The 174924-nt window shown below is 59.9% G+C and carries 158 protein-coding genes and 3 tRNA genes (1 of these 161 running past the window's edge); 66 read left to right on the top strand and 95 right to left on the bottom strand.

What is annotated here, in order from left to right; translation table 11 throughout:
- The 9 genes from HY17_RS15240 to HY17_RS15280 all read right to left on the bottom strand — a co-directional run.
- Positions 1-34, bottom strand: partial view of a pseudouridine synthase gene (locus HY17_RS15240; protein ID WP_065383191.1) — the 5' end (the start) only. Its footprint begins 1076 nt before the window's first position; the window shows 34 of its 1110 coding nt (coding positions 1-34); its start codon is at positions 32-34; its stop codon lies beyond the left edge, outside the window.
- A gap of 73 nt (positions 35-107) precedes the next feature.
- A complete protein-coding gene (locus HY17_RS15245) occupies positions 108-1490 on the bottom strand; it encodes a M20/M25/M40 family metallo-hydrolase (protein WP_034768206.1) in 1383 nt (460 codons plus the stop codon).
- Positions 1487-1915, bottom strand: a complete 429-nt coding sequence (locus HY17_RS15250) for a hypothetical protein (RefSeq protein ID WP_034768208.1) — start codon at positions 1913-1915, stop codon at positions 1487-1489. Before HY17_RS15250 ends, HY17_RS15245 begins: the two co-directional genes overlap by 4 nt.
- 137 nt (positions 1916-2052) lie before the next feature.
- Positions 2053-3282: an EAL domain-containing protein gene (locus tag HY17_RS15255; protein ID WP_034768210.1), complete on the bottom strand. Its 1230-nt coding sequence runs from the start codon at positions 3280-3282 to the stop codon at positions 2053-2055.
- Between the two features lie 170 nt (positions 3283-3452).
- Positions 3453-4418 carry a lysophospholipid acyltransferase family protein gene (locus tag HY17_RS15260; protein WP_051600173.1) on the bottom strand — a complete coding sequence of 322 codons (966 nt, stop codon included), beginning with the start codon at positions 4416-4418 and terminating at the stop codon, positions 3453-3455.
- Entirely contained in the window at positions 4415-5422 is a 1008-nt protein-coding gene (gene lpxK, locus HY17_RS15265; RefSeq protein ID WP_034768211.1) for a tetraacyldisaccharide 4'-kinase, read from the bottom strand. Before lpxK ends, HY17_RS15260 begins: the two co-directional genes overlap by 4 nt.
- Entirely contained in the window at positions 5419-6681 is a 1263-nt protein-coding gene (locus HY17_RS15270; protein ID WP_034768213.1) for a 3-deoxy-D-manno-octulosonic acid transferase, read from the bottom strand. The genes lpxK and HY17_RS15270 overlap by 4 nt, the downstream gene beginning before the upstream one ends.
- Positions 6678-7412 (bottom strand): lysophospholipid acyltransferase family protein, encoded by a 735-nt coding sequence (locus HY17_RS15275; RefSeq protein ID WP_051600174.1) that lies wholly within the window; start codon positions 7410-7412, stop codon positions 6678-6680. The genes HY17_RS15270 and HY17_RS15275 overlap by 4 nt, the downstream gene beginning before the upstream one ends.
- 83 nt (positions 7413-7495) lie before the next feature.
- Positions 7496-7570: transfer RNA gene (locus tag HY17_RS15280), tRNA-Val, on the bottom strand.
- Positions 7571-8071: 501 nt separating this feature from the next.
- Between HY17_RS15280 and HY17_RS15285 the strand changes: the two genes are divergently transcribed.
- Positions 8072-8314, top strand: coding sequence for a hypothetical protein (locus HY17_RS15285; RefSeq protein ID WP_034768214.1), 243 nt, complete (start codon positions 8072-8074; stop codon positions 8312-8314).
- Here HY17_RS15285 and HY17_RS15290 read toward each other — a convergent pair.
- Positions 8311-8991 (bottom strand): HAD-IA family hydrolase, encoded by a 681-nt coding sequence (locus HY17_RS15290; protein ID WP_034768216.1) that lies wholly within the window; start codon positions 8989-8991, stop codon positions 8311-8313. The two genes, HY17_RS15285 and HY17_RS15290, sit on opposite strands and share 4 nt — an antisense overlap.
- A gap of 85 nt (positions 8992-9076) precedes the next feature.
- On the opposite strand from HY17_RS15290, the gene glmU reads away from it, so the two are divergent.
- The 3 genes from glmU to gor are packed head-to-tail and all read left to right on the top strand — an operon-like array spanning position 9077 to position 12611.
- Complete coding sequence (gene glmU, locus HY17_RS15295) at positions 9077-10447, top strand: bifunctional UDP-N-acetylglucosamine diphosphorylase/glucosamine-1-phosphate N-acetyltransferase GlmU (RefSeq protein WP_034768218.1); 1371 nt, start codon at positions 9077-9079, stop codon at positions 10445-10447.
- Between the two features lie 2 nt (positions 10448-10449).
- On the top strand, positions 10450-11148 hold the full coding sequence (gene rpiA / locus HY17_RS15300) for a ribose-5-phosphate isomerase RpiA (RefSeq protein ID WP_034768221.1): 699 nt from the start codon (positions 10450-10452) through the stop codon (positions 11146-11148).
- 56 nt (positions 11149-11204) lie between these two features.
- The gene (gor, locus tag HY17_RS15305; protein ID WP_034768222.1) at positions 11205-12611 is read left to right on the top strand and encodes a glutathione-disulfide reductase; all 1407 of its coding nucleotides are present in this window, start codon (positions 11205-11207) and stop codon (positions 12609-12611) included.
- Positions 12612-12684: 73 nt separating this feature from the next.
- Here gor and HY17_RS15310 read toward each other — a convergent pair whose 3' ends face one another.
- Complete coding sequence (locus HY17_RS15310) at positions 12685-13992, bottom strand: ParA family protein (RefSeq protein ID WP_034768224.1); 1308 nt, start codon at positions 13990-13992, stop codon at positions 12685-12687.
- A 149-nt stretch (positions 13993-14141) separates the two neighbouring features.
- Here HY17_RS15310 and HY17_RS15315 point away from each other — a divergent pair, with 149 nt between their 5' ends.
- Positions 14142-15521, top strand: a complete 1380-nt coding sequence (locus HY17_RS15315; RefSeq protein WP_034768226.1) for a class II 3-deoxy-7-phosphoheptulonate synthase — start codon at positions 14142-14144, stop codon at positions 15519-15521.
- Between the two features lie 164 nt (positions 15522-15685).
- A complete protein-coding gene (locus HY17_RS15320) occupies positions 15686-17098 on the top strand; it encodes an MATE family efflux transporter (protein WP_051600175.1) in 1413 nt (470 codons plus the stop codon).
- A 33-nt stretch (positions 17099-17131) separates the two neighbouring features.
- Here the strand turns inward: HY17_RS15320 and HY17_RS15325 are convergent, their stop codons facing one another.
- The 3 genes from HY17_RS15325 to HY17_RS15335 form a co-directional block, all read right to left on the bottom strand.
- Positions 17132-17398: an HU family DNA-binding protein gene (locus tag HY17_RS15325; RefSeq protein ID WP_034768228.1), complete on the bottom strand. Its 267-nt coding sequence runs from the start codon at positions 17396-17398 to the stop codon at positions 17132-17134.
- 99 nt (positions 17399-17497) lie between these two features.
- Complete coding sequence (locus tag HY17_RS15330) at positions 17498-18412, bottom strand: hypothetical protein (protein ID WP_034768230.1); 915 nt, start codon at positions 18410-18412, stop codon at positions 17498-17500.
- Between the two features lie 2 nt (positions 18413-18414).
- Positions 18415-19440 carry an NADP-dependent oxidoreductase gene (locus tag HY17_RS15335; protein WP_034768232.1) on the bottom strand — a complete coding sequence of 342 codons (1026 nt, stop codon included), beginning with the start codon at positions 19438-19440 and terminating at the stop codon, positions 18415-18417.
- Positions 19441-19609: 169 nt separating this feature from the next.
- On the opposite strand from HY17_RS15335, the gene HY17_RS15340 reads away from it, so the two are divergent.
- On the top strand, positions 19610-20533 hold the full coding sequence (locus tag HY17_RS15340) for a Gfo/Idh/MocA family protein (protein WP_034768234.1): 924 nt from the start codon (positions 19610-19612) through the stop codon (positions 20531-20533).
- Here HY17_RS15340 and pth read toward each other — a convergent pair whose 3' ends face one another.
- Together pth and HY17_RS15350 are read right to left on the bottom strand one after the other, a co-directional pair.
- Positions 20534-21145 carry an aminoacyl-tRNA hydrolase gene (pth, locus tag HY17_RS15345; protein ID WP_034768236.1) on the bottom strand — a complete coding sequence of 204 codons (612 nt, stop codon included), beginning with the start codon at positions 21143-21145 and terminating at the stop codon, positions 20534-20536.
- A gap of 102 nt (positions 21146-21247) precedes the next feature.
- Positions 21248-21895: a 50S ribosomal protein L25/general stress protein Ctc gene (locus tag HY17_RS15350; RefSeq protein ID WP_034768237.1), complete on the bottom strand. Its 648-nt coding sequence runs from the start codon at positions 21893-21895 to the stop codon at positions 21248-21250.
- Between the two features lie 261 nt (positions 21896-22156).
- Between HY17_RS15350 and HY17_RS15355 the strand changes: the two genes are divergently transcribed.
- The 4 genes from HY17_RS15355 to HY17_RS15370 all read left to right on the top strand — a co-directional run bounded on the left by HY17_RS15355 (position 22157) and on the right by HY17_RS15370 (position 28142).
- Positions 22157-22360 (top strand): hypothetical protein, encoded by a 204-nt coding sequence (locus HY17_RS15355; RefSeq protein WP_034768238.1) that lies wholly within the window; start codon positions 22157-22159, stop codon positions 22358-22360.
- A gap of 135 nt (positions 22361-22495) precedes the next feature.
- A complete protein-coding gene (locus HY17_RS15360) occupies positions 22496-22762 on the top strand; it encodes a DUF4212 domain-containing protein (protein WP_034768239.1) in 267 nt (88 codons plus the stop codon).
- Positions 22763-22766: 4 nt separating this feature from the next.
- A complete protein-coding gene (locus HY17_RS15365; RefSeq protein WP_034768240.1) occupies positions 22767-24533 on the top strand; it encodes a sodium:solute symporter family protein in 1767 nt (588 codons plus the stop codon).
- A gap of 153 nt (positions 24534-24686) precedes the next feature.
- Positions 24687-28142, top strand: coding sequence for a PAS-domain containing protein (locus HY17_RS15370; RefSeq protein ID WP_034768241.1), 3456 nt, complete (start codon positions 24687-24689; stop codon positions 28140-28142).
- A gap of 8 nt (positions 28143-28150) precedes the next feature.
- Here the strand turns inward: HY17_RS15370 and HY17_RS15375 are convergent, their stop codons facing one another.
- Entirely contained in the window at positions 28151-28783 is a 633-nt protein-coding gene (locus HY17_RS15375) for a response regulator transcription factor (protein WP_034768243.1), read from the bottom strand.
- Between the two features lie 186 nt (positions 28784-28969).
- Between HY17_RS15375 and HY17_RS15380 the strand changes: the two genes are divergently transcribed.
- Positions 28970-30265 carry a DcaP family trimeric outer membrane transporter gene (locus tag HY17_RS15380; RefSeq protein WP_034768244.1) on the top strand — a complete coding sequence of 432 codons (1296 nt, stop codon included), beginning with the start codon at positions 28970-28972 and terminating at the stop codon, positions 30263-30265.
- A gap of 38 nt (positions 30266-30303) precedes the next feature.
- Positions 30304-32253 (top strand): acetate--CoA ligase, encoded by a 1950-nt coding sequence (gene acs / locus HY17_RS15385; protein WP_034768442.1) that lies wholly within the window; start codon positions 30304-30306, stop codon positions 32251-32253.
- 58 nt (positions 32254-32311) lie between these two features.
- On the opposite strand, the gene HY17_RS15390 is transcribed toward acs, so the two are convergent.
- Both HY17_RS15390 and HY17_RS15395 read right to left on the bottom strand, forming a co-directional pair.
- Positions 32312-33922, bottom strand: coding sequence for a stimulus-sensing domain-containing protein (locus HY17_RS15390; RefSeq protein WP_034768246.1), 1611 nt, complete (start codon positions 33920-33922; stop codon positions 32312-32314).
- Positions 33923-33947: 25 nt separating this feature from the next.
- Positions 33948-34412, bottom strand: coding sequence for a peptidylprolyl isomerase (locus tag HY17_RS15395; protein WP_034768248.1), 465 nt, complete (start codon positions 34410-34412; stop codon positions 33948-33950).
- A gap of 120 nt (positions 34413-34532) precedes the next feature.
- On the opposite strand from HY17_RS15395, the gene HY17_RS15400 reads away from it, so the two are divergent.
- Entirely contained in the window at positions 34533-35003 is a 471-nt protein-coding gene (locus HY17_RS15400) for a DUF3995 domain-containing protein (protein ID WP_034768250.1), read from the top strand.
- A gap of 3 nt (positions 35004-35006) precedes the next feature.
- Here the strand turns inward: HY17_RS15400 and HY17_RS15405 are convergent, their stop codons facing one another.
- Entirely contained in the window at positions 35007-35699 is a 693-nt protein-coding gene (locus HY17_RS15405) for a response regulator transcription factor (protein ID WP_034768443.1), read from the bottom strand.
- 529 nt (positions 35700-36228) lie between these two features.
- Between HY17_RS15405 and HY17_RS15410 the strand changes: the two genes are divergently transcribed.
- Positions 36229-36414 (top strand): hypothetical protein, encoded by a 186-nt coding sequence (locus HY17_RS15410; protein ID WP_139068895.1) that lies wholly within the window; start codon positions 36229-36231, stop codon positions 36412-36414.
- 263 nt (positions 36415-36677) lie between these two features.
- Here HY17_RS15410 and ilvD read toward each other — a convergent pair whose 3' ends face one another.
- From ilvD to polA, 3 genes are all read right to left on the bottom strand, one after another.
- On the bottom strand, positions 36678-38516 hold the full coding sequence (ilvD, locus tag HY17_RS15415; protein ID WP_034768445.1) for a dihydroxy-acid dehydratase: 1839 nt from the start codon (positions 38514-38516) through the stop codon (positions 36678-36680).
- Between the two features lie 119 nt (positions 38517-38635).
- Positions 38636-39682, bottom strand: a complete 1047-nt coding sequence (locus HY17_RS15420; RefSeq protein ID WP_034768253.1) for a PLP-dependent cysteine synthase family protein — start codon at positions 39680-39682, stop codon at positions 38636-38638.
- Positions 39683-39821: 139 nt separating this feature from the next.
- Positions 39822-42611 (bottom strand): DNA polymerase I, encoded by a 2790-nt coding sequence (polA, locus tag HY17_RS15425; RefSeq protein ID WP_034768255.1) that lies wholly within the window; start codon positions 42609-42611, stop codon positions 39822-39824.
- 140 nt (positions 42612-42751) lie between these two features.
- Between polA and HY17_RS15430 the strand changes: the two genes are divergently transcribed.
- The 3 genes from HY17_RS15430 to HY17_RS15440 all read left to right on the top strand — a co-directional run bounded on the left by HY17_RS15430 (position 42752) and on the right by HY17_RS15440 (position 44707).
- Positions 42752-43180 (top strand): hypothetical protein, encoded by a 429-nt coding sequence (locus HY17_RS15430; protein WP_034768256.1) that lies wholly within the window; start codon positions 42752-42754, stop codon positions 43178-43180.
- Positions 43181-43229: 49 nt separating this feature from the next.
- A complete protein-coding gene (locus HY17_RS15435) occupies positions 43230-44243 on the top strand; it encodes an NADP-dependent oxidoreductase (protein ID WP_051600216.1) in 1014 nt (337 codons plus the stop codon).
- Positions 44244-44314: 71 nt separating this feature from the next.
- Positions 44315-44707, top strand: coding sequence for a hypothetical protein (locus HY17_RS15440; RefSeq protein ID WP_034768258.1), 393 nt, complete (start codon positions 44315-44317; stop codon positions 44705-44707).
- On the opposite strand, the gene HY17_RS15445 is transcribed toward HY17_RS15440, so the two are convergent.
- From HY17_RS15445 to HY17_RS15460, 4 genes are read right to left on the bottom strand one after another with little or no spacing between them, the layout of a single operon-like run.
- Entirely contained in the window at positions 44704-46188 is a 1485-nt protein-coding gene (locus tag HY17_RS15445; protein ID WP_034768259.1) for a DASS family sodium-coupled anion symporter, read from the bottom strand. The genes HY17_RS15440 and HY17_RS15445 overlap by 4 nt on opposite strands.
- Positions 46185-47342 (bottom strand): cystathionine beta-lyase, encoded by a 1158-nt coding sequence (gene metC, locus HY17_RS15450; protein WP_034768261.1) that lies wholly within the window; start codon positions 47340-47342, stop codon positions 46185-46187. The genes HY17_RS15445 and metC overlap by 4 nt, the downstream gene beginning before the upstream one ends.
- Positions 47339-48184, bottom strand: coding sequence for a sulfurtransferase (locus HY17_RS15455; RefSeq protein ID WP_034768263.1), 846 nt, complete (start codon positions 48182-48184; stop codon positions 47339-47341). The genes metC and HY17_RS15455 overlap by 4 nt, the downstream gene beginning before the upstream one ends.
- Before the next feature lie 3 nt (positions 48185-48187).
- Positions 48188-49192 carry a cysteine synthase A gene (locus tag HY17_RS15460; protein WP_034768265.1) on the bottom strand — a complete coding sequence of 335 codons (1005 nt, stop codon included), beginning with the start codon at positions 49190-49192 and terminating at the stop codon, positions 48188-48190.
- A 128-nt stretch (positions 49193-49320) separates the two neighbouring features.
- Between HY17_RS15460 and HY17_RS15465 the strand changes: the two genes are divergently transcribed.
- Both HY17_RS15465 and HY17_RS15470 read left to right on the top strand, forming a co-directional pair.
- A complete protein-coding gene (locus HY17_RS15465) occupies positions 49321-50028 on the top strand; it encodes a DUF6134 family protein (protein WP_051600176.1) in 708 nt (235 codons plus the stop codon).
- A gap of 160 nt (positions 50029-50188) precedes the next feature.
- Positions 50189-52558 (top strand): bifunctional diguanylate cyclase/phosphodiesterase, encoded by a 2370-nt coding sequence (locus tag HY17_RS15470; protein WP_158531403.1) that lies wholly within the window; start codon positions 50189-50191, stop codon positions 52556-52558.
- On the opposite strand, the gene HY17_RS15475 is transcribed toward HY17_RS15470, so the two are convergent.
- The gene (locus HY17_RS15475; RefSeq protein WP_034768267.1) at positions 52559-55105 is read right to left on the bottom strand and encodes an AsmA family protein; all 2547 of its coding nucleotides are present in this window, start codon (positions 55103-55105) and stop codon (positions 52559-52561) included.
- Positions 55106-55268: 163 nt separating this feature from the next.
- On the opposite strand from HY17_RS15475, the gene HY17_RS15480 reads away from it, so the two are divergent.
- A tRNA-Asp gene (locus HY17_RS15480) sits at positions 55269-55345 on the top strand.
- 86 nt (positions 55346-55431) lie between these two features.
- Here the strand turns inward: HY17_RS15480 and HY17_RS15485 are convergent.
- From HY17_RS15485 to HY17_RS15500, 4 genes are read right to left on the bottom strand one after another with little or no spacing between them, the layout of a single operon-like run.
- Positions 55432-55752: a metalloregulator ArsR/SmtB family transcription factor gene (locus tag HY17_RS15485; RefSeq protein ID WP_034768269.1), complete on the bottom strand. Its 321-nt coding sequence runs from the start codon at positions 55750-55752 to the stop codon at positions 55432-55434.
- The gene (locus HY17_RS15490; protein ID WP_051600178.1) at positions 55752-59045 is read right to left on the bottom strand and encodes an efflux RND transporter permease subunit; all 3294 of its coding nucleotides are present in this window, start codon (positions 59043-59045) and stop codon (positions 55752-55754) included. The genes HY17_RS15485 and HY17_RS15490 overlap by 1 nt, the downstream gene beginning before the upstream one ends.
- Before the next feature lie 4 nt (positions 59046-59049).
- Positions 59050-60048, bottom strand: coding sequence for an efflux RND transporter periplasmic adaptor subunit (locus HY17_RS15495; protein ID WP_034768272.1), 999 nt, complete (start codon positions 60046-60048; stop codon positions 59050-59052).
- Positions 60035-60394: a rhodanese-like domain-containing protein gene (locus tag HY17_RS15500; protein ID WP_034768274.1), complete on the bottom strand. Its 360-nt coding sequence runs from the start codon at positions 60392-60394 to the stop codon at positions 60035-60037. Before HY17_RS15500 ends, HY17_RS15495 begins: the two co-directional genes overlap by 14 nt.
- A gap of 160 nt (positions 60395-60554) precedes the next feature.
- Between HY17_RS15500 and HY17_RS15505 the strand changes: the two genes are divergently transcribed.
- Genes HY17_RS15505 through HY17_RS15525 form a run of 5 tightly spaced genes read left to right on the top strand, consistent with a single transcriptional unit; the run spans position 60555 to position 64475 of the window.
- Positions 60555-61823 (top strand): NAD(P)/FAD-dependent oxidoreductase, encoded by a 1269-nt coding sequence (locus tag HY17_RS15505; RefSeq protein ID WP_034768275.1) that lies wholly within the window; start codon positions 60555-60557, stop codon positions 61821-61823.
- An 18-nt stretch (positions 61824-61841) separates the two neighbouring features.
- Positions 61842-62300 (top strand): co-chaperone YbbN, encoded by a 459-nt coding sequence (locus HY17_RS15510; RefSeq protein ID WP_034768277.1) that lies wholly within the window; start codon positions 61842-61844, stop codon positions 62298-62300.
- A 23-nt stretch (positions 62301-62323) separates the two neighbouring features.
- On the top strand, positions 62324-62527 hold the full coding sequence (locus HY17_RS15515; protein WP_034768452.1) for a DUF2892 domain-containing protein: 204 nt from the start codon (positions 62324-62326) through the stop codon (positions 62525-62527).
- Entirely contained in the window at positions 62524-63810 is a 1287-nt protein-coding gene (locus HY17_RS15520; RefSeq protein ID WP_081813189.1) for a TolC family protein, read from the top strand. The genes HY17_RS15515 and HY17_RS15520 overlap by 4 nt, the downstream gene beginning before the upstream one ends.
- A gap of 38 nt (positions 63811-63848) precedes the next feature.
- Positions 63849-64475 carry a hypothetical protein gene (locus HY17_RS15525; protein WP_034768280.1) on the top strand — a complete coding sequence of 209 codons (627 nt, stop codon included), beginning with the start codon at positions 63849-63851 and terminating at the stop codon, positions 64473-64475.
- A 78-nt stretch (positions 64476-64553) separates the two neighbouring features.
- On the opposite strand, the gene glp is transcribed toward HY17_RS15525, so the two are convergent.
- From glp to HY17_RS15650, 25 genes are all read right to left on the bottom strand, one after another.
- Positions 64554-65750, bottom strand: a complete 1197-nt coding sequence (glp, locus tag HY17_RS15530) for a gephyrin-like molybdotransferase Glp (protein WP_051600179.1) — start codon at positions 65748-65750, stop codon at positions 64554-64556.
- A complete protein-coding gene (moaC, locus tag HY17_RS15535) occupies positions 65747-66226 on the bottom strand; it encodes a cyclic pyranopterin monophosphate synthase MoaC (protein WP_034768281.1) in 480 nt (159 codons plus the stop codon). The genes glp and moaC overlap by 4 nt, the downstream gene beginning before the upstream one ends.
- Positions 66223-66759: a molybdenum cofactor biosynthesis protein B gene (gene moaB, locus HY17_RS15540; RefSeq protein WP_034768283.1), complete on the bottom strand. Its 537-nt coding sequence runs from the start codon at positions 66757-66759 to the stop codon at positions 66223-66225. Before moaB ends, moaC begins: the two co-directional genes overlap by 4 nt.
- Before the next feature lie 16 nt (positions 66760-66775).
- Positions 66776-67228: a molybdenum cofactor biosynthesis protein MoaE gene (locus tag HY17_RS15545; RefSeq protein WP_233348837.1), complete on the bottom strand. Its 453-nt coding sequence runs from the start codon at positions 67226-67228 to the stop codon at positions 66776-66778.
- Entirely contained in the window at positions 67225-67473 is a 249-nt protein-coding gene (locus HY17_RS15550; RefSeq protein WP_034768287.1) for a MoaD/ThiS family protein, read from the bottom strand. The genes HY17_RS15545 and HY17_RS15550 overlap by 4 nt, the downstream gene beginning before the upstream one ends.
- Before the next feature lie 2 nt (positions 67474-67475).
- Positions 67476-68495: a GTP 3',8-cyclase MoaA gene (gene moaA / locus HY17_RS15555; protein WP_034768289.1), complete on the bottom strand. Its 1020-nt coding sequence runs from the start codon at positions 68493-68495 to the stop codon at positions 67476-67478.
- Between the two features lie 4 nt (positions 68496-68499).
- Positions 68500-69261, bottom strand: a complete 762-nt coding sequence (locus HY17_RS15560; RefSeq protein WP_034768291.1) for a sulfite exporter TauE/SafE family protein — start codon at positions 69259-69261, stop codon at positions 68500-68502.
- A 12-nt stretch (positions 69262-69273) separates the two neighbouring features.
- Positions 69274-70776, bottom strand: a complete 1503-nt coding sequence (locus tag HY17_RS15565) for an NTP transferase domain-containing protein (RefSeq protein WP_034768455.1) — start codon at positions 70774-70776, stop codon at positions 69274-69276.
- A gap of 38 nt (positions 70777-70814) precedes the next feature.
- Positions 70815-71171, bottom strand: a complete 357-nt coding sequence (locus HY17_RS15570) for a winged helix-turn-helix domain-containing protein (RefSeq protein WP_034768292.1) — start codon at positions 71169-71171, stop codon at positions 70815-70817.
- Positions 71168-71956 carry a sulfur oxidation c-type cytochrome SoxA gene (gene soxA, locus HY17_RS15575; protein WP_034768294.1) on the bottom strand — a complete coding sequence of 263 codons (789 nt, stop codon included), beginning with the start codon at positions 71954-71956 and terminating at the stop codon, positions 71168-71170. The genes HY17_RS15570 and soxA overlap by 4 nt, the downstream gene beginning before the upstream one ends.
- The gene (soxZ, locus tag HY17_RS15580) at positions 71953-72267 is read right to left on the bottom strand and encodes a thiosulfate oxidation carrier complex protein SoxZ (protein WP_034768295.1); all 315 of its coding nucleotides are present in this window, start codon (positions 72265-72267) and stop codon (positions 71953-71955) included. Before soxZ ends, soxA begins: the two co-directional genes overlap by 4 nt.
- Before the next feature lie 15 nt (positions 72268-72282).
- Positions 72283-72762 carry a thiosulfate oxidation carrier protein SoxY gene (locus HY17_RS15585; RefSeq protein ID WP_051600181.1) on the bottom strand — a complete coding sequence of 160 codons (480 nt, stop codon included), beginning with the start codon at positions 72760-72762 and terminating at the stop codon, positions 72283-72285.
- Positions 72762-73217: a sulfur oxidation c-type cytochrome SoxX gene (soxX, locus tag HY17_RS15590; RefSeq protein ID WP_034768297.1), complete on the bottom strand. Its 456-nt coding sequence runs from the start codon at positions 73215-73217 to the stop codon at positions 72762-72764. Before soxX ends, HY17_RS15585 begins: the two co-directional genes overlap by 1 nt.
- Positions 73214-74491 (bottom strand): NAD(P)/FAD-dependent oxidoreductase, encoded by a 1278-nt coding sequence (locus HY17_RS15595; protein WP_081813190.1) that lies wholly within the window; start codon positions 74489-74491, stop codon positions 73214-73216. The genes soxX and HY17_RS15595 overlap by 4 nt, the downstream gene beginning before the upstream one ends.
- Complete coding sequence (locus HY17_RS19650; RefSeq protein WP_051600182.1) at positions 74488-74820, bottom strand: hypothetical protein; 333 nt, start codon at positions 74818-74820, stop codon at positions 74488-74490. Before HY17_RS19650 ends, HY17_RS15595 begins: the two co-directional genes overlap by 4 nt.
- Positions 74821-74822: 2 nt before the next feature.
- Positions 74823-77009: a molybdopterin cofactor-binding domain-containing protein gene (locus tag HY17_RS15605; RefSeq protein WP_034768299.1), complete on the bottom strand. Its 2187-nt coding sequence runs from the start codon at positions 77007-77009 to the stop codon at positions 74823-74825.
- Between the two features lie 14 nt (positions 77010-77023).
- Positions 77024-77479, bottom strand: a complete 456-nt coding sequence (locus HY17_RS15610; RefSeq protein WP_034768301.1) for a (2Fe-2S)-binding protein — start codon at positions 77477-77479, stop codon at positions 77024-77026.
- Positions 77480-77693: 214 nt separating this feature from the next.
- Positions 77694-78710 carry an AraC family transcriptional regulator gene (locus tag HY17_RS15615; protein WP_034768302.1) on the bottom strand — a complete coding sequence of 339 codons (1017 nt, stop codon included), beginning with the start codon at positions 78708-78710 and terminating at the stop codon, positions 77694-77696.
- A gap of 233 nt (positions 78711-78943) precedes the next feature.
- Positions 78944-79636: a TetR/AcrR family transcriptional regulator gene (locus tag HY17_RS15620; RefSeq protein ID WP_034768303.1), complete on the bottom strand. Its 693-nt coding sequence runs from the start codon at positions 79634-79636 to the stop codon at positions 78944-78946.
- Positions 79633-81153, bottom strand: coding sequence for an NAD(P)/FAD-dependent oxidoreductase (locus HY17_RS15625; RefSeq protein ID WP_034768304.1), 1521 nt, complete (start codon positions 81151-81153; stop codon positions 79633-79635). The genes HY17_RS15620 and HY17_RS15625 overlap by 4 nt, the downstream gene beginning before the upstream one ends.
- A 7-nt stretch (positions 81154-81160) precedes the next feature.
- Positions 81161-82129, bottom strand: a complete 969-nt coding sequence (locus tag HY17_RS15630) for an alpha/beta fold hydrolase (protein WP_034768305.1) — start codon at positions 82127-82129, stop codon at positions 81161-81163.
- Positions 82126-83820, bottom strand: coding sequence for an amidohydrolase family protein (locus HY17_RS15635; RefSeq protein WP_034768306.1), 1695 nt, complete (start codon positions 83818-83820; stop codon positions 82126-82128). The genes HY17_RS15630 and HY17_RS15635 overlap by 4 nt, the downstream gene beginning before the upstream one ends.
- 16 nt (positions 83821-83836) lie before the next feature.
- On the bottom strand, positions 83837-84088 hold the full coding sequence (locus tag HY17_RS15640; protein ID WP_034768307.1) for a hypothetical protein: 252 nt from the start codon (positions 84086-84088) through the stop codon (positions 83837-83839).
- Entirely contained in the window at positions 84085-84501 is a 417-nt protein-coding gene (locus HY17_RS20585; RefSeq protein ID WP_233348838.1) for a hypothetical protein, read from the bottom strand. Before HY17_RS20585 ends, HY17_RS15640 begins: the two co-directional genes overlap by 4 nt.
- Before the next feature lie 68 nt (positions 84502-84569).
- Positions 84570-86609 (bottom strand): FAD-dependent oxidoreductase, encoded by a 2040-nt coding sequence (locus HY17_RS15650; RefSeq protein WP_034768309.1) that lies wholly within the window; start codon positions 86607-86609, stop codon positions 84570-84572.
- 281 nt (positions 86610-86890) lie between these two features.
- Between HY17_RS15650 and HY17_RS15655 the strand changes: the two genes are divergently transcribed.
- The 4 genes from HY17_RS15655 to HY17_RS15670 all read left to right on the top strand — a co-directional run bounded on the left by HY17_RS15655 (position 86891) and on the right by HY17_RS15670 (position 90960).
- Positions 86891-87688, top strand: a complete 798-nt coding sequence (locus HY17_RS15655; protein ID WP_034768311.1) for an enoyl-CoA hydratase/isomerase family protein — start codon at positions 86891-86893, stop codon at positions 87686-87688.
- A 102-nt stretch (positions 87689-87790) separates the two neighbouring features.
- Positions 87791-88915, top strand: coding sequence for an acyl-CoA dehydrogenase family protein (locus HY17_RS15660; protein WP_034768313.1), 1125 nt, complete (start codon positions 87791-87793; stop codon positions 88913-88915).
- A gap of 15 nt (positions 88916-88930) precedes the next feature.
- The gene (locus HY17_RS15665; RefSeq protein WP_034768314.1) at positions 88931-90187 is read left to right on the top strand and encodes an acyl-CoA dehydrogenase family protein; all 1257 of its coding nucleotides are present in this window, start codon (positions 88931-88933) and stop codon (positions 90185-90187) included.
- Complete coding sequence (locus HY17_RS15670; RefSeq protein WP_034768316.1) at positions 90187-90960, top strand: SDR family NAD(P)-dependent oxidoreductase; 774 nt, start codon at positions 90187-90189, stop codon at positions 90958-90960. Before HY17_RS15665 ends, HY17_RS15670 begins: the two co-directional genes overlap by 1 nt.
- A gap of 46 nt (positions 90961-91006) precedes the next feature.
- Here HY17_RS15670 and HY17_RS15675 read toward each other — a convergent pair whose 3' ends face one another.
- The 8 genes from HY17_RS15675 to HY17_RS15710 form a co-directional block, all read right to left on the bottom strand.
- Entirely contained in the window at positions 91007-91993 is a 987-nt protein-coding gene (locus tag HY17_RS15675; RefSeq protein ID WP_051600183.1) for a 5'-methylthioadenosine/S-adenosylhomocysteine nucleosidase, read from the bottom strand.
- Positions 91994-92014: 21 nt separating this feature from the next.
- Positions 92015-93313 (bottom strand): NCS2 family permease, encoded by a 1299-nt coding sequence (locus HY17_RS15680; protein ID WP_034768318.1) that lies wholly within the window; start codon positions 93311-93313, stop codon positions 92015-92017.
- A gap of 233 nt (positions 93314-93546) precedes the next feature.
- Complete coding sequence (locus HY17_RS15685; RefSeq protein WP_158531459.1) at positions 93547-95772, bottom strand: TonB-dependent receptor; 2226 nt, start codon at positions 95770-95772, stop codon at positions 93547-93549.
- Between the two features lie 272 nt (positions 95773-96044).
- Positions 96045-96554: a cytochrome c gene (locus HY17_RS19655; RefSeq protein ID WP_051600185.1), complete on the bottom strand. Its 510-nt coding sequence runs from the start codon at positions 96552-96554 to the stop codon at positions 96045-96047.
- Positions 96554-97090, bottom strand: a complete 537-nt coding sequence (locus HY17_RS15695) for a methylamine dehydrogenase light chain (protein ID WP_034768320.1) — start codon at positions 97088-97090, stop codon at positions 96554-96556. Before HY17_RS15695 ends, HY17_RS19655 begins: the two co-directional genes overlap by 1 nt.
- Positions 97091-97159: 69 nt before the next feature.
- Positions 97160-97756, bottom strand: a complete 597-nt coding sequence (locus tag HY17_RS15700; protein ID WP_034768469.1) for a redoxin domain-containing protein — start codon at positions 97754-97756, stop codon at positions 97160-97162.
- On the bottom strand, positions 97756-98310 hold the full coding sequence (locus HY17_RS19660; RefSeq protein ID WP_175354465.1) for a MauE/DoxX family redox-associated membrane protein: 555 nt from the start codon (positions 98308-98310) through the stop codon (positions 97756-97758). Before HY17_RS19660 ends, HY17_RS15700 begins: the two co-directional genes overlap by 1 nt.
- Before the next feature lie 14 nt (positions 98311-98324).
- Positions 98325-99482, bottom strand: coding sequence for an amine dehydrogenase large subunit (locus HY17_RS15710; protein WP_051600187.1), 1158 nt, complete (start codon positions 99480-99482; stop codon positions 98325-98327).
- Positions 99483-99971: 489 nt separating this feature from the next.
- On the opposite strand from HY17_RS15710, the gene HY17_RS15715 reads away from it, so the two are divergent.
- Complete coding sequence (locus HY17_RS15715; protein WP_034768322.1) at positions 99972-100364, top strand: cytochrome c family protein; 393 nt, start codon at positions 99972-99974, stop codon at positions 100362-100364.
- A gap of 15 nt (positions 100365-100379) precedes the next feature.
- Here the strand turns inward: HY17_RS15715 and HY17_RS15720 are convergent, their stop codons facing one another.
- From HY17_RS15720 to HY17_RS15730, 3 genes are all read right to left on the bottom strand, one after another.
- Positions 100380-101978 carry a fatty acid--CoA ligase gene (locus HY17_RS15720; protein ID WP_051600188.1) on the bottom strand — a complete coding sequence of 533 codons (1599 nt, stop codon included), beginning with the start codon at positions 101976-101978 and terminating at the stop codon, positions 100380-100382.
- Between the two features lie 142 nt (positions 101979-102120).
- The gene (locus HY17_RS15725; protein WP_112073406.1) at positions 102121-104646 is read right to left on the bottom strand and encodes a TonB-dependent receptor; all 2526 of its coding nucleotides are present in this window, start codon (positions 104644-104646) and stop codon (positions 102121-102123) included.
- Positions 104647-104769: 123 nt separating this feature from the next.
- Positions 104770-105951 carry an acyl-CoA dehydrogenase family protein gene (locus HY17_RS15730; RefSeq protein WP_034768326.1) on the bottom strand — a complete coding sequence of 394 codons (1182 nt, stop codon included), beginning with the start codon at positions 105949-105951 and terminating at the stop codon, positions 104770-104772.
- Positions 105952-106024: 73 nt separating this feature from the next.
- Here HY17_RS15730 and HY17_RS15735 point away from each other — a divergent pair, with 73 nt between their 5' ends.
- Entirely contained in the window at positions 106025-106792 is a 768-nt protein-coding gene (locus HY17_RS15735) for a helix-turn-helix transcriptional regulator (protein WP_051600189.1), read from the top strand.
- Positions 106793-106803: 11 nt separating this feature from the next.
- Here HY17_RS15735 and HY17_RS15740 read toward each other — a convergent pair whose 3' ends face one another.
- The 3 genes from HY17_RS15740 to HY17_RS15750 form a co-directional block, all read right to left on the bottom strand.
- On the bottom strand, positions 106804-107286 hold the full coding sequence (locus tag HY17_RS15740; RefSeq protein ID WP_034768328.1) for a MarR family winged helix-turn-helix transcriptional regulator: 483 nt from the start codon (positions 107284-107286) through the stop codon (positions 106804-106806).
- A gap of 10 nt (positions 107287-107296) precedes the next feature.
- Positions 107297-109288 (bottom strand): tetratricopeptide repeat-containing sulfotransferase family protein, encoded by a 1992-nt coding sequence (locus HY17_RS15745; protein ID WP_034768331.1) that lies wholly within the window; start codon positions 109286-109288, stop codon positions 107297-107299.
- A gap of 80 nt (positions 109289-109368) precedes the next feature.
- Positions 109369-111945, bottom strand: coding sequence for a TonB-dependent receptor (locus tag HY17_RS15750; RefSeq protein ID WP_034768333.1), 2577 nt, complete (start codon positions 111943-111945; stop codon positions 109369-109371).
- A 243-nt stretch (positions 111946-112188) separates the two neighbouring features.
- On the opposite strand from HY17_RS15750, the gene HY17_RS15755 reads away from it, so the two are divergent.
- The 11 genes from HY17_RS15755 to HY17_RS15805 all read left to right on the top strand — a co-directional run bounded on the left by HY17_RS15755 (position 112189) and on the right by HY17_RS15805 (position 123313).
- On the top strand, positions 112189-113847 hold the full coding sequence (locus HY17_RS15755; RefSeq protein ID WP_081813193.1) for a BCCT family transporter: 1659 nt from the start codon (positions 112189-112191) through the stop codon (positions 113845-113847).
- A 120-nt stretch (positions 113848-113967) separates the two neighbouring features.
- A complete protein-coding gene (locus HY17_RS19665) occupies positions 113968-115062 on the top strand; it encodes a helix-turn-helix transcriptional regulator (protein ID WP_051600190.1) in 1095 nt (364 codons plus the stop codon).
- A gap of 220 nt (positions 115063-115282) precedes the next feature.
- Complete coding sequence (locus HY17_RS15765; protein WP_034768335.1) at positions 115283-116206, top strand: hypothetical protein; 924 nt, start codon at positions 115283-115285, stop codon at positions 116204-116206.
- A gap of 22 nt (positions 116207-116228) precedes the next feature.
- The gene (locus tag HY17_RS15770) at positions 116229-116669 is read left to right on the top strand and encodes a curli assembly protein CsgF (RefSeq protein ID WP_233348839.1); all 441 of its coding nucleotides are present in this window, start codon (positions 116229-116231) and stop codon (positions 116667-116669) included.
- Positions 116670-116697: 28 nt separating this feature from the next.
- Positions 116698-117627 carry a CsgG/HfaB family protein gene (locus HY17_RS15775; protein ID WP_051600191.1) on the top strand — a complete coding sequence of 310 codons (930 nt, stop codon included), beginning with the start codon at positions 116698-116700 and terminating at the stop codon, positions 117625-117627.
- Between the two features lie 313 nt (positions 117628-117940).
- On the top strand, positions 117941-118663 hold the full coding sequence (locus HY17_RS19670) for a hypothetical protein (protein ID WP_051600192.1): 723 nt from the start codon (positions 117941-117943) through the stop codon (positions 118661-118663).
- A 157-nt stretch (positions 118664-118820) separates the two neighbouring features.
- On the top strand, positions 118821-120962 hold the full coding sequence (locus tag HY17_RS15785) for a hypothetical protein (protein WP_051600193.1): 2142 nt from the start codon (positions 118821-118823) through the stop codon (positions 120960-120962).
- A 187-nt stretch (positions 120963-121149) separates the two neighbouring features.
- Positions 121150-121668, top strand: a complete 519-nt coding sequence (locus HY17_RS15790; RefSeq protein WP_034768337.1) for a hypothetical protein — start codon at positions 121150-121152, stop codon at positions 121666-121668.
- A 168-nt stretch (positions 121669-121836) separates the two neighbouring features.
- Entirely contained in the window at positions 121837-122364 is a 528-nt protein-coding gene (locus tag HY17_RS15795; RefSeq protein WP_051600194.1) for a cold-shock protein, read from the top strand.
- Positions 122365-122423: 59 nt separating this feature from the next.
- The gene (locus HY17_RS15800) at positions 122424-122885 is read left to right on the top strand and encodes a DUF192 domain-containing protein (protein WP_034768339.1); all 462 of its coding nucleotides are present in this window, start codon (positions 122424-122426) and stop codon (positions 122883-122885) included.
- Positions 122882-123313, top strand: a complete 432-nt coding sequence (locus HY17_RS15805; protein ID WP_034768341.1) for a PaaI family thioesterase — start codon at positions 122882-122884, stop codon at positions 123311-123313. Before HY17_RS15800 ends, HY17_RS15805 begins: the two co-directional genes overlap by 4 nt.
- A 7-nt stretch (positions 123314-123320) precedes the next feature.
- Here the strand turns inward: HY17_RS15805 and HY17_RS15810 are convergent, their stop codons facing one another.
- The 3 genes from HY17_RS15810 to groES all read right to left on the bottom strand — a co-directional run bounded on the left by HY17_RS15810 (position 123321) and on the right by groES (position 127133).
- The gene (locus HY17_RS15810) at positions 123321-124943 is read right to left on the bottom strand and encodes an acyl-CoA synthetase (RefSeq protein WP_034768343.1); all 1623 of its coding nucleotides are present in this window, start codon (positions 124941-124943) and stop codon (positions 123321-123323) included.
- 197 nt (positions 124944-125140) lie between these two features.
- On the bottom strand, positions 125141-126787 hold the full coding sequence (gene groL / locus HY17_RS15815) for a chaperonin GroEL (RefSeq protein WP_034768345.1): 1647 nt from the start codon (positions 126785-126787) through the stop codon (positions 125141-125143).
- Between the two features lie 55 nt (positions 126788-126842).
- Positions 126843-127133: a co-chaperone GroES gene (gene groES / locus HY17_RS15820; protein ID WP_034768346.1), complete on the bottom strand. Its 291-nt coding sequence runs from the start codon at positions 127131-127133 to the stop codon at positions 126843-126845.
- A 382-nt stretch (positions 127134-127515) separates the two neighbouring features.
- Here groES and HY17_RS15825 point away from each other — a divergent pair, with 382 nt between their 5' ends.
- The 3 genes from HY17_RS15825 to HY17_RS15835 all read left to right on the top strand — a co-directional run bounded on the left by HY17_RS15825 (position 127516) and on the right by HY17_RS15835 (position 130226).
- Positions 127516-128271 (top strand): GGDEF domain-containing protein, encoded by a 756-nt coding sequence (locus tag HY17_RS15825; protein WP_051600195.1) that lies wholly within the window; start codon positions 127516-127518, stop codon positions 128269-128271.
- Positions 128272-128330: 59 nt separating this feature from the next.
- On the top strand, positions 128331-129488 hold the full coding sequence (locus HY17_RS15830; protein WP_034768347.1) for a DUF3137 domain-containing protein: 1158 nt from the start codon (positions 128331-128333) through the stop codon (positions 129486-129488).
- 141 nt (positions 129489-129629) lie between these two features.
- Positions 129630-130226 carry a hypothetical protein gene (locus HY17_RS15835; protein WP_034768348.1) on the top strand — a complete coding sequence of 199 codons (597 nt, stop codon included), beginning with the start codon at positions 129630-129632 and terminating at the stop codon, positions 130224-130226.
- Between the two features lie 69 nt (positions 130227-130295).
- On the opposite strand, the gene HY17_RS15840 is transcribed toward HY17_RS15835, so the two are convergent.
- The 5 genes from HY17_RS15840 to HY17_RS15860 form a co-directional block, all read right to left on the bottom strand.
- Positions 130296-131483, bottom strand: a complete 1188-nt coding sequence (locus HY17_RS15840) for an acetate/propionate family kinase (protein WP_034768349.1) — start codon at positions 131481-131483, stop codon at positions 130296-130298.
- 1 nt (position 131484) lies between these two features.
- Positions 131485-132885, bottom strand: coding sequence for a bifunctional enoyl-CoA hydratase/phosphate acetyltransferase (locus HY17_RS15845; RefSeq protein ID WP_034768351.1), 1401 nt, complete (start codon positions 132883-132885; stop codon positions 131485-131487).
- A 12-nt stretch (positions 132886-132897) separates the two neighbouring features.
- Complete coding sequence (locus HY17_RS15850; protein ID WP_081813197.1) at positions 132898-134670, bottom strand: alpha/beta hydrolase; 1773 nt, start codon at positions 134668-134670, stop codon at positions 132898-132900.
- A gap of 179 nt (positions 134671-134849) precedes the next feature.
- Complete coding sequence (locus HY17_RS15855; protein WP_233348841.1) at positions 134850-135281, bottom strand: DUF2087 domain-containing protein; 432 nt, start codon at positions 135279-135281, stop codon at positions 134850-134852.
- Between the two features lie 291 nt (positions 135282-135572).
- Positions 135573-135779 (bottom strand): DUF2842 domain-containing protein, encoded by a 207-nt coding sequence (locus tag HY17_RS15860; protein WP_034768355.1) that lies wholly within the window; start codon positions 135777-135779, stop codon positions 135573-135575.
- 72 nt (positions 135780-135851) lie between these two features.
- On the opposite strand from HY17_RS15860, the gene HY17_RS15865 reads away from it, so the two are divergent.
- The gene (locus HY17_RS15865) at positions 135852-136889 is read left to right on the top strand and encodes a COX15/CtaA family protein (RefSeq protein ID WP_051600196.1); all 1038 of its coding nucleotides are present in this window, start codon (positions 135852-135854) and stop codon (positions 136887-136889) included.
- Here HY17_RS15865 and HY17_RS15870 read toward each other — a convergent pair.
- Complete coding sequence (locus HY17_RS15870; protein ID WP_034768357.1) at positions 136886-137869, bottom strand: hypothetical protein; 984 nt, start codon at positions 137867-137869, stop codon at positions 136886-136888. The two genes, HY17_RS15865 and HY17_RS15870, sit on opposite strands and share 4 nt — an antisense overlap.
- Positions 137870-137907: 38 nt before the next feature.
- Here HY17_RS15870 and rplM point away from each other — a divergent pair, with 38 nt between their 5' ends.
- The 3 genes from rplM to argC all read left to right on the top strand — a co-directional run bounded on the left by rplM (position 137908) and on the right by argC (position 139894).
- Positions 137908-138372: a 50S ribosomal protein L13 gene (rplM, locus tag HY17_RS15875; protein ID WP_034768358.1), complete on the top strand. Its 465-nt coding sequence runs from the start codon at positions 137908-137910 to the stop codon at positions 138370-138372.
- A gap of 5 nt (positions 138373-138377) precedes the next feature.
- Positions 138378-138866, top strand: coding sequence for a 30S ribosomal protein S9 (gene rpsI / locus HY17_RS15880; protein WP_034768359.1), 489 nt, complete (start codon positions 138378-138380; stop codon positions 138864-138866).
- A gap of 92 nt (positions 138867-138958) precedes the next feature.
- Positions 138959-139894 (top strand): N-acetyl-gamma-glutamyl-phosphate reductase, encoded by a 936-nt coding sequence (gene argC, locus HY17_RS15885; RefSeq protein WP_034768362.1) that lies wholly within the window; start codon positions 138959-138961, stop codon positions 139892-139894.
- Here the strand turns inward: argC and HY17_RS15890 are convergent.
- The gene (locus HY17_RS15890) at positions 139891-141663 is read right to left on the bottom strand and encodes an alpha/beta hydrolase (protein WP_233348840.1); all 1773 of its coding nucleotides are present in this window, start codon (positions 141661-141663) and stop codon (positions 139891-139893) included. The genes argC and HY17_RS15890 overlap by 4 nt on opposite strands.
- A gap of 126 nt (positions 141664-141789) precedes the next feature.
- On the opposite strand from HY17_RS15890, the gene HY17_RS15895 reads away from it, so the two are divergent.
- Positions 141790-142227 carry a hypothetical protein gene (locus HY17_RS15895; RefSeq protein ID WP_034768364.1) on the top strand — a complete coding sequence of 146 codons (438 nt, stop codon included), beginning with the start codon at positions 141790-141792 and terminating at the stop codon, positions 142225-142227.
- Positions 142224-143438, top strand: coding sequence for an LL-diaminopimelate aminotransferase (locus HY17_RS15900; RefSeq protein WP_034768366.1), 1215 nt, complete (start codon positions 142224-142226; stop codon positions 143436-143438). Before HY17_RS15895 ends, HY17_RS15900 begins: the two co-directional genes overlap by 4 nt.
- A gap of 9 nt (positions 143439-143447) precedes the next feature.
- Here HY17_RS15900 and HY17_RS15905 read toward each other — a convergent pair whose 3' ends face one another.
- Positions 143448-144323: a MaoC/PaaZ C-terminal domain-containing protein gene (locus HY17_RS15905; RefSeq protein ID WP_034768368.1), complete on the bottom strand. Its 876-nt coding sequence runs from the start codon at positions 144321-144323 to the stop codon at positions 143448-143450.
- Between the two features lie 155 nt (positions 144324-144478).
- On the opposite strand from HY17_RS15905, the gene HY17_RS15910 reads away from it, so the two are divergent.
- The 8 genes from HY17_RS15910 (at position 144479) to HY17_RS15945 (ending at position 153021) form a co-directional block, all read left to right on the top strand.
- On the top strand, positions 144479-145762 hold the full coding sequence (locus tag HY17_RS15910; RefSeq protein ID WP_034768370.1) for a homoserine dehydrogenase: 1284 nt from the start codon (positions 144479-144481) through the stop codon (positions 145760-145762).
- Between the two features lie 56 nt (positions 145763-145818).
- Complete coding sequence (gene glpX / locus HY17_RS15915) at positions 145819-146772, top strand: class II fructose-bisphosphatase (protein ID WP_034768372.1); 954 nt, start codon at positions 145819-145821, stop codon at positions 146770-146772.
- A gap of 63 nt (positions 146773-146835) precedes the next feature.
- Positions 146836-148632 (top strand): single-stranded-DNA-specific exonuclease RecJ, encoded by a 1797-nt coding sequence (gene recJ, locus HY17_RS15920; protein WP_051600198.1) that lies wholly within the window; start codon positions 146836-146838, stop codon positions 148630-148632.
- Positions 148633-148713: 81 nt separating this feature from the next.
- Positions 148714-148788: transfer RNA gene (locus HY17_RS15925), tRNA-Glu, on the top strand.
- Between the two features lie 153 nt (positions 148789-148941).
- Positions 148942-150315, top strand: a complete 1374-nt coding sequence (locus tag HY17_RS15930; RefSeq protein WP_034768374.1) for an anthranilate synthase component I family protein — start codon at positions 148942-148944, stop codon at positions 150313-150315.
- A complete protein-coding gene (locus HY17_RS15935) occupies positions 150312-150893 on the top strand; it encodes an aminodeoxychorismate/anthranilate synthase component II (RefSeq protein WP_034768376.1) in 582 nt (193 codons plus the stop codon). Before HY17_RS15930 ends, HY17_RS15935 begins: the two co-directional genes overlap by 4 nt.
- On the top strand, positions 150869-151705 hold the full coding sequence (locus HY17_RS15940) for an aminotransferase class IV (RefSeq protein WP_139068988.1): 837 nt from the start codon (positions 150869-150871) through the stop codon (positions 151703-151705). The genes HY17_RS15935 and HY17_RS15940 overlap by 25 nt, the downstream gene beginning before the upstream one ends.
- Before the next feature lie 110 nt (positions 151706-151815).
- Positions 151816-153021: an alpha/beta fold hydrolase gene (locus HY17_RS15945; protein ID WP_034768378.1), complete on the top strand. Its 1206-nt coding sequence runs from the start codon at positions 151816-151818 to the stop codon at positions 153019-153021.
- Positions 153022-153026: 5 nt separating this feature from the next.
- Here the strand turns inward: HY17_RS15945 and HY17_RS15950 are convergent, their stop codons facing one another.
- Genes HY17_RS15950 through HY17_RS15965 form a run of 4 tightly spaced genes read right to left on the bottom strand, consistent with a single transcriptional unit; the run spans position 153027 to position 157368 of the window.
- Positions 153027-153557: a hypothetical protein gene (locus HY17_RS15950; RefSeq protein WP_034768381.1), complete on the bottom strand. Its 531-nt coding sequence runs from the start codon at positions 153555-153557 to the stop codon at positions 153027-153029.
- A gap of 45 nt (positions 153558-153602) precedes the next feature.
- Complete coding sequence (locus tag HY17_RS15955) at positions 153603-154502, bottom strand: ribose-phosphate diphosphokinase (RefSeq protein WP_034768383.1); 900 nt, start codon at positions 154500-154502, stop codon at positions 153603-153605.
- Complete coding sequence (locus HY17_RS15960; RefSeq protein ID WP_034768385.1) at positions 154499-156007, bottom strand: thymidine phosphorylase family protein; 1509 nt, start codon at positions 156005-156007, stop codon at positions 154499-154501. The genes HY17_RS15955 and HY17_RS15960 overlap by 4 nt, the downstream gene beginning before the upstream one ends.
- The gene (locus HY17_RS15965) at positions 156004-157368 is read right to left on the bottom strand and encodes an MBL fold metallo-hydrolase RNA specificity domain-containing protein (protein ID WP_034768387.1); all 1365 of its coding nucleotides are present in this window, start codon (positions 157366-157368) and stop codon (positions 156004-156006) included. Before HY17_RS15965 ends, HY17_RS15960 begins: the two co-directional genes overlap by 4 nt.
- A gap of 158 nt (positions 157369-157526) precedes the next feature.
- Here HY17_RS15965 and HY17_RS15970 point away from each other — a divergent pair, with 158 nt between their 5' ends.
- Positions 157527-158801: an MgtC/SapB family protein gene (locus tag HY17_RS15970; RefSeq protein ID WP_051600201.1), complete on the top strand. Its 1275-nt coding sequence runs from the start codon at positions 157527-157529 to the stop codon at positions 158799-158801.
- A gap of 5 nt (positions 158802-158806) precedes the next feature.
- Here HY17_RS15970 and HY17_RS15975 read toward each other — a convergent pair whose 3' ends face one another.
- The 4 genes from HY17_RS15975 to HY17_RS15990 form a co-directional block, all read right to left on the bottom strand.
- Complete coding sequence (locus tag HY17_RS15975; RefSeq protein WP_051600202.1) at positions 158807-159244, bottom strand: host attachment protein; 438 nt, start codon at positions 159242-159244, stop codon at positions 158807-158809.
- Between the two features lie 83 nt (positions 159245-159327).
- On the bottom strand, positions 159328-160560 hold the full coding sequence (locus tag HY17_RS15980) for an efflux RND transporter periplasmic adaptor subunit (protein WP_197020294.1): 1233 nt from the start codon (positions 160558-160560) through the stop codon (positions 159328-159330).
- Positions 160561-160562: 2 nt separating this feature from the next.
- Positions 160563-162926: an ABC transporter permease gene (locus HY17_RS15985; protein ID WP_034768511.1), complete on the bottom strand. Its 2364-nt coding sequence runs from the start codon at positions 162924-162926 to the stop codon at positions 160563-160565.
- 5 nt (positions 162927-162931) lie between these two features.
- Positions 162932-163675, bottom strand: a complete 744-nt coding sequence (locus HY17_RS15990; protein ID WP_051600205.1) for an ABC transporter ATP-binding protein — start codon at positions 163673-163675, stop codon at positions 162932-162934.
- Between the two features lie 137 nt (positions 163676-163812).
- Between HY17_RS15990 and HY17_RS19675 the strand changes: the two genes are divergently transcribed.
- From HY17_RS19675 to HY17_RS16010, 4 genes are all read left to right on the top strand, one after another.
- On the top strand, positions 163813-164652 hold the full coding sequence (locus tag HY17_RS19675) for a universal stress protein (protein ID WP_051600206.1): 840 nt from the start codon (positions 163813-163815) through the stop codon (positions 164650-164652).
- A gap of 10 nt (positions 164653-164662) precedes the next feature.
- Entirely contained in the window at positions 164663-165118 is a 456-nt protein-coding gene (locus HY17_RS19680) for a DUF3775 domain-containing protein (protein WP_051600207.1), read from the top strand.
- Between the two features lie 23 nt (positions 165119-165141).
- Positions 165142-166866, top strand: coding sequence for an adenosylcobalamin-dependent ribonucleoside-diphosphate reductase (locus HY17_RS16005; RefSeq protein WP_051600208.1), 1725 nt, complete (start codon positions 165142-165144; stop codon positions 166864-166866).
- Between the two features lie 91 nt (positions 166867-166957).
- Positions 166958-167374, top strand: coding sequence for a cytochrome c (locus HY17_RS16010; protein WP_051600209.1), 417 nt, complete (start codon positions 166958-166960; stop codon positions 167372-167374).
- Between the two features lie 8 nt (positions 167375-167382).
- Here HY17_RS16010 and HY17_RS16015 read toward each other — a convergent pair whose 3' ends face one another.
- Together HY17_RS16015 and HY17_RS16020 are read right to left on the bottom strand one after the other, a co-directional pair.
- On the bottom strand, positions 167383-169023 hold the full coding sequence (locus HY17_RS16015) for an MFS transporter (protein ID WP_034768397.1): 1641 nt from the start codon (positions 169021-169023) through the stop codon (positions 167383-167385).
- Positions 169024-169110: 87 nt separating this feature from the next.
- Complete coding sequence (locus HY17_RS16020) at positions 169111-169929, bottom strand: hypothetical protein (protein ID WP_034768399.1); 819 nt, start codon at positions 169927-169929, stop codon at positions 169111-169113.
- A 64-nt stretch (positions 169930-169993) separates the two neighbouring features.
- Between HY17_RS16020 and HY17_RS16025 the strand changes: the two genes are divergently transcribed.
- The gene (locus HY17_RS16025) at positions 169994-170914 is read left to right on the top strand and encodes a fatty acid desaturase family protein (protein WP_034768407.1); all 921 of its coding nucleotides are present in this window, start codon (positions 169994-169996) and stop codon (positions 170912-170914) included.
- Positions 170915-170920: 6 nt separating this feature from the next.
- On the opposite strand, the gene HY17_RS16030 is transcribed toward HY17_RS16025, so the two are convergent.
- From HY17_RS16030 to HY17_RS16040, 3 genes are all read right to left on the bottom strand, one after another.
- The gene (locus HY17_RS16030) at positions 170921-171388 is read right to left on the bottom strand and encodes a MaoC family dehydratase (protein ID WP_034768408.1); all 468 of its coding nucleotides are present in this window, start codon (positions 171386-171388) and stop codon (positions 170921-170923) included.
- A 117-nt stretch (positions 171389-171505) separates the two neighbouring features.
- Positions 171506-172417, bottom strand: a complete 912-nt coding sequence (locus tag HY17_RS16035) for a sulfite exporter TauE/SafE family protein (protein ID WP_081813198.1) — start codon at positions 172415-172417, stop codon at positions 171506-171508.
- 48 nt (positions 172418-172465) lie between these two features.
- Entirely contained in the window at positions 172466-174829 is a 2364-nt protein-coding gene (locus tag HY17_RS16040) for a TonB-dependent receptor (protein ID WP_034768409.1), read from the bottom strand.
- Positions 174830-174924: the final 95 nt, after the last annotated feature.

A 174924-nucleotide genomic window follows, 5' to 3' on the forward strand; every position in this document is an offset into this window, starting at 1 on the left:
GGCGCAGGCGGCCCGTCTCTCGACGCTCCGTCATGATGGCTTCCTTTCAATGTCAGCGGCCCGAATCCGTCATCCGGGCCGTTGATGCAAGGGATTTTGACTGCCGGTTACTTCGACAGTTCAGTGATCAGCACATACCAATGGTCCAGTGCGCCGGGGATGGAGGCGACCGGCACACGCTCGTTCAGGCCGTGAGCATACTCGTCCGAAGGCTTCATGAAGATGCCGGTGACGCCATAGGTATCGATGCCTTCCTTGCGGAAGAACAGGCCGTCCGTCGTGCCGGCGGACATGGACGGGATAATCGGCAGTCCGGGGGCCTGGGCATCGACGGCCTTGCGCAGCGCGGTCATGACCTCCGGGTGCAGCGGTGAGGTTTCAGACTGCGGGAAGACTTCCGGGAATGTCACCTGTGCGCTCTCGCCCGCCAGTTCCTGCAGCTTCGCCATCACGTCGAGCGGCGGAATGCCGGGGAAGATACGGCAGTTGATGTTCGCCACCACGCTCTGCGGCAGGGCGTTTGGTGCATGGCCGCCGGTAATCTCGGTTGGCACGCACGTGGTGCGGACCTGACCGACATATTCCGGATGTTTCGACAGCTCTGCTGCGGCTTCGGCGTCGTCCGGATTTGTCGAGAAGCGCGCCATCGCCTCGCCCAAACCGCCTTCCGTGCGCTTGGCCGTTTCGGCGAAGAAAGCGCGCGTCAGTTCACTTGAGCGGACAGGGAACTGGTAAGTGCCGATCCGTTCCAGAACACCCGCCATGTCGACGATTGCATTGTGCGCGGTCGGGCGGCTGGAGTGGCCACCGGGATTGGTGATGGTGATCTTGAAGTCTGCATAGGTCTTTTCGCCAGCCTGCAGGCTGTAGAAGGCGAAGCTGCCATCCTCGTTCAAGGTGCCGCCACCTCCATCGGCGTTCAGTACGTAACGTGCATCCCGGTAGAGCGGTGCAATCGTCTCGGCTGTCTTTTGCGCGGTCTCTTCGTCACCTGTCAGGATAAGGATGATGTCGTTTTCGGGTTCGAACCCTTCGCGCTTTAGGCGCAGCAGTGTGGTGACCAGCATGGTGAGGCCGAACTTGTCGTCCAGCACGCCGCGTCCATAATAATAGGTGCCGTCGGTTTCCATTGTGAACGGCGCGCGTTCCCAATCGGCCGGGTTCGCCTCGACCACGTCCATGTGGGCGTTCAGCAGGATCGGCGCGTTGGAGTTCCGGCCGTGGTAGGTTGCGATCAGGGTCGCGGTCTCGCCCAATGGGACGATTTCAACGTCCTCCTCCGGAAAGCCGCCAGCCTTCAGTTCGCCTGCAAGGTATTCGGCATAAGCCGGGACCTGCCCGCGGCCTGCAACCGTGTCGTACGCCACCGATTTGCCGAGGATCTCGGTTGCCTTCTCGACATCGACCTGCTCGGCGTTGGCGAAAGTTGGGGTTGACACGCAGCCAACGAGGAAGAGCGCCGCAAGGCTGGTGAGGAGTTTCTGTGTCATTGCATGAAGGTCCGGATGGTTTGGTAAATCTGGATGAGGTTGGATCCAATCGCCAGGCCGATGATAATTTCAAGCGGAATCCAGACGGGGATGAGGCCGCGGGCGCGATTCTTGTCCTTGTCGACCAGCAGAGAGAGCGAGCGTCCAATGCCTGCGCCGATCCATCCGAGGGCGAGGGGTAAGGCGGCAAATCCGGCATAGATGGCGGGCAGGTAGATCGCGATCAGCAGCGCCGACAGGTGCGCCATCAGGAACAGGCCGCCATAGGTGGCGCGGAATTCCGAATAGCCGCCCGGGCGGGCCGGGTCAGGATCTTCGACGAGGCGCACGACACCGGACGCCCATCGCGGGGAGATCAGGGCGCCAAGCCCCATCACCGCGCCGGAGGCAAGGGCGATACAGGAAATGATCTGGCCATAATGCATGACGATTCATCCTCTCAGTCGGCAGGAACTTTATGCTGCTTTGCGCCTGTGTCTAACGGCCAGTTCAGTTGGCCACGACAAGAAAAAAGCGCCGGTCGTTTCGGACCGGCGCTGCAAGAGGGGATGGGTTAGTATGCCTACGCTTTACGTAGCTCTTCTTTCGGCGGACCGAATGCGTTGATGCTTGGGCGGCCGAGGAAGTAGCCCTGGCCGCGGCGGACGCCGAGCAGCTTCAGGGTACGTAGTTCGGCTTCGGTTTCGATACCTTCTGCAACGATCTGGGCGCTCGTCTCACGAGTATAGTGCAGAAGGGCAGAAATCAGTGCGCGGCGGGCAAGGTCGGCGTCGACGTTGCGCGTCAGGCTGATGTCCACTTTCACGAAATCCGGGCTCAGCTGGATGATGTGGCGCAGCGAGGAATGACCGGCGCCGGCATCATCGACTGCGATGCGCAGGCCGCGCTTGCGCAGCGGTGCCAGGCACTTCGTGAACAGGTCATAGTCCTCGATGATCGCGTGTTCGGTAATCTCAAGTACGATGCGCGACAGCGGAAGGCCGGAGAAGGCTGGCGCAAAGGCCGGGTTGATCACGGTCTGCGGTGAGGCGTTGACGGACACATACTGGTCTGCCGGCAGGACGTTCAGCGCCCGCACGGCATGCCGGATGGCCGCGAGTTCCAGTTCGGCGGCAAGGCCCACTTCGGCAGCTTCAGCGAACCAGATGTCCGGTGTGCGGTAAGGCTCAGCGGAGAAGCGGGACAGCGCCTCGAAGCCTTTCGGCTGCATGTCACCCAGGTCGACAATCGGCTGGTAGGCGATTTCGAAGGCTTTCTCTTCCAGCACGGACTCGATGCGGATGCGCTTCTCGCGCATGATGCGCTCGGTGCGGTGATTGGCATGAATCTGCTGCGTCGCGAGATTGGCGAACAGGCGCATCGTTTCCAGGTCGCGCGAGTTCAGGCTCGTATTTGGTTTCGGGCTGAGGCAGGCGAACATGCCGTAGATCGTGCCATCTTCCAGATGGATCGGAATGGCAATGTGAGACCCGATCGGAAGGGTGCGGGTGATCGGCAGGGAGGCAGCCAGCTGGTTCTCAGACGTGTCCGGGATCATTTGCGGCAGGCGGCCGGCGATGATCAGGCCGCAATAGCCTTCATCCATGCTGCGGCTGGCGCCGGCGCGGATCAGATGCTCATAACCTGGCGCATCGACATTGCGGTAAACGACGCGGCCGTTCACGAATTGCGAGAGGTAGGCCACCGGCATGTCCAGGTGTTCGCGGATTGCCCTCAGCGAAGACTCGATGATCTGCGGCGATGTATCCGACGGCCCCTTCAACATGGATGGGTCGAGTTGGAATGCGTTCATCAGTGCCCTCCCGGCGAGCGCCTGGTAAAAAGTAAATCCCCCTGCCGTCCTGGCAGCTACCCGGGAAACATAATTAGCTTTTTTTAAGCAAGCGGTGCCGGAAACGGGGGAATTCGGAAAAGAGAGTTGCCGACTTGGAAACCATGTTGAGCTAGGACAAGCTCGGCACATCAGGTGACGCCGGCTTCCTTCCAGGCTTCCTTGGGCCAGCGGCGGTGTTGCCAGAACCATTGGCCGGGATGGGCGCGGACCTGCGCTTCCAGGAATTTGTTGATCCGCGTGACCGAGCGCAGAATGTCGGCATCTGAATCGCCGGTATCTTCTGGCACATAGGGCTCGTGGAACTCGATCCGGAAACGGGCAGGGCCGGTGCGGATGGTTGAAACAGGTACAATTGGCACCTGGTATTTCAAGGCGAGGCGCGTCGGGCCCGGTGCGGTCATTGCCTCGCGGCCGAAGAAGGGGACGGCCACGCCTTCGTTGAATTTCTGGTCGTTCATCAGCGCGATGGGGGAACCCTTGGCAAGCGCCCGCATCAGTTCCCGCGTGCCGATGCCCTTCGGCGCGTTGATCGCCGTGCCGTAGTCATGACGCAGTTTCGAAATGCGCCGGTCGATGTGCGGATTGTTGAGCGCCCGGTAGGTCATCACCGCATGCGGGATCCGCTTGGTGATTGCGGCCGGCATGATTTCCCAGTTTGCGAAGTGGCCGGAGATGAACACCGCGCCTTTCCCGCTGTCGCGGATGCGGTCCAGGATATCGAGGCCGACGATTTCCACTCGTCCAGATGTGTACGGATCGATCTTTGGTAGGTGCGGCAGCTCGCCCGCTGTGCGCCCGGCAGATTCCCAGGCGGCGAGGGCGGTTTCTTCCACCTGCTCCTCCGTCCATTCGGGAAATGCCATTTTCAGGTTCCGCCGCATCGTCTTGTGCTGAGACAGTCGCGGGCCGATCTGGCGCAGCAGCCAGCCGCCAAAGTTGGACGCGCGTTCCGGCCCCATCGCCTTGACCGGTGCCCAGTAGATCCAGTCCCAGGCGATCGTTTCCAGCCGCCACTGGACCCGCTGCCAGAAGCTGGCACGGTTATCGATGTCCTTCGGGCGGACATATCCGGTTTTCTGCTGCGGATCGCTCATGCTTTATCCGGCGTGAGAACTGGCTTGAGAATTGGGGCGAGGAGCGCGGCGAGCGCTGCCTCATCCTCAAAGCGGGCTTCGACGGGAAAGACAAGAATGCGCGCGCGTTCTTCCGCAGGCAAGCGCACATGGTCTTTCGACGTTGTAATCAGGCGTGCCCCACGCTCGGCGGCGAGGTCATGCAGGAAGTTCAAATCGCCTGCAGTGTAGGCGTGATGGTCGCCATAGGGCACGCTGTCCTGTAGGTCAGCGCCGGCTGCGGTCAGGCTGTCGAAGAATTTCACCGGGCGGCCGATGCCGGCAAACGCGACCAGTGGGCCTTCAGGCACATCACCTGCGGGGGCCAGTCCGGCCCGTACCACAGGCAATCGCGACTTTTGTACCGCCGTCAGTTCCTTGCCTTCTCCCATCAGGATCACGCCATCGGCGCGGGCCAGGCCGTCGGCGACCGGTTCGCGCAGCGGCCCCTTGGGCAGAACGTGGCCATTGCCGAAGGGCGCGGCGGCGTCGATCACGATCAGGGAGAGGTCTTTGGCGACGGACGGGTTCTGGTGCCCATCATCCATGACGATCAGCTGGACGCCGTCTTCTGCCATGGTGCGGGCCGCTTCGGCGCGGTCTTTCCCGATCCAGGCTTCGCCTGTGGCGGCGAGCATCAGCGGCTCATCGCCAACGTCGGCGGAATTGTGTTTGTCCGGATCCACTTTCAGCGGGCCTTCAAGCTTGCCGCCATAGCCCCGCGAAAGGCTTGCCGTGCGCAGGCCGGCTTCGCTGGCCCTGCGGCGGATGGCTTCCACGACCGGGGTTTTGCCCACACCGCCAACCGTCAGATTGCCGACGCAGACAATCCGTACCGGGATGGATTCCGGTTTGGCGCGGGACAGCTTCCGGCGGATGCCGAAGGTGTAAAGCGCTGCGAGAGGCGTCAGCAGAAGACGGGTCAGCGGCGCAGCTTCGCGGGATCTCGGATCAAGGCCGGCCGACCAGAAGTGCGGCGCCTTCATTCCAGCAGCCCTTTTTCCGGGAGCAGCGGAAGAATGGCCCCCAGCGTCGCCTGCATGGGCGCGTCGGCCTCATATTCCAGAAGGTCGAGTGAGGAACTGGATGGCGGTGCCATGGTCACCAACGCGCGTCCGATGGCCTTGGGAGTCTTGAGCAGGCGGATCAAACCGCGCTCCGACAGGTCTTCCATCATATTGGCGAAGTTGAACACATCCGGACTGGAGACCACCGGCTTGCCGAGCCGGATCGGTTCCAGCGGATTGTGTCCGCCGACGTCCGGCGTGTGCCCACCGCCGAGATAGACGGCATCGGCGAGCCGGAACCAGATACCCATCTCGCCCATCGTGTCGGCCAGCAGGACTCTTGTATTTGTATTGGGTGCTTCCCCGCGTGAGCGCCGGGCGAAGGGAATGTTCCGGGCACGCAGGAGGTCTTCAATCAACGGGCCGCGTTCCGGATGGCGCGGGGCAATGATGAGGGCTGCGTCCGGCGCAGCTTTCATCGCATCCAGGAACAGGGCTTCTTCGCCGTTATGCGTGGAGGCGGCGAGATAGCATTTGCGCAGGCCCTTGAAGGATTCCTGCATCCGGCGCAGCTCAACATCATTGGCGGACGGCGGCGGCAGGGCAGATTTCAGATTGCCGGCACAGACGACAGGCTTCCCCATCAGGTTGGCCAGCCGCCGGGCGGTGTCCTCATCCGCCGCCAGCACGGCGTCGAACCGGCCGACAAGCGCCCGGAAGGTCTGGTGGAAGCGTTGCCAGCCCTGCGCGGACTTCTCGGTCATCCGTGCGTTGACCAGAGCGCGTTTTGCTCCGGCCTTTTCGGCTTCAAGGATCAGGTTGGGCCAGATCTCGCCTTCGCCGAAGATGCAGAGGCTGGGCTTCCAGTGCCGTATGAAACGCCGGGCAGCGGCCGGCGTATCGATTGGGGCCATTGTATAGACGGCGTTGTCGGGCAGCATCGGTCCCATCAGCTTGGCCGATGTCTGCGTCTGGCTGGTGAACAGCAGCATCAGGTCAGGCCGCTCGTCCAGAAGACGGTTTCCGAGTTCCAGCAGGAGGCGGCTCTCGCCGACGCTTGCCCCGTGCAGCCAGACCAGCACACCATTGTTGCGCAGCACGGGTAGGTGCCGCGCCATCCGCTCATTCCGGCGTGAGAAGTCTTCCTTGCCTTGTTTGACCCGCGCACTCAGCACAAAGCCCAGGAAAGGCGACAGCGCGCTGGTCAGAACGCGATACACGTGCAGCGCGAAGGTCATCTGGAAGCGGGATCCGTTTCTGTTTCCGATATGCGGCCGCACAGCATATCAGCCCGGCGGGTCACTTCATCAAGTCGAACCTGCAATTCGGCGCGCAGTGTTTCAGGGTCTGCAGAGCGGGGCGCTTCGACCGGCGCGCCCAGAATGATGGCGCCGCGGGAGAAAGGGAAGGGAATGATGAATCTGTCCCAGGTGTCCAGGCGCCAGCAGGGCTTCACGGACAGCGCGTAAGGCACGATTGGTGCCCCGGCCCGCTGCGCGATCATGATCGCACCGGGGCTGACGCGTTCGGCGGGGCCACGGGGCCCGTCCGGCGTAATGCATACGGCGCTGCCGCTTTTCAGCAGACGGGTGGCCTCTGCGATGGCCCGGGCACCGCCCTTGTCCTTGCGCTTTTTCTTGTTCGCCGCCGATCCGCGGATTGCGTGAAGGTCGAGATGATCGATCGCCCGGGCCACAGCTTCACCATCCGGCGACAACGAGATCAGCATTGCTGCGCGATTCACCCGGTCTTTCCAGCCGCGAATGAAGCGGATCCAGGCTGACGGCAGGATCATGATCCGGGAGTGCCAGGACGCGACCACGATGCCATCGTGGTCCCGCCATGCCTGACGGGCGGCAGGGTCCACTTCGACGGTCCAGCGGACTGTATGGGCCACCAGCGCCATCCATGCCCAGATCAGGCGGCCCAGGATGGCGGCGACGATGGAAGAGCGAAGCAGCGATTTCATCGCGCGGCTTATAGCGCGCTTTGCGGAAGGGACCACGCATTGTGTCAGGTGGCCTTGCTCGACGGAGACGGGAGGAACGGAAATGGTGGGCGATACAAGGTTCGAACTTGTGACCCCTGCCGTGTGAAGGCAGTGCTCTACCACTGAGCTAATCGCCCGTTCCGGAAGAGAGCGGGGTTAATCTGACTGAGTCGCGAGGTCAAGCGGGAAAGCTGAAGCGTGTGTATCAGCTTTCTGTCCCCCGATCAGGCTACATTCTCCTGCGAGTTGTGTGACACCCGAGTCATAGCTGCTATGCAATGATATGCTGCAATGCATGGTTTGGGAGCGGGATTTTCGGCGGGGGATTGCGGCGAAATCAAGGCTGTCACCTATCTGCGGGACAGGCGTGGTATAAGGGATTTACGCTTTTCTACAGGAACACCGTAAACATTGCCGTCATATTTCCACTATATGAACAAATGTTCATTCTGAACGTTTGTTCATCCTAGAACATTACGTTGGTTTCATTTGAAATAGGTCTTGAGATTGAACGCCAACATTGTCATTTTGCAGTCACACGAGACGGGCCGCGAACGGCTCGCAGAAATGTAGACCCTAAGAAGGACAGGCAGGGGCCCTTCGGCCCTGAAAAACAAAAGCGCCTGGAGAGAGAGAAAATGAAAGACTGGTGTGACGAAGAAGGCGCAAAGCGCCTGCGTGAGAAAATTGCTGCCTATTGGGCCGAGCGTGGCTACGAAGTGGATGTCGACCTCATCGACGCCGGCTTTGTGCCTGCCATGCGCAGCGCCCGCACAGATGTGCGCAGCAACATGGTGAACGGCATGCCCCGCCGCCGGATCAATCCGGATGCGTCGGCCGCACGTCCGAGCTATCGCCCGCGCGCAGAAGCCACTGCCTAACTGATCAGGCGCGAGAGCGCCGCCGGCAGTTGGGAATAGTGAGAGACGACGGCGTCCGCGCCAATCGCTTCCACTGTTTCGGCTTCATAGCCAAATGGCACAAATACGAAGGGCAGTCCGGCATTCCGGGCTGCCCTTTCGTCTGTGCGGCTGTCACCCACCATGATTGCACGGGCAGGATTTCCGCCCGCGGCCTGAACGGTCCGCACGATGTGGTCACCGTCCGGCTTTTTCGATGGAACGCTGTCGGCGCCGATAATGGCGGCAAAGCGGGGGCTGAGGCCCAGCGCCTCGAGTAATTTGTCGGAAAGATCCTGCTTCTTGTTGGTGCAGACCGACAGGATCGCGCCATCGGCGGCGAGACCGTCCAGAATTTCCGGCGCCTGGTCAAACGGGCGGGAGCCGATCGCGATGTGGTCTGCATAGTACACAAGGAAGCGTGCGAAGAGGCCTTCGAGTTCGGCGTCGGAGGGCGTCAGGCCCTGATGTGCCATGCCCTTCTGGATCATCGCCTTGGCGCCATGGCCGATCATGCCAGCAACGGTTTGAAGGTCCACGGTTTCCAGTCCGGCATGGTCCAGAACGTGATTGAGCGCGTTCAGCAGATCCGGCGCAGTATCCACGAGCGTGCCGTCGAGATCGAACACCACGGTCCAGCCGTCCAGCCATCCTGTCATGCTTGCTCCAATTCCCGCTCGCCCCTCGCCTTGAATCGGCCTTTGATCTAGGCGAATGGGCAGAAGAAAGCGAGAGGTCCCTGTCATGAGCCAGACTGCCAGACCCCGCGCCGCGGTAATCCTCGCCGCCGGCAAGGGCACGCGGATGAAGTCGAGCCTGCCCAAGGTGATGCACCCGGTCGGCGGCCGCCCCATGGTGGACTGGTCTGTGGACCTGGCCCGCAAGGCCGGCTGTTCGGAAATCGTGGTCGTTGCCCATCCATCGCAGGGCCTGCTGATCGAGCATATCGCCAGCCTACCAGGAGATATCCCGGTCGCCTTTCAGGACCCGCCGATGGGTACGGGCCATGCAGTCCGATGCGCAGCCGATGCGCTTGGTGGATTTAAAGGTGACCTTGTCGTGCTTTACGGCGACTCCCCGCTGGTTCCGGCAGACGCCATCGAAGAACTGTTCAGTTCGCTGGAAGAGGGCGCCACGGTTGGCGTGCTCGGCTTCGACACGCGTGAGCCGGGGCTCTATGGCCGCCTGATCACATCTGGCCACGGCGAGCTGGAAGCGATCATCGAGGCGCGTGAAGCAACGCCTGAACAGCTTCTGGTCACACTCTGCAATTCCGGGGTCATGGCGGCGGGCGCCGAGGACATGTTCCGGCTTCTGGAAAAAGTGACGAACGACAATGCCAAGGGCGAGTACTACCTGACCGACCTCGTCGGTCTGGCCCGGGCAGCAGGCAAGCGATGCCAGGCGGTCCGCTGCGATGAAGAGGATCTGATCGGCTGTGACTCCAAGGCGGATCTCGCCGAAGCCGAAGCCATCTTCCAGGCACGCCGCCGCAAGCAGGCGCTGGATGGAGGTGTAACCCTGATTGCGCCGGAAACCGTGTTCTTTTCCTATGACACGAAGGTGGAGCCGGATGTGGTGATCGAACCGAATGTTGTGTTCGGCCCGGGGGTCACGGTCCGGTCCGGTGCGCAGATCCGGGCGTTCAGCCATCTCGAAGGCGCGGATGTCGGCCAGTTTGCATCGGTCGGCCCGTTTGCGCGGCTTCGCCCGGGTGCGGTGCTGGAACAGGCAGCGTTTGTGGGCAATTTCGTCGAGGTGAAGAATGTGCGCATGGCCGAAGGCGCCAAGGCGAGTCATCTGTCCTATCTGGGCGATGGCGAAGTCGGCGCCGGTACAAACATCGGAGCGGGCACGATCTTCTGTAATTATGATGGCTTCTTCAAATACCGCACGACCATCGGCGACGGCGCTTTCATCGGGTCGAACTCTGCGCTCGTGGCGCCTGTCAACATTGGCGACGGCGCCTATGTCGGCAGCGGCAGCGTGGTGACCAAGGATGTCGAAGCCGGAGCGCTGGCCGTCGCGCGTGGCAAGCAGGTGGAACGCAAGGGCTGGGCAACGGCGTTCCGGGAAAAGATGATGGCGAGGAAAGCCGAAAAGAAAAAGGGCTGAGGATGGCAAATGAGCTGGAAAAGCAGAACGCGGCCGCCGCGGCGATGGAGTTCGTCGAAGACGGTATGACCATCGGTCTCGGCACTGGCTCGACTGCGAAATACTTCGTCGAAATGCTGGCGGAAGAGATTGCCGACGGCCTCGTCGTCCGGTGCATTGAGACCAGCGAGCAGACGCGCCGCCAGGCGGAGAGCCTGGGTATCCCCCTTATCCCGTCCGAACAGATCGAGCGTATCCACCTAACCGTCGACGGGGCTGACGAGGTGGACGAGCATGGGTTCCTGATCAAGGGCGGCGGTGCGGCTCTCTTGCGCGAGAAGATTATCGCCAATGCCAGCGATCACATGGTTGTGATTGCCGACCCTTCCAAACAGGTCGAACGCCTCGGAAAATTCCCTCTGCCGGTGGAGGTAACCCCCTTCGGCTACACAATCACCGCCAAGAAGGTTTATGATGCGCTCTGCTCCAGCGGGATCGACCGTCCGCGCGTGGAATTACGGGCCCAACCGGGCGGCCGGCTGGTCGTGACGGATGGCGGAAACTACATCCTGGATTGCCATTGCCAGCGCATTCCGGATGCAGAATCCCTGGCTGCGCGCCTCTCCGGCGTGCCAGGTGTCGTCGAACACGGATTGTTTATCGGCATCGCCCGGACGGTGATTATCGGCAATGAAGCCGGGGCGACGGTGTTTGAATTCTGATACGGCGCGCCCATATGCGCCCGCAGACACGCACAAGATTTTCAAGGACATGACCCATGGCTGAGCACGCTTACGACTTCGACCTGTTTGTGATCGGAGGCGGCTCCGGTGGGGTGCGCGCGGCGCGTATCGCAGCCATCGCCGGCGCGCGGGTCGGACTTGCAGAAGAATACCGGATGGGCGGTACCTGCGTGATCCGCGGCTGTGTGCCGAAGAAATTCATGGTCTATGCCAGCCAGTATGGGAAAGACATCGAGAAGTCTGCCGGCTATGGCTGGAGCGTTGGTGACGTCTCGTACGATCACGGAACATTCGCCGCCGCGATGCATGCCGAGGTCGATCGCCTGTCGGGCATCTATTTTCGCAACCTCAAAAATGCGGGCGTCGATATCTTCGAAGAACGTGCCGAGTTCGTGGATGCCCATACGGTTCGCCTGAAAAACAGTGGCAAGACGATCACCGCTGAGAAGATTCTGATCGCCGTCGGCGGCGCGCCCTGGCGCCCGTCCCGCGAAGAGCTGCCGGGCGTGGAACACACCATCACTTCGAATGAGGTGTTTCATCTGGAAGACCTGCCGAAGCATGTCGTGATCGCAGGCGGCGGTTACATCGCAGTTGAGTTCGCACACATTTTCGCCGGGCTCGGCGTGCCGACCTGCCTCGTCTATCGCGGCGAGGAGGTGCTGCGCGGCTTCGATGCCGATGTACGTACGGCGGTGCATGAAGGCCTGAAAGAAGCCGGCGTACGGGTTGTGACCGGCGCGGTGTTCGACAAGATCGAGAAGCGGGACGGTGCGGACCTTCCGCTTCACATTAAACTTTCGAGCGGCAGCCATATCGATGCCGATGTCGTGCTGATGGCCGTTGGCCGCCGCCCGAATACTGAAGGACTCGGCTGCGAAGCCGCCGGGATTGAGCTGGACGACAATGGCGCCGTCAAGGTGGACGAATGGTCCAAGACCAATGTCGATAGCGTCTGGGCTGTTGGCGACGTCACCGACCGTGTGGCGCTGACGCCGGTTGCGATCCGTGAAGGCCACGCCTTTGCCGATACCGAGTTCGGCGGAAACCCCTGGCACTTCGATCATTCGGATATTGCGACGGCCGTCTTCTCCCAACCGGAAGTCGGCACGGTCGGCCTCAGCGAGGCCGATGCCCGCAAGGCCTATGGCGCGGATATCGATATCTACAAGACCAATTTCAAACCGATGAAGAACGCCCTCAATGGCGATGCCAGCCGTGTACTGATGAAGCTGGTCGTGCGTGCATCGGATGAAAAAGTGCTCGGCGTTCACATGGTGGGCGACGATGCGGCTGAAATCATCCAGGCTGTTGGCATCGCCATCAAGATGGGCGTCACCAAGCCGGACTTTGACCGCACCTGTGCCGTACACCCCTCCGTCTCGGAAGAGCTCGTAACCATGCGGACGAAATGGGTGCCGGAAGTGACGAGCAACGCCTGACGCGGTCGCGCGTCATGTCATTGTTTCGCGCAAGTATCCGTTCGCCATCGAAGCCGATTGCTCCGAACGTGCTTTAGTGCGTCTCGTCGCAGAGCGTCTTCAGTTCCAGCGCAATCGTCTTCAGGCTTTCGCGGATCTGCTTCAGCCCGCCGCCGCGTCCCGAATGAATGACCAGCTGTTTCCAGGCCGGCTGCCCTTCCTGCGGCGGCTTGATGGCAAGGTGCTTTGATCGCGGCAGGGCCGATTTCAGCAAGGCATCCGACAGCTTGAAGCCGGCAACGTCATCGAACGCTCCATTCCGGGCATCGGCCTCGAATGTGGATTGCTCGGAGCGACTGACTGCGTTGAACAGCACGGAAAGAGCCGGGCGCTTTGCTGCCGGGATTTGCGTCCGCACGACCTGGTTCAGCAGCTTCACCCCGCGCAGGGAATAGATATCGGTGTGCATCGGCGCCAGAACGCGGTCTGCCGCTTCCAGCGCGCAGCGCGTCAGGAAGGTTGCGTTTGGGTTGGTATCGAACACGATCAGGTCATATTCGCTGCGATAGAAGTCCACCTGGCGCAGGAAGTGGAGCTTGATCTTTTCCAGGGCCTCATTGTCGGTGGCGAAGGCGTATTTCGAGATCTCGAACTGGCCGGAAATGATGTCGAACCGGCCGGGCGGGCTGTTGCCGTCTGCCATGAGGTCGTGGACGAGATAGTCCCGTGCAACCGGGGCAAAGGGCTCCGTCGACAGGTTCAGCCAGTGCTCCGCCGGGCTTTCCGCGTCGCGGGTATGCAGGCGCGAGCGTTCGAACAGCGAAATGACCGACCGGTCCGCTGCCGCGCTCTCGTCGGCGACGTCCATCTCATAGAAAGTCTGGGTCAGATTGTATTGCGGATCGAGATCGATCAGCAGGATGCGTCCGCCCGCCATGGCGTGCCAGGCGCCGAACACCTGCGCGGAGACAGTGGTCTTGCCGACCCCGCCCTTGAGGTTCATCACCGCGATGACCGGGCACTTCCTCTTGTAGGCATCCTGGGTCTGCTGGACAAGCTGCTCCAGACCGCCGGGCGTGGTGCTGGACAGGCGCAGATGCGGCTGGACTTCCTGCTTGAAGAAGCCGTTCAGGCGGGCCTTGTCGATCTGGTAGGGGATCAGCGGCAGGCCGCGGGCCTTGGCGCGCTCGATATCCTGCCGAACCGACTTCGAACGCACCGAGGAGGCCGAGACCAGCACGATCATCGCGAACGCATCGTCGATGTGTTCATTGTTGCGCTGACGGTCATTGTCGTCGTCAGGCGCGAATTTGACCGGAATGGAGGCGGCCCGCATCGCTTCGTGAAGCTTCAGCAGGTCGTCGAGGTCCAGCGTCGAGTGGGCGATGTAGACGTGAGACATGATCTCGCGGCGGTCCCTTCAGGCTTGCCTCAGGTCCTGTCTAAGTAAGGGGAGGCGGGGTGATTCCGCCAGCTTTCTGCTGTGAAATTGTGGTGAAACTTGAGCGATCGCCTGCCATGTGATTAATGCGGCCATCAATGGAGCGTAAGATGAGCAACTGGACCCCTTCCGACTGGCGCGAACTGCCGGCGAAGCACATCCCGGAAGATTACCCGGATACTGCAGCACTTGCTGCAGTAGAGGCCCGTCTGCGCTCGTTTCCACCGCTTGTTTTTGCCGGGGAAGCCCGACGCCTGAAAACACGTCTGGCCGAAGTGGCCGCAGGCGATGCTTTCCTGCTGCAGGGCGGCGACTGTGCCGAAAGCTTCAAGGAATTCCATCCGGACAACATCCGCGACACGTTCCGCGTGATTCTGCAAATGGCCGTCGTGCTCACCTTCGCCGCTGCCAAGCCGGTGGTGAAAGTGGGCCGTATTGCCGGCCAGTTCGGCAAGCCGCGGTCTGCTCCGATCGAGACGATCGATGGCGTGACGCTGCCGTCCTACCGGGGCGACAACATCAACGGAATGGATTTCACGCCGGAAGCCCGCATGCCCGATCCGGAGCGCCTGATTCAGGCCTACTCCCAGTCGGCAGCGACGCTGAACCTGCTGCGCGCCTTCAGCCAGGGGGGCTATGCCAGCCTCGCCAACGTGCACCGCTGGATGCTCGGCTTCGTGGATCGCAGCTCTCAGGGCGAACGCTATGAGAAGCTGGCGGACCAGATCTCGGCCTCGTTGCGCTTCATGGAAGCGGTCGGCCTGAACGCCGAAACCGTGCCTCAGATGGCGCAGGTGGAGTTCTACACCAGCCACGAAGCCCTGCTGCTTGGCTATGAGGAAGCGCTGACCCGCATCGATTCCACGTCTGGCGACTGGTACGATACGTCGGCCCATATGCTGTGGATCGGCCACCGGACCCGTCAGGTGGATCATGCCCATGTCAATTTCTGCAAGGGGATCAAGAACCCGATCGGCATCAAGTGCGGCCCCGGCATGGAGCCGGACGAGCTTGTCCGCCTGATCGAGACGATCAACCCGACAGACGAGGCAGGCCGGATCACGCTGATCACGCGCTTTGGCTCCGATGGCGTGGCGCAGGGACTGCCGCCGCTGGCACGTGCCGTCAAGGCAAGCGGCCGCACGGTGGTGTGGTCCTGCGATCCGATGCACGGCAACACGCTGAAGACCGACTCCGGCTTCAAGACGCGTCCGGTGGACCGTATCCTCTCCGAGGTGCGCCAGTTCATCGACGTCATGAATGCCGAAGGCTGTTACCCAGGCGGGGTTCACTTCGAGATGACCGGACAGAATGTCACCGAATGTATCGGCGGCGCGCAGGCCATCTCCGAGGACGACCTCTCCAGCCGCTACCACACGCACTGCGACCCGCGACTGAACGGTGAGCAGGCGCTGGAGCTGGCCTTCCTGGTGGCAGAGAAGCTTCAGGCGCTCGGCAACGGCAAGGACGCGGCCCGCAAGGCCGGCTGACGCACGCTTTAAAACCGGCCTTTCAGGCCGGGTGCGACAGCCAGATCCGTCTCCGTCAGGACACGGAAACTTTACAAGGCCGGACCTGATCCGGCCTTGCTTCGCACAACATAATTCAACAAGACACACAGCCCGGCGTATGACGCCGGGCAGAGGGTATTCCAATGCGGAGCATGAACTGGCCGGCCTGGGTCCGGCTTGGGGACATTATTGATTTGTTGCGCCTGTCGGTGCCGATTGCCATCTCGCGCATGGCGATGATGCTGATGAGCATGACGGACGCTGTGGTGCTCGGCCAGTTTGCGCCCGGAGAGCTGCCGTTCGTTCTGAACTCATGGCTTCCCATGGGCGTGACGCTGGGCTTCAGCATGGGCATCCTGATCGGGGTGCAGGTGCTGACGTCGGAGATGCTGGGCATCGGTCACCACGCCCAGTCGGGTCGTATCTTCCGGCGCGGGATGGTCGCGGCCATCGGGCTGGGCCTGGTCCTGCTGGGTATTGTGGTCCTGATCGCGGAACCGCTGTTTTACTGGCTATTCGTCGAAATCGCGCCACGCTCCAATGATGTCGGGCTGGCCGATCCGGAACATGTCGCGGCCTCAACAGCATCGGTTACGCGCATCCTGGCGCTGGCCTTGCCGGGCTTCACCATTTCGACTGTGTGCAGCCTTTATCTCGAGGCGCTGCGCCGGCCGACACTGGTAGCCGTCATCAGCTATGGCGGTGTGCTTCTGAACATCGTGCTGGACCTTGCCTATGTCGGCGGGTTCTGGGGCCTGCCCCAGATGGGCGCAGAGGGCGTCGCGATTGCGACGACCGGCTCGCGGTATGCGATCGCGGTCGTCATGTTCGTGGCGGTCCTCTTCCTGACGCCGGCCTTCCGCGCGTCGACCAAGGCGGAACCGGGCGAGGCGCGGCGCCAGTTTGAAGTTGGTATCGGCTCGGCCATTTCCAATGTGGCGGAATGGGGCGGGTTCAACCTCACCTTCACGATCGCGACCTGGATCAGCCTGGCCGCAAATACGGTGTATGGATACACGATCCAGCTCGTCGGCTTCTGCTTCATGTTCTACATGGGTATCGCCTCGGCAACGAGTGTCCGGGTGGCGGAAGCGTTCGGCCGTGGCAACAAGGAAGAGGTGGTCAATGCCGGCCGCCTCGGCGTGGCGGCGACGATCCTGACCGGTGTGACGCTGGGGCTCGGCCTCGTCATCTTCAGTGGGCCGCTTTCGGTGCTGCTGGTCGATGGCGAAGCGGTGATCGACGGTGTCCGGATTGCGCCGGCCATTGCATCGCTGTTGTTCCTGGCATCGGTCATGACGGTGTTCGACGGGATTCAGGCCACGGCGTCCTTCGCGCTGCGGGCACAGGAAATCGTCTGGTCGCCAAGCCTGATCCATATCGGCTCGTTCTTCCTGGTGATGCTGCCGGCCTGCTACTGGCTGGGCATCGTGCAGGGGCATGGGGCAAACGGCATGATGGAAGGCGCCCTGATTGGCGTGTTCGTAGCGGGGACGCTGCAGACGCTGATGCTGGAACTGAAAGCGGCGCGTCCTTTGAAAGGACACGCCGCCTGAAACTCTAATTGTTCCGGTAACGGATGACCGGTCCTAGAGATCCTTCATTGCGGAGGCTGGCTTGAAGGAAGCCGATGTCTTCTCCGGGATCTTGATCGGTTCACCGGTTGCCGGGTTACGGCCGGTGCGGGCATTGCGGGTTTTCGGCGCGAAAGTGCCGAAGCCTGCGATGGCGACCTGCTTACGCGATTTCACCGCGTCAGCGATCGTGTCGAATACAGCATCAACGGCCTTGCCGGCGTCGCTTTGCGACAGACCCGAAGCAGCGGCCACTGCCTTCGTAAGTTCACCCTTGTTCATACGGGTTCTCCTCTGAGTTAAACGGCGATGCCCCGCCGTTGGTTCGACTAGTCCACGATTCGGAAACCCTGAACACGCCGGATTCCCAATAAACACGGGCTATATGCCTGGAATCCAGCCCTCTTCGGCCTGAATTTTCGTGTTTTCTGCCGTATCCACGCTTTTGGCTGTGGAAAAAGCAGCTGGAAGGGCCCCTTTTTCGTCGAGGGAAGCGAAATAATGGGCGATTCCGCGGACCTGGGCCGCATCCGGTGTTTCGCCGGATTCGGGGGTTGCCTTGGTCAATGAGGGGTAAATCTCGGTCATCACGACCTTCACGTCAGTGAGCGCTTCCTCAGTCAGGGGCTCTGCGGGATCGAATTCGAACGGCCAGATCCGGGCATCGGGCCAGGCCTCGCGCAGGGCGTGGACATGCGGAATCCCGGTCAGGGACTGGCTGCCGACACTGCCGGTATAGGCCAGCTGCCAGACGGACTTCGGCTGGCCGATTTTATTGTCCCGGAGATAGGCTTCTGCGATGCGGTATTCCGACAGGGGCGCATCGGTGAAATCGGGTTTTGTGCTGCCCAGTGTCGAGACGACATCGCGCACCGGCGCGCCCCAGAAGGGAAACGGCCCCTTGGAGATCGCATAGTTCATGCCAGCGGCGATGGCGTAACGCGCATTGGAATTGTCGGGCTTGTCCTTCAGCTTCGCGGCGAGGTGCTCATGCATTGCCTGCCACGGTGCCTTGCCGTCCAGCTTGAGGCCGAGGGCCTCTGCCGTGCCGGCCGGATAGCCAAGCGAGAAGTCAAATCCCAAGAGAACACGGTCGCCGCGCTTCGTCAGCTTACCGACCATGTCCTCAAGGAAAGTGCGGGCTTTCAGACGCGTCTCGATATTCACGGAGCGGTACTGCAGCTTCAGGCGTGCGTCCTTGGCCAGGACCCCAATCCAGATCGAATTGGGCCCGGTCACAGGCTTGGACGCCGCGCTCCAGTCCACCATGATGTACGCGTCGAAAAGGGTCGCCATGACTATCCCAGTTTAACAAGCATCTTGCCAGTGTTTGCACCGCTGAAGAGACCGATAAAGGCGTCCGGCGCCTTGTCGATTCCCTCCATCACGGTTTCCTGGAATTTCATCTGCCCTGCGGCGATCCATTTGGCCATATCTGCAAGGAAGGCCGACTGCATATCGGCATGGGTGGAGACGATGAAACCCTGGATCTTCAGCTGCTTGCCGACGACCTGGATGATGTTGTGCGGGCCAACGGGCGTACCGGTTTCGTTGTACTGGGCGATCATCCCGCATTCGGCGAAACGAGCCAGCGGGCGGGCCACTTCGATGGCCGCGGCCAGGTGGTCGCCGCCGACATTGTCGAAATAGACGTCGATGCCTTTCGGAGCAGCGTCTTTCAGGGCGGCCACGAGACCGTCAAAGCCTTTGGCTTTCTTGTAGTCGATGACATGGTCTGCGCCGAGCGACTTCACGAAGGCGCATTTGTCCGGCCCGCCAGCGGAGCCGATGACGGTGCAGTTCTTGATCTTGGCGATCTGGACCACGGTGGAGCCCACCGCGCCTGCTGCGCCAGAGACGAACACCACGTCGCCTTCCTTCAGTTCCGCGATGCGCAGAATACCGGCATAGGCCGTCAGGCCCGGCATGCCCGCGACACCCAGGAACGCGCTGTCTGGCAGGCCGGTGTCGCCCGGCAGCTTCACCGCCATGGCGATCGCCGGATCGCCGACCCATGCCGTGCGCCAGCCATTCATGGACTGGACAAGGTCGCCGACCTGGAAATCCGGATTGTTCGACGCGGTCACACGGCCCACTGCGCCGCCCGTCATCGTCTCACCGATGCCGAAGGGCGGGACATAGCTTTCGCGGTCATACATCCTCCCGCGCATGTAGGGGTCGACCGACATCCACGAATTCTGGACCTGGATCTCGCCTGGGCCTGGTTCGGCGATTTCGACCGTTTTCTTTTGGAAATCGGACTGCTGCGGCAGGCCGACGGGGCGGCGGGCCAGTGCCCATTCAGTCGATGTAAGTGTAGTCATTCGTGATTCCTCCTGCTTGGTTTCTTGTGTTTGTCTTGCGCCCTAGTTGGGCGCGAAGGTGAGCGCTGTGAAGGGGCAATCGGGAAGAAACCCGCTGCGGCCGGGCTGTGCCACGGCCTTGATACCATGGCAGTTGGGTGCCATTCCGGTCAGGACAGAGGGCTAGGACATGACGAAGCTGAAAGTGGGCGTCGCGGGCGCAGGGGTGTTCGGTAACTACCATGCACAAAAAGCGGCGGCTTCGGTCAGGACCGACCTGATTGGCGTCTACGACATCGATCTGGCCCGGGCGACACGCATCGCCGAACAGTTCGGCGCAAAAGGCTTCGACGACTACAAGGCATTTCTCGATGCGTGCGACGCCGTCGTCATCGCCGTGCCCGCCACCTGGCATGAGCCGCTGGCCCGGCAGGCGATCGAGGCCCACCGTCACGTCCTGTGCGAGAAGCCGCTGGCCCTTACCGGCAAGGCGGCACGCTTCCTGGCGGACGAAGCCGCCGCGCATGGCCGCATCCTTCAGGTCGGCCATCAGGAGCGTTTCGTCGCGAAGGCGATGGGCGTTCTGGCCATCGAGGAGAAGCCGCTTCTGCTGGAATCGGTCCGCGCCGGCCCGCCTGCGCCGGACAATCGCGCGGGCGATGTATCAGTCATCTGGGATCTGATGATCCATGACCTGGACCTTGCCGCGATGATGCTGGGCAATGAGTTCACCGGCGTGACCGCCACCGGGCGCCGGGTACATTCTGCCCATATCGACGAAGCAACGGCGGAATTCTCCTATGCCTGCGGCGGCAAGGCCCGGCTGACCGCCAGCCGCGCGGCCAACGAGCGCCAGCGCTCCATGCATGTGGTTTACCCGTCAGGCGAAATCGCCATCGACTTCCTGACCCGCAAGGTCGAGAACTCGACCCCCTATGAGATCAAGGTCGACATTTCCGCCGAGCTGCCTGATCCGCTGGGCGCAGCGGACGAGGGGTTCTACGCGGCCTGCCTTGGCCTCGCGCGCAGCCCGGTTCCGGCACACGGGACCGTTGGCGCGGTGGCGATGGCGGAAGCGGCCGAAGCAGCTGTACTGGCAAAGATCGACGCCTGATCAGGCGTCGCCGCGCCGGGCGGCCTGTTTCGGATCATGCTTCGGCGCCGGGGCGAGACGCATCACTTCGGTCTGGAAGCGCTCGTCATCCCCATCCAGCAGGAAGGGCAGGGCGCTGCCGATGGCATCGACCATCGGCTCGAACCATTGAAGGTCTGCCTTGGTGAAGTCCGACAGGACATGCGGCATGACCATGGCCTTGTCGCCCGGATGGCCGATGCCGATGCGCACGCGGCGGAAATTCTCGCCAAGATGCGCCATCATCGAGCGCACGCCATTATTGCCCGAATGCCCGCCGCCGCGTTTCACCCGCAGGCGCCCCGGCGCAAGATCAATCTCGTCATAGAAGACGGTTACATCCTCTGACGGGCGTTTGTAGAACTGCAGCACTTTTGAAAGCGCGCGCCCAGTCTCGTTGTAATAGGTCTGCGGTTTCACCAGCAGCACTTTCTGGCCGCCGACATTGCCTTCGGCGATCAGGCTTTCGAATTTCGAGCGCCACGGACCGAATTTGTACCGTGCATGCAGCTCATCCAGCAGGATGAAGCCGGCATTGTGCCGGTTCTTTGCGTAGCGGTCTGTGGGGTTTCCCTGTCCGGATAGGATCAACATGAGGAATGCGCCTCCTGCCGGGGCTTAGGGGTAAAAAGTGAGCGGCCCGCCTGGCAACATAGGACAGGCGGGCCGCACGTTAAAGGATGGAAGGGAAGAGACTTAGTCTTCTTTCTCTTCGCCGCCTTCTTCTTCAGCAGCTTCCTCTTCGCCAGCCTCGGCAGAGGTGTCATCGGCCTTGGCCGAGCGGCCGGCGATGGTGGCGATGGTGAAGTCACGGTCGGTGATGGTCGGCTCGGCATCGCTCGGCAGGGCGATGTCGGAGATTTTCACGTTGTCGCCGATTTCCAGTTTGGAAACGTCGGCTTCCAGCGATTCCGGAATGTGGCCGGCCGGAACGAGCAGTTCGACCGCGTGGCGAACCACGTTGAGCGTGCCACCCTTCTTGAGGCCCGGGGAGACTTCCTCACCCACGAAGTGCACAACCACTTCGACCTTGATCTTCTGCTTGGCGTCGACGCGGAACAGGTCCACGTGCATCGGCTGGTCGGAGACCGGGTGCATCTGGATCGCCTGCGGGATCACCAGCTGCTTTTCGCCATTGTGAACGAGCGTTGCGGTGGAAGACAGGAAGTGACCGGTTTCGATGGCCTTCTGAACTTCATTCCGCTTCAGGCTGATCGCCACCGGATCCTTGCCGCCGCCATAGAGGACGCCGGGCACGAGGCCTTGCTTGCGGGCTTCACGGGCGCCGCCGGTGCCGACGCGCTCACGCAGTTCGACATTGAAGGTAATCTGTTGTTTTGACATTGTTTTTCCTTTCGCCCTCGACTCCGCCCCGCCTTTGCGGTGAGGTGAGAAGCTGACACGAACGGCCTTGCGCCGTCGTTTCTGAAGGCGCGCAGGTAGCCCATACGCCCTGTATTGGCAAGGGTTTACGGCAGGTTCCGCCGGTGCGCCTGCAACGCTTTCCTTTCGCTGACATTCATTCGGATTTCCCCTCAGACCAAGGTCGGGGATGGTGATGGGCACAAATCGCGTAAACTGCTGAAAAGAATACGGGAGGAAAAGATGCTGAAATCGCATGTGATGATGGCTTTCGGCCTGCTGATGATCGCGATTTATGCGGTGCGTCTCGCGTCAGGCTTCAGCTTGTCGAACGGGGTGGATCTCGGTGAGGTCTACCTGATCGGCGGGTTGGGACTAGCCGGGGCGCTGCTGTGGAGTGGCTGGAAAGAGCGCCGGCACGCGAAGCGCATCCGTCAGGAAAGTTAAGACCAAAGTGGGGCTGTCTGAGACAGCCCCTTTGCGTCAGCGTACAACCTGCGGCTGCCGCACCCAAACAACAAGAACGGCCAAAGAAGCCGGATAAGGCATTGGCCAAATAGGCTAAGGGAGGAAACGGAAACAATGACTCACAACATCAAAGAGATCGATGCGAAAGGGTACTGGCGCGACGTCGTCAAGCTGACCCTGAGCCTTCTCGCCATCTGGTTCATCGTGTCGTACGGGGCAGGCATCCTGTTCCGCAGCGTGCTCGACCAGGTGTCGATCGGTGGCGCGCCCCTTGGGTTCTGGTTCGCACAGAACGGATCCATCTACGTCTTCGTGGGGCTGATCTTCTATTACTGCCGGGCGATGAACCGCCTGGAGAAGAAATACGGCGTGGAGGCCTGAGACGATGGACGAGCAATTCTGGACCTATTTCTGGGTCGTCCTGACTTTCGGGACCTATATCGGCATCGCCATCTGGGCGCGCGCCGGTTCGACCGACGATTTCTATGTCGCCGGACACGATGTTCACCCCACCGTCAACGGCATGGCCACGGCAGCTGACTGGATGTCGGCGGCCTCCTTCCTGTCGATGGCGGGCCTGATTGCCTTCATGGGTTATGGCGGCTCCGTCTACCTGATGGGCTGGACCGGCGGTTACGTCCTGCTGGCCCTGCTGCTGGCACCCTTCTTGCGTGAGTTCGGAAAGTTCACCGTGCCGGACTTTGTGGGGGACCGCTATTACTCGACCACGGCCCGCCTGATCGCAGTCGTCTGTGCACTGTTCGTTTCGTTCACTTACATTGCCGGGCAGATGAAAGGCGTGGGCGTGGCCTTCTCGGGCTTCCTGGGCGTCGAGTTCAACACCGGCATCATGGTCGGCATGGCGATCGTGTTCGTCTATGCTGTCCTCGGCGGCATGAAGGGCGTCACCTATACGCAGGTCGCACAATATGTCGTGCTGATTTTCGCCTATACGGTGCCCGCGATCTTCATTTCACTGATCGTCACCGGAAACCCGATCCCGCAGCTTGGCTTCATCTCCAATGTGAAGGGTGAGGACATCTCCATGCTTGGCAAGCTGAACACCGTCGTGACGGATCTCGGCTTCCTGGAATACACGCAGACTGACAAGTCCATGCTCGACGTGATCGCCATCACCGGCGCGCTGATGTTCGGCACGGCAGGTCTGCCGCACGTGATCATCCGCTTCTTCACCGTGTCGAGCGCAGGCGCTGCCCGCGTGTCGGCCGGCTGGGCGCTGGTGTTCATTGCGCTGCTCTACACGACGGCCCCGGCGGTCGCATCGCTGGCCCGTCTCAACTTCATCGATACGGTGAACGAGGCGACCTATATCACATCCGATGCCGACTATGACACAGAAGCGGCCGCCATCGTGGCCGAGGGCGGCAAGCCGATCCCGAAATGGTTCAAGGACTGGGAAAAGATAGGCTTGCTTGAGGTGACCGACAAGAATGGCGACGGCGTCGTCCAGTACCGGGCCGGTGCGGACAATGAAGTCACCAAGCTGGACCGCGACATCATCGTGACGGCCAACCCGTCCATCGCAGGCCTCCCGGCCTGGGTGATCGGCCTCGTCGTGGCAGGCGGCCTTGCGGCGGCCCTGTCGACAGCGGCGGGTCTCCTGATGGTGATCTCGTCCTCTGTCAGCCACGATCTCTGCCGGCGGACCTTCTTCAAGGGCATGACCGACAAGCAGGAGCTGCTGACGGCCCGCGGCGCAGCTGCAGGTGCGGTGGTCCTGGCCGGGATCATGGGGATGAACACTTCTGCACTTGGCTTCGTGGCGCAGGTGGTGGCATTCGCCTTCGGCTTGGCGGCAGCCTCGCTGTTCCCGGTCATTGTGCTCGGCATCTTCTGGAAGCGGATGAACCGTGAAGGCGCCATCGCGTCCATGCTGACCGGTCTCATCACCACCTTCTGGTACATCTACCACTTTAAGTTCGTGGATACGGATGCCTCGCACTGGTGGCTCGGTGTGTCGCCTGAAGGGATCGGCTTTGTGTTCATGTTCCTGTCGCTGACTGTCGGCGTCGTGGTTGCCCTGGTGACCGCACCTCCGCCGCAGGACATCCAGGACCTTGTGGAAGACATCCGCGTGCCGGGGACCCGTACCCCACACGGCATCGCCGATGCGGAAATGCTGCCCGATTAAGAAGGCAGCAGCCTGTAACCTTCCTGAACTGGGCGGTCCGAGGCAGCGGACCGCCCTTTTTGGCTTTCCGCTCCGGACTTGGACCAGACTTTGGGCGAACTTGCCAGATGGGCGCCCGCCGGGTGAAGATCGGCTCTCAAGGAGTAATCGTCCATGCCAGTCTGGCTGATCGTCGGGGCAACGGGGCTGTATGTGTTCGGCCTGTTCGCCATCGCCTGGCGGGGCGACCGGCGTGCGCGGGACCCGGCGGCGACGCATAGCCCGTACACCTACGCGCTGGCGTTGGCCGTCTATTGCACCTCGTGGACCTTCTTCGGCGCGGTCGGAACGTCCGCCACGAACGGGTGGGACTATCTCGCCATCTATCTCGGCCCGGCGCTGGTTTTCCTGTTCCTGCCGGACCTGATCCGCCGCATCGGCAATGTTGCCCAGCGCGAGAGTATCTCGTCCCTGTCGGACTTCCTGTCGGCCCGGTACGGCAAGAGCCGCGGGGTCGGCGCGCTGGCGGCGCTTGCAGCTGTGGCTGGCAGCCTGCCTTACATCGCGCTGCAGCTGAAATCCGTCGGCATGAGCTTCCAGGCGCTGGCCTATGGCGCGGAGAATGCGGGCGGACGGCCCGCCAGCCAGACCGTGCTGTTTACAGCGCTCGCCATGGGCGTGTTCGCCATCCTGTTCGGCGCCCGACAGTCCGATGCAACGCGCCGCAATGCCGGCCTGATGCAGGTGCTGGCGCTGGAAGCGATGATCAAACTCGTGGCGCTGGTCGCCGTCGCGGCCTTGTCCCTCTCGCTGATCACGTCGCCGGACATTGAAGTCCCGCCGCAGGCGACGGAACCCTTTGCCGGAGGGCTCCTCTCGCAGCGCATGATCACGACCACGCTCCTGTCCATGTGCGCCATTATCTGCCTGCCGCGCCAGTTCCATGTCGCCGTCATCGAGCGACGCAATCCACAGGAAGTGCAGACCGCGCGCATCGTGTTTGTGGCGTACCTCGCCGTGACCAGCGCGGTGGTGATCCCGATCACGATTGCCGGCCTGTCGACGCTGGGCGCGGATGTGCCGCCGGACCTGTTCGTGCTCGACCTGCCGCTTGCCCGCGATAACGGACTGCTGGCCCTGTTCGTGTTCCTCGGCGGCTTCTCGGCGGCGACCGGCATGGTCATCGTCTCCAGCGTGGCGCTGTCGACCATGGTGACGAATGATTTGATTGTGCCGGCGGTCATGCAGACCGGCCGGTTCGCCAGCCTTGGCGGCAATTCCGGCGCGCGCCTCACCATGATCCGCCGCGGTGTGATCATCGTCATCGTGTTGTGCGCCTATGGCTATTACCGGCTGGCCGGGACGGGCGAAGCGCTGGCGCAGATCGGCCTCCTGTCATTTGCGGCGGCGGCCCAGTTCGCCCCGGCCCTGATCGGTGCCGTCTATTGGCGCAGCGGACGTCGGGCGGGCGTCGTGTGGGGGCTGGCCCTCGGCATGGGCCTCTGGGCCTACACGCTGTTCTTGCCGGCTATCCTGCAGCCGGACCGGATGGCGGCCGCTGTGCCGGGCTGGCTGGATCCTCACGCCCTGTTCGGCGCCCGGTTCGACGACAGCCTGATCCATGGCGTGGTGTGGAGCCTCGGCGCCAATATCGCAGCCTATGTGATCCTGTCGCTCCGCTCGCGTGAGCGTCTGCGGGACAAGGTCCAGTCATCGGTCTTTGTGGGTGACGCTGAAAGGCTGGGTCATACCGAGACCGGCACGTCAGACACAGTGGCTTCCGTGACGCCGAACGGGCTGAAAACGCTCGCCTCCCGCTTCCTCAATCCGGAAGCGGTCGAGCACGCCTTTGCGGACTTCGAGCGCGTGTCGGGAGTTCCGGCATCGGGCGATGGCCCGGCGGACTGGCAACTCGTTCAGCGGACGGAACGCCTGCTTGCCTCGGCGCTGGGAGCATCCTCTGCGCGGGTCGTGCTGGCTTCGGCCATCGGTGGCAATCAGGTGGCCCTGCGGGATGTCCTGTCCATGCTGGACCACAAGACGCAGGCCGAACGCTTCGACAGGCATATGCTGCAGTCCATGCTGGAGAATATCTCGCAAGGCATTTCCGTTGTGGATTCCGACCAGCGGCTAGTCGCCTGGAATTCGGCCTATCTCGACCTGTTCCATTATCCGAACGATCTCGTGGCGGTTGGCACGCCTGTGGCGAAACTGATCGAGTACAATCTGAAATCCGGCTGGATCGAGGGTGATCCCGCCGAGGAGGCCCGCCGCCGAGTCGCGCATATGCGGTCCGGGCGCCAGCACACCTATGAGCGGCGCAATCCGGACGGCCGCTATCTCCGCATTGTCGGCAATCCGACCCCGGGCGGCGGCTATGTGACGACCTTCACCGACATCACGGAGGACAAGCTGCGCGAGCGGGCGCTGATCGAGGCAAACGAAACGCTGGAGACGCGGGTCCGCGAGCGCACGCACGATCTGGAAGAGATGGCGCAGGACTTGGACCTCGCCCGCCGCGACGCGGAAGGCGCGAATGCCTCCAAGACGCGCTTCCTCGCAGCAGCCAGCCATGACCTGTTGCAGCCGCTGAATGCGGCGCGTCTGTTCCTCGGATCCATCCGTGCGGACGAGCAGGGGCAGGGACTGGTCTCGCGGGCCGACAAGGCCATTCAGTCTGCGGATGAACTGATCCGCGGCCTTCTGGATATCTCCCGGCTGGATCATGGAAGCATCGCACCGAAACCGGTGCAGCTGCCTGTCGGCCCCTTACTAGAGGATCTGGTGGAAGAGGCCATGCCCATGGCTGAACAGGCCGGAATCGAAATGCGGATCGCGCCGTCGAGTCTTGTGGTGGAAGCCGATCCGGATTTCCTAAAAAGCATCCTGCGCAACTTCATCTCGAACGCCCGCCGATATACGCGCGAAGGCGCCGTGCTGGTTGGCGCCCGGCGCCGCGGGGACATGGCTCGGATCGAGGTCTGGGATACCGGGCCGGGCATTCCGGCCGACAGCCTGCCGCTGATCTTCGAGGAGTTCCGGCGGTTTGAAGACACCGACAATACAGGCATCCGGGGCGCCGGTCTCGGCTTGCCGGTTTCGAAACGCCTGGCAGATCTGATGGATGCCAAAATCAATATCCGTTCGGTGCCGGGCCGGGGCAGCGTCTTCTCCGTCGCGGTACCGCTGGCGGCCAAGCAAGGGAAACGCAAACGCTCTGTCTCCAAAACGGCCCCGCGAAAGCCCGTGAGCCTCGCCGATCTGAACGTGCTGGTGGTCGATGACGAGGCCGCCATTGTTGACGGAATGACCGCGCTGCTGACCGGCTGGTGCTGCAAGGTGCGCGGCGCCCGCTCCGTGGCCGAGGCGCAGGGCTGGCTGGAGGCGGAAAGCTTCGATGCCATGATCGCTGACCTGAACCTGCAGGATGCCGTCGACGGCTTCGACCTGATCGCCATGAGCCGTCCAAAACTCGCATCGCCTGGCAATGTCCTGCTGCTGACCGCGGCGGCGAATGAGGCGGTGCGCACGCAGGCAGAGATCGACGGCATCGCCATGCTGCGCAAACCGGCTGCGCCGGACGATATCCGCCGTTTCCTCGAAGACCTCGCGCAAAACGTAACCACCTGACGGCAGGATCAGAGCGAGGTGGCTTCCTTGTAGATGAGCAGCGCCTGCGTGCGGTTGTTGGCGCCCAGCTTGCGGAAGATCGCCGTCATGTGCGCCTTCACCGTGGCGACCGAAATATCCATCTCATAGGCAATCTGCTTGTTCAGCAGGCCGTCATTGAGACCGGACAGAACCTTGCGCTGGGCGGGTGTCAGGTCCGCCACGCGGGCAAGGAGTTCTTCCCGGTTGGCATCGGCAGCATCATTCGCTGGTGGGAACCATTGCCCGCCGTCCAGTGCCGTGGCGAGCGCGGCGGAGAGGTCCTCCATCGACATGCTCTTGGGCAGGTATCCGGCCGCGCCAAGCGCCCGGGCCGTGCCAAATGCCTGAGACGCGTCGGTCGCGGAAACCACGACAATCGGGCAAGCAGGGCCCGCCGCCATCAGCCGAGTCAGTCCGTCGAATTCCTGCGTATCGCCGAGGGTGAGGTCCAGCAAGATCAGGTCGAAGCGTTGCTCTTTTACCTTGGAAAGCGCCTCCGCCAGGCTGCTGGCGTGCTGCGCGGTCGCGCCATCCGGAAAAGCCGTGCCAAGCGCTGCTTCGAGCGCGTCACGGAACAATGGATGATCGTCCACGATCAGGACGGTCGGAACCAGCCCCATTCTATCTGCCTCCCCGAGCGCCGCGGGTTCCCTGACCTGCAGTCTGCATCCTGTTAGGGGAACCATACCCCCACGGAAAGGGATGTCGAGCACCATTAGACTTTTGTCTTAGCACCAATGGCCAATAGCGGCGTTTCCCCGCCGGAAGGATACTCCCTGAAAATAATAAGGCACGGGAGGAAACTGATGCCACGGACAATTAGAGGTTTACTGCTGACGGCGTCTGTTGCGATCATGGCGCTGGCAGCAAACGCAGAACAGTCTGTCGAGGAGCGGATTGCTGCGCTTGAGGCAATGGTTGCGGAGCTGAAGTCCGAACTTGCGGCCGAAAAGGCGGACACGGACGCTGACATCGTCCGGATCGAGACAGTGGCCCAGCAGGCCGCGCCGGCAGCCGGTGCGCCGAAGACGGACGGTTTCCTTGTCGGGGACACGACGCTGAAATTCGGTGGCATTGTCGACCTAGACGTCCACGCAACCTCCCTCAGCGATGGGGGCATCGCATCCACGTCAATTGCACGGGACTTCTACATTCCGGGCGCGACGCCGATTGGCGGGGAGGGGACCGATTTCACGGACTTCACAGCCGAATCTTCGCGCTTCTTCCTTTCCGCCTCAAAGCCGGTCGGGGAAGACACGGTGCAAGGCTATATCGAAATGGACTTCCTCGGCTCCGGCCAGGGCAATGAACTCGTCTCCAACTCTTACTCGCCGCGCCTGCGCCGGGCCTTTGTGAAGTACGGTAGCTGGCTGGCAGGTCAGGAATGGTCGACCTTCCAGAACACGTCGGCCATTCCGGAGAGTGCGAGCTTCCTGATCCTGTCTGACGGCATGGTGTTCATCCGCCAGCCCCAGATCCGGTACACCAAGGGAAACTGGATGTTCGCTCTGGAGAACCCGAACACGACCACGCTGAACTCCGGCTCAAGGGATGAGAACCTCATTCCGGATGTCGTCGCCCGGTACAATTTTACCGGCGACTACGGCAACGTCTCGATCGCGGGTATTGCCCGCCAGCTGCGCGCGGATTTCGGCGCATCGGAGGATGAAACTTTCGGCTACGGCCTCAGCGTGTCCGGCAAGGTGAAGGCCGGCGAGAAGGACGACATCCGCTTCAATCTCGTCGGCGGGGAAGGGATCGGGCGCTATGTCGGTCTTGCGGCCAGCCGTTCCGCCGCGCTTGACACAAATGGCAAGCTGGAAGCCATTCCCAGCTATGGCGGCCTGATCGCCTGGCGCCATCCGTTCGGAGAAACCGCCCGTTTCAATGTCGGTTATTCCGGCCTGTTCGTCGACAATCCAAACTACCTCCCGGCGAACGCGACGACCAAGTCTGTGCAGTCCGCCTATGGTGCAATTCTGTGGGATGTCGCCCCGAAAGTGACCGTCGGTGTGGAGCTGCTTCACGGCATTCGCGAACTGGAATCCGGCGCGGATGGGTCGATCAGTCGCTTCACCTTCTCCACCAAATATGCATTCTGATATCAGGACGAAAATTCATGCCCTACGAGGAAACAACCATGAGCGATCAGGCAAAAATCTACCCCGTTCCCGAGGAATTCGCGGCGAAGGCGAACCTGACGCCGGAAAAGTACAAGGAGATGTACGACGCCTCGCTCGCAGACCCGGAAGCATTCTGGGGTGAGCAGGGCAAACGGCTCGACTGGATCAAGCCCTACACCAAGGTGAAGGATGTCTCATGGGAGACCGGCGACCTGCACATCAAATGGTATGCCGATGGTGAGCTGAACGTCACCGCGAACTGTATCGACCGCCATCTCGCCACGCGCGGCGACAAGACGGCCTTTATCTGGATTGGCGACGATCCGAACGAGAGCCACAAGGTCAGCTACAAGGAACTGCACGCCGCCGTCTGCCGCTTCGCCAACGTCCTGAAGAAGCTCGGCGTCAAGAAAGGCGATCGCGTCACGATCTATATGCCGATGATCCTCGAAGCGGCCTATGCGATGCTGGCTTGTGCGCGCATCGGTGCGGTCCACTCGGTCGTGTTCGGCGGCTTCAGCCCGGAGGCCCTGTCCGGCCGGATCACCGATTGTGAGTCCACCGTGCTGATCACCGCTGATGAAGGTGTGCGCGGTGGCCGCAAGGTGCCGCTGAAGGTGAATGCCGACAAGGCGGCCGACCTTTCGAACGGCATGCTGAAGTCGATGCTGGTGATCAAGCGCACCGGCGCCGAGATCAACATGGTCGAAGGCCGGGACCATTGGCTGCATGAAGCGGCTGAAGACGTTTCGTCCGACTGCCCGCCGGAGCCGATGAATGCCGAAGACCCGCTCTTCATCCTCTACACGTCCGGTTCCACCGGCAAGCCGAAGGGTGTGCTGCACACGACCGGCGGCTATCTCGTCTGGGCCTCAATCACACATGAATACGTGTTCGACCTGAAAGAAGACGATGTCTACTGGTGTTCGGCGGATGTGGGCTGGGTGACCGGCCACTCCTATATCGTGTACGGACCTTTGGCGAATGGCACGACGACCGTGATGTTCGAAGGCATCCCGACCTATCCGGATGCGAGCCGCTTCTGGCAGGAATGCGACAAGCATGGCGTGACCATCTTCTACACCGCACCGACGGCGATCCGCTCCCTGATGCGCGAAGGCGAAGGCCCCGTTAATGCAACGTCCCGCAAGTCCATCCGCCTGCTCGGCACGGTGGGCGAGCCGATCAACCCGGAAGCCTGGGAATGGTATTTCCACACCGTCGGCGACGCGCGTTGTCCGATCGTCGACACCTGGTGGCAGACCGAGACTGGCGCCACCATGATGGTGCCGCTGCCCGGCACGACGGACCTGAAGCCCGGCGCGGCCAGCCACCCCTTCTTCGGCATCAAGCCGGTTTTGGTGGATGCAGACGGCACGGAGCTGCCCGGCGCCACCGAGGGCAACCTCCTGATCACCGACAGCTGGCCGGGCCAGATGCGCACCGTCTATGGCGACCACCAGCGCTTCATCGACACCTACTTCACGGCCTATCCGGGCAACTATTTCACCGGTGACGGCTGCCGCCGCGACGAAGACGGCTTCTATTGGATCACCGGTCGCGTGGATGACGTGATCAACGTCTCCGGCCACCGGATGGGCACGGCGGAAGTCGAAAGCGCGCTCGTCAGCCATGATGCCGTGGCAGAAGCCGCCGTGGTCGGTTATCCGCACGACATCAAGGGGCAGGGCATCTATGCCTATGTCACATTGGTGCAGGGCGTGGAGGCCGACGAGGCGTTGCGCAAGAACCTCGTCCAGCATGTCCGCGCCGAGATCGGCCCGATCGCTTCGCCGGACCTGATCCAGTTCGCCCCGGGCCTGCCGAAGACCCGTTCCGGCAAGATCATGCGCCGTATCCTGCGCAAGATCGCGGAGAACGAATTCGGCAACCTCGGCGACACGTCCACACTGGCCGAACCGGAAGTCGTCGACGATTTGATCAACAACCGCCAGAACCGCGGCTAACGCGGCTCTGACCGGACAAAGAAATAGCCCCTGCATTCGCGGGGGCTTTTTTGTTGCCTCAGATCGCCGGCAGGTCCACGCAGAATCTCGCGCCGCCGCCGTCGCGGTTCTCGGCCCAGACCTTGCCGCGATGGGTGGCGATGATCTGTTTCACGATAGAGAGGCCGAGACCGGAATTGTTGCCGAAGGCGGTGCCTTTCGGGCGGTCCGTATAAAAACGGTTGAAGATTGTGTCCAGCTTGTCCGGCGGTACACCGGGGCCGCAATCCTCGACTTTGATCCGGGCGATGGTCTGAGGGCCGTCATTGGTCTGGTCCAGCGTCACGTCCACCACAGAGCCGGGCGGGGAGAAGGAGCGGGCATTGTCGATCAGGTTCCGGATCACCTGTCCCAGCGGCCCTTCACGGCCCTGCACCAGCAGGCGGCCGCCCATCGTGGCATCGTGAAAGGACACCGTCACCGCGCCTTCGTCCAGCGCGAGTGACTCGTAAGTGCCGACCACGTCGTGTACGAAGCGGGCAATGTCGAGCTGCTCGTTCGGCACGCGGGTCATTTCTGCTTCGAGGCGCGAGGCGTTGGAGATGTCGGTGATCAGGCGGTCGAGGCGCTTCACGTCCTGCGCGATGACGCCGCGCAGCTTTTCGGTCAGCTCCGGGTTTTCCTTCACGCTGTCCAGCGTCTCGATAGCGGAGCGGATGGAGGTGAGCGGGTTTTTCAGCTCATGCGCCACGTCGGCGGCGAATTGTTCGTTGGCCTGGATGCGCTCGATCAGCGCCTCGGTCATGCCCTCCATGGAGGTGGCGAGGTCGCCGATCTCGTCCTTGCGGGCGGAGAGCGCAGGCACATTGATCCGTTCCGAAGCGCCGGCCCGGATCCGGTCGGCCGCCACGGCCAGACGGCGCAATGGCCGCGCGATGCCGAGTGTCAGCAATACCGATGTGATGAAGGCCACGAGCACCGCCACGCCGATGAACGGCAGTAGCGCCGCCCGCTCGGCGCGGATGATTTCGTCGATGTCGCTCGATTCCAGCGTCAGCACGCCCACGACGGCGGAGACCCGCTGGATCGGCATGGAGACCGAGATGATGCGCTGGCCGCGATCATTGAAGCGCTGGCTGGCGGCTTCCCCGCCTTCGACGGCGGTATCGAACTCTTCCTCGAAGGTTTGCGTGCGGACGGCATCGGAGGAGCGCCGCGGCATGACCGGCCCGAACACATGGGCGGCCCATTCCGACAGGTCCCGGCCCCAGCGGGCCACACGGCCCGGCTCTCGCAGCGGTGGCAGGGCATCCACATCCACCCGTTCGGAGAGATAGAAGCTGTCGCCCACCATCTCGCCATCGGGCAGGTAGATGCGCGCGCGCACTCGTTCGGGCAGGTTCAGGCGGACGATGGTTTGCCGGGCGGCGTCAACGTCGAGCGCGGGCTGGGGCGTGGTGGCATCGTCGCCGAGCAGGCTGGTGAAGATCTGCGCCTGGGCGACGAGGTCCTGTTTCTTCGAGACGACGAAGCCGGCCCGCATTTCGTTCAGGACCATCGCCCCGATGATGAGGATGGCAAGGCCAGCAAGGTTCGACGCGAAGATCAGCCGTGCGATACGGCTACCGAACACGACCGAACTGTTCAGTCCGGCGCGCGGTGTCTTCCGTTTCTTGTCCTTACCGGCCATGCGGGTCCTTCCGGCTTGAGCCAGATCAGGCGTCAGCAGCGACGCGCATGGAGACGATCTTGTCCGGATTGCGCGGCGGCTCGCCCTTGGCCAGCTGGTCGACCACATCCATGCCTTCGGTCACCTTGCCCCAGACGGTGTATTGTCCATTGAGGAAGCTGGCATCGTCGAAGCAAATGAAGAACTGGCTGTTAGCCGAGTGAGGCGCCGAAGTGCGGGCCATGGAGCAGGTGCCGCGCACATGCGGCTCTGCATTGAACTCGGCTTTCAGGTCGGGCTTGTCGGAGCCGCCCATGCCGGTGCCCTTCGGGCAGCCGACCTGGGCCATGAAGCCCGGAATCACGCGGTGGAAGACGATGCCGTCATAGAAGCCCTCGCGGGCAAGTTCCTTGATCCGCTCGACATGCCCGGGGGCGAGGTCCGGGCGCAGCTCGATGGTAACGTTGCCTTTGGAGGTTTCGAGGAGGATCGTGTTTTCAGGGTCGGCCATGGGAGTTCCTGTTTCTTGTGCTAATCTAGAGACTGGCTATTGAATGAAGCCCATTGCGGCAAGCCCGTGCGGCAGGAATATGCCAATCGGGGAGGGCGCCGCGTCACGGCTGAGGACTTAATGCTCGCACCCACTCTTTCGGTCATTCTGGCCTGTATTCTGTCGATTGCAGGCCTGTTGCACACACTTTGGGGCTTCGGCGTGACCTTTCCGGCCGCCAATGAACAGCAATTGGCGCGTATGGTGGTCGGAAAGCGCGGCATCACCAAGATGCCGTCCATGACCGCCTGCCTGTTCGTGGCGGTCAGCCTGTTCGCCTTTGCCTTCCTGGCGCTGGTGCTGGGCCAGCATGTGCACCTGCCGGTATCGAAATGGCTGGTCGCTTTGGCCGGGGCCGGGGCGGCGCTTGTATTCACGGGACGGGGCGTTGTGGGCATATTGCCGGCGTTCGAGCGGGCGCTGCCGGAACAGCCATTCCTGACGCTGAACCGGCGCTTCTATTCCCCGCTGATCATCCTGATCGGCGTCGGGTTTGCGCTGCTGACCCTGGCGCTGCCCCATTGGAGCTGGCGCCTGGGCTTGCTGGGCTAGACCCTATTCGGTGTAGCGGTAGCCAACGCCGTAGAGCGTCTCGATCGCATCGAACTCTTCAGACACTTCGCGGAACTTCTTGCGAAGCCGCTTGATGTGGCTGTCGATGGTGCGGTCGTCGACATAGATCTGGTCGTCATAGGCCGCATCCATCAGCTGGTCGCGGCTCTTCACGTAGCCCGGGCGCTGGGCGAGGGCCTGCAGGATCAGGAATTCCGTCACCGTCAGGCGCACCGGGTGTCCGTCCCAGGTACAGGCGTGGCGGTTCGGGTCCAGCGTCAGCTTTCCGCGGACGATCGGCTTGTGGTCGCCTTCTTCCGGGCCGGCCTGTCCACCGCGGGCGCGGCGCAGCACGGCTTTCACCCGCTCTGCCAGCAGGCGGTTGGAGCAGGGTTTGCGCACGAAATCGTCGGCGCCGATGTTGAAGCCGATCACCTCGTCGATTTCCTCGTCCTTCGACGTCAGGAAGATCACCGGCAATTCGCTGGTCTGGCGCAGGCGCCGCAGCAATTCCATGCCGTCCATCTTCGGCATCTTCACGTCGAGGATGGCGATGTCCGGTGGGGTCTCCGTCAGCGCAGGCAGGGCGGCCTCACCATCATGATAGGTGCGGACATTGTAGCCTTCGGCCTCGAAGAACATCTTGAGAGAGGCGACGATGTTCTCGTCATCGTCCACAAGCGCGAGAGTTGTCATAGTCCGGTCCTTGTCCGCCAGTTTCGGCCCTGTGTGGGGCCGGTCAGCTGTGGAGTGAAACATGGTTCGCGTCATGGAAATAGCCTCCCTTCAGTGGTCTTGCAATGAAAGGCAGTGATCCGGGCGAGCGCTTGCTCACATTAAGGCGCTTTGGAGGTCAATTGCGGCGGGATTGCCCTGAATGTTGCCAGCAGTGGTGGTGATCCGTCTTAGTCGTCCATAGTCCGGTATGGTCATGGCAAGTCATGACTGATCATGGCGCAGTCCGGTTTGGTCATGCATATTCCCCTCAGGCGTCACGCCCGATGGCCAACGGTCATTTGGGCGCCCATCTCTGAACGAAGCAACGGGCGCGTCATGACATGACGTTCCTGACGCGCTTATCAGAGATGGGTCCCCAAACCGCTCCGAGGCCGGGGATGACGCAAGTAGAGGGTTATCCACCAACCAATGGCGCCAAACCTGCCGTACTCATTGCCGCGAAAACAAATCCATCCGACACCTCCGTGGCCGGATGTATATTGCGCGCATGTCGCTCTTCCATCCACCCGAAGGCTTCCCGCCGCATCTTGTCGCCTTCTGGCCGCTCGTCTGGGTCCAGCTCCGGCTGCTCGGCGCAGCGGTGCGGGCCACCTATGGGAAGGACGCGACCTATCGCTGGAGCATCACCCCGAACGGGCGCGTCTTCCTGACCTGCATTCACTTCAGGCTGTAGGACAAGGCAGCGCGTGAGTGGCTGATACCGCGCGCGTATTTCACCGACCGCCTTGCCGCGGCTTGCGATGGCCGGGCCTTTGCGCCCGCTTATGCGGCACGGTGCGCCGAGCCACATGATGTCGGGGGTGCGCCTGTCGCACGTCGCAGCACGCAAGCCTGCAACCTGAACCTGCCCCTGCCGGAAACCTGACGCGGGTTTTCACCGTGAAAATTCAGTTCACCCACAAAGCGCCTTCACGGGCGTCGCAGGCTCTGGAAGCGTTACGGATCCAGGCGCACGGCACCTTGAGACGCGTTCCCGACATGGGCCGCATAGACCTTCAGGGCACGGCTCACCTTGCGGGGGCGCTCCTCGACGGGCTTCCAGGCCTTGTCGCCTCTGGCTTCCATCGCGGCGCGGCGGGACGCGATTTCCTCGTCCGTAAGTTTCGCATGGATCGTGCGGTTCGGGATGTCGATCTCGATGATGTCGCCTTCCTCGATCAGGCCGATCAGGCCGCCTTCCGCCGCCTCCGGACTGACATGGCCGATCGAAAGCCCTGACGTGCCGCCGGAGAAACGCCCGTCGGTGATCAGGGCGCAGGCCTTTCCGAGCTTCATCGATTTCAGGTACGAGGTCGGGTAGAGCATCTCCTGCATGCCGGGCCCGCCGCGCGGGCCTTCATGGCGGATGATGACCACATCGCCTGCCTTCACGCCCTTGTTCAGGATGCGCTTGCAGGCGTCTTCCTGGCTATCGCATACAACGGCCGGGCCGGAGAATTTGAGGATCGAGTCGTCGACGCCAGCGGTTTTCACCACGCAGCCTTGTTCCGCGAGATTGCCGAACAGGACAGCGAGGCCGCCATCCTGCGAGAAGGCATGCTCGGCAGAGCGGATGACGCCTTTCTCGCGGTCTGTGTCGAGTTCCTTGTAGCGGCGCGACTGGCTGAAGGCCTCGGTCGTGCGCACGCCGCCCGGCGCAGCCAGGAACAGCTCGTGTGCAGCCGGATCATTGGTGACGGTTATGTCCCATTTGGTGATCGCCTCGGCCAGCGTGTCGGAGTGGATGGTACGGACGGACGTGTCGAGCTTTCCGGCACGGTCGAGCTCACCCAGGATGCCGAAGATGCCCCCGGCGCGGTGGACGTCTTCCATGTGGACGTTGGCCACAGCCGGGGCGACCTTGCAGAGGCAGGGCGTCGAACGGCTGAGCCGGTCGATATCGTCCAGTGTGAAATCGACCTCGCCTTCGCGGGCGATGGCCAGAAGGTGGAGGATCGTATTGGTCGAGCCGCCCATGGCGATGTCGAGCGTCATCGCGTTTTCGAACGCGGCCTTGGTGGCGATGCCGCGGGCGGAAACGGATTTGTCGCCGTCTTCATAATAGAGCTTGGTCAGCTCCACGATGCGCTGGCCAGCGCGGCGGAAGAGGGCCTCCCGGTCGGCGTGGGTGGCTAGCGTCGAGCCATTGCCCGGCAGGCCGAGGCCCAGGGCTTCGGCGAGGCAGTTCATGGAGTTTGCGGTGAACATGCCGGAGCAGGAGCCGCAGGTCGGGCAGGCATTCTGTTCGAACTCGGCGACTTCTTCGTCGGTCCGGTCGGGGTTCGCCGCTTCGATCATGGCGTCGATCAGGTCGACCGCGCGCAGTTCGCCGTCGATATTGACCTTGCCGGCCTCCATCGGGCCGCCGGAAATGAAGACGACCGGAATATCGAGGCGCAGCGCCGCCATCATCATGCCGGGCGTGATCTTGTCGCAATTGGAGATGCAGACCATCGCATCGGCACAGTGGGCGTTTACCATGTACTCGACACTGTCGGCGATCACTTCGCGGCTCGGCAGGGAATACAGCATGCCGTCATGGCCCATCGCGATGCCGTCATCGACCGCGATCGTGTTGAATTCCTTGGCCACGCCGCCCGCCGCGACGATCTCGCTGGCGACCATCTGGCCGAGGTCTTTCAGGTGCACGTGGCCGGGCACGAACTGGGTAAAGGAGTTCACCACCGCGATAATCGGCTTTCCGAAATCGCTGTCCTTCATGCCTGTCGCGCGCCAAAGGCCGCGGGCGCCGGCCATGTTGCGGCCATGGGTGGAAGTGCGGGAACGGTAGAGAATTGCCACTTTGTGCCTCTTTTACGGTGTTCGGCAGGGGATTACCTGCCGGGCGGGCGATTATCAATCATGACGAAGGGGGAACGGCCAGCCCCCATCTGTTGCCGGGTCTGCTGGCAGGGCTACTGCGCGGCGGCCCTGGCCGCAGGCTGTAACGGGCCGAGGCAGCGTATTCCGGCAATCACTGGCGCGAGCCGCGCATGAGCGGCCTGATAGGCGTCCGCACCCACGGTGGGAATGTAGCGGGACTGGATCTCGTTCAGGTACCGCTCGTCCCCGTCGGCGCAGATACAGGCCACGCGGGCCGGTTTGTCCTGCCTGGCGAGCCAGTCCAGTGCACCGAGAATGACACCGGTGCTGGACAGGCCAACCTTGGAGAGCTCGTGCTCGTGCAGCAGGTTGAAGGCCGCAATGGTTGCAGCCTCGTCCATCCGGATCATGCCGGGATCGGGTTTCATGCCCGCAAAGGAGGAGCGCCGCTGGCTGCCGAAGGCGGGGATCTTCAGCTTGTCTGTGCAGCCCGACGGAGCATCGAGGAAGGCGCAGGAGCTTTCCGGTTCCACGAGGCAAAGCTGTGTCTGGCCCGGATGGGCTTTCAGATAGTCGGCAAAGCCGCGCGACGTGCCGCCAGAAGACGAGGTCATGAATACCGCGTCGAATGGCCCGTCCGCAAACAGTTCCGGCGCCGTCCAGTTCTGGTGCGAGGCCGGGTTCAGCGGATTTGAATACTGGTCGAGGAAAACCGAGCCTTCCTGCTCAGCAATCTCACCGGCCACGCGCATGCGGGCGGCATTGGAGGTTTCGCCGGGCCTCGGTTCGGCAATCACCAATTTGGCGCCAGCGCCTTCGATCTGGGCGGCATTATGCGCACTGATCGATGCGGACGACACGATGGTTGCATCTATGCCCAGCCGCTGGCAGATACAGGCCAGCGCATTGCCGTAATTGCCGGAGGAAGCATCCACCACGGATTTGACCGGGCCGATCTTCTCGATCGTTCTCGACAGGATGTACCACGCTACGCGGTCCTTGACCGAGCCGAACTCGTTGCAGCGCTCCTCTTTCACCAGCAATTCATGGGTCAGATTGCCAATTTTGACCTGGTAGGCGGTCAGGGGCGTGTGGCCGATTTTGAAGGGACAGCTGGCGACGGCGGTAGAAAATGGCATGAGCCTGCCTCGGTCTGCGTTTCGCAATGCAACATAGCTAGCAGGCCGAATCGCTCACGCAAATGTGACAACTGCGTCTGGCAACATTGCAAATTAGTATGCCTTTCAGCGCAGCAACCTCGCTTCAGAACCAGACAGCCTAGTGGGCATCGGCCCAGTTTGCGGCGGCGCGGGCGTCCACTTCCAGCGGAACTGACAGGTCCATGGCGGGGCTGGCGGCCGACTGCATGGTCTCTTTGGCGACCTTGATCAGTTTTTCGGCTTCCTTCTCAGGACACTCGAAGACGAGTTCGTCGTGCACCTGCAGCAGCATGCGGGCTTTCAGCTTTGCCTTGGCCAGCGCTTCCGGCATCCGGATCATGGCGCGCTTGATGATGTCGGCGGCAGACCCCTGGATCGGCGCATTGATGGCCTGACGCTCGGCGAATGCCTTTTGTGGGCCTTTCGACTTGATCCCGGCGAGGTGCACTTTCCGGCCGAAGGCCGTCTGAACGTAGCCGTGCTCCTTCGCAAAGGCCTTGGTTTCGTCCATATAGGCGCGGATGCCGGGGAAGCGTTTGAAATAGGTCTTGATGTATTCCGAGGCTTCCGATTGCGGGATGCCCAACTGGCGGGCGAGACCGAAGCCGGAAATGCCGTAGATGATGCCGAAATTGATCGCTTTGGCCTGGCGGCGCACCATCGGATCCATGCCTTCGATGGGCACGCCGAACATTTCGCTCGCCGTCATGGCGTGAATGTCGAGACCTTCCTTGAAGGCGGTTTTCAGGGCATCGATGTCGGCCATGTGGGCCAGTACGCGCAGCTCGATCTGGCTGTAGTCCGCGCTGACGAGCACGTTGCCTTCATCGGCAATGAAGGCTTCGCGGATCTTGCGGCCTTCTTCTGTCCGCACCGGGATGTTCTGAAGGTTCGGATCGGATGAGGAGAGGCGCCCGGTCTGCGCCACCGCCATGGAAAAGCTGGTATGGACCCGGCCGGTTTCCTTGTTGATCGCGGCCTGCAGGGCCTCGGTATAGGTCGATCGCAGCTTCGAGAGGGTCCGCCAATCGACGATGGTGCGGGGCAGGTCATGGCCTTCAGCAGCGAGGCCTTCGAGCACGTCCGCGTCGGTCACCCAGGCGCCGGTCTTCGTTTTCTTGCCGCCTTCGATGCCCATCTTGTCAAACAGGATTTCGCCAAGCTGTTTGGGGCTGCCAATATTGAACTGCTCGCCGGCCTGCTCGTAGGCTTCGGCTTCCAGCGCGGCCATGCGTTGGGAGAAGTCGGCGGACAAGCGCGAGAGTTTGTCCCGGTCGACCTTGATGCCCTCGCGCTCCATGGCGGCAAGCACCGGCACCAGCGGGCGTTCCTCGGTCTCGTAGACCGTGGTGACTTTCTCCGTGTGCAGAAGTGGCTTGAATGTCTGCCACAGGCGTAGCGTGACGTCGGCGTCTTCAGCGGCGTATTCGGTGGCCTTGTCCAGCGCGACACGGTCGAAGGTGACCTGGGATTTTCCGGTGCCGGCCACGTCCTTGTAGGAGAGCGGCGTGTGGCCGAGATATTTCTCCGACAACATATCCATGCCGTGGCTGTGCTTGCCGGCATTCAGCACATAGGACAGCAGCATCGTATCGTCGATCGGCGCGACCTGGATGCCGTGCTGGGCGAAGATGTTCAGGTCATACTTGATGTTCTGGCCGATCTTCAGGATAGCGTCGTTTTCCAACATCGGCTTCAGCGCCTTGATGGCATCCTTCATCCGGATCTGCCGCGGCGGGTCCGCACCGAACATGTCGCCATCGCCTGCATCGTTGGGATCGATATGCGCCAGCGGGATGTAGCAGGCTTCGTTCGGAGCGAGCGCTAGCGACACGCCGACAAGGTTCGCCGTGACAGAGTCGAGGCTGTCAGTTTCCGTGTCGACGGCGACATAGCCCTGCTTCGTTGCGCGGGCGACCCAGTCTTCGAGGTCCTTGAAGTCACGGACGCAGGCATATTTGGTCCGGTCGATCGGATCTTCTGCAGGCGGAGCAGCTTCCAACGCGCCTTCCTTTTCCATCATCTCGCGCACACGGCGGGTGATGGTCTTGAATTCCATTTCCTCCAGGAAGCCGAGCAGTGTTTCCGGTTCCGGATCCTGAACGGCGAGATCTTCCAGCTTCACCTCCAGCGGCACGTCATCCTTCAGGGTGACGAGGTCTCGCGAGAGCCGGATCTGGTCAGCGAAATTAATCAGCGTTTCGCGGCGTTTCGGTTGCTTGATCTCCTCGGCGCGGGCGAGCAGCGTGTCGAGATCGCCATACTCGCTGAGCAGCGTCGCCGCCGTTTTCACGCCGATGCCGGGGGCGCCCGGCACATTGTCCACGCTGTCGCCGGCCAGCGACTGGACATCGACCACTTTATCCGGGCCGACGCCGAACTTCTCGAACACTTCGTCCCGGCCCATCGTCTTGTTCTTCATCGTGTCGAGCATGACGATCTTGTCGGTGACGAGCTGCATCAGATCCTTGTCGGAGGAGACGATGGTGACGCGCGCGCCTTTCGCCTCGGCCTGGCGGGCATAGGTCGCAATCAAATCGTCGGCCTCGAAGCCATCCATCTCGATGGCATGGGCGGCGAAGGCTTCGGCGGCGCGGCGCACCAGCGGGAATTGCGGGCGCAGCTCTTCCGGAGGCTCGTCACGGTTTGCCTTGTACTGGTCGTACAGTTCGTTCCGGAATGTGTGCGCCGAGGCGTCGAAAATGCAGGCGAAGTGCGTCGGCCGCTCATCGCCCTTCAGGTCTTCCAGCAGCTTGAACAGCATGTTGCAAAATCCGCTGACTGCACCGATGGGCAGGCCATCTGACGAGCGTGTCAGCGGTGGCAATGCGTGGAACGCCCGGAAAATGTAGGCGCTGGCATCGACCAGGTAGAGGTGGCTGTCCTTGGTGACGGGGGCGGTGGCCATAAGCGAGAATCCTTCGTTCCCGTTGGTTTAGCCGCCAGAGAAGGGCGCGTCACCCGCCCGTAATCCGGGGGACGATTCTGCTTGTGGATTAAATGACCCAAGGTAAGCTTTGCCGCAATGAACGTCGGGGAGGGCAAATCATGAGCGATACGACAATCAAAACGCCATGGCACCTTTGGGCCGTGGGCGGGATCAGCCTGCTGTGGAACGCATTTGGCTGTTACGATTTTACCATGACGGCGACCAACAATGCCGCCTATCTTGAGCCATATCCGCAGGAACTCAGGGACTATTGGCTGAACATGCCAACCTGGACCTGGATCATCTGGGCGATAGGGGTGTTCGGTGGCTTGCTGGGCAGTCTTGCGCTGCTGCTGCGTCTCAAGTTGGCCTATCCGCTGTTCGCCGCTTCGTTCCTGGGCGCCTTGGTCAGCATGGGGCGGAGTTACCTCGACAAGGATGCCCCCACCGTGGAAGGCATTGCGGTCATGAGCCTCGTCATTCTGGCGATCGCATTGATACTCGCCCTGTACGCCCGCTGGTTGTCGCGCCGGGAAGTCTTGCGCTGATGGCAGAAGGCTCTAGCCTCCCGGCAAAAGGGAGAAGCACATGAGCGAGATGAACCAGACATGGGTGCTGCGCCAGCGGCCGGTGGGCGATATCAAGGAAGGCGATCTCGAACTCGTCGAGACGCCGCTTGAGCCCCTGAAGGACGGCGAGGTCCGGGCGAAGACGGTCTACCTCTCGCTGGACCCGACCAATCGCATCTGGATGAGCGATGTCGACGCTTACCTGCCACCCGTCGGAATCGGCGATGCCATGCGGGGCGGCGGCCTCGCCGTCGTCGTGGAAAGCAAGCATGACGGCTTCCAGCAGGGCGATGTCGTGAACACCGGCCTCGGCACATGGACGATGTATCCGACGCTGCAGGGTGAAGGCCTCGCCAAGCTGCCCATCCTGCCCGGCGTACCGCTGACGGCTTATATGGGACCGCTCGGCGCGACCGGCATGACGGCCTATTTCGGCCTGATGGATATCGGCAAGCCGAAAGCGGGCGAGACCGTTGTGGTCTCCGCTGCGGCGGGTGCCGTTGGCTCGATGGTGGGGCAAATCGCGAAGATCCAGGGCTGCCGCGCCGTCGGCATCGCGGGCAGCGACGACAAGTGCAAATGGCTGACGGAAACGGCCGGCTTCGATGCGGCCATCAATTACAAGACCGAAGATGTCGGTGCCGCGTTGGACAAGCATTGCCCGGACGGTGTCGACATCAATTTCGAGAATGTCGGTGGGCAGATTATGGATGAGGTGATCGCGCGCCTGAATGACTTCTCCCGCATGCCACTCTGCGGCCTGATCAGCACTTACAATGCGACCGGCCCTGTACCGGGGCCGTACAATTTCTCGAATCTTCTGATGCGGCGGACGCTCATGAAGGGCTTCATCGTGATCGACTACTTCCCGCGCTTCCCGGAAGGCATCCAGCAAATGGCCCAGTGGCTGATGGAAGGGAAACTGAAGTTCGAGACGGATGTGGTCAAAGGGTTCGAGAATGCCCCGTCCAGCCTGTCACGGCTCTTCGAAGGCAAGAACCTCGGTAAACTCGTCGTTGAATGTAGTCCGCCGCCCGCCTGATCGATTTGCTGTTCATCCCTCATTCAATTACACTGCTTTGTTATTGCTGGTGAATTGGCTGGAGGGGTGACATGACGCATTCAAGGCGGCTGAAACTGGCCGGGGCGGTCCTGGCCGGAACCGGATTAATGCTGCTTGGCGGCTGCACAAGCGAAGACATGGCTATGTTCGCTGACGCGATGGCCGAGGCTTCTGAGGAGATGTCCGTCACGCTGACATCCGTGCCCAGCTATGGCTGCGATTACAATATCGACGGTTACCTGGTCTGCGACGACACCGGAGACGGGTTCGCAGACCGGTATGGCGATTCCTATGATGTCGCCCCGGTTGCCTACGTGCCGGTCACGCCGCCTGTGCGGGTCAATGGTTACGGCGAGGCCTATCAGTATGATGGCGGCTGCGACTGCTGGCTGCGGGAACCGTCACTGGATGAAGCCCCGCCGCGGCATGGACATCACGACTAGAGCACAGCGGGCGCAATCCAGAAGCCAACGATCGTGATGATCACGACGCCCATCAGATTGATGCGGAAACCCTGCTTGATCATTTCGCTGATCGGCACTCTGCCGGTTGCGTAAATCACAGCGTTTGGCGCCGTCGCGACTGGCAGCATGAAGGCACAGCTGGCCGCAACAGCGGCAGGCGCGAACAGGGATTGTGGCGCGGCGCCGACGGCCACGGCAAGTGATCCGATGATCGGCGACAGGGTCGTCATGGTCGCGACGTTCGATGTCACTTCCGTCAGGAAGATCACCAGCAGCACCATGATCGCCACAATCATGAGCGGCGGGAAGATACTCAGCATCTGCATCTGCGTGCCGATCCAGTCCGACAGTCCGGTCGCGTGCATCGCCTTGCCAAGCGAGATGCCCCCGCCAAACAGGATGATCACGCCCCAGGGCAGTTTGACCGCTTCTTCCCAGGTCATCAGCGCGCGGCGTTCCTCGCCACCTGCGGGCACGAGGAAGACGAGCACGGCGCCGAACAAGGCGATCATCATGTCCGTCTGCCCGCCATAGGCTTCCAGCAGGGGATAGCCCATGGAGGTAAGCAGCTTGGTCACTGGCAGACGCAGCACCCACATCGAGGCGATGATTCCGAACACGATGGCGATCCGCTGCTCAGGCGTTTTGATCGGGCCGAGTTCGAGCAGGTCTTGGTGCACGGAGGCGGCCATCGATTCCCCGTGCTTGTATTTCGGCAGCCCGCGCGTGACCGCCCACCAGGCGGCCGGCACCAGCAGCGCTGCGGTGGGGATGCCGAACGTCATCCATTGGCCAAAGCCGATGCCTTCGCCGGTCTCTTCCTGAAGCCATTTCAAGGCGATCAGATTGGTCGGCGTTCCGATGGGGGTGGCCACGCCGCCAATGGAAGCGGAATAACAGACACCGAGCAGGATGGCGGTGGTAAACTTGCCTTCCTTGTCCTGCAGGGCGGCCGCCGCCGAAATCGCAATCGGCACCATCATCAACGAGGTCGCTGTGTTGGAAATCCACATGGACAGAACGGCGGTCGCCAGCATGAAGCCGAAGATCAGCGCCTTGGGCGATGTGCCGACGCGGTCGACGATGTTGAGGGCGATCCGCTTGTGCAGGTGCCAGCGCTCAACCCCCAGCGCGATCACGAAGCCGCCCAGCAGGAGGAGAACGATCGGATCCATGTAGCTGCTGCTGATCGCTCGGGGCGACAGCGCCGCTACGCCGATCGCGTCGGCATGTTCGCCATGACCGATGATCGCTGCGCCAAAGGGCAGGACGATCAGCGGGAGCAAAGAGGTCGCCGGGATCGGGATCGCCTCGGTGGCCCACCAGGTTGCCATCAGGACCAACAGACAGCCTGTCAGCCAGGCAGGCCAGGACAAACCGGCAGGCGGTCCCAAGATGAGCATGAGCGCCGGAAGAACAATCCCGAGGATGAGGCCGATCGTCCGGTGGGAGAGCGTCATGCAGGGCCTTTCATGGCGGCGAAAGCGGAGTCGAGCTCCGCCTTAAGGTCTGAGACGGCCTCCAGGCCGACATGGATACGAAGCAGCGGGCCGGCTCGGGATGCGGTCCAGCTGTCCTTGGAACGGGTCAGCTGGTGGTCACACGGAATGAGTAGGCTTTCATAGCCACCCCAAGAAAAACCCATGCCAAACAAGTGCAAAGCGCCCAGAAAACGGTCCATTCCGCCTTCGGGGATGGCATCCAGCACGACGCCGAACAGGCCGCTGGAGCCTGTGAAGTCCCGTTTCCACAAGGCGTGGTCCGGGCTGGAGGGCAGGGCCGGGTGCAGCACGTCGGACACTTCCGGCCGGTCTGCCAGCCAGTTTGCGAGTTCCAGCGCGCCCGCCTCATGCGCCCTGAGGCGTGTGTGCAGGGTGCGCATGCCGCGCAGGCAGACATAGGCCTCATCTGCGCTGAGGCTGATGCCAAAATCCTCGGACGCCATGGCAATGCGATTGTAAAGCCGGCTGTCCGATGTGATCACGGCGCCGCCGAAGCCATCTGCGTGGCCCACAATGTATTTGGTCATCGCCTGCACGACGATGTCGGCGCCGAGGTCCAGCGGCTTCAGGAAATAGCCAGCGCCCCACGTGTTGTCGGCGATTGTGGTTACGCCACGCTCGCGCGCCACCGCGGTGATCTCCGGAATATCGGTAACTTCAAAGGTCAGGGAACCGGGCGATTCGATAAAGATTGCCTGCGTCTCCGGACGGATCATGTCGGCAATCCCCGCACCGATCCGCGGATCGTACCGCGTGGCGGAGACGCCCATATATTTCAGACGCCGTTCGCAGAAACGTGCGGTCGGGCCGTAGGCGCTATCTGGGAACAGGATGTGTCCGCCGGTCTCCACGCAGGAGGCGATGGCGAGGGCGCAGGCCTGCAGGCCGTTCGCGGTGAGGCGTACATGGCTGCCGCTTTCCAGTTCAGAGAGCGCTGCTTCCAGTTCGCGATGAACGCCAAGACCCATCCGGCCGTAACCGGGCTTTGTCTCGTAGAGCGCCTTTTCCGTTTTGAACAGGACCGTGGAGGCGCGCTCCACGGGCGGGTTCACGGTGACGCTGCCAAGCCGCTCGCCGCGCGTGTGGATGATCCGCGTTTCCGGCCGTTTCATGCCGCGCCTGTTGCCACCGGGCGGGACGGGTCGGACGCCCACTCGGTCCAGGATCCGTCGTAAACCGCCACGTCCCAGTTGCCGAGCCGGGCATAGCCGAGCGCGAGGATGGCGGCGGTCACGCCGGAACCGCATGTCGTGATGGTTGGTGCTTTATGGTTCGACAGCAAGCCTTGCAGTTCGTTGACCGATTTGAACGTACCGTCCGGATTGATCAGATTGCTGGATGGCACGCATGTGCTGCCTGGAATGTGTCCGGAAGGGAGGCCTTCGCGCGGCTCTGGCGCCTCAGCGGTAAACCGGCCGACGGCCCGCGCGTCGACAATCGCGTGGGAGCCCGTTTCAGAAGCAGCAGCCACCTGCTCGGCGTCTTTGACCAGATCGCTGCGGACGCGGGCGGTGAAGTGGCGTTCCACGGCCACCGGCGGCATGTCTTCCAGCTCGCCACCTTCGGCTTTCCATGCTGCCAGGCCGCCATCCAGCACTTTCACATCATTGTGCCCCATGACGCGCAGCATCCACCAGACACGCGCGGCAGCGCAGTAATTGTTGTTGTCATAAACGATCACGCGATTGCCGTCGCCGATGCCCAGCTTGCGAACACGGGACGAGAACATGATCGGATCGGGCAGCATGTGCGGCAGGTCGGTTCCGCCGGCCTTGATGGCATCGATATCGAAATGGACGGCGCCGGGAATATGGGCTTCGGCCCAGTCTTCGCGGCCGGTTTTCTCTGCCTTGAGGAAAGGGGCGTAGTAAGTTGCGTCAACGACGCGAATGTCGGGCGCCGAGATATTCTGTTTCAGCCAGCTTGCAGTGACGAGAGGGTCGCCCGTTTCCATTCCTTACCCTTTGATCCATGGCGGAACCGGCAAATCTTTCGACCGCAGGAATTCCGGATTGAATAGTTTCGACTGATAGCGATTGCCGTAGTCGCAGAGTATCGTAACGATCGTGTGGCCGGGGCCAAGATCCTTCGCCATTTTTACTGCGCCGGCAATGTTGATGCCCGAAGACCCGCCAAGGCAGAGCCCCTCATGCTGGACGAGGTCGAACAGCACGTTCAGCGCTTCGGTATCCGTGCAGCGATAGGCGCGGTCCACCACGATGCCTTCCAGGTTGGCGGTGATCCGGCCCTGTCCGATGCCCTCGGTGATCGAGGTGCCTTCGGACTTCAGGACGCCATTGGTAAAATACTCGTACATCGCCGCGCCGCCGGGATCGGCGAGACCGATCTGGACTGACTCGCGCTTTTCCTTGAGGGCCATCGAAATGCCGCCCAGCGTGCCGCCAGAGCCCACGGCACAGATGAATGCATCGAGTTTGCCGTCGGTCTGGGTCCAGATCTCCTGGCCCGTTGTTTCATAGTGGGCTTTGCGGTTCGAGACATTGTCGAACTGGTTGGCCCAGATCGCCCCGTTGGGCTCGCTCTTGGCGAGGTCTTCCGCCAGACGGCGGGAATAGTGCTGATAGTTGTTCGGATTTGCGTAGGGCACCGCGTCCACTTCGATCAGCTCAGCGCCGAGCAGGCGAATGGCGTCCTTCTTTTCCTGGCTTTGCGTGCGCGGCATCACGATCACCACACGGTAGCCGAGGGCTGCACCGACGAGGGCCAGGCCGATTCCGGTATTGCCGGCCGTGCCTTCCACGATGGTGCCACCGGGTTTCAGGTCTCCGGCGGCTTCGGCGTCGCGGACGATGCCAAGCGCCGGACGGTCCTTCACCGACTGGCCAGGGTTCAGGAATTCACATTTGCCAAGGATCTCGCAGCCTGTTTCGTCAGAGACCTTGTTCAGGCGGAGGAGCGGTGTGTTTCCGATAAGCTCGATAACGGATCGGTAGGTTTGCATGCGTGCGGTATCCAGGTCGGTTTCCGGGGTGAGCCCGGAAGCTAGGGTGCCCGGCGTGGCAGGACAACCGTCGCAGGCCGGGCTTCCCCTAAACTGATCCATCATCTGACCTGTTGCGTAAACAGGATATGCGAACCTTTTCTGGTGGAATCCTGGCGATAGCTTTTGGTCTGGGCCTGACTGCGGCAGGGCCGGCGGCAGCGGACAATGTGCCGGCTGAGAGCGGCTTTGTCTGGACGCCGAGGGATGGAGATATCATCCGGTTTGATGTCCGGCGGCAGGGGAAGCCGTTCGGCACACATGAGGTCCGGTTCGACGTTCTGCCCGACGGGACTATCAAAGCATATACGAATGTGAAGCTGCGTGCGGGCTTCGGCCCGATCCCGCTCTACCGCTATGATCTGCAGGCCACCGAGCGGTGGCAGGATGGCCGTCTCATCGGCCTGGAGGGCGAGGTCTACAAGGACGGCAAGGAAGGCTCCGTGACGGCGCAGGCGGACGGCGATGGCATCGACGTAGACGGCACGGGTTTTGATGGAACGGCGCCCGCCGGCATTGTTCCGGCGAGCCACTGGAACATCGCCCAGACGCAGGCAAGCGTGCTGCTGTCGTCCGAAAACGGCCAGCTGATCGATGTTTCAGTCCGTCCTGAAGGACGTGAAATGCTGGAAATCGCGGGTGAGACGGTCGAAGCGAATAAATTTCTTCTCGATTCCGATATCGACGTGACGCTCTGGTATGATGATGCCGGGCGATGGCTGAAACTGTCGTTTTCAGCACGCGGCCAGGATATCGACTATGTTCTCGAGACGCCTTACTGGCGCGATGAAGGATAGCGAAACTGGCGCTGGAGAGCGCAGATAGATTAAATTTCATCGATCCGGCTTCCTCCCCGTTCACTCGTATTTTGTAGAAATGATTCCACCCGAGGTCTCCCGGTGGGATGGGGATTCGGGCGACATCCGGCCAGCCGGATCATGTGATGGGGATCATGCGTTGACCGGATTTTTGAAGAGCATTGCTGTTCCTGAAAAGCATGCAGGGAGCCTGCGTGTACGGCAGCTGGATATGGTGCGCCGGATCACGTTCGTGATGATCCTGGCGAACCTGCTGAATGCCGGCATTGTGATGTTCTGCTTCCTTGGGACGGCCTCCAGCGATTTTCTGTACATCTGGGGCGCAGCCATTCTGGTATCGAGCACCGTTTCGGTTGGGACGCAGTTCTTCAACCCCCGCAACATGGATCCGATGGATGGGCGCTCGCAAACCGCGCTCGACAATTTCACGCGGGGCGCATTGCTGAACGGTATGCTGTGGGGCGTTGTGCCCTTCATCGTGATGCATGCCGCGGCCCCGCAGGGACAGATGATCCTCGGTGTGATCATGGCCGGCATGATGTTCGCCGGCACCTTCCTGATGGCGCGGACACCCGCGGCGGCCATTTCGTTCCTGCTGCCGGTCGGTGCGGGCGTCGTCGCCGCCATGCAGTTTCAGAACGACCAGACCTACCAGTTCATTGCTGTGCTTACGCTTGCGTATGTTGTTGCGCTCGTCCTGGCGGTGAGCTGGTCCTACAAACAGTTTGTCGAGCAACATCTTAGCGAATGCGCCGTGAAGGAGCAGTCCCAGCTGATTGGCCTGTTGCTGCGCGATTTCGAAGAGAGCACGTCAGACTGGTTGTGGCAGACCAATATCGACGGAGACCTGCAGGACATCCCGCTCGTCTTTGAGGGGGCGAAGGAAGCCGACAGCGTCATGCGCAAGGGCGAACCCTTGCTGGACCTTTTCGTGCCGGATGAAGCGCACCATGTGTTGAAAACCAGCTTGATGCGCCGTCAGGGTTTCCGCGATCTGGCGCTTCAGGTGAAGACACCGGAAGGCGGTCATGAGCGCTGGTGGTCTGTCACCGGTAAACCGATTTTCGAGGCCGGCAAATTCCGCGGTTTCCGCGGTGTTGCGACCGACATCACCCAGTCGAAAGAGATCGAAGACCGCATTGCCTACATGGCGCACTATGATGGCCTGACAGGCCTGCCCAACCGTATCACGATGCAGGAGCATCTGGAGAAAGCGGCCCGCCTTGCTGTGCATCCGAAGACCAACCGTGCGCTGGTCTGGCTGGATCTCGACAATTTCAAATGGGTCAACGACACGCTCGGCCACCCGGCGGGGGATGAGTTGCTGCGTCAGGTTTCGGGCCGCCTGACCGGCGCCTGCAATGACGAGGATGTTGTGTCCCGGATCAGCGGCGATGAGTTTGCCCTCATCATCGAACGCCCGGATCGGGAGAAGCTTGAAGACTTCCTCGACCATTTGGTGGAGCTCCTGTCCGAGCCTTACGACATCTGGGGGTCCACGGCGAACTGTTCGGCGTCAATCGGTGTGCGCCTGTTCGATAGCTTCACCCAGGATGTTCGGGTCCTGCTGAAGCATGCCGACCTTGCGCTTTATCAGGCCAAGAAACTGGGCAAGGGCAATTGGTGCATGTTCACCGAGGAGCTCGATGAGCGGGCCCGGGCGCGCCAGCAGATCGAGACGGACCTTCACCGGGCGCTGGACAATCATGAACTGCGCGTTTTCTTCCAGCCGGTTGTCGATGCCGCAACCATGGACGTCACCGGTTTCGAGACCCTGCTTCGCTGGGAGCACCCGAAACGCGGCCTCGTCTATCCCGGAGAGTTCATTGAACATGCGGAAGACATCGGTCTCATCACGCGGATCGGCGACTGGGTCATCCGCGCGGCCATGGCCGAGGCTCGCCGCTTGCCGGACCATATAGGTATCTCGGTGAATATCTCGCCGCTTCAGATCCATTCGCAGAGCCTTGTGCCGACGATCATGCAGGCCATCGCGGCGAACAATATCGCGCCGGAGCGTCTGGAGCTGGAAATCACCGAAAGCGTGCTGATGTCGGACACCGAGTTCACACTCCAGCGCCTGCACCAGATCAAGTCGATCGGTGTACGAATCGCGCTTGATGATTTCGGCACAGGATTCTCATCGCTGAGCTATCTGCGCAGCTTCCCGTTCGACAAGATCAAGATCGACAAGAGCTTCGTGTCTGATCTGGAGAGCCGCGCTGACAACCGCGCCATCGCAATTGCGACGCTGGAGCTTGCCCGCTCGCTGGGCATGAGCTGTACAGCCGAAGGCGTCGAGACGGGGTTCCAGTCGGACTTCCTGCGCGAGAATGGCTGCGACAATCTTCAGGGCTTCTTCGTCAGCCGGGCCCAGCCGCTGGACAAGCTGAGTCACCTGATCGAGCTGAAAGAGGTGCCGGACGCAGACTCAACACCTGCGCCCCGGCCGAAGCTTCGCATCGTGGAGCCGGACGAAACACCCGCCCGCGCCGCGAAGGTTTCCTGATTATTCGTCCGGCTTGTCTTCGGTCTTCTTCTTCCCGAACAGAAGATTGCCGATGGCTTCCTTGGCGGCTTTTTCTGCCAGGTCTTCAGGGCTTTCCTGTTCGGCCGGCGGTGCCGCGTCCTGATCGGTGGGCGCCGCTGCAGGCTGGCTGGAACCGCTCGATGCACCAAGAATGTCCGCCAGCGGTTTGACGCCGCTGCTGCCCGACTTTCCGGTGAGGCCTTCCAGAAGCTGGCCGGTCAGGTCCTGTTTCAATTGGTTAGTCACGCCCGACAGGTCAGGGGTCACTTTCGGCTTGGTCCAGCTGCCGGACAATCGGATCGGTACTGGGATGCCGTTCAGCTGAACGACGCTGCCGGAGCCCTCGCCTTTCTTGTCGATGCTGGTTGCTAGGCGCAGGTCCAGCGTCTGTCCGCCGAGATTGATGTTGCCGGTGCCATCAATGCTCAGCACGGGGCTGAGGAGTTTCATCAGATCGACATTCGCCACGCCATTCTTGACCGACAGGACCGTGTCGAAGCTGGAGAAGTCCGTCTCCGCTTCCGGTGAAAGGGCGGACGCGAAATCGAGGCTCTGCAGCTGGCCGGAAGAGAGCGCCTGCAACAGAGAGTCCTTGCTGCGGACCAGCTGCGCCACGTTCAGGCCCTTGATGGCGCCTTCGTTCAGCTTGGTGCTGAGCTCACCATTCAAGCCCTTCATGATCTCGTCGATCGAAGTGCCGGTGGATGTGGCCGAGACGGCGAACGTGCCGGTACCCGTCAGCTTGTCGAACCCGGCGAGCGTGCCCAGCAGGGAAGAAACACCAACGCTGTCGCCCGTCATGTCCAGGGCGATGGCCGGTTTCGCTGCGGAGGCATCGAGGCTCATCTTGCCGCCCCAGCTGCCGCCGAAGGCATTGAAGGTGGGGAGGTCTGCGTTCAGTCTCCCGTTCCAAAGGACGGCGTTCACCGTCGCATCCTTCAGGACAACATTGCCGAGCGTCAGCGTGGTCGTCTTGATCTTCAGGTCCGCATCGACGGCTTTCAGGCCGGCAAGGTCCAGCGGCTCCTTGCTCCAGCCTTCCATTGGCTGTTGCGGTTTCTTCTCCTGGTCTTCCGCCGCGAGGAAGGGTGACAGGTCCAGCTCGCCCATGTCGAGGTCGCCCGACAGGTGCGGCTTGGTGCCCGACAGGTCCAGCCCGGCCGTGCCGGTGGCGCGGATTTCGTCGAGCGCGAAATGGAGGTTGGAGATAGCAAGTTTCTTGAACGATCCCGAAACTGCTCCCGCAGTCGAGAAGGATTTCAGCGTGTCGCCTTCCGGCATGTCCGCATCCGCCGCTTTCAGGAGTGCGCGGAGTTCATCGCTGGAGGCGTCGAGTGTGCCGTTGAGGCTGCCGTCACCCGCGAGCGACGCATCACCCTTGTAGGAGGCGTTCAGCAGGGCACCGGAATGCGTGATGTCGAGTCCTTTCAGCGACAGGGCATCGGCCGGGCCGGTGACCTTGCCGGCAATGTTGACCTTTTCCAGCGCGTCTTCGGCTGGAACCTCGATCCCCATCTGCTTCAGCAGTTCGCCCGTGTTCGAAGCGGTGGCCTGAAGCTGGCCGTCCACGGCCGGGCTGTCCTCCAGCGCGATGGTACCCGTGAAGCCAAGGTCCAGCAGGTCGCTTTTCAGGTCGAGATCATCGAAATTGATTTTCAGCGCGTCGAACGGGCCGGAGACGCTGCCCTTCATGTTCCCGGCGCCGAGGGGGGCGATGTTTACTGGCAGTTCCACGGAGGCGAACTTCGCGACCTCAGCCAGGCTCGGCGCGTTCAGGCTGAAGGCGCCGTTCAGGGCAGGAGCATCGCCCAGCGTGACGGATCCGTCGAACATCCCGATTGCGAGCTTGGAATCGAATTTGGCACCTATGGTGGCCGGGGTGCCGGACTGCAGCTGCTCCGGCGTGTCGATGGTCAGATCGATGTCGAAGGCCTGGTCCTGGAAAATGCCGTCGGCCTTTGCTTTCAGCGGCTTGTCGAAGCCCTGCATGGAAGCATCGAGGTTCAGGTCCTTCAGGGCATATTCGGTGCCGGCAGCCCGGTCGGTATAGGTCAGCGAGGCGTTCTTCAGGCTCGCCTTGCCAATGCTCGCGCTGACACCGCCGTCGTCACCGGACGGAGCAGCTTCTTCTGTGGAATTTGTGCCGAAGTCCCAATTGGTTCGCCCGTCGGCCAGCTTCTCCAGCTGGACGTTCGCGTCGACGAATGAGAGCTCCTGCACTTCCACTCGGCGGGAGAGCAGCGGCATCCACTTCACGGAGCCGCGCAGCTCGCCGGCTTCGATCATGTTGGGCGCCGAGAAGCCTTCCGGGTTCGCCACAGTCACGCCGCCCACGCTGGCGGAGATTCGGGGAAAGACCGATACGGTGACATCGCCGGTCAGCGACACATCCCGGTTCAGGGCACCGGTCGCAGCCTTTTCGATCTGGGCCTTGTAGACCGCCTTCGGCACGAAAAACGGAACAGTCAGGGCTGCAACGAGGAGGAGGCCGAAAATACCGGCCAGAATAAGGATTGTGCGCTTCATTTCTGCTGCCTTGAAGTGTGTCTCGACATACTACATGGGCATTATGTCGGAGGAATGGCTGTTGAAAAAACGAAATAGCTGATTCCGCATGAAGTTCCCCGCTTGACCCACTCTTCGCCCGCGCATAAAGAGGCGGCTCGCCGCAACGCGGCCCGGAAAATGCGCGGGTGTAGCTCAGCTGGTTAGAGTGCCGGCCTGTCACGCCGGAGGTCGCGGGTTCGAGCCCCGTCACTCGCGCCATTTTCTCCAGAACATGGCCGCAAGCCACAAAAAGCCGCCCCTCGGGGCGGCTTTTCTGGTTTCAGGGCCGGATTTTCCTGATCAGCCTAGCGGTAGTAATCGCACAGCGTGTTGATCAGGGCGCGGCCGACGCCGCCGCTGCAGCGATAGTAGATCGTCTGCGCATCACGGCGTGATTCCACCAGGTTTGCCGCCCGCAGCTTTGCCAGGTGCTGGGAGACTGCCGAGTGCGATTGTTCGGTCAGGCTCGCGAGCTCGCCCACAGGCATCTCGCCGCCTTCACTGAGGGCACACAGGATCTTCAGGCGGGTTTCGCTCGACATCGCCTTCATGACTTCGGACGCTTCATGAATGCTGTCCGAAACCACTTCATAGGTGTCGTTGGCGGCTTTCTTTCTCGCGGCCATCAGCTGTGTACCTCCTGTCCGGTTCCTGCGGTGTCAGCAGGTTCCGTGCCTCTTTGCTCTGGCAGCCAGTCCGGACCGCGCAGGGCGACGTAAATCGCGGGGATCACCAGTACTGTCAGCGCCGTTGAAGAGGCCAGCCCGAACAGCAGCGAGATGGCCAGGCCCTGGAAGATCGGGTCGGTCAGGATCACGGCTGCCCCGATCATGGCCGCCAGCGCGGTCAGCAGGATCGGCTTGAAGCGGATGGCACCTGCATGCAGCAGCACATCCTTTAGCGGTGTCGTGCCGTCTTCAAGGTGGCGGACGAAGTCCACCAGCAGGATCGAGTTGCGCACGATAATCCCGGCAAGGGCGATGAAGCCAATCATCGACGTGGCGGTGAACGGCGCTCCGAACAGCCAGTGGCCGATCATGATGCCGATCAGGGTCAGCGGCACCGGCGTCAGGATGATCAGCGGCACGCGGAATGTGCCGAACTGGCCGACGACGAGGATGTAGATCGCCAGCAAGGCCACGGCGAATGCAGCGCCCATGTCGCGGAAGGTGACATAGGTGATCTCCCATTCGCCATCCCACAGCAGGGTCGGCTGGGTGTCATCGGCCGGCTGGCCATACATGCGGACAGCCGGAGCGGTGAGGCCCGCAGCAGTCCAGTCGAAGGCCTTCACCTTGTCCTGGATTTCGAACATGCCGTAGATCGGTGCTTCGAACCGGCCGGCGAGTTCACCCATGACCATGTCTGCGAAATAGCCGTCGCGGCGGAAAATGACCGGCGAGCCGCTTTCTTCAGACACATCCACCAGTGCGCCGAGTTCCACCGGTGCCGCGTTCGGGCCGGCGAGGCGGGCAGGGACCGGAATGGCGGCGATCTCCTGCGACCAGTTGCGTTCCGACTTCGGCAGACGGATGCGGATGTCGAGCGGGTCGCGGCCTTCACTGCGCGGGCTGACACCAACCGTCTGGCCCGCAAAGGCAAGCGCAATCGTGTCGAGGATGTCCTTTTGCTGGACGCCATAGTCAGCGGCGCGCGGCTCATCCACGGAGACGGTCAGGCGGGGGGCCGGATCGCCGATGGAATTGTCCACGTCGACGATGAAGTCCGTGTCCTTGAAGAATTGCTCGACAATAGCGGCGGTCTCGCGGCGGGCTTCCGGCGTCGGGCCGTAGATCTCCGCCAGCAGCGTGGAGAGGACGGGCGGTCCGGGCGGGACTTCCACGACTTTCACGCTGGTGCCTTCCGGCATTGGCAGGGCCAGAAGGCGTCCGCGGATATCGAGGGCAATCGGGTGACTCGCCCGCTTGCGATGGGACTTCTCGGAGAGGTTCACCTGCAAGTCGCCCAGCTCCGGCGAGCGGCGCAGGAAGTAGTGGCGCACGAGGCCGTTGAAATTGAAGGGCGCAGCGGTGCCCGCATAGGCCTGGATGGTCTCGACCTCTTCCACATCGCGGATGGCATCGGCCAGCGCGAAGAGAGCGCGTTCGGTGTCTTCGACCGAAGCGCCTTCCGGCAAGTCGACCACGATCTGAATTTCCGACTTGTTGTCGAACGGCAGCAGCTTCACCGGCACAACCTTGAAATAGAACAGGCTGAGCGAAGCGAGCGTGGCGACGCCGACGGCGATCAGGAAGATCCACGAGTTCTTGCGCGAAGCCACGATCGGCCCGGCCACTTTCGTGTAGAAGGCCGCAAGGCGCGTCGCTTCTGCGCCTTCAAGATGATCCTCCTCACCGCTGGCGCCATGGCCATGCAGTGGGGCCTTGCCGGCAATCTTCATCATCAGCCACGGCGCAACGCCGACGGCGACGAAGAAGGAGAACAGCATGGCCGCCGAAGCGTTCGCCGGGATCGGCGCCATGTAGGGGCCCATCAGTCCGGACACGAACATCATCGGCAGCAGGGCTGCGATTACGGTCAGCGTGGCGATGATGGTCGGGTTACCGACTTCGGAGACCGCATCGATGGCGGCCGCCACGCGCGAGCGGCCATCCTTCATGGCCCAGTGGCGAGCGATGTTCTCGATGATGACGATTGCATCGTCCACCAGGATACCGATGGAGAAGATCAGCGCGAACAGCGAGACGCGGTTGATCGTGTAGCCCATCATCAGAGACGCAAAGAGCGTCAGCAGGATGGTCGTCGGAATGACAATCAGCGTCACCAGTGCCTCGCGCCAGCCGATGGCGAAGGCGATCAGGATCACGATGGAAATCGTGGCAAGGCCTAGGTGGAACAGGAGTTCGTTGGCCTTGTGGTTTGCCGTCTCGCCATAGTCTCGGGTGACTTCGACACGCACGCCTTCCGGGATCAAGCCGCCTTTCAGCAGGTCCACCCGGTGGAGGATTGCTTCTCCCACGTTCACGGCATTGGCGCCGGGACGTTTTGCCAGCGACAGGGTCACGGCCGGGCGGACAGCAAAGCCTTCACCATCTTCGCGCCGGTCAAGCGTCCAGACGCGAGAATCGCTTTCCTCACCCGTCACGCGGATGGTGGCGACGTCGGAGAGATAAACGGTGCGGCCATCGGCGCCCGGAACTTCAAGCCGCTCCAGTTCGCCGACGGCATCGATGCGGTCACCAGCCTGAACGAGCAGCGTGTTGCCGTCCTGACGGGCTGTGCCGACCGGCATGGCGGCGGCGGCCTGTCCGACAGACTGCACGAGTGTCTGCAGCGGCACGCCATAGGCAGCCATGGCCTGGATGTCGGGCTCCACGCGCAGTTCCAGCGGACGCCCGCCGATTATGGTCGTCAGGCCGACATCGTCGATCTTGATGAGTTCAGACTGTAGTTCCTCAGCCAGCATGCGCAGGGTCGTGTCGGTCCAGACATCCCCGGTCCATTCTTCCGGCGAGAGGGTCAGCGTGACGATCGAAACGTCATTGATGCCGCGGCCCACGACCAGCGGCATGGGGACGTCCGGCGGGATGCGGTCCATGTTTGCGCGGATCTTTTCGTGCACGCGCAGAATGGCGTCGTCGGCATCTGTGCCGACTTCGAAACGGGCCGTGACCATCGCGCCATCATCGCGGCTTTGCGAATAGACGTGCTCGACGTCCGGAATGGCCTTGATGATGTTTTCCAGCGGCTCGGTGACCTGTTCGACCACGTCCGGCGCTTTCAGGCCCGGCGCCTGGACGATCAGGTCGACCATCGGCACGGAGATCTGCGGCTCTTCCTCACGCGGGATGGAGAGCAGCGCCACGAGGCCGACGGCCAGTGCCGTCAGCAGGAAGAGCGGGGTCAGCGGCGACCGGATGGTCGACCGCGTAATGGAACCCGAGACATCCGGTTTCATTCGATCACTCCGGCTTTTCGATCTTGTCCCCGGGCTTCAGGCCGGTGAGCACTTCATATTTGCCTTCGGTGTCGGCAAGCGGGGCAGCGAGTACGATGGGTGCATCGACAAACCGGTCACCCACCTGCACACGTACGAAGTCCACGCCGTAACGGGTGGAGACATAATCCTTTGGCACGAGGATGGTGCGGCGTTCGCCGACGGGGGCGAGCACGTCGACCCTTTCACCGACCAGCGCGTCCAATCCGCCCGGCACTGTGGCATCGGCGATCAGTTCGCCATTGCGCAGTTCCGGGTAGATCTTGACGATCGTGGCTGTGCGAAGGTCGCCGCCGCGCGTCGGCAGGCGCAACGCAAAGGTCTCGCCTTCGCTGATCTGGGCAGCATGGCGTTCCGGCAGGGAGAGGCGTACGACGCCGGTCACGGTGGCGAAGGTCGCGATCACTTCGCCGGGCGACACGACGGAGCCTTCGACCACGTTCACACCGGTCACCTTGGCGTCGGCCGGCGAAAGGATGCGGCCTTCAGCCTGACGCGCGCCAAGCGCGTTCCGTTCCGACTGGGCCGAAGACAGGTTGCGCTTCAGCACGTCCAGATTGGTGCGCTGCTCATCGAGACGCGCCTTCGGGAAGAAGCCTTGTTCGAACAGGGCTTCATTCCGTGTCAAGTCTTCCTCGGCCTGACGGATCTGGGCTTGCAGACCCTGGATACGGGAGGCGAGTGCGGCAAGGTTCGGTGCGATGGTCGCATCCGTCACGATGGCAACGACATCACCAGCGTCCACCACATCGCCCTCATCGATCGACAAGCGCGAGACGACGCCCTGCAGCCGCGAACGGGCCGTGGCGGAGTCTGCCGCTTCGATCCGGGCGACGGCTGGGCGATAGTCCATGACCACCGATTCCTCGACGGTCATGACCTCAGCGGAGGCTGAAAGGGAGAGGGCCACGAAAGCGGCGCCAAGCAGGAGCGATCTGGGCAGGAGCGATCTAGTAGCGGCCATGGTCTTCCACCTTGCCGGTTGCGGGATTGATCTGGACACAAGGAAAGCCGTCCGCTTTCCACTTCATGATACCGCCCGCCATATGCGCCGCTTCGGCGCCGGTTGCGGCCATGAAGGCATCGAGCGCCGTGCGGGAGCGTTTGCCGGACCCGCACTGGAATACGATCTTGCGGCCAGGGTCGGTCGGGATGGCTTTCGGTTCGAAGGTCGAGAGCGGATGGAGCAGGGCGCCATGAATGCGCTCGAACGCAAATTCGTTCGGTTCCCGCACATCGACGAGCAGGATCTCATTGGCTTTGAGGCCTTCACAGACGGTGGCGGGAGAAAGGTCGCGGGGATCAGCCATAAGGGACTCCTCTTATGTGCGCGCAGGCGCACGTCATGTAGTTTGAAAACGGAGATACATGTGACCGGTCAGATTAAACATGCGACATAATGCGCATTTTATAAAACACGAATATAAGGGATAACGCAGACAAAGAATTAATCCCCCAGGGAGCAGAGCCATGGCTAAGATCGTAGTGTTGGGTGCAGGTTTGGGCGGTGTCATTGCCGCCTACGAGATTCGGAAGAATGTCCGGCGGCAGGATGAAGTGATCGCCGTCAACGAGACGGACTTCTATCAATTCGTTCCATCGAACCCTTGGGTTCTGGTCGGCTGGCGAGACCGTGAGGATATTGTCGTCGACCTTGAAAAGCCGATGAAAAAGCGCCGCGTCCAACTGGTCGTGGGCGCTGCCGAAAAGGTCGAGGCGGACAAAAAGCGCCTGCGCATGGCGGACGGCTCCTTTGTCGATTACGATTATCTCGTCATCGCGACCGGTCCGGAACTGGCCTTTGACGAAATCGAAGGCCTTGGCCCGAATGGCCATACCCAATCGGTTTGCCACATCGATCATGCCGAGGCCGGCTACAAGGCGTTCGAAGACCTCTGCGCCGATCCTGGCCCGGTGATCGTTGGCGCCGTTCAGGGCGCCTCCTGCTATGGTCCGGCCTATGAAACCGCCATGATCATCGAGACCGAGCTCCGCAAGCGGAAGATCCGCGACAAGGTGCCGATGACCTTCGTGACCTCCGAACCCTATATCGGCCATCTCGGCCTCGACGGTGTCGGCGACACAAAAGGCCTGCTCGAAAGCGAAATGCGCGACCGCCACATCAAGTGGATCTGCAATGCAAAGGTCCAGAAGGTCGAAGCCGACAAGATGATCGTCGAGGAAGTGAACGAGGACGGCTCCACCAAGCAGATCCACGAGCTTCCGATGAAATTTTCCATGATGCTGCCGCCATTCCGCGGCGTGCCTGCGGTGCGCGACATCGAAGGCCTCGTCAATCCGCGCGGCTTCGTTATCACCGACAAGCACCAGCGCAATCCGAAATATCCGGAAATCATGGGCCTCGGCGTTTGCATCGCCATTCCGCCGGTTGGCAAGACACCCGTGCCGGTGGGCGTGCCAAAGACGGGCTTCATGATCGAATCCATGGTCACCGCGATTGCCGAAAACCTCGGCCAGATCGTGCGCGGCAAGGAACCGACCCATGAGGCGACCTGGAATGCCATCTGTATCGCCGATTTCGGCGATGGCGGCGTCGCCTTCATCGCACAGCCTCAGATCCCGCCTCGCAATGTGAACTGGTCCGTCTCCGGCGGCTGGGTGCACACGGCGAAGATCGGTTTCGAGAAATACTTCCTCGGCAAAATCAGGGCCGGTCGTTCTGAAACCTTCTATGAGAACGCCGCGCTGAACCTGCTGAAAACGCATAAGCTGAAGTAGCCCGCAGAGGAGCCCGTCATGGTGGACACAACTGTCAGAGACAGCATTGCTATCTGCACCAGCTGCGGCGCCCCGAACCGCGTCGCGGCCGGTAAGCCCCTGTCGGCTGGCAAGTGCGGCAAGTGCAGCCAGCCACTGGCGACGCCGAAGCCGGTGGAGATTGATGGCGCCATGCTGGAGCGCCTTGTCGCCCGCGACACCGGTGCCTTCGTGCTGGACGTGTGGGCGCCTTGGTGCGGCCCGTGCCGCATGATGGCTCCCGCCTATGAAGCGGCGGCCGGCCGGTTCGCCGATCAGGTCCGCTTCTTCAAGCTTAACTCCGACCAGAACCAGGAAGCCGCCGGCAAGCTCGGCATCCGGGGCATCCCGACCCTGATTGCCTGGAAGGATGGAGCGCTCATCGCCAACCAGGCCGGGGCCCAGACCGGCGAAGGCCTGTCCCGGTGGATCCAGTCAACCTTCGGGCTGAGTGCCTGAAACCAACTAAAAGGATGTTCAAGATGAATGTCGATCGTGCTGTCTTCGCTTTTGCTGGCGTTGTCGTTTCGCTGAGCCTCGCGCTTGGCTATTTTGTCTCGCCATACTGGTTCCTGCTGACGGCCTTTGCCGGGCTGAACATGCTCCAGGCTGCGTTCACGGGCTTCTGCCCGGCGGCCATGATCTTCAAGGCCATTGGCCTGAAGCCGGGCAACGCGTTCAAATGAGCATGAAATTCGCTCGCCAGCTCTCTGTCAGCCTGCTGGCGCTTGCCGCACCGGCTGCGCTGGCCCAGCCGATCTCGCTGCGCGATGCCGTACAGCAGGCGCTCAGCCATGATCCGTCGCTCGAACGGGCCGAAGCCGACGTCGAGCGCAGCCGCGCCGGGGTCGATGCGGCCCGTGCTGGCCGCGGACTTCAGGCCGGGCTGCAGGCCGAAGTCGGCGCCGTCGAGACAGACTTTACGCAGGATCGCATTTCGCAGGTCCCGCGCTCTGCCGGCCTTCAGGCCGAATGGACCGTCTTTCAGTCCGGCGCGCTCGGGGCGGCAGTCGATGCGGCCAAAGCCCAGCGTGACGCCGCCAGCTACCAGATGCTCGGTGCGCGCGAGAAACTGGTCCTCGATACATTCGAAGCCTACGCCAATGCCTGGCTCGCCGAGCGGACGGTCGAAGTGGCCGAGGCCCGCGTCGCCACCTTCCGCATACGCCTTGACGAAACGCAGGCCCGGTTCGATCAGGGTCAGGTCACCCGCACAGACATTGCCCTCACAGAAGCGCGTCTCGCCTCGGCGCAGGCCCAGCGCGAAGCGGCCCGTGCCGCCTTGTCCGGGGCGTGGGCGCGCCTCGCCCGGCTGACCGGGGTTGACCATGCCGTGACGCAGGAAACACCGGAACTCGGTGAAGTCGTCGGCGGCGACATGCAGGCCGCCCTGTCGCGTGTCATGTCCAAGAACCCCGATCTTGCCGCTGCCCGTGCTGCGGAAATCTCCGCAGGACACCGCGTGACAGAGGCAAAAGGCCGGTTCGGTCCGAAGGTTTCGGTCCGCGCCCGCGCCACCACCGGGGAAGACGTCTACTTCTTCTTTGAAGACCAGATCAGCGATGTCGGTGCCTTTGTGCGCGTGGAAGTGCCGCTGCTGACCAGCGGCCTGCGGAACGCTTCGAAACGCGAAGCCATTGCCGGGCGCAGCGCCGCAACGGCCGATGTCCGCGCGGCAGAGCTGCAGCTGCACGAAGCGGTAGCCGGCCTCTGGGGCGACATCGAAGCCCGCCGCCTGTCGCTCGCGGCAGCGGAATGGGCCGAGAAGGCGGCTGAACTCGCCGCTGAAGGAGCCCAGAAGGAACAGGAGGCCGGCATCCGCACGCTGGTCGATGCTCTGGATGCGGAGAATGAATTCCGCGATGCCCAGATCGCCCGTTACCGCGCAGCCACCCAGCTGCAGGTCGCTGAAGCGCGCCTGCTGTCCCTGTCCTCTGACCTGGAACAACAACTCGCCCTGCTTCCCTGATCCTCTCCGGCAGAAAGACATACCGGAGCATTCAGCGGGTGTGCGCCCCGCGGGCATCAGGCTGCGCGTGGACAGGCAAGGGCTTATTCCTCACCCATACCTGGAAGACCCTTGCCCGCGTCATCGCCGAAACCGGCGTGAATGCGGACCTGTTCAAGGCGCCGGAAACGGTTCCGAAAACGGTGAAGCGGCGCGTCTCGGCAGAGCTGAAGCGGTTCGGCGTGCTGCTCCGCCGTCTGATCTTCCTGATGACTTTTCGGGTGGAGTTGGCGCCAGTGACGCCGCGGCCTGGGTCGAACCATTTCGAGAAAGCGGAGGGCGAGACGCAGTCGAAGTACACCTTCTCGCTTGTCCCAACACAGGCAGACGAAACGCCGGACTTCCTACGCGGGCCGGTCACGGTCCCGGAGCGCGAGCCCAGCCTCGCTGCGTCCCTGATCGCCCGCTGGCAGGCCATGCTGGACACGCTGAAACACGCCAACCGCCGCGCCAAATGCCTGGCCCGCACGATCCAGCGCCGGAAAGCGAATGGCGAGCCGAAGCCCTACATCGTGCTCGTCCCCGGAACGCATGCCATGCACCGCGCCGTGGCCTTCGTCTCGGGCGGGCTCACCGTCCAGCTGATCGAGGCGCTGCGAGACTGGCCGGTACCCAATAGAGGTTGATCCCAGCCAAAATCAGGAATCTCGCCGGAGCGCGGACGCGTTTCCGGGTAAAGGTGCTGGGCTGAACCGCATAACCTACTATTTGTCGCTGAGGCCTAGGCATTCAACCGTGTCGCCCGCGATTGCGGCAGCCGCATTCGGCATCCGGCGGATCAGGCAATTTGACATCTGCAGTGGGCTGAGCAGGGAGCTGTCCTGGTCCACCAGTGGCATGACGGTGCGGCGTCCATCCTCCACGCGAGCCACAGCGCGGTAATAGGTTTCTCGGAAGCCGCCGGGTGCCATTTCCACGTCCAGCGTCGCGATAAAGCGGGCGGAGGGACCGGCTGTGTTCACGAGCAGGTCTTTCAGGAACAGTCTGGCGCAGACAAAGGCAGACGCAGGGTTTCCGGGCAGGCCGAGTATTCGCTGTTGTCCCATTCTGGCGAACCAGGTCGGTTTTCCCGGTCGGACGGCAATGCCCGAAAAGAGGATCTCGGCGCCAGCCTCCTGGAAGGCGGCTTTCATATAGTCATAGTCGCCTACGGAGGCGCCGCCGATCGGCAGGATCAGGTCAGCCTCGCTGGATGTATCGATGAGTGCCCGGATCTGCTCGATGGTGTCGCCTGCAATGCCGGGCGTGATCGGTTCGCCGCCCCAACTCCGGACAAGCGCCGAAAGCGCCGTGGAGTTGGAGTCGATGATCTTGCCGGGTTCCAGATCGCTACCGGGAGGGAGCAATTCATCTCCACCCGGAAGAATTGCGACTTTCGGCTTCCGCCGGACGGTGATGGTGCCATTGTTCCCAGCAGCAGCAAGGCCAAGGTCGGCTGGCGAAAGACATGCTCCGGCGGTGACGAGAAGGTCACCCCTGGAGAAATCCCGCCCTGCCTTGCGGATGTGTTTTGAGTCTGCCTGGGCGACCGTGACTTCGATCATGTCGCCTGTGCGCGTGGCCTCTTCCTGGATCAGGATGTGGTCCGCACCCTCCGGCAAGGGGGCTCCGGTAAAGATCCGCATCGCTTCGCCTTGCCCAACCGGATGGCGCGGCAGCGTTCCGGCAGGAATTTCCCCGGTCACGTTCAGCCGGTTGCCGGCTTTGCGCACATCGGAAAGGCGGACGGCATATCCATCCATCGCCGAGACATCCGCCGGCGGCGTTGTCGTTCTAGCGAGAACGTCCCGTGCCAACACCCGGCCAAGCGCATCACCGACCGGGATCGCCTCTTCTCCCGCATCCAGCACATGCGGCGCCAGCGCCCGAAGCGCGTCATCGACACTGATCAGGCCGCTCACGATACTTCCTTGTGATAGTCGCCGGATTTCCCGCCGGTCTTGCTCACCAGTTCGATCCCCGAGATCACCATCGCCTTATCGACAGACTTCAGCATGTCGTAGAGCGTCAGGCAGGCGGCGGAGACGGCGGTCAGTGCTTCCATCTCGACGCCGGTCTTGCCGGTGGTCCGCACAGTTGCAGTCACATGAAGCGCATCCGGGTCCAGCGGGGTGATGCTGACTTCGACATTGGTGAGCGGGAGCGGGTGGCAAAGGGGGATCAGGTCAGCGGTCTTCTTGGCCGCCATGATGCCGGCGAGTTCCGCGATGGCGATGGGATCACCTTTCCGGGTCTCCCGGTTCATGGCCAGTTCGCGCGTGGCTGCCGCCATGCTGACCTTTCCCTGCGCGACCGCCACGCGCTCCGTGACGGGTTTCGCGCCAATGTCGACCATCCGGGCACGCCCATCCGGACCGATATGGGAAAGCTCGTTCATCCCTCATGCTCCATGAGGCGCGGCATCAGCTCGACGAGGTTGCAGGGCTTGTGACGGCTGTCGAGCTGGTAGGAGATGACCTTGTCCCAGCCATCCTTCACGGCGCCGGTCGAGCCCGGAAGGCAGAATATGAAGGTGCCGGATGCAAGCCCTGCAACAGCGCGGGACTGCAGGGTAGACAGCCCGACGCTCTGGAAGCTGACCTGATGGAAAATGACCGAGAAGCCTTCAATCGTCTTGTCGAACAGCGGCGTCACAGCCTCCGGTGTCACATCCCGGCCGGTGAGACCTGTACCGCCGCTGGTGATCACGACATCCGTTTCCGGGTCCGCAATCCAGGCCGAAACCTGGGCTCGGATGGCCGCCCTGTCGTCAGGCAGGATCTTCCTGTCCGCCAGGACATGGCCTGCCGATTCGAGCCGCTGAACGAGCGTTGCGCCCGATGTGTCTGTTTCAAATGTCCGCGTGTCGCTGACAATCAGAACCGCGATCCTGACCGGCTTGAATTCGAGATTTTCATTGATGCCATGCATGTGTTTGGCTCTCTTCCTATTGATTCCATCTGGTGCGGTCGCGGTAATCTTCGGCCCTGGGTTCGATCCAGCGCGATTCCGATGCTGTGATTTCCTTTTTCCAGAAGATGGCTTCGGTCTTGAGGTAATCCATCAGGAAGTCGGCCGCTTCGAACGCCGCCCGGCGATGGGGCGCTGCGGTCGCGACAAATACGATGGGATCTCCAGGGGCCATGTCTCCAATCCTGTGGATGACCCGGACGGCCGAAAGTGACCACTTTTCCTGAGCGGCATCGACGGCTTGTTGGATGCCATTCTCCGTTATCGGTGAATAGGCCTGGAGGTGCAGCGTCTGCACGTCTCCTTCTGCAGACTGCGGACGAACCAGGCCTGAAAAAGTCACGATGGCGCCTGCGCCTGCGGATTGTCTTTCAAATTCCGCTACGGCATCGGCAATCTGAAAAGGATGGTCTGTGATGCGGATCATCATCCCCCTCCGACCGGCGGCATGAATGCGATTTCATCGGTATCAGAAACCGGGAATGGATCGTCCACGATTTCACTGTTTACGGCGACCCGAACACTTTTGTGCAGAAGCGCACCGTCAAAGCCTCTGGATTGATCGAGCCACTCTCTCAGGGATTTGGTATCCACGATTTTCACGGGAATGGGCGTATGCTCTGAAAGCTCACCAAAGATGCTGGACAGTTTTCCGAAGTAAAGAATCGTTGCCATCTCTAGCCTCCTGTCACGGACATGTGACGCGCAAGGGCAGGGGCTTGGCCCGGGCTTCGGATCGTGAAGTCATGGCGTTCGGGTTTGGCGAACAGTGCGGCATCCAGTGCCTCATCAAGCGCTTTCTCAGGATCGACTGACTCCCGGATCGGTGTGCGCAGGTCGATGTGATTGTTTTGGCCAAGGCACATGTAAATTCGGCCTGTGCAGGTGACGCGGACCCGATTGCACCCTGCGCAGAAATTGTTCGTCAGTGGCGTGATGAAACCAAGTCGGCCGCCTGTCTCCCGGATGCGGAAGTAGCGGGATGGCCCGGCGAGCGGGTCGCTCTTTTCTTCCGGTTCGAGCGCCCACTTGCTTTCAAGCTTCTGCTGAACAAGGTCCAGAGGTATGTATTGATCAAAACGGTCTTCATCGGTCTCACCAAGGGGCATGACTTCTATCAGGGAGATGTCATGCCCTTCCTCGTGGGCCCACGAGATAATGTCGGGTATCTCATCAGCATTCTGATGCTTGAGCGCAACGGTGTTGATCTTGACTTTCAGGCCTGCCGCCTTGGCCGCATCAATGCCTTCAAGCACTTGCGGCAGCTGGCTCCGGCGGGCGATCTCGACGAAACGGACAGGGTTCAATGTATCGAGCGATACGTTGACCTTGCGAACCCCGGCTTTTGCAAGTTCATTCGCGTGTTGCGAAAGCTGTGTCGCGTTTGTTGTGAGGGTCAGTTCTTCAAGACCGTCACCCAGCATTCCGCCGAGTTGGTGAAACAGTTTCGGAATGTCTTTGCGAACCAATGGCTCACCGCCTGTAATCCGGATCTTCCGGACGCCGCGGCGGATGAAGGCCTTCGCAACGAATTCGAGTTCTTCGAGAGTCAGTAACTCCTTTTTGGGAAGGAAAGTCATCGCTTCGGCCATGCAGTACGTGCAGCGAAGGTCGCAGCGATCCGTTACCGACAGGCGGAGATAGGTCACTTGCCGTCCGAACTTGTCCAGAAGAGGAGAAGGTGAAGATGTGGTCATGGGGCTATGCCGTTCTCCAGACTTTGTAGAGTAGTCGCACTGCAACGACCAGGATCAGGATAGCCGTGCCGCGGCGCAGATGGGCCGGTGACATTTTAAGAACACCGAACCTGTTGCCAATCCATCCGCCGATCAGGACAGCGGGCAGGAGCGGCAAGTAGGGCGTTGCCAGTTGAAGTGTACCGACATTGTTCAGTTTTGTGGCCTGCCCGGCAAGTCCGGAAAGAGAGTTCAACAGGATGAACAGGCTGCAAGCGGCGGCGATCGCCTTTTCGTGGCTCCATCTGATCCAGTAGAGCACCGGCGCGAGAAAGATGCCACCGCCTATGCCCACAAGCCCCGCGAGGAAGCCGGTCCCCGCGCCAACTGGCAGCAGAATGAGCGCACTTGGAGGAGATGCGTCTTCATTTGTGCGTTTCCAACGGTTCTGGAAAAGCATCGAAAGGCCGGTCAGCAGCAGTGTGACCCCGAGCAAGGCGGAAAACACGAACTCACTCACCGGTATTCGCCCACCTAGCCAGGCGAGCGGTACGGACAGGGCCAACGCCGGCAGAAGTGCGCGCCAGTTCAGGTTTCCCGTCATGCCGTATCGGATCGTATTGCCGGAAACGACCAGGATATTGCAAGCCAAAGCGATCAACGGAACAATTCTGAAATCAGCCCCGGACAGGATCAGCACCGCATTATAGGTGGACCCGCCTCCGAATCCGACGCTGGCATAGAGCGCTGCCGTGATGAAAAAGATGATCGGGAGTACATAAACCAAGACCTCGCACTCCTAGGCTGAAAGCGTGCCGGTTGCCCGGGCCAGGTCTTCGGTTGTGTCGATATCGAGTGCGTCGCTTTCCGGCAGGCGCACTGTTTTCGTTCGGTCGAGAGACATGAATACCTGCCTGGCGCCCATATCACCGGCTAAATTCGTGAGCTGATCAAATGTGGATCTTGAAAAGATTGCAGGCGGGCAACTGGCCTCGCGCGCGCTCGACATGACGGCTTGCGTTTCCGGCGTCATCGTTTGGCGAAGTCTGTTCAGGTGCGCATTGGTGATGAAAGGCATGTCGGCGAGCAGTACCAGCGCGTGCTCCACGTCCGGCAGTGCGGCGGCTGCTTTGATGCCAGCTTTCAATGATGTCGACTGACCCGCCGCGGCATCCCTGTTTTCGATGACCTGCCACCCTGCGGATTGAAGTAACTCATGACGCTCGCTTTGACCGGGGCCAATCACGGCGATACGGGCTGCAACCGGCTGACCTTCCAGCAGGGCTGCCGCGTGACCAAGAACCGGCTTGCCGGCGAGGGATGAAAGCAATTTGTCACCTTCCGTAAAGCGTTCGGATTTCCCGGCCGCCAGAAGGATGATGCCTGTGTCAGCGAGCGAAGTGTTTTGTACTTCCCGATAAGCGCCGATGATTTCAGCGAGCGTCGAAACGGCAAGCATCGAGGCATCCCGCATGGAGGGGACGAGGCCAACCGGGCCGCGCACGCGTGAGATTTGTACCGGTTCGACGCCTTCCTGTTCCAGCCGCGTCCGGCGGCGGGATTGTGTTTTTCGGCTGCCAACCGCGCCAATGTAAGAGGCCTGACCTTGCAAGGCTTGCTTTAGGAGCGCTACTTCCCAGTCTGGATCATGGAACATCAGAATGAATGCGGTCCAGGCGTCATCGGATGAGAGTGGCAAATCCTGGGGAGTTTTCAGGGCAGTGACATCATTGAAGCCGTCGCGCTGGGCTTCTTCGATATCTTCCCCGTCACGCAGCTGGAGGGTCAGTTCATAGCCGCTCGCCCGGACAAGTCTGGCAAGCGCGAGCGCATCGGCGCCGCGTCCTGCAATCCTGATACGGAGTTTTGGGCAGTATGCGAATGAGGCCGACAATTCCGGCAGGCAGAGCGTCGCATTTGCGCGGGCGCTCAAGGCGTCATGACAAAGCTGCAGTTTCTCTTCATTGGCGTCGGGCAGGATCGATATTTCGATGGCGCCACCACAAGGAAGCGGCATGTCGATAAAGGGAGAACCAACCCCGTATCGCAATGACAGAATCTTGTTTTCTGCGAGAGCTTCTTGCGCATGCAGCACCACATCGGCGTCGACGCAGCCACCGGAAATGTAACCGCAGCGGCGTCCATCCTCTGTAACGGCCATCAATGCGCCTGGGGAGCGGACACTTCCGCCCGCAGTAAAGGTGACCACCACGAGCGCAACCGGTCCGGTCTGGCGCCAGGCCAGCCACTGACCCAGCACATCCTGCGGGTGTTCTGCGTAGGGGTGCAAAGGGTTGGCCATCGAAGGCATTATAAATGGTGATTTATAATGCGACAGCCCTAATGACGTGATTTTGAAGGCTCAAACTTCGTCAGGAGCTCTTTGTTGTGCGCAAGTGATCGTTTGCACAGTTCCCGATAATGCGTCCGAATATCTTGAGCGGCTTCCGTCAGGTAGGAACCACCACCATCCGCGCCGCCTTGAGCCGAAATGACGAGAGGAACACCGAAGTCCCGGTTCATTGCTTCAACGAGCTTCTTGGCGCGTGGGTATGACATCCCCAATTGGGAGGCTGCTTTGTTGATGGAGCCGAGATCCGCGATCGCGTCCAGCAGAGCGGCCTTTCCCGGCCCGAACCGTCCGCCGCCAGGCAGATCGATCCGGATGCTGAGGTGAGGTTTGCCAAGCTTATTCATCGTCTTACACCCGGGGATTCCATGGCCAACCCTTCGGCGCGTTTCGCCAGATAGAGTTCAACAGCCGTATAGGTCTCGGATCCGTACTCAAGCGGTTCAGCCCGGATTCCGGAATCGCAATCCCGCAGCCGACGATGCAGCGAACCAAATGTCTGCCACTCCATCCGGTAAGCCGGAAAGGCGTTGCCATGTCCCTGACTGATCGTATCGCCGCGCAACTTGTCACCCCAGTGTTCATTATGACACTGGCTGCAGGCAAGATTGAACTGACCTTTGCGCAGAAAGAAATAGTCTTCTCCGGCGTCGTAGTATTTCCTGGCCTGGCCATCGATCGTCACCGACACTGGCTCTCCCTGTGCCAGGTGGGAGAGGTAGGCTGTCAGGCCCAGCAGATCGTCACTTTCATATTCCAGGGGTGCTAGACCCTGGTAACGTTCGCGGCAGAGATTTATTCGCGACTCGAGGTTCACGAGTTTGCCTGATTGCTCGTCAATGGCCGGGTAATGTGCTGCAGCTTTCGAGACCGGGCGGCTATCGTCACTGTGGCAGGACGAACAGGCAGGCTCGCCATGCTCCGGACTTTGATTGAACAGGGCTTTTCCCTTGTCGACCCAGAGATATCCTGGATTAGCGAATGCGTCGTCCTGAAGGGCCTGGGTCTCCGGCTGAAGGAACTCATAGCCGGACCGTAGGTCCGCGGAGGATATCTGGCTTTGCTCTGCAATCCGTTCATGGTTTTCGCTGCAACCCGTAAGGATGAGCGCCAACAGGTAGGCTCGTCTCATGACACAGTCAGCATCCGTTCTTCGGCCCAGCGCTCTCCATGCTGATCCGTCCACGAAAACTCTATCTTGCCTGTGTGCGAGGCACGGGCATGAAAAGTCAGGAACGGATTGGCGGCGATGCCGGGGAAGAACTCGGCTTCAAATATGACATTGCCATCATATGTGCAGCGGAAGCTCTTGATGATGTCTGTTGGAATGATCTCCCCTTTGGAATCGCGGCGATAGCCCGTTTCCATAGGGTGCTGGATCATCGCCTTGAGCTCGATGACCTCACCTTCGAAGGCTGTATCCGGGGCTGAAATGCGGATCATTACAGCTGCGCCTCCTTAACCGATAATGCACGCCGCGAGTGTGACATATGTGCTGCCTGTGCCGGACCAGAGCGTGCCATCGTTCATCTCGGCGACGACGCGAAGGGTCTGGGTGCCTGCCATCCGGACGCGTGTCGAAATCTCGGCGCGCCCGGTATGTGGCCCCAGATGGAACCTCGCGATTGTGGCGATGGGATTACGCGGTGAGAGAACGACAATTTGTTCGACGAAGCTTTCATCCGTCATGGGACTATCTACGGTTATGCCAACCGGAACCGAATTCCCGTTTTCAGCGATCGGGGGCAGGGTGACAGTCACCTTGCCTTTGTTGATTGGCCGATCCCCGAAAATGTCGTGGATCGCCTGGTCGGCGTCTTCCGGTGTTGCGGATGCCAACGGAGAAAGCGCGGACGCGATCGACACAATACCAGTTGAAGCCAGGAAGGCGCGACGTGTCCAGCGGTATGTCGTAGGTGCATGATCGTCGTGTGGCATCAGTTTGTCTGCAATTCCAGAAACGCAACAATGTCTTCGATCTGTTGAGCGCTGAGGGCAGGAGCCCCCTGATATTCATGATCAACCTGACGGAGGCCGCCTGTGCGATAATAGGATGGCATCACAGTGTCTGGCCAAATGCCTTGGGCGTCAACAATGCGATAACGGATCTGTCCGACGGACAGGCGCGCGCCGATGCCAGTGAGCACAGGGCCGACATTTCCCTGGAATTCCGCATCCAGGCGGGCCACCTGGTGGCACAGAACACAGTGCCCTGCTTCGCGTGAAGTGAATATCTGTTCCCCCCGAACAGGATCACCCTGCTTACCGTTCAATGGTTCGATGATTGCATCACCTGATATCTCGACAGGCCCAGCCAGACGGTCCTCCGAAGCCTGCCCACAGGCGGATAGAAAGATGAGAAAGAGCAATGCCGAAGAACGCGCTATTTTCATCCGAAAGTCTGTTTGGTGATTGTACGGAACCAGGTCTTGGCCTGCAGTGCTTCATTCTCACGAACAATGGGATCAGCATTGAGAGGACTCAAGCCGCCCGCACCTTCCACCGAGTGCAAAGAACCACCGTCATTTGTGTAGACGCCCGTGATCGACACGGCTTTCCTGTCGGAGATGTACGAGTAGCAAGTGTTCGTCAGGGTGGTGGGTTCAACTGCTTCTCCCGAGAGGGCTCTGGCAATTTGCATCGCGCATACCTTGGCTTGCAGGTTCGCCGAGAAAGCAGACTTCGGCATTGGCGAAGCAATGGTAGCGTCGCCGATGACGTGAATGTCGGGTTGGAGCGTGGAACGGAAATCAATCGGATCAATCGGACACCATCCCGTCATGTCTGCGACGCCAGCACGATGAGCGATGACGCCGGCGTGCTGTGGCGGGATCACATTGGCGACGTCAGCGCTGACGTCTTCAAATTCTGTCGATAGGGTGCGGGAAGAGGGGGACACGGCAATGACCCGGCCAAACTCATTTGCTCCGTAGCGTTCGATAAGGCCGGGATAGAGGCTGGACCAGGCGTCCTCAAACAAGGGCTGCTTTGAAAATTTCTCCTGGGCATCCAGGATGATGAGTTTTGACTTCGGCTTATGGGTCTTGAGATAGTGCGCGATCAAGCTGGCGCGTTCATACGGACCCGGCGGGCAACGGAATGGCGCAGGCGGGACGGACATGACCACCACGCCGCCATCCTTCATGTCCTGGATTTGTTGCTGCAGCAGTCCGGTTTGGGGGCCAGCTTTCCAGGCATGCGGCAAGACCTCCGCCGCGGCTTCGTCGTAGCCATCGATCGCGTTCCATCTGAAATCAATTCCGGGCGACAGGATCAATTTGTCATAAGTCAGCGCGCGGCCGGATTCGACTGTGACGGTCCGGCTCACCGGATCTACATCGGTCGCGCGTTCCTGAACAAATTCGATTCCCTCGGCCTTTAGGCTGTCGTAGCTGAAACGTTGGGCCGAGAGATCGCGCAGGCCCGCAACGACGAGGTTGCTGAACGGGCAGGCATAGTATTCGGGATTCGCTTCAATGAGCGTAATGGCGGCTTCCGGAAGCAGTCGCTTCAGAAACCGGGCGGCCGTGGCACCGCCGAAGCCTCCGCCAATGATGACGAGACGTGCCCGGACCTGCGCATGGGCTGCCAAAGGTAATGCGGCCAGCAGACCCGTTCCCGACAGGGTAAGGAGCAGGTCGCGACGGTTCGGAACAAGGGTAGTCATTCCGAAACACCTTCGGCCAGATAGGCGCTGATCGTCTCAATATCGGCTTCTGAATACCCTCTCATCATCCGATGCATGACGCTTCCACCGTCGGCATCGGAACGATAGCGCAGCAATGCTTCGCGGAGTTCCGCCGATGAGCGGCCTTCAAGACTGGTAATCGCTCCGCCAGTGGGACCGTGACAGCCCGAGCACGCGACAGAAAGCACTGCCGCGGAACTCGTATCCGCCATCGGACTGAGTTCGATCGAATCTGTTTCGACCGGTGTCGAACCGCATGCGCCCACGAACAGGGCAATGATCGTCAGCGCGCCAAGCTGCCGTGTCATGACTATCTCAGTGCCTGATCCTTGATCGGAAGTTGCCGGATGCGCTTTCCGGTGGCGGCAAAAATGGCGTTCAGAACTGCAGGAGGTGCAACAGCGATGGTTGGCTCACCCACGCCACCCCAGAAACCACCGGAGGGCATCACGAGCGTTTCCACTTCAGGCATCTCGGCGATCCGCATCGAATTGTAGGTATTGAAATTCTTCTGCTGCGTTTCACCGTCTTCGAATGTGATTTCCTGATGCAGCATGGCGGAAAGGCCGTAAACGAACGACCCTGCGACCTGAGCATCGATCTGCTGCGGGTTGACGCCGTAGCCTGGGTCAGTAGCGGCAACGATTCGGTGCATTTTCAGCTCACCGTCATCGCCGACTGTCACTTCTGCACAAGCAGCCGTGTAGCTCCCGAAGGAGTAGAAGCAGCAAAGGCCGCGGGAGAGCCCGTCATCGGCGCCCCATCCGGACTTGTCCGCAACAGCCTGCAGGACAGTTGCCATTTTCGGACTGTCCTTCAGGTGCGCCAGACGGAACTCCAGCGGATCCCGGCCGGCCGCATGGGCAAGCTCGTCCATGAAGCATTCCAGATAGATGGCGTTCTGGTTCGCATTCACCCCGCGCCAGAAACCGGGCCGGACAGGCGGGTTACGCATCGCGTGGTCAACCAGCAGGTTAGGGAAAGTGTACTTGATCGTCTGGTCTTCGACGCGCGCATCCACACCGGATGGAAGCAATCCCTGGAACACGATCATGTCGGCACCATCCGTCAAGGCTTGCGGCATGATGCCGGCAAGGATGGACTGACCGGAAATGCGAATTTTCAGGCCAGTCAAATTGCCGTCGGCATCCAGCGCGCCCTGGCAGTAAGCCTTGGTGATCGGGTGAAAGAAGCCCTGTTCCATGTCCTCTTCGCGAGACCAGAGCAGTTTGATCGGTGTACCTGGCATTTGCTTGGCAATCTTCACCGCCTGAGAAATATAGTCCGAGGCCCCCTTGCGGCCAAAACCGCCACCCAGCAATTGTTTGTAAACCTCACAATTCTGGATAGGCAGATCCGCGGCTTCGGATGTAGCGGCCAATGCGGCTTCACCATTCTGCGTGGGGCACCAGACCTCACACTTCTCTGGCGTCCAGACGGCAATGGCATTCATCGGCTCCATGCAGGCATGGTTCTGATGGGGTGCATTGTATTTTGCTTCAATTACCTGCGCGGCATTGGAAAAAGCGGCATCCACGTCGCCCGCCTGATTGCCGACAAAAGTCTCGCTGGCCGTCAGGCCAGCATCGAGATCTGCTTCGAATGCAGAGCTTGAAAAGTTGGAGCCTTCGCCATCTTCCCATTCGATAGGAAGAGTATCCAGGGCTGTCTTGGCCTGCCACCAATAGTCTGCAACGACGGCTACGGACGTGTCGTCTACCTGGACGACCGCTTTGACGCCCGGCATGGAGCTGACGGCTTCTGCATCGAACGATTTGAGTGATCCGCCACGTTTCGGTGCGGCTTTCACTGCGGCGTTCAGCATGCCGTCCATTTTCATGTCGGTCGTGTACTGTTGCTTGCCGGTGACTTTGTCCACCGTATCCAGCCGCTGAACCGATTGCCCGACAATCTTCCATTCGGACGGGTCTTTCAGCGTCACGCTCTCGGGGGCCGGCAGTTCTGCGGCGTCGGCAACGACTTCTCCGAAGCGCAGAGTCTTGCCGGATGGACTGTGTGTGATGATGCTCTTTGCTGCGGAGCATTCTTCGACTGGCACACCCCAACGATTTGCAGCCGCCTGCACCAGCATCATACGAGCGGCGGCGCCGCCTTCCCGGACATAGTCATGGCTGGTGCGGATACCCCGGCTGCCACCCGTAAGGAAGTCGCCCCATACGCGGTCACGGGCAAGGTTTTGACCAGGCGTGGGGTATTCCGTTTTCACATAGTCCCAATCGCATTCCAATTCCTCGGCGACCAATTGCGCGAGGCCGGTCAGCGTACCCTGACCCATTTCAGAGCGGGCGATGCGAACGGTGACGATATCATCGGTTCCGATATGGACCCATGCATTCACTTCCGGTGGCGGTGGGCCAGCTTCTGCCGGAGCGTCTTTTCCGCCCGGTCCACAAGCAGCAAGAATGCCGATGGTTAGGCCGGTGGCTCCGGTTCCGACAATAAATCCGCGACGGGAAAGACCTGGTACAGTAGTCATTTTTTCAGTCCTCCTCAGGCTTTCTTCGTCTTGGCAAGGTGAATGCCTTTGCGGACGCGGGTGAACGTTCCGCACCGGCAAATATTTGTGATCGTAGCGTCGATGTCTTCATCCGAGGCATCTGGATTGTCGTTCAGCAGACCGGCGGCGGCCATGATCATGCCCGGCTGGCAGAAGCCGCACTGAGGCACATCAAGCTCGACCCAGGCTTGCTGGACCGGATGACTGCCATCTTCTGACAGGCCTTCGATTGTGGTGATCTCCTCGTCACCCGCAAGCGCGCCTACTGGATAAACACAGGACCGGACGGCCTGACCGTCGATATGGATCGTGCAGGCGCCGCATTCGGCGATGCCGCAACCGTATTTCGTGCCGGTAAGCCCGAGTTGTTCGCGAATGACCCAGAGCAGAGGCGTTGAATCATCAACATCAACTGTCATCACCTGCCCATTGACCTTGAGTGTTGCCATTTGAATGCTCCGAGTTTTCGAGATAGTTCCGCTAGGTGAACACTATTCCAATCACGAACGTATTGCACGCCCCGGTGCTTTTTATTTTTTGGGTGCTGGCCATAAAGGCTGAATGCAGGGTTTGGATTGAGTGGCTTTTGGGGCCTTACCAAAACTCCAACTCGTGATTCCTGCAAAATGCATAAAGTTTTAGAGGCGAAACGCCTGTCTCGAATCACAGGCGATTTTCGTGGGCTTCATCACGATACGAGCCAGGGGTTTTTCCTGCCCATCGTTTGAACGCTCGGGTGAAGGCGCTTTGCTCGGAAAATCCGGTCAGGAAAGCGACCTGGGCGATCGAGTATCGGGTGTCGGTCAGAAACTTTTCGGCGAGTTGCCAGCGCGCCTCGTCAACGAGAGACTGAAATGTGTGCCCCTGATCGGCGAGGCGGCGCTGAAGGGTCCGGGCGCTCATACCCATTCCCGATGCGATATCTGCCAGCGTGGGAATCCCTTCGCTCAGCGTATTGGCGATCTGGACGATAACCTGACGATCCAGTGCTTCCTCATGATCATCATCGAGCATGGTCTCCTCAATATGGGACGTCAGAAAGCGCCAGATACTCTCATCCCCAACGGTATTTTTCCGATCGAGGCGCTCCTCTGGCAAAACGATCGCATCAATTTCCGCACCGAACGTCACGGGGCATCTGAAGTAGGCCTCCAGCGCCTCCAGGGATCCCGCAGGTTCAGGGTGACGAAACTGGACTGCGTGGGGTTTGTTTTCCGGGAAAGTCGTTTCCCGGCACATGGCGACATAGGTTCCCAAGGTGCCTTCAGTTGATAGATACATGCCCAGCCGCTTGGGTTCGAGCCGCTGGTGGGTCCACATGCTGAAACCGTCCTTTTCGACAAGCCGAAAAGTGGCTGTTGTGTTGTAAGCGCGCGCGTACCGGTCCATCCGCTGAAAGGAACGGCGCAGCGTCGGAGCACACTTCCAGGCGAGGCCTACAGCGCCGAAATCAGCGCAGGTCATCGCTGCAGATGTGCGAAGGTGAAAGCTGATGTCCGGTGCTTCCGCCGCCGCAATGGTTTCGAGCAGCGCATAATACTGGGTGTCAAGAACCACCGTATTTGGGTTCGATGCTTCTTCTTCGGTTATGCCCATGCCCGCGAACAGCTCCGCTCGATCAAGCGACTCTGGCGCCTGATCGATCATCTTCTTCACAAACATTGACGCGACGTAGGTCATGTCCCCCAAGTCTCTCATTCGCCGGCTGTGTGATCCCCCGATCCGATCACGATACCTTCCAATAGGCAGTTTTTCGCGAGGCTCAACCCCTCATTCGTCCGGTCTGCGCTGTATTTCTGTCCGACGCGACGCCAACGGACTTCTGGCAAGTTTGAAAGTGACCACCAATATTCTGTGTGAATGCGCCACGCGCGTATTAGGTTCGTGTGGAGACTAAAAGTGTATCGCCCAATTCACTTGCGTTCTGTCTGCGGCAGTGATTTTTTGTATGTCTCGATACGTTGTTTGAGTGTTGGCCGACCCTTTCCGGTTGCGGTGGTATTCAAAATGTAGGCGTAGCCCAGACCGGCAGACGGCAGCAGGGCATCCGTAGGAAGTGCTTCGGTGGCCCAGGAAAGCATGGCGCCTGTCGCGCTGTGGGTCAGGCTGCGCTCCAGCCATTCAATTGATTCTGCCTGATCGAGATAGCCTTCATTCTGGGCTTGCAGAAGAATGGTGCGCCACGCGGCGCGAGTTTCAGCCTGGCGTTCGGGTGGCACAATGCTGGCGTCGCTCTTGCCGCTTGTGTCAAGGAGCGCCCGCCAAAGGGGGCGATAGAATTCCGGGTCTTGCGTATAATAGCTGACAGCAAGTTCGTGCGCAGCAAACACCAGATCGAGCGGGTTCCTGGCTTTCAGTGAAGCAAATCTCTCGATGAAGTTCTGCCGGTCTTCCAGAACGGCCAGGACGACGGCTTGCTTCGATCCAAAAAGATTATAGGCGGTCGCGATGCTTACGCCTGCGCGGCTGGCGATCAGCCGCATTGAAGGATTGGTATCACCTGTCTCCCGAATGAGGTCGCGCACAGCGCGCACAATCCTTTGGCGGCGTTCTTCTTTCGCGCGCTCACGGCGTCCTATGTCCGGTAGTGTTGCGGTGCTTGTCATGATGCGAGATGCTCATCCTGCTTGAGACGGATGATATCGGCTTGGGGGTCGATTTGAAGCGCCGACAGCATGTCGGCTCTCTCCGGACCAGGCGGTGGTGGGTATGCTGTCGCGTTTGCTTTTTTTCCGCGAGCCCAAAAGTAGAGCACTTTTGCAAGATTACCTGGTTTGCCAAGCCACTTATCCGGATGTTCCAGCATGTGGAATCCCCGCATCGCTTCGCGCAACAGGCGGGTATCGGATCGAAGGGCAATCCGCACGCCGTCTTCCGCGAAACTCTCAAGCACGCGCGAACGGACTGATTGTGCCGCATCAGGCATCAGGTTCCGTTGAGCCCGCCGTATCGCGCTCCGGTCCTGTTTTCGTTGGTTGAGGTAATAGGGGCGGAGGTCACTCTGGATGCGCTCATGATATGCAATGGCGCGTTTGGTCGGGTCAGCGGACTCTTCGAGCGTCTGGCGAAGCAGCTGTGCACTGACTGCAGCGAAGGAGCAGCCCCGGCCGTAGAGCGGGTTTGTCCGGACCAATGTGTCGCCGAGCGGAAAATAACCGAGCGCGGCAGGCTTTCCGTCTACAACCGTATCGCGCCAGCGATTGTTCAGGTCCCCCATGCCGAAGACTTTGCTGGTCGCCTCAGACCGGTCCTCGTTGGTCCATGGCCGAAGGCCCGGCAGCATTAGTGTGATGCGGTGGAATATATCCGGGTTGAGGATGTTTTTCCGCAACTCCATCTCGATTTCCGGCAGAGCGATGGTAATGGAGAAGTTTCCGTTGTCTCCGGGGAAGACGCCAAACTTCAGATAACCCAGATCCCCGGAGGCGGGTGGGTTCGATTTGCGATCCGGTTCGGCGCAGCCAGGCAGAAGGCGGTAGTGCCGGGTAAAGTAGAGGATCCCGGCGGTTTCACTTTCTTCACGTATGTTCGCGCCTTCTTGCATCAGCTGTTCCATGGTGAAGCCGCCCTTGCCAGAGGCGTCAACAACAAGCTCTGCCTCGATGGAAGTCTGCGTGTCGTCCTGTTCGCCCTCGACGCCGCTGACTGTGAAGACCCCATCAGCGCCTTTCGCAGTGATGAGTTTACAGACGAAGAATCCGGTCCGCACTTCTACATTCGGCAGAGATTCGACGTATCTGCGGATAACCATTTCCAGCGTTGTGCGCCGGCTGGTGATGATCGTCAGATCACTGTCTTCAGGCTGTGGCCGGTAATTTTGTTGCTGCTGCTCGGTGAGCATCATATCGAAAGTGAGCTCACGAACACCATGAGTCATGAGACTGTCCAGCAAGGCCGGATGCTCATCCTTCAGAATGGTGCGAAGACGGGCCAGGAAGGCGTGGCTCTGCCGGACATGACCGACACCGGTTCTTTTCCAGGTGCGAAACAGGTCGTCGGGTTCAATCTTTCCGATAGGACCGTCCCTTTCGAGCACAAGGATGTCGCGTCCCGTTGGCTGAAGCATCAGCGCAGTACAAAGTCCGCCGATCCCCGCGCCGATTACAATGACTTTTTCGGTCATGTCTGCTTCACTTTCCGGTGTCCACGCTTTTCAGGAACGCCAATATCTGGGCATTGACCTCGTCGGGGGCTTCTTGTTGCGTCCAGTGCCCGATGCCTTCGATCATATGATTGATGCGAAGATCCTTCACGAAGTGCGGCATCATCTTGATGGCCTCGGCCGCCATCATCACCACCCCGTCATTCGTGCCGGCCACGAACATGGCGGGTTGGTGGATCTCTGTCGGCGCACCGTCGGTCATTTCCCATGTCAGGTCATGATTGCGGTAGTAGTTGATTGGACCACGCATAGTGGAGTTGGCAAACTCATTTGTGTAGAAATCAAGATCCGCTTCAGTCAGCCATAGGGGCAGTGTTTTCGGGTCAGGCAGGCCGGACAGCAGATCGTCATCTTCCGCTTTCTGTGGAAGTGCGGTCAGGTCCGTTTCCCCACCAGCCATGCAAAGGAACTTGCGGAGGCTGGTCTTCAGGTCTGCTTCGAATTCCGCTTCAGCGACACCGGGTTCCTGGAAATAAAGCTGATAGAAGAACTGGCCTTTGAACATCTCCCGCATCAAAGGCATCGGCTGTACGGGAGAGCGTGGCATGAATGGCACCGATAGTCCGCCAACGGCGCGTACTTTGTCGGGGTGAAACAGAGCAGTCGCCCAGGCAGTCGGAGCACCCCAGTCATGACCGATCACGATGGCCTCATCATATCCGAGCGCGGGGATGAGGCCGATGATGTCATTTACTACCTCAACCTGATTATAGGCGGTAATCTCTTCAGGCTTGTCGCTTTTGCCATAACCCCGCATGTCCGGAGCGACGACGTGATACCCAGCGGTTGCAAGGGGTTCGAATTGGTGGCGCCAGGAATACCAGGACTCGGGAAACCCGTGCAGAAGCAGGACAAGAGGGCCTTCACCTGCTTCTGCAATATTCAGATTTATGCCGTTCGTCCCAACGCGCCTTCGCGTGACGCCGGGCCGGCTCATGCTGCCTCCATCGGATGTGTGTCAACCTGAGCACCGGGAAGGATAGCACCACGGGTGTCCTGATAACCATCGTCCGCAGACCAGGCGATGCCTCCGCCGACGATGACCGTGTCTACTCCGTGGGATTCGCGGACATAGCGGCTGCCGTCGCCTGGCACGTCCTGAACGTAGATCTCTTCTCCCCGGTCGATTGCGTCCGGATCGAAAATGACAATGTCAGCAACGTAGCCCGTTTGAAGCACGCCGCGGTCCGGAATGCCCCAGATGGCTGCCGTATCGTGGGTAACTTTCTTGACTGCCTCTTCGATGCTCATCGCCTTCAGATCACGAACGAAATGACCGAAAAGGTAACCCGTATCGCCATAGGTCGAGAATGAGAGGATGTGCGCCCCTCCATCGCTCGCGCCAATGTGGACGCGAGAATGTTTCAGCATGCTGGAGACTTTGTCGTCCGAATTGTGCCCCATGCTTGCGGCGATGAAATGCGCATCGAGATCTTCCTCAAGTGATAGGTCGATCATCGCGTCAATTGGAGTCGTTCCCCGCATTTCGGCGATTTCGGCCAGTGTCTTGCCGACATATTTCTGGTTGTCTGCCGTGTTTACGTGACGGAGCCGCAGAAGCGGCCACATATTGCCCTGCTGCGCAGCTTCGGTGACCAGCTTCTTGCGAGTTTCCGCGTCACGGAATGCCGCCATGATCTGATCGTGCGTACCAAAGCGCATGACCCCATACCAGCTCGGCAGGCGGATGAAGAGCAGACTTGGCACAGCGAAGCAGAAGCTGATGTCGATCGGTCGCGTCTGTACCTGCGGCCAGACGCGCGCACCGCGCGCGAACTGTTCGTCCACCCGGCGGATGACCTTGTCGACGGCATCCATATTGTCGGCGTTCACAAAGAGGGGCGAGAAGGTCGTCGGAATGCCATACTTCAGGGAAAGCTCTGCCAGCTGGTCCAGTCGCGCGATCGTCAGGTCCGGATCGTAGAATTCCGGAACGATCTGGAGCACGCGGCCATACTCTCCGAGAACGCTGGCCAATGCATCAACTTCACCGGCATCGGCATGGCGGCTCGGGACCGGCTGCAATTTTTCGTCCATGTCAACATAACTGGTCGACAGTCCGATGGCGCCGGCGTCCAGGCATTCACGCAGGACAGACTGCATGTCGGCAATTTCTGCGTCGGTTGCCGTGCGCTCCATCGCTGCGTCACCCATCACCCACAGGCGCAGGACGCTGTGTCCGACCAGGGGGGCAACGTTGATGGCAAGCCCCTTGCGAATACGTGTGATGTATTCGGAAAAGGTTTCCCAGTCCCAGACGACGCCCTCTTCAAAGGCTTTGAGCGGCATCTCTTCGATCTGGTTGAACATGCCGACCAGTTTCATCCGATGTTCGGCCTTGAGCGGTGCGAGGGACAGTGAGCAATTCCCCGGTACGATGGTTGTCACGCCATGAGAAAGTGCAGGCTTCGCAAAGCCATCCCACAATAGCTGGGCATCAAAATGCGTGTGCGGATCGATGAATCCCGGGGCCACGATCCGTCCATCGGCGTCAATTTCCTTTGCTGCTGCGTTCGAGATACGGCCGATCTTTTCGATCTTGCTCCCGCGCACAGCAATATCGGCCTTGTAGGCTGGTAGCCCGGACCCATCGACGACCGTACCGTTCCTGATGATCAGGTCATACATGTCAACTATCTCCCATTTATTCGTTTGTTGTGTTGTCTGCGTATCGTTCTGAAGAGGCGATGAGGGCATCACGCACGAGCACCCAGTCGGCTCCGATGAGATCATCCGGTCTCTCGGCCTGGCAGCTCGAGAGCAGGGCGCGAGCGGCGAACTCGTCGAGCGTCACCTGCGTCCGGCCGCCATTGGCGTATTCCAGTGTCACCAGAAGTTCCGCTTCACCATCATGGGCAGCGGCAATGTGCACTTCCCGGATCTTGGCGGTGTTCATGCATCGCTCATGGGTGGTTCGACGAAGATGACATCGCTCGGCAAGATGGGGTTGCCCGACTTGGGGCCGCCAACCGCGCCCGATGAGCGCATGAAAACATGCAGGTTCCAGCTTTGCAGGCTGGACACGCCCTCTTCAGTCTTCATGTCCGAAAGTTCGCGACTGGCAATACTTTGCCATGTGTCGCCGGCAGCCGGCAAAATGGACTTGCGGACTCTTGAAAGCTGACTGGTTGGCATGTCGTTGTCTCCCTTTTCAATAAAACTAGAACATGTTCCAATATTTTCAGCAAGCGCCGGATAAGCCCCGATAGGTGTGACGTCGGGGTAGCTCAGATCTCGGTCCGGATATCGGTCAGAGCATTCTGAGAGAGGCGGTCGTTCAATGTTTGTGTTCAGAACGAAAATGGCCATGCCATTCCCTCGAGAATTGGCATGGCCACAATAAGATTATGAGGCAGCGGACAGCTGCTTATGGGAGCTTAGACTTCTGCCGCCATGTGGGCGGCTTGGTTGATAGCCCGCTTCGCATCGAGTTCCGCGGCCTCGAAAGCGCCTCCGACAAGTGCTATATTGTCCGTTGCGCCTTCGAACTCGCTGTACACATCTCGCAGAGGCTCCTGTCCGGCGCACAGGATGATTGTGTCGACTTCCAGTGTCTTGGGTTGTCCGTCGATCAGGCAGTGCAGGCCTTTGTCGTCGATCCGTTCATATGTGACTCCCGGTATCATCTGAACGCCCTTGCGATTGAGCGTCAGGCGGTGTGTCCAACCAGTTGTCTTGCCAAGTCCTCGGCCAACAGCCGTGTTCTTGCGCTGCAGCAGCCAGACTTCCCGCGGAGATTCTTCGACGATCGGCTCAACGCCGGTCACGCCGCCTCGCGGGTGGTTCTTGAAGTCGATGCCCCATTCTTTCGCAAACTTTTCGATGTCGAGCGCCGATGATTTGCCAACATGCGTGATGAGCTCGGCGACGTCGAAGCCGATACCGCCAGCGCCGATAATCGCAACGCGCTTTCCGATAGGCTTGTTGCCCATGATCGCGTCGATGTAGCCGATAACACTTGGGTGATCGATGCCTTCAATCGCTGGCGTTCTCGGGCTGATGCCGGTTGCGAAGATGATTTCGTCATAGCCGCCCGACTTGAGGAAGTTGGAATCGACACGCTTCCCAAGTTTCACATTGACGCCGGTCACTTCGAGCTGCCGCTTGAAGTACCGTAGCGTTTCGTAAAACTCCTCTTTACCCGGAATTCTTTTCGCAAGATTGAATTGGCCGCCGATTTCGGTGGATTGGTCAAACAGGTCGACTTCGTGTCCGCGTTCCGCTGCAATTGTAGAATAGGCGAGACCCGCTGGGCCTGCGCCGACAACGGCAATGCGCTTCGGTGCATTGGTGGGTTTGTACTCCAGTTGGGTCTCGTGACATGCGCGGGGATTGACCAGACAGCTGACTTCCTGGTTTCCGCCAAACGTGTGATCCAGGCACGCCTGGTTGCAGGCGATGCAGGTATTGATCTCGTCTTCCCGTCCTTCAGCCGCCTTCTTCATGAATTGGGAGTCGGCGAGCATCGGGCGAGCCATGGAGACCAGATCGGCATCCCCGCGTTCCAGAACAGCCTCTGCAACATCCGGCATATTGATACGATTGCTCGTAATGACTGGAACGTTGACCGCTTTTTTAAGGCGCCCCGTCACGCTGGTGAATGCTGCGCGGGGAACCATCGTGGCAATGGTTGGGACAGCTGACTCATGCCAGGTAAAATGCGTGGAGATGATGGAAACTCCCGCTTTTTCCAGTTCGTGGGCGAGTTCCACGATCTCTTCCCACGACATGCCACCTTGCAGCATGTCCATGGCAGCTATGCGGAAGATGATAATGAAGTCTTCGCCAACGGCCGCCCGGGCCCGGCGCACCACTTCCAGCGGAAAGCGCATGCGGTTTTCGAATGAACCGCCCCAGCGATCCGTGCGAAGGTTGGTTTTCTGGACCAGGAAGGTCGACAGCAGGTATCCGGCGGATCCGATGATTTCAACGCCGTCATAGCCGGCGTCCTTCGCGCACTTGGCGCAGTTGGCGAAATCGGAGAGCTGCTTTTCTATGCCTTCTTCGTCAAGTTCGTTGGGAACGAAGCGCGCGATCCTTGACCTAACGGGTGAGGGGGCGACGCATTTGTCGTGCGGCGCGAGTGGACCGGAATGCAGGATCTGCATACATATCCGCGCGTCTGGCGCGGCCTCATGAACGGCATCCGTAATGACCCGGTGCCGGGCGACTTCCTCGGCGTTTGTGAGTTTCGCGCCCAGTCCACCTTCTTCGTTCGGGGAAATTCCGCCTGTAATGATCAGGCCGATCCCACCGCGTGCCCGTTCTGCGAAAAACTCAGCCATGCGGATGTGACCATCCTCCTGTTCCTCAAGACCGGTATGCATCGATCCCATGATCGCACGGTTCTTGATTGTCGTTTTTCCGACCTGAAGCGGAGAAAAGAGGTGGGGATACTTGGTTGTCGCAATGGTCATCGGGATCTTCGTGGCTCTTTGGCGCTTCTCGCGAATGCGGGCATTTGTCGTTTCGTTTCCGAGGGTGAAGTTACGGGGTGTCTGGTTGGTTCCACAAGCTTTTTTCCGTGTACTTGGGACCAAATATGGGGTGACTTTTGCTTGCCCTTGGGGAATGCTGGTTTGTTGGTTTCCAGCGCGGGATCGTAGGCCTACGGAGCGTCATTCCGCAACGAAAGGCCTTGCGCTGAAGTGCTTCTCCACCTCAGAGTCTGCAGGAGGAAACACGGAGGCCAGACACCATGAAGTCAGATTATCAGGCGCTCATTCTGGAGCAGAAAGACCAGGTCCTTAATATCAAGATGAACCGGCCTGATCGGCTGAATGCCTTGAACCCTCAAATGGTGTCGGAGCTGCGAGAGGTTTTTCAATCCCTCTATTTCGACCGGTCCGTTCGCGTCGTCGTGCTGGAAGGCGCTGGCCGGGCGTTCTGTGCAGGTCTGGATCTCAAGGACTCTTCCGAGAATCGCGGGAGACGCAGCGTCGAGCAGGGCCTCGACAATCAACGCTCCATTGCCGAGATCTACGTCGCAATGCGCCGATGTCCGCAGCCGATTATCAGCCTTGTTCAGGGCGCTGCGAGCGGCGGCGGATTCGCGCTGGCGCTGGCGTCCGATATCCGGATCCTGTCAGAAGATGCGCGCATGAATGCGGCCTTCATCCGGATTGGCCTCTCTTCCTGCGACATGGGCGTGTCGTACTTCCTGCCGCGTATGGTCGGGATGTCGCTGGCAAGCGAGTACATGCTGACCGGGCGTTTCATTTCGGCGCAGCGCGCAATGGATATTGGTCTGGCTAACCGGGTCGTTCACGGCAGTGAGATGCGTAAAGAAGCGGACGGCTTTGTGGAAGACATGCTTCACGCAACACCGCTCGGACTGCGTCTCACTAAAGACGGTCTGAATATTGCGGTCGATGTGGCAGGTCTTGAAGCTGCAATGGCCATTGAAGATCGTAATCAGATCCTGACCGCCAACGATCCCAATTTCGCGGAAGGCATTGCGGCGTTCTTCGAAAAGCGGAAGCCAAACTACTCCTGATAGGGAGCACCGGGAATAGAAAGAGGATGCCTTGGCGGCATGGCTTGACCTGCGCCGGGTGGACTTGGACACTCCGGATAATCGTAAAACCGGGAGGGTAAATTGAACCTCGACTTCTCCGACGAGCAGAAGCAATTGCGCGATCAGGTGCGCCGCTTCCTGAGCGAAAAATGTCCACCTGAAGCCGTTCGGGCTATTCTTGAGGGTGATGAGCGTTACGATAAATCGCTCTACGCCGGACTTGCCGAGATGGGTCTGCTCGGCGCTGCCATTCCCGAGGAGTATGGCGGCGTTGGTCTGGGCCATCTTGAACTGTGCGTCGTCGCGGAAGAACTTGGCCGGGTACTCGCCCCCGTGCCGGTATCATCTTCAATCTATCTCGCGGCAGAGTTTCTTCTGCTGGCAGGTTCCGAGAACCAGAAGTCAGAATGGCTGCCAAAACTGGCGTCTGGTGAAGCTGTCGGGACTTTCGCCCTGGTCGAAGGCCAGGGACGCGTTCGACCAGACAAGATTGCTGCGAGTGTAAAAGGCGGGAAACTCTCCGGCGCCAAAATGCCGGTTGCCGATGGGTTTGACGCGGACTTCGCTATTGTTGCCGCACGAGATGAGGCAGGTGGCATTTCACTGTATCTTGCCTCTCTTGCAGGTGACGGCGTTACGCGTGAGGTGCTCGAGACAATTGACCCGACCCGTGGCCAGGCACGCATCACATTTGAAAACGTGTCTGTTGAGCCGTTGGGTGCGACGGGTGATGGCTGGTACATCGCGACGCAAGTGATCGATCGTGCTGCGGTCCTGATGGCGTTCGAGCAATTGGGCGGTGCTGACCGGGCTCTGGAAATGGCGCGCGATTATGCGCTGGAGCGTATGGCTTTCGGACGCCCGATCGGCTCTTTCCAGGCGATCAAGCACATGCTGGCGGACATGTATGTGTCTGCCACGCTGGCGCGTTCCAACTGCTACTATGGTGCCTGGGCGCTCGGCTCGAGCCCGGCGGAGCTGCCTGTCGCGGCAGCCACGGCGCGGGTCTCGGCAACAACGGCTTTCCAGCATTGCTCCAAGAATAACATTCAGGTGCATGGCGGCATGGGCTTCACCTGGGCGTTTGATTGCCACCTCTTTTACCGGCGGTCCAATGGTCTGGCGCTGGCCCTCGGATCGCTCTCCACGTGGGAAAGCGAACTGATTGAGCGCATGAGCGCTGGCAACGCCGAAACAGCAGCTTAAGGAAAGGGCAGGGACATGGATTTCGAAGACACACCCGAAGAAGCAGCTTTCCGAAAGGAAGTACGGGCCTGGATCGACGCCAATGCGCCGAAGCATCTGGAAGCTGAACTGCGCCGCGCCAATTTTGGTTCCAGCGGCGTGGTCAGCGAAGACCCGATTGCCGCTGGCAAGGCCTGGCAGAAGAAAAAAGCCGAAGCAGGCTGGGCCTGTCTCCACTGGCCGAAGGAATATGGCGGTGCTGCCCGCACACCGATTGAGCGTGTGATCTGGGGACAGGAAGAAGGGCCTTACGCTGCCCTGTCGGGGCCGTTCACCATCGGTCACGGCATGTGTGGGCCGACGGTCATGGCCTGGGCGACGGAAGAGCAGAAGCGCGAGCGCCTGCCGCCACTCGCCAGCGGCGAGGAGATCTGGTGCCAGCTCTTCTCGGAGCCGGCCGGCGGTTCTGATCTGGCGGGCCTTCGTACCCGTGCGGTGAAAGCCGATGACGGATCGGGTGACTGGATCATCAATGGTCAGAAAATCTGGACCAGTGGGGCACAGAATTCTGACTGGGGGCTTCTGATTACCCGGACAGATCCGGACGTGCCGAAGCACAAAGGTCTGACGATGTTCTTCCTGTCGATGAGGACGCCGGGCGTTGAGGTCGTGCCGATCAAACAGGCAAATGGTGCCTCCGGTTTCAATGAGGTCTATTTCACAGATGTTCGCATTCCAGACACGCAGCGCCTCGGCGCTGTGGGGCAGGGATGGGAAGTTTCGTTGACCACACTGATGAACGAGCGCCTATCCATCGGTTCCGGCATGTCTGCTGGCTTCCCGGAACTGTTCCGGTTCTGCATGGAGGCGGAAGTGGATGGGCGCCCGGCGGTTGAGGATTCATCCGTTCGGTCGAAACTCGCTCAATTCGCTGTGCGTCAGAGTGGTCTTAAATATACTGGCATGCGTGCCATCACGGCGCTGTCGAAAGGCGAGACGCCAGGACCGGAGAACTCGATCGGCAAGCTAGTTGCGGGTGCGACGATGCAGGACCTTTCGATCTATGCGCTGGATCTTCAGGGACAGGCAGGCGTTCTATGGGATGAGAGTAGTCCTCAGAATGGACGCTTCCAATCCATGCTTATGCGATCGCCCGCGACCCGTATCGAGGGCGGATCAGACGAAATCCTGCGCAACATTATCGGGGAACGTGTGCTCGGCCTGCCCGGTGACATTCGCGTCGACAAAAATGTTCCGTTCAAGGAAATACCGACAAGTGGGAAACGTAAGTAATGGAATATCCTCTTCCAAACGCTTCGACGGATCTGTCAGGGCAAACTGCGCTTGTGACTGGCGCATCGTCCGGGCTTGGTCTTCGTTTTGCCAAGGTCCTTGCGAAGTGCGGGGCCAAGGTCGCGCTGGCTGCCAGGCGTCTCGACCGTCTGGAGGCGCTGGCTGACGAAATACGGAAAGATGGTGGAGACGCCGTCGCCATCGAGATGGACGCGACCGATGCGGATCAGATGATCGCAAGCGTCGCGAAGGCTGAGGCCGAACTCGGGCTCGTAACAATACTTGTCAACAATGCCGGCATTCCGGATGCACAGCGTGCGCACAAGATGGAAATCGATCTGATCGATCGTGTGCTCGATATCAACGTGCGTGCCCCATTCGTCCTTAGCTGCGAAGTCGCCCGGCGATTGATGGCTGCGGGACATCCGGGACGTATCGTCAATATCGCGTCTTCTGCAGCTTATAGCTATCGCGGGGAAGGTGCAGCGCTTTATTCCGTGTCGAAAGCAGCTGTTGTCCGGATAACGGAGACGCTTTCGGTCGAATGGGCGCGCAACAACATCAACGTCAATGCGATTGCACCGGGCGCCTTTGAATCAGAAATGATGGATGGAATGTTGAGCCGGATGGGCGATATCGCCCAGCATTTTCCGCGTAAGCGGATCGGCAACCCTGCCCAACTCGACTCGACATTGCTCTATCTTGTGAGCCCGGCGTCAGATGCTGTGACTGGTACGTGCATTCGCGTCGATGACGGACAAGGCGCCCGGTAATCGGCGCCTTTTAGGGCTGGCAAGGCAAAACACTTTCCAAAGCCTATCACTTTGGAAAGTGTTCCATGAAAGCGATCACAAGTGCGGCGGAGTTCCTGGCTGCGAGATGCTCGAATGCCCGGATCTCATTTTGCGTGGCTGTTCCGCCACCGGCAAGGTCCGAGACGCTGCGAAACGCGATAAACGGGACATCATTTGAATAGGCGACCATCGCGATGGCAGCGGTCTCCATTTCTATGACCTGTGCGTCAAAAGTTTCATGGAGATAATTCCGGTAATCGGCATTATCCATGAATACAGAGCCAGAAACACCGGACCCACCAAAGTGGAAGCTGGGTTCGGTGGGTAAACAGAGATTGTCTGTGTCACAACGTTTGAGCTCCGCTTTTGCCGAGGCTGTACTGGCAATCGCAAGCAGATCGGAATTTACTTCAAACCAGAGTCTGGGGGCGGGCGTGGGGTCGTTGGTGGTTGTGACCCGAACACCGCGTGTTCCGATGAAGCCGTAGGGCGGAACTAAAGGGCGGACCCCCGGAAAAGGCGCGGTAAAAACACCGGGCACCGTTTCCCGTAAATAAGTGGTTTCATCATACTTTGCCCATCGCGCGGGAACGATGACATCGCCAATCGACAGGCTCGGGTCCGCGCCTCCAGCAACACCGCTGACCACGATATCCGTGATATTGAAATCATCGAGAAGTCTCTGGGTGTTCATCGTCGCGTTGACGACGCTGACGCCGGTCATGAACAGCACCACTGGCTGGCCGCCCAACTCGCCGGTCCAATATGAGACGCCGTGAATTTGGTATTCTTCCGCACCCTCGAGGGAAGGAAGGAGGACGGAGAATTCGGGGGCATATGCCGTGGCGACCGCAATTCTGGGCCGTTCATCGAATAGGCGCGCGCCGTATGCTGCTTCGTCAGTGCACGGCTGGATGGCTGTTCCTGGCGGAGGCATTGTGCAGGCGCTGGAAAATGCCGCCATCATACACAGCAACAGAGGCGTCAGCGCGCGAAGAAGTATCCGTTGCATGCTATGCGGCCGCCTTTCCGGTCAGACTGAATCCAGGAACACAAACTTCATCAGGAAAGCCGCAGCGAGTACGAGTGCTCCCGGGCCGACTTCTTTCCATTTGCCTGCGCCGACTTTCAGAAGAACATAAGCAATGATGCCCAATCCGATGCCGTTCGCGATGGAATAGGTGAGGGGCATCGCGACGGCGGTGATGACTGCGGGCATGAACGAGGTCGGTTCCTGCCAGTCCACATGGGTAAGACCTCCAACCATCAGGCACCCCACATAAACCAGGGCTGGCATGGTCGCGTAAGGTTGGATTGCCGCTGCTAGGGGCGCAAAGAACAAGGCAAGGCAGAAAAGTCCCGCCACCGTGAGAGCTGTCAGTCCAGTCCGGCCACCCGCTTTTACGCCAGCGATGCTTTCAATATAGCTGGTAGCGGACGACGTTCCCAGCGCGGCGCCAACAACTGTTGCCGTGCTGTCGGCGACCAGAGCGCGCCGGAGGTTTGTAACGTGTCCTTTCTCGTCCAGCAGACCGGCCCGATGTGCCACAGATACGAGTGTTCCGGCAGTATCGAACATGTCGACAAACAGGAACGAGATCACAACGACGGCAATTCCGATTTCCAGTGCCTGGGACCAGTCCATGGCAAACAGAGTCGGCTCAATCGAAGGCGGTATCGATAACAGTCCTGGTGGCGGCGAAGCTCCAACAATGACACCGATCAAGGTTGTGGTGAGGATGCCAATCAAGATTCCGCCAGGCACTTTGCGTGCTTCAAGAACGCCGATCAGGATGAAGCAAAAGATCGCCAGCAGGGCGGGCGTCTGAGAGAGGTCACCGAGCCCCACAATCGTGGCCGGATGAGAGACAACGATACCGACACCCGTAAGCCCGATGATGATCAGGAACAGGCCAATGCCTGCGGAGATGGCCATCTTCATCTCCAGCGGAATGGCGTTGATGATCCACTCGCGAATTGGCAGCAGACTTAAAGCAACAAAAATGACACCCGACAGAAAAACCGCTGCAAGCGCCACCTGCCAGGAAAGCCCCATACCAATGACGACACCATAGGTGAAATATGCATTGAGCCCCATACCGGGTGCAATCGCGATGGGGTAGTTGGCGTAGAGCCCCATGATGGCGGAGCCGATGGCCGCAGAAAGGCAAGTCGCAACGAACACCGCCCCTCTGTCCATTCCGGCGTTTGCCAGAATATCCGGGTTCACAAAGATGATGTAGGACATAGCCAGGAAGGTCGTGATGCCAGCGACGATTTCCGTCCGGGCCGTGGTGCCCCGGTTTTCCAGATCAAAAAGCTTGTTGAGCATGAAGGGGCAGCGACTCCGAGCGGTACAATCCGCAGACTTGGCATCCTTGCGGCGGCGTCAAGCCTCATCTCCCGAATACAGGTGCGCTGGGGCAATCTGAGCATTGAATGATCGTCCCGGACCATCCATGCGATATGGAGGGCCGGAGGCGTTCGTCAGGGGGCTGGGACAGGTGGGGTGGAGCAGGAATTGACGGGGAGGCAAAACCGCCCCGCCCCATCCACAGGGAGACCTCAGAACTCCCAGCTCAGTTTTGCTCTCACCCAGCGTGGCTTGCCGTAGTACTCCTCGATCATGCCAATCCAGTCGGAGAGGTCGAAGGTCTGCACGAGATATTCCTCGTTGAACACGTTCTCCACTGAGACGCCGAACTTCCAGTTCGCATCGGCTGGCAGCCAGGTCGCAGAGATGTTGGCGACGGTATAGCCATCTTCCGTCGTTGCCGGCGTTACGTTGAGACCGAAATAGTGTTCGGACTGGTACTGCGCATCCGCTTGCAAGGCGAGGTCGCCAGCGGAACCGACCGGAAATTCATACCGGATGAGGCCGTTGATGTTCCACTCCGGTGAGTTCACCGAAGTCAGAGTCATACCTTCGAAGCCGAGCACGTCCGTCACCGCGATGTCGGCATATCCGATACCCAGTTGAGTTGTCAGACCGTCAATTGGTGCCGCCTGGATTTCAACTTCGGCGCCTTTGTTCTCTGCCTGCGCATTGATGGTGGCACTGCCCAGACTGCCCGGGAAGTTCGTGTAGGCTTGGTAGTTGCCGTAGTCGTAGAAATAAGCGGCACCGTTGATGCGTAGCTTCCCTGGGATCGCATCCCACTTCGCACCAATCTCGTAGGCGTCCAGTTCTTCAGGCTCATAGGAGAGAAGTTCCGGAGACGTCAGCAGTGGATCCTGTGGGTCGTAAGGCGGTTGGCTGAAGCCACCGGATTTAACGCCGCGATTGTAGCTGATATAGGTTAGCAAGTCTTCCGTAGGCTGCCAGTTGGCCTGTAGGCGCCACGACCACATGTCGAAGTCACGCTCAGCCGGATCGAAGGTCGAGTAGGTGTAGACCACGCTTGTGCGCGGATCGAGGCCGCTGGTCGCATTTTCGTCGAAGTGTACGTCTTCCCGGGCAGAGATGAAGTCTCGCTTCTCCTGAATATAGCGAAGGCCACCGATGAAGGTGAAATTCTTCCAGGCATATTCGCCTTGCGCAAAGATCGATGCAGACTTGGTGGAAGATTCCGACGGCGTTCGGTCGCCATTCGCGAGCGTCGGGTCGGTCATCACCGTAGTTTCGTCGATGCCATTGTCAGGATCAGTGTAAAGAAGCGGCGCGATGCCTCCGGTCGAGTCCTTACTCTGTAGATCCATGTAGTAGAGGCCTGCCACGAAATCGACTGGTCCGATTTGCGTTGCTGCGCGCAGTTCTTGTGAGAACTGTTCCGCGTCGTTGGTCTGGAAGTATTCGTAAGCGCGAACAGGCGTTGCGTCCGTGTCCTCGATGTAGTCACGGAAGTTAGTCTGGTAGTCTGTGATCGATGTGATCTTCCAGTCACCGACATCCCAGTTGATCGTGGCGGTGTAGCCTTCGGTATCAGAAATGTTGTGCCCGCGCGTATCATAGTCGCCAGCCCAGACATCATTGTCAGTGTCTTCGTAGTTGCCGAGGAGTTCGTTCAGTACGCCCGGAGTATACTGGCCACCACCATTCACAGCGGAATTGTATTCAAAGAAACCAGTGCGGATTTCCTGACCACCGACCCGGGCATTCAGTAGGATGCTGAGGCTGTCAGTCGGTTCCATAAGAAGCTGGAAGCGGATGCCGTAGTCATCGTTGTTATTGAGCTTTTGCTCCGGGTGTTCGCGGTTGGTGATGTAACCGGTCGAAGTGTGCTGGGCCGCTGAAATACGCGCAAAGATCCAGTCATTGATTGGTATATTGATGCCGCCTTCCATCATCAGGTCGTCATACTCACCGTATGAGACGCTGCCGAAGCCGCCGAATTCTCTTTGCGGTTTGACTGTGGTGTATTGGACCAGACCACCCGTGGCATTCCGGCCGAAAAGTGTGCCCTGGGGACCACGCAGAACCTCCGCCTGGTCGATGTCGAATAGCAGAAAGCCGGTTGCAGACATCTGGCTGATGTAGACTTCGTCGACATAGACAGCGACAGGGCTTTCAACATTCGTTGACAGGTCGTTGTTGGCAACGCCGCGAATGGCAAAGGAGTAGCTGCCCTCGCCGTTTGGCTGCACCGAAACGACACCGGGGGAGAAGGCTGCGATATCCTGAGCGTTGGTGTAGCCCAGCGCTTCCAGCTGGTCGCCATTCAGAGCCGTGATGGCGATACCGACATCCTGTGGATCCTGTTCGCGTTTTTGCGCGGTCACAGTCACCTTCTCGAACATCAGGTTTTCGCCCGCTGGTTCGTCGTCCGCATGCGCAACGGGTGCGAAAGCCAACGACATTGCCAATGACAAACTTGAAGTTCCGAGGAGCAGTTTACCGGCTCGCGGCAGAGATATCCGCTTAAACATACCAATTACTTCATCACGCATGTCTATCTTCCCAATTTTGAACAAAACTTTCCTGTGCCCCTCCGCGATGCGAAGGCGCCTGCTCAGATACTCGCTCCCTTTTTGTTATTGGCTCTTCAGTCTGCCCCAGACTGAGTACCGTCTATTTTCCAGCCTCCGTTGGCTGGACAATGATGTTCATGACCGATCCCGCCGGATCAGGGCCATGGATAATCAGCAACCGGATCACCGGACTCGATTAGTTGGTTCACGACGTCTCGCCGGTATTCGACGATATTGGTGACAGGTGTCTCGCGAAGCTCTGCGAGTTCTTCTACCGTGAACCTTGGTGTGTCAGACGCGTCTTCACCCGCCCACTCGTCAATGACGTAGTTCAGGACATCGGCGAGCTGTTCATTTGACAGCCTCGATCCCACAATACCCGGCACGTGAGCGATATACACTCTACCGTCCGGATTTCGGGCGAGGGGCGCGATGAAACCGGGGAATGGTGGAATGCCGGCTTCTGGCGCTCCCTTGCCATCCACCCGGTGGCATCCCGAACATTTCAGCATATAGAGAGATTTCGGCGACGTCATTTTACGGACGACCTTGTCATGGTCGTCGAGACCGTAGGACGCTTGTGGTTCGGCTGACGTGACCAATGGCATGGTCACGCCCAACAGCGTTGCGATGCTGATGCCGGTAAAGAGCGTCCGAAGGGTCATTATTCGGCAACTCCGACCACGAGAGCGACCGTACAGTGGTAGCCCTTGTTTGCGTTGGACATGCACCAGTTGATGTCGTTGTGGAGGCCCATTGAATATGCCGGCCGTTCGCCTTCACTGCGGAGGCAGAACTGGGCGCCGGAGAACGCCGTCTTGCCGCAGCAATCATAGTATGAAATCAGATAATCCCGCTTGTCGCCGGGGTTGTGGCATGTGCCAACCCAGGAGACCAGCGAGGCTTCGGCGCCGACCGGGCAGCTTGATTTACTGCCGCCGGCTGTCGTGCAGAGAAAACCGTCCAGCGCGCAGTAGCGCCAGTAGTCGCAGCTCTTATCGTCAAAGGTCCCATCCCCAGCAGCTGGTGTAGCGCCCCAGGCCCGGTCGAATGGCAGGGCCGAAAAGGCCGCACCGCCGACCATTACGCCGCCCATTTTGGCGAGTGCGCTGCGGCGTCCGAACTGCCGGGCGCTGCGCCGGGCGGTGTTTTCAACGAAGCCGCTGAGGGCGTCCTGAATCCGTTCAATGACTTTCAACACTTTTATCTCTCCTGAATTTTCATCGTCTGTTTCAATGCGATCCGTTTTTTAGCTACTTGTGTCCGGGCATTAACCTGCCTCCCGGATCGATTTCAGCTGCTGGAATGAGGCCACGCCCGCATCCAGAGCGTTGAACAGGCTGTCCAGTTGCTCCCTGTTGTTGATCAGGCCTTTCGCCTGCACGATGCCAGCCTGGTCGACGAGGACTGCGAAAGGCAGGCGTTGAACCCGGTAGGCCATGCCAAGGTCAGTCGACAGCACATAAGGAAAACTCGACAGCTTCTGACGATTGATGAAGTCGATATGCTTATCCTGACTGCCGTCGCTGGCGAGGACGACATCGAGCCATGCCTTCTCCGCGGACTGGATACCGGCAAGCGCGGGCAGCAGCTGTTTGCAGACGGGGCAGGTAGGCGACAGAAAGAAGACCAGCATGGCTTTCGCGCCAGATGCGCCGACCCGGACGGTGCCACCGGTCAGGCTCCGCAGCGGGAACACAGGGCTTGCTTCGCCGACCTGAGGGCCGGCCTGATCCATCAGGGCCCCGACTGGAGCCACCCGTTCATAAAGAACACCGATCTGGCGGAGCATGACCCACATCATCAGAGCCATGGCAACAACAATCAGCCAGAGTGCGGCAACCGCGAAACTTAGAATGCTGACCATCACGAAGTACTCCATGTCGTTGCGGGGCCTGGCATGCCCTCATTTATCCGCCGGGCATTTGCCAGCATCGCTTCCGCAGTCATCCAGAGAAGCAGGAGAAGTGTGGCTATCCCAAGCGAAGTTGCATCCATTGCAAGGTTTGGGGTGCTCGGAATGATGAGGCCTGTCGCGGTCGGTACGATAAAGGCAACGAGACCGATGTTCCGTGAGACCAGCGCCCAGCTGATGGGTTCCGGCGCTCCGCCGCATCCGCAATCCACCAGATACTGGCCACGTGCCAGGCTGATTGCCATCACAATCGCGTATCCGGTCAGCAATGTGCCGGCGAGCGCTGCTCCGGTCTGCCGCGTGGAAGGCATGATCAGGAGAATCGCCGCTGTCAGCTCGACCAACGGAACGAAAAATGCCGCATTGCTGAGGGAACCTTCTGGCAATAGCCCATAATCCGCCAGAATGCCCTGGAAGCGATACCGGTCTCCCAGCTTGTGCAGGGCAGCCCGCACGAGCAGCAACGCCAGGAAGAAGGCGAAGGTTGTCTGCATGAGAAGGAGCATGTTTTGCGACATGCCTATTTCACCACCAGATAACCGGCGTCCTGGATCTGAAGCGTATTTGTGTATTTCGCTGCGAACTTGGCTGTCGGGTCGATTTCATAGCGGTAGATCGATCCGCCATGCCCATCGACACCGAACAGAAGGGGGGCTTCTGCATCGTCAGTGACGGCGATATGGGTCATGTGCTCCACGTGGGAACGGTAGAGCACCTTCTTTTCTTTCATGTCGATGGCCCAGACTTCCGCGGCGCCATCCTTGTGACTGCCGTCCGTGGCGTCCGGGTGCATCGGGACAAACATGATGCCGTTCGGTTTGTTGTAGGCGAGGACTTCATAGCCGCCGGGTGCCCAGTTTCCCTCGACACCGTCAGTATACGACCATCTGTCGACCACTGTCGCTTTCTTGCCTTTGTCGGAGACAGTCACGAACGTGCCGCCAAAAGTTGAGAAAACGAGGTCGCCATCGATGCGCTGTGAATGAACGAACAGCGGGTCCGTATCGACGTTGAATATCGGGTCGCTGTAGGCTTGGCTCTTCAGCTTGCCTTTGGAATTCAATTCGACTGTCAGCATGGAGCCGTCGCCGCAAAGGCTAGAGAACTTCAGGCCCTTTTCGGCGAGATAGATGCCCCAGCAGCCCGGGTTCGGGATTTCAGAGGCGACTTCGCCGGTCTTCATGTTGACCACAGTGACCGATGTCGCGGGGGTTGCATTATGAACAAGGCCCCATTTCCCGTCTGCGCTGATCGCCATACCCGGTTGCTGGGCCATGGTCTGGGCGAATTGCGGTGGAATTTCGACTTCCTGGGTCGTCTCCAGCGTTTTGACGTCGAATTGCTGGAGGTAGGCTTTGACCGGCCCATAGGTAATGCGTTCAGGGAACGCCGACGCCGTATATCCAACTGCAGCATCTGGGCCGAGGAAGAATTGGGAGGTCATGCCCGTGGCGAAATTGCCTTTATAGCTGAGATCTTCCGCAGACAGAATAGAGATGGCCCCGGCGCCAATCCACGAAGGCGAAACCACGAACACGTTTGGGCCCGGGGCGATCTCTGTTTCAGTGATCAGTTCTTCCGGTTCGATCGGGTCAGGGATGGCGGCCTCTTGAGCGTTTGCCCATGAAGCAGATAGTGACAAGGCGACCAACGATGCGCCGAACCAGTGTTTAGTCATGTGAACTTCCTCGTCAAAGCGTCAAAAAAATGCTCTTGCCCCGGAAGTCGTCCCCATCCCTGATTTTCTGTAGCGCTGAACCTGACCGGCTCCCGAGCCACTCTTTGTAACACAATTGTTATTTGGATGGATCAGATGCGATCCAGATTTTTTTTGATCAAAATCCTGAGTGTATGGGAAGACGCCCACACATCGCGCAGGATCCTTGTCGCAATGAATGTTTTCGTGCGGATCGGCGTGTGACCGGCTCACTTACACCTAAAAATAGCAGGCAATACCCCGTAAAGTGAGGGGGATTGCCTTACGACCGAACAGTGGCGCTCGCTGATCGTGCAACGAATATCCAGGAAGGCAGGTTGGCACCCTTGTGTGTGCAACGGGACTGTGCACACACCTTCGCATTTTTCATATCCGGTTCAGGAAATGGCGGGTATTCAAACACAATAGACCGGCGGCCACATAATTCGATCAGCAGGGAAACAGACTGAAATGAACGCTCCTTTCGCAAGCACGAAATTGATTCTGGCTGCAGCAATGGGCGCTTTGTTCATCGGTTCCGCTGGTGCAGACGAGACATCTGAAGGCGAGCTTCTCTTCAAACGCCAATGCGCCGTCTGCCATTCGGTTGTTCCTGGACAGACCCTCATGGGGCCGAGCCTCGCAGGAATTGTCGGTCGTCCGGCAGGGGCGGTGGATGGATTCCGCTATTCGCCAGCCATGAAAGAAGCTGGCTTCGATTGGACCGCCGAAGATATCGACGCCTTTATAGAGTCACCCCGTAAAAAAGTGCACGGTACGAACATGGCATATCCGGGCGAAAGAAAACCCGAACGCCGAGCCGCCATCATTGATTACCTGTCCACGCTTAAAGCGGGCGACTGAACCGGATAGTTGAGTTTAGTTCACGCCGCGGTCCTTGCCTTGCCAATATGGTGCGCGGAGGTCCTTTTTCAGGATCTTCCCGGAGGCATTGCGGGGCAGGGCTTCGATGAACTCCACGCTTTTGGGAGCCTTGAAGGCCGCAATCCGGTCACGTGCGAACTTCAGGATTGAGTCCGGGTCAGGTTGTGCACCAGGCTTCAGGGCAACAACGGCCTTGACGGCTTCGCCCCATTTCTCGTCCGGAACACCGATGATGGCGACCTCCGCGATGTCCGGGTGACCGTAAACGGCGTTCTCGACTTCAGCCGGGTAGATATTCTCGCCGCCCGAGATGATCATGTCTTTCACGCGGTCGTGGATATAGAGATAGCCATCCTCATCCAGGTATCCTGCGTCGCCAGTGTGCAGCCAGCCATCGCCGGCAATCGTGTTGCGGGTTGCCTCATCTAGGTTCCAGTAACCCTTCATATTGGCGCGAGACCGGGTGACGACTTCACCGACTGTGTGGGGCGGCAACACATTGCCTTCATCGTCCTCGATCCGGATTTCCACGCCGGGCATTGGAATGCCGGCCGCGCGCATGCGCTGGTTACCCGCCGGATCATGATCTTCGGGCGGCAGGTAGACGATCGTGCCGCAGGTCTCTGTCATGCCGTATTGCTGGCAGAAGCCGCATCCAAACACGTCCATACACTCGCGCAGCAGATCGAGTGGGATCGGGGAGGCGCCATACAGAATGTATTTCAGCCGGGAATAATCGACCTGGCGGGCATTCGGTTGCCGGACGACGATCTGTAGCGCTGCCGGAACCATAAACATTTTCGAGATCCGGTCCTGTTCGATGAAGTCGAGGACTTTGAACGGATCGAATTCGCGCGCGATGACGCCCTTGGCGCCATTGAAAAGGCCAACGATGCCCCAGCCCGTCCCGCCAATGTGCCCGACAGGCATGGCGACGAGGCTGACGTCGTCAGGGCCCCATTGGTTCCAGGGAAGATCCGTATCAGCCGCTTCCCGCCGACCACCGAGCAGGTTGTCGTGGCTCAGCATGGCACCTTTGGGGCGGCCGGTTGTGCCAGAGGTATAGAGTTGAAGCGCGACGGCGTTCGGCGAGATCTCAATTTCCGGATCGTTATCGCCTTGGGCATCGCGCCAGCTGACAAACCCTTCCGGGCCGCCGTCTTCCATAAGGATGACCTTCGGCGGCTTTTCGAGCTCGGTTAGCGCCGTCTGCACCTGTTCGACCACTTCGGGGCCGACAAACAGGAGCGAGCCCTGCCCGTCCTGGATGATGTAGGCCATTTCCGCCGGAGCAAGACGCCAGCCTATCGGCAGGGTGACAGCGCCCATCTTGGCGGCACCGAACAGGAGTTCAAAATAGAGGTCGCTGTTCTTGCCCACATAGGCAACGCGTTCACCGGCCCTTACCCCCGATGCCAGCAAGGCATTTGCGACCTTGTTGGTGTTTTTGTTGAAGGCGGCGTAGGTCGTGTCGCGGCCTTCAAAGCTTAGGGCGATCGCATCCGGACGTTCCTGTGCGTGATAGCGCGCGATGTCGCCCAAAGTCGGCATCTTGTCGAAATCGGCTTTGGTCAGTGCCCGGTCGTTGCTCATGAGATCCTCTGTGAAACTCGCCGGTTCCTCCCGGCAATATTTTTTATGGTGTTGGCGTCATTATATATCTGAATGCTAATCTTCCAAAAAAGAAGCCACGCCCCCGGGTAAACCCGGAGACGCGGCCCGTTTGAGGAAGAACTCAGAACTTGTAGCTGAGGGTTGCCCCGTAAGTGCGGGGACGGCCAGCGAAGCGAAGGATCACGTTCGCGTTCGATGTGATCTGCTGCCAGTAATACTCGTCCGTCAGGTTCTGGCCCCAGATCGAGAACTCCCAGCTGTCGTTCAGCGAATAGATGCCGATCGTTCCGTTCAGGACACCATACGAGTCGATATCATAGAGCGGGTTGGCCGGGTCACCGGCTGTCGAGTCACTTTGCCAGCGGCCGCTGAGTGCGCCCCGCAAGCCCAGTTCGGTCGTGATCGGCTTGTCATAGATCAGCGACAGGCTGGCCGTTGTTTCCGGGCTGTAGAGGAACGGATCACCTTGAATGTTCGTTGGCAGGCCGGCCGCATCAGTCGTGTCGAAGCTGCCGTATTCCGTGTGTAGCAGGGTCAGGCCACCCACAGCGGTCAGTTCTCTCGAAAGCAACCAGGTGAGCTCGGCATCGAGGCCGTAGGCTTCGCCTTCCGGAGCATTTTGAAGGCGAGCGAGCGCCCGGTAGATCGGATCCGGGAAGAATGCATTCACCTGCTTGTCCGTGTAGTCATAATAGAACACGGACGCGTTGGCCTGCATGCGTTGATCGAAGAGGCTGGCCTTCACGCCCAGCTCGTAGGCGAGGAGGTCTTCCTGCGTGGCCGGAGCGTTCTGCTCGGATTTGGACGCCGCGTTGACTGGCGTGGAGGCCGACTTGTAGCCCTGAGATACAGACGCGAAGAACAGGGTGTTCGGAAGCTTGTCTGGGGTCCAATTTGCGACAACCCGCCAGGACACGTTGTCTTCCTTCGTATCAGAAACGACTTCGCCAAAGGAATTGGTGGCCTGATCGTACGTGTTGCAGGAATTTTCCAGCAATGGCGCAGGCGGCGCCTGCAGCCCATACAGAAGCGTGAAGAACACCCGGTTGAACACGTTGACGTTGGGCTGCATTGAGCCGTTCACATCGCCCGAGCAACCGACATAGTCCTGATTGTCTTCGGTGTAGCGAAGGCCGGTCGTCACGGAGAGTTCCGGTGTGATCTCCCAATCCGCATTCGCAAAGATGCTCCAGGTCGTCGATTCAAAATCACCTGTATCGTAATAGGTCTGGAACGACGTCAGGAGGTCAGCCGCAGAGTAAGGCAGTCCTGATTCCGGATCGACGTTCACCAAGCTCACAAGAGGTGCAACCGAAGCCGGAAAGCCGAGCTGGGTTGGATCGACCGTCAGCAGGTAGGCTGCTGTGCTGACGAAATTGGAGTTCGCATTGTCCCGCAGCAGTGTTCGGTTGCCGTCCTTGATTTCGTCCTTGCCGTAATAACCACCAACCAGCCAGTTGACCTTTCCGGTTTCGCCTTCGAGACGAAGCTCCTGACTGAAGGATTTGATGTCACCGCTGACGTCCTGCAGCAGGATCTGGTAGGGTACACCAGACCAGTCGAGAACCGCTTCCCGCTCAAGCTTGTTGTAGCCGGTCAGCGAGACAAGGCGCATGTCATTGTCGAACGTGTAGCTGACACCGAGCTTCAGCGCGTCGAAGGTCGAATCTTCCTCAGTCGGTCCATCAATCCCTTGGCCAGGTCCGATATCCGCCGAGCGAAGCGCGTAAGGCGCCCAGTCCGCCTGCTCAGCACTATTGAGATTGATATTGGCGAGATAGTCGGCGAGCCCCGGTTCATTGAATGCCGATGTCGCGGTCATGTTCGCCGGATCGGTCGGAGGCGTGAAGGCAAAGCCCTGGCCGGCAATCGTGTCGGACTTGTTGATCCAGCCATTGTAGGAGAGATCGATTTCAAGGTCGTCGGTCGGCTGGATGGCCAGAGCGGCCCGGAAGCCAAGCTTGTCGATCGTGCCGCGGTCTTCGCCCCGTGTGACGGATTCCTGCCAGCCCTTGTCGCTGTTTTCGCTACGTATGGCGAAACGCGCCTGGACGTTTTCCGAAATCGGCAGGTTCACCATGCCTTCTAGGTTCCAGGTGTCATAGTTGCCGACATCTGCAGATACACTGGCCTGGAACTCGTCGACTGGCTTGTTCGTGACCACGTTGATCAGACCAGCTGTGGTGTTCCGGCCAAAGAGCGTACCCTGTGGACCTTTAAGGACCTCGATGCGCTCGATATCGAACATTGGTCCTGAGTTCATGAATGGATAGGGGTAGGCAACTTCGTCGACATACGTACCGACGGTCGAGGTCGCGGAGACGTTGATCGTGTTGAAGCCGATGCCGCGAAGCGTGTAGGTCGGGACGCCCTGGTAGCTTTGGGACACAGAGAAGCTCGGGACGAGGGTTTGGAGATCGTCAACATCGTTGACCCTCAGAATGTCGAGCTGTTCGCCGCCGAAGGCCTGAATAGACATCGGGACGTCATTTGCCGATTCTTCGCGGCGCTGGGCCGTCACGGTGATCGACCCGAGTTTCATGGAATTGTCCTGTTCGGCATCAGCCTCAGGCGCAGCGGTGTCGGCTTCCTGGGCGATTGCCGGCAGGTTGATGGCGATCGCAGTCAGCGAGACGCCCAGACACACGGATTTCAAGATAGTAGTTCGACGATTCACAATTTCCTCCCGATACCCCCTTAAGTGGGAGCTTGGTGGGAAAGTCCCCGGAAACGCCCTGCCGATACAAGCTATCAAGGTTGATAGGGTGACCTAGAGGCGTAGCACCGCCTTGGCCATGATGTTGCGCTGAACCTCGTTGGAGCCGCCGTAGATCGATCCCGCGCGGTTGTTCAGATACTTCGCCGTCGCGACAACAAGCGCCTCGGCGCCGACCGGTTCGAAATTGGAATCGGGATGCCAGGTGGCCGGTTCGTAGACGTTCGAATGAATGCCGGAGGCTTCGACCGCCAGCTCATCGATCCGTTGCATCATTTCTGTCCGCTGGACTTTTAGCATGGAGGCCGCAGGCCCCGGCGGGCGCCCGGCGCTGAGCGAGGCCACGATGCGCTGTTCCGTGACCCGGATTGCGTCGAGCAGGATGGATGCCTGTTCCAGCTTGGCCACAAGGCTCGCCTCGATCAAACCATCCTTGAGTATGGTTTCGCGGAGGCGTTTCAGCCCGGCTTCCAGCCCTGCGGAGGATCCGCCGCTGCGCTCGAATTCCAGAAGGTACTTGGCGACGGTCCAGCCATCGTTTTCTTCGCCGAGCCGATTGGCCACCGGAACGCGAACGTCTTCGAAGAAAACCTGATTCAGCTCATGCTCTCCAGCCAGCGAAATGATTGGATCGACGGTGATCCCCGGCGTCTTCATTTCGAGCAGCAGGAAAGTGATGCCTTGCTGAGGCTTTCCGTCGAAACGCGTCCGGACGAGGCAGAACATCCGGTTGGCGTGATGGGCATGCGTGGTCCAGATCTTCGACCCATTGAGCACATAGTCATCGCCGTCGCGCTCGGCTTTCAACATGAGGGAGGCAAGGTCAGAGCCTGACTGTGGTTCGGAATAACCCTGGCACCAGTAATCTTCGCCAGCGAGGATACGCGGCAGATAGAAGTTTTTCTGTTCCGGCGTGCCATATCCGATGATGCAGGGGCCCACCATGTTGAGCCCCATCGGTGCCAGCGGCGGGGCACCCGCAATCGCGCTTTCCGATGCAAAGATATAGCGTTGCATCTCCGTCCAGCCGGGACCGCCATACTCCTTTGGCCAGTGCGGTGCGGCCCAGCCCTTTGCATGCAGTTTTTTCTGCCATGGAAGGGTAAATTCGGGTTCAACAAAGACGCTTGTCGCTTTTCGACCGGCTGCCACAAGGGAAGGGGTCAGGTTGTCGCGAAGGAACCCTCGCACTTGCTCGCGGAACGCGATATCTTCCTTAGATAGCTCAAGATTCATGACGCACCTCCCTGCAAGCCGAGAGGCTAGCGACTTCAGGCCCTGTCCATCAAGCTACCAGAACCAATAGGTTATGAATTCCACATCACGCTCCGATACCGGATCCGACGAAATGACGTCAGACTTGCATGAAATGGCGGTGGAGTTGGTGAGTGCCGGGAAGCGCGCCGGGCTCCCCTATATGGCCGCAGCTGCGGATGTGAGCGACCCGTCTCCCATATCCGACTCCGATGGTCGGCCATATGCGGAAACGCTTTTCAAGTGGTTCGATCCAGATCTGGATTACTGGAATGACAGGACGTTTGCCCTGCGATCCGGATTCATCCACGCATCCCGGATTTGTTCTGAGCCGATGTATTTTGATGGCAAATCCCTGAACAGCTGGCGCCCCAATCGGGCGCTGGAAGTGTTCAACAATAACGCTGAATACGAATTCTTTGGCGTTACCAATGCGATTGTCTGCCCTTGTTACATGCCCTTTGGCGTCATTGGGGCCATTACCTGGGTAACGAACGAGGATATTTCGGGCATCAAGAGCATATTCATGGAGCACGCGCCCAGCCTTCACCTGAAGACACTCAAATTTCTGTCAGCTTACCGGGAGATCGTTTCGCACAACAGGCTGACGGAAGTCGTGGACCTGACCCGCCGCGAGGTGCAGTGCCTGAAGTGGGCGGCGCTTGGCAAAACGGATAATGAAATCAGCAAGATTGTGGGCGTGTCTGTCCCGACTGTGCGTTTCCATCTCACCAATGCAGGTCGAAAGCTCGGCGTGTCCGGACGGGCCCAAGCCGTCCGTATAGCGACTAATATGGGATATATCGGCCGCGGCGCCCAATAATAGCTTGTGGCTTACAAGGCGTGGTTGTCGAGTTCGCCGATGTCCAGAACTGGGGCGGCTTCGATATTTTGCGCATCCAGCAAGCTGGTCACTTGCTCAAGAGAAGCGATGAGCATGGCCTGTTGCCAGTCTGGCAAGGCGTCGAACCGCGACGAAAATGTTTCGTGTAGCGGGTCCGGCGCGTTGGCCAGCGCGGCCTTGCCGGCGTCGAGCAGGCGCAACCAGACGCGGCGTTTGTCTTCATCGCATCTGCGGCGAGAGATGAGGCCACGTGCCTCGAGCTTGTCGATCAGGCTGCTGATGGTCGCGTGTTTCAATTGGGTGGCCTCGGCGAGATAGCCCGCTGAAACTTCGGGATACTCCGTGAGTATACGCAGCACGCTCAGCTGTGACGGGTTCAATCCTGCCGTCCGGGCGAGGCGCTTTGAGGCCATCTCTGTCACGCGCTGTATCCGGCGCAGGGCAATCAGGGCGTCTTCAGATCGTTTGCTCAATATCTTGAACCTAAGCTGGCGCGAGGTCTGTCCCCAACGCGGACTTCAGAGGTTGAAGATGTGCCTCATAAGGGCGCCATTGTTCAAGCCCGCCTTTGTTAATCGGGCGCCTGACCTGTTCGGAACTCGCCGTCCGGACCGCTCTTTCCGTCTGGTGGAAGTTCACGCAGCGCTCATCGAAAGGCAGGCCGCAATAATCCAGCAAGCGGCGGACTTGTCCTTCGAGGTCATCCAGGACGTCTTCATGCTGTACGCGCAGGATGCGCCCCGGCGGAAGCACAGCGTCCCAGTGGTCCATAAGGTCGACATAGGCCCGGTAATATTCACCGATATCTTCCAGGCTGTAGGTGAATTCCTGCCCTTCGGCGAAGAGTTGCTTGAAGCCGGACCAGCAGCAGTCCATCGGATTGCGCCGCGCATCAATGATCTTCGCGTTGGGCAGGATCAGGTGGATCAGCCCGATATGCCTGAAATTGTTCGGCATCTTGTCGGTGAAGTAAGCGGCGTCTTGTCGGTGGATCCGGGTGTTTTCGATGTATTCCTCACCCAGGGCGCTCAGCTCCTCGGCGGTCATGTCATGGAGGATACGGGGGTAACGGTCCCGGTCGGTTATCTGGCTGCGGCCGCGCAGACGGTGGGCCAGAGAGAGAATGTTGGGCAATTCCAGCGTGCCGTCGACTTCCGGGTGAGACGCGAGGATCTGTTCGATCAGTGTCGAACCCGCGCGGGGCAGGCCGACAATGAAGATCGGATCCGGGGCGGGGCAGCCCTTTCCGCCCTGGTTTTCGAACAAGGCGGCCGAGCAGTGCGTTTTCTGCGCATTGAGCTCGGCCTGCATCTGTTCGGTCGTGTAGCGGATCGTCTGGTGTTTCAGTGCATTGCCGCTGGCATAAGCGGCAAAAGCGGCATCATAGTTCTTCTGATCCTCCCGCGCCTTGCCGAGGGCAAAGGCGATGTGGATACGCGACATGTGATCAAGGTCAGGCGAAGCGGCCTGCGCTTCCATGGCGGAGAGCTGGTCGTTGGTGAAATGATAGGTCTTCAGGTTGGCGAGCCCGTACCACGCATCACCGTGGCCGGGGGCGACTTCGGTTGCGCGCCGATAAGATGCGATGGCGTCGTCCGTGCGTCCATAGGTCTTCAGGGCATGACCGCGCGACACAAGCGTCGCGGGATCATCCGGCAGGACCTTCAAGACACGGTCGAAATACGCCAGCGCTGTTTCATAGTCCCCAGCCTGCATGCTCTCGATGGCGTAGTGGGATTGAAAGACCGGATTGTCCGGATCGCGGGACATCAGGAAATTGGCCTGTTCCAGCGCAGCAGCGAATTTCTGCCGTTTGCGCAATACCTGGATGTAATCAAGTCGGAGCTGAATGTTTTCCGGATCCAGCTCGACCGCGCTCTCCAGAAGAAAATCGGCATCCTCCTGAACCCCGAGGCGTGAGCCGATGTCGGCGAGCAGGCGCATGCCTTCAACATGCGTGGGATTGCGCTGCAGGAAGGCACGCGCGATTTCCTCTGCCCGGAAGATACGGCCTTCATGGATGTGGTCGGTCACCGCCAGCAGTTCGCGTGGCAGGGACTGAAGCCGTTGTGCCTGGGCGAGCGCATTGTTGGCTGCGCCGGAATTGCCAGCCGCAGCGTGCAGTTCCGCCATGGCCTTCCAGCTGGCAATGAGGGACGGGTTGTAACGTGTGGCGCGCTCGAACGCTGTCAGCGCGCCGGCATTGTCCCCCAGTTTGCGCCGGAGATGACCTTCTTCCTGCCAGGCGCGGCCGTAATCCGGTGCAGCTGTTTTCAGTTCGGCGAGGCGGGCGAAGGCGTCGTCATGCCGGTTTTCATAACGTGCGCAGACCGCAGCCATATAGAGGGCGTCCCGGTGCTGTGGCTGCTGCGCCAGAACATCTGCGGCAATCTTCGATGCGGTCCGGAAGTCGCCGGACCGGATCGATATTTGCGCCTGCTGCAGGGCAGCATCTGGTGTGGCCACTTCTGTCATCGCGTCTGGGTATTCCTCAATAAGAAAACAGCGCCCTGAACCTGTCAGGGCGCTGCTTCAGGTTCAAGTCTCGGGCTGTCCTAGTAGTCGTAGGAGAACCGGAAGCCGATCGTCCGCGGCCGCATCGGTGTAATGCGCTCGCGGTCGTAGACGAAGCTGCCACTGAGAGCCGCATATTCGTTCGTCAGATTGGACGCGAACAATTCGGCGGTCCAGTTGTCACCTGTGACGCCAGCTGTCGCGCCGAGCGTGGTGTAACCGTCAAGTTTCATCTTGTTGATCTCGATCACGTCAGTGAAGGAGTCATCCGAGATCACGACTTGCGGCATAACGTGCGCGCGCAGGTTCTGACCCGCGATCTGCTGTTCCAGATCCCACTCATAACGGACACGAAGGTTGCCCTGGTAGGACGGCGCGAAGGCCAGGTCGGATCCTTTGACCACATCATTGGTCGGAACCAGAACTTCCGTGATTTCCGTATCCAGGAAAGAGAAGGCACCTGCAACGGTCAGGCCGTCAATGGATGCCGGGGCCCAGGTGAAGTCACCTTCAATGCCCTGGATCTCGGCGTTCGCCGCGTTGTCGGAGAAGAACAGGTTCACGATCGACGGATCGAAGATCGTGGTCTGCAGGCCGTCGACTTCGACAAAGAATGCCGACCCATTGAAGCGCAGCGAGTTGTCGAAGAGCTCTGTTTTCCAGCCGATTTCATAGTTCTTCACTTCATCGGTATCGACGGCGTAAGGCACGACGTATCCGCCGGGCCCTGCAGTGCCGCCCGGACGGTTCAGCAGACCAGCCCGGAAGCCTTCCGAATAGGTGGCGTAGAACAGCAGGTCTGCGGTCGGGGTCCATTCACCCGTAACCTTGTAGATGAAGCCATCCGTTGCCGCCTTGTCGGGCGCACCTGTCGGGCCATTCGGGCCGTAGATGTAGGAAATGTTGGTACCGAAGACCTGTTGGTCGCTCTCGGTGTAGAGGTTGTAGAAGGACGAGTTGGCGCTGCCTTCCAGATCGACTTCCACATCATAGTAGCGGGCACCGAGGGTCAGCGAGAACTGGTCGGTGATATCGAAGCTGGATTCCCCGAAGATACCGAACTGTTTGTCAGTCCGCCTTACGTCGTTGCGAAAGATCACGCCTTCCGGGAATGGGCCCGGCTGGCTGTAGTAGCCAGGTGCGGCGCTACCGATGGCGCCGGTGACGTCCGTGTTGGTCAGTGGATAGTTCGGGGCAAAGCCGATCGTACCATCCGTGTAGGCAACCTGGGTCGACCCCGGGTAGACAAAGTCGTTGCGCTCAGCCAGTTCAAGGTCGCTGAAGAAACCGCCGAACGTGGCGCGCCAGCGATACTGTTCCGGCGTGTTGAAGCGAAGTTCGTGGGTCTGTACCTTGGTTTCGCTGTGCGACGTCACATAAAGGTCTGGAGCGTAGCAGGTGCCCGTCGGGGCGCCGGCCGGATAGGTGACCGAGTAGTCGCAGATATAGTAGGGCAGGTACTGGCCGACGAAGAGGTAGTCGGAATAATCGACGATCTGATCCGTCGTACGTTCCGTATACGCACCGGTGTAGAGAGCTTCCAGCGCACCAAGGCGGCCGTTCACCGTCCAGGCGGTATTGTGGAACTTGTCCTCGGTGCTTTCCGGGGTGAAGCGGACGATATCGTAATCGTCCAGTTCCGGATCGGCTGAGAACACGCCTTCTGCATCGATCTGCTGCTGCGAATGCTGGAGCAGGATGTCCCAGTCTTCGTTGATCTCGTAGAGGCCGCTCAGGCGGAAGCCCTGATAAGTCACGTCGTTGATGTCGTTTTCAGCAATCGTGCCATTGTTGGCAGGGATGAAGGTCACGCCGGACAGGTCAGCACCGGCCTGGAAGCCTTCACGCTGCGCGCTCACCGGAACACCGTTTGCCCTGACCGTGCCAGCCGGACGGAAGCGGCCGGATTCTTCTGCCGTCAGGACGCCACCGACATTGTCGATGTAGCCGCCTTGCGTATCGGAGTAAACGACGCCGCGAATCGCCAGCTTGTCATTGACCGGGAGGTTGATCATCGCTTCAACGCTGTTGCTCATCTCACCGCCGTCGGTGAAAGAGGTCGACGCGTTGAAGCCGGCATCGAAGCCGTTCAGCGACGGCTTGTTGGTGATCATGCGAACGGTACCAGCCTGCGAGCTTGCGCCAAAGAGCGTGCCCTGCGGACCGGAAAGAACTTCCACGCGCTCAATGTCGGCAGCGTAGACGTCCAGGTTGCGGCCCGGCTGAGCCAGCGGCTGTTCGTCGAGATAGAAGCTGACATTCGGTGCAAGACCCGCGACACCGGCAACTGTCAGGTTCGGCGTCGTCGAGGCGAGGCCGCGGATGTAGATCGTGTTCTGGCCGGGGCCAGCGCCGCCTGCGGTCACGCCCGGCAGCTGGATCAGATAGTCGTTGAAGCTTTTCACGCCGAGCGCTTCCAGCTCCTGCTGGCCAAGAGCAGTCACGGCGACAGGAATGCTTTGGGCGCTTTCTGCGCGCTTGGTGGCGGTCACGGTGACAGCCTGAAGGCGCTTCACTTTCGCAGCCGGCTGTGCCGGTGCGGTTTCCTGTGCTTGCGCATGCGATACGACGAGGCCGGCGATCGCCATCAGCGACGCGCCGTACTTTAACTTCTTCATATTCTTCCCCTTGGGTCAGCTCCAGCCGTCGCACGCACAACGAACGGGCGCGCGGCATGAGAATCGTGGCTGCTCGATGCGTCTGGGCTACTTGTTTATTTCGATAATCTAAAGGGCTGCGGCTGCTTTATCCCGGGGATTGGCTGAAAACTGTTACATAGAGTCCACATTACGCCTCCAATGGCGGGCGAAACCTGCAGTGCAATCATTTGACTATCGACGTAATTACGGCAATAGCCGCATATGGCTCAAGATTTCGACCCAAGCGCATCCGGCGCTGAAGCGCCCGAGGCAGAACTCCCCGAAGACGAAATCCTCTTTGTTTACGAGACTGACTATGAAGTCGGTCAGGACAATGTCGAAATCGCCGGATTGGACGTCCACAATCCGGTGTTCTTCCTGAGCGCCGGTTTGATCGTCCTTTTTGCGGCGATGAGCCTGATTTTTCCCGCCGCGGCGACCCACTATCTCACAGCAGCGAAAACCTGGACGCTCCAGCGCGCGGATTGGCTTTTTGCTATCACGCCGGTGATTGTGTTCGCCTTTGCGCTCTACCTTACCTTCAGCCCACTGGGCCGGATCCGGCTTGGGGGCGCCGCTGCCGAGCCTGAATTCAGGACGCATTCCTGGGTGGCGATGTTGTTTGCGGCAGGTGTTGGGGTAGGCTTCATGTTTTATGGTGCCGCCGAACCCCTGGCCTATTACACGGACTGGTATGGCACGCCGTTGAACGTCCCTCCGGAAACACCGGCGGCCGAGCGGCTCGCGTTCAGCGCAACCATCTTCCACTGGGGCCTCGCGCCGTGGGCCATTTACGCGATCGTCGGTCTGGCGCTCGGATTTTTTGCCCACAACAAAGGGCTGCCGCTCAGCATCCGGTCGGCCTGCTACCATGTGTTCGGCGAGCGCGTCTGGGGATGGCCGGGCCATATCATTGATATGTTTGCCGTGGTTTCGACTGTGTTCGGTCTCGCCACAACGATTGGAATCGGGGCGACCCAGGCGACCAGCGGTCTCGCTTACCTGTTCGGGTTTGAACCGAACCGCTACGTGCAGATTGGCTTGATTGCCTTCATGACGGGGCTCGCAGTCATTTCGGTCCTGCGCGGGATGGACGGCGGGGTGAAGTTCCTCAGCAACGTCAATATGAGCATTGCGTTCGGCCTTCTGATCTTCGTGGTCATCGCCGGGCCGACAATTCTCATCTTCGCCGGCTTCGGCGAGAATTTGTTGGCTTACATCACTGATACGCCAGCTCTTACAAACTGGGTGGATCGCCCGGATATCGTCTGGTTCCACGACTGGACCATATTCTATTGGGCCTGGTGGATATCCTGGTCACCCTTCGTCGGCATGTTCATTGCGCGGATTTCCAAAGGCCGAACTGTGCGGGAATATTTCGCCGTTGTCCTGCTGGCCCCGTTTACGATCTGCGTGATCTGGTTCACGGCGTTCGGTGAGACGGCGCTGATGCTCAATCAATCCGGCGCAGGTGAACTCGCCGATGGCATGAGCAGTGCGTCGCTTGTTCTGTTTCAGATGCTGGAAGATCTTCCGTTTGCGGAGATCACGTCCGTCGTCGCAATTTTCCTGCTTGTCGTCTTCATCGTGACATCGGCGGATTCCGGTGCCCTTGTCGTTGATACGATCACCAGCGGCGGCAAGACCGATGCGCCGGTTGCGCAGCGCGTCTTCTGGGCGTGCATGCTCGGCCTGACCGCCTCTGCCCTTTTGTATGGCGGCGGAACAGATGTGCTTCAGTCCCTTCAGGCGGGCACCATCACCGCGGCGTTGCCCTTCACGTTTATTCTGCTGGCCTGCTGTTTCAGTTTGTATCTCGGCCTGCGAGACGAATTGCGGGCCATGAAGGCATTCGAAGCTGAAAACTCCGAAGAGGCCTGACGAGACCCCTGGTTGCCGATGAGCCCGCAAGCGCGCAGATCATGCTACCTTGATTAATGTTGCCATGCTGGAAAAAAAATCTATGTTTCTACTTGTGGGAGTCAAGTAGAGGATCAGTAGATGGCGACCAGTTCGCCTGGCCGATTCCAGGAATTGTTGCTGGAAGGAATGTGTGACAGCCAGAGCTTGCCAGAGGCTTTAGCGTGGCTGACGGAGTATTGCGGCGCCGGGACAGCGCAGCTGATTGCCGTGAGCGATTCAAACCTGATCCTCGACTCGGCCATCTTCGGGTCAGTCGATTTCGAGCTTTTCAAAAAGGAAGCCGAATACCTCACCGAAAATCCTCGGAAAAAGGTTTTCGACACCATGCCGACCGGGCGAATCTTTCACGATGCGGATCTGGTGGACGCCGAAACGGTTCGGACGCATCCTGTATATCAGGAGTTCCTAATCCCGGCTCGAATTGGCCAGTTTTCCGGAGCGATCCTCTCGAGAGGTGATGAGCATATCGTCGGACTTGCGATTGCGCGCCCATACGAGGAAGGACCATTCGAAAAAGACGTCCTCGAAAAGTTTGCCAATATTGTCCAGAGCGCCTTGCCGGTCGTGCAGCTGGCGGAACAAGTCGTGGACACACGGGCGTCCTCCTTGTTGGATCTGTTCGGTCCGCAAGCGCACGTCGCGATCCTCGACAAAGAAGGTGTCCTGCTCCGGTATTCAGAGCAATTCGAGAAACTGCTGTCGTCAGGCCTGCTCCGCCGAGATCATTTTGGCCGCCTCGATACGTTGTCCGATGAAGTGAATTTATCGCTTGCCGCCGCCTTGAGGGGAACGAATGGCCAGGCTGGCGGGCGCTTTTCCTTCACCCGGCTGCGTCCCGAGCGAACTTTTATCTGCACAGTTACGCCCGTGCCGCCCCTGAAAAACTTTGGCGGAAGGTCAGGCCACGCCATTCTCGTGCTGGACCCGCTGCTCGAGCCCAAGAGGCTGGACCGGTATCTGCTTCGACAGGCTTTCGTTCTCACTGACGCCGAGTGCGATGTATGTGAACGCCTTTATGCGGGTGATACCCTTGCGGAGATTGCCGAAGGGAGAGAGGTTGCAATCAGCACGATCAAGTCCCTTCTTAAGTCGATACTCATGAAAACCGGCACACGGCGTCAGGCAGAAATCGTCATCAGACTGTCTCGGTTCGCATTCGATTACCATGACTGAGCGTGGCGCAACCGCCGCACCATTCATCCTCTGAAAGAAAATCTTGTCTGCCGGAGCGCGCATCCCCCAAATGAGGGATGACACCTCCACGACATTAACGCTTTGTTACCCGCATAGGCGAGGGAAACAATCCTGACTGGCCGGGGACATGAGCCGCCAGGATTTGGGTCTCTCAAACAAGAGGTCTGGGTTGGGGATGTCATGGAAAGGAGGTGTGCTGATGGACGTTTCCGTGTGGAAGGCGATCCTCAGTCGGGTGGTTGCACTACTTTGCGCACTTCCGCTCCTTTCCATGGCGGCGCACGCAAGTCTGCCGGCAGACCGGATCGGGGATGAAGTGGGACTCCAGATAGATGACTTTATCGGTACAGTGCGGATCGTACGCAGCGATCAGAGTGCGATCAGCGTTGTATCCATTACAGAAGGTGCATCAGACTTTGGCCGGGTGATCATGGACGAAAGTGTGACAACTGGCCTGCGAATTCGCGGCATGCCTGCGCCTATCGCCATGAACTGCGTCCGGACGAATGGCAATCTGTTGATTTCATTCCAAGACGGTGCCACGCACCCGATTACGGATTTTCCTTCCATCGTGGTTTCGGTTCCTGAAACGGCGGATGTCAAGCTGGTACTACGTGCGGGGGATGCCGAAGTTTCCGAAACGGAAAATCTGGAAATCCTTGCCGGCGGTTGCTCCAACGTCGTCGCGAAAAGTGTGAAAGACACGCTCCGCCTGACGACCATGGGTGCCGCGCGGTTCAGTGTCGAACATGCGCGGCGGGCGGACATAGATGCGAGCAATGGCGGCCTGATCAGGGTTACCAATGTCGGTCGCCTGCTGAGTGCATGCCTGGGACGAACGTCGAAACTGACCTCGGAGAAGGTGGCAGGTGCTGCGCAAGTGTTCATGTCCGGAACCAGCCGGGCGACCCTGGCAGATGTCGACTTGTCCGAATTGACCGCTGAACTAGACGGCGCGTCCCAGCTGGATGTGAACGGCGTTGCCTCAACGTCACGGATCGCGATCGGGGCTGCGGCGAGGGCGTATGTAAATGACGGGGTCACGCTTGGAGAGATCAACCTGACACGTGCCGGGCGGCTCATCGTTGATGGAGAACGTTGGAAAGGACCGGTAAATGACTAGGTCGACAATAGGTAATTCGCTCATGAAAATCCGTAGGCAGAGTTTGTTCCTTCCGGCGCTGATGCTGGTGGCCATATGGATGAACGCACCGTCCGCGTCCGCGCAGGAGTTGGTGTATACGCCGGTGAACCCCTCTTTCGGCGGCAATCCCTTCAATTCGGCCCATCTGTTGGGCGTAGCCAACGCACAGGATGACACCGAGCCGCCACAGAGCGCGTCGTCCAGCGATCCTCAGGCCGACCTGTTTATCCGCCAGCTGCAGAGCCGGTTGTTGTCCGGTCTCGCTTCGGAAGTCGCGAATGCCATTTTCGGAGATAATCCACAGGACTACGGGCGGGTCGTGTTCGGCGACCAGACGGTGGAATTTCAGCGGGGGCTGGATTCCATCACATTGACCATTTTCGACGCCACAACCGGTACGACTACCGAGATTGTCGTTCCGATTTTCACCACCGGCGGCTGATCGTAAATGTGCGGGGAGTAGATTGTCGATGCGTAGTTTCAAGGCGGTCACGGCGCCTGTGTTTGCACTGGCCATGGTGCTGGCGTCCTGTGGCACACCACCGAAGGTGAAGACGAAAATGGCCGAGCCGGTGGTCAATCCGAGGACGCAAACCGAATATGCTTTGCTCTGGCTGCCGAAGCCATCGGAGCAGATTCCGGTGGCCGTCTATGGCGTGAGCGACGAAACGGGCGCATTCAAGCCAAGCGATACTGTGCAGACGCTCTCACGGGCGGTGACGCAGGGTGCGACCCCCATCCTTATCAAGGCTTTACAGGATGCCGGCGACCAGAGCTGGTTCAAGGTCGTCGAACGGGAAAAGCTGGATAACCTTTTGAAGGAGCGCCAGATCATACTCGAAATGCGCCAGCGGTATCTCGGTGAATCTGCGAAAGACTCCATGGCGTTGCCAGCGCTTTTGTTCGCGGGCACCCTGATCGAGGGCGCGATCACGGGATATGACACAAATACCCAGACGGGTGGAGCAGGGGCGCGATACCTCGGCATCGGAATGGATACACAGTACCGGGAGGATGCCGTCTCGGTTTACCTGCGCGCGGTGAGCGTGAAGACGGGTGAAGTGCTCATCTCGGTCTCAACCGAGCAGCGGGTCGCCTCCGTCGCTTGGCATGCCAACGCCTTCAAATACGTCGCCTACCGCGAATTGCTCGAAGCTGAGGCGGGGATCACGCTAAACCAGCCCCGACATCTGGCGGTTCGGCAGGCGTTGGAGAAGGCGGTCTACGGGATGATCATCGAGGGCGTGAAATCGGGCCTGTGGAGCTTCGAAGATCCGGAGCAGGGGCAAGCTGCGCTGGACTTCTATGATGCAAACTATCGCACGGAATTTCCCAAAGGTGCGCTGAAGAGCGTTCCGAAGGAATTGCTGCAAGGAGAGCCGGATTGGCAGGGTAAGTGACGTTTCGTTCAGGCCGGATCACGGGGGCGACCACCCTGTAAGTGATCTTGCCCGAACCATAAAGGATGAACCGGCGCGATGCGCCAGGGTGGGGAGAGGCCGACTTCAAGTTGGCGCTCGGACCGGTCTCTCCCCGGGGGGCAGCCAATCGGCTGCTCCCGATTGAATACTGCCGGTTGGGCTGGCGGGCAACTCGGGAGGTGCGTGGATGTTACCACGTGGAAGACAATCCAAGTCCGGCCAACAGAGGCCATCCGGCGGATTTCGGCCTGCGGTCATACTGACCGGTTGCGCTATTGTTTGCGGAGGCGCTTTGCCAGCATCGGCGGAGCAGGGGCAGAAACAGTCCTTCGCCAACATCGAACAAATCTCCGATGTCCTTGCCCGGACCCGCCTCGCCCAGACACGGCTTGCGCAATCCGGCGCAGGCAATCAGGTGAAGATCGTTCAGGACGGCCGGGACCTGGTTGTTGATGCCTATGTGCAAGGTCAGATGAACCGGGCCAGTGACAGGGCCAACACCATCACCCAGACCGGAGATGGAGCTGTTGCTGAGGTGAGTCTCATTGGAGACGAGAACACATTCTCCATATCCCAAAGTGCGGCCGACGGACCTGGGCAAAACAAGGCGTATGTCACGGTCAAAGGCGATTTCAACGATTCAACTATTCGGCAGACGAACGATTTCGGTCCGACCTTCGGCAACACCTCAATGCTCGTCCAGACGGGGAACGGCAATTCCGGCACGATCGCGCAGACAGTCGCGCCAGGTACGCTTGCTGCCGCCGAAAATTTTGCCGGCATCACCCAAACGGGTGACGACAACTCCGCCCTCATTGAACAAACTGGTGCAGATAATAGCGCCACCATTGAGCAGGACGGGCACGATAATAGGGGCGCGATTCTCCAGGATGGAGAGGGGCTTTCCGCGATATTGGTTCAGACCGGTACCGCGCTTGAGTATACGATTAACCAGACGGGGTGCGTCATATCATCAGGCTGCGGAGCAGTCAGTGTGACGCAAAGCGGACCATGACGCATCGTGTCTGGGGGAGACATGCCTTAGGCTGTATCACGGCGGGGCGTGGCAGAAGCCATGTGGGGGGACAGGATGTATCTTCCAGATTGGCCTTAAAGACGCCGGTTCGAGAACGAACTGGCAGGCAGATTGTGCAATGACAAGGAGATACCTCATGCGCAAGAAACTACTCGCAACTGTCGCAATCGCGGCAGTCTGTTTCGGAGGTCCTGCGTTAGCCGAAGAGGCGATCGTCAATCAGAGCGGTGCTGGCAACACAGCAGACGTCGACCAGACGCTGGATGCCGACCTGGTAACGACCGGGCTGGTAAGCAATGAAAACGTCGCGACGGTGGACCAGACGGGGGACCTGAATGACGCGACGGTTCGTCAGGGGCATACGCCTCCTGGAATTGATGATTTTGCCATCGCTGTAAACGAAGCCGATATCGATCAGGTGAGCGAGGTGGGCTCGGCTGTCGGGAACGTGGCGGATGTGACCCAGTTCTCTGACATCAGTGCCGGCGCTGCGCCGAATCTGACGGATGTAGATCAGTATACCGCGGGCGTCGTTTCCCAGACAGCGATCGTAACGCAAGTGGGGGGACAAGGTAACTCCGCCACTGTGGCGCAGGGGCAGGACTTTGATGCGGACGAAGGAGGGGAAGTCGCTTCCGTCGCGCAGACAGGCTCTGACAACTTGGCCACGGTAACACAGGGCGGCACGGTCGATTATGCGACCGTCACCCAGGCTGGTCTATCCAACAACGCCGACGTAGATCAGGAAGGTGAAGGTGGAGTTGCATCGATCGAGCAGACAGGGAACGACAATAGCTCTGTTCTGAGCCAGGACGGTATCGGCGCTTATGCCGACAACGTTCAGACAGGTAATGACAACTCGTCGCTCATCACCCAGGTCGACGATTCGCCGAACGGCTCCATCGGTATCGACAACGCCTACAATGCTGATCCGGAATCGACCGTCCTGCAATATGGCGATGACAACGCTTCACAGGTGGTTCAGTCGAACCTCGGCGGAGGCTTCAACCAAGTGGCTAACGTCACCCAGAACGGCAATGCCAACATATCAGACGTTGCGCAGACGGGTACCGGCCCCAATTTCACCGGCACGCTTCGTACAATCGTGAATCAAACCGGTGGTTCCGACTCGAGTGTGGCCCAGACCGCTACCGGTGGTGACGCCAAGAACGTCTTCGCGACGGTCAACCAGTCTGGTGCGTCCATTTCCGAAGTTACCCAGACAGCTGACGGATTGCGGGCAGCTGGTATCTCCGCGAATGTTACCCAGGATGGTGGTTCGACTTCCTACGTGACCCAGACCGTCGACAACCCATCGACCACCTGGGGAGGCTCTGTCATTTCGGGCGATGTGTCCGCCGTGGTCAATCAGAACGGTGGCTCCACTGCGAACGTGACCCAGGCCATCTACGGCAACGGGTCGACCGGTATTTCAGCAGATGTCACACAGGACAACGGCGCAATCGCCAATGTCACGCAGACAATGAACGGGGACGGTGAAAGCAATATGGCGGCCATCGTGAATCAGGATGGTGCCAGCACGACCAATGTGACGCAGACCTTCAATGAAGATAACACGAAGGACTTCATGGCGACGGTCAATCAGTTCGGAGACGGAAACCTGGTCAATGTCAATCAGTATGACAATGTGCCTGAAGCCGGCATCCAGGCTGATTTCAGTGTGACGGCGGATGTCTACCAGGATGGTGGCGGAAACTCTGCGGACGTGACCCAGGAAGGCCGAGTCTGGCAGGACAACACGTTGAACGCTTATGTTACGCAGGTCGGTGATGACAACCAGGCTGAGGTAACCCAGACTGGCAAGTCCAATACCGGTACGATCGATCAGATTGGCGGAGCTTCGTTCAACATGGCGAGCATTGACCAGTCGGGTTATGGTAACGGCGCTCAGATCACGCAAACCGGCTACTATAACACGGCCGATGTGCTGCAGCGGTCGGGGCGCGATAGCGCAACGATCACGCAGAGCGGAAACGGAAACGATGCCGACATCCAGCAGACCGGATCGAGTGCAAACTTCAGCCGGGACCGGGTTGCTGAAATCACTCAGTCGGGTGACGATAATGACGCCTTGATCCAGCAGACGGTAAACGAACTGTCTCAAGCGACCATTGTGCAGTCGACGGATGGCAACGACGCAACCATCATTCAGGCAGGTGCAAGCAACACCGCAGGCATCTATCAGACGGTTGCCGGCGGTGGTATAGCATCGATCACGCAGAACGGTGCTGGCAATATGGCCACGATCAACCAGTAGTACGGATCGCCCCGGGCCGGTTTCCGGTCCGGGGCCTCCATTTCTCCAGGGTGCATCGGAAGCGCAAATGAGAAGAGGAACGGGTAACGCGAAAACAGGGCGATTGGCTTTCCAGGCTGCGTCGCTATCCGTTGCTTTTTGCCTGGCGGGCTGCAGTACTGAGATCAGTCCTCAGGAATTGCTTGGCATGGTTCCCCTCAACCAACAGCCTGAAGAACCTCCGCCTCCGGTACCGGCAGCCGTCCGGCAGGAACCGGAAAAGAACAGCGACAGAATCCAGGCGGTTCAGGTCGATCAGCGTCCGGACGTCAAACAAACTGAATCACGTATCAGCCAGATACCTTCCGCTCCGGATACAGACGCCATTCTCCAGTCCGCAATTGTTGTGGATGACCCGTGTCTTGGCGATCTGGAGAACAGCGAGCAATGCCGCTCGAACCTCAAACCCAACTCCACCGGTGCCGATGCAGCAGGGGACAGCAGTATGACCCTGACAGTCGTGGCGCCGGATACAGGGCTGAAAGGCACCTTCGATGCGAGCCGGGCAGTGGATGAAATTGGCCGTGGCAGGATCGTGTCGCAAGGGGCACAGTCCGCTGGCAGTGATTTTCTTTCAGGCGCAGCGACACCGCAAATTGAACCTCCCCTACCAGGCCTTCCAATATCCGACCTTCCGCCTGGTTCTGTGATCATCCAGCCGCAATGAAGAACAATGCTTTGTTGGTCTGCGGCTGTGCCCGCGCACATTCACCACCAATTTTCTCCACATTTGACCATTATGCGCTCAACTCGCGGTCAGACGAATTTTCGTGTGAAGATCGCGTGACAAGCGCGTTAACATTTCTTACGTTACGTCATTGGGGAATATGGGTTGATGACGGGAATAGCTGCAAGATCTGAATCTGAGCCGGACCCAACGCCCGAAACGGTGCGTGTGATCGGTCGCGTCAAATGGTTCGACAGCGTCAAGGGCTACGGCTTCATCGTGGCGGAATCGACCTCGGATGCGAGTCTGACGGGCGATGTGATGATTCATATCACTTGCCTGCGCTCCTATGGCGAAACCTATGCCGATGAAGGCGCCCGTATTGTCTGCAATGCAATGCGGACAGAGCGCGGTTGGCAAACCGCCAGCATCATCGAGATGGAGCGCCCCAAGGCCGTTGTGGCCCGGGAGTTGGGCGTTCAGCCGGACTATGAACCGGTGATACTGAAATGGTTCAATCGTGGCCGCGGCTACGGTTTTGTACAGCGAGAAGGTAAGGATGTGGACATCTTTGTTCACGCCGTTGTCCTGCGGAAAGCCGGGTATGAAGAGATCGAACCCGGCACACCGCTTGAAGCCATTATCGAAGACGGCGCCAAGGGCGAGCACGTCACCAGCCTGAAGCCGCGCGAATAGCATTTTCCAACCGCCACGAATGCTTGCCGCTGGTCAGGCGGGCGGCTAAACCAAGGCGCATGAAACGCTTTCTCGTCAGCGGCATGGCCGCCATCGCCCTCGTCCTTTCTGCGCCGGCTGCGTTGGCCGAGCTGGAAGCCAGCCCGCTTACCATCGAATCCGCGAACGGCGCCCACACCTTCACCGTGGAAATCGCTGATGAACCGGAGGAAATCACCACCGGCCTCATGAACCGCAAAAGCATGGACGCCGATGCCGGCATGCTGTTCGATTTCGGCCAGCCGCGCGAAGCGGCCATGTGGATGAAGAACACGCTGATCCCGCTAGATATGCTGTTCATGGACCCGAACGGGAAAATCATCGCGATCGCACGCGAAACGGTGCCGGGCTCGCTGCGGACGATCTCGCCGGGCGTGCCGGTGAAGTCGGTGCTGGAGCTGAACGGCGGTCGCGCGGCCGAGCTGGGCATCGAGCCGGGCGATGAAGTAGTTCACCCAATTTTCGGCAATACGGACGAATGAGCGACGGCAACGCGCTCAGACCGCCGCCGCCTGGCTTTGCCACGCGTCCCACGCGCGGCAAGTTCTCCATCCATAACGGACCGTCCTATCTGGCGACCGGCGAGGGAGACCTGCGCAGCGGCATCTGGGTGCTGGACCGGCACTGTAACGGCATGGGGTTCATGCATGGCGGCATGATCTGCGCCTTCGCAGACAGTGCGCTCGCCTGGGCGGTGTGGTCAGCGACCGAGCGCATGTCCGTCACCATAAAGCTGACCATGGAATTCATGGGCATCGTGCCGGAAGGGACGTGGCTGGAAGCCCACCCGCAGGTGAAGGGCGTGGACGGTGATCTTGTTCACGTCATGGCCGACATGAAGATTGAAGATGGCACGCTCGTGGCACGGGCCGATGCGGTCTTCCGGTCCCTGCGGCGCCGGAAGACCTGATTGCCGGTCAGGCGCTGATGCCGAGCTCAGAGAGCGCGAACGCCTTGATGGATTTGTAGTCCGCCTTGCCATTCACGGCGCGGCCCAGATCATCCTTGAAGAGGATGCGCTTGGGTGCCTTGTAGTGGGCGAGCTTGGTTTTCACGAATTCCCGCAGAGACGCTTCGTCAGCCTGTCCATCCAGTGCGACCACCGCGGTGATGGCCTGGCCCCATTTGTCATCAGGCACGCCGACCACGAGCGCATCCTTCACGGCGTCATGCGCCTTCAGTGCTTCCTCGACCTCTTCGGGATAGACTTTCTCACCGGCCGTGTTGATGCAGTTGGAACCGCGACCGAGCAGCGTGATCGTGCCATCCGTCTCCACAGTGCACCAGTCACCAGGCACCGAGTAACGCTCTCCATTGATCATCTTGAACGTCTTTTCGGACTTCTCCGGATCCTTGTAGTAGCCGAGCGGCACAGCGCCACCGCGGGCAATGAAGCCGGCTTCGCCGCTGCCCGGCACGACTTCGCGGCCGTCTTCGGTGAACACTTTGCACTTCGAGCCGATTTCGAATTTTGACGTCTTCACTTCGCCATCCGCCGTCATCACGGAGGAGCCGAAACCAACCGCTTCAGAGGCGCCGAAACTGTCGGTCAGGGCGGCATTCGGCATGTGGCGCAGCAGGCCGCGCTTGACCTCAGTGCTCCACATCACCCCGGAGGAGATGATGCCCACGACGGAGTCGAGCTTGTGCTTGCCGGGATTGGCGTCGAGATAAGCCAGCATCGGCTTGCCGAAGGCGTCGCCCACGATAGCCATGTTGGTCACGCCCTCACGCTCGACCGTTTCGAAAAGGTTCTCCGGATCGAAATGCTTGTTTTCGGTCAGGGTCACAATGGTGCCACCGCCCATCATCGAGCCCATGGCTGTGAACAGGCCTGTACCATGCATAAGAGGGCAGGCGGGCACGTTGCGCACATGGCGGCCCAGTGCCTGCGCAGCCATCACCTGCTCGTCCATGTTTTTCGGCACGGGCAGGCCGGCAGCCTCCGCGCCCTCCATGCCTGCGCTGCGCCAGATCTGGTGGGACCACATCACACCTTTCGGCATGCCGGTCGTGCCGCCGGTGTAGAGGAACAGCAAGTCGTCGCCGGAGCGCGGAATACCCAGTGGGGAGGGATCACCCGTGGTTGCGAGTTCTTCATAAGCGACAGCGAAGTCCGCTGTCTTACCGCCGCCAACCTGCACCCAGGCGACCACGTTCGGCAGGCGCGGCTGCACTTTCTCCACCTGGTCCATGAATTCGACATCGAAGAACACGACGGTCGAGTCGGAATTGTCGAAGATGTAGAACAGCTCGTCTTCGAGATAGCGGTAATTGACGTTCACATGCGTCAGCCGGCCTTTGAAACAGGCGGCGAGGCCTTCCATGTATTCCGGCTGGTTACGCATGTAGAAGCCGGCCTTGTCGCCGACTTTCGCGCCGCGGGCCAGCAGGTTGCGGGCCAGGCGGTTCGATCGGGCCGTCATGTCAGGCCACGAAATGCGGCGCTCGCCATGGATCAGCGCCATGTCTTCCGGCCCGAGGGCGGCGCCCACTGCATCCAGAATATCGCCAAGGTTCCAGAAATTAAGCTCGGTCATGGGTTTCCTCCGTGTTCTGCCCCTCAGCAGGTCACCTTCAGGCGAAGGCGCCGCCGGTCTTATTGCCGGCTTGCCGGGGCAGATTCCTGGAAGATCGTATCAGTGCCGTTGCGGTCATCAATGGCCAAAACAAAGACGGCCCTCCGATTTCGGAGGGCCGTCCCAAGGTCATTCCGCGAGGGAATGGGCAGATTGGCTTAGAAGCCCATGCCGCCCATGCCACCCATACCGCCCATGTCAGGCATGCCGCCGCCGGCGCCTTCCTTCTTCGGAGCTTCGGCAATGGAGGCTTCCGTCGTGATCAGCAGGCCTGCCACGGAGGCAGCGTTCTGCAGAGCCGAGCGGACAACTTTCACCGGGTCGATGACGCCCATGGCGACCAGGTCGCCATACTCTTCGGTCTGGGCGTTGAAGCCGTGCGAGCGGGTCTTGTTCTGCAGGATCGTGTTCACGACCACAGAGCCTTCGACACCAGCGTTTTCGGCGATCTGACGGACCGGGGCTTCGAGCGCCTTGCGGACGATGTCGATGCCGGCCTTCTCGTCGTCATTGTCGCCAACGACGTCGATGTTCTTGGAGGCGCGGAGCAGGGCCGTACCACCACCCGGGACGATGCCTTCTTCGACAGCGGCGCGGGTTGCGTTCAGGGCGTCGTCGACGCGGTCCTTACGCTCTTTCACTTCGACTTCGGTTGCGCCGCCGACCTTGATCACGGCAACACCGCCAGCCAGCTTGGCCAGGCGTTCCTGCAGTTTCTCACGGTCATAGTCGGACGAGGTGTCGTCGATTTGCTTGCGGATCTGGGACACGCGGGCTTCGATGTCTTTCTTCTTACCGGCGCCGTCGACGATGGTCGTGTTGTCCTTGTCGATGGAAACGCGCTTGGCTTTGCCCAGCATGTCCATCGAGATGTTTTCCAGCTTGATACCGAGGTCTTCGGAAATGACCTGGCCGCCGGTGAGGACAGCGATGTCCTGCAGCATGGCCTTGCGGCGGTCGCCGAAGCCCGGAGCTTTCACGGCAGCGATCTTCAGGCCGCCACGCAGCTTGTTGACCACCAGCGTTGCCAGCGCTTCGCCATCGACGTCTTCAGCGATGATCAGGAGCGGCTTCTGCGACTGAACAACCTGCTCCAGGATCGGCAGCATCGGCTGCAGGCTGGACAGTTTTGACTCGTGCAGCAGGATGAGCGCGTCGTCGAGTTCGGCGATCATCTTGTCCGGGTTGGTGATGAAGTACGGCGACAGGTAGCCGCGGTCGAACTGCATGCCTTCGACGACGTCGAGTTCGGTTTCCAGCGACTTGGCTTCTTCAACCGTAATGACGCCTTCATTGCCGACTTTCGCCATGGCTTCAGCGATCATCGCGCCGATTTCGGTCTCGCCGTTGGCGGAGATGGTGCCGACCTGGGCGATCTCTTCGTTGGTTTTCACCTTTTTGGAGTGGTGTGCGAGGTCTTTGACGACTTCGGCAGCTGCCTTGTCGATGCCGCGCTTCAGGTCCATCGGGTTCATGCCGGCGGCGACGCGCTTCATGCCTTCGCGGACGATGGCCTGGGCCAGGACCGTAGCGGTCGTGGTGCCGTCGCCAGCGACGTCGTTGGCCTTGGAGGCGACTTCGCGCAGCATCTGTGCGCCCATATTCTCGAGCTTGTCTTCCAGCTCGATCTCTTTTGCGACGGTGACGCCGTCCTTCGTGGTGCGCGGGGCGCCGAAGGATTTCTCGATCACAACGTTACGGCCTTTCGGGCCGAGGGTGACCTTCACGGCGTTGGCCAGCGTATCGACGCCCTTGAGCATCTTTTCGCGGGCGTCAGCGCCAAAAACTACGTGTTTTGCAGCCATTTCGAGTTTCCTCTTTGAATTTGCTGTTTTTCTGGAAAGCGGTCAGGGGCGGAGATTACTTCTCCAGCACACCCATGATGTCGCTCTCCTTCATGATGAGCAGGTCTTCGCCGTCGATTTTGACTTCGGTGCCGGACCATTTGCCGAATAGGACGCGGTCGCCCTTTTTCACGTCCAGCGCGATGACTTTTCCGTCGTCACCGACAGCACCTTTACCAACTGCAACGACTTCACCTTCCTGCGGCTTTTCTTTTGCCGTGTCGGGGATGATGATGCCGCCCTTGGTCTTTTCCTCTTCCTTGACGCGGCGTACGACGACGCGATCGTGCAGGGGACGAAGTTTCATGGCTTTTGCCCTCTAGTCTTCAGATTGCGAGTTTGAATTGATCTCACGGGAGCCAGCGACCGGTAAAGGCGAATTAGCACTCACCCATACCGACTGCTAGCGGTGGCTCGGACGTAGGGCGCGGACTGGGTAGCGTCAACTGGATAATTGCAAAATTTTTTTGCCATTCCTGGCCAGCTCAGCCGGTGGCCATGCGCCGTGGAAGGGGTACCGGTTTCAACGAGAGGGTGAGGGCCGATCAGGCGTCATCAACCTGTTGCCAGAGTCTGAAGCCCTGTCGCCAAATTTGCGTCCCCGCTTTGTCGGGGTGGTAGCCATTATGTGTAATAACCATCGCACATCCCGGCAGGATACCGGGCGCAAGGCTAGGAGACGGCAGCGAATGAGCTCGTACGCACGTGATATCAAGGATTCTCTGACGTTCTTCGTCTTTGTTGCAACGACGGCGCTCTGTCTGTCGTTCACCTTCTCCGTCTTTGTTTACCAGATGGGCGTGCTGGACGATCCGCAGCGTTTCCTCGTCGCGAACCTCGTTGCGGCGGCCTGTGTGGCCATTCCGACGGCGACCATCGCCTCGCAGCATGAATTCCAGCTGAAGCGCTATCAGCGCCAGCTTGAATCGCTCGCATCGACCGATCCGCTGACCGGCCTCCTGAACCGCCGCTTCTTCCGCATTTCGGCTGAAGACGAGATGCATCGCCAGCGCCGCGCGGGCGGCATGGCCGCAATTGTCCTGTTCGACCTCGACCAGTTCAAGCAGATCAATGACCGTCATGGCCATCAGGCTGGCGACGCGATGCTGAAGCGGATTGCCGAGATCGCCTATTCCGAACTTCGCGGACCGTTCGACAAGCTGGGCCGCTGGGGCGGGGAGGAATTCGTGGTGCTGCTGTCCAACGTCAATCGCGATCAGGCCTGGCTCGTTTGTGACCGTCTACGCGAGCGGCTGGAACACGCCGAGATCGAGTATGACGGGAAGACCTTGTCGGTGACCGCCAGCTTCGGTTTCGAAATGCTGACGTCCGACGCATCGCTCGACCGCGTTCTGGAATCGGCGGACCGCGCGCTCTATGTCTCCAAAACGACGGGCCGCAACCGCGTCACCTATGCCGGACCGCGCCTCGCCGCAACGGCCTAACCGGTCCGGGCTGGATTCCCGCCTTTCCGCACGGCATGAATGCGTGAAGGGGAAACGCCATGGAAATCGGCAATACCAGGGACATCGACGCCGCGATCCGCAATGCGCGGCCGCTAAGCCTGCTGGCAAGCCAGAGGCCGGAATTCGCTGATGTCGAGCGGATCTGGGAAACCGAACTCGCGCCGGAGCTCGGCGCACGGGAAGTGATCCGCAGGCAGACAATTTCACGCGCAAAGTCCCGAACCCTCCTCGGTGGACTCGCGGCGCTGCCGGTCGTGATCGTCATGCTGTTCCTGTCGGGGGGATTTGGAATTTTCTTTCCGCTGTCGTTTTTCGTCGGCGTGATCATCGTCGTCGGCATTTCTGGCTTTGACTGGCTGAAGGTCTATTCGATGAAGTCCCAGACCAAGGACCTCATTCTCAAGACCGCCTGCAAGCCGTTCGGTTTCCGGTATGAGACCCTGCACCCGGACCTTTCCGGCATCGAGGATTTCCAGTCGCTCAGAACGCGCGGCAAGGAATTGATGGGAGCCATCAACGGGCCGCAGACTGGAAAAGAGCGCACCGTCTCCACCGTGTTTGGCGACATCCAGGTCACCCTGCATGATACAGCCGGCGCGCCGGCGCCGACCCCGGCCTACCAGGTCCTGAAGGATGCGGCGCTGCTGCCAGGGCATAGCCAGCGAAAGTTCGAGGATCTGATCGAGGGCGAACGGGCAGGCGCCAAGTTCGCGCTTGTCGAAGCGAAGCTCGATACGGGCGGCAAGAACAGCCAGACCGTGTTTCAGGGCATCCTGATCCATATCGAATATCCCCAGCGCTTTTCCGGGCGGACGCTGATGACCCGGTCGGGCTGGTGGAAACGCGGCAAGGGCGCTGGCGACCTGAAAAAAGTGGATCTCATCTCCCGCGAACTGGATGAGGCTTTCACAGTCTATTCCAGCGATCAGGTCGAGGCGCGCGCCTTGCTCTCGCCCGACAGAATGGAACGTCTCATCGCGCTGGAACGCCACTTCTCGGGCGGCAAGCTGCGGGGCCTGTTCGACGGAGGTCACATGACGCTGGTACTCGAAGCAGACAACCAGTTTGAGGCCGGCTCCGTCTTCAAACCACTGGTCGACCCGCGCCGCTTCTCGACCGCCTTGTCGGAACTGGGGCTTGTCTGCGACCTGATCGACGGCTTTCTCACGCGCGAATGGGTACAGGGCCGGATCTGAACCGGGTGATGAATCCGGACAGGCCTGTCCGACAGGGGCAAGCGGTCCGATACGCTGCGGGCGCTGGGGATTCCGCGTGATGTGTGAGCCATATCGCAAGCGTGAATTCCCCGCATAGGCGCTCATGCCAGTCTTCCCGGCATGACAGATCTCAGCGATGTCCTCACCCATACCTGGAAGACCCTTGCCCGCGTCATCGCCGAAACCGGCGTGAATGCGGACCTGTTCAAGGCGCCGGAAACGGTTCCGAAAACGGTGAAGCGGCGCGTCTCGGCAGAGCTGAAGCGGCTCGGCGTGCTGCTCCGCCGTCTGATCTTCCTGATGACTTTTCGGGTGGAGTTGGCGCCAGTGACGCCGAGGCCTGGGTCGAACCATTTCGAGAAAGCGGAGGGCGAGACGCAGTCGAGGTACACCTTCTCGCTTGTCCCAACACAGGCAGACGAAACACCGGACTTCCTGCGCGGGCCGGTCACGGTCCCGGAGCGCGAGCCCAGCCTCGCTGCGTCCCTGATCGCCCGCTGGCAGGCCATGCTGGACACGCTGAAACACGCCAACCGCCGCGCCAAATGCCTGGCCCGCACGATCCAGCGCCGGAAAGCGAATGGCGAGCCGAAGCCCTACATCGTGCTCGTCCCCGGAACGCATGCCATGCACCGCGCCGTGGCCTTCGTCTCGGGCGGGCTCACCGTCCAGCTGATCGAGGCGCTGCGAGACTGGCCGGTACCCAATAGAGGTTGATCCCAGCCAAAATCAGGAATCTTGCCGGAGCGCGGACGCGTTTCCGGGTAAAGGTGCTGGGCGTGGTATTTATTGGGCCTTGCTGACCACGCCGAAGGCTTCCTCGGCGATCACGCGTTCCTCATTGGTCGGAATAACGAAGGCCTTCACCTGGCTGTCCGCCATTGAAATGCAGAGGGCGTTCTTCCGGTTGGCTTCGTCTGACAGGTGGAGCCCCATCCAGCCGAGATGGTCAGCCACCGCCGCCCGGATCGCGGCATCATTCTCGCCGATGCCAGCGGTGAAAACGAGGGCGTCCAAGCCGCCAATGCTCATCGTCAGGCGGCCGATTTCCCCGGCGATGCGCAGGGCGAACAGGTCCAGCGCTTCCTTCGCGCGCGGATCATCGCTCGCTTCAAGCTCCCGGCAGTCAGCGCTGATCCCGCCCGAAACGCCTTTCAGGCCGGACTGGTGGTAGAGCATGTCTTCCACTTCGCCGGTCGGCCGGTGTTCCTGTTGCAGCAGGTGAAGGATCACGCCGGGGTCGAGCGCGCCGCACCGGGTCGCCATCGGTACGCCGTCGATGGTGGAGAAGCCCATGCTCGTGTCCTTGCTCTTGCCATCCAGCATGGCGCAAAGGCTGGCCCCGCTGCCGAGATGGGCGGCGATCACGCGACCGGCTGCGGCCTCCGGAAACTGGCGGCGAAGTTCGGCGGCGATGAATTTGTAGGACAGGCCATGGAAGCCATAGCGCTTGATGCCGCGGTCATGCAGATCGCGCGGCAAGGCGAAGCGCCGAATCAGTTCCGGATTGGTCCTGTGAAACACCGTGTCGAACGAGGCGACCTGGACAAGCTCCGGCCGGACCTGCCGCATCGCGCGGACCAGACGGAGCGCCTGCGGCTGGTGCAACGGCGCAAGAATGGAGAGGGCCTCGATCCGGGCGAGGGAGTCATCGTCGATCAAAACCGGCCCATCGAATTCATCCCCCCCATGCACCACGCGGTGGCCCACACAGCTCAGTTTGCTGAGGTCATAATGTTCGGAGAACCAGTCCAGCGTTTCCACCATCACATCGGTGAGGTGGCCCGCGTGATCGGCCTTCAGCGCGACGTCAAACACTGCCTTGCCCTCGACAAGGTGGAAGGTCAGCGGGCTGCGTCGGAAGTCGATCAGCGCGTCGGCGATCCGGTCAGGCTTTTCGCCTTCAATACTGAAAAGGCCGATCTTCACGGAGGAAGAGCCGGCATTGAACGTCATCAGCAAAGGGCCGGACATGTCAGCTGCCTGACTTGGTGTAGGTCATGCCGACACTCAAGCGGGCGAGGGCTGCCGACGCCATGCGGGCCGTCAGCGGATCGGCCCGGCTGGTCAGCACGATCGGCACCCGCGCGCCGAGGATCAGGCCGGCGGCAATGGCGTCGGCGAAGTAGATCAGCTGCTTGGCCAGCATGTTGCCGGCTTCAAGATCCGGCACGAGGAGGATGTCTGCTTGCCCTGCAACGGGAGAGACGATGCCCTTGGTCTTGGCGGCAGCCATGCTGATGGCATTGTCATAGGCGAGCGGGCCATCGACCCGGGCACCGGAAATCTGTCCCCGCGCTGCCATCACGGTGAGCGCCGCGGCGTCTAGCGTGGCAGGCATGTCGGCGTTCACAGTTTCGACCGCCGCGAGCACGGCAACCAGCGGCTCCTCAACGCCCAACTGGTGCATGAGATCGACGGCGTTCTGGCAGATGTCGCGCTTCTGATCGAGGGAGGGAAGAATATTCACGGCCGCATCGGTCACGATCAGCGGCTTTTCATACGCCGGAATGTCCATGGCGTAGACATGACTGATACGGCGCTCCGTACGCAGGCCTGAGTCACGGGCGATGACCGCGCCGAGGAGTTCATCCGTATGGAGACTTCCCTTCACAAGAACGGAGACGTCTCCGCTGACAGCCATTTCCACCGCTTTCGCGGCGGCCGCGTGGCTGTGTTCGGTGTCGATAATGTTGAAGCCGTCCAGAGAGACGCCGGCTTCTTCGGCGGCTGCTTCGATCTTGGCGCGGGGGCCGATCAGGACGGGTTCCAGAAGGTCTTCGTCCCGCACCTCGACAGCGCCCTGAATGGCGATGGGGGAACAGGGATGAACGATCGCCGCCTGAACAGTCGGCGAGGCTTTTGCCCGTTCGATGAAGGCGTCATAGCGGTCATGGCGGCGAAGGCGAATGCCTGGCATGTGCTTGCGTTTGACTCGGACGCTGTCTTTCGGAGCGATGACGGTCGCTTCGCCCTTCAGGACGGTCTCGCCATCTTGATTGGTGCAAACGGTCTCCAGCCGGACGAGACGCTTCTTGTCCTGCTTCTCCAGCACTGTCACGGTCGCGGTGACGGTGTCGCCCGGAAACACAGGCTTGGTGAAGGCGATGGTCTGGCCGAGATAGATACAGCCGGGGCCGGGCAGGGTGGTGCCCAGAACGGCGGAAATGAGCGAAGCGGTCCACATGCCATGGGCAACCGGCTTGCCGAAGATATCCTTCGCCGCGAACTCGGCATCGAGATGGGCCGGGTTTACGTCGCCGGAAACAAGCGCGAACAGTTCGATGTCATTTTCGGTGACGGCGCGTTCCAGCGAAGCGGTGTCGCCGACCTTGATCTGGTCATAGGTGCGGTTTTCGAGAAAGACATCAATCATGGGTGGGCACTCCTACCTCTGGAATACATAGGTTCCGGGCGCCTCTTCAAGCGCGGGATAACCCTTGCGCGCCGCGCCCATTCGTGGCGGGCGGATCAAACCAGCCGAGGAATGCTTCGCCAGCCAGGCGCTCCAGCCGGTCCACCAGGAGCCGGATTTCTCCGTCGCGGCTTCCAGCCACTGGTCGGGACTGAGGATCTGGTCGCGGTGGCGGTGATGGGCGATGCGGTAATGACGCCCATTGTGGCCGGGCTCGCTGACGATGCCGGCATTGTGTCCGCCAGTGGCCAGAGCAAATGTAATATCCGTGTCGGCCAGCTGGTGGATCTTGTAGACCGACCGCCATGGCGCGACATGGTCGTGCTCGGTGCCGACGGCAAAGACCGGCACGCGCAGGCCCTGAAGGGCGACCGGCCGGCCATCGACCATGAAGCGTCCATTGGCGAGGTCGTTGTTGATGTAAAGCTTCTTCAGATATTCCGAATGCATCCGGTAAGGCATGCGTGTCGTATCGGCGTTCCAGGCCATGAGGTCGAACATCGGCGCGCGTTCGCCCATCATGTATTCCTTCACCATACGCGACCAGAGCAGGTCGTTCGATCGGAGCAGCTGGAACGCACCGGCCATCTCGTCTGCCGAAAGAAAGCCGCGGTTCCACATGATGCTTTCGAGGAAATGCATCTGGCTGTGGTCGATGAAGAGGGCGAGTTCGCCGGGCTCGCTGAAGTCAGTTTGCGCCGCCAGCAGCGAGACGGATGCGAGCCGGTCATCGCCGTCGCGCGCCATGGCGGAGGCTGCGACGGAAAGCAAAGTTCCGCCGAGGCAATAGCCGGTCGCGTGAACCTTGCGATCCGGGCAGATCGCGTTGATCGCTTCCAGCGCGTCCATCACGCCCATGCGACGATAGTCGTTCAGGGACAGGTCACGATCATCGGCGGACGGGTTGCGCCACGAGATGGCGAAGACGGTGAAGCCCTGTTCGGTCAGGTATTTCACCATCGAGTTCTGCGGCGACAGGTCGAGAATATAATACTTCATGATCCAGGCCGGCACGATCAGGACCGGTTCGGCGTGAACCTCCTTGGTGGCGGGCGCGTACTGGATCAGTTCGATCAGGTGATTGCGGAAGACGATCCGGCCGGGGGTGACGGCAACGTCTTCACCTGGAATGAAGTCTTCGGTGCCGACCGGAGGTTTTTTCTGGATTTGGCGGCGAATGTCTTCGCGCCAGTTTTCGAAACCCTGGATGAAGTTCTGTCCGCCCGTCTCCCGCATCCGCTCCAGAACTTCCGGATTGGTGAAGGGATTGTTCGAAGGGGAGAAGATGTCCAGCATCTGGCGCGCGACGAAAGAGACGACTTCCTCATGATGCGGACTGACGCCAGGAACATCGTGCGTGAGGTTGTGCCACCATTGCTGGGTCAGCAGGAAGGATTGAGACCAGACGCCAAAAGGCTGCTTTCGCCAGGCCGGGTCACGGAAGCGGTTGTCGCCGGGCAGCGGCTCGATGCAGCAATCAGCTTCTTCCTGGCCCATTGTGGACAACAGATAGGCCGACAGGCGGTTGCTTTTGCGGAAAGCCTTTTGGACCATTTCCAGCTGCTTGCCTGGCGCGGACTGAAGGTGAAGCGTCCAGTCCATGTAAGCGAGTGCGAGTGAGGCCGGGGAAACGCCGCTGGAAAATCGGCTGATCAGCGTGTCCCGCATCCGGTCCATCGCTTCGAAAGCGGCTTGGCGCGCGGCATCGGGATCATTGGGGTTATTCGGTGTATCTGAAGCAGGCATCGAATTGTCAGCTTTCTGCCACGCATGGAATTTTGGCGATTTGGCCAGTTTTGTATGCCGAAAAATAGTGCCGGTTTATTTAAACCATTTGACGGAAATGCATCTGCCTTCACAACGATGTGCTGGAGAAGCGTTTTGGTGCCCGGCCGGGCACGAAAAGCCCGGCCGGACACCGGTTATCAGGATCGGCTGGAAAGATGCCGGATCAGGGCGCGGGCTTCTGGTGTCGGAGGTTTCTCGGTACGCCGGTAATCAGATCCGTCTGCTTTACGGCTCACCAGTCTGAAATCGACGAGCTCCCGCCTTATCAGCGCGGCATCCTCGAACAGGTGAAGTCTATCCAGTAGGGCAGTGATCTGCTTGTCGTTGAGCACACTGTTGGCAGGCAGACGAGCCCACAGGGCCCACAAGCAGAGCTCTTGCATGGACCTGCGCGATGACCACTGAGTCAGTCGGCCTTGTGCATCGAACAGGTTCAGCGCCCGCTCGACGATTGTGTGGTCGACTGGTTTCGATATCATCCTGGGTTCGGACAGGCGCTCGCCAGCCTGATGTGCAGCTCGCAGGTGCTGGAAATTCCGGAAGCCGTTCGCACGCGCCAACATGTTCATCAGAGTCAAGTGCGAAGGCGGTGCCTCCGCTGACATCAGCTGTTGCGTCAGTGCGCGTGAAAAATTGGAGATGTCCTCAATAGAGAGGGGAATTGAGTCTCTGGGCATGATTCATCCATCGCGTGCCGCATCAGGGTCGTTGGTCGCTGACTTACGACGGGGCACTGGACAATAACCATGTGACTGTCGGTTTGATTATGCAGGTTTAGCTTCCCGGTGGGACAGCGACGCCTCGGTGAACTGCGGACCGTGAACGCCAAATACCATTTCACCGTTTTCCGGGCAATCCGCCTATTCGTCTTCCGGTGGCGGGGTGCCGCGGTTCATCCAGGCGAACAAAGGTTTCAGCGGGAATATCCATGAGATACCGGCAACGACATAGAAAACCAGCTCCGCCCAGCGCGGCCACGTCGAGGTCATGCCGCCAATTGTGGCCGCCAAAACGATATAAACAATCAGGTAGACCAGCAGGATCAGGGCGGTGAGGGGCTTGCGCATGAATGCAGTCCTTTGTGCAGATGCGACCCCGCAGACCCTTGCGGGGCGCCAGCCTCACGTCAATTAAAGCGCATGAGCGAAACCACAATCCCCCCCGCTGCTGCCATCTGGATCCGCCGCTGGCTGATCCTGGTGGGCCTGATGGTCTATGCGATGATCCTGATCGGCGGCGCCACGCGCCTCACCGATTCCGGCCTGTCGATTACAGAATGGGATCCGATCAAAGGGGCCATTCCGCCGCTTTCTACCGAGGCCTGGAGCGAGGCTTTCGCCAAATACCAGAGCACAGCGGAATACCGGTACATCAACCACGGCATGTCCATGTCGGAGTTCCAGCATATCTACTGGTGGGAGTGGGGGCACCGCTTCTTCGGCCGGATGATCGGCCTGGTCGCTGTGCTGGGCATCGCGGTGTTCGCCGTCCGGAAGTGGCTGACGCGTCCGCTTATGTGGAAGCTGTTCGGGCTTGTGGCGCTGGGCGGACTTCAGGGCGCGATCGGCTGGTGGATGGTGTCGAGCGGTATCGGGCAGACGACCCGGGTGGATGTCGCGCCTTACCGGCTGATGACCCACTTTATCCTGGCACTGTTGATCATCGCCATTGTTGCCTGGCTGTGGCTGGACCTCGGCAATCGGGCGCGCAGTACAGCATCCCGCGCGGTGCGGGTCACGGCGAAACTGTTCCTGCTGGCGGTTTTTGTGCAAATGGCAGCCGGTGCGCTCGTCGCCGGACTGGACGCCGGGCGCAGTTATAATGACTGGCCGCTCATGGCGGGTGAACTGGTCCCCTCACATTACCTGGAAGGCGACCTCGGTATCCGCAGCCTGTTTGAGGGGCGCGCGGCAACTCAGTTCAATCACCGCATCATCGCCTATGCGATCTGGGCGGCCAGCCTTGTGGCGGCGTTGGCCTTCCGGAAGACCGCGTACGGGCGCAGCTTTATCGTCTTCGCCGGGTTGGTCAGCTTGCAGGCCGTGTGGGGAATCCTGACGCTGCTGCACGCGGCGCCCATGAACCTCGCCCTGCTGCATCAGGCGATCGGGGTTGTGGTGACGCTGGCGGCCGTCCGCCTTGCATGGCAGACGGCGCGCCCGGAAGCGTCGGACTAGTTAGATCCCGTTTGTGTATTCGGCAGGGTGATCGGGCTCGGATCGACGAACACGACCTGGCTCTTGCCCGGTTCGATCTCTCCCGCCAGCGCGATCACGCCGCCCGGATAACCGCCGGACATCATCGTACCCATAGCGGCCATGGCGACCGGCTTCTCCGGTGCGAAGACGCTGAGGCCATTCCGGATGTTCACGTCGGTCGTGGTCATGCCGAGGTCAGTGGACAGTTTCAGGCCCGAATCCGGCTCCAGCGAAAGCAGGGCTGAGACCTGACCGCGGATCAGCGGGGCGGCGGCCGTGGCACGCGGGGAGGCGACCAGCGTGTCGCTGGTGTAGGCACAGGACTGAATCGGGAAGTCAGTGAAGGTGGAATCGCCACGTTCCCAGGTCAGTTCGCCTCCGCTTTCCTTCACAATACCGGCCTGCAGGACGCGATTGTTGCCCAGCGTCCAGAAGGCGAGGCGCATGATGCCCTCAGTGCCGGCCGGCCCGGAGCACAGACCGTCAATAAAGGTCTCCCCGTCGACAGACAGGTCCACCTGTGCCGGGGCCATCAGGCCGTCCCCGAACACATAGGCCTTGGCGGTGCCCTCCCGGTCGATACCGGGGAAAACGGTCAATGTGCTGCCGCCGATATTGGCGGATTGGCCACCCGCCAGCGCTTTGACGCGGAAATTGGTCGGTTCGCCGATCCGCTCGGCTTCCATGTCGAAAAATTGCAGGCCGCCAGTCTCGTAGGCGACGGCGAGAATCCCCCTTGAACCGCCGGAAAGGGCGATTGCAGATACGGGTGATTCCAGTGTACGGGTCGACCAGACGGCCGGAAGCTCCACATCTGCAGTGATTGCAGAGGATTCCGGGGGGGATTCCGGCGCTTGTTCCGGCTTGCTGCAGGCCGCCGCGGCAAAAAGCAGGGCAAGTCCAAGCCCTGCGTTGACAACGGTGGATGTGGCGCTTAAACGCCAGCGCTTGAATTCCATTCCATGAACTCCGAAAGCGAGAGGCTCTGAGTAGAGCGATGAAAACCTATAACGCACCTGTGGACGTCGAGAATAAGTGGGTCGTGATCGACGCGACTGATGTCGTTGTCGGACGTCTTGCTTCTTACGTCGCCAAGCGCCTGCGCGGCAAGCACCGCCCTGACTTTACTCCGCACATCGATACCGGTGACCATGTCATCGTGATCAATGCGGAAAAGGCCAAATTTACCGGCAACAAGCTGGCTGATAAGGTCTACTACCGCCACACCGGCCACCCGGGCGGCATCAAGTCGACCACCGCCGGCAAGATACTTTCCGGCCGCTTCCCGGAGCGCGCCATCGAACTGGCCGTTAAGCGTATGCTGCCGAAAGAGAGCACGCTGGCGCGCAAGCAGTTCTCGAAGCTGCGCGTCTATGCCGGTGCTGAGCACCCGCACACGGCCCAGAGCCCCGAAACCGTCGACTTCGCGTCGATGAACCGCAAAAACGTCAAAACGGCCTGATCATTATGACCGACACTGCAAACTCCCTCCAGGACCTCGGCACCATGACTGGTGACGAAACTGTCACCGCCGCTCCGGAGACCCTCGCTGAACCGAAAATCGACGCTCAGGGCCGTGCTTACGGCACCGGCCGCCGCAAGGAAGCCGTCGCCCGCGTCTGGATCAAGCCGGGTTCCGGCAAGATCACGATCAATGGCCGTGACCAGGAGCAGTATTTTGCGCGCCCCGTGCTGCGCATGGTGATTGCCCAGCCGCTGATCGAAGCCGGCCGCGAGACCGAGTTTGACGTGATCGCCACCGTGAAAGGCTCCGGCCTCATGGGGCAGGCTGGCGCAGTGCGTCACGGCATTTCGCGTGCCCTCGTCGCTTACGAGCCGGGCCTGCGCAAAGTGCTCAAGCCGTTTGGCTTCATGACCCGCGACCCGCGTGTCGTCGAGCGTAAGAAGTACGGTAAGGCGAAAGCCCGCCGCAGCTTCCAGTTCTCGAAGCGCTAAGCCGCATCCGGTTTATTCTTTTCGGGCGGGCGCTTCGGTGACGGAGCGCCCGCTTTTCTTTTGTCTTGCGTTTGCAAAGGGACGAGAACGCAATGCTGCCCAAAGTTTTCATTGATGGCGAAGCCGGCACGACCGGGCTTCAGATTGCCGACCGGCTGCGGAGCCGGACGGACCTTGAGCTGATCTCGATTGATCCGGACAAGCGCAAGGATCATGACGAACGCGCGCGTCTGATGAACATGGCAGATGCCGTGATCATGTGCCTGCCGGATGAGGCTGCCCGTCTGGGTGTGTCCCTTGTGACGAGCCAGAACACCGTCATCATCGATGCGTCTTCTGCTCACCGGACGGCGCCAGGCTGGACATACGGCTTTCCGGAAATGGACAAAGCCCAGCGGTCTGCTCTCCGGGCTACCCGGCGGATCGCCAATCCCGGCTGCTACCCGACGGGCATGATTGCACTGTTGCGTCCGCTCACCGGGGCAGGTCTCGTGCCAGCCTCCCTGCCGGTGACGGTCAGCGCCGTGTCCGGTTATTCCGGTGGTGGCAAGGCCATGATTGCCGAGTTTGAGCAAGGCGGCACGCAGGAAAATCATCGCATCTACGCGCTGACTCAGAAGCACAAGCACCTGCCAGAGATGAAGCGGTTCGCCCGGCTGGACCACGCGCCGATGTTCCTGCCGTCTGTCGGACGGTTCGCGCAGGGTATGTTGACTCAGATTCCGTTGCCACTGTGGGCGCTGCCGGGCAAGTCGAAGCGGACTGACCTGCATGCGGCGCTGGTCAAAGCCTACGAGGGCGAGGCTTTTGTAAAAGTGCCATCGCTGGCCGAATGTGATTCGCTGGCCGGATTGGAACCTGAGGCCTGCAACGGTACGAACCGGCTGGAACTTTTCGTGTTCGGTTCGGACGAGGAAGTCCGTCTCGTCGCGCGCCTCGACAATCTCGGCAAGGGAGCGTCAGGTGCTGCCGTGCAGAACCTTAATATTGCGCTGGGGCTTGATGAAGAGGCAGGGCTGGACGCCTAGACCGGCAGCTTGATGTCCGCGAGGCGTACCTTGGCGTAGTTGCCCGGCGCGGCGCCGAGGCCCATGTCCTTCGGCTGTTTCGCCTCGACCTTGCGGCCGGATTTCGGGCGCAGCCAGTCCCACCAGGTCGGCCACCAGGAGCCGGGGACTTCCTCGGCGTTTTCAAGCCACTCGCCGCCCGTTTCAGTCAGGTCCGGGTTCAGCCAGTGCTGGTATTTCTTTGCGTCCGGGTGGTTCACCACGCCGGCGATATGTCCGGACCCGGACAAGACAAACTGCGTATCGCCGCCGAAGACGAGCGCCGTGCGGTACACGCTTTCGAACGGGCAGATATGATCGTCCTTGCTGGCCTGCACCATGACAGGGATCTTCACGTCTTTCAGGTTCACGGTCTCGCCCAGCACTTCGAAGCTGCCGGTCGACAGGCGGTTCTCGGCGTAGCAATCCTTGAGGTAGCGCTGGTGAACCTTGCCCGGAATGTTTGTCTGGTCAGCATTCCAGTAGAGCAGGTCGAATGGGCGGGGTGCCTTGCCCAGCATGTATTCGTCGATGACATAGCGCCAGACCAGGTCGATCGGGCGCAGCCAGTTGAAGGTTTCGTACATCATCGAGCCCGGCATGACGCCGCCATTCTCTTCGATGATACCGTTGATGTAGCCGCGTCCCGGCCCGTCAGTGAAGACTTTCAGGTCGCCGGCGAGTTCGAAGTCTGACTGCGAGGCGAAGAAGGTTGCCGACTTGATCTTGTCATATCCGGTCTTCGCCATGTGACCGAGGGCGGAGGACAGCATCGTTCCGCCGATACAGTAGCCGACCGTGTTGACGCCGGTTGCCCCGGAAGCCTGCATCGTCGCCTCGACGGCGGCATAGGCGCCCTTCTGGACGTAGTCGTCCCATTCATAGTCCTGCGTCACCTCGTCAGCCGAGCGCCAGGACACCACGAAGACCGGTACGCCCTTATCGACCAGCCAGCGGATCATCGAATTCTTTTCCTGCAGGTCCAGGATGTAGAACTTGTTGATCCAGGGCGGGAAGATCAGGAGCGGACGGGAATAGGTTTTTTCCTGTGTCGGTGCGTAGTGTATCAGCTCAATCAAGTCATTTCGGAAGACAACCTGACCCGGCGCTGTGGCGATGTTCTCACCCAGCTTGAATGGAGTCTCGTCTGTCTGGCTGATGTAAAGCTTGCCGCCGCCCTTCTTCACATCGGCGCGGGCAAGGCGGAGACCTTCCAGAACGCTCTGGCCTCCGGTTTCGAAGAAGGCACGAAGGGCCGTTGGGTTGGAGCCGAGATAGTTGGTTGGTGACAGGGTGTCGGTGAGGAGCTGAGTGAAGAACTTCGCGCGAAGTTGCAGGTTTTCCGGCAGGCCTGGCGCCTGATCTGCCAGGCTGTTCATCCAGTTGGCGTTCACTTCATAGGCTTTGCGGATGAAGCGAAAGCCAGGATTGCTGGCCCATTCAGGGTCAGAAAAGCGCTTGTCCTTGTCCTTCTCAGGCTTGCCGGAAATCGCCTCCATGGACATTTCCTGCCACAGCTTCATCCAGCCGGTCATCAGTTCCAGGTTGGCGTTGAACATGGCGGTGGGATTGGAGGCGAAACTCCAGCCGACGGCACGGAACGCCTCGCCGACACGCATTGGATCGCCTTGAGACACTGTGCCCAGAGGGCCGGAGCCCATCATGACATCCGCCAACAGGCCCTGGGACTCGACGTTCGCCAGCGCAAGCGTCGTCATCAGCACCTGCATACGCACCGGATCCTGGCTCATCATGAGCTCAGTCAGGGGCGTTGGGGTGTCTTTGATTCGCTCGCTACCACTCATTCGTACAATTTATGCCTGTTTTAGCTGTCCTTTACTATGCGCCTGAATATTTGTGATTTAGTGAGTGCGATCATGAAAAACACGGCGATTCCCCTTTTAAGCGTATCGATTCTGCTCATTGCGGGCTGTTCGAACTCTTTTGGTCGTGTTCGCGAAGCAATTAATCAGGCGCCAGACTGGTATGATGCCCGCCGTCAGGAAATCCGGGGGGAGGGGTATCCGAAGCTGGCCGAAGTGCAGGAAATCCCGGCGGACCAGCTTCCCGGAAAGACTTTGCCTGACTCAGCTGTCCGCGTGGACATATTGCAGGCCTATTTTGACTCTAATGAACGAGCGGAGCCACCCGTGGATGTAGCAGGCCAGATGGCCGTGCTGCTGAAGCGGGTAGAAGCGGAATTTGCGGGTCTGCCCGCTAATCCCGATTTCCTAACGCAGGATGATATCGCTCAGATTCAGGCTGCGTTCAACGTTCCAAGAGTTACTGAAGGCCTCAAGGTCAGACGCAAATGAATACCGATTTTCACAAGATCCGCCGACTTCCCCCTTACGTTTTCGAACAGGTGAACCGCACCAAGGCGGCCCTGCGTGCGGACGGCGCGGATATCATCGACCTCGGCATGGGCAACCCGGACCTGCCGACCCCCAAACACATCGTCGACAAGCTGTGCGAAACGGCGCGTCGGCCAGACGTTAACGGCTATTCCGCGTCGCGCGGCATTCCGGGCTTGCGCCGCGCGCTGACCGACTATTACAAGCGCCGCTTCGACGTAAAACTGGACAAGGACCGGGAGGTGATCGTCACCCTCGGCTCCAAGGAAGGCTTTGCCAACCTCGCTCAGGCCATTTCGGCGCCGGGCGATGTGATCCTTGCGCCGGACCCGTCTTATCCGCTGCACCATTTCGGCTTCATTATTGCTGGCGCGTCGATCCGCGGTGTGCCCGCCCAGACGCCGGAGCAGTACCTGTCCAACCTCGGCAAGGCCGTGCACTATTCCGTGCCGCCGCCGACAGCCATGGTTCTTTGCTATCCGTCCAACCCGACGGCCGCTGTGTGCGATCTCGATTTCTACAAGGACGCCATCAAGTTCGCGAAAAAGCATGAGCTGTGGGTACTGTCTGACCTTGCCTACAACGAGATTTATTTCGACGAGCCGACACCCTCGATCCTTCAGGTCGATGGCGCCAAGGACATCGCAGTCGAGTTCACGACCATGTCGAAGACCTATTCCATGGCCGGCTGGCGCATGGGCTTCGTCGCAGGGAACGAGACTTTGATCTCTGCGCTGGCTCGCGTGAAATCCTATCTCGACTACGGCGCCTACACGCCGATCCAGGTGGCCGCTGTGGCGGCGCTCGATGGCCCGCAGGATTGCGTGGACGAGACGCGTGCAATCTACAAATCACGCCGCGACGTGCTGGTGGAAAGCTTCACCCGCGCCGGCTGGCCGGTGCCAAGCCCGGCAGCCTCCATGTTCGCGTGGGCGCCGATTCCGGAGCAACTGAAGCACCTTGGCAGTCTTGAGTTTGCTTTGCAGCTGATCAATGAGGCCCATGTCGCTGTCGCGCCCGGCGCCGGTTTCGGCGAGCATGGCGACGGCCATGTCCGCATCGCCCTCGTCGAGAACGAACAGCGTATCCGCCAGGCCGCCCGCAACATCCGGAAATTCCTGGAGAAGCGCGGCGTGAAAGAGATTAAGCCTGCGGTCGCGGCGGCGGAATAGCCGTCGCCATCAGGCGTAGGTAAAGCCCCCATTGTTGATGACGACACGGCCGTCTCCACCGATGGTCTGGAAGATGGCCGTGCTGTTATCGCCTTCGCCAGTCCAGATTTTAATGGTCAGTGCCTCGCCAGGCAGCACGGGCGACGAGAAGCGCCCATCCATGGCCTTGAACCGGGCCGGTTCATTCCCGCACAGCGAGGCCAGCAGGGCGCGTCCGGTGAAGCCATATGTGCAGAGGCCATGCAGGATCGGCTTCGGGAAACCGCCAACGTCAGAGAATTTCTTGTCTGAATGCAAGGGGTTGCGGTCGCCGCTGAGGCGGTAGAGCAGGGCCTGATCCGGCCGGGTCTGGTAGGTCACTTCGAGATCCGGGGCCCGCTCTGGCGCAACGTTCGTCTGGCCGGACGGGCCCTTGTCGCCGCCGAAACCACCTTCGCCAACAATGAAGACGGATGAGGTCAGTTCGAAGAGCGGCTTGTCATCGGCCGTCAGCGTCGCCTCGGCTTTCGTCGCGACGACGGCGCCTTTGCCTTTGTCGTAAATGCCGGTGATTTCATCGACGAGCGTGATTTCACCTTCGACCGGGATGGGTCGGTGCAGGCGGATGCCCTGTTCTCCGTGAACCAGCATGCGGGGATCATAGGTCCCGGCATCGGCCATGGCGCTTTTCCCGCCTCTGGCATTGAAACCAGCAAGTACGCCGAAAGTGGGGAGCACTTTCTGGTCCACGCCCATCGTGTTCTCGGTGGTGAATTCCAGCTCAGCCCCAACAGGGTCTGCCACCCCGGCGCCGACACCAAGTGCATAAAGCAAGGCATCTCGAGAATCCCACGCCCATGTTCGCGGCGTTCCCTTCGATCCGACGGCATCCTGATTGATTGGCATAGTATGGCCCTCCCGCTTCGTTTCTTTGTCTGCGCATTAAGCACCGGGTTTCAATCCGCTGCAATGCCACTGGTTTGGGCGGTCGCCCCCTTTCCCCGGCGCGCCAAACCAGCTAGGCACCTGCCGGGATATTCAGCAACAAACAGGGGGCCCTTTTGGCACCTTTGAAGATAGGGATCGCCGGCCTTGGCCATGTCGGCTGCGGCCTGATTGAACTGGTCGAGCGCCAGCAGAACCTTCGCCTGCCAGGCGAAGTGCAGATCACTGGTGTCAGCGCTCGTAGCCAGTCGCGCAACCGTCCGGTCGATATCAGCCCTTATCGTTGGTTCGACGATGCTGCGACACTGGCAGAAGACCCGGACGTGGACGTTTTTGTGGAACTGATGGGCGGATCCGATGGCCCCGCCAAGTTCGCCGTGGAAACGGCACTGAAGGCTGGAAAACACGTTGTCACTGCCAACAAGGCACTGATTGCCAAGCACGGTATGGCGCTGGCCCGTCTGGCGGAAGAAAAACAGGTCGATCTGTTGTTCGAAGCCGCCGTCGCTGGCGGTATCCCAGTCGTCCGTGTGTTGCGAGACAGCCTCGCCGGCACTGAAGTCAAACGCATCACAGGTATCTTGAACGGCACCTGCAACTACCTCACCACGGTGATGCTGGAGCAGGGCCGCGAATATGATGACGTGCTCGCAGAAGCGCAGCGTCTTGGGTACGCGGAAGCCGATCCGACGCTGGACGTGTCGGGCATGGACGCCGCGCATAAGGCGGCCATTCTGTCAGCCATCGCTTTCTCGGCGGACCTTGATTTCTCAAAGGTCAGCGTCTCAGGCATCGACAAGGTCAGCCTGCTGGATCTGCGTCTGGCCGACCGTCTGGGCTATCGCATCAAGCTGATCGCTGAAGGCTTGTTGACCGATGAGGGCGTCGTGTGCCGGGTCGAGCCGCTGGTCCTGCCGGCCACGCATCCGCTGGCGCGCGTGAATGGCAGCCTGAACACCGTCCGGATCGAGGGCGACCCGGTTGGGGCGATCACGCTGACGGGCCCAGGAGCAGGCGCCGGGCCGACCGCGAGCGCCGTGATGGGCGATGTCGCAAAGATGTTCCGCCCGGCTATCCGGCCAGCCTTTGGCCGCGCCGCGCACCATACTGGCCGACCTTTTGTTCAGGGGGCGCCGACGGAAGTCGCGCCGTTCTTCCTGCGTGTTTATTTGCCAGACCAACCGGGTGCTCTTGCGGCCCTCACAGAGGCGCTCGCCAAAGAGGGCGTTTCAGTAGACAAGCTGTTGCAGGAATCGGGTGAGGAATCCGGTGCCGCACCGGTGGTTATCGTGACCCATCGCTGCCCGCGTTCAAATATGCAGGCTGCGCTGGAGCGGTTGGAAAAAATTGCAAAGCCGATTGACGCGCCACGGCTAATTCGTATCGAGGCGGCAAGCTAATTGCTTACCGTCTAGGCGTAAGAGACAAAAATCCCGCGTTCGGAGATAAAAAAATTATGGAAAACAGCGTTCTGACGCCCAGCCTGGCGGATGCCATGGTGCGCGTGACCGAAGAAGCAGCCATCGCTGCGTCAAAACTGGTCGGTCGTGGCGATGAGAAAAAGGCCGATGCAGCCGCCGTCGATGCCATGCGCACGGCGTTCAACCGGGTTGATTTCAAGGGCCGTGTCGTTATTGGCGAAGGTGAGCGCGATGAAGCCCCGATGCTCTACATCGGCGAGGAAGTCGGCACCGGAAATGGCCCTGAGATCGACATCGCGCTGGATCCGCTGGAAGGCACGACGCTGACCGCGAAAGCCATGGCGAACGCCCTCGCTGTGCTGGCCATCGCCCCGAAGGGGGGCCTGCTGTACGCGCCGGACACCTATATGGACAAGATCGCCATTGGCCCGGGCTATCCGGAAGGGATCATCAGCCTCGACGCCAGCCCGGCCGAGAACATCACGGCCCTCGCCAAGCACAAGGGCGTTGACGTCACAGACATGACGGCCTGCGTTCTGGATCGTCCGCGCCACGAAGACATCATCGAAAGCCTGCGCTCTGTCGGCGCCCGTGTCGCCCTGATCACCGATGGCGACGTCGCCGGCGTGATTGCAACGACCAATCCTCACACTGGCATTGACCTTTACATGGGCTCCGGCGGTGCACCGGAAGGCGTTCTTGCTGCTGCAGCCCTGAAATGCGTCGGCGGCCAGATGTTCGGCCGTCTCGTTTTCCGCAATGATGACGAGAAGAAACGCGCCGCACGCGTTGGCATCACCGATCTCGGCCGCACATACGCCCTAAACGAGCTCGCTTCGTCTGATACGGTTTTCTGTGCTACTGGTGTGACGCAGGGCTCCATGCTCAGCGGCGTGCAGCACCGCGATGGCGGCGTACACACCCACACGCTGGTCATGACGTCGACTGACGGCATGGTCCGCTACATCCGGTCGAACCGGAAGGCATAAGTCCGGGGGCATTCGCTCCAACCCTGTGATAGGCTTCCGGAAATCCTGATTCCCGGAAGCCTCATGACAGCAGCCGCCAGAAAACCCGACAATAATCGCTTGTTCGCGGTGGACCGCTCCGCGACGGGCCGTTTCTGGACGTTGGCCGATGCCGATGAGGCTCTGGTCCGCCGGCTCGCGCCTGCCGTTGGCGGTTCGGACCTGCTGGCGCGTCTTCTCGCTGAGCGTGGCGTCGATCCGGATAGGGCTGGCGCCTATCTCGCTCCGACATTGCGGGAAACCTTTCCGAACCCATCCAGTTTTGCTGACATGGACAAGGCCGCCGAGATCGTGCTGGACGCCATTCTCGAGAAAAAGCGCGTTACGGTCTTCGCAGACTATGATGTCGATGGCGGAACAAGCTCTGCGATCCTGGCGCGTTATTTCCGGGCTTGGGGACAGGAACTTGGTCTCTACGTGCCGGACCGCCTGGAAGAAGGCTACGGCCCGTCGCCAGAGGCTTTCCGGCATCTGAAGCAGACCGGGTCTGATATTGTCATCACGGTCGATTGCGGCGCTGCCGCCGTCAGTGCTCTGGAGGAAGCGCAACGGATCGGCCTCCAAGTCGTTGTGATCGATCATCACCTGATGTCCGGGCACAATCCACCTGCTCTGGCGTTGGTGAACCCGAACCGTCCGGACGACACTTCCGGACAGGGGCACCTGGCTGCAGCGGGGGTCGTCTTCGTTTTCGTCGCTGCCCTGAACCGCCTGGCGCGAGAGCGGGGCATCGCGCCTCCGGACGGCCTACCAGACATCATGGCGCATCTGGATCTCGCCGCGCTCGGCACCCTGTGCGACATGGCTCCGCTGCACGGCGTAAACCGTGCCTTCGTGCGTCAGGGACTCAATATGCTCTCTCGGGGGCAGAATGAGGGGCTGCGCGCTCTGGCCGAGGTCTCGGGCATCCAGAAGATCGAGACGGTCTACCATGCCACATTCATGCTGGGACCGCGGCTGAACGCCGGCGGACGGGTTGGGGATCCGTGGATCGCTGCGAAGCTGCTGGCAACGGACGACCGGGCACAGGCAATCGCACTGGCAGAGCAACTCCACGCCCTCAATGAGGAGCGTAAAGCGGTTGAAGCAGCCATCCTAGATCAGGCGATTCTTCAGGCCGAGAAGGCGCTCGAAAAGAATCCGGACCGCGGTGTTCTGGTCGCGGCCGGCGAAGGCTGGCACCCGGGCGTGATCGGAATTGTTGCCGGCCGGCTGAAAGACCGGTTTCACCTGCCCAGTATAGTGATCGGCTGGGGCAAGGGCCTGGGACCGGTAGCAAAAGGCTCCGGCCGGTCTGTGACCGGGGTGAACATCGGCGATGCAATTGCTGCCGCTGCCCGCGAAGGAATAATCCTTTCAGGCGGCGGGCATGCCATGGCGGGCGGGCTCAGCCTGGAGCCGGAGCAACTGGACGCTTTCGACGACTGGATGGTCGCCCACATGGCTCAGTTCACAGCAGAGCGTGCCGCGGCATTGGAACTGGCCATTGATGCTATCTTGGCGCCTGGCGCTGCATCGCCTGAACTCGTCGACCGGGTCGCGGAAATCGGACCCTTCGGTGCCGGCGCGCCGGAGCCAGTATTTGCCATCCAGTCGGTGCAGGTTTCCTATGCCCGGCAGGTCGGCGCCAATCATTGGAAATTCACTGCGGAGGACGCTTCAGGCAGGCTCGATTGCATTGCCTGGCGCGCTGTCGGGGCACCGCTGGGCGAGGCGCTGATGCCCGGGAACCGCGTGCATCTTGCGGGGCGGCTCAAGGCAGATGAGTGGAACGGACGGCGCCGTGTGCAGTTGGACGTGATGGATGCCGCCAGCGCCTGAAAATATGTGCAGCAACCGTCACCAACATGGCTTGCGTAAGCCGCCGTCCCTCGCTATACGGCCTCTTCTTCGAACCGGTGCGGTCCCTTCGTCTATCGGTTAGGACGCCAGGTTTTCAACCTGGAAAGAGGGGTTCGATTCCCCTAGGGACTGCCACCTTCGATCTGCTCTCCATACAATTGCTGTGTTATTGCCATTCAGAGCCAAAGGCACTGTATGGAATAGAGCGTAATTGGAGGGTCTGCGTGACCAAGGCAATCTGGATCAGCCTTACTCCGACGTACGGTATCAAATTGAGCGGGTGGTCAGGTGTTTAGTCGGGAATTGCCTTGGCAAGAGCCGGCCGTGCTTGCCCTGAAACTGCATCGGGAGCCGGGGTTTGTTTGGCTGGATAGTGCTGGCTCTACCGGCGGTAAGAACCGGTACTCCTATATCGCGTCCAACCCCGTTTCCAGGTTTCGTCGCCAAACCGCAGAATCTTCGGCTGAATTCGATAGGGGTTTTCGAGACTGGCAAAGCCAGTTCACGACAAGGATGATTGCCGATGGCGCGCCATTTCAGGGCGGTGCGATCGGTTATGTCACCTATGATGCAGCTGAAATCTGGGTCAGTGATTTCAGCTCGCGCCATTCAGGCGATGCAGGCGATATCCTCGAGTTTGCTTTTTACGATACGGTTCTGGCATTCGATCACCAGCAGCAAAGCCTCACTGTCTATTCGGCTGGTCTGAATGGGCCGGACAGTCTTCCTGATGAGGCGCTCGCCAGGCAGCGAATAAGCAGCCTCGCGGAGATTTGTACCCGGGAGAATGCTTCGCGCACCCGGCCTGCTGGAGAGGGAGCAGTCTGGACGCGCGCATCGCCGCAGGCACCGTATACAGATCTTGTTTCCGCCGTGCGCGAAGCCATTCTTGATGGAGAGATATATCAAGCGAATATTGCAAGCCTCTGGACCCGGCCACCTCAGTCATATGATGAGGCGTTTTTCACCTATCTTGTGAACCGCAACCAGACGCGGGCCGCGTTTTCCGCATTTGGCGCCTTCACGAGCCGCACGCTGGCGAGCTTGTCGCCAGAGCGTCTTGTCACCATGAATTCTGAGCGCGATGTCCGTACTGAGCCCATCAAGGGCACGGCACGGCGATCTGCGAATCCGGAACAGGACCAGCAGATTGCGAAGGCGCTCGCAGCTTCCGAGAAGGACCGCGCCGAGAACATCATGATTGTCGATCTCTTGCGGAATGATTTGTCGAGGGTCTGCCGGCCCGAGTCGGTTATTGTTAGCGGCCTGTGCGACGTCGAGCAGCTACCCAATCTCTTTCATCTCGTCTCGTCGATTGAAGGAAAATTGAAGCCGTCTCTGGACGCCATTGATCTTCTGGGAGCGGTTTTTCCCGGCGGGTCGGTAACAGGCGCTCCCAAGCTGCGGGCCATGGAAATAATAGATGAGCTGGAGCCTTCCGCGCGCGGTGCGTTTTGCGGTTCATTCGGGTATATCGGTCATGATGGTACCTGCGATTTCAATATCATGATCCGCACAGTTGATCATGTTCCGGGCGGAGACAGGTATTGGTCAGGGGCGGGGATTACGTTGCTCTCCGACACGCATGCTGAATGGGAAGAGGTCCAGCTGAAGGCGGAGCGGATTATTGACCCTCCGGTTTCGGGGATGATCGAAATATGATCCTTATGCTGAACAATAGGGACAGCTTTGTTTTTAATCTTGCGCGATATCTGACGCTGGCTGGCGCAGACGTCGAAGTGAAAGACAGCAGGAGCCTCTCACTCAAGGACATCGTGCGCCTGCGTCCGGAGGCGATCGTGATTTCGCCGGGGCCATCGCGGCCAGAGCAGGCCGGCATTTCTGTTCAGGCCATTGAAACATTCGGGGGAGACCTGCCGATACTTGGTGTTTGCCTGGGGCATCAAGCCATTGCAGTCGCATATGGCGGATCGGTCAGGCGCGCGCGTTCGCCGTCACATGGACGGACCGTCAGCATTACCCATCCGTCGGAAGGGTTGTTTGCTGAACTGCCTTCGCCGCTGCCGGTGGGGCTCTACCATTCGCTCGCTGTCGATCTGTCAGGTGCTACCGGATTACAGGTCGATGCCACAGCACCTGACGGTGAGATCATGGCGCTTTCGCATCGAGAGAATCCTGTTTTTGGCGTGCAGTTTCATCCAGAGTCGATTCTGACTGACCATGGAGCCAGTCTGATCAGAAATTTTCTTAGCCATTGCCGGTCAGTGACATGCCCATAATTCAGTTTCGCCAGACGATTGCGTCGAACGATGCAGTGCGCCCGTTTGATTTAACGGACCGGGGATTGCTGCTCGGCGACGGGGTGTTTGATACGTCTCTGGTGAAAGACGGCCGAATGATCCTTCGCGAGCGTCATATCGGGCGTTTGGTGGAAGCGTGTGACGTTTTCGGTCATGAAGTCGCGAAAACCGAAATCGAAGCGCTCGCGAAAGACGCAGTTCCGGAGGATGCGACTGGTGCATTGCGTCTCACTGTGACGCGGGGACCGGGTGGACGGGGGCTTGCGGAAACATCCGCTTCGAACCCGACGCTCATGGCATCCTTCACGCCGATGCCGCTGATGTACCCGTCGCCACCCCTTTGCCTTGGCGTCAGCACCATTCAACGCAATCCGACCGCGCCGTCGGCTTTGTACAAGACGCTTTCCTATGGAGACGCGGTTATGGGGCAGCGGCAGGCTCAGCGGAATGGATATGACGACGCATTATTCCTAACGTCCGGCGGCCACATAACATGCAGTTCGATTGCCAATATCTGGGCATGGTCTGGATCGACGCTGGTTACCCCGCCGCGATCCGACGGCGTGGTGGTAGGTGTGGTGCGAGGTTGGCTTCTGGAAAACGCCATTCGGTATGGATTTGAGGTTTCCGAACGAAGTTTGCGGCTGGACGATATTGCAAACGCAGATGGTGTTTTTCTGACGAACAGCTTGCGTTTGGTGGTTCCGGTTCGCGCGATAGATGAAATGGAGTTCAGCCCGGATTTACCGTCGGAATTGGAGTCGCTGATCAGTGAGTTGCTGAGTTCGTGAAGCTTGGTGGAATTGGTCCGGCGATGGTCCGGGGCTCCATCGCCTGCCTTGGTTATAAGGGCGCGGAGTCATATATGTGAGGTCACACAGCGACTCACACAGGAGACCGTATGCAGCCGGTCAGTTTCAAAGGATTTGGCGGAGCAGCGCTGAAAGGTGATGCGCTGGGCTCACCAGATGATCCGGCTGTATTGCTCATCCATGGCGGGGCGCAGACGCGCGCTGTATGGGATAATGTTGCCGACGCGCTGGTAAAGGCGGGGCGTTATGTCATTCGTATTGACCTGCGAGGTCACGGTGAAAGCGATTGGCCTTCAGACCGGCGCTATGATTTTGAGGCCCTGGTAGAGGATCTGCGCGCAGTGCTCGCGCAGATGGCATCGCGTCCGGTGGTCGTTGCCGCATCTGTGGGCGGCTGGGCGGCCACCGCCGCGCTCGGCGAGGAAGGAGCACATCTTGCCGCGGGGCTGGTGCTTATCGATTCCGTACCGGATATGGATTTCGATGCTGCCTGCCGACCAGAAAACGCGGCGCCTGAAAAACCATGTTTTGATCCGGCATTTGCCGAAACGTTCGATCCTGAAACCGCTGAGGCGCGAGTCTCGGACGCTGCGACGCAGATCAAAATGCCGGTCCTCTTCGTCCGAGGCGCGAAGAGTGAACTCTCCGGTGTGGACGAGGCCCATCGCTTCCTGGGTAAACTAGAAAATGTTGAATACGCCGAGATCCGGGAGGCTGGCCAGATGGTGGCCGCTGAGCGGGCGGATATGTTCAGTGCGACGCTCCTGGATTTCCTGGAACGCAGGATTCCGCGATTTGCACCGGAATATCGTCAGGGGTCGGATGCCCGAACGCTGAGGGATGCGCTTGGTTGTTTTGCCACCGGGGTTACGGTGGTGACCACACTGGACGAAGAAGGGCAACCGGTTGGGCTGACCGCAAATTCTTTCACTTCGGTTTCTCTGGATCCGCCGCTCCTTCTGGTCTGTATCGCCAAATCGGCGGGCAGTCTGAACGCCATGGAAGCAGCTGAAAATTTTGCGGTGAACGTGCTGCACATCGGTCAGCAGCCGACGTCCAACCTGTTTGCCAAATCGGGCGAGGACCGTTTTGCGGCCACACCATGGCGGCGCGGGCACAATGGGGCTCCACTTTTGTCAGGGGCGCTGGCAAATTTTGAATGCCGTCGGCATGCGCTGCATGAAGGCGGAGACCATGTCATCCTGGTCGGTGAAGTGGTTCGTGCCCGGTTCGAACCGCGCCGTGATCCCTTGCTCTATTTCCGTGGCAAATACCGCCGCCTGCATTTTGCCTGATGGAATCAGCCATTGAAAAAAGCTTTCACTTTTTCAATGTCGTATGGGCGCTCTGATAGGGTTTCTTCGTCCCATTCGCTGCGAGGCTGAGAAAAGAAATCTCCGCCATAAACATGGATCGCGCCCGTGGGACGACCCAATGGGTTTGTCACGGAGTGGATGATGTCTTTACCGAGCGGCGCAACGTCCCCTGTGAGCAGAGTGCGGGCACCCGCTGCTTCCACTCGGAATGGGTCTTCCTTCACCCGGCGCCAGAAGATGTTGTCTTCACGTCCGGTATAGATGCCGATAATGGCCCACATTTCATGATTGTGTGGCATCAGCGTTGAGTGCGCGCCCCAGACAACATTCAAGACTGTGAGTCTATCCGACTTGTGAAGCACGTCGATTCCCGCCCCGCTTGGTTCGCCGACGGCTTTGAGTATTGCGTCGGGATCATGAAACGCAGCCTCCATCACTTCCAGGACAGTTCGGTGGGTTGGATCCTCCGCAATGGCATCACGGCAATCTGCCACGAATGTATCGATATCGAACATGGCTTTCCTCCCAAAAGGAAAGTGTCCTACCGCTTCGGTTTGGCGTCAATCCTGCGGCAAGGCGATGTGGCGGGCAGCGTCAGCAAGAACTCTCGTCACGTCGATCGCATTTGTCTTGTGGGGAAGGGCGTTGGTGGTAACAATACGCGCAGCTCCGGCGGCGATCAGTTGCTCATAGGCGTCTTCTGCAAAAATTCCGTGGACAGCGCAGCATATCGGGCGCGGCTGCCCACTTTCGCAAAGGGCGCGAATGAGCGTGGCCAGCGTCGTGCCGGATGATATGATATCATCCACGATGACAGGCGTATGGCCTCCGGAGTCGATGCCAGCGGGTACCTCGATTTGCACATTCCGGTCGCCCAAGCGTGTCTTTCGGAATACGTCATATGGCGCATCGCAAGCTTCTGCGATCGTTCGGACCCATTGTTCGCTTTCTTCGTCAGGACCATAAATGATCGGTTTCTCGATATGAGCCTTTATCCAGTTGGCCATCGGTTCTGTCGCGTGAGTGAGCTCGCCAGGAATAGTGAATACATCATCCAGGCTGGCCAGCCTGTGCAGGTGCGGGTCGAGCGTTACCACCCAGGACAGATGGGCGGAGAGTAGTGACCCAATATGCCGGGCACTGATGGACTCCCCGCGGTTAAATGCGACGTCCTGGCGGAAGTAGGGCATGTAAGGGGCGATCAGGCCAACGGAGCGGGCGCCAAGGTCTTGTGCCGTCATTGCCGCGAAGAGAAGTGGCACAAGCTTTGGGTCAGGACGGTCGAGACAATCAACCAGGGCAATATGGCGCCCGTCCGGCGGTGTCAGAAAGCGGAGATAGCTTTCACCATCCGGAAATTTGTGAAATTCGATCTCACCAATATCGGCGCCGAGTTCATGGGCAAGGGGCGCAGCCATGTGGCCCGTGCCCGGGAGGAAATAAAGGAGGAAACGTGTCATCTGGTCAGCTCAATGATGTCAGGGTTGGATTTCACATAGTTAAGCACATAGGAGAGCTCACCGATTGTTTCAGTGTGCAGCGTATACAGAGGGGTGCCTTGGCAAACGGTGTCACCGATCTTCACATGGAGATCGAGTCCGGCCGCCTTGTCGTCTGGAGCGCCGGCAAGCTTGGCGACACGGGCAAGACGCTGATTGTCAATTGAGGCGACACGGCCATTGCGTGTCGCGTTTACAGGGCGCTGGAATTTGGCAACGGGCGGGTCAAATACGCCGCCTTGCGCTTTGCAAATGGCAAGAAACTTGTCCCAGGCTTTCCCTGAGTCCAAAGTCTCGATGGCGTGTGCAATGCCGTCGCCTTCAGGCACCTTTCCTGTGAGCTCCAGCACGGCGCCCGCCAGAGCAAGGGATTTGTCGCGGAGGTCTTGTGGGGCGTCGGGAGATCGCTTCAGCACTGCCCGGACATCGCGAGCCTCAAGCGCTGGACCGATCCCGCGCCCGATAGGTTGTGACCCGTCAGTGACTTCGATGCGCAGCTTCAGGCCAAAGGTCAGAGCGACTGTTCGGAAGAGGTCGGCAAGTTCCCGTGCCTGCAATCGATTGCGGATTTTTGCGGTCGGGCCGACCGGAATATCAATCACGACGTGGGTCGCGCCAGCCGCGATCTTTTTGGACAGCACCGACGCTACCATTGAGCCCGCGGAGTCAAAGTTCAATGCCCGTTCGACCCGAATGATCGCGGTGTCTGCTGGTGAGAAATCGACCGCATCACCCCAGATGAAGCATCCGCCTTCTTTTTCTATCACATGGCGCAACTCGTCTCGATCGAGGTCTACCCGCGTCAGTGTTTCCATCGTGTCCGCGGTGCCCGCCGGGGAGGTGATCGCACGGGAAGACGTCTTGGGAATGAGGAGGCCATTTGCAGCGACAATGGACACCACGATCGGTGTGGTCCGGTTTGCCGGCAGGCCGCCGACACAATGCTTGTCGGCCACGGGTGTCACACCCCAGTCGATCTGGTCTCCTGTATCGATCATGGCGCGAGTCAGAGAAATCACTTCCCGGGTGGCAAGCGGCTTCGCTGCTGTTGCCGTGACGAAGGCTGTAAGATGGATGTCTGAATACGCCCCTCTGACAATATCACTCACGACTGAGCGGATCTGAGCATCCGTCAGGCCATCGTGAAAAATTCGTTCGCGCACATAAGACAAGGAGGCGAGGGGCGGTGCATGCGTAACGCGCACCAATGCGCCATCTTCAAGATCAAGGCGTTCCCATGCCTGATCCGTCAGGCCAACAGATCCGATCGGGAACCAGTCCTCTGTCACCTGGTAAAGCGTTGCAACCACTGACTTGTCGCCATGGGTCAGGGTAACCTGACTGTGGGCGCTCATGCCTTCAGAGCGGCAGACGGGACAGTCTGCATGCACGAGGGCGATCATTTCATGCTGCGTCAGCACGCCAAGGCGTCGTGCGCGCATCAGGTTGACGGTATCGTCCTTCATTTCAGCCGCACAGTCTCGCCTTGCTCGGGCACCTTGCAGGACCAGTCCAGTTCTTCGCTGATCCTGTGGCGCAGCGTGTCGGATGCAGCTGCCTCTCCATGCACCACAAATGTTTCTTTGGGAGGAATGCTGAAGTTTCCGAGCCAGCGCATCAATTCGTCAGCATCGGCATGCGCTGATAGCATGTGAAGGTTCTGAACCTCTGCGTTTACCTCGTAATAGCCACCATGAATTTTGATCTTGCGTACACCGCCCAACATTGCTGCACCGCGTGTGCCGCCTGCCTGGAAGCCGGCAAAGAGGATCGTGTTCCGCGCGTCGGGAGCGTACACTTTCAAATGGTGGAGGACCCGCCCGCCAGTTGCCATGCCGGATGCCGAAATGATGATCTTTGGAACCAGGTCTGTATCCAGTTTGCGAGAATCTTCGCTCTGCCGAGTATATGTCGCGACATCACAGGCCGCACGCGCCTCATCCTGGGTAAGCTTGTGGGCTGCAGCGTGTCGAACAAATAGTTCGCTGACATTGATCGCCATTGGGCTGTCCAGATAGACGGGCATCTCAGGAATGCGCCCAGCTGCGCGGAGCCGGCTGATATGGAACATCAGCGATTGCGACCGGCCAACGGCGAAAGATGGAATGATCACTGTCCCGCCACGTTGGAAAGTGCGGTTGATGATGGCTTCGAGAATGTCCTCCGGGTCCGTGTCCGGGTGTACAGTGTCCCCATAGGTCGACTCGACAAGTACATAGTCCGCTTCTGTGATCGGGGTAGGATCGTGCATGATCGGATTATCATACCGGCCAAGGTCACCGGAAAATGCGATCTTGTTCTCGCCTGTATCAAGCAGGATCGACGCTGCCCCGAGAATATGACCCGCTTCTACAAATGTCGCACCGATACCTTCCCCCAGCGGGACGGTGTCGCCAAAGCCGTGCGTGCGGAAGTGTTTGAGTGAGGCCTCGGCGTCGGCCTGGGTGTAGAGGGGCAGCGCCGGATGATGGCGCGAAAATCCTTCACGGTTTGCAAGGTCTGCTTCGTGTTCCTGTAGGTAGCCGCTATCCGGCAGCAGAATGTTGCAAAGGTCACGCGTCGGAGTGGTGGCATGGATATGCCCTCGAAATCCGTTGCGTACCAGAAGCGGCAGATATCCCGAATGATCAATGTGCGCATGAGTCAAAACCACAGCGTCGAGTTCAGATGGCGAGATCGGGAGTGGCTTCCAGTTGCGATTGCGCAACTGCTTGAAGCCCTGGAACAGCCCGCAGTCGACCAGGATACGCCGGCCTTGCGTCTCGATCAGATATTTGGAGCCGGTGACTGTTCCGGCGCCGCCTAGGAAGGTGATCTTGTCGGTCATTTCTGGGCTCTTCCGTGTTTCGGATATCCAGACATCAAAAGGCACCTGCACCGGTTTCACAAGCTGTTCATTCGTCGCCAGTGCTGGTGGAGAATACGGATGGCCCTTTGGCTCCTGTTGGCGCTACACTAGTCTGCTTGTGAGCTGGGAGGAGGCATTTGGAACCGCCACAGAGTGTCCTGACACTTGCTGCGACCCTGTTCGCCGCGCTGGCTATAGGCTTGATAATCGGGCTGGAGCGCGGCTGGAAAGAACGCGGCGATCCGACAGGAAGCCGTGTCGCGGGGTTCCGGACTTTTGGTCTGATTGGCCTGATCGGCGGATTGGCAGCCGCGCTTGATACTGGAAATGGTTTCATTCTTTCTGCGGGTGTCATCGGCCTTGCGCTATTGTTGCGTCAGGGATTTGAAGCCCACATCGACGAGACCCGAAACGTAAGTGCCACGACCATGATTGCGGCCCTCATCACTTTCAGTCTGGGGGCAGTTTCGGTGAAAATCTCGCCGCTACTGGCAGGCGGGGGCGCCGTCGTGACGGCGTTCATTCTGTGGCTCCGCGAGCCGATGCACCAGCTGTTGGATCGGATCGATGCGCGCGAAATGAGCGCTTTTTTGCGATTGCTGCTGATCTCGATCGTGGTTCTGCCAGCGATGCCGGATGTCGGGCTGGGGCCATATGAGGTGATCAATCCTCGCCACATCTGGTGGATGGTTGTCCTGATCAGCGGGCTTGGCTTCATTGGCTATGTCGCAGTGAAGGCGCTGGGGGAGCGCGCGGGGGTCGGGTTGCTTGCACTTGCGGGCGGGCTTGCCTCGTCGACGGCGGCAACGCTTTCCTTGTCTCAATTGTCCAAAGCAGGTGGCAGGGCGTCAGCCTATGCAGGCGGGGTGGCAATGGCATGGTCCGTTATGGTCATACGAACGGGTTTGATCGTCGCGGCAATCCGGCCTGCTCTGTTGCCGATGCTGTGGCTTCCACTGGGGGCTATGTTTGCAGCCACTCTGCTGGTTGCCGGACTGTTGCTTTGGCGCCAGCCGTCGAAGACCGAAGCAAAATTGGCCCTGCCTAATCCTCTCGACTTGAAATCGGCGATCGTATTTGCAGCGGTGCTGACATTGGCATTGGTTCTCTCGCGCCTTGCTCAGGCCGCTTGGGGCGAGGGGGGCGTGTTCGGAGTTGCCACAATTGCCGGCGCCTTTGATGCTGATGCCGTGACTATCTCCATGGGGCGGCTGAGTGCAGGTGAACTGTCTGACCAGGTCGCGGCGCGCGCGATTGTCATCGCGGTCCTGGTCAATACAGCTTTCAAAGTTGTACTCGCGCTTGGCGCAGGCGCTCAGCGGTATCGCAATATGGTCCTGTTGACCGGAGCGCTGACGATTTCTTCCGGCATCCTGGCCATCACCACTGCGATCTCGCTTGGTTGGGCCTGAGACCGTCAGGTTTTATTGATCAACGCCTCAATGTCCGCAACCGGGCGATGAGCATGATCGCCGGTCACTGATTGCTCAATCCGGCTCAGCGTATGTTCATTCAGCTTCTGGCGGAGCGTTCCCATGGACCGTGGATCTGCCACAAGCACGAAACGTCGTGCAGGCTCGGCCGTTGCCCATCCATCCATCTGCGTTGCCAGCGCTCCGATGAAGCGTTTTTCCTCTTGTTCGTGCCAGTCGGTATTCCCGACAGAAGAGCTCTGACGACCCGGTCCGGGCATACGCCCCGGCTTGTCCGTTCCCTGTTCGTGCGTAGGCGGATTTATGTGATCGTCAAAACTGATGATGCGTAGATCCAGCCGGTCCGTATCACCCTGGTTTTCATAAACAACATATTTGCCTGCATCGCAGACGACGACCCAATCTCCATTTCTGAGGTGCATTTTCCTCTCCCTTTTAGTCTTTCTATTCAGAAGAATACTGCACACACTTGGAGAAGGCGATGCGTAACTTTCCGGAAGGGCTTTCAGCCCGTTGCGGCAATTGCATTGTCTATGGGGTGTTTACTTTTGGGGGCTGTGCGAATTTTCACTTTCGCGCCGCGCTCCAGTTGTCTTGGTGGGTGAACAACCACACGAGTTCCTTCTTCCAGACCGTCAAGAATCTCTGCATATGTCCGGTTGGTATGACCGACCGAGACGCTTCGCCATTCCGCCCGGCCGTTGGCGACTACAAAAACCGCCCAGCCATCCGCGTCACGGAACAAGGCCGACATCGGGACAACCAAACGGTTGCCGCCTTCCCAAACCGCTATGTTTGCCACGAACCGGTAGCCATGACCTAGATTCTGCCGCGCAGCGGGATCATTCAGGTCCATGACAATGTTGACGCGCTGCTCTTCGATCCCAAGCGCGGAGACCTTGGTGAAGCCGGCTGGTTCGACACGGCGCACCCGGCCGGGCAGGGGCGGGCCTCCCCAGTCGGTAAACATAACCGGGTCTCCCGGTTTCACACGAACGGCCTCTTCCGAAAGAAAGTCGGCAACGCATTCAAGGGAATTCAGATCCCCGATCTCGACAATGGGGGTGCCCTGAGCAATGGGGCCTTCGCTTTCGCGATCAACGGCAAGGATCTGTCCCGACAGGGGAGCGATGACTGCGACTGTGTCGCTGCCGTTCTGGGTTTCGCTGGGCATCAGGGCTGCGCGTGCTGCGGCTAGTTCCTGACGGCGAACGCCGATCACGGCTTCGCTTGAACGAAGAGCAAGGTAACCCTCTCGTTCAGCGGCTTCAGCATTGTCGACGGCCTGTTGCGAAACGGTGGCAGACTCCAATAGCCGCTTTGCACGGTCAAGGTCCCGCTTCAGGCGATTGTGTTCCGCGCGAAGGCGTTCTGCGTCTGCGCGTGCGGCAGTCAGCGCTGCTTCTGCCGATGACACGTTGGATTTGAGCTGGGCGGTTGTGCGAGCGGGTAGCAAGGGTGGAAGCAATGGCCGGATCGTGGAGACAACAGTTTCGCCTGCCTCTACATAATCGCCCGGCTCAACTTCCACACGGGACATTGTCCCGTCGAGGGGCGCGGAAAGAATAAATACATCGCGTACCCTCGTCATACCATCATCCGAGACGGTGACAGTCATGTCGTCCCGTGTGACGTAGGCGGCATCTACTTCTATGGCACGCGGTGAAAATGCCCAGGCGAAACCCAAGGCAGCCAATGCAGCCAGACCGAACCAGATACGCATGCGGACTGATGGCATCTTCATTCCCTCGTCTTTAGTACAGCGATAAGATCCAACGATCGGACCCTGCGGACAACGAACAGTGCAGCGATGGTAGACGACACCAGGACAATCAAAGCCGTAATGCCGAGTGTGGATGGGTTCACGGTCACCGGTATCCTGTAGAGTTCAGTCGCCATGGCCGTTGCTATTAGGTGAGCGAGAGCGATCCCGCCGATGCATCCCAAGGGGATTCCGATCAACGCCACAATTGCCAGCTCTCCAAGCAGAATGTAGCCCACCTCATTGTTGGTGAAGCCGAGAACCCGCAAGCTGGCCAACTCCCGACCCCGCTCGGTAAGGCTGATGCGCGCGGCATTATAGACAACACCCGCCGCGATCGCTCCACCGATTACGGCATAAATTCCCATCATGATGTAAATCGTTTCCTGAAGCGTCTCTTCAAATGATGCTATGGCAGCCGCTCGAAGCGAGACCCCGGCGATGCCCGGGCGTTCGATGACGCTGTCTTCAAATTCATTTTGCCGCTGGGGATCCAGCTTCAGGTAAGCGCCGGACACTGTTGGTGGTTGATCCAATAGAGCATTCATTGTGGCGATATCCATGAAGGCCGGGGTTCCAACGGACTCATCTATGATTGCTGTGACAGGAAGATCGACCACAGGGCGCGTCGCGTCCAGGATATGGGCCGTTATTGTGTCTCCAGTGGTTACATCCAGCATACCTGCCAATTGAGAAGACAGGACAATTCCGGTGGAAGGCATGTCGACATACCGTCCGTCTGAAGACAGGACGCGCCTCAATTGTGCATCAGCGGCCAGACCGGTGATGCTGACCCGCTCGGAGCGGTAGCCAGACACCAGCCGTGCCGGCACATCACGAACGCCCTCTGCGGCCATAACTCCGGGAATTCGCGACAGCTCGGAAACTGCAGATTCGTTTCGCGCCTCGAAAAAGGTGACGGCCGCGTCGTGCGCGTTCGTGCGAAAGAACATCTGGTCAATCATGTCGTCGATTGCATCGAAGCTGAAGAGTGTCCCGACCAGAAGGGTCACCGCCGCCGCGATCCCGAACAGGTTTGCTGCCGTTCTGGCCGGGAATCTGAAGATGTGGCGCAGGATCAGGCGGGTCGGCTCATCCAGCCAGCGCATTTGCAAAACATAGCGCAGCCAGCTTTGCTGGTAATTTATGGGTGGTGCGGGTTGCATAGCTTCGGCTGGAGACAGCTTAGCTGCGCCAAGCGCTGCGCTCATGGAACCGACAATGGCCGATCCAAGTGCTGCAACCGAGCCGGCGACAAGCGCAAATGCATCCACACGCCAGGTAAGGTCCGGAATACGGAATGTTTCGGCGTACAAATTTGTGATCAGATTCTGAAGGACAAAACCCAGCGCAAATCCTGCCAGAACGCCGCCGGTCGTGATGGCGATGGCAAATTTCAGGTAATGCCATGTAATTTCACTTCTTGAATAACCGAACGCTTTGATCAGGCCGATCTGCTGGCGTTCCGTCTGGATCAACCGATTGAGGATGGAGTGTATCAGGACTGCGGAGACGACCAGGAAGACGGCAGGAATGATTTGCGCCATGGTTTTCAGCTGGTTCATTTCGGAGTCGACGAACGCATTCGACAATTGGTCCGGGCGGTCGAACGCTCCCGTTCCGCCATATGGGGCGAGGACGTCATCCACCTGATCAATCACGGTCGCTGTGTCGGTGCCCGGCGCCACCGTCAGGCTGACATTGTTGAACGCGCCATCAAGATCGAATGCGGCCTCCAGCGCCCGCCGGCGCATCCAGAAAATACCGAACAGGCGATCGTCAGGCAGCAGGGTGCCGGGTCCAAGCGCATAAATGAACTCTGGACTATCGCCGATTCCGACGATGGTGAGAGTGCGCAGGCGTCCGTTCATGACCGCTTCAATCGCATCCCCAGGCTGGAGCTCGTTTGCTTCGGCAAATGCATTGGAGATGATGATCTCATCCGGCGAGCGAGCCTCCGGATAGCGGCCGTGGAAAAGCACAATCTTGTTCAAAATGCTGTCGCTATCGTCAGGAATGGAGACGATCTGCGCATTCGCCGGCTCATCGACATTTTCGATACGAAGAATAACAAGCCGAACGATGCGCGTTTCGACCGTCTGCACACCGTCAATTTCGCGGAGGCGTGCAGCAGCGCTTTCGGGGGCACGGCGAACTGATGCGAACACATCGGCGAAGCGGTAGCGTTCATAATAGGCATCGCGGCTGGCGCTGAGCGTGCTGAGTGTGCCGAGCGCCATCACCATGATCGCCACGCCACAGGCCACGATAATACCCACCGCGATGGCCTGTCCGCGCATGTGCCATATATCGCGCAGCAGCTTGATATTGAGAGGTGACATGCCCTTCACCAGGAGATCTCCGAAGGCTTCAGGCGGCGGTTTGGTCGGGTCTCTTCGATGATTTCTCCATCCTGCATACGCAGAACCCTGTCGGCGATCTCCCCGATGCCAACATTGTGGGTAATGATCAGCATGGTTGTGGACAATTCCCGGTTGACCCGGTCTAGAGCCTCAAGAACCCGGATGCCGGTCTGGCTATCCAGTGCACCGGTCGGTTCGTCGCAAAACAGAATCTGCGGGCGTTTGGCGATTGCCCGTGCGACCGCCACACGTTGCTGTTCGCCACCGGAAAGTTGCGCCGGAAAGTGCTTTACCCGGTCGCCTAGTCCAACAAGCTCGAGCGCTTCATCCGGTTGCATCGGGTGATTGGCGATCTCGGTGACCAGCGCGACATTTTCCCGGGCGGTGAGGCCCGCAACAAGATTGTAGAACTGGAACACAAATCCCACAGACCGGCGGCGGTACCGGGTCAGTTCTGCGTCGGTTGCATGGGACAGGTCCTTGTCTTCAAACCTGAGTGTGCCAGCTGTGGCTCTGTCCAGACCGCCGAGGATATTCAGAAGGGTGGATTTCCCGCTGCCTGAATGGCCGAGCAGGACAACCAGTTCGCCGCGCGTCAGGGAAATATCGACCCCGCGCAATGCGCGAACGGCCACCTCACCGGTCAGGAACGTACGTTCCAGTCCTTTACCTTCAAGCAAAATTTCCGGATCGGCGGACGTTTGCTGGTGGGAGGAGGAAGAGGTCATAATGAATTTCTACCCTGACACCTCTATTATAACCAGCAATTGCAGAAGGTTGTGCTACGTAGGGACGCGTATTGAACAGAACGATTTTGCGCTATGGTGTGCCTGAATACCGAATTTACCAGAAATGGAGATTTCAAGTGAATATCAAGGATATCAGCGTCTGCATGGCCTCACCTGACGGTGACAAGGCCGCATTTGATTTCGCACAGGCACTCGCCTCGGCTCACAACGCGCATCTGAGTTGCGCAGCTTTCACAGTATTGCCGCCGATGATCCTTGGTTATGGAGACGGATCAGCCGGTGAGGTCTACGCGTCAATACTCCAGCAAACGCGGGATACGATGTCCGGTGCCTGGGCCAAATTCGAAGAAGGTCTGAACGCTCAGGACCCACCAGTGGAAATGCGCCATTTCGAGGCGTTTCCGAACCGCGTCGAAGCTCTCTCCGCAATGAATGCCCGTCACGCCGATATTGTGATTGTGCGCGCACCGGGAAAATCCGACGAACAGCCTCATGCTGATATGCTGGAAGGCGTGTTGCTGGGCGGTGGGCGCCCAGTGCTGATCGTGCCGGAGAATTGGTCACGCGCAACAGTCGGTGAGCGGGCGATGATCGCATGGGATGCAAGTCGGGAAGCAACCCGGGCCATGCATGACAGCCTGCTGCTTATGCAAGACGACGCCAAAGTCTGCATTGCGACAGTTGATGCGAAGCCAGGCGACACCAGCCACGGGGCTGGCCCAGCCTGGGATGTCGGCGCACACCTTGCCCGGCATGTCGGAGATGTTGAAGTCCGCAATGAGGACAGCATTGGACGATCCACGGCTGAAGCGCTGATGGATGTCGCGACCTCCTTCGATGCGGACTTGATCGTAATGGGCGGATATCGTCACTCTCGTCTGCAGCAGGCGTTCCTGCCGGGCGTGACCCGCACCCTTTTGCGCGAGGCTAAAGTGCCTCTGCTCTTGTCGCACTGAGGGGGCTCGAATGAAAAAAGTTGCGCAGGGCGATCGAGCCTTTGATCTGACAATCGATCCGGAGGTCGCATACCGGATCGCGGTGCTTGTCCAGTCCTATCAGGGCGAGGGCATCATGCCGATGGAAGAAGACGATGTGGTCGATAGTGATATCGGAGATGATCCGATCACGGATGTCGATGCTATCGCTGATGAGGCAGAGAAGCCTCATGCGAACCTGCTCGATGATGAGCTTGAGGGGCTGATCCGTGGACTCAATGTCGATGCCAAGCATGACCTGCTTGCGCTCATTTGGGTTGGGCGGGGTGACTATGAGGCCCGGGACTGGGCATCGGCTCGCCGTGCGGCCCGCGAGGCTGAGCCTTTTGATGTAACAGACTATCTGGAAGAGTTGCAGATGGGCAGTGACTACATTGAGAATGCGCTGGAGGCGATGGGGTATTCGCCGCCGGACGAGTTGTCCTGAAGCCGTAAGGGAGGTTGGCAGGAATGGATTCATTGCCGCCTCCCAATCCGCTTGCGCCGATTTCAAGGGAAATCTGGCTGAAAAAGTACAGGTTCCGCGACGAAGCATCTATTGAAAATACCTGGAGCCGCGTTGCAACCGCAGTCGCTTCGGCTGAACCTCGTGACCAGAATTACTGGGCCGGTCGGTTTATGGCACTGCTGTCGGACTACCGGTTCCTGCCGGGAGGGCGAATCCTCGCCAATGCAGGGACGGGTCGAAACGCCACCTTGCTGAATTGCTTCGTCATGGGGGAGTTGGACGATTCCATCGATGGTTTGTTTTCGGCGCTGCGGGAAAGTGCGATCACGCTGCAGGCCGGTGGCGGAATAGGTCTCGACTTTTCACCGATCCGGCCGGCCGGGGCGGCTGCAGTTCGTACCGGGAACATTGCGAGTGGTCCGGTTTCCTTCATGCAGCTCTGGGATGCGATGTGTGAGACCATGACGGCAGATCGCGCCCGCCGGGGGGCCATGATGGCTGTGCTGCGCTGTGACCACCCTGATATCGAGGCTTTTGTCGAAGCAAAGAAAGAAGCCGGTGCACTATCTCGCTTCAATGTGTCTGTGCTTGTCAGCGACAATTTCATTCGTGCGATCGATGCAGATGCGGAGTGGCCACTTTTGTTTGAAGGAAAGGTCGTCCGCACTTTGAAGGCAAGGGCGTTGTGGGAAAAAATACTCTGTGCGGCTTTTGAGACGGGTGAGCCGGGGATATTGTTCATCGATCGCATCAACCGGGAAAACAATCTCGATTATGTGGAGACGATTCATGCCTGCAATCCCTGTGGGGAAGTGCCTTTACCGCCTCATGGCGCATGCGATCTGGGCTCGGTAAATCTGACGCGCTTCATTCACCGGCCTTTTGCGCCGGAAGCAGATTTTGATTTTGGCGGCGCCGCGGAGACCACCCGCTTGGGTGTACGCTTTCTGGACAACGTGCTCGATGTTTCGCACTATCCTCTGGAGGAGCAGGCGCAGCAGGCTCATCAAGGGCGCCGTGTCGGGCTTGGCATCACCGGGCTGGCGGACGCATTGATTATGCTGGGGCTTGCCTATGATAGCAATGATGGGCGGGAGTTCACCGCGCGTGTCCTCGGAACCATGCGCAATGCTGCTTATGAAGCGTCTGTAGGGCTTGCAGAAGAAAAGGGCAGTTTCCCTCTGTATAAAGAGGGGGAGTTTCTGGATCGCCCTTTCACCAGGCGCCTTCCCGACTTCATAAGGAACAGAATTCAGAAAAATGGGATCCGCAACAGCCATTTGCTTGCGATCGCACCGACCGGATCAATCAGTTTGCTGGCAGGCAATATTTCCGCCGGGATCGAGCCGGTGTTTGCGTCATCGGTCAGTCGGCGCATGCGCCGGGACGATGGTGGGTTTGATGCGACAGTTGTAGAAGATTTTGCCTGCCGGCTCTGGCGGGAAACGGGCGAAGACGGTCTGCCGCCTGCATTTGTTACTGCGGGCGAGTTGTCACCAGATGCCCATCTGGCGATGCAGGCTACAGCGCAGGATTTCGTCGACAACGCGATATCCAAGACCATCAATGCCAACGCGGCGATGCCTTTTGAGGCGTTTGAGAAAGTATATCGAACTGCCTACGATCTCGGGCTCAAAGGATGCACGGTGTATCGGCAAGGCAGCCGGGGAGAAGACATTCTTACGCCCGTATATGAAGGTGCCTGGTGTACATCGGACACTTGCTGATCGTCTTGGCCTTTCAAGGGTGTAATGATGTGATGCTAGGCGTTCACCCGAAGCAGGACTAAAGTACCTCGACTGAATGAAAGGGACTCACATGTATTTGCGGCGCTCCGGACTCCTCGCTTCAGGCCTTTTTGCAGGCTTTGCCATTTTGACGGCATGTAATTCCACGCCGGCAAATGATGCTGAAGAAAGTGTCGCTGTTGCACCTCAGCCAGAAGAGGACGGAGAACAGTTTGCCTATGACAGCAAGATCAAGGTTGGCAAACTGATCGCGGAAACACGCTGCTCCACCTGTCACGCGATCGGGGCGACCGGTAACAGCCCTCATCAAGATGCCAAACCCTTCCGGCAATTGTCCGAAAACTACCCGGTGCGAAATCTCGAAGAAGCACTCGCCGAAGGGATCGTTGTCGGTCACCCCGACATGCCGATGTTTGTGCTCAGCCCTTATGAGATTGATGCGCTGATTACCTATCTTGAAAGCATCCAGGAACCGCACCCGGCCTGACTTGGGCTCTAGTCGCTACGTGTCGGATCGTTTGTTGTCTCTGTGGACAAGTCCGGGTCAACCGTCACGCCCGTCACCTGACGCTCGAGCATTCGGACAATGGGCGGTGGCCAACTGCCCTGATGAAGCGTGTGCAGGATGATCAGATTTTCCCTGTCGGCATGCGTGCGCCGTTCATTATGAAGGACATAGTCCATCCAGCGTCCGAACCGGTACTTTTCGATCCAGACCTCCGGATCGCTTAGATCCCGAACCAGGGCCCAATTGCGGGCGCCATCCCGGAGGCGTACGCGGCGGCTTTCATTCATGGCCGCCAGGAACCGCGGCACGTCTTCCTCACGGATGCGATAGTGTACAGCGATGTGGACCGGCCCTGCGCGCGGTTCGACCGGCACTTCCACGTCCGGAACCTTCCAGCGGCCGACAAGTTCGAGGTTCAGGTCCTGCACTTCCGGCAGGCGCATGAAAAAGCCTACAACAAGGCCGACAGCCTGAATGGCTGCCATCATCAGGATCGCTTCTGCAATTCCGTGCAGCTCCGCGAGCCTGCCGCTCATCCAGCTTCCCGCAGCCATCGTGCCGAAGACGCACATCTGGTAGAGCGACAGGGCGCGTCCGACCACCCAGCGTGGTGCGGACATCTGTACGGTCACGTTCATGGTTGCCATTGCGAGCAACCAGCCCCAGCCAAACACGATCAGTCCCAATACGGTGAGCAGGAGCCAGGGGCTGAGCGCGATCACGACGGCACCTGCGATCATGGCCGACACCGTCAGGCGGATCGTCGCCTCATTCGTGAGGCGTGCCCGCACTGGCCGGTTTGATAGAGCGCCCATGACGGCCCCGACCCCGAAGGAGCCCGACAGGATACCGAAGGTCACAGCGCTGCCGCCCACCAGGTGACTTGCCACGAGCGGCAGGAGCGACGGCACGCTCGCCGCGGCAAAGCCAAACAGCGTCGCCCGGAAGAGGACCCGGCGGATGGGCGGGGACAGGACGACGTAACGGACGCCGGCCGTCATCGCAGCTCCCAGATCCTCGCGCAGACTTGGCTGGGGCGGTTTCTCCGGGCGCCAGCGGAACAGGACCCAGATGATCCCGAGATAACTGAAGGCGTTGACCGTGAATGCGGCGGCCGACCCAAAGGCCGCTACGATTGCGCCACCAAGTGCCGGACCTGCCGTCCGGGCCATATTGAAGCCCATGGAGTTCATCGCGACGGCACCGGCAATTGTGCCGCGTGGCACAATATCGCCGACGGTTGCCTGCCAGGAGGGCGCATTCATAGCAGTGCCGCACCCGATCAGAAAAGTGAATCCGAGCAAGGCCCATGGTGTCAGGTGCCCGAACCAGGCGAAAACACAGAGCGCAACCGAAAGAATGAACATCCAGCTCTGGCAGGCGAGCATCACAAGACGCCGCGGATAATTGTCTGCAATCGCGCCGGAGAGAAGCGCCAGGATCATGATGGGCAAGGTGACGGACGCCTGCACGAGGGCGATTTGCGTCTTGGTCCCCCCGAGTTCCACCATCAGCCAGGCCGCGCCGACGCTCTGAATCAGACTGCCGAATTGGGACGCTACATTCGCCACCCAGATCCGCCTGTAGAGCGGAATGGAAAAGGGCGGTGGGGCGGAAGTGTCTGGCATGATGTCCGGGGATGAATCTCAGCAACCAATCGTGGGAGGGATTGCCGCCGTGTTCAAGATGCCGATTTCAATGAGGCAGCAGGTGGATCAGCTGGATTCCATGGAAGCATAATATGCTTGCCAGCATTTGCGGCCGGTTTCGTTGTAGCGCACCATTGTGTCGACCATTCGAAGGAAGGCGTCCTGATCGCTCAGCTCCGGCGGCAGCATTGGATCAAAGTTGATGGTGCGGATAACCGCCTGACCGATGAGGAGCGACTCTCGCGCCGCAATATCCTTTGGCAGGTTTGGCAAGCGTTCAAGGCTGGCAGTCATGGCTTCTGTCGCCGCTTTATAGGTCCGGGCGAGATCTTCCGTGCGCCAGAGCGTTTCCCAGCGCTCGCTGTTCGGAAGCGCGCGTTCAGTGACCCGAAGGATTGAGATGGCATCGTCGGCTCCAATGCCGATGAGGTCTGCGCGGTGATCATCCAGTTCGCGGGCCAGATTGGCAGGTCGAACCCAGTAGCTTGACTTTGTTTCCTTATAGCCTGACAGGCCAAGCGCTCTTTCACGGGCGCGCAACTGTTTTCGATCGGTCCGGCCAAGATGGCCTGTCATTGCAACGAGCCAGTCCCCCTTCCATGGCACAATGCGGCTGGACACATCTTTCCAGCCCTGGACGCGCCGTGTCAGTGCTCTCGAGTTTGGGCCCGGCTGGTAGACGCCGCGGCCCGGACTTTCCAGCAAGCCTTCTTTGAGAAGCCGGGTGACCGCGACCCTGAGAGTCGCTGGCTCTATATCGAACAGGGCGGCGGCATCGATGAGCCGGCCGATCGATTGCGGCGCCGAAAAGGCGCTGCTCATCAGCGACAGGACAAGCGCGCGGGGTGATACGTCCTTCGGATCGAGAGGCTTAAAATAATACACGGATTGACCAATAATGATAAAGTATGTAATAAATGATGAAAGAGTTCAATGGGAGAGAACCGACGTGACGAACCAGCTCAAATTATCCGATGTCCTGACGAAAGACGAGCTGCGTGATTTACGCAAGAAGTCGAACCTCAGGGCGTTCGTCACGTTGAGCTGGAACTGGGGGCTGATCGCTGCGGCTTTTGCCGTGGCGATTGTCTGGCCCAATCCACTGACCATTCTGGCAGGGATTGTCATTCTTGGCGGGCGTCAGTTGGGGCTCGGGATCATCAATCATGATTGTGCCCATCACGCGTTCTTCAAGAACCGGAAAGTGGATGAGTTTGTCGGCCACTACCTGGTCGGCGCACCGATGAATATCTCTCTGCCAGCTTACCGGGCCTATCACCTCAAGCACCACAAGTACGCCGGCACGCCGGATGATCCGGATATTGTGTTCGTGAAGAACTACCCGGTTTCAAAGGAAAGCTTGCGACGGAAATTCGTACGGGATTTCACAGGGCGCACCGGGTTTCGCGATACGATGCGGAAGATCAGGAGCTTCAGATTGTCGCGCAACTGGCCGTGGCTGACTTTCCACGTGTTGTTGTTGGGAACGCTGACATTGGCAGGGGCGCCATGGGCCTATCTGATGTGGTGGGCAGCGGAACTGTTCGTTTATCCGGCGATCGTTCGCCTTCGTCAGATTGGCGAACACGGCACAGCGAAGGATCGCACCCAGCTTGATCCGCGGCTGAACACCGGGACGACGACCGCTCCGTTCTGGCAGCGTGTGCTGATCGCGCCGAACGACGTGAACTACCATTTGGAGCATCACATGTTCGCTTCGATACCGCCTTATCGATTGAAGCGGCTGCATCAGATGCTGGCGTCACGCGGCTATTATGATGGATTTGAGTGTATCTCGAAGGATTATTTCGATGTCATTCGCCGGGCCGTGCGATCGGACGAAAAGCCAGCGATGGTACCTGCCGAATAGGAAGTCCTATTCGGCGTCGCTGTCGGGGTTTCGCACCTGTATCAGGCCGTTCGACACCATGCTCATGACGATGTCGCCATTCTGATTGTAGATGGTCTGTTCAGTCTTCATCAGGCCCATTTCGGGGCGGCTTTTCATCCGGCGCTTACCGATCAGTTTTGATTCAACGCGCAGCGTATCTCCGGGATAGACCGGCTTTCGCCAGCGCAGCTCGTCAACACCGGGTGAGCCCAGCGATGCTGTCGGTTCCTGTGTGCTCCATCCTTCAACCATCATTCGCATGGCCATCGCCGCTGTGTGCCAGCCAGATGCGGACAGGCGGCCGAAATGGGTCTTCGCCGCTGCCTCGTCATCCAGGTGGAAGGGTTGGGGATCGTACTTTCCGGCAAACTCGATCACTTCCTCGCGGGTCACGTCATAAGTCCGTTCGGATTTCGTGACTGTGCCGATCACGAGGTCTTCGTAGTAGCGCATGAACAGGTTCCTTCAGGCCAAAAAGAAAGCCGCGCCTGAATGGCGCGGCTTGCGTTACGTCAGGCAAGAATGCCGGGCAGTAGCTTCGGACACTTTCGGTGTTCGAAGCTTGCTGTGTTAGCGTCCACCCATATGCGGCAGCTCGGTCGTCACCTGAACCGCGGAAGCTGTTGTCAGAGGATTCTTTGCCGGCGCCTTGTGGAAAGCGGTCCACAGCATCAGGCTCGACGTGCAGAGCAGGTAGACGCCCAGTGCCTTTTTCAGCTTTGCGGAATCCAGGCTGTGGGCAAGTGCCGCACCGATCGGCGCAGTGATCATGCTCATCGAGATGATCGCCAGCATTGCGACAACGTTCACGTAGCCGATTGAGCCGAATGGCAGGCCGGTTTCACCCAGGCCGCTGATGATCGAGCCGATCGTGCCGGGCACGGCGATGATTGTGCCGAAGCCGGCCGCCGTTGCGATGGCCCGGTGCACTGGCTGGCCAGACAGGGTCATGATCAGGATGGCCGGTGTGCCGCCCCCAATGCCCAGCAGGGTGCAGAAGCCGCCGAGGAAGCTGCCAAGGCCGCCGCGGGCAACGCCCTTCGGCATCTCATCCGACACGGTGCGCTTGGACAGGATCGGGAAAAGGAAGTGCCAGGCCATGATGAACACGCCGACGCCGAAGATGATCTTCAGGGATTTGCCGTCCAGGAAGCGTGCGACGCTGAGGCCCAGCACGACGCCCAGGACAACCCACGGCGCCCATTGCTTGAGGATATTGAAATCCACAGCCCCTCGCTTTGCGTGTGCCTGCACGGACCGGAGCGAGGTGAAGATGATCGTGGCCAGCGACGTGCCGATGGCGACGTGCATGATCTTGTCCTCAGACATCGGCTGTCCCGTTGTCGAGAGGAGGGTGAAGACGGCTGCGAGAGCCGGCACGACGACAAAGCCGCCACCGATTCCGAACAGCCCCGCCAGAAGGCCGGCAAAAGCACCGGCAACCAGCATCGACAGGATTAGCGGGAGTGCATCAGCTAACATTGTAATCACTCGGTTTCAGATTGGAAAAAGGATTGCTGTTGATCATGATCAGAACCGGACCGTCAGGGTCGCCTGGAATGTGCGCGGGTTCAGCGGGCGGAAGAAGGCTGAGCCGGCAAAGACGAACGCGGTCGGGACTTCCTCATCTAGCAGGTTATCGACGTTGAACCGCAGGCTGACATTCTCAGGCACGCCAAAGTCGTTCGGGCCACCGAGATCGAGATAGCCGCTGAGGACAGTGAAGCTGTCCATATCATAGCCGTCGTTGAACTGTGCGTTCCGCTCCCCTGTGTATTTGCCGGAGATATTGGCGACCAGCCAATCGGTCGGTTCATACGTCACACCGCCCGTGAAGAGCCATTCCGGGCTGTCAGGCAGGCCGGTGCCAGCAAAATAGTCGATCGTTCCGTCGAGATTGGTATCCGTATCGTCTTTCAGCTCTGCGTGGTTGTAGGTCAGGTTTCCATCGAAGTAGACCTTCCCGCCGAGGAAGTCGGGTTTGTACACTCCGGAGAGTTCGAAGCCATAGGCCTCAGTCTCACCGGCGCTGGTGTAAAAGGCTTCCGGTTGTTCAGTCGCCGGGTTGATCACGCTGCCAGCCACCAGGCGGTTATCGAATGTGGTGTAGAACAGGGCTGCCGACCCGTAGAATTGGGACCGATTGGTACGGATGCCGACTTCGTAGTTGGTCGACTCCTCACCTTCCGGCGCCGGGAGCGGATCCGTCGTGGGATCCGTGGTCGCGATGGAGAAGATGTCGTCTGCACCGCGCGGCAAGGCAAAGTTCTGCGAGTAGGATGCAAAGACCTGGTCGGTATCATTCAGGTCATAGACCGCCCCGACCATCGGCAGGAAGTTGTCGCTGTATTCGGCACCGACTTTCTGAGGGCCGAACACTTCATAGTCGTTATAATCCCGATAGCCGTCGAGAGAGTAGTCGATATTGAGACTTTTCACGCCGACTTCGACATTGAGCCGGTCATCCATCAGGCTGATCGTGTCTTTGAGGTAGAACTGCGTCGTCTTGCGGGTCGAGGTGTAGTCACGGCGATAATAAGCCACCTCGTCCCAGATCACATCGCCATCCGCTGAACCATTGGTCTTGTTCAGGCGCTGCTGGGTCCGGTCGTAGTCTTCGTCTTCGTACCAGCCGCCAAACTCGATCGTGTGGTTGCCGACTTCCCATTCGACACCAGCCACCAGGCCGGTCCGCGTGCCGCCGACTTCCGAAAGGCCATATTGAACACCTCGCGGGTGAACGACATCAAGGCCGGCTGCGACCTGGCGGTTATAGATGTTCAGCGAGTTGGAGTAGCTGTCCGGCGAGACCCCAAAGCCGTCTTTCTCTTCCTGATAGGCCGTCGCCGTCAGCATGACGCCCGGGGTGAGGTCCGTCTGGAAGTTGAGGGAGTAGAGCGTGTCATCGCGCACGTTAATGCGGTCTTCGTAGTAGCTGGTACAGCTCGAACCCGTGTTCAGCGGAGTGAAGTCCGCATCGTCGATGACATTATCGCCGTTATAGTCATAAACGCCGGGCATCGGATTGATGCAGCTTTCCGGAAGCGTCGGCTGGTAGCCGTAGAAATAGTTGTTTTCGAACGTGGATTCTGGCCCGGACGGGGAGTCATAGTCGAAGAAGTCGTTATGGACGTATCCGAATTTCACGAACGTATCTTCGTCGAACTCGTACTTGATCTTGCCTTCGATGTGCTCGCGGTCGATCGTGCCGGGGCCGCGCCATAGGCTGCTGTCAGTCTTGGAGCGGCTGACATAGGCTGAGAGGCCGTTCCAGTTTCCGGATTCCAGCTTGATGAAGCTACGTTCGAGGTCATCATCACCGATCGTGTAGGAGATCATGCCGCCGGGCGTGTCGGATGTATCAACCGTATTGTAAGAGACGAGTGGGCCAAGCGACGCATAGCTTGGCAGAGAGACATCGCCTGCACCGGGGGATGCGACCACGGCGCCAAGGTTTTCGTTGTCCACATAACGGAATATCGGGCTGCCGCCGAAGGCATCGGAGCGACCCATCGGCACGCCGTCCAGCACGAAGCCGATCTGCTGCAGGTTAAAGGCCCGCACGGTAACCGAGTTGCCGAACTCGTAGAGGCCGAGCGCGCCGTCCGTCTGAACGTTGAAGCCCGGCAGGGACTCCAGCATTTTCAGGCCCGAGATGCCGCCGGGTGCTGACAGGAGTTCTTCGCGAGTGACTGCCACCGTGTTGGTCGCCTCGTCCTGACCAATGGCCGTGTCGGCGGTTGAGACGCGGCGGCCTTCAACGACAACCGCTTTCATGGTCGCTTGCTCTTCTGGCGGCGAGCCCTCCTGCGCGTGCGCGGCAGTCGTCATCGATGCCGCGATCAGCGAGGCAAGGCATATTCCGAATTTGAGACGTGTATTGAGGCGGCGCATCGCAATTTACTCCCGGCGACTTATTGAATCTGCGCGCAAGATGTCGGCGTCGCCGGGGTGCGGGAACTGCGCACAACCAAGTGAATGTGCTAAAT

Source organism: Hyphomonas sp. CY54-11-8, assembly GCF_000682735.1.
Classification (GTDB): Bacteria; Pseudomonadota; Alphaproteobacteria; order Caulobacterales; family Hyphomonadaceae; genus Hyphomonas.

What these genes read in the sequence shown, in the direction of transcription:
- glmU (WP_034768218.1), top strand. Translation starts at nt 9,077, where the DNA reads ATGAGCCAGACTGCCAGACCCCGCGCCGCGGTAATCCTCGCCGCCGGC.
- HY17_RS15865 (WP_051600196.1), top strand. Translation starts at nt 135,852, where the DNA reads ATGAGCGAAACCACAATCCCCCCCGCTGCTGCCATCTGGATCCGCCGC.
- HY17_RS15960 (WP_034768385.1), bottom strand. Translation starts at nt 156,007, where the DNA reads ATGAAGGACGATACCGTCAACCTGATGCGCGCACGACGCCTTGGCGTG.
- HY17_RS15900 (WP_034768366.1), top strand. Translation starts at nt 142,224, where the DNA reads ATGAATACCGATTTTCACAAGATCCGCCGACTTCCCCCTTACGTTTTC.
- HY17_RS15625 (WP_034768304.1), bottom strand. Translation starts at nt 81,153, where the DNA reads ATGACCGAAAAAGTCATTGTAATCGGCGCGGGGATCGGCGGACTTTGT.
- HY17_RS15465 (WP_051600176.1), top strand. Translation starts at nt 49,321, where the DNA reads ATGCGAACCTTTTCTGGTGGAATCCTGGCGATAGCTTTTGGTCTGGGC.
- HY17_RS20585 (WP_233348838.1), bottom strand. Translation starts at nt 84,501, where the DNA reads ATGGCCATTTTCGTTCTGAACACAAACATTGAACGACCGCCTCTCTCA.
- moaA (WP_034768289.1), bottom strand. Translation starts at nt 68,495, where the DNA reads ATGACCACATCTTCACCTTCTCCTCTTCTGGACAAGTTCGGACGGCAA.
- moaC (WP_034768281.1), bottom strand. Translation starts at nt 66,226, where the DNA reads ATGAACGAGCTTTCCCATATCGGTCCGGATGGGCGTGCCCGGATGGTC.
- HY17_RS15710 (WP_051600187.1), bottom strand. Translation starts at nt 99,482, where the DNA reads ATGACTAAACACTGGTTCGGCGCATCGTTGGTCGCCTTGTCACTATCT.
- HY17_RS15635 (WP_034768306.1), bottom strand. Translation starts at nt 83,820, where the DNA reads ATGTATGACCTGATCATCAGGAACGGTACGGTCGTCGATGGGTCCGGG.
- HY17_RS15655 (WP_034768311.1), top strand. Translation starts at nt 86,891, where the DNA reads ATGAAGTCAGATTATCAGGCGCTCATTCTGGAGCAGAAAGACCAGGTC.
- HY17_RS15775 (WP_051600191.1), top strand. Translation starts at nt 116,698, where the DNA reads ATGCGTAGTTTCAAGGCGGTCACGGCGCCTGTGTTTGCACTGGCCATG.
- HY17_RS16005 (WP_051600208.1), top strand. Translation starts at nt 165,142, where the DNA reads ATGGATTCATTGCCGCCTCCCAATCCGCTTGCGCCGATTTCAAGGGAA.
- HY17_RS15490 (WP_051600178.1), bottom strand. Translation starts at nt 59,045, where the DNA reads ATGAAACCGGATGTCTCGGGTTCCATTACGCGGTCGACCATCCGGTCG.
- HY17_RS15485 (WP_034768269.1), bottom strand. Translation starts at nt 55,752, where the DNA reads ATGGCCGCGAGAAAGAAAGCCGCCAACGACACCTATGAAGTGGTTTCG.
- HY17_RS15835 (WP_034768348.1), top strand. Translation starts at nt 129,630, where the DNA reads ATGACAGATCTCAGCGATGTCCTCACCCATACCTGGAAGACCCTTGCC.
- moaB (WP_034768283.1), bottom strand. Translation starts at nt 66,759, where the DNA reads ATGCATGGCATCAATGAAAATCTCGAATTCAAGCCGGTCAGGATCGCG.
- HY17_RS15675 (WP_051600183.1), bottom strand. Translation starts at nt 91,993, where the DNA reads ATGCAACGGATACTTCTTCGCGCGCTGACGCCTCTGTTGCTGTGTATG.
- HY17_RS15430 (WP_034768256.1), top strand. Translation starts at nt 42,752, where the DNA reads ATGAGCGATACGACAATCAAAACGCCATGGCACCTTTGGGCCGTGGGC.
- HY17_RS15650 (WP_034768309.1), bottom strand. Translation starts at nt 86,609, where the DNA reads ATGACCATTGCGACAACCAAGTATCCCCACCTCTTTTCTCCGCTTCAG.
- HY17_RS15825 (WP_051600195.1), top strand. Translation starts at nt 127,516, where the DNA reads ATGAGCTCGTACGCACGTGATATCAAGGATTCTCTGACGTTCTTCGTC.
- HY17_RS15770 (WP_233348839.1), top strand. Translation starts at nt 116,229, where the DNA reads ATGAAAATCCGTAGGCAGAGTTTGTTCCTTCCGGCGCTGATGCTGGTG.
- HY17_RS15615 (WP_034768302.1), bottom strand. Translation starts at nt 78,710, where the DNA reads ATGACCTACGTCGCGTCAATGTTTGTGAAGAAGATGATCGATCAGGCG.
- soxA (WP_034768294.1), bottom strand. Translation starts at nt 71,956, where the DNA reads ATGAGACGAGCCTACCTGTTGGCGCTCATCCTTACGGGTTGCAGCGAA.
- HY17_RS15515 (WP_034768452.1), top strand. Translation starts at nt 62,324, where the DNA reads ATGAATGTCGATCGTGCTGTCTTCGCTTTTGCTGGCGTTGTCGTTTCG.
- HY17_RS15845 (WP_034768351.1), bottom strand. Translation starts at nt 132,885, where the DNA reads ATGATTGATGTCTTTCTCGAAAACCGCACCTATGACCAGATCAAGGTC.
- HY17_RS15765 (WP_034768335.1), top strand. Translation starts at nt 115,283, where the DNA reads ATGGACGTTTCCGTGTGGAAGGCGATCCTCAGTCGGGTGGTTGCACTA.
- recJ (WP_051600198.1), top strand. Translation starts at nt 146,836, where the DNA reads ATGACAGCAGCCGCCAGAAAACCCGACAATAATCGCTTGTTCGCGGTG.
- HY17_RS15680 (WP_034768318.1), bottom strand. Translation starts at nt 93,313, where the DNA reads ATGCTCAACAAGCTTTTTGATCTGGAAAACCGGGGCACCACGGCCCGG.
- HY17_RS15950 (WP_034768381.1), bottom strand. Translation starts at nt 153,557, where the DNA reads ATGTTCGATATCGATACATTCGTGGCAGATTGCCGTGATGCCATTGCG.
- HY17_RS15400 (WP_034768250.1), top strand. Translation starts at nt 34,533, where the DNA reads ATGCTCGCACCCACTCTTTCGGTCATTCTGGCCTGTATTCTGTCGATT.
- HY17_RS15325 (WP_034768228.1), bottom strand. Translation starts at nt 17,398, where the DNA reads ATGAACAAGGGTGAACTTACGAAGGCAGTGGCCGCTGCTTCGGGTCTG.
- HY17_RS15955 (WP_034768383.1), bottom strand. Translation starts at nt 154,502, where the DNA reads ATGACACGTTTCCTCCTTTATTTCCTCCCGGGCACGGGCCACATGGCT.
- HY17_RS15870 (WP_034768357.1), bottom strand. Translation starts at nt 137,869, where the DNA reads ATGGAATTCAAGCGCTGGCGTTTAAGCGCCACATCCACCGTTGTCAAC.
- HY17_RS15830 (WP_034768347.1), top strand. Translation starts at nt 128,331, where the DNA reads ATGGAAATCGGCAATACCAGGGACATCGACGCCGCGATCCGCAATGCG.
- HY17_RS15905 (WP_034768368.1), bottom strand. Translation starts at nt 144,323, where the DNA reads ATGCCAATCAATCAGGATGCCGTCGGATCGAAGGGAACGCCGCGAACA.
- HY17_RS15355 (WP_034768238.1), top strand. Translation starts at nt 22,157, where the DNA reads ATGCTGAAATCGCATGTGATGATGGCTTTCGGCCTGCTGATGATCGCG.
- HY17_RS15395 (WP_034768248.1), bottom strand. Translation starts at nt 34,412, where the DNA reads ATGGCCGACCCTGAAAACACGATCCTCCTCGAAACCTCCAAAGGCAAC.
- HY17_RS15730 (WP_034768326.1), bottom strand. Translation starts at nt 105,951, where the DNA reads ATGAATCTTGAGCTATCTAAGGAAGATATCGCGTTCCGCGAGCAAGTG.
- lpxK (WP_034768211.1), bottom strand. Translation starts at nt 5,422, where the DNA reads ATGAAGGCGCCGCACTTCTGGTCGGCCGGCCTTGATCCGAGATCCCGC.
- HY17_RS15595 (WP_081813190.1), bottom strand. Translation starts at nt 74,491, where the DNA reads ATGACTACCCTTGTTCCGAACCGTCGCGACCTGCTCCTTACCCTGTCG.
- rpiA (WP_034768221.1), top strand. Translation starts at nt 10,450, where the DNA reads ATGGCAAATGAGCTGGAAAAGCAGAACGCGGCCGCCGCGGCGATGGAG.
- argC (WP_034768362.1), top strand. Translation starts at nt 138,959, where the DNA reads ATGCTGCCCAAAGTTTTCATTGATGGCGAAGCCGGCACGACCGGGCTT.
- HY17_RS19660 (WP_175354465.1), bottom strand. Translation starts at nt 98,310, where the DNA reads ATGCTCCTTCTCATGCAGACAACCTTCGCCTTCTTCCTGGCGTTGCTG.
- HY17_RS15965 (WP_034768387.1), bottom strand. Translation starts at nt 157,368, where the DNA reads ATGACCGACAAGATCACCTTCCTAGGCGGCGCCGGAACAGTCACCGGC.
- HY17_RS15510 (WP_034768277.1), top strand. Translation starts at nt 61,842, where the DNA reads ATGGTGGACACAACTGTCAGAGACAGCATTGCTATCTGCACCAGCTGC.
- HY17_RS15860 (WP_034768355.1), bottom strand. Translation starts at nt 135,779, where the DNA reads ATGCGCAAGCCCCTCACCGCCCTGATCCTGCTGGTCTACCTGATTGTT.
- HY17_RS15850 (WP_081813197.1), bottom strand. Translation starts at nt 134,670, where the DNA reads ATGCCTGCTTCAGATACACCGAATAACCCCAATGATCCCGATGCCGCG.
- pth (WP_034768236.1), bottom strand. Translation starts at nt 21,145, where the DNA reads ATGTTGATCCTATCCGGACAGGGAAACCCCACAGACCGCTACGCAAAG.
- groL (WP_034768345.1), bottom strand. Translation starts at nt 126,787, where the DNA reads ATGGCTGCAAAACACGTAGTTTTTGGCGCTGACGCCCGCGAAAAGATG.
- HY17_RS19680 (WP_051600207.1), top strand. Translation starts at nt 164,663, where the DNA reads ATGAAAAAAGTTGCGCAGGGCGATCGAGCCTTTGATCTGACAATCGAT.
- HY17_RS15380 (WP_034768244.1), top strand. Translation starts at nt 28,970, where the DNA reads ATGCCACGGACAATTAGAGGTTTACTGCTGACGGCGTCTGTTGCGATC.
- HY17_RS15365 (WP_034768240.1), top strand. Translation starts at nt 22,767, where the DNA reads ATGGACGAGCAATTCTGGACCTATTTCTGGGTCGTCCTGACTTTCGGG.
- HY17_RS15255 (WP_034768210.1), bottom strand. Translation starts at nt 3,282, where the DNA reads ATGAACGCATTCCAACTCGACCCATCCATGTTGAAGGGGCCGTCGGAT.
- HY17_RS15990 (WP_051600205.1), bottom strand. Translation starts at nt 163,675, where the DNA reads ATGACCTCTTCCTCCTCCCACCAGCAAACGTCCGCCGATCCGGAAATT.
- soxZ (WP_034768295.1), bottom strand. Translation starts at nt 72,267, where the DNA reads ATGATCCGCATTTCAGCCCCGGATACAGCCTTCGAAGGTGAGGTCATC.
- HY17_RS19655 (WP_051600185.1), bottom strand. Translation starts at nt 96,554, where the DNA reads ATGACCCTTCGGACGCTCTTTACCGGCATCAGCATCGCAACGCTGTTG.
- HY17_RS15640 (WP_034768307.1), bottom strand. Translation starts at nt 84,088, where the DNA reads ATGAACACCGCCAAGATCCGGGAAGTGCACATTGCCGCTGCCCATGAT.
- HY17_RS15840 (WP_034768349.1), bottom strand. Translation starts at nt 131,483, where the DNA reads ATGTCCGGCCCTTTGCTGATGACGTTCAATGCCGGCTCTTCCTCCGTG.
- HY17_RS15795 (WP_051600194.1), top strand. Translation starts at nt 121,837, where the DNA reads ATGACGGGAATAGCTGCAAGATCTGAATCTGAGCCGGACCCAACGCCC.
- HY17_RS15890 (WP_233348840.1), bottom strand. Translation starts at nt 141,663, where the DNA reads ATGAGCCAGGATCCGGTGCGTATGCAGGTGCTGATGACGACGCTTGCG.
- HY17_RS15245 (WP_034768206.1), bottom strand. Translation starts at nt 1,490, where the DNA reads ATGACACAGAAACTCCTCACCAGCCTTGCGGCGCTCTTCCTCGTTGGC.
- rpsI (WP_034768359.1), top strand. Translation starts at nt 138,378, where the DNA reads ATGACCGACACTGCAAACTCCCTCCAGGACCTCGGCACCATGACTGGT.
- HY17_RS15420 (WP_034768253.1), bottom strand. Translation starts at nt 39,682, where the DNA reads ATGCCATTTTCTACCGCCGTCGCCAGCTGTCCCTTCAAAATCGGCCAC.
- HY17_RS15735 (WP_051600189.1), top strand. Translation starts at nt 106,025, where the DNA reads ATGAATTCCACATCACGCTCCGATACCGGATCCGACGAAATGACGTCA.
- soxX (WP_034768297.1), bottom strand. Translation starts at nt 73,217, where the DNA reads ATGAAAATAGCGCGTTCTTCGGCATTGCTCTTTCTCATCTTTCTATCC.
- HY17_RS15935 (WP_034768376.1), top strand. Translation starts at nt 150,312, where the DNA reads ATGATCCTTATGCTGAACAATAGGGACAGCTTTGTTTTTAATCTTGCG.
- HY17_RS15275 (WP_051600174.1), bottom strand. Translation starts at nt 7,412, where the DNA reads ATGAAATCGCTGCTTCGCTCTTCCATCGTCGCCGCCATCCTGGGCCGC.
- polA (WP_034768255.1), bottom strand. Translation starts at nt 42,611, where the DNA reads ATGGCCACCGCCCCCGTCACCAAGGACAGCCACCTCTACCTGGTCGAT.
- HY17_RS15495 (WP_034768272.1), bottom strand. Translation starts at nt 60,048, where the DNA reads ATGGCCGCTACTAGATCGCTCCTGCCCAGATCGCTCCTGCTTGGCGCC.
- HY17_RS15720 (WP_051600188.1), bottom strand. Translation starts at nt 101,978, where the DNA reads ATGAGCAACGACCGGGCACTGACCAAAGCCGATTTCGACAAGATGCCG.
- HY17_RS15520 (WP_081813189.1), top strand. Translation starts at nt 62,524, where the DNA reads ATGAGCATGAAATTCGCTCGCCAGCTCTCTGTCAGCCTGCTGGCGCTT.
- HY17_RS15375 (WP_034768243.1), bottom strand. Translation starts at nt 28,783, where the DNA reads ATGGGGCTGGTTCCGACCGTCCTGATCGTGGACGATCATCCATTGTTC.
- HY17_RS15475 (WP_034768267.1), bottom strand. Translation starts at nt 55,105, where the DNA reads ATGAAGCGCACAATCCTTATTCTGGCCGGTATTTTCGGCCTCCTCCTC.
- HY17_RS15285 (WP_034768214.1), top strand. Translation starts at nt 8,072, where the DNA reads ATGAAAGACTGGTGTGACGAAGAAGGCGCAAAGCGCCTGCGTGAGAAA.
- gor (WP_034768222.1), top strand. Translation starts at nt 11,205, where the DNA reads ATGGCTGAGCACGCTTACGACTTCGACCTGTTTGTGATCGGAGGCGGC.
- HY17_RS15360 (WP_034768239.1), top strand. Translation starts at nt 22,496, where the DNA reads ATGACTCACAACATCAAAGAGATCGATGCGAAAGGGTACTGGCGCGAC.
- HY17_RS15565 (WP_034768455.1), bottom strand. Translation starts at nt 70,776, where the DNA reads ATGGCCAACCCTTTGCACCCCTACGCAGAACACCCGCAGGATGTGCTG.
- HY17_RS15980 (WP_197020294.1), bottom strand. Translation starts at nt 160,560, where the DNA reads ATGCCATCAGTCCGCATGCGTATCTGGTTCGGTCTGGCTGCATTGGCT.
- HY17_RS15250 (WP_034768208.1), bottom strand. Translation starts at nt 1,915, where the DNA reads ATGCATTATGGCCAGATCATTTCCTGTATCGCCCTTGCCTCCGGCGCG.
- HY17_RS15270 (WP_034768213.1), bottom strand. Translation starts at nt 6,681, where the DNA reads ATGACCTTCGCGCTGCACGTGTATCGCGTTCTGACCAGCGCGCTGTCG.
- HY17_RS15610 (WP_034768301.1), bottom strand. Translation starts at nt 77,479, where the DNA reads ATGGCAACACTCAAGGTCAATGGGCAGGTGATGACAGTTGATGTTGAT.
- acs (WP_034768442.1), top strand. Translation starts at nt 30,304, where the DNA reads ATGAGCGATCAGGCAAAAATCTACCCCGTTCCCGAGGAATTCGCGGCG.
- HY17_RS15445 (WP_034768259.1), bottom strand. Translation starts at nt 46,188, where the DNA reads ATGACGCTCTCCCACCGGACGATCGGCCTCATCCTCGGGATTGTTCTT.
- HY17_RS15440 (WP_034768258.1), top strand. Translation starts at nt 44,315, where the DNA reads ATGACGCATTCAAGGCGGCTGAAACTGGCCGGGGCGGTCCTGGCCGGA.
- HY17_RS15500 (WP_034768274.1), bottom strand. Translation starts at nt 60,394, where the DNA reads ATGGCTGATCCCCGCGACCTTTCTCCCGCCACCGTCTGTGAAGGCCTC.
- HY17_RS15330 (WP_034768230.1), bottom strand. Translation starts at nt 18,412, where the DNA reads ATGGCGACCCTTTTCGACGCGTACATCATGGTGGACTGGAGCGCGGCG.
- metC (WP_034768261.1), bottom strand. Translation starts at nt 47,342, where the DNA reads ATGAAACGGCCGGAAACGCGGATCATCCACACGCGCGGCGAGCGGCTT.
- HY17_RS15335 (WP_034768232.1), bottom strand. Translation starts at nt 19,440, where the DNA reads ATGACTACACTTACATCGACTGAATGGGCACTGGCCCGCCGCCCCGTC.
- HY17_RS15370 (WP_034768241.1), top strand. Translation starts at nt 24,687, where the DNA reads ATGCCAGTCTGGCTGATCGTCGGGGCAACGGGGCTGTATGTGTTCGGC.
- HY17_RS15605 (WP_034768299.1), bottom strand. Translation starts at nt 77,009, where the DNA reads ATGACTACTGTACCAGGTCTTTCCCGTCGCGGATTTATTGTCGGAACC.
- HY17_RS15665 (WP_034768314.1), top strand. Translation starts at nt 88,931, where the DNA reads ATGGATTTCGAAGACACACCCGAAGAAGCAGCTTTCCGAAAGGAAGTA.
- HY17_RS15320 (WP_051600175.1), top strand. Translation starts at nt 15,686, where the DNA reads ATGCGGAGCATGAACTGGCCGGCCTGGGTCCGGCTTGGGGACATTATT.
- HY17_RS16015 (WP_034768397.1), bottom strand. Translation starts at nt 169,023, where the DNA reads ATGCCAGACACTTCCGCCCCACCGCCCTTTTCCATTCCGCTCTACAGG.
- HY17_RS19650 (WP_051600182.1), bottom strand. Translation starts at nt 74,820, where the DNA reads ATGACACGGCAGCTTGGCGCGCTGACGATCATTGCCCTGTTCGTGGGC.
- HY17_RS15945 (WP_034768378.1), top strand. Translation starts at nt 151,816, where the DNA reads ATGCAGCCGGTCAGTTTCAAAGGATTTGGCGGAGCAGCGCTGAAAGGT.
- HY17_RS15505 (WP_034768275.1), top strand. Translation starts at nt 60,555, where the DNA reads ATGGCTAAGATCGTAGTGTTGGGTGCAGGTTTGGGCGGTGTCATTGCC.
- HY17_RS15800 (WP_034768339.1), top strand. Translation starts at nt 122,424, where the DNA reads ATGAAACGCTTTCTCGTCAGCGGCATGGCCGCCATCGCCCTCGTCCTT.
- HY17_RS15785 (WP_051600193.1), top strand. Translation starts at nt 118,821, where the DNA reads ATGCGCAAGAAACTACTCGCAACTGTCGCAATCGCGGCAGTCTGTTTC.
- HY17_RS15460 (WP_034768265.1), bottom strand. Translation starts at nt 49,192, where the DNA reads ATGCAAACCTACCGATCCGTTATCGAGCTTATCGGAAACACACCGCTC.
- HY17_RS16040 (WP_034768409.1), bottom strand. Translation starts at nt 174,829, where the DNA reads ATGCGCCGCCTCAATACACGTCTCAAATTCGGAATATGCCTTGCCTCG.
- HY17_RS15455 (WP_034768263.1), bottom strand. Translation starts at nt 48,184, where the DNA reads ATGGAAACGGGCGACCCTCTCGTCACTGCAAGCTGGCTGAAACAGAAT.
- HY17_RS15750 (WP_034768333.1), bottom strand. Translation starts at nt 111,945, where the DNA reads ATGAAGAAGTTAAAGTACGGCGCGTCGCTGATGGCGATCGCCGGCCTC.
- HY17_RS15310 (WP_034768224.1), bottom strand. Translation starts at nt 13,992, where the DNA reads ATGTCTCACGTCTACATCGCCCACTCGACGCTGGACCTCGACGACCTG.
- rplM (WP_034768358.1), top strand. Translation starts at nt 137,908, where the DNA reads ATGAAAACCTATAACGCACCTGTGGACGTCGAGAATAAGTGGGTCGTG.
- HY17_RS15290 (WP_034768216.1), bottom strand. Translation starts at nt 8,991, where the DNA reads ATGACAGGATGGCTGGACGGCTGGACCGTGGTGTTCGATCTCGACGGC.
- HY17_RS15975 (WP_051600202.1), bottom strand. Translation starts at nt 159,244, where the DNA reads ATGCACCTCAGAAATGGAGATTGGGTCGTCGTCTGCGATGCAGGCAAA.
- HY17_RS15630 (WP_034768305.1), bottom strand. Translation starts at nt 82,129, where the DNA reads ATGAGCCGGCCCGGCGTCACGCGAAGGCGCGTTGGGACGAACGGCATA.
- HY17_RS15315 (WP_034768226.1), top strand. Translation starts at nt 14,142, where the DNA reads ATGAGCAACTGGACCCCTTCCGACTGGCGCGAACTGCCGGCGAAGCAC.
- HY17_RS15700 (WP_034768469.1), bottom strand. Translation starts at nt 97,756, where the DNA reads ATGGTCAGCATTCTAAGTTTCGCGGTTGCCGCACTCTGGCTGATTGTT.
- HY17_RS16010 (WP_051600209.1), top strand. Translation starts at nt 166,958, where the DNA reads ATGTATTTGCGGCGCTCCGGACTCCTCGCTTCAGGCCTTTTTGCAGGC.
- HY17_RS15410 (WP_139068895.1), top strand. Translation starts at nt 36,229, where the DNA reads ATGTCGCTCTTCCATCCACCCGAAGGCTTCCCGCCGCATCTTGTCGCC.
- HY17_RS15670 (WP_034768316.1), top strand. Translation starts at nt 90,187, where the DNA reads ATGGAATATCCTCTTCCAAACGCTTCGACGGATCTGTCAGGGCAAACT.
- HY17_RS16030 (WP_034768408.1), bottom strand. Translation starts at nt 171,388, where the DNA reads ATGCGCTACTACGAAGACCTCGTGATCGGCACAGTCACGAAATCCGAA.
- HY17_RS15855 (WP_233348841.1), bottom strand. Translation starts at nt 135,281, where the DNA reads ATGAACATGTTGGCGCGTGCGAACGGCTTCCGGAATTTCCAGCACCTG.
- HY17_RS15340 (WP_034768234.1), top strand. Translation starts at nt 19,610, where the DNA reads ATGACGAAGCTGAAAGTGGGCGTCGCGGGCGCAGGGGTGTTCGGTAAC.
- HY17_RS15810 (WP_034768343.1), bottom strand. Translation starts at nt 124,943, where the DNA reads ATGACCGAGCTTAATTTCTGGAACCTTGGCGATATTCTGGATGCAGTG.
- HY17_RS15390 (WP_034768246.1), bottom strand. Translation starts at nt 33,922, where the DNA reads ATGGCCGGTAAGGACAAGAAACGGAAGACACCGCGCGCCGGACTGAAC.
- HY17_RS15260 (WP_051600173.1), bottom strand. Translation starts at nt 4,418, where the DNA reads ATGAGCGATCCGCAGCAGAAAACCGGATATGTCCGCCCGAAGGACATC.
- HY17_RS15435 (WP_051600216.1), top strand. Translation starts at nt 43,230, where the DNA reads ATGAACCAGACATGGGTGCTGCGCCAGCGGCCGGTGGGCGATATCAAG.
- HY17_RS15715 (WP_034768322.1), top strand. Translation starts at nt 99,972, where the DNA reads ATGAACGCTCCTTTCGCAAGCACGAAATTGATTCTGGCTGCAGCAATG.
- HY17_RS16035 (WP_081813198.1), bottom strand. Translation starts at nt 172,417, where the DNA reads ATGTTAGCTGATGCACTCCCGCTAATCCTGTCGATGCTGGTTGCCGGT.
- HY17_RS15895 (WP_034768364.1), top strand. Translation starts at nt 141,790, where the DNA reads ATGAAAAACACGGCGATTCCCCTTTTAAGCGTATCGATTCTGCTCATT.
- HY17_RS15745 (WP_034768331.1), bottom strand. Translation starts at nt 109,288, where the DNA reads ATGACAGAAGTGGCCACACCAGATGCTGCCCTGCAGCAGGCGCAAATA.
- HY17_RS19665 (WP_051600190.1), top strand. Translation starts at nt 113,968, where the DNA reads ATGGCGACCAGTTCGCCTGGCCGATTCCAGGAATTGTTGCTGGAAGGA.
- HY17_RS15545 (WP_233348837.1), bottom strand. Translation starts at nt 67,228, where the DNA reads ATGATGATCCGCATCACAGACCATCCTTTTCAGATTGCCGATGCCGTA.
- HY17_RS15350 (WP_034768237.1), bottom strand. Translation starts at nt 21,895, where the DNA reads ATGTCAAAACAACAGATTACCTTCAATGTCGAACTGCGTGAGCGCGTC.
- HY17_RS15550 (WP_034768287.1), bottom strand. Translation starts at nt 67,473, where the DNA reads ATGGCAACGATTCTTTACTTCGGAAAACTGTCCAGCATCTTTGGTGAG.
- HY17_RS15570 (WP_034768292.1), bottom strand. Translation starts at nt 71,171, where the DNA reads ATGAATAAGCTTGGCAAACCTCACCTCAGCATCCGGATCGATCTGCCT.
- HY17_RS15755 (WP_081813193.1), top strand. Translation starts at nt 112,189, where the DNA reads ATGGCTCAAGATTTCGACCCAAGCGCATCCGGCGCTGAAGCGCCCGAG.
- HY17_RS15985 (WP_034768511.1), bottom strand. Translation starts at nt 162,926, where the DNA reads ATGTCACCTCTCAATATCAAGCTGCTGCGCGATATATGGCACATGCGC.
- groES (WP_034768346.1), bottom strand. Translation starts at nt 127,133, where the DNA reads ATGAAACTTCGTCCCCTGCACGATCGCGTCGTCGTACGCCGCGTCAAG.
- glpX (WP_034768372.1), top strand. Translation starts at nt 145,819, where the DNA reads ATGGAAAACAGCGTTCTGACGCCCAGCCTGGCGGATGCCATGGTGCGC.
- HY17_RS15790 (WP_034768337.1), top strand. Translation starts at nt 121,150, where the DNA reads ATGGTTCCCCTCAACCAACAGCCTGAAGAACCTCCGCCTCCGGTACCG.
- HY17_RS15620 (WP_034768303.1), bottom strand. Translation starts at nt 79,636, where the DNA reads ATGACAAGCACCGCAACACTACCGGACATAGGACGCCGTGAGCGCGCG.
- HY17_RS15585 (WP_051600181.1), bottom strand. Translation starts at nt 72,762, where the DNA reads ATGCCACACGACGATCATGCACCTACGACATACCGCTGGACACGTCGC.
- HY17_RS15805 (WP_034768341.1), top strand. Translation starts at nt 122,882, where the DNA reads ATGAGCGACGGCAACGCGCTCAGACCGCCGCCGCCTGGCTTTGCCACG.
- HY17_RS15405 (WP_034768443.1), bottom strand. Translation starts at nt 35,699, where the DNA reads ATGACAACTCTCGCGCTTGTGGACGATGACGAGAACATCGTCGCCTCT.